Consider the following 230686-nt stretch of genomic DNA (forward strand, 5'->3'; position numbering starts at 1 on the left):
GTGGGTTCGTCGGCGATGATGAGCGCCGGCTCCATGGCCAGCGCCATGGCGATCATCACGCGCTGGCGCTGGCCTCCGGACAATTGGTGCGGATAGGCGTGGCGCAGCGTGGGCGGCGATGGCAGGCGCACGTCGGCCAGCAGGTCCAGCACGCGCCGCTCGATCTCGCGCCCATTCAATGCAGGGCCGTGGAACTGGAAGATCTCGGCGATCTGGTCGCCGACCTTCATGAGGGGATTCAGGGCCGTCATGGGCTCCTGGAATATCATCGCCATGCGGTCGCCGCGCAAGGCGCGCAGTTCGCCCAGGGTGGCATGCGTGATGTCCTTGCCGGACAGCAGGATCTGGCCGCTCTCCTTGCGCAGCACGTCCTTGGGCAGCAGGCCCATGACCGCGCCGGCGGTCACCGACTTGCCGGAACCGGATTCGCCGACGATGCAGACGATCTCGCGTTCGCCCACGGTCAGGCTGACGTCCTCGGCGGCGTAGCGGCGGTCGCCCGTGCCGGGCAGGCAGACCTTGAGATCGCGGATTTCCAGTATCGGAGGGGAGGACATGGTTCAGCCTTTCCGTCTACGGGCCATGCGGGGATCGAGCCGGTCGCGCAGGGCGTCGCCGAACAGGTTCACCGAGAGAATCAACAAGGCGAGGTACAGCCCCGGGTACAGCACGATCCATGGCGCGCGCTGGAAGTAGGAACGGCCCTCGGCGATGATGCTGCCCAGGCTGGGGATCTCCGGTGGAAAACCCAGCCCCAGGAATCCGAGCACCGCCTCGATCAGGATGGCCGACGCGCAGATGAACGTCGCCTGCACCACCAGGGGATTGACCGTGCTGGGCAGCACATGGCGCCACAAGACCTTCCACACGGGGGTGCCCATGCCCAGGGAAGCCTCCACATAGGGCTCCTCGCGCACCGACAGCACCACGCTGCGCACCAGGCGCGCCACGCGGGGGATTTCGGGGATGGAGATCGCCGTGACCATGGTCGGGATGGTCGCGCCCCCCAGGGCCACCATGGCGATCGCCAGCAGCAGTCCCGGGATGGCCATGACGCCGTCGATGACCCGCATGATCACGGCGTCGAGCCGGCGGAAGTAACCCGCCAACACGCCCAGTGCCAACCCCCCGGTCACCGAGATCACGCTGACCAGCGCGGCCAGCGTGATCGACAGGCGGCCGCCATACAGTACGCGGGAGAACAGATCGCGGCCCAGCGAGTCGGTGCCGAACCAGTAGCCGGCGCCATACGGCTTCAGGCGCATGCGCGGCGCCAGGCTGGCGGGATCGTGCCAGGTAATGACGGGCGCAAGCACGGCTGCCGCCGCCAGCGCCAGCAGCAACAGCAGGCCGCCCAACATCCAGGGATCGCCGGCCAGCGCGGTCGCGGCGCGGCGCAGGCGGGAGGCCGAAGGCGCCGGCAGCGCCGCGCCTGCAAGGGACTTCACGGTCATGGTCTGGTCCGGATCAATAGCGGATGCGCGGATCGAGCAGCACGTAGGCCAGGTCGATCGCCAGGTTGATGAACACGTAGACGAAGGAGAAGAACAGGATGGTCCCCTGCACCACCGGGTAGTCGCGCGCCATGACGGCGTCGACGATGAGGCGACCCACGCCGGGAATGTTGAATATGGTCTCCGTCACGACCACGCCGCTGATCATGGTGGTCAAGGCCAGGCCCACCACCGTGACGATGGGCACCGCCGCGTTGCGCAGCGCGTGCCGGTAGAGCACGTAGCGCTCCGACACGCCCTTGGCCCGCGCGGTCCGGACGAAGTCCTCGCCCAGCACGTCCAGCATGCTGGCTCGGGTGATGCGGGTGATCAGGGCGATGAAGACCACGGCCAGCGTGACCGTGGGCAAGGCCATGTGATACGCGAAGACGCCGAAGCCTTGCGCGACGCTGGCATAGCCCTGCACCGGCAGCCACCCCAGCTTGACCGAGAACAGCAGGATCAGCAGGTAGCCGACGACGAAGGCCGGGATGGAGAAGGCCAGCGTGGTGATCGCCAAGGTGACGCGATCGATCAGGCGACCATGCCACCATGCCGCCATCACGCCCAGTGGCACGGCGGATGCGATCGTTACCAGGATGGCGCAAAGCGCCAGGGCCAGCGTGGGCCCCAGGCGCTGGCCGATCAGCTTGCTGACCGGCTCCCTGGACAGGATGGACGCGCCCAGGTCCCCGCGCAGCAAGGCGCCCATGGCCAGCACGTATTGCGTGGCCAGCGGCTGGTCCAACCCCATGTTGGCGCGGATCTCCGCCACGGTCTGCTCGCTGGCCATGTCGCCGGCGATGACGCGCGCGGGGTCGCCGGGCGCCAGGCGCAGCAGCAGGAAGACCACGGTCGCCACCACCAGCACGACGGGGATGGCGGCCAGCAGGCGCTTGAATATCAGGTTCAACATATCGCCGGCACTCCGCTCGCGCCTACTTCGACCAGAACAAGGGTATGGGCGCATCCACCATATTGGCGAACTTGGCGTCGTAGCCCTTGAACTTGGAATAGCCGCCCAGAGGCACATACATCACCTGCGCGTAGGCCCGGCGCTGGATCTCCAAGGCCAGCTTCTTGCGCTCGGCTTCGTCGCTGGTGGCGGCGAAGCGATTGCACAGGTCTTCCATTACGTCGTCCCTGGTCCAGCCGGGATAGCCCTTCTCGCCGCCGCCGTCGAGGTTGGGATTGCCCACCGGCGACATCAGCTCCAGGCTGGTCATGTTGGATTGGAAAATGCTCCAGCCGCCCTGCTCCACGGGATCCTTCTTGGTCCGGCGGGCCAGCAGCGTGGTGAAGTCCATGGACTGCACTTCCACGTTCATGCCTATGCCGCGCAGCGCCTCGGCGGTGACCGGCGCGATGTTGGTGAAGATGGGCAGGTCGGTGGCATGCAGGATCACCACTTTCTCGCCCTTGTAGCCGCTGTCCTTCAGCAATTGCCTGGCATGCTTGAGATCGGGCGTATTGATCTGCGGGGCGCCCTCTTCGGAAGCGTAAGGCGACACGCAGGACAGCACGGCGCCGCACAGTTGATAGACCTTTGCGTCGCCTATCTGCGCTTCCAGATAGTCGGTCTGGTTCAGCGCCGCCAACGCGGCCTGGCGCACCTTCAGATTGTCGAAGGGCGGCTGCAGCCAGTTCATGCGCAGCGTGAACATCATGGAGTTCTTGCCAAAGGACTTCAACGTGATGCCCTTGGCGTCCTGCAGTTGCGGCATCAGGTCGGGCGGCACGTCCTCGACGAAATCGATCTCCCCATTGCGCAAGGCATTGACGGCGGTCTGCGCGTCCGGAATGTTGATCAGTTCGATGCGGTCCAGGATGGCGACCTTGCCGCCGGCAAAGCCGCTGGCCGATTCCTTGCGCGGCACGTAATCGGTGAACTTGACGTAGGTGGCCTTGACGCCAGGCTGGAAGTCGGCGGCAACGAACTTGTAGGGTCCGGAACCGATGTATTCCGTGATGGCCTTGGTGGGCGGCGTCTGCGCGATGCGCTTGGGCATGATGAAAGGCACCACCGAGCTCTGGCGCGCCAATGCGTCCAGCACCAGGCCGAAGGGCTGCTTCAGTTTCAGCACGAAGGTGTTGGCATCGGTGGCCGTCAACGTTTCGGTGACGGCTTTCAGGCGCCCTCCTACGGTGTCGACGGCTTCCCAGCGCTGCAGGGAAGCCACCACGTCGTCGGCGGTGACGGGCGCGCCATCATGGAATTTCAAGCCCGCGCGCAGCGTGAAGGTGTAGGTGAGCTTGTCGTCGGACACCTTCCAGGTATCGACCATTTGCGGCTGCGGATGCGAATGCGCGTCCATCGCGAACAACGTGTCATAGATCAGGTAGCCGTGATTGCGCGTGATGTAGGCCGGCGTAAGGATGGGATCGAGCACGCGCAATGGCGCATGCATGACGATGCGGGCCTTGGTTTGCGCCTGCGCCGCGGCCGGCATCAGCGCGGGGGCGATAAGGGCCGCGCACCAGAGCGCGACGGCGTGAAGCTTGACGATTTTCATGGGTTCCCCTTGCTGGATGTTGTCTACGGCGTGGCGATACTTGCGACGGTTGCGTGAGAACGACTGTATTCAGGGCTGCCGCGTTCAGGACGTTCTTGCTTCCGGCGGCAATACGATGGGCCGGTCTGCCCATGGCGCGATGCGTTCGAGCTGCGCGGAAAGCCGCAGGATGACATCCTCGCGGCCGAAATGGCCGATCAACTGCGAGGCCACCGGCACGCCGTCGGCCGTCCAGTGCAAGGGCAAGCTGGCGGCGGGCTGGCCCGAGGCGTTGATGACCGCCAGGAAAGTGGCGTAGCGCGATACCTTGGTGCGGAAGTCCCAGAAGCCGCCGCGGTCCAGGCCCAGTTCACCCAGCCTGGCGGGCAGTTGCGTCAGGGTCGGCGTCAGTACCAGGTCGAAACCGGCCATGGCGTTTTCGATAGCGCGGCCGATGGCGTGGAAGCGCGTGATGGCGTCGGCGTACTGCATGGCGGCCAGGCCCTTGCCGACTTCGTAGCCGTCGCGCAGCACGGGTTCGATATCGTCATCGCGCAAGGCGCGGCCCAGCAGCTTGAGGCGAGCGTCGACGGCGATGACGATGTTGGTGGCGAGTACCGACCCGTGCGCGCGCACGAAGCCGGTGTAATCCAGTTCCGGCACCTGGGCATCGACGACTTCATGGCCCAGCTCGCGGCACCAGGCGGCCGTGCGCTCCAGCGCACGCAGGCATTCGGGGGCGGGCTCGATGTCGTTCCAGCCACGGCGCCAGGCGGCAATGCGCAGCGGCGCCACGTGTTGTTCGCGCACGGCATCGAGATAGGAATCCGGCTTGGGGGGCGCGGCATAAGGCGCGCCCGGTTCGTAGCCGCTGATCGCGTCCATCGCCGCCGCCGTGTCGCGCACCGAACGGGTGAGCACGCCATCCGAGGCCATGCCGCCCCACCCTTCGCCTCGGGCCGGTCCCATCGGGACACGGCCACGCGAGGGCTTCAGGCCGTAGACGCCGCAACAGGCCGCCGGGATGCGGATGGATCCGCCGCCGTCGCTGCCGTGCGCCACCGGCACGATGCCCGCCGCCACCGCCGCCGCCGCCCCACCGCTGGAGCCGCCGACCGAACGCGTCAGGTCGCGCGGGTTCAGCGTCGCTCCGCCGTTGCGGACAGCTTCGGTGGACGGGCCCATGCACAGCTCCGACACCGTGGACCGGGCAAAGGGGATCAACCCCGCCTGTTCGAAGCGTCCCGCCACGGTAGCGTCGTAGTCATACGTCATGTCATTGAACAAACGCGAGCCAAGGCTGGACGGGAAACGGCGCGAGGCGAAGCCGGAATCCTTCAACAGGAAGGGAATGCCGCGGAAGGGACCGGTTGGACGCCAGTCGCGCGCCCATTGCAAGGCTTCGTCGTAGCGGTCGTAGACCAGTGCGTTCAACACGGGGCCGCGGGTGCGGGCTACCGTGATGGCCGCCTCCATCAGTTCCAGCGGGCTGGTCTGCTTGCGGTCCAGCAGGCCGGCCAGGGCCAGGCCGTCGAAGCCGGTGTACTCGTGGGGGTGCATAGGGGCAACCTTTGGATCTTTGTTCAATGAAGTATTTCTATGCAATACTTTAGTATGCTATAAAAATTATTCTATATAGATAGGCGCTACCGAACAATAGCGTCCCCGCTAGGGATTACCCGCAAGAGGCTCCCACGCGCCGCAGGGGGCGCGCCACGCGAATGAGAAGGAAGCGCCCGGCCCGCCGTGGGATCGAGCTGGCCTGACAGGGCTAAACAGCCCACCAGGCGGGAAGGAGGCGACGAACTTCGGGGCGGCGATAGCGGTCGTCGATGAGATAGACGCTGCCGCGGTCCGCCTCGGACCGAATGACCCGGCCAGCGGCCTGGACGACCTTGCGCAGGCCGGGATAGAGGTAGGTATAGTCGTAGCCCCGCCCGAAGCGCGCCTGCATGCGCCGCATCATTTCTTCGTTGACGGCGTTCATTTGCGGCAAGCCCAGGGTGACGATGAACGCGCCGATCAGGCGCGACCCCGGCAGGTCGACTCCCTCGCCAAACGCCCCGCCCAGCACGGCGAACCCGATGCCCCGCCCCTCCTCGGCAAAGCGGGCCAGGAATTCGGCGCGCGCCTTGGCGTCCATGCCGGCGTCCTGCCGCCACGCCGGAATACCAGGATGCGTACGCGCCAACCCATCGGCCAACCGCGCCAGGTAGTCGAAGCTGCTGGAAAAGCACAGATAGTTGCCGGCCTTGCGCTCGTAGGCCCGCGCCATCAACGCGACGATGGGCGCCACCGAAGCCGCCCGGTCCCGATAGCGCGTCGATACGCGATCGACCAGGTGGATCTCCAGCTGATCGGCCTGGAACGGCCCGGGCACGTCCAGCCACGGGCAATCCGCGGGCAGGCCCAGCGTATCGCGATAGAAATGCGCGGGTCCCAATGTCGCGGAAAACAGTACCGTGGCATGGGCATGGTCGAAACGCGGCGCCAGGAAAGGCGCGGGAATGACGTTGCGCACGGTCAGCGTGTCCAAACCCTCGGCCGGCTGCCGCGACGTTCGCTCCTGTTCGGCCGGCATGGCGTCGAAGATCGCGTGCGGGCCGCTGCTTTCGGCCAGGCGCAGGAAACGCAGCAGGTCGAAGTAGAACGCCAGCAAGTCATCGTCGGCCGCCACGGCGGGTTCGGCGTAGTGGTCCGCGAGCGCGGCCGCCGCGCGCTGCAAGGCCGTCATCAGCGACGGCGGCAGCGCATCGTAGACGCGGTAGCCCTCCTGCGCCCGCTCCCGCAGGCTGGCGCGCCACGAACGGCGCAAGGCATCCAGCGGCTTGCGCAGGGCCTTCGGCGCCGCGCGCCGCGCCAAGGCCAGTCGCGCGGCGGGCAACTGGCCGCTGTACATGCCGCGCGCCCGCTCGACCAGGTTATGGGCTTCGTCCACCAGCACGCCCACGCGCCACTGCGAGGCCTGCGTGAGGCCATGCAGCAAGGCGTTGTAATCGTAGTAGTAGTTGTAGTCGCCGACGACCACGTCGCACCAGCGCGCCATCTCCTGGCCCAGGTAGTACGGGCAGACGCCATGCGCGGATGCAATGGCCCCCAGCGCCTGCCTGTCCAGGACCGGCTCGGAGATGGCGGCCGAGCGCGCGGCGGGCAGCCGATCGTAGAAGCCGCGCGCCAGCGGGCAGTCCTCGCCGTCGCAAGCGCGGCCCGGATGCACGCAGGACGACTCGCGCGCGGCAAGCTCCAGCGCACGCAGCGGCAAGGCGGGTTCGGCCGCGCGCACCTGGCCCAGCGCGTCCAGCGCGGCCTGGCGGCCGGCCGTCTTGGCGCAAAGGAAGAACACGCGGTCCAGCGGCGCGGCGGGCATGGCCTTCAGCATGGGGAACAGGCTGCCCAGGGTCTTGCCGATGCCGGTGGGCGCCTGCGCCAGCAAGGGCCGGCCGTCGCGCGCCGCACGGTAGATCCCGGCGGCCAGTTCGCGCTGTCCGGGCCGGAACGTGGCGCGCGGGAATGGCACGGCGCGCAGCGCGATATCGCGCGCCTCGCGGTGCGCCGACTCCTGCCGGCCCCAGGCCAGGAAGCGTGCGCACTGGTCGGCGAAAAAGGCGGCCAGTTCGGCCGCGGAGCAGGCGCGCGTCAACACGGTCTCCTCCTGGCTGCCCAGGTCGAAATACACCAGCGCGACCTCCAGGTCGCCGTAGCCGCGCGCCTGGCACAGCAGATGCCCATAGACCATGGCCTGCGCCCAGTGCACGGCGCGCTGGTTATCCGGCACCCGGTCGGCGGCGCCCCGCCGCGTCTTGATTTCCTCCAGGCGGTGCTTGACGGGATCGTAGCCATCGGCCCGGCCCCGCACACGCAACAGGGCCGGCACGCCATACTCCCCTTCCAGCGCAACCTCCGCCTCGTAGCCGGCGGGACGGCGAGCGACCACGGCCTGATGCCCGGCTATCCCCTCCTGCCCCGACGGGGCGGGCGTGAACCGCGTATCCAGGTCGCCGGTGCGCGCGGTGAACTCGCACAAGGCGCGCACGGCAATGGCGTACGTCACGTTGCGGACTCCCGCCAGGCGACATGGCATACCTGCACGGGTATGCCATGGGCCTGGTTGTAGGCAATCCAGCGCAGCTGGTTGTCTTGCAGCCTGTCGCCCGGCCCCTTCACCTCGATCAAGGCATAGCGATGTTCGTCCGCTTCGGCCGGCCGGAAGCGCACCAGGTCGGGCAAGCCGCTGGCATTGGCCTTGATGTCCGCCAGGATGCGCGTGAACCAGAGCTTGAGATGCGCGGCCGGCAGGCAATGCAGGGCCAGGTCCAGCAGCGCTTCATCCAGCGCCGCCCAGGCCACGAACGGCGAAATCAAGCCCGCCTTGGCGCGCCAGTTGGCGCGTATGGCGTCGACATGGCTGCCGTCGTCCAGCCTGGCAAGGCAGGCGTCGAAGGCGGCGCGCCGCGCCTGCACGAAACCGGGATCGTGCAGGTCGGCCGGCCCGCGCTGGAAGGGATGGAAAAACGCGCCCGGCACCGGCAGGAAGATGGCCGGCCAGCACAGCAGGCCGAACAAGGCGTTGATCAGCGTGTTCTCGACGTAATGGACTGGTTCCCCGGCGCACGTCAGATGATCGCGCGCGGCCAGCTCCACCGGCAGCCCGTCGCGGGGCCGCGGCAGGCACAGGTGCAGCGTCGTCACCGCCGGCCGCCGCGCCGTCGCCGGCGCCTTGCGCCCGAGACGGCGGCGCAGGCGGTGTATCAGCCGCTGCAACAGCTGGACCTCGGTTTCGCTTTCGGGCGCGGCCAGCGCACTTTCGGCCAGCGCCAGGGCTTCGGCGTCGGCGCCGCGTTGTTCGAGCACGCGCAGCATGCGATGGCGGGCGCCGGGATAGGCGCCGGGGCGATAACACGCCAGCGCGCCGTCCCAGTCCTGCTTGCGCTCGCGCGCCCGTCCCAGCGTGAACAACAGCTTGTCGCGGCGACGGCACAGCCAGGGTTGGGCCGGCGATTCGGCGAGCAAGGCCGCAAGCAGCTCCCGCCACGCCGTAGCGGTGGCGTCCCCGCCGGTGTCGCCTGTCGTACCCTCGGTCTCTTCTTCCCTACGGCCGGTCGGGTCGACGGCCTGCGCATCGGCGTACGGCGCTTGTGCCGACGCCAAACTCCCCCCCGCGGGTGCGGCCTCTTCGTCGAAACGTTCGCGCAAGCGTTGCAGACGTAGATAGGCATCGATGTCCGACCGCTGCTGGAAAGCGCGCGCCTCGGCCGGAAACGGCACGCGCTCGTATTGAAAGATGCCGAGGTCGGCAAGGACGAACTCCGACCAGCCCTGGCGCAAGTTGCCGAAGAACATCAGGCGCAGCCGCTCGGCCAGCGGCGCGATGCGGACCTCGACGAGGTCGACGGCGTGCGCGGCATCGATGGCGTCGGTCGCGTGGGTCGCGTTGCTCGCATCCGACGCAGGGGTCGCATCCGCTGCATGGGCCGCGTCGATCGCGGCGCCCGCGTTATCCCGCCAGTGCCGCCAACACCTTGCCGAGCCGCACGCGGGCAGCTCGCGCAAATGCGCCAACAGGGCCGCCTTGGACAGCCTGGCCGGCGCCATCCCGGCGAACAGGCGCGCCAGTTCCCCGTGGCGCAGGACGCCGAACAGCGCTTCCAGCGTCAATACAGGGTCCGGATCCAGCCATCCCAGCGCGAACAAGGACGCCGCGGCGGCGCGCGGATCGCCGATCTCTTCGTAATGCAGCGTATCGCCGCGAAAATAAGGCCCCTTGCGCATCAACATGCGCACGAGCAATGCTTGCGCGGGCCGCGGCAGGCGCGCATAGTCATCGAGGAAGCCCCGTTCCGTGCCGTCCAGCAGGTCACCGTAGCGTTCGGCGATCCAGGCCAGGGCGAACGTGAAGTTGCGCAGGTAGTAGTGCGGGTCCGGCCCCGCCTCGTCGAGGGGACGCGCCAGGCGGGCGGCGGCCTCGGCAATGGCGGTCCCCGCGCCCTGTCCGCCGGCCGTGCCTGTCGGGCTTGTGGATGCGGACCCGGGCGGCGCGGCGGCGGCGGATGGGGCGACGATGGAAGGCGAAGTAAGGTCGGGCTGCTTCATGGCAAAATACTGTATCCATAAACAGTATATCCGCCTCGCCGATGCCGCCCGATTCTTCCACCGCGCCCACGCCGTCCGGCACGATGGCCGACGGCGCCCCATCCGCCGAAGCGAATCACGCCCACGCCAGCCGCCAGGGCTTCCTGCTGACCCGCCACTGGCGCGACACGCCGTCCGGCACGGAAGTCGAATTCTGGTTGGCCACCGACCACGGCCCGCAGCGGGTGCGGGTGCCCACGCAGCCCTCGGTGGCCTTCATCCCCGAGGAACAGCGCGACCGGGCCGAAGCCGCGCTGCGCGGCGAGACCGATGGCGAACTGCGTCCCCTCGCCCTGCGGGACTTCCAGCACCGTCCCGTGGTGGGCCTCTACTGCAGGCAACAACGCCAGCTCGCCCGCCTGGAAAAACGCCTGACCGAAGCCGGCGTCGACGTCTACGAAGCCGACATCCGTCCGCCCGAACGCTATCTCATGGAGCGCTTCATCACCGCGCCGGTCCGCTACAGCGGACGGCCGGACGCCGACGGCGTGCTGCTCGACGCGGTCTTGAAACCGGACCCGGACTATCGCCCCTCCCTGCGCCTGGTCTCGCTGGACATCGAAACCGACGAGCGCGGCAATCTCTATTGCATAGGCCTGCAAGGCTGCGGACAACGCCAGGTCTATATGCTGGGGCCGTCGCCGGGCGTGGAGCGGGTTCCCGGTGCCGACGGCCAGGACTTCGATCTTGAATACTGCGCCGATCGCGGCGCCCTGCTGCGGCGGCTCAACGAGTGGCTGGCACGCCACGACCCCGACGCCGTGATCGGCTGGAACCTGGTTCAGTTCGACCTGCGCATCCTGCAAGAACATGCCCAGCGCCTGGGCGTGCCCTTGCGGCTGGGCCGTGGCGGCGCCCCGATGGAATGGCGCGAGCATGGCGCCCGGCCCCAGCACTATTTCGCGGCGGCGGCCGGCCGGCTGGTGATCGACGGCATCGAGGCCCTGCGCTCGGCCACCTGGAGTTTCGCCTCCTTCAGCCTGGAATACGTGGCGCAGACCTTGCTGGGCACCGGCAAGGCCATCGACGACCCCTACCAGCGCATGGACCAGATCAACCGCATGTTCGCGCAGGACAAGCGCGCCCTGGCGCGCTACAACTTGCAGGACTGCGAGCTGGTCACCCGGGTCTTCGAGAAGACGGACCTGTTGTCCTTCCTGCTGGAGCGTGCCACCGTCACGGGCCTGGCCGCCGACCGCAGCGGGGGCTCGGTGGCGGCATTCGAACACCTCTACCTGCCCCTCATGCACCGCACGGGCTTCGTGGCGCCCCGGCTGGGCTCGCAGCCGCCGCGCGCCAGCCCCGGCGGCTTCGTCATGGATTCGCGCCCGGGCCTGTACGAATCGGTGCTGGTGCTCGACTACAAGAGCCTTTATCCCTCCATCATCCGCAGCTTCCTGATCGACCCCGTGGGACTGGTCGAGGGCCTGCGCCACCCTGCCGACGCGGACTCGGTCGCCGGCTACGCGGGCGCGCGCTTCTCGCGCACGCGCCACAGCCTGCCGGCCATCGTGGCGCGCATCTGGGAGGGCCGCGACGCCGCCAAGCGCGCGGGCAACAAGGCGCTGTCGCAGGCCTTGAAGATCATCATGAATTCACTGTACGGCGTGCTGGGTTCGCCCGGCTGCCGTTTCTTCGACGCGCGGCTTGCCTCATCCATCACCCTGCGCGGCCACCAGATCATGCAGCGCACCCGCGAACTGATCGAGGCGCAAGGCCATACCGTCATCTACGGCGATACCGACTCCACCTTCGTCTGGCTGGGCCGGGCGCGCGCCGAGGAAGAGGCCGCCCGCATCGGGCGCGAGCTGGTGGCCGGCGTCAACCAATGGTGGCGCGCGCACCTGGAACAGGAACACGGCCTGCAGAGCGCGCTGGAACTGCAATACGAAAACCATTTCCAGCGTTTTCTCATGCCCACGGTGCGCGGGGCCGAGGAAGGCAGCAAGAAGCGCTATGCGGGCCTGATCCGGCGCGCCGACGGCAGCGAGGAAGTGGTGTTCAAGGGCCTGGAATCGGTGCGTACCGACTGGTCGCCGCTGGCGCGCCAGTTCCAGCAGGAGCTCTATCTGCGGATCTTTCGGCGCGAACCGTACCGCGACTACATCCGCGACTTCGTCCGCCGCACCCGCGCCGGCGAGCTGGACGACCTGCTGGTCTACCGCAAGCGCCTGCGCCGCCGGCTCGACCACTACGAACGCAACGTGCCCCCACATGTCCGCGCCGCTCGCAGCGCCGACGAATACAACCAGCGGCAGCAGCGGCCCATGCAGTACCAGAACGGCGGCTGGATCAGCTATGTCATGACGCTGGCCGGCCCCGAGCCGATGGAAAACCGGCAGGCCGGCATCGACTACGAACACTACGTCACGAAGCAGCTGCAACCGATCGCGGACGCCATCCTGGCCTTCGTCGGCGATGACTTCACCCAACTGACGGATGGCCAGCTGGGCTTGTTCTGAACCACACGGCGGCCAGGCGGCCGGGGAGCCTAATGCCCCGCCGCCGGCACCACGCCGCCCTCGCCCTCGCCCTTGTCTGCGTGCCGAATTTCTCGACCATCGTCGCGCTGGCCAAATTCAGTCCCCGCACCTCCACCGCGACGCCATGGCGGCGGAACTTGTGGACCACCCGGTCCAGGGCATCGACCGCGGTGATGTCCCAGAAATGCGCATTCTCCAGGTCCAGCACCACGCGCTCGATGGGCTCCTTGAAATCGAACTCCGCCACCAGCGCCTGCGACGTGGCGAAGAACACCTCGCCGCGCACGGCGTAGCGCCGGGCGCGGCCATCGTCCAGCGCCGTCTTTTCCACGCCGAACATCCTATGCACCTTGGACGCGAAGAACAGCGCACTGAGCAGCACGCCCACGCCCACGCCTATCGCCAGGTTGCCCGTGGCGACCACCACCACGACCGTGGCCAGCATCACGATGGAAGAACTGCGCGGATGGGTGCGCAGGTTGGCCAGCGACTTCCAGCTGAAGGTGCTGATGGACACCATGATCATCACCGCCACCAGCGCGGCCATGGGAATCTGGCGCACCCACGGGCCCAGGAAAACCACCAGGATCAACAGGAACAGCCCCGCCAGGAAGGTCGACAGGCGGCCTCGCCCGCCGGACTTCACGTTGATCACGGACTGCCCGATCATGGCGCAACCAGGCATGCCGCCCAACAGGCCCGCGCAGATGTTGGCAATGCCCTGCCCGCGGCATTCGCGGTTCTTGTCGCTGCCGGTGTCGGTGAAGTCGTCGACGATGGCCGCCGTCATCAGGGACTCAAGCAGGCCCACTACCGCGATCGCCAGCGAATACGGGAAGATGATGCGCAGCGTGTCCATGTTCCAGGGCACCGACGGCAGCGCGAAATGCGGCAGGCTGTCCGGGAACACGCCCATGTCGCCCACGCGGGGACGGGGACGGGGACGAGGACGCCTGCATGGTCGGCCGGGAGGCGGCCCCGCCGCCGTCCTGGCCCTGCCCGCCGCAGTGTACGACCCCGCGCCACGGCCTGCCTACCCCGGCTGCGCGGTCAGCCAGGTGCGGGCGAAGACCTGCGCGGGCTGGGGCCGGCCATAGTAGTACCCTTGCGCCTCGTCGCAGCCCATGGCGCGTAGCGCGTCGGCCTGCTCGGCCCGCTCCACGCCCTCCGCGATGGCGCTCAGGCCCAGGTTATGCGCCATGCCCAGGATGGTCGTCACGATGGTGTGGTCGTGGCGGTCGTTGAGCATGTCCCGCACGAAGGAGATGTCGATCTTCAGCTTGTCGACCGGCAGGCGCTTCAAATAGGCCAGCGAGGAGTAGCCGGTGCCGAAGTCGTCGATGGACAGCGCGAACCCGGCCGTCTTCAGCGCCGCCATGACCACGATGGCGCGCTCGACGTCCCCCATCAGGCCGCTTTCGGTCAACTCCAGCTCGAAGGATGACGGCGCCAGGTCCGCCGCCCGCACGATGTCGACGATATTGCTGGCCAACATGCCATCGTCCAGTTCCTGCGCGGCCAGGTTGATCGCCAGCCGCCCGGAAAAATGCAGGCCCTGGCGCTGCCATGCCTTCATCTGGCGGCACGCTTCGCGCAGCACCCAGCGTCCCAGCGGCACCATCATGCCGCGGCCTTCGGCGATGGGAATGAAATCCGCGGGACTGACCCAGCCGCGCCGCGGATCGTACCAGCGCAGCAAGGCTTCCGCCCCCACCATCGCGCCGGTCCCCAGGTCCACCTTCGGCTGGTAATGGAGTTGCAGCTCGCCATTGTCCAGCGCCCGCGCCAGGTCCTTGGCCAATTCCATGCGCTCGGCCAGGCCATCGCTCATTTCCGGTTCGTAGAACACATGGCCGCCGCCGCCGCGCTTGGCCCGGTACATGGCGATGTCCGCGCGCTTGAGCAGGTCGTCTATGGTGGCGCCGTCCATCGGATGCACGGCGATACCGACGCTCACCCGCATGAAGAACGTGTGGTCGGCGGCCGCCACCGGGTCCGTCAACGCGCCCTGCAACCGTTGCGCCAGCTCCGACGCCGCGTCGCGATTGGCCACGGGCGTGGCGACGATGAATTCGTCGCCGGCCAGGCGGGACAGGATCTCGCCCTTGCCCAGCACCGCCTGGAAGCGTCGCGCCACCTGCACCAGCACCTGGTCGCCCACGCCATGGCCGCGCGTGTCGTTGATTTCCTTGAAGCGATTCAGGTCCATGAACAACACCGCCAGCATGCCGTCGTTCATCCGCGCTTCCAGCAGCGCGCGGCCCAGGCTTTCCATGCATAGCGTGCGATTGGGCAAGCCGGTGAGCGAGTCGTACATGGCCAGCACGCGTATCTTCTGCTCGGCGGCCTTGCGCTGGGTGATATCGGTGTTGATCACCATGATGGCCTTGGGCTCGCCGGCCTCGTCCAGCACCAGGGTCCAATGTCCTTCCACCGGGAAGGTGGTGCCGTCCTTGCGCCGATGGCGGATCTCGCCGCGCCATTCTCCGTGCGTCAGGATGCGGCCGGTGATGTCGTCCAGCAAGGCATGGTCGTCATAGATCAGTTCCGCCACCAGGCGTCCCGTCGCCTCCTCCGACGACCAGCCATACATGCGCTCGGCGCTCTTGTTCCAGAACTGGATGCGCCCATCCAGTCCCCGCACGACGACGGCGTCGGTGGTCTTGTCCAGCAAGGACGCCTGGTCGCGGTAGCGGGCCGCGATGTCTTCGGCATAACGCTTGAGGTCCAGCAGCACCATGCTGTCCGTGATGTCGGTCATTGCGCCGGCCACGCGCAGCGCCCTGCCGTCCGGGGCGCGCAAGGTGCGGCCCAGCGCGCGTATCCAGCGGTAGCTGCCGTCGCGGCAGCGCAGCCGGTACGTCACGTCATAGGGCGTCTGGCCGCTGCGGTCGCCGACATGGGCAGCGAAGGCATTCAGCACCCGCGCCCGGTCATCCGGGTGCAGGCGCGACGACCACGTGCCCAGCCGATGAGGAAGCTCATCCAGCGGGCCATACCCCAGCAGGCGCCTGAATTGGCCAGACAGCCAGCAAGGAGTATCGGGATCGCTGCCATCGCTGTCGCCGATTTCCAGGTCCCACAATCCGTCGCTGGTCGCCTGGACGATGAGATCGAAACGGCACTGCAGGTGACCGATATAAGCGCGCAGGGTATCCAGCTCGCGCATGAGGTTCGCGACATCGACGCGACCCGCGTCTTCCAGGCCGCTCCGGTCCTCCGCGCCGTGCGGCGCCGGCTTCAGGGCGGGTATCACATCCCGGCCCAGGCACCACTGCATATCCGTTGCCATCCCGCCCTCGCCGTGCTTCCCGCAGGCGCCTTCCTTGCGTTCCACCCTCGTATTCCAGGCATCAAGCGGGCAGGACGGCAAACTCCCCTGCATCCGGCCTGGCCTCGGTCAAGCGCGCGACAGCCTGCTCGGCGGTGCCGTGCGCCAGGCGGAAAATACTGACCAATTGCGCCAGCGTCGCGGTCTGGTCCTGCATGGCGCCCGACGCGGCGGCGGCTTCCTCCACCAGCGCGGCATTCTGCTGCGTTACCTGCTCCATCTGCGCGATGGCCAGGTTGATCTGTTCGATACTGCCGGTCTGCTCGTGCGTCGCCGCGCTGATTTCACCCATGATGTCGGTGACCCGCTTCACGCTTTCGACGATCTCCTCCATGGTCGCGCCGGCCTGGCTGACCAATTGCGAACCGCTGTCGACCTTGGACACCGAATCGCCAATCAGCTGCTTGATGTCCTTGGCCGCCGTGGCCGATCGCTGCGCCAGGCTGCGGACTTCGCTGGCCACCACGGCGAAGCCGCGGCCCTGCTCGCCGGCGCGAGCCGCTTCCACCGCCGCGTTCAGCGCCAGGATGTTGGTCTGGAACGCGATGCCGTCGATCACGCCGATGATGTCCACGATGCGGCGCGACGACTCGTTGATCGAAGTCATGGTTCCCACCACCTGCGACACCACGGCGCCGCCGCGGCTCGCCACCTCGGACGCCGACATGGCCAGTTGATTGGCCTGGCGCGCATTTTCCGCGTTCTGCTTGACGGTGACGGTCATCTGCTCCATGGTGGCGGCCGTCTCGCTCAGGGAGCTGGCCTGTTCCTCGGTGCGCGAGGACAGGTCCAGGTTGCCGGCCGCGATTTCCCGCGCGGCGGTGGCGATGGAATCGGTGCCGCCGCGGACCTGGCCGACGATGTTGCGCAGGTTTCCGTTCATGGTCTGCAGGGCGTGCAGCAACTGGCCGGTCTCGTCGCGGCCATGCACCGCGATCTCGCTGCTCAGGTCGCCGTCGGCGACGCGGCGGGCGGCGACCAGGGCCGACGCCAGGGGTCGCGTGATGCCGCGCGTCAGCGCCCACGCGCAGAGGGACCCGAAGGCCAGCGCCAGGGCGGCGAGGAGGATCAGCTGCTGGCGGCTGCTCGCTTCGATTTCCTGGATATGGGCCGCTTCCTGGTCCAGACGCTTGCGCTGCAGGCCAACGAACTCGGCCAGCAGCTTGCTATAGCTGACCGAGGCCGGCCGGAAGGCGGATTCGAAGACCTTGCTGGCCTCGTCGGCCTTGCCTTCCGCTTTCAGCTTCATGATCGTGTCGCGCGCATTCACATACCCGCCTCGCACGTCCATGATCTTCTTGTAGACCGCCTGCTCGTCTTCGTTCCTGATCAGCGGCTCCAGCTGTTTCATGATTTCCAGCGAAACGCGCGTGCCTTCCGCAGCGTCGCCGGCAAAGAAGGCGGACAGGGAAGCATCGGAGCTCTTGGCGATGGCAGAAGTACGCGTGATACCCACCAGGACGAAATTGGCCCAGTCGTTGGTCATGCGTTCCTTGGCCAGGGGCCGCTCCATCATGACGCGGCTGGCGTCGGCCACGCCGCTCAAGCGCCACAGGCTGATGCCGGTGATCACGATGGCGAGGGCCAGCACCAAACCAAACCCGAGCGCCAGGCGGGCGCCGATTTTCATATTCTTCAACATGACGATTTCTTGTCCTAGTCTTGATTACTGCCAATGCAGCGAGGTACGGTCCGGGACCGCGGGATGAACCCGGGCATCCGGTTTTGCCGGACGCCCCAAGAAATCGAGTGTTGACGCACCGCTTTCTTACCTTCTCCTTTACGTCTTTTCCCGTGGGGTCTTTAGGCCGGGGAAGGCATGCAACATATCTTTTTTCATATTGCGTCGCACAAATGTAAGAATTCCTTGATCCGCAAGGGATTTAGGACGAATCTGGGGCGCCCGATCGCGTCCGGCACCGGCAGATCAGAAGCGGGCCAGCGCCTCGGTCGCCGCCCGGCGTTCCACCTCCAGCAAGGCCACCAGTTCGCCCGCGGGCAGCGAACGCGAAAGCGCGGCGGCCTGCCCCGCCCAATGCGCGGCATAGGTGTGGTCGCCTTGGGCCTTGGCTGCCGCGTGCAGGGCCTTGCCGGCGTCGTAGGCGATGGGATAGTCCGGCGCGGGCGGCGCACCCGCGGCCTCGCCCAGCGCCACCAGCCGGTTGCGGACGCCGCGCGCCAGCCGGCCGGAAATCGCACGGGTGTGCGCGGTGCTGACCTGCTCATGACCTAGGAGATTCTGGCGGTAGGCCGCGTCGGCGGCCGACTCGGGGCAGCTGACGAAGGCAGTGCCCAGTTGCGCCAACTGGGCGCCCAGCGCCAGGACGGCGGCAATGCCGGCGCCGTCCATGATGCCGCCGGCGGCGACCACCGGCAGGCGGGTCTGCGTGGCCAGCAGGCGGACCAGGGCCAAGGTACCCAGCTTGTCATCGGGCGCGGCCGGATCGAACACGCCGCGATGGCCGCCAGCCTCGATACCCTGCGCCACGATCGCGTCGATACCCGCCGCCTCGATGCGCCTGGCCTCGTCCAGGTTGGTGGCCGTGGCCATCAGCAGAACGCCGGCCGCGCGCAGCGCCTGGATGTGGTCGGCGGCGGGCAGGCCGAAATGAAAGCTCACCACGGCGGGCCTTTCCCGCAGCAGCAAGGCCTGCATGTCCGTGTCCGCCAGGTAGCTGGTGTAGATCTCCTTCAAGACGGCGGGAGGCAGGGCGCCGTGGCGCTCGAACTCCGGCGCCAGATAGCGCAGCCAGGCGGCTTCCGCGTCCGCATCGGCCTGTGCCGGCGCATGGCAGAACACGTTGATGCCGAAGGGCCGGCCCGTCAGCGCGCGGGTTTGCGCGATGGCCGCCTGCGCGGCGCCGGCGTTCATCGCGCCCACGCCCAGGAAACCCAGGCCGCCGGCGTTGCTCACCGCCGCGGCGAGCGCCGGCGTACCGGTGCCCGCCATCGGCGCCTGGATGATGGGCGCGGACAGGCCAAGGCGAGCGGCCAGGGAAGCGCCGGCCGAATTGGAGGACGAGACGGAGGGCGACTGGGACATGAGGGTCTCCTGGGTGGTATGGGTGTGGAGAAAGGGAAAACGGGTCAGAGAAGGCGGATGGGAAGAAGATGGGCAACCCGGCAAACCGGGCTATCGCGTGCGCAAGGCGGCGATGGCGGCCGGTGCGGGGCTGGAAGAGGCGGACATCAAAGTCTCCTGGAAAACTCGCGCAAGGCCGCGGTATCGAAACCCGCGCGGCGGATGAGATAGCTATGGACGGGACGCAGGGTGGTGACGCCCGCGCCGGCCGGCGCCCGCCGCATATCGATCAGGGACCGCGGCAGCACGGCGGCGGCGGTCCCCGCCATCACGCGGGCCAGGATGGCGTCGTAGGAGTTCAGGTCCAGCAGCGTCCATTGCGCCGGATCGCCGCCCTGCTCCGCCAGCCACTGCAAGGCGCATTTGCGGTAGGTGCATCCCTGCGCGAATGCGGCGAGGCTGCGCACTTGCAGGTCGGCGGCCGTACGCGGCGCGGGATGACCGGGCGGGGTCACCAACATCAGGTCTTCGGTGAACAGGTAGCGCCCTTCCAGGCCCTCGCCCAGTTCGCGCATGTCGGCGTCCTGGGGATCGCCGGCGGCGGGATGGGCCACGATGGCGCAATCCAGGCGCGACTCCGCCACCGCATCGGCCAGCGCCTGGGTCGTGCCGGTCTGGACGTCGATGGTGACTTGCGGCCAATCCGCGCGGAATCGCGCCAGGGGCTCCGGCAGGCGGCTTGCCGCGGCGGCTTCCATGGTTCCCAGCCGCAGCCGGCCGCTGGGCGCTTCGCTGCGCACCGTCTGCCGGGCTTCCTCCGCCAGCGCCAGCAGGCGTTCGGCGTATCCCAGCATGCGGTCGCCCTCGGGGGTCAGCGTCATGCGCTTGTTGTCGCGCCGGAACAGGTCGACGCCCAGGCCTTCTTCCAATTGCCTCAGCCGGGTGGTCACGTTGGATTGGACGCGTCCCAAGCGTTGCGCGGCTCGGGTCACGCTTTGTTCGGCGGCGACGGCGCGGAAGATTTCCAGTTCGGCAAGTTCCATGGGGTTCTCAAAGCGGGATTTCGATGACGGTGGCCCGTGGGGGAGGCGGCCGCATTAAAAATCTTTTTTTGAGAACTATATATATTTTTTAATCTCTATTCAAGATTATTTGGGGTGCGCGGCGGAGCCCCGCGCGGGGGTACCGCGCGGGGGTACCGCGCGGGGAGTGCCGTGCGGGGAGTGCCGTGCGGGGGGGCCGCGCGGGAGTGCCGCGCGGGAGTGCCGCGCGGGAGTGCCGCGCGGGGAGTGCCGCGCGGGGAGTGCCGCGCGGGGAGTGCCGCGCGGGGAGTGCCGTGCGGGGGGGCCGCGCGCGAGTGCCGCGTGGGAGTGCCGCGTGGGAGTGCCGCGTGGGAGTGCCGCGTGGGAGTGCCGCGCCGGGAGTGCCGTGCGGGGAGTGCCGCGCGGGGGCGCCACTCAGGGGCGCCGCGCCGGGTGCGCGCCGGAGGCTCGGCGCCGGCGGAGCCGCGCTCGTGCGCCGCGCCGGCGATGCGGTGCCGGCCGTGCTGCGCCGGACGGGCCCGCGCGGCGAGGCCGGAGCAGCCGGGCGGACGTTCCCGGCGCCATGCATCCGCTGCTTCAAACCGCCGCGGGATCCGCCTTGTCCACGTCTATCCCATAGCGGGCGATCGCGTCGCCCACGCGCTGGCGAGGAATCGCGCCATCATCCGCAAGGGCCTTCAAGGCGGCCAGGACGATGAAATGGCGATCGACCTCGAAGAAGGCGCGCAGCGATTCGCGGGTATCGGACCGCCCGAAGCCATCCGTGCCCAGGGAGATGAAGCGGCGGCCAGGGATGAAAGGCCGGATCTGGTCGCCGACGATCTTCATGTAATCCGTCGCCACCACGACCGGCCCGCGCCGCCCCTCCAGGCACGCTTGCGCATAGGGCACGCGCGGCGCTGCATCGGGATGCAGCATGTTCCACCGCTCCACCGCCAGGCCCTCGCGCCGCACTTCCGTCAGGCTGGGCGCGCTCCAGACGTCGCTCTCGATGCCGAAGTCCTGCGACAGCAAATCCGCCGCCGCCTGCACTTCCCGCAGGATGGCCCCGCTACCCATCAACTGCACGCGCGGCGCGTCCGCTCCGGCACCGCCCCCCTCACGCAGCAGGTACAACCCCTTCAGGATGCCCGCCTCCACGCCCGCCGGCATGGCCGGATGCGGGTAGTTCTCGTTGAGAAGCGTGATGTAGTAGTACACATCCTCCTGCTCCACGAACATGCGCCGCAAGCCATCCTGGATGATGACAGCCAGCTCATACGCGAACGTAGGATCGTAGGAAATACAACTTGGGATGACGGACGACAGCACATGGCTATGGCCGTCATCGTGCTGCAACCCTTCTCCCATCAGCGTGGTCCGCCCGGCCGTCGCGCCCAGCAGAAAGCCGCGAGTGCGGGCATCGGCCGCGGCCCACGCCAGATCGCCGACGCGCTGCAAGCCGAACATCGAATAGAAAATGTAGAACGGGATCGTCGCCAGGCCATGATTGCTGTAGGACGTGCCGGCCGCGATCCAGGACGCGATGGCGCCCGATTCGTTGATACCCTCCTGCAGGATCTGTCCGTCCATCGCCTCCTTGTAGTAGCTCAACTGCCCGGCGTCCTGCGGCGTATAGAGCTGGCCCACGTGGGAGTGGATGCCGATCTGGCGGAACAAGCCCTCCATGCCAAAGGTGCGCGACTCATCGGGCACGATGGGGATGACCCGCTGGCCCAGCGCCGGATCCTTCAACAGCGCGGTCAGGATGCGCACGAAAGCCATGGTGGTCGACAACGCGCGCTCGCCGCTGCCTTGCAACTGGTTTCCGAAGGTGGACAACGGCGGAACAGGCAAGGGATCGACCCCATGGAAGCGCGCGGGGATGTAGCCGCCCAGGGCCGCGCGCCTGGCGGCCAGATAGCGGGCTTCTTCGCTGTCCGGCTCCGGGCGCAGGTAGGGCATGTCCTCCAACTGCTCGTCCGCGACGGGCAGCGCGAAGCGATCGCGGAACGCGCGCACCGCGTCGGCGCTCATCTTCTTCAACTGATGATTGATGTTCTGGCCCTCGCCCGCCTCGCCCATGCCGAAGCCCTTGACGGTCTTGGCCAGGACCACGGTGGGGCGGCCCGTCGTACGGACGGCCTCGCGATACGCGGCATGCACCTTCTCCGGGTCATGGCCGCCGCGCGTCAATGCCCATATATCGTCGTCGGAAAGATCCGCGACCAGTTCGCGCAGTTCGGCATACTTGCCGAAGAAATGCTCCCGCACGTAAGCGCCGTCCTGCGACTTGAAGGTCTGGTAGTCGCCATCCACGCATTCCATCATGCGTTGGCGCAACAAGCCCGTCGTGTCCTTGTCGAGCAGCCTGTCCCAGCCACTGCCCCAGACCACCTTGATGACATTCCAGCCGGCGGCGCGAAAGGTCGCCTCCAGCTCCTGCATGACCTTGGCATTGCCCCGTACCGGACCATCCAGGCGCTGCAAATTGCAATTGACCACGAAAATCAGGTTGTCCAGCCGCTCGCGGCCTCCCAGCGCAATCGCCGCCAGCGACTCCGGCTGGTCCATTTCGCCATCGCCGAGGAAAGCCCACACCTTGCGTCCCTGGTGGGTCTTCAGGCCGCGCAGCTCCAGGTATCTCATGTAGCGCGCCTGGTAGGCGGCGGTAAGCGGCCCCAGCCCCATCGACACCGTGGGGTATTGCCAGAACTCCGGCATCAGCCGTGGATGGGGATAGGACGAAATGCCGGGACGCCCCGCCTCGCGGCGGAAATTGTCCATGCGCGCCTCGTCGAGCCGTCCCTCCAGGTAGGCGCGGCCATAGATGCCGGGCGCCGAATGGCCCTGGATGTACACCATGTCGCCATCGAAGGTGTCCGTGCGGCCGCGGAAGAAGTGGTCGAAGCCGACGTCATAGAGCACGGCGGCCGATTGATACGTCGCGATATGCCCGCCGACGTTCGAATGCTTGCCCGCGCGCAGGACCATGACCATGGCGTTCCAGCGGACATAGGCGTTGAGCCGGCGTTCCAGCGCCAGGTTGCCGGGATACGCCGGCTGCCGCGCCCACGGAATGGTGTTGACGTAGGGCGTCGTGATGGACCGATAGACGTCGCCGTGACGCGCCTGGTCGAAATCGATCAATTGTTCGATCAGGTAGTGTCCGCGGGAACGCCCTTCCACGGCGATCACGGCCTCCAGCGCCTCCAGCCACTCCTTGGTTTCCTGTGGATCGGCATCGACATGCGCGACATCTTGCTTCATTGCGGTCTCCAGAATATGCGGGCGCCCGGACAAGCCGGCGCGCCCATCCATGGCACGGTCCTACCAGGGCGCCAGCCAGGGACGGTCACGAAACTCTTTGCAAAAGCAATCGTTGCATTTGCAATCCATAAACCGCGATCGTACAGAGGTATGATTGCATTTGCAATTCAACACCGAAGCAGCGTCAAAGCCGCAATGAATGGGAGGGATATCGCGGATGGCCAAGAACGAACCGGACCCCTGGTTCTCTTTCGTACGGGCGCACCGGGCGCTCATCAAGGAAATCGAGCGGCGCCTGGCCCAGGCTGGCCTGCCGGCCTATGCGTGGTACGACGTCCTGTGGAGCCTGGAAAGCGGCAAGAACGGCATGCGGCGCATGCATGAATTGGCCGACAACCTGGTCATCGAGCGCTACAACCTGACGCGGCTGATCGACCGCCTGGAACAGGAAAGGCTGGTCGTGCGGTCGCGCTCCGCGGAGGACGGGCGGGCCGCCTATGCCACCATCACCGAGGAAGGGCGGGCCCTGCGCAAGAAGATGTGGAAGGTCTACCAGTCGGCGGTAGCCGAGCTCTTCCTCTCGCAATTCGACGACGAGGAACGCGCGCGGCTGGCCACCGCGCTGGATCGCGCCACCGCGCTGGCGCGCGGGTCCGGGGCGGACACCGGGAATTGATAGCGGGAGTCGTAGGCGGACGCCGGCGTCCCTGGCGAGCAGCCCCTCTCGCCAAGCCGCCGCCAGCCATCCCGCTGCCGGTCAACCGCCCAGCTTGTCGTCCACGCAGCCGGTGCTCTTGCACTCGCGCTCGCGTTCCTTCAGAAAGTCCAGGCGCTGCCGCGTCAGGCTCACCGCGCAATCGAGGTTCACGTAGTAGCCGTTGGGCTTCTCGTAGCTGCACTGTTCGTCGCGGTTCTTGATCCAGGCCAGTTGGCCCCGCTTCAGCGCATCCTGCTGCGCGGGCTTGAGCAGCTTGCGCAGGTCCGTATAAGCGGTATTCAGGTCATGATCGGTCTGTGAAAACAGATTGCCGGAGCAATAGACCTGGTCGAAGGCATTGCGCGGCTTGGCGCAGCCGGCCGCCTGGGCGTCGGTCGACACGAAGGCGGCGGCCAGGGCCGCCAATGCCACGGCGGAACCGAAGACGCGGGTACTGAAGACGCCTGCACTGAAGGCAAAGTTTCTCATTTGGTTTTTCCTCATGCGCGCGAGCTGGGAGATGAAGATGCCGGGACGGTGCGCAGGCCATCCCGCTCAGGATTGTGCATTGCAGTCGTGGACGGCCTGCGCGATGGCGTTGGCCAACTTGGCAATGGTCTGGGGCTCGGCCAGGCGTTTCTCCTCGTCGGGATTGACGATGACGCCCGCCTCCACCAGCACCGCCGGCATGGACGCGGTTTTCAGCACCGCCAGGTCGTCGAAGCGATGGATGCCCAGGCGCTTGTCGAGCAGCGGCCGGTTCTCGCCGGGTATGGGGGTGGCGTGATACAGGGACGGCTGCTCGCCCGCGGCCAGCAGCCGCTCGCCTATCGCCTGTGCGCAATGCAGGCTCTGCTCGTAGTGGGGATTCAGCTGCGAAACGAAAATCGAGAAACCGGCGAACTCGCGTTGGCGTCCCGCGTCGATCCAGGCCTGCTGCATGGAGTCATGATGGATGGAGATGAAGAAATCGGCGCCCTGCGCCTGCGCGGTACGCTCCTTCAGCGCGATGTCCTTGCCATTGACGGAGATCCGCTTCACCCGGTCGTCCAGCGCCATCAGGTCGTGGGCCACCGCCCCGCTCAAATCGAGGTTGTACTGGTATTCGACACGACCGCTGGCCCCCGTCGCGCCCGGATGCTGCGGCGTGTGGCCAGTGTCGACCACGATGTAGGCCGCCTGCGCCGCCGCGCCGCCCGTCGCCATCGCCAAGGCCAGGAGCGCCCTGGCCACGCCCTGCCCCGCGCACTTGCTTGCGCGGCCACGGGCCGCCACTTCTCGATTTGCCACTGCTTCATTACGGCCGCGCCTACGCGCCTACCGTCCTATTTGCTGGAACATGGGACCTTGCCTGGACAAGACGGCCGTCCCGAATCGCGGGAATTCTGCTTGGGGCCCTGCCGTGTCACAATCGCAATTATGTAATACATCATTACCCGGCATCGCTAAAATTCCCGGACGCGCTGCCAGGAACCGGAGGCTCACCGCTTGGTCACCTTGTCCCTGCAGGATCGGGAACGGCTGGATGGCCGCCATGGACCGGCGGCCGCGCTGGCCATGCGCGTCCTCGTGCGCTGCGCCGGCGTGATGGGGGCCGCACGCCTGGTCGATATCGAAAGCGCGCATATCGACGGCTGCCTCTACCACGGCCAGACCAGCCTGGATTTCGTCGAGCGCCTGGTGTCGGGAGGCGGCAAGGTCGTGGTCCCCACCACGCTGAACGTCGGCTCGGTGGACCTGATCCATCCGGAGCTCTTTCGCGGCGGCGACGCGCTGCGCCGTGACGCGTCGCGCCTGATGCAGGCGCACCTGGAACTGGGTTGCGAGTCCACATTCACATGCGCCCCCTACCAGCTCAAGCACCGGCCGCGCCTCGGGCAACAGATCGCCTGGGCGGAATCGAATGCCATCGTCTTCGCCAACTCGGTGCTGGGAGCGCGCACCAACCGCTATGGCGACTTCATCGACCTGTGCGCCGCCCTGACCGGCCGCGCGCCGTACTGCGGCCTGCACCTGCCGGAGAATCGCCTGGGCCAGGTCCTGTTCCGCGTGGACGGCTTTCCCTCCGACCCCGACGGCCGCGACATCTGGTATGCCGCCCTGGGGCTGTGGCTGGGACGCCATGCGGGCCCGCTCATCCCCGTCATCGAAGGCCTGCCGTCCGATACCGGCGAGGATGAACTCAAGGCGCTGGGGGCGGCGGCCGCCTCCAGCGGCGCCATTGCGCTCTTTCACGCTATCGGCCTGACGCCGGAAGCCCCCAGCCTGGCGCAAGCGCTGGGCGGCCAGCCGCCCGTCCGGTCCATGACGGTGACCGCCGCCGACCTGCGCGCCATGCGCGACAGCCTGAACCAGGCGCCCGCCGGCGCGACCCTCGCCGCGGTAAGCGTGGGCACCCCGCATTTTTCCCTGGCGGAATGCGCCCGGCTCGAAGCCCTGCTGGCGCGGCAAGGGGCGCCCCTGGCGGTGGACTTCTACGTCAACACCAGCCGCTACATCCTGTGGGAGATGGAGGCCAACGGGCTGGCGGCGCGCCTGCGGCAGGCCGGCGTGGAATTCGTCACCGACACCTGTACCTACCTGACGCCCATCATGCGCGACACCCGTGGCGTGGTGATGACCAATTCAGGCAAATGGGCGCATTACGCCCCCGCCAACATCGGCGTGCAGGTAGCCTATGGCAGCCTGGGCGAGTGCGTCCGTTCCGCCCAGCTGGGCATGGTGGCATTCGATGGACAATAGATATTGGGACGCGGATGGCGTCGTGCCGGGCGTAGGCAGCGGACCATCCTGCATGCTGGATGAACCGCTCAGTTTTTGGGGCGGCTATGACGCGAACGCCGGCCGCATCATTGAAGCCCACCACCCGCAATATGACACCGCCCTGGCCGACGTTATCTTGTTGATGTCCCGCGCCAAGGGATCGAGCAGCAGCAGCAGTGTCCTGGCCGAGGCCATACGCAAGGGCACGGGCCCCGCGGCCATCGTCATGCGCGAGCGCGACCTGATCGTGGCGCTGGGTTGCATCGTCGCGTCGGAGCTCTATGCGGCTCAGGTCCCCATCGCGGTCGTGGATGCCGATACGTGGAGCCAACTGGCCTCGCTGCCCCCGGGCACGCGGCTGCGCGTGGAGGCGGGCGAGGAAAGCGGCAGGATCTACTACGCTTCCACCCACTGACGCGCGGCGGCGAAGGCCGGCGCCAGCAAGTAGGCGAAAGGCATGGCCATCTGCACGTGCGGGTCGCGATACCAGCCTTCTTCGTGCATGAGGCTCAACATGCCCACGGTTTCGCCCTGGACGACGACCGGCACGTTGAGCATCGAAGCGCAGCCCAGCTCCGCGAAGTCATCCGGGTTGGCGCCGGCCCAGCGCAAATCATTCGCGTCGCAGCCGATGTAGGGCTGCCCGCGTGCGATGACCAGGTCGTTCCAGGACGGCGTCCCGACGGGATGTTGCCGGCCCACCGGATGCAAGCGCGGACGACTGCTGTACATCCGCACGATTTCATGCGTTTCCTGCGAGACGAAGTAGACGGTGAACAGCTTGTGGCCGACCAGTTCGCCCAAGGCCCTGTCGATGGCCTGGCACACGGCTTCGGCTTCGCAGCGGCGCGCGGCCGCGCATGCTTCATTGAGCAATAACACGGGTCGAGACGGCGCCGATTGCATCGTCGCGACGTCGTTCATTTCGTCCATGGCCTAGCCCTCACCCTTGAAACCTCTCAACCGCCAGGCGGGAACCCGCTATGGCAGCCTGCCGCGATACGAACCGGCCGACTGCCGATGCCCCTCGGATCCCAATTGCACCGGTGCGACTGGAGACGCACATATGCAAGATTGGTCAGGATATAACGCGCCCGCGGGCGCCGCCAGCGAATCATGAAAGTAAGTTACACAAGTTATACCTGGCCATACTTGCCAGCGGGCGAACACTTCGGCACGCACAATGCCCGCGCCCTCCAGGAAAAGGGATGGCGCGATCAGTTGCCATGGCCGGCGAACCATGGCGCGCAAGGCTCGCCGGTATTTCAGTCGCCGCCCTCGCCGCGCGCCTGGGCCAAGGCGATCGTCAGCTGCTGGACCTTTTTCTTCAGCTGGTCCCGCTCGTCCTTGAGATCGGCGACCTGGCGCATCAAGTTGTGAATTTGCAACTGTTCGGGCGTCGCGTCGGCGGGCGGGTCGGGCAAGTCGGGTCGCGGCGGCTTGGCGGGCGCCCGGGCCTCCCTGACCTGGCGTGCGGCGGCGCGCAGTTCCTTTTTGCCGCCAGCCACGGCCGCGACCTGGTCCTCGGCCGGCAGCGACGCCACCGCCGCGGCCGCGTTGATGGAAATCACTCCCGACTTGATGGCGTCAACCAGCTCCGGCGCCGCGCTTTTCTGGATCTTCTCGATTTGCGTCAGTGTCGCGGGCGTCACCCGGGCAACCCGGGCCGCGGTCTGCCGGTTCCACGGCGGTTCGTCATCCGAGGCGGCACCTTCCTGCCCCGACATGTCCGCGCCGTCCGCCGGCATGGAAGCGCTGCCGGGCAATGCCCCGGCGGCGGCCTGCCCATCCTGCGCGCCGGATGGGGAATCGCCGTCCTCCCCGCTGGCCGGGTCGTGCGAACCGGGCGCCGTACCCGCTTGGGCATCCCCGGACGCCGCAGCGCGGCGAGCCTGGGCGCGCACGCGGCGCAGCGCCATGATTTCCTTCTTGCGCAGGGCCATCAAACCACGCTGGAAGTCCGACACGCTGCGCCGTCCCAACTGGTTGTCGATCATCCACAAATGGACGTCGTCCAGGCTCTCGAAGCGGGGATTTTGCACGGTATTGAAGGGAATCCCGTGTTTTTGGCAAATGGCGTAGCGGTTGTGCCCGTCCACCAGGACATCGCCCCATAGCACCAGCGCGTCGCGGCATCCTTCCGCCAGCAGGCTACGCTCCAGCGCCGCGTACTCGTCCTCGGTAAGGGGATCGATGTACGCGCGCAACTCTTCGTTGATAGTGATCGACATGAAAAACGGCCAGGTCAAATCCGTAAAGGGCGTAAGTGTACGATCCCTGGCGGGCCTCGACCTCGTGAACCGCAATACCCCTGGCGGCGACCCGTCGACGCCAGGCCGTCAAGGCGTCTCGCCGGCCCCCGGCTGGGCGCCGTCGCCGGACGACGGATCCCCACCGGCCGCGTGATTCGCCTGATCCTTGGCCGCCTGATCCTTGGCCGCCTGGTCCTTGGCCGCCTGGTCCTTGGCCGCCTGATCCTTGGCCGCCTGGTCCTTAGCCGCCTGGTCCTTGGCCGCCGCCCCGCTTTCCGGCGCAGGCATATAGCGGGTCATCAAGCCGAAGAAATTGTCGTAGAAATCCGGCGCATCGATTGTCTCGCTGGCGATCTTGGACAGCGAATCGTCCGACGATCCGAACGGCATGGAAACCGACCCCAGCACGCTCAGCCCCACACCCGCCGAGGTACTGTTCTTCTTGATGATGTAGTGGTCCTGCACCGCGTTCACGAACGCCGTACTATGCCGCCCGTCCCTGCCGTCCGTCGCGCACACCACGTGCATCGACAGCTGGGTATGCGTTTGGTCCTGCCCCTGGAAGTTCTTGATGGCGTCCACGCCATCGTCCTTGGCCTTCTGGATCGTATACCCCTGGCTCAACAGCGCGCGCCGCGCCGCTTCGCACGCGTCCTTGCCGGGAACGGGGTAGTCCCGCGTATAGGTTCCCTTGTCGCTGAACGTTTCCGCGTACTTCGGCTTATCCGACGCGCATCCCGCCAGCAGCAAGGCCGCGCAGGCCGAAGCCAGCACGGCGCCACGCACGTATGGGGTCGCAGTAGACATAAAGCTCAAATCTCCTTTGCCGTGGCGCCGCGGCGATCAGCGGCGGCGCACAGCGGAAAACAAAGCTTTAATGGAACATGCTTTCCCGCGCACAGGTCTGCGAAAACGTCAAAAAATGTAGCCCAACGGTAGCGGCTTACAACGGCCTACAACAAGCGGCCCACAGCCATTCCGCCTTCCCTACTGGAACGCCGTCTCGATGAAGCTGCGCAACTTCCGGGAATGCAATCGTTCCGGGGGCATCTCCCGCAGCCGCTCCAGCGCCCGCATGCCGATCTGCAAATGCTGTCCCACCTGGCGCCGATAGAATTCCGTCGCCATTCCGGGCAGCTTCAATTCCCCATGCAGGGGCTTGTCCGACACGCACAGGAGCGTCCCATAAGGCACCCGGAACCGGAAGCCATTCGCCGCGATCGTCGCCGACTCCATATCCAGCGCGATCGCGCGTGACTGCGCGAAGCGCTGCACGGGCTCCATGTGGTCGCGCAGCTCCCAATTGCGGTTGTCGATGGTGGCCACGGTGCCGGTCCGCATGATGCGCTTGAGCTCCCATCCGGACAGCCCCGCCACCTCCTCCACCGCTTGCTCCAGCGCCACCTGCACCTCGGCCAGCGGGGGCACCGGCACCCAGGTCGGCAAATCGGCGTCCAGCACATGATCCTCGCGCACATAACCATGCGCCAGCACGTAGTCGCCCAGGCGCTGCGACGTCCGCAAGCCCGCGCAATGCCCCAGCATCAGCCACGCGTGCGGCCGCAGCACCGCGATATGGTCCGTGATCGTCTTTGCATTCGAGGGCCCTACGCCGATATTCACCAGCGTGATTCCCGAATTACCCGGCCGCACCAGATGGTAGGCCGGCATCTGCGGCAGCCGCGTCGTGGACGCGCCGGCGCTTTCCACCGCCTGCCCACGCAGCGTCACCCGGCCGCCGGGCTCCACCAAGGCCTCGTAGCCGCCGGCTCCGTCGGCCAACAGCGCCCGCGCCCGCGCGCAGAACTCGTCCACGTAGAACTGGTAATTCGTGAAGAGCACGAAGTTCTGGAAATCCGCCGGCTTGCTGGCGGTGTAGTGCTGCAGCCGATGCAGCGAGTAGTCGATGCGCGGCGCCGTGAAGGGCCCCAGCGGACGCGGCTCGTGGTCGCGCCCATGCCAGGTTCCGTTGACGATCGCATCATCGGTGATCGCCAGGTCCGGCACGTCGAAAATGTCCCGCAACGGCCGCTTCAAGGCCTCGATCTTGCTGCCGTCCACGTAGGCGCCATCCGGAAACGCGAAGTGCAGGGGGATGGGGACGTTCGATTCGCCGATCTCGACCGGCATGCGGTGATTCTGCAAGAGCTGCCCGATCTGCTCCCGCAGATAACGCTTGAACAAGGCCGGCTGCGTCACCGTCGTCTGGTACACCCCGGGCTCGGCCACGTGCCCGTAGGAAAGCCGCGAGTCGATCGCGTCATACGTGTTCACGGCGATGCGTATGGACGGATAGCAGGCGCGCACCCGCCCCTGCAAGGCCGCGCCATGCGTCACGCGATCCAGGGCATCGCGCAAGAACGCGGTATTGCGATCGTAGATGGCGATCAAGCGCTCGACGGCCGCGTCGGCGCTGTCGAACGATTCGAAAGGCATGAAGTCAGGTCTGACCATGAGGAAACGCCACGGCGGAAATGGGTGAACGGACAAGGCGGACAGCCATGACGGCGCCGGACGGCGCCTTCATGGCTTGCAGGCATTATGCCGCAGCCGTGCGTCAGCGGCCGTGCGGGCTGGGCGCACGGCATGCGCTTATTTTTGCGCTGTCTTGCTGCCGTCCTTGTGCCAGGCGTAGATATCGAAAGCGAAGTCGGTCAGGTCGCCCTGCTTGTTCCATGCGACCTTGCCGATCGGCGTATCGAAGCTGTGTGCGTGCAGATAGGCGGCCACCTTGGCCGGATCCGTGGAATTGGCGCCCTTGATGCCTTCGACGATGACCTGCACGGCCGCATAGGCGGGCAGCTGGAATGCGCCGCTGCTGTCGCGTTTCTTGTCCGCGAAGGCCTTGACCACGGCAGCATTGCCCGGGTCATGCGCGAAATCCGCCGGCAGTGTCAGCAGCATGCCTTCCACCGCGTCGCCCGCGATCGCGTTGATATCCGGATTGCCCACGCCTTCGGGCCCCATGAAGCGCGTCTTCAAGCCCTGCTCGGCGGCCTGGCGCAGCAGCAGGCCCATTTCCGGATGGTAGCCGCCGAAGTACACGAAATCCACGCCCAGGGCCTTGAGCTTGGTGATGACGGCGGAATAGTCGCTGTCGCCGGCATTGATGCCCTCGAACAGCACGACGGGAATCCTGGCCTGCTCCAGTCCGTCCTTGACGGCGGCGGCGATGCCCTGGCCATAGGACTGCTTGTCGTGCAGCACCGCCACCTTCGATGGCTTGATCTTGTCGATGATGTAGCGCGCCGCCGCCGGCCCTTGCTGGTCATCCCGCCCTATGGTGCGAAAGACGAAGGTGTATTTCTTGCCGTCGGTCAGTGCCGGCGACGTGGCCGAGGGGGTGACCATCACCACGCCTTCGTCGTTATAGATGGACGCCGCCGCGATCGACGCGCCCGAGCAGACCGGCCCCACCACGAAATGGATTTTCTCGTTGACCACGCGATTCGCGGCCACCGGGCCCTGCTTGGGTTCGCAGGCATCGTCGACGCTGACCGCCTCCAGCCGCAGGCCCAGGACGCCGCCGGCGGCATTGATCCGCTCCATCGCGGTATCGACGCCTTCGCGCACCATATCCCCATATTGGGTAACCGGGCCCGTGGTGGGACCCACCACCGCGATGCGCAGTGTGTCTTGCGCCGACGCGGCGCCACTGACCGCCAGACCCATCGCGATACCGAGGGCCGGGGCGAGTTTTCGCCAAGCTTGCATCGTTTGTCTCCGTGCTTATCGTTCCCATCTCGCGCGCCGGCTCGTGGCCCCCGCGCCCTGGCCGCGACCGGCGGCCAGGAAAAACAGAATACAGGAACGAAATCCGGCGAAGACCGCGACGTGCGGATCTTTGGCAATTTCGGGGGCCAAGTTGTAACGCGCTATTTCGCCAGGGGATGCGTGCGGCTTTATTCCCTGCACGACATAAACAATCGACCATTAATTCGTTGGCGTTGGATAGCGGCGCGCGCATTATCCTGCCCATGCGATTCCAACCGATCATCGTTCCCGGGTGGAAGAATTCCGGCCCCGGCCACTGGCAAACGCTGTGGGAGCAGACCCTGCCGCACGCCGTGCGCGTGCCTCAGCAGGACTGGGAACATCCTGACCCCCATGCCTGGATCTCGACGCTGGCCAGCACCATCGAGGCGGCGCGGTGGCCTGCGCTCCTGATCGCGCACAGCCTGGGGTGCATCGCGGTCGCGGCCCTGCCCGTGCCGTTGCGCAGCAAGGTGGCTGGTGCGCTGTTGGTGGCGCCGGCGGATATCGAACGGCCAGGCGCGCATCCCGACCTAGCGCGTTTCGCGCCGATTCCCCGTCGTCCGCTGGGTTTCCAGAGCGTGGTGGTGGCGAGCGACAACGACCCCTGCTGCCAGCTGGCCCGCGCGCGCGAATTCGCCGAGGACTGGGGCAGTCGCCTGGTGGTCCTCGAAGGCGCGGGACACATCAATGCGGACAGCGGCCTGGACGCATGGCCGCAGGGCCAGAAACTCTACGGCGCCCTGCGCCGCCGCGCCGTCTGGCGCATCGTCCCCCCGGCACGCCGCATCGCCCCGGTCGCAGACTACGCGCCGATGTAATAGGCCCCCCGTACCGCGCGTAGCGCGGCCCCCCAGGGGGCGAAACCGGCGGACCGGGGGACCCGGCTCCGCGGTTTCCCCGATTTGACCCAGGTTCTTTAGTGTTGGATTTGGCCGCGGCCGCGCTCCGTGCGGTAGGGGGTTCTCTACTCGAGGAGGCTGCGCAGCATCCAGGCGTTTTTCTCGTGGATGTCCAGGCGCTGGGTCAACAGGTCCGCGCTGGGTTGGTCGTTGGCGCCATCGGCTTTCTCGAAAGCGGCGCGCGCGGTCTTGGCGACCGACTCGTTGCCCTTGACCAGCAGGCGCACCATGTCCATCGCATCCGGCACCGACGTGGGCTCGGCGATGGAAGACAGCTTGGCGTATTCGCGATACGTGCCCGGCGCATGATGCCCCAGCGCGCGGATGCGTTCCGCGATGCTGTCCAGCGCGTTCCACTCTTCCGTGTACTGCGTCATGAACATCGTGTGCAGCGTATTGAACAGCGGCCCGGTGACGTTCCAATGGAAATTGTGCGTCATCAAATACAACGTGTACGAGTCAGCCAGCAGCTTGGACAGCTCGGCGGCGATGGCGGCTCGGTCCTTGTCCGAAATGCCGATATTGATGCGCGGTGCGCCAGCGTTGTTCTTGGAAACCTTGGCCATGGATGAACCTCGTCAGTAGGATGAAATGCCCAACAAGAATACCACCGGAAAATAAACGATCCTTGACGCCCGACATGCCAGCGCGCCGACGCGGCGCCGTCGACGCCGTGACCCGCGCCGCAATGCCGTCAATCCTGGTGCGACGCCGCTTCGTTCTCCAGCATCCGCACTCCCGGCAGCTGCGTGGCATAGATGGCCTGCGCCAGTGCCTCGATAGCCGCCAGGCGCGGGAAGCTGCGCCGCCAGGCCAGCACCACGCGCCGGTCCGGCGTGGGCGGCTCCAGCGGCACATAGGTCAACAGGCTGTCCGCGGGCGGATGTTCGGGCACGGCCGTGATCGGCAGCACCGTGATGCCGATGCCGGCGGCGACCATGTGGCGTATGGTCTCCAGCGACGACCCTTCGAAGGTGCGCTGGATGCCGTCGCTGGCCGCGGAAAACCGCGACAGCTCCGGACAGACTTCAAGGACCTGGTCGCGGAAACAGTGCCCGCTGCCCAGGAGCAGCATGGTCTGCTGCTTCAGGTCCTCCGCCAGGATGCTCTTGCGCTTGGCCCAGGGATGGTCGCGCGGCACCGCCACCAGGAACGGTTCGTCATAGAGGGGCTGCACCACCAGCCCGGCCTCCGGCAGCGGCAAGGCCATGATGGCGCAATCGATTTCGCCCTGGCGCAGCAACTCCACCAGGCGCACCGTAAAGTTCTCCTGCAGCAGCAGCGGCATCTGCGGCGTGCGCGCGATCTGGACCGGCACCAGCCGCGGCAGCAGGTACGGACCAATGGTGTGGATCACCCCCACGCGCAAGGGACCTGCCAGCGGATCGTGTCCATGACGGGCAATTTCCTTGATGCCCGCGCTTTCCTCCAGCACCTTCTGCGCTTGCGCGACGATGCGCTGGCCGATGGCCGTCACGCCCACTTCCGCGCCGCCGCGCTCGAAAATGGTCACGCCCAGTTCGTCCTCCAGCTTGCGGATTGCCACCGACAAGGTCGGCTGGCTGACGAAACACGCCTCGGCCGCCCGGCCGAAATGGCGCTCGCGCGCAACGGCGACGATATATTTGAGTTCGGTGAGCGTCATATTCGCGGTTCCAGTAATGCGGCCCGGACGGCAGCCAGGATCTCAGGTCCGTAGAAAATCTTCGCGGCCACGCATCCAGCGCGCCAGATGGGCTTCCGCGGCCGCCGGATGTTCGCGACGCAGCCAGGCCGCCGCTTCGCGCGCCTGCTCGGCGATGCGGGCATCGATCTCGATATCGGCGAAGCGCAACAGCGCCGTGCCCGATTGGCGCGTGCCAAGAAATTCGCCGGGCCCACGCTGCGCCAGGTCGCGGCGCGCGATCTCGAAACCATCGGCGGTCTCGAACATGGCGCGCAGGCGTTCCCGCGCGATGGCGGACAAGGGCGTCGCATACAGCAGCACGCAGACCGATTCCGCCGTGCCCCGCCCCACCCGCCCGCGCAGCTGGTGCAACTGGGCCAGGCCGAAGCGCTCGGCGTGCTCGATCACCATCAAGGACGCGTTGGGAACATCGACCCCCACTTCGATGACCGTGGTGGCCACCAGCACGTCGACCTCGCCGGCGCGGAATGCCTGCATGACGTCGGCCTTTTCCGTCTGCGTCAGGCGCCCGTGCACCAGCCCCACCCGCAAGTCGGGCAAGGCCTCGCACAAGGCCTGGTGCGTGTCGACGGCCGTCTGCAACTCCAGCGCCTCGCTTTCCTCGACCAGCGGACAGACCCAATACACCTGGCGGCCTTGCCGCGCCGCCTGGGCCATATGCGCGACGACTTCCTCGCGACGCGCGTCGCTGACCAGCTTGGTCACCACCGGCGTGCGGCCGGGCGGCAATTCGTCGATGACCGATACGTCCAGATCGGCAAAAAAGGTCATCGCCAGCGTGCGCGGAATGGGCGTGGCGCTCATGTTGAGCTGATGCGGAACCTGGCGCGCGCGCGGCGTTTCGCCCTTGCGCGCCAGCGCCAGGCGCTGGCCGACGCCGAAACGATGCTGCTCGTCCACGATGGACAGGCCCAGGCGCGAAAACTCGACGTGGTCCTGGATGAGGGCTTGCGTGCCGACCACCAGGTCGACAGCGCCGGCGGCCACGGCGGCGGCGGCCTCGCGGCGCGCCTTGGCGCCCAGGCTGCCGCTGAGCCATGCGATGCGCACGCCCAGCGGACGCAACCAATCCACCAGTTTGCCGAAATGCTGTTCGGCGAGAATTTCCGTCGGCGCCATCAGGCCCACTTGCGCGCCCGCCTCGATGGCCTGCGCCGCGGCGATGGCGGCCACCACGGTCTTGCCGCTGCCGACGTCGCCTTGCAGCAGCCGGTGCATGGGATAAGGCTGGCCAAGGTCGGCACGGATTTCCGCCACCACGCGCTCCTGCGCAGCCGTCAGCTTGAACGGCAGCACGCCATACAGGCGCGCCACCAGCCCTTCGGCGGCGTCCGTCGCCGGCAAGGGCATGGCACGGTTGGCACGCCGCGCCGCGCGCGCCGCCGCCAGCGACAACTGCTGCGCCAGCAGTTCATCGAACTTGACGCGCAGCCAGGCCGGATGCGCCCGCTCTATCAAGGCGTCCTCGCTGACGCCCGGCGGGGGCGCGTGCAGCAGGCGGATGGAGGCATCGAAGGCTTGCAGGCCGTAGCGTTCCCGCACGGCCTCCGGCAAGGTGTCGCCCAGGTCGGTCTGCGCCAGGGCTTGCGCAATGGCCTTGCGCAGCACGGGCTGCTGCAAGCCCTCCGTGGTCGGATAGACCGGCGTCAGCGCGGTCGCCAGCGGCGCGTCGGCGGCCGCCATGCGGGGATGCACCATTTCACGCCCGAAGATGCCGCCGCGCACTTCGCCGCGCGCGCGCAGGCGCCGGCCTACCGTCAACTGCTTCTGCTGGCTGGGATAGAAGTTCAGCCAGCGCAGTTGCAGTTCGCCGGAGTCGTCGGCAATGGCGGCGGTCAATTGCCGGCGTGGCCGATACGTGACCTCGCAGCGCGTGATCTCGCCCTCCACCTGGGCCGGATAGCCGGGGCGCAGCGCGGAGATGGGCGTGACCCGCGTCTCGTCCTCGTAGCGCAAGGGCAGGTGCAGCACCAGGTCCATCGGCGTGGTCAGCCCCAGCGTCCGCAGCCGCCGCTCCAGGTCGGAGCGCGGCGCGGCGCCGCCGGCCTTGTCCGCCTTCGCGCCCGCCGGCTTGCCACGCCGGGCGGCGGGCTTGTCGTCGGTAGCGGAAGCGGATTTGCGGGAAGCCGCTGAAACAGGCATGTCGAGCGTGGATCCTGCGGGCGGCCGGGCCGCGCGCGTGGAAATATCGATGCGGGGTCCTAGATGACCAGGATGGCCTCGACCTCGAACTGGGCGCCCTTGGGCAGGCTGGCGACGCCCACCGTGGAACGGGCCGGGAACGGCTGCGGAATGATCTCGGCCATGATGGCATTGGCCGCGGCGAACTTGCCCAGGTCCGTCAGGAACAGGGTGAGCTTGACGATATTGTCCAGCGTGCCCCCCGCCTCCTTGATGACGGCCTGCATGTTCTCGAAGGCCTGGCGCACCTGGGCCTCGAAGTTCTCGGAGACCATTTCGCCGGTATGCGGCTCCAGGCCGATCTGGCCCGACAGGTAGACCGTCTTGCCGCCATTCACGGCAACCGCCTGGGAGTAAGGCCCCACGGCGGCGGGCGCGGCCTGGGTGTGGATGATCTGCTTGCTCATGACGGAATCCTTGAAAGGCGAAAGGCGTTAAGGGATTTGATCCTTGAGGGATTTGATCCTACTGGGATTTAATCCTTAGTCTATCGAAGTTTAATCATCAATAGTTGCACGCGAAAGACCGGAAGGGCCAGCGGGCGGCTGGCCTAGTGGTAACAGCAGGGGGAAAAAGAGTTGCCCGCCGAGAGTTGCCCGCCGTGACGGTTCCGGCATGGTCGACATCGGCTTTATTGATGAATTCATCCTGTTTTTCGATTTCACGAATCGCCCCGTCCCTGCCTATAGTGCTCCCACAACGCACAATCACAACTGGAGACAACCATGCGACTCACCGCGTCCTGCGTATTGGGGCTACTGCTTGCCGGCACTGCCCTGGCGCCGGCGGCGCAAGCCGCCGACTTTCCCAACCACCCCATCACCTTCGTGGTGCCGTTCGCGCCCGGCAGCGCCACCGACCAGATCGGCCGCGCCATTGCCCAGGGGGTGACCCAGGAAAGCGGCCAGACGGTCATCATCGAGAACAAGCCGGGCGCCAGTGCCATGATAGGCGCGCAGGCGGTGGCGCGAGCGGCGCCGGACGGCTACACCGTGCTTATCACCACCAACACCACGCATGCCGCCAACGAGCATCTGTACAAGCAGCTGCAGTACGACCCCGTCAAGGATTACGCGCCGTTGACGCTGCTGGGCAAGGGGGCGCAGATCATGGTGGTGCGGCCGGACGCGCCCTACAAGAACGTACAGGACTTCCTGAACGACGCGCGCAAGAATCCCGGCAAGCTGAGCTTCGGCAGCGGCAGCTCCAGCAGCCGCATCGCGGGCGAACTGCTGCAGCAGATGACCGGCGTCAAGCTGCTGCATGTCCCCTACAAGAGCAATCCGCTGGCCGTCACGGACCTGCTGGGCGGCCAGATCACCATGATGATCACGGATACCGCCACGGGCCTGCCCCAGGTGCAATCCGGCAAGCTGCGCGCCCTGGGCGTGACCACCTTGAAGCGCTCGCCCTTGGCGCCGGAGGTGCCGACCATCGCCGAGGCTGGCGTGCCGGGCTACGAAATGGGTTATTGGTTCGCGGCCTACGCGCCAGCGAATACCCCGCCGGCCGTGGTCCAGAAGCTGCACGACCTGCTGGCCCAGGCCACCAAGGGCCAGGCCGCCCAGCAGTTCTACAAGCTGACCGGCACGGTGCCGGAAACGTCCACGCCCGCCGAACTGGCCGCGTTCCAGAAGGCCGAATCGAAGAAGTGGGCGGATATCATCAAGCAGGCGGGCATCGAGCCGGAGTAAGTGCGCTGAGCACGGCGCGCCTCATGGCCGGTCATGGACCATGAGGCCGCCGTAATTTAAAAGGGACGCGCCGGATTGCTGGGGCCGGACTATTCGAGCCGCACTGCTCGCGCCGGATTACTTCTCGACGAACGCCCGTTCCACGACGTAATCGCCCGGCTGGCCCACGCCCGCGGACACGACGAAGCCGCGCTTGTCCAGCATGGCGCTGATGTCGGCCAGCATGTGCGGGCTGCCGCAGATCATGGCGCGGTCGACCTCCGGGTTCAGGGGCGGCAGGCCGATGTCCTCGAACAGCTTGCCGTTCTCCACCAGTTGCGTGATGCGGCCCTGGTTGCGGAAAGGTTCGCGCGTGACCGTCGGGTAATAGACCAGCTTGCCGTTGACCATGTCGCCGAAGAACTCATTGGCGGGCAATTCGTTCTGGATGTAGTCGGCATAGGCCAGTTCGCTGACCCAGCGCACGCCATGCACCAGCACCACCTTCTCGAAGCGTTCGTAGACGTCCGGGTCCTTGATGATGCTCATGAAGGGCGCCAGGCCGGTGCCCGTGCCGAACAGGTACAGGTGCTTGCCCGGCTTCAGGTCGTCGACCACCAGCGTACCCACGGGCTTGCGGCTGACCAGGATGGTGTCACCTTCCTTCAGGTGCTGCAGGCGCGACGTCAGCGGACCATCCGGCACCTTGATGCTGAGGAACTCGAGGTTCTCTTCGTAGTTGGCGCTGGCGATGCTGTAAGCGCGCAGCAAGGGCTTGCCCTCCACTTCCAGGCCGATCATGACGAAATGACCGTTGTGGAAGCGCAGCGCCGCATCGCGGGTGGTCTTGAAGGAAAAGAGGGTGTCGTTCCAGTGGTGCACGCTCAAGACGCGCTCGGTATTGAAGGCTGCCATATCGGATAAGAAGATGCGTCGCGGCAACTCCTTGGAGCCGTCGCCGCCGGCCCGCGCACAAAAGACGCGCCGAGCCATTGAAGGAATCCCGATTTTAGCGCTTTTTGATGATAAACGTTCTCATTGGGGCCTTTTGCTTAGATGCATTCGGCATGTGCTTATGCCAAAGGGGACGGAGTAGCGCGCGCGGACGTTCCTGCAAACGCTTCTTTCTGCCCCGCCCGCTGCGGACGATCGCCGACACTTTCTTACAACCAGTTGAACAACAGGACACTTCCTGCTATCTTGCGGCCTTCTGTTTTTGAGAATCGTTTTCGTTACAGGATTCTCGACCCGGCTGCCCCCGCGCGGCCTGTTGCCCGATGCTCGCTCGCCAGGAGATCCCGATGTCCCCCGCCCTGCCCCGTCTCGCCCCGCTGTTCGCCGCCCTGGCCCTGGCTACTGCCTGGCCCGCCCACGCCGCCGAGGAAGTCACCCTCTACACTACCCGCGAACCCAAGCTGATCCAGCCGCTGCTGGACGCCTACACGAAGGAAAGCGGCGTCAAGGTCAACACGGTGTTCGTCAAGGACGGCCTGCTGGAGCGCGTCAAGGCCGAGGGCGAAAAGTCTCCCGCCGACCTGTTGATGACGGTGGACGTCGGAAACCTGATGGACCTGGTCGACGGTGGCGCGACGCAGCCCGCGCCGTCGGCCGCCATCGAGGCCGTCGTGCCGGTGAACCTGCGCGGCGCCGGCGGCAGCTGGTATGCGCTGTCGCTGCGCGACCGCGTGCTCTACGCCGCCAAGGACCTGCCGCTGAACACCTTCCGCTACGAAGATCTCGCCGATCCGAAATGGAAGGGCAAGGTCTGCATACGCTCGGGCCAGCACCCGTACAACACCGGCCTGGTGGCCGCGATGATCGCCCATGACGGCGCCGCCGCCACGGAAAAATGGCTGCGCGGCGTCAAGGCCAACCTGGCCCGCAAGGCAACCGGCGGCGACCGCGACGTCGCGCGCGACATCCTCGGCGGCATCTGCGATATCGGCCTGGCCAACGCCTACTACGCGGGCCACATGAAGAACGCCGAAGCAGGCAGCGACGCGCGCAAGTGGGGCGACGCCATCAAGGTCATCCGGCCCACCTTCCTCCAGGGCAATGGCACGCACGTCAATATCACCGGCGCCGCCGTGGCCCGCCATGCCCCGCACAAGGAAGCGGCGGTCAAGCTGCTGGAATACCTGGTGTCGGCCCCTGCCCAGGCGCTCTATGCCCAGGCCAACTACGAATATCCCGTGCGCGCCGGCGTGCAGCTCGACCCGGTGGTCGCGTCCTTCGGCCCGCTCAACGTCGACACGCTGTCGGTGGCCGATATCGCGCGCTATCGCAAGCAGGCCAGCGAACTGGTCGACAAGGTCGGCTTCGACCAATAACCCGCGCGATCCGGTGTAATCCATGCCCTGGTCCTGGGCGGCGGCGCTGGTCGCGCTGCTGGTATGCGCGCCGCTCGCGGCGCTGGCCGGCTGGGCCCTGAGCGGCGACACCGCGCACTGGGCCCACCTGGGCCGCCATGTCCTGCCGCAAGCCGCGCTGAATACCGGCGCGCTGCTGGCGGGCGTCGGCGCACTGACGGCGTTCCTGGGCGTGGGCTGCGCCTGGCTGGTCAGCGCCTACGATTTCCGTGGGCGCCGCCTGCTGTCCTGGGCGCTGCTGCTGCCCCTGGCCATGCCCAGCTACATCCTGGCCTACGCCTACCTCGACCTGCTGCACCCCATCGGTCCCGTCCAAGGCGCGCTGCGCGCCCTGCTCGGCTACGACAGTCCACGCCAGTTCCGCCTGCCCGACCTGCGTTCGCTGCCGGGCGCGATTTTCGTGCTGGGCTGCGCGCTGTATCCCTATGTCTACCTGAGCACGCGCGCGCTGTTCATGACCCAGGCCGCCAATGTGCTGGAAGCCGCCCGCACGCTGGGCGCCGGCGGCTGGGGCGTGTTCTGGCGCGTGGCGCTGCCGATGGCGCGACCGGCGCTGGCCGTGGGCGTCAGCCTGGCGCTGCTGGAAACGCTCAACGATATCGGCGCGTCGGAATTCCTCGGCGTCCAGACGCTTACGGTCTCGGTCTACACCACATGGGTCACGCGGTCGGACCTGGCGGGGGCCGCGCAAATCGCCCTGGCCATGCTGGCCGGCGTGCTGGTCCTGATCCTGCTGGAACGGCGCGGCCGGCGCCGCCAACGCTACGCCGCCACCCAGCGGCCGCGCCCCATGCAGCCGCGGCGGCTGCATGGGGCGCGCGCCTGGCTCGCCTGCGGCCTGGGCGCCACGCCCGTGCTGCTGGGCTTCGTCGCGCCGGTTCTGTATCTCTTGTGGGAAACCCAGAAACGCCTGCATCTGGCGGGCGGCGTCTCCACCCAGCTATGGTCGGCGGCCCGCAACACCGTCGGCGTCGCGGCGGCGGCGACCCTGGCAACCCTGGCCTGCGGCCTGGTGGTCGCCTGGGCCGCCCGCCGCGTCCGCGAAAGCGCACGGGGCGGCGCGCTTGCCTGGGGCCCGCGCGCCGCCAGCCTGGGCTATGCCATTCCCGGCACCGTGCTGGCCATCGGCCTGCTGACGCCGCTGACGCTGTTCGATGACGCCCTGGACTACCTTGGCCTGAGCACCGGACAGATACTCATGGGATCCATGACCGCGCTGGTCATCGCCTACGTCATCCGCTTCCTGGCGATCGCCGCCGGCAGCATCGAAGCGGGCCTGGCGCGCATTCCGCCGTCCCTGGAGCAGGCCGCGCGCCTGCTGGGCGAAAGCGCGGGCGGCGTGTTGCGGCGCGTGCACCTGCCCCTGCTGCGACCGGCGCTGGCGACCGCGGCGCTGCTGGTCTTCGTCGATGCGATGAAGGAACTGCCCGCCACGCTGCTGCTGCGGCCGATGAATTTCGATACGCTGGCCACCTGGCTGTATGCCGAGGCGGCCCGCGGCACCTATGAAGAAGGCGCGATCGCCGCGTTGGGCATCGTCGCCGCCGGCTTGCTGCCCGTCATCCTCCTGGCCCGCGCGCAGGCCGGGCCGCGCTTGTCCTCGCCCCCGCCGGCGCCGGCGCCGGGCCCCAAGCGCTTGTCTTCGCACCCCGTTCACCACCATGACCGCCCTGCTTGAACTCGACCAGATACAGCTGGCCTACGACACCGAACCAGGCCCCCGCGTGGTGGTCGACGCGCTGAGCCTGACGCTGGAACGTGGCCACATCGGCTGCCTGCTGGGGCCGTCCGGCTGCGGCAAGACGTCGGTGCTGCGCGCCATCGCCGGTTTCGAACCGCTGCGCCGCGGGCGGATCCGGCTGGACGGCGCCGAGATATCGAGCCCGACAGCCAGCGTCGAACCCCAGGCTCGCCGCGTCGGCATGATGTTCCAGGACCACGCGCTCTTTCCGCACCTGGACGTCGCCGGCAATGTCGCCTTCGGCCTGCGCCGGCTGCCCAGGCCACGCCAGCGCGAACGCGTGCGCGACATGCTGGCGCTGGTCGGCCTGGAAGCGATGGCCGGCAGCTATCCGCACGAATTGTCGGGCGGACAGCAGCAGCGGGTGGCATTGGCGCGCGCGCTCGCGCCCTCGCCCGAGCTGCTGCTGCTGGACGAGCCCTTTTCCAATCTGGACGCGGATACGCGCGAACGCCTGGCGTTCGAACTGCGCGACCTCCTCCAGGAAAGCGGCCATACCGCCCTGCTGGTCACCCATGACCAGGCCGAGGCCTTCGCCATCGCCGACCGCATCGGCGTCTTGCGCGACGGCACGCTGGCGCAGTGGGACACGCCCTACCACCTGCGCCATCATCCAGCCGATGCCGGCGTCGCCGCTTTCATCCGGCGCGAAGCGCTGGCGGAACGGCGCGCCGCCGCCTACGCGCGCGGAAGCCAGGCCGGGGCGCCGCCCGTGTAGGCAGCGCGGCGGCACTCCCCCGCTATTGCGCCTTCAAGGACACCTTCGCCGACAGCGCCTTGAAGCGCTCGTACTCCGTGCGGCTCAGCGTGTCGACTTCGCGCGGGGTCGACCCATAGGGGTTGAACCCGGCCAGGCGCAGTTTCTCCTTGACGTCCGGCAGCGCCAGGGCCCAGCGGAAGGCCTCGCTCAAGGCCTGGGTGACATCGTCCGGCAGGCCCGCCGGCCCATAGACGGCAAACCAGGGGTCCACCACCGCGCCGGCGTAGCCCAGCTCCTTGAGCGTCGGCACGTCGGGCAGGACGCTGGACCGTTCATTCCCGGTGACCGCCAGCGCATGGATCTTCCCCGCCTGGATATGGGGCAGCGATGCCGGCAGGTTATCGAACAGGATGCCGATATGCCCGCCCAACAGGTCGTTGATGGCTTGTGCGCTGCCCTTGTACGGCACGTGTTGCAGCCCCGCGCCGGTCAATTGGTCGAACATGACGCCGGCCAGGTGCATGGACGTGCCGGTGCCGGGCGTGCCGTAGCCCTGTCCCGGATGCTTCTTGGCATAGTCGACCAGGCCCGCGATGTCCTTGACGGGCACTTGCGGACCGACTTCGATCACGACCGCCGACGTGCCCAGCATGCTGATGCCGGTGAACGCCTTGGTGGGATCGAAGGGCATGGACGGATAGACGAAGGGATTGAGCGCGTTGGTCGAAATGGCGCCGAAGCCGATGGTGTAGCCGTCGGGCGCCGCCCTCGCCACCGCCTCCATGCCGATGTTGCCGCCCGCGCCGGGACGGTTTTCCACGATGACCGTCTGGCCGAATTTCTCTCCCAGCTTCTGGCTGACCGTGCGGGCCACGATGTCGGTGGTGCCGCCCGGCGTGTACGGAACGATGAAGGTGATGGGCCGCGTGGGAAACCCGGCCGCCTGGGCCGTTCCCGCCGCGGCGATGCCGGCGGCAAGCGCGACGGCCGCCGCGCCGAGGACGGCGCCGCGCGCGAACGTGGCGGATACGGTGGATGCGGCCGCGCGGGATGCCGTGCGCGCCCGGAAGACGGCGTATGGACGCCGGACCGGCAAGATCATGGTTGTCTCCTCGATATTCTGCGATGCCGGCCTGGTACAGGCGCGGGCTGACGGCATCATATCGGGAAGGCGGCCGCGTCATGGAAAAAACCGCGACGCGGGCCTCGGCTCAAGTCCGCTTCAGTTCCGGCGCCGGGATGAATTCCGTTTCGTCGCCGGGCACGGTCTGCGCGAAGCGATCACGCATCCAGTCCTCGCGCGCCTGCGCGATACGGTCCGCGCTGCTCGACACGAAGTTCCACCACACATGGCGCGGGCCGTCCAGCGGCTCGCCCCCCAGCAGGGCGACACGCGTCTCGCCCCGCGCCCGCAATTCCACCGGGCGGCCCGGCGCGAAGACGACCAGCCGGCCGGCCTCGTGCACCTGCCCCTCGATCTCCACCGCGCCCTCGGTGATATAGGCGGCTCGCTCCTCGTACTCGGCGGGCAGTTGCACCCGCGCCCCCGCCTGCATGCGCACGTCGCCGAAGAACAGCGGCGACAGGGTCCGCACGGACGAGGTCTGGCCGAACAGCGATCCGGCAATGACCTGCGCCCTCACGCCTTCGCCTTCGGCCTCGGCCTGCTCGCCGCGGCCATAGTGGATGAAGCCGGGATCGGTTTCCTCCTGGTCGCGCGGCAGCGCCACCCAGGTTTGCAGGCCGGCAAGACGCTGGGCTCCCGCGCGGCTTTCCGTTGGCGAGCGCTCGGAGTGCACGATGCCGCGCCCCGCCGTCATCCAGTTCACCTCGCCCGGCAGGATGGTCTGCACATGGCCCGCGCCGTCACGGTGGACGATGGCGCCTTCGTAAAGGTAGGTGACCGTGGACAGGCCGATATGCGGATGCGGGCGAACGTCGATGCCGTGCCCCGCCGCCAATAGCGCCGGTCCCATCTGGTCCAGGAAGACGAAGGGACCGACGGTCCGCTTCTGGATGGACGGCAGCGCACGGCGGACTTCGAAGCCGCCCAGGTCGCTGGTGCGCGGCACCACGATGGTTTCGATGGCGGAGGACGGATCGTGGGACAGGGTGGACATGGGTGGCTCCAGGGAAATCGGCAGGAAAGTATCGTTGAATCTTGGATCGTCGGCACGGGCCGCCGGGATCAGCGGGGCCGGCCGCTTGCATGGGCAGCGCCGGCCGGCGACCGGACCGCCGGCGCCGGGCCCGCAAGCCCATGCCCGGCGGCCGCGCCGGCCGACGTCACGGCAGGTCGAACACCAGCACCTCGGCGCCCTCGCCCTGGCTGATTTCCAGCAGGCTTTCGTCCCGCGCCGCCAGCGCGTCGCCCGCCTTCAGCGCCTGGCCATTGACCGTCACGCTGCCGCGCGCCACATGGACCCAGGCGCTGCGGCCGTCGGCCAAGGCCAGCTCGCCCCGCTCCGCCCCGTCGAACAGGCCGACATACAGGCGCGCGTCTTGGTGGATACGCACCGAGCCGTCGGCGCCGTCCGGGGATGCCACCAGGCGCAGGCGGCCGCGCTTGTCCGCTTCATCGAAGCGCTTTTCCTCGTATTCCGGCACGATACCCGTGACGTCGGGCTCGATCCAGATCTGCAGCAGGTGCGTGCCCTGGTCGACCTGCGGATTGAACTCCGAGTGCAGCACGCCGCGGCCGGCGCTCATTCTCTGCACGTCGCCCGGACGGATGGTCGAACCGTTGCCCATGCTGTCCTTGTGGGCGACGGCGCCTTCCAGCACGTAGGTGATGATCTCCATGTCGCGGTGGCCGTGCGTGCCGAAGCCGCGGCCGGCGCCGATATGGTCGTCATTGATCACCCGCAGCGGGCCGAAGCCCATGTGGTTGCGGTCGTAGTAATCGGCGAAGGAAAACGTGTGATGGCTCTTGAGCCAACCGTGATCGGCGTAACCGCGTTCTTCACTGCGACGGATGGTAAGCATATCGATGACTCCTGTTGGTCGAACCGTTGAATTCGTTCGTGGCTTCAACTCGTTCGTTGTTGAACTGCCATGAAACGTATTGTGGACGCCAAAGAAGGCCTTGCCGCCGTTCCTTTTTGACGACATCATTCAATAAATCTGAATGAGTACCCCCCATGTCCCGCCCCCTTCCCACTGCCGCCGACACGCCCACCGGGCCGCCCATCACCCCCGAACTGCTGGTGATGCTGGACGCCATCGCCCGCACGGGCAGCTTCGCCCGCGCCGCGCGCGAACTGGACAAGGTGCCGTCGGCCATCACCTACGCCGTGCGCCGCCTGGAAGACAAGCTGGACGTGCTGCTGTTCGACCGCAGCGGCCACCGCGCCGTGCTGACGCCGGCGGGCACCGCCCTGCTGGAGGACGGGCGCGTGGTGCTGCAGTCCCTGGAGGACCTGGCGCGCCGGGTGCGCCGCATTGCCACGGGGTGGGAACTGGAACTGCGCATCGCCGTGGGATCCATCGTCGCGTGGAGCCCCATCTATGACCTGATCGAGGAATTCCAGTCGCTAGGCAGCGATACCAAGCTGCGCTTTTCCAGCGAGGTGCTGAGCGGCTCCTGGGAAGCGTTGACCGCCGGCCGCGCCGACCTGGTGATCGGCGCCGACGCCTCCACGGCGCCGCCGGGACGCTACGAATCGCGCCCCCTGGGCGAGGCCCGCTTCGCCTTCTGCGTGGCGCCCCACCACCCCCTGGCGCGGGTGGAACATCCGCTGACGCCGGCCGACATCACCCGGCATTGCGCCGTCGTCGTGGCCGACACCGCGCGCGCCCTGCCACCGGCCACGCGCAACCTGCTCGACCAGCAGCAGCGCATCGTCATGCCCACCATGCAGGCCAAGATCGACGCGCAGATCCGCGGCCTGGGCTGCGGCTACGTGCCGCGCGCGCTGGCCGGGGTCTATCTGGCGCAAGGCTTGCTCGTGGAGAAAACCACGCAGGAACAGAAATTCGGCAGCGAGCGCCTGCTCTATGCATGGCGCGCCCCGGTACAGGGCCAGGCGCTGAAGTGGTGGCTGAAGAAGCTGGAATCGGAACGGCTGTGCGCGAGCCTGACCGAGGGCGCGGCGGTGCCGGGGTAGAGGCGGGAAAACGCGTGGATAAACACGCGGATGGACACGCGAATGAACGCGCGCCTTCGCCTACTCGTCCTCGATCCCCAGGTCGCGCAGCTTGCGCGTGATGGTATTGCGGCCGATGCCCAGCCGCGAGGCCGCTTCGACACGCCGTCCACGGCTGGCGTCCAGCGCGGTCTGCAGCAGGATGCGTTCGAACTGGCGCGTCAGCGTCGCCATGATGGCCGGCTCGCCCCGGTCCAGCCGGCTTTGCGCATCGCGCAGCAGCGAATCCTGCCAGCTCTGCGGCGCGGGCACGGCACCGGGCGCCGCCGTGGCGGCGCGCGCGGCGGGCTCGCCGGCGCCCTGCTGCTCCATCGCGCGGATTTCCGGCGGCAAGTCCTGCCGGTCTATGGTCTGGCCGGGCGCCATGACCGTCAGCCAGTGGCAGAAATTTTCCAGCTGGCGCACATTGCCGGGGAAGTCGAAGCGGGTCAGCACGCCCAGCGCCTCGGGCGTAAGCCGCTTGGCCGGTACGCCCAGCGCGCGCGCGCTCACCGTCAGGAAATGCTGGGCCAGGGCCGGAATATCCTCCACGCGTTCGCGCAAGGGCGGCAGGCGCAGGCGGATGACGTTCAGGCGGTGGAACAAGTCCTCCCGGAACAACCCCTGCTCCACGCGCTGCTCCAGCGGCTGGTGCGTCGCGGCCACGATGCGCACGTCCACGCGCACCGGCTGAGCGCCGCCGACCCGGTAGAAACTGCCCTCGGCCAGCACCCGCAGCAGGCGGGTCTGCAACTCGATGGGCATGTCGCCGATCTCGTCCAGGAACAGCGTGCCGCCGTTGGCCTCCTCGAAACGCCCGCGCCGCAGGTTGTTGGCGCCCGTGAAGGCGCCCCGTTCGTGGCCGAAGAGCTCGGCCTCCAGCAGGTCGCGCGGGATGGCCGCGGCGTTCAACGCCACGAAGGGACCGCTGGCGCGCACGCCATGCCCATGCAGGGCGCGCGCCACCAGCTCCTTGCCGGTGCCGGACTCGCCAGTGATCAGCACCGTCACCTTGGACTGTGCCAACCGGCCGATGGCGCGGAATATCTCCTGCATGGCGGTGGAGGACGACTGCGTCATCATCCAGCGCTCCGCGCCCGGTTCCGTAGGCGCCGCGGCCTGGACCAGGTCGGCGTCGGCATTCTCCTGCACGGCGCGCTGGATCAGCGCCACGGCTTCATTGACGTCGAAGGGCTTGGCCAGGTAGTCGAAGGCGCCGCCCTGGAAGGCGGACACGGTGCTGTCCAGGTCGGCGAAGGCGGTCATCACGATGACCGGAAGCGACGGATGGCTATCCTTGATCCTGCGCAGCAGGTCCAGGCCATTGCCCCCGGGCATGCGGATATCCGACACCAGCGTGGCGGGCGTTTCGCTTTCCAGCGCGGCAAGCACGTCGGCCGCCTGCGAAAAACTGCGCGTGGTCACGCCGGCCCGCGCCAGCGCTTTCTCAAGCACCCAGCGGATGGCCTGGTCGTCGTCTACGATCCAAACGGGTTTCATGCGGGTTCCATCGGCAACACCAGGCGGAATTCCGTATGCCTGGGACGTGATTCGAATTCGATTATGCCCCCATGCTGCTGCACGAAGTCCTGCGCCAGGCTCAGGCCCAGGCCCGTGCCGCCGGGACGGGCGGTGACGAGCGGATGGAAAATACGGTCGCGGATCTGCTCAGGCACGCCGGGACCGTTGTCGATGATGGACAGCACCAGGGCCATCCGGTGCTGGCGATGGGCCAGCATGACGCGCCGCGCCACGCGCGTGCGCAATGTGATCTGCGGCGCCGGCACGTCATCGCCCGGCGCCTGGATGACCAGCTCCTGGGCGGCGTTGCGGGCCACGTTGAGCACCGCCTGCATCAGGCGCGCCGCGTCGCCGGGCACGTCGGGCATGGAGGCGTCGTAATCCCGCACGATGGTCACGCCATCGCGGAATTCGGCCTGGATGAGCGCGCTTACCCGCTCGCACACCTCGTGGATGTTGACCGGCTTGGCGTTCAGCGGCACGCGCTGCGGCCCGATCAGCCTGTCGACCAGCGCCTGCAGGCGATCCGCCTCGGAAATAATGACTTGGGTATATTCGGCCAGCGAAGGATCGGGCAGTTCCGCTTCCAGCAGCTGCGCCGCGCCGCGCAGGCCGCCCAGGGGATTCTTCACCTCGTGGGCCAGGTTGCGCAGCAATTCCCTGTGGGTTTCGATTTCGTCGATGAGACGATGATTGCGATCGGCCAATACACGCTGTTCGATCTCGCGCACCTCGACCAGCACGGGCCATGGCTGCCCCGATAGCGACACCGTGGTGACCACCACGGTGACCGACTCGCCGCCGCGACGCAAGGAAGAGAGTTGGCGCGCATCGGCGAAGATGCCCTTGAGCCCCTGGTCGATGGACGACTGCAACTGTTCGCGATCGTCGAACAGGGACGCCGCCGGCTGCCCCGTCAGTTGCCTGCGCGAGCGGCTGAACAAGTCTTCCGCGGCGGTATTGGCATATACGACGTGGCCTTGCGGATCCACCAGCAGGATGGCAGTGGCGAGAAGTTCGAAGGCGTCTACGTTCATCGTTTTTTGCGCCCGGCAGGGCGCGGGCGGGCGCACCGGCTTGCGGTTCGCCGCCCTTGCCTTACCGGGAGAGCAAGGAGATTACAGGCTGTAGTACATGTCGAATTCGACAGGGTGCGTCGTCATGCGCAGACGCTGCACTTCCTGTTCCTTCAACGCCAGGAACGCATCGATCATGTCGTTGCTGAACACGCCACCGCGGGTCAGGAACTCGCGGTCCTTGTCCAGGGCTTCCAGCGCCTGATCCAGCGACGCGCAAACGGTCGGGATCTTGGCGTCTTCTTCCGGCGGCAGGTCGTACAGGTTCTTGTCGGCCGGGTCGCCCGGGTGGATCTTGTTCTGCACGCCGTCCAGGCCGGCCATCATCAGCGCCGAGAAAGCCAGGTACGGGTTGGCCAGGGGATCCGGGAAGCGGGTTTCGATACGGCGGCCCTTCGGGTTGCCCACGTAGGGGATGCGGATCGAGGCCGAGCGGTTGCGGGCCGAGTAGGCCAGCTTGACCGGGGCTTCGAAGTGCGGGACCAGGCGCTTGTACGAGTTGGTGCCGGGGTTGGTGATCGCGTTCAGCGCGCGGGCGTGCTTGATGATGCCGCCGATGTAGTACAGCGCGAATTCCGACAGGCCGGCGTAGCCGTTGCCCGCGAACAGGTTCTGGCCGTCCTTCCAGATCGACTGGTGCACGTGCATGCCGGAACCGTTGTCGCCGACGACGGGCTTGGGCATGAAAGTGGCGGTCTTGCCGTAGGCATGGGCCACGTTGTGGATCACGTACTTCATGATCTGGTTCCAGTCGGCGCGCTGCACCAGCGTGCTGAACTTGGTGCCGATTTCCAGCTGGCCCGGCGCGGCCACTTCATGGTGGTGCACTTCGACGGGCACGCCCAGCTGTTCGAGCAGCAGGCACATTTCCGAGCGCATGTCCTGGAAGGAGTCGACGGGCGGCACGGGGAAATAGCCGCCCTTGAGCAGCGGACGGTGGCCCAGGTTGCCGCCTTCGAATTCCAGGCCGGTCGACCAGGGAGCTTCTTCGGACTTGATCTTGACGAAGGTGCCCGACATGTCCGTATTCCAGGTCACGCCGTCGAACACGAAGAATTCGGGTTCCGGACCGAAGAAGGCGGTATCGCCCAGGCCGGAGGACTTCAGGTACGCTTCGGCGCGCTTGGCCAGCGAGCGAGGATCACGGTCGTAGCCCTTCATGTCCGAGGGTTCGACGACGTCGCAGGTCAGCACCAGCGTGGTCTCTTCCATGAACGGGTCGATACGGGCCGACGCGGCGTCCGGGATCAGCAGCATGTCCGAAGCCTCGATACCCTTCCAGCCCGGGATCGAGGAACCGTCGAAGGCGTGGCCGCTTTCGAACTTGTCTTCGTCAACCACATGGGCCGGCACCGACACGTGATGCTCACGGCCGATGGTATCGGTGAACCGGAAGTCCACGAACTTGACTTCCAGGTCTTGAATCTGTTTCAGGACTTCTTTCTCGCTTGCCATGTCATCTCCGTTTGATAAAGGGTCGAGTGCTGCAACTCGACTGGCATAAGGGGAAAAGCAATATCCGTGCCAAGTTTCCCTGTGGCACGCTCCAGGCTATCCCGCAGGCATGGTTTTGCACCATGCACCAAAATGGTGTTCAAGCTGGTGCATATCATGCCCCATTACGGTGCATCAGCCCAGGAATAGTTCCTGCAAATCGTTCAGAAAAGCCCAGCCCCGGGGCGTCGCCCGCAGGCGAGTCGGGTCCGGGTCGAGCAGGCCCCGTTCGGTGGCTGCCTCCAATTGGTGCGCGATGACCGCGAGGGACAGGCCGGTGCGCTCGGAAAAAGACGCGGCCGGGACCCCGTCCTTCAGCCGCAAGGCGTTGAGCATGAACTCGAAAGGCAGGTCGTCCGGCCCCACTTCCACCGATTCGGCGACATGGCTGCCATCGCGCGCCAGGGCGCGCGTCATCCAGGACTCCGGCCCGCGCACGCGGGCCTCGCGCACGATACGGTCGGGAAATGACAGTTTGCCGTGCGCGCCGGGGCCGATGCCCAGGTAGTCGCCGAACTCCCAATAATTGAGGTTGTGGCGGCAGCGCGCGCCCGGGCGGGCATAGGCGGACACTTCATAGCGCTGCAGGCCCGCGGCGGCGGCCAACGCCTCCACCTCGTCCTGCATGGCGGCCGACGTATCGTCGTCCGGAAGCTGCGGCGGGAACTTGGCGAAGACCGTGTTCGGCTCCATGGTCAGGTGGTACAGCGACAGGTGCTCCGTGCCGAAGGCGATGGCCTCGCGCACGTCCTGCCGACAGGCCGCCAGCGTCTGCCCGGGCAGCGCGAACATCAGGTCCAGGTTGACCCGGGGAAAGGCGCGTTGCGCCATCTCGATGGCGGCCCTGGCCTGCCCCGCGTCATGGATGCGGCCCAGCGCCCGCAATTGCGCATCGTCGAAGCTCTGCACGCCCAGCGACAGGCGATTGACGCCGCTGGCCGCGTAGTCCTTGAAGCGTCCCGCCTCGGCGGTGCCCGGGTTGGCCTCCATGGTGATCTCGGCATCCGGCCACAGGTTCAGGCAGGCGCGCAGCATGGCCAGCAGTTCGTCCAGGCCGGCCGCCGACAGCAGGCTGGGCGTGCCGCCGCCGATGAATACCGTATTGACCTGGCGCCCCCAGATCAGCGGCAAGGATTGCTCCAGGTCGCTGCGCAGCGCATCCAGGTAGGCGCGCTCCGGGATGTCGCCCGCCGGCGCGGCGTGCGAATTGAAGTCGCAATAGGGGCATTTGCGCACGCACCACGGCACATGTACATACAGGGAGAGCGGCGGCAGGCTGGTCAGGCCGGAAGACTTGCCCGCGGGCGAGCCCGGGAAGCCGGGCCTGCGGGCAGGCGCGGGCGCACCGGCGCTGCGGATGGGAATGGAAATAGGCATGAACGTCTCGATCCGGCGGGAACGCGCCGGGGGCCGGCGGGTTGCGATGGAGAGTCAGGCCGCGCCGGGCCGCAGTTTCTCCAACAATTGACGCAGGGCCTGGGCGCGATGGCTCAGGCGGTTTTTCTCGACCGGGTCCAGCTCGGCCGCGGTCTGCCCTTGCGGCGGCAGAAAGAAATAAGGATCGTAGCCGAATCCGTGGTCGCCGCGCGGCGTGTCGACGATCTCGCCCCACCAGACGCCCTCGCCTACCAGCGGACGGGGATCCTGCTCCGACCGCACCATCACCAGCACGGCGATATAGCAGGCCCGGCGGTTGGCCTGGCCGACCAGATTGCGCACCAGCAAGGCATTGTTGGCGGCATCGGACTTTTCCCCGCCATGCAGGCTGGCATAGCGCGCGGAATACACGCCGGGCGCGCCGCCCAGGGCATCGACGCACAGGCCGGAATCGTCCGCGATGGCCGGCAAGCCGGTCAAGCGGCTGGCATGCCGCGCCTTCGTCAGGGCGTTTTCCAGGAAAGTGCCGTAGGGCTCCTCCGCGTCGGGCACGCCCAATTGCCCCTGCGGGATCAATTCCATGCCCAGCGGCGCGAACAGGGCGGAAAACTCCCGCAGCTTGCCGGCGTTGCCGGAAGCCAGGACGACGCGCGTGGGCACGGAGAAGCCGCCGGTCGGCGTAGGGGCTGGCGTGGCGCCAGTGGCGGAAAGGACAGTCATGAATGTAACCAGGGAGTGTTGCCGGCAGCCTGCACAAATGTCATTCGCGGGGCCGCTTTGTCGAGGTGTTGCTAGTGTATCGCCCGCCCGGGCTATTCCCGGCGTACGCCTCCACGCCGAGCGCAGACACACCGAACGCGTTCACACTCTGAAACGTTAACGAAACATTTGCAGCACACCATAGCGCCATTGCGCAACGAAGCATCGCCCGAATGTTTGTATCCGGTTCTTCCCCCACCGACGGACCCGGCCCTAATCCGGCCGCGGGTTCCTCCCCTCCCGCGTCCCCTTCAGCGTCCCGCCCCGGGACGGCTTCCGTTGGCGATATTCTGCGCAACCGACGCCTGACGGCCCACTTCCAGCCGGTCGTCGACATTACCCATGGCCGCATCTACGGCCACGAAAGCCTGATACGCGGCCCCGCCGACACGGCCCTCCACATGCCGGAGCGCCTGTTTTCGGAAGCGCGGCGCCAGGGGGTACACCCGCAGCTGGAACTGGCCAGCGCCCACACCGGCTTGCAGGCCTTCCACAGCCAGGCCTCGGATACGTCGGGCTATATCTTCGTCAACATGTCCGGGTCCGCGCTCGTTCATTTCTGGACCACGTGGGGCGACGAGATGGCGTCGCGCATCCTCGACGGCCTGGCCCTGGAACCTGGCCGCATCGTCATCGAATTGACGGAACACGATCCGGTCAACGCCAACATGGCCGCCTTGTCCGAGGCCTTCGCCAGCCTGCGGGCCAAGGGCTTGCGCCTGGCGCTGGACGACTATGGCGTGGGCCATTCCAGCCTGCAGCTGTGGGCCGAGATCCAGCCGGACCTGGTCAAGATCGACCGTTATTTCTTCGACGGCATCAGCGGCGACGAACGCAAGCAGAAGCTGGTGCGCGCCGTCCTGGCGGTGGCGCAGTGCTACGGCACGCCCACCGTGGCCGAGGGCATCGAAAACGCCGAGGACCTGGCCGTCGTGCGGGACCTGGGCGTGCGCTATGCCCAGGGCTGGTTTCTTGGGCGGCCACAGGTCGATCCCCTGCAGGACATTTCCACCGACGTGCGCCAGATGCTGGCGCGGCGCGCCCCGCAACGGGTCGGCGCGACGCGCGGCACCAGCTCGACCGTCGCCGCGCTGCGGGTGGAGGCGCCCGCCGTCTCGCATGGGCGCCATACGAACGATGACGTGCACCGGCTGTTCGCGGACCACAAATCGCTGCATGCCGTGGCCGTGGTCGACGATGCCAACCGGCCGGTGGGCATCATCAACCGCCGCGATTTCACGGACCGCTACGCGCAGCGCTATACGCGCGAACTGTTCGGCCGCGATCCCTGCTCCACGTTCATGAACGGCGAACCCGTGCTGGTGGACGCGCAGTCCTCCATCGACCAGCTGAGCCATGTGCTGATCTCGCAGGACCAGCGCTACCTGGTCGACGGCTTCATCATCATCCACGACGGCGTCTACGACGGCCTGGGCACGGGCGAGGCGCTGGTGCGCTCGGTCACGGAAATGCGCATCGAGGCCGCGCGCTACGCCAATCCGCTGACCTCGCTGCCGGGCAACATCCCCATCAGCCAGCACATCGGCGCCCTGCTGGAAAGCGGCGCCGAGTTCGTCACCGGCTACTGCGACCTGAACAATTTCAAGCCGTTCAACGACGTCTATGGTTATTGGCGCGGCGACGACATGATCCTGCTGTGCGCGGACATCATCCGCGAGCATTGCGATCCCCAGCGGGATTTCGTCGGCCACGTCGGCGGCGACGACTTCGTGGTGCTGATGCGCAGCCCGGATTGGCATCGCCGGCTGGAAAGCATCATCGCGCAATTCGACCTGCGCGCGCGCGACCTCTACGACGATGCCGGCCGCGCGTCAGGCGGCATCGAGGCCGAGGACCGCCACGGCGTCATGCGCTTCTTTCCCTTCGTCACGCTGGGCATCGGGGCCTTGCGGGTGGAGCCGGCGTCCTACGACCGGATCCGTCCGGAGGATATCGCCTCGGCGGCCGCGCAGGTCAAGCACAAGGTCAAGCACGGCAACGTGGCGCTGGTGGTGGAGCGGTACAGCAGCGTTATCAGGTGAGCCCCGGCGCCGCGCGCTTGTCATTCCAAACGCCGATCTGGCCGCGGGCCACACCAGGCGGCGACCAAGCCGCCGTGCCACCCGAGCGGCGACCACGACCCGTGCCACCTGAGCGGCGACCAAGCCGCCGCGCTCTCCCCCTACGCGGCAACCAAGCCGGCGACGACACCCGTGCCCGCTCGCGCCTGCCTCGGGCTTTCGGCCGTTTCCGTATCCCGTGCCGGCTCCAGCATGATGCCGGCGCCGCGCCCTTCCCCTTCGGCGATGCGGAATACCGCCACGGCCTCGCGCAACTGCTCCGCCTGCGCGCGCAGCGCGGCGGCCGAGGTGGCGGTGTCCTGCACCAGCGCCGCGGTTTCCTGGGTCGTCAATTCGATCCGGCCCACGGCTTCGTTGACCACCTGCACACCCTGCGCCTGCGCGGCGGCCGCGCCCGAAATCTCGCGCACGATGCCGGACACGCGATGCGCGGCCTCCTGCATGTCACGCACGGTCTGGCCCGCCACGCCGACCTGGCGCACGCCCGCATCCACCCGCGCGGACGACTCCTGGATCAGGTCGCGGATTTCCCGCGCGGCCACGCTGCTGCGTTGCGCCAGGCCCCGCACCTCGCCGGCGACCACGGCGAAGCCGCGTCCCTGCTCGCCCGCGCGCGCCGCCTCGACGGCGGCGTTCAGGGCCAGGATATTGGTCTGGAAAGCGATCCCGTCGACCACACCGACGATCTCGGCGATCCGCCGCGCGCTGGTGGAGATGTCGCGCATCGCGTCGACCACGGCCTGCACCGCGGCGCCGCCGCGCTGCGCCAGGTCGGCCGCCTGCTCGGACTGCTGGCTGGCCTGCGCCGCGTTCTCGGAGGTCACGTGCACGGTATCCGCCAGTTCGGACATGCTGGCCGCGGCTTCCTGCAAGGCGGCCGCCTGCCCGGCACTGCGGTCGGACATATCGGAGCATGCTTGCGCGATGTCGTGCACGCCGGCGTGCATGGCTTCCACGCCGCCACGCACGCTGGATACGGCGCCCGTCAAGCCGTCCTGCATGCGGCGCATGGCGGTATAGAGCACGCCGATCTCATTGCTGCCGCCCGCACGCACGGACTGGGTCAGGTCGCCATTGGCGATGCGGTCGAAATGCTCGCCCGCGCGCCCCAGCGGATCGAGCATGGCGCGATGGAAGAAAATCCGGATGCCGATGGCCAGTGCGACCGTCGCCAACGCCATGGCCAGCGCGGCGTAGATGGCCGTGTTCTGCGACTCGGCAACCGCGGCGACGGCCTCGGCGCCGCGTTGGCGGGCATAGGCCTGGAACGTGCCCTCGGCCTTCACGAAGGCGGTGGACGCGGGGCCGAGGACCTGGTCGCTGAGGCGGTTGACCTCGATGCCGTTCCAGCCGCGGATGGCCTTGATCATGGGCATCAGGCAACCGTCCGACAAATCGGTATAGGTCTTGAGCACCGCCTTGTAGAGGGGTGCGCTGTCCGCGTCGGTATAAGGGGCGTCGCGCAGCCTGGCAAAGGCCTGCCGCGCCTGGTCCAGGAGCTTCTCGGCCTGCGCGACTTCGCGGTCGCGGTCCTCCATGCGGCCGCCTTCCATATAGGTCTTCGCGTCGGTCAGGGCGGCGCGCGCCTGGAATACGGCGGTGCCCAGGTTGTTCAGGTCGCCCGACCGTTCGATATGATCGCGGCCCAGCGTCTCGACCCATGCGCGGGTATCCCGCAGCATGAGGATGGCGCCGGCGCCGGCGACGGCGAAGAGGAGGACGAACAAGACCAGGGCGGCCGACAGGGCCGTATTGATGCGCAAGCGATTCTGCATGGGGAACATTGCCACGTCTCTCGAAGGAAAGACTCGCGGGACATTATCCCGGCAATATTTGGCAATTCCTTGACACAGCGTGATCCGCTTGCGCAAACGCATGGCGGGCGCCCGGTTCAGGGGTGTTCCATGCGCCATGCCATGGAGCCGCCGGCGGTCTGCCGCCGCGCGTTCAGGCGCGCGACGGCCGGGCGTCTCAGCCCAGGGCGGCCTTCTGTGCCTGCACCAGGCCCGCGATTCCCTTCTCCGCCAGGGCCAGCATGCCGTCCAGTTCGGCGCGATCGAAGGTCACGCCTTCAGCAGTGCCCTGCACTTCGACGAAGCGGCCGGCGCCGGTCATGACCACGTTGACGTCGGCATCGCAAGCCGAGTCCTCGGCATAGTCCAGGTCCAGGACGGGACGGCCGTCGACCATGCCCACGGAAACGGCCGCCACGTGGTCGCGCAAGGGGCTGGCGGCCAGGTCGCCGCGCTTCATCAGCAGGGCCACCGCATCGGCCGTGGCGACCCACGCGCCGGTGATGCTGGCGCAGCGGGTGCCGCCATCGGCCTGCAGCACGTCGCAATCGATGTGCAGGGTGCGTTCGCCCAGCAGGGTCAGGTCCACCACCGCGCGCAGGCTGCGACCGATGAGGCGCTGGATTTCCTGCGTGCGGCCGCTCTGCTTGCCGCGCGCGGCCTCGCGATCGCCGCGGGTGTGCGTGGCGCGCGGCAGCATGCCGTATTCGGCGGTCACCCAGCCCTGGCCCTGGCCCTTGAGGAAAGGCGGCACTTTTTCAAGCACGCTGGCCGTGCACAGCACATGGGTATTGCCGGCCTTGACCAGCACGGAGCCTTCGGCATAGCGCGTGTAGCCGCGTTCCAGGGAAAAGGTGCGCAGCTCGTCAACGGCGCGGCCCGAGGGGCGCGCGCCCGGCGCGGCGGAAGTGGTCATAGTTGGCTCCATTAGCTAAAGTCGGGGTGTCGAATCGGGGGGTGGGGTCCAGGTGTCGGCTCGGCCAGGCCCAGGTCGACATGTCGATAGGCCGGCATTGTAAATGGCCAGGCTTTCCGCTCTGTTATCCTGCGGCCATGCGCCCGTCCGCAAGGCGGCGGGCGACCGCACCTATCCCTGGATACCCGACATGATACGTAGCATGACCGCCTTCGGCAGCGCCCGCGCCGATCTCGAACAAGGTTCGGTGGCGCTGGAATTCCGCAGCGTCAACAGCCGTTTTCTCGATCTGCATTTCCGCCTGCCGGACGACCTGCGGCACCTGGAATCGCCCTTGCGCGAACTGCTCACCACCCAGCTGGGCCGTGGCAAGGTGGAGATCCGCGTCAGCTACACGCGTAACGCCGATACCGACGTGCCGCGCCTGGACCCGGCCTGGTTGCAGGCGCTGGCCGAGCAGCTCGAGGCCGCGCGCCGCGTGCTGCCGGAAATCGCGCCGCCCCGGCTGGCCGAACTCTACAACTGGCCCGGCCAGCGCAACAACGACGCCATGGATCCCCAGGCCTGGGGCGCGGCCGGCATGGAAGCGGCCCGGCAGGCGCTGACGCAACTGCAGGATACGCGCGCCCGGGAGGGTCAGCGCCTGGCCGAGGTCATGCGCGAGTGCGCCGCGGGCATGGAGCAGATCGTGGCGGACGTCGAGCGGCTGCTGCCGCAGTTGCTGGCCGACCACCGCGAAAAGCTCGCCACCAAGCTGCGCGAAAGCGTGGAGTCGGCCTTTCCCGGCGGCTTCACCCATATCGGTGGCGCAGAGCTGAGCGAACGCCTGGCGCAGGAAGCCACCCTCTTCGCCCTGCGCATCGACGTCGCCGAGGAACTGGCCCGCCTGCGTTCGCACCTGGCCGAACTGAACCACATCCTCGGCGCCGGCGACGACGCCAGGGCGGGGAAGGACAAAAACGACAAGAACGACAAGAGCGGCAAGCGCGCCACCGGCAGCGCCGGCAAGCGCCTGGACTTCCTGTTCCAGGAAATGAACCGTGAAGCCAACACCCTCGGCTCCAAGGCCGGCAATGTCGAAGTCACCCGCGCCGCCATGGATTTGAAACTGTTGATCGAGCAGATGCGGGAACAGGCGGCGAATATCGAATAGGCAAAAAGCCTATCCGCGAACGCTGTCGCCCGAGGCCCGTCCTTGAACATCCCAAGTTGTCTGGATGACGGTCGTCGATGGCGCAAGCCGATGCCAGGGTAAATTCCACGACTACACACTTTGAATTCTCAACCCCATGATTCTGACGGGATTGGAAGTAGCGCACGCTCTGGAGTTCACCGAAGCCACGCATTTGGGCCGGCAGGTAGCAGCGTTCCGCACTTTAACGAAACGTGAAGACGTTAGCGCGCTTAGCGTTTGCGGCGGCATTGCGGCGTTCACCGATAGCACCTTTGGGCGTAAGCTGAACCACGTTACGGGCCTTGGCATGGGCGTCACCGTAAGTGAGGAAGCGATTTCGCAACTCGAGGCTCGGTACAGCGCGAGAGCGCTCGATGTCGAAGTCGACTTGTGCCCGCACGCAGACCCATCCGCGCTCGCTGTGTTATCGGCGCGTGGCTATGTGGTCAACGCTTTCAGTAATACGTACGTTCACGACCTGCTCGGAGACGACCTTGAGGCCCCTCCCCCGGCCGGGATCGAAATAGTGGCTGATCGATCTGTCGTGGAAAGCATTTTTGTTTCGCATTCGGTAGCCGCCTTCGAGGCGCAAGCACAGTCGCGGCCGCGGGCGTTACTCGAAACGCTCGCGCTCATTGCAGCGGCACGTACCGATACCACGCTTTATGCCGCCACGCTGGACGGGCGGCCCGCGGGCACGGCGGGTATGAGCATTGTCGCCAGTGCCATGGGGAAGATCGCGCATCTCTACATTGCAGGGACGCACCCCTCCTATCGTGGCCGTGGCGTCCAGCGCGCGCTGATCCATGCGAGATTGTCCGCGGCCCGGCAGGCCGGGTGCACGATGGCGAGTATCACGGCGCGGCCTCGGAACGCCAGTGCTCGAAACACGGAGCGTGCCGGCTTCAGGCTTGCCTATACGAAGGCAACGTTCATGAAAGCTTGCCCCAGCCTGCCGCACGACCGCAAGGGATGACCCGTCGCGGCACCAAACACGATGTGCTGCGCATCCAGGTCATCCCTTGCCGAATCAGCCGGCTGTCGTGGGCACCGGCGTATTCAATAATTGCTGTTCCCACAGGTAGGCGATGCCGCTACCCGCCGCATGTCGGACGAGAATGTCGGTTACCCCGGCGGCGGTGCCGGTGCGCGCCCAGTCACGTTGCCACTCGGCGGTCACTGCCATCCACGTCATCAGGTTCACGCCGGCGGCCGCCATGCGCTGGAGAGCGACCTCGTGCGACTCGACGGATACGCCGCCCGACGCATCGGTGACAACGGTCACGTCCCACCCTTCGCCCGCGGCCTGGATCGCCGGCATGGCGACGCAGACCTCGGTCCACAGCCCGGCAATGATCAACTGCTTGCGGCCCGTGGATTTGGCCGCATCGACCACTTTCTTGTCTTCCCAGGTGTTGATGAGCGTGCGGTCTATGACTTCCTGCCCGGGGAATAGCTCGGTGATCTGCGGAAAAATGCGGCCGCCACGATCTGCGATCACGCTGGTCAATATCGTGGGCACGCCGAAGACTTTTGCTGCCTTTGCCAACGCCGTGGAATTGTTGACGACCGCATGGGGATCGTGGCTGTTCAGGTTGGTCAATTGATAGGGCTGGTGGTCGATCAGGACGAGTAACGAATCCGCGGGACGTAGAAGCGAATCGAGGCCATTTCGAAAAGTCATTAGTGATCCCTGGTTTGCTGTGGTTTGCGATATTTGCGTTGCGCGTTGTGCGTCACGTTGCAAATCGTTCTTCTGGAAAGCGTGCGCCAGTCGCGACGGCACCCAGATCCACCATTATGTTTTCGTCGACTTTGTTGCGGTAGTTCCGTTCCAAGGCGAGCTGTGTCGCACGATCAGGAACGCCGCCGGCGGACACACCGGTCTTGTTGGGCGGTGCTATCCTCCGGCGAACGTGTTGCGAAACGGGGTCATGCGCGTGGATATCGAAGAACTTCAGACATTCATCGAGGTCGCCGATGCGGGGGGCGTGTCGCCTGCCGCGCTTCGGCTGGGCGTGTCCAAGTCCATCGTCAGCCGTCGGTTGCTGCGCTTGGAATCGGAGCTTGGCGTCCAGTTGCTTGCGCGCACCACGCGCGGAGCGGCGCTTACCGAAGCGGGGGCGATTTTTCGAGACCACGCGGCCAGAGCCTGTGCCGAAATCGACATGGCCCGGGAGACGGTCATGCCTGCTGTCGAAATACGTGGCCGTTTGCGAGTGGCCGTCCCCGTGTCATTCGGCCTGACGCATTTCGCGCCCGTGGTGGCGGAGCTGGCGCGGCGCCATCCACGGCTTCATGTGCAGACCTGCTATAGCGATCGCTTCGTCGACCTCATCGCGGAGGGTTACGACTGTGCCATACGCGTGGGGTATCTTCAGGATTCCAACTTGATCGCAAGGTGTGTCGGCCCCATCCACGGCAAGCTGGTCGCCAGTCCGGACTACATCGAGGCGCATGGCGCGCCCGAGTCGCCAGAACAGCTGGTCGCGCATGAAGCCCTGATGCAGGGCACTGAAACCTGGCAGTTCATGGATGGCGACAAGATCATCACGGTGCATCCGCAAGGGCGCTTCAAGGCCGACAACGGCGCGGCCTTGATCTCCGCGGCAACGGCTGGACTCGGGGTCGCGTACCTGCCCGATTGCCTCACGCACGAACATGTCCTTGCCGGCGCGCTCGTGCCCATCATGACCCGCTATCCGCCGCCACCCGCTGGCGCTTACGTCATCCGCCCGCCTGGCCAGCATCCTGCACGAAAGATACGCGTGCTGACGGACTTGCTGATCGAGCATTTCGGAGAGTCGCCGCATTTCGGGCGGGAGTAGCCTCTGGCGGATGTCCGCTCCAGATCCATTGCGGTCCTCCGAATGGACCGTAAGTGGTCATTCATCGACCGCTCAACAGCGTTGGTTACCGCACCTAAAAAGCCGCGTCTTGCGCCGGAATCAACGAACCTCCTTGAGCAAGTCTTGAGTCAGTACCTGATCGACTGACACGACTTGCAACTGACCCGCGAATGGCGGCAGGTTACCGAAAAACCTGGCGATATCTCTTGAAGGCATCTCGTAAGTAGGCATGCGGACCGGCATCGCGTAGCCCTTCTCGACAAACGGGCCAAGGAGGGCGTCCAGGCCGTCTGGCGCCACGATGCAAATGTCCTTCACTCGCGAACGAAACAAGGGCTTGGGGGCGAGTTTATCTCTAACCACTATCACTGTGTCTGTCTTCGGCATAAGCGTTGGAATGCCGTCCCCCCACACGACTGCGGACTGAAGCTGGCCATCCACCATCACAAACAGAATACTGGGCACGAAAAGCATGTCGCCACAGCTCTGCTGCGTCGCCGACTTCGCGCGATTCCACCGCCAAGCGGCCTCAAGCTTCGCTTTTGGGTAAGACAGAAACGGACCCTCTTGCTGCGACGTAATGGATTCATAAGCGAATGCGTTTCCGGCGTTCCATCCTGCGAGAAATCTGTCCGGCGTGTACGGTCCTTCGCCCATGCCATTCATTTGCGGATCTTCGATGCTAGGCTGAAAGCACTTCACGAATGCTTGAACTTCCGGCTCTGCCTCAAGACCAAATATGTGGGGGCGGAAATAGTTGACGTTCAGGGAGGCGCCAACAAGCTGATCCTGATTGTCCGTGTCGGGTCGAAACTCGAATACAAAGTACACACCCGTGTCTTGGTTTTGATAGACCACCGAGCCATTGATCTGATAGTGCGGGCGACTCGCGAAGTATTTTTCAACAACACTTCGCTGAGTGGGCTTGGGGAATGTGAAGAGTAGGTCGTAGCTCATCGCTCTGCTATATAAAGTAAAGGGCACTCACCGCTCGTAGTCGAGGGCACATGCCTGTAGCGCCGGTTGAAAGAAGCTTTTCCTGTGACATTGTCCACGATCCGAGCGTCGGCGCCGACTGCCTCAAATTGGCCGAAAGCAGCCAAGTGCTCAAGTCGACATCCAGCGAAATAGATTCCTAAAAGCGTCTCGCGGACAGTCCGTCGTTCGAGCCGAGTTGTGGCGTAATCTACCAACTCGATCATTGTCGACTGCCCCAATGATTGCTAACCAAATCTAAGGAAGGCGCGCAGAGCCGCCCGCACATCGACTGCGAAGCTCGCCATCCTTGCGCGCGACTTCCGTCAATCCAGGGACGACTTGAGCTGCGGTGTTGATGTAGCTTATGCCCTCATCGACATCCCCCGCTGAGCACAGAATTTTCGCTGCATTGATCGAAATTAGTTGTCTAGTCTTGTAGTCGCTCGGCTGGTGATAAATTGCGGTCGATATGCTTTGTCGCGCATCTCTAAACTGTCCTGCACGCATTTGCGCATAGGAAAGGTAGTTCCAAACTAGGGCATCATTTGGATTTCCGTTCAGGTACAACCTAAACGCGATGACTGCGTCGTCGAATTTTCTATCCCTAACGGCCGCCTGACCTCGTTCGACATAATTTGATGTCTGTAGTGCTCTGCCTTGTCCCATTTGAGATGAAATACTTTCTTCTTTTGATTCTGTCCCTCGTGCAGAAATTCGGAGATGCTCGATTCGAGCAAGGACCGAGACCTGTTCGTCCTGTTCGAAAGCGATTTGTACGTATTGTTCGAGCCGTTTCCGGTCTTCAGCATTTCCGGAAAGGATCAGGTCTTGGTGTTTCTCCACGAATTCACTTTGCAGCCGTTTGGAGGCCCGCTGCGAATCGTTGCTCCTGAGAAAGAGTTCCTTATCCTTTCGCAATAATTCGCTCTGCGCTACGTCTTTCTCGAACTGGAGCCTGGTTTCAGCCATCTCGCTCCCGGAATAGTAAGTCACCGCGGACAGAACAAGTACAGAAGCCGGAATTCCTACCTTCCCCATGACATCAAGCCACCATCCCTTTTTGGCGAGCTTCAATTTCTCCTTTTCAATATAAAGTTTTTCTACTTCCAAATTAACCTCATCGCGAGGCTTGGCGAGCTGTTCGCTCAAGAATGGTCTCCCAAAATCCATATCTATTTTATTTAACGGAACAAACCATCCATTCTTAAGAAATGTGGGCTCCTGGCTAGTTGCAAACCATCATGAACGACCGCTGTCGCCAACTGCCAATCGCGAACGTCCATACGCAAACGCAAGGCCGGCTCTATCCGGCATGCAATATTTCATCCTACTCGTTGTGTACGACACCCTAGGGCAATGGTGAGGCGACGCCTTGATATCCGCGTCGCCCGACCGCCGTCGTTCAGGCAGGACACGACACAAGCTGGCGCAACACCGTCTCAAGCTCGACATCCCCCCGGACGATTTCATCGGGCTGCCCTTCGAATTCGATCCACCCTTCGTTGAATCCATCCAGCATGCGCATGCGCGGCAGCGGATATTTCATGCCTTGCGAGCGGAACAGCGCTTCCCAGTCCTGCCTGTCGACAGCCTCCGCGCGGACGGGGCGGCCGAGTACGCGGGCGAAAGTCGACGCGAGATCGTTGGGCGACACCCGGCGCGGGCCTTCGAGCTCCACAGTGCGCACGCCGCTCCCACCCTGCAACAGCAGTTCGGCCGCAACTCGCCCGACGTCCGCGGTGGCGACCATCGGTACGGGTTTGTCGAGGGGCAGCAAGTAACTGGCGATCACACCATCGTCACGCGCGGACGCCACGTCCCATGCCGCGTTTTCCATGAACCATCCGGGCCGCAGGAAAGTCACCGGCACCGGCATCTCGCGCAATGCCTGCTCCATCAATGTACGCTGGGTGAGCAGATTGCTTTCCCGCGCTTGGGCTCCGATCGTCGACAGGCAGACCACTTTTTCAGGCCTTGCCTGTTCAATCGCGTTCGACACCGCGGCTATCACCGCCCGCGCCTCGGGAAATCCAGGCGCCGGGTCGAACTCGGACGGAGGCAGGATGAAAACGCCTTTTGCGCCCGCGAACGCCGCGGTGAGCGACGCAGCGTCTTCCATGCGAGCAATCGCGAGTTCGCAGCCACGCTCGGCCCACGGGCCCGCCCGTGTCACGTCGCGCACAACGGCGCGCACCGGTTGACCTGCCGCGAGAAGGCGGCGAGCAACCGCGCCGCCGACCTTGCCCGTGATTCCTGTAATCGCAAACATTGTTCATTCTCCTTGCCTGGATAAATAAAGTGATTTCGTACCGAAGCAGCGCGGCCACGCGATCGGGCGCGCTGCATACCGTCGTAAAACCGCACTCGGGGCCGTCGGTACCGCGCCGTGTTCCAGTTTCGACAAGCGCATTCTGTGGCGCTGCCACTAAGAACGAAATGACATTGATAGAACTAGATAAGTGACACCGAATCACTAATCAGGCATATTGGACCGGTGCGCGGTATGGCCGTCAGTTGCGACGCCGTGCGCTCCCAAGTCACTTGCGATCCATCATTCCTATTACGAGCACGAGCGCAACCATGAAATACAGTAGCGAGAAGCTATCCGGCGGCATCAGCGTGTTTGCCGCGGTCGTCGACGCAGGGACGTTCGCCGCCGCTTCAGAAGTGCTAGGAATGTCGCCGCCAGGCGTCAGCCGGGCGATTGCAAGGCTGGAAAAGAAATTGAAGATCCGGCTCTTCAATCGAACGACACGCTCCGTATCCCTGACGGAAGAAGGCCGCCGATTCTACGAGCGCGTCATGCCCCACCTCGCGGGGCTGGAAGAAGCCGCCGCCGCCGCGGCGGGCGATGCGTCCGCTGTGCGCGGAAAACTGAGAGTCAATCTGGATCCCGTTTTCTACCGGATCATTCTCGGCGGTCCGCTCAATGCGTTCATGGACGCGCACCCGGAGCTCGAAATCGAGTTCATCGCGCGCGACAGCCTGGGGGACCTCGTCATGGACGGCTTCGACCTCGCGCTACGGTTCGGCGAGCCCAGGACATCCACCCTGATCGCGCGAAAACTGCTCGATAGCGGCATCGTGACGGTCGCGGCGCCATCGTATATCGCCCGTTGGGGCCGCCCGGCCAAACCGGAAGAACTCGGGAGCGGAAAACACAGATGTCTTGAATTTCGTAATCCGGAGACGGGCAAGCCGTTCACCTGGGAATTCCATCGCAGGCGAAAACGCATTTTGGTCGACACGCGAGGTCGCCTCACGGTCAACGATCCCGGCGCACTTCTCAATGCATGCCTTGCCGGTTCGGGCATTGCACAGATGCTGCTCCTTGGCGCCGAGCATCTGATTGCCGAGGGTCGACTGGTCAACCTGTTTCCCGAATGGGCAGACGAGCGGTATCCCTTCTACGCCTACTACCCGTCGCGGCATCACGTGCCGGCAAAGACCAGGGCCTTCCTCGACTTTGTTATCGAGTTGGCCAGCAATAACAGACGCGCCGGCGCGAGCTAGCGCTACGGCGGTCCGGAAGTCCAGGCCATCGGCACCGTCCGCGCGAAAAAACCAGTACGCCCATCCCCCCGGAAATTTGCTACCCTTTCGCACCCTCACAGCCAAGCGCCAGATCGCGCGACAAATAAATGAAAAAACAACTCAAGTTGCTGGCGGCGGGAGCCACCCTGTCCCTCTCCTCCTGGGCCGCCCATGCCGGCGTAACCTTCGACGCCGTGAAAACCAAGGGTTTTGTGCAATGCGGCGTGTCCACCGGCGTCGCGGGCTTCTCCATCGCCGACGGCAAGGGCGGATTCAAGGGGCTGGACGTGGACCTGTGCCGCGCCCTGGCCGTCGCCATCTTCAACGACGTCAACAAGGCCAAGATCCAGGTCGTCAGCGCGTTGCAACGCTTCACCGCACTGCAATCCGGCGAGGTCGACGTGCTGCCCCGCAACACGACGCTCACGATGGCGCGTGACACCACCCTGGGCCTGATCGGCGTCGGCGTGAACTACTACGACAGCCAGGGCATCATGGTGAACAAGTCCCTGGGCGTGAAAAGCGCCAGGGAACTGGGCGGCGCCACCATCTGCGTGCAGCCCGGCACCACCACGGAATTGAACCTGGCCGACTGGTTCCGCGCGCAGAACATCACCTTCAAGCCCGTCGTGGTCGACACCATGGACGAAATCGTACGTGCGTTCGTGGTGGGCCGCTGCGACGCCTTCACCGGCGACAAGTCGCAACTGGCCGGCGCGCGCAGCACGCTGCAAAACCCGCAGAGCTACGACATCCTGCCGGAGAACTTCTCCAAGGAACCGCTGGGCCCGATGGTGCGCCAGGGCGACGAGCAATGGTTCAACCTGGTCCGCTGGACCATGTTCGCCATGCTCGAAGCCGAGGAATACGGCATTACATCCAAGAACGTCGATGAAATGCTCAAGAGCACCAATCCCAACGTGCAGCGGCTGCTGGGCGTGACTCCCGGCATGGGCAAGAACCTGGGCCTGGACGATAAATGGGCCTACAACATCATCAAGACCATCGGCAACTACGGCGAAAGCTTCGAAAGGAACGTGGGCCAGGAAAGCGCGCTGAAGCTGCCGCGCGGCCTGAACGCTTCCTATAAGGAAGGCGGCCTGATGTACGGCTGGCCGGTGCGCTGACGGCAGCGTCGCGCGTCAAGGGCGGACCACGGGGGGGGCGGACCACGGGGCGACACTGGCGTCGCCCCGTCGGCACGCCCCGCTACACTCCCCCGGGCGCCAGCCCGCGCTGCACGCGAAAGCTGGTGACGTAGCTGGACCGCTCGGTCGGATAGATACCGATACTGGCCTGCGCGACCTTGTCCTGCGCATCCAGGTGATGACGCACGATCTTCAATGCGGATGCGCCGACGCATGACTGCAGCATTGCCGCCTGTGCCTCGTCCAGGGTGACGGCCGTCACCTCCTGCCGGATCTCCACCACACGCACGCCATAACGCTGCTCGATCATGGAAAAGATCGGCTGCGTCGACGCCTCGATATCTTCGACCACCGCGCTGTAGACAGGCGGAATATAGGCGCAGACCAGGGCAATGGGCACGGAGTCGCCCCGCACCATGCGCAGCGTCCTCACTTCCGTCCAATGCTGCCCACAGGCACAGCGCAGCAACGCCGCCCATGCTTCGTCGGCAATGAGCTCGCGCGTATCGGTCACCTGCAGATAAGTCGCCTCGACGACCTGCAGCAGATCCTGGATCGTGCTCACGCCGTGGATGAAACGCTGGTCTCCCGAACTGGCGCGCACGCGCGTGCCGATACCCGAATGCGAGGACAGCAAGCCCCGCGCTTTCAGTTCTCGCAGCGCTTCGCGCACTGTGTGGCGGCTGACACCGAATTGCTTCATCAACTCCGCCTCGGCGGGCAAGGTCTCCCCGACGGGATAGCGGCCGCTCTCGATATCGGCCGCTATCGCGGACGCGATCACCGCGTAGCGGGACTGCCGCGGGCTGGAAACAGACGACATCGAGGTTTTTTCCTGTCTTGACGATAGGCGAAATCTTACCGTAGACTAAGCTGTCCGTACATTTGAATGACCAGACAAAAACAACGGACCGCCCCCAAGGAGGAGACATGAAAACAAGGCTATTGCATCGCCTGTGGGCTTGCGTGCTGACGGCGGCCGCCGCCGGACCCGTGGCCGCGGCGCCCTACCCCGACCAACCGGTGCACCTAATCGTCGCCTTTGCGCCGGGTACCGGCAGCGACGCGCTGTCGCGCCTGCTCGCGCATTCCATGGAAGGTCCGCTGGGACAGAGCATCATCGTGGAGAACCGGCCGGGCGGCGGCGGCATCCTGGGCACCGACTACGTGGCCCGCGCCAACCCCGACGGCTACACTCTGACCACCGGCACGACCAGCACCCTCCTGACCAATCCGCTGCTCAACAGCAACGCCCGCTACAAGGTCGAAAAGGACTTCCGCGCCATCCGCGGCCTGGCCCGGTCCGCCTTCGTCATCGTGACGGCGAACACACCGCAAGCCCCCCAGACCCTGCAAGCGCTGGCGGCGCGCCTGAAGGCGGGCAACGCCACCTACGCCAGCTCCGGCATGGGAACCATCGTGCACCTGACCGGCGAGCGCTTCGTGCGGACGGTCGGCGCGCACGCCACGCATGTTCCGTACAAAGGATCGGCCCAATCGCTGTCCGACGTCGCCGCCGGCGTCACGCTCTTTTCCGCCGAGACCACGGCGGCGGCGCTACCGCTGATCCGAGGCGGCAAGTTGCGCGCGCTGGCCGTCACCTCGGAGACCCGGACCCCGGAGCTGCCCGACGTCCCCACGGTGATCGAAGGCGGCTATCCAGGCTTCACCTCCTATTCCTGGTTTGCCCTGATGGCGCCCGCCGGCACGCCGGACAGCGTCGTCGCCAAGCTCGACGCCTCCGCGCAAGCCGCGCTGGGCACGCCCAAGATGCTGCAACAGTTGAAAACGCTGGGGTTCGAGCCGATGCCGCTGGGCCCGGACCAGACCGCGGCCTTCATTTCCAAGGAGTCGGTCTTCTGGACGGACTTCCTGCAAAAGACCGGTATTCGCCTCGAATAGCGCGCGGACAGCGCGTGCTCGCGAGTCCGCCCCACATCATGGAGAACGCATGGAAGAGTTGAAAATCGTGGCCCTTAATGGATGCCTTGGCTACGGCTACGAAGTCAAGAGCCTGGAGGCCGGGTTGGCCCTGGCGCCGGCGATGGTAGGCGGCGACGCCGGCTCCACCGACGCCGGTCCTTATTATCTTGGGTCGGGCACTGCGTTGGTCAAGCGCGAGCAGGTCCGACGCGACCTGGGACAGGCGTTGATCCGTGCCCGCGCGGCGCGGGTTCCGCTGGTCATCGGCTCGGCCGGCATGGCTGGCGGAGAACCCAATCTGCAATGGGTGCGCGAGATCCTCGTGGGGATCGCTCGCGAGGAAGGCCTGCATTTCAAGCTCGCCACGATCCATGCCGAAATCAACAAGACGCGGGTGCGCGATGCCTTGCGCGACGGAGCGATCACGCCGATGGACGATGTCCCGCCCTTGACCGAGGACGCCGTCATGGGCAGCGCGCGCATCGTGGGCCAAATGGGCACCGAGCCCTTTGCCCGCGCGCTGGCCGCCGGCGCCGACGTCGTCCTGGCGGGCCGGTCCTGCGACACGGCCATCTATGCCGCGCTGCCCATCGCCCGCGGCTACGATCCCGGGCTGGCGCTGCACATGGCGAAGATCATGGAATGCGGCGCCCAGTGCGGCATTCCGCTGGCGCCGAACGACAGCCTGCTGGGCGTCATCCGGAAGGACCACTTCCTGGTCCGGCCACTGGCGGAAAACCGTATCTGCACGCCCGATTCGGTGGCGGCCCACACCATGTACGAACAAGGGGACCCGCTGACCATCCACGAGCCCGAGGGCCGCGTGGACCTGTCCGAGGCCGAATTCGAACAGGTCGACCGCCAGACGGTGCGGGTCCATGGATCGAAATTCATTCCCACGCCGCGATATCGCATCAAGCTGGAAGGCGCCCGGCTGCTCGGATACCGGGCCTTCACCATCGCGGGCGTGCGCGACGCCGCGGTTATCCAGAACCTGGACGTCATCGCGGACACGGTCCGCGCGGCGGTCCGGCGTAACCTCCACAAAGGCATCGCGGACGGCCACTTCAATCTCGAATTCCGCTACTACGGTCGCGACGCGGTGCTGGGAGACCTGGAGCCGCTGCGCCACATCCCTCCGCGCGAAGTGGGCGTGCTGATCGAAGTGGTCGCGGCAGACCAATTGACCGCCAACTACGTCCTGTCCCTGGCGCGGTCGTCCTTCCTGCATTGCCCCTTTGAAGGCCGCAAGACGACGGCGGGCAACCTGGCCTTCCCCTTCTCGCCCTCCGACACGGCCGCGGGCGAAGTCTACGAATTCAGCGTCTATCACCTGATGGACGTAAACGACGCCGACACCTCCTTGTTCTCCATCGACTACGAACAGGTCTGACGCCATGCCAACGCTCCAAACCCTGGCTGACGTTCTTCGCAGCAAGAACGCCGGTCCGTTTCAAATCACGATAGACATCATGTTCGAGCAGGAAGACGCCTACCGGCGCGTACTGGCGTCCGGCATGTTGACGCCGGCCAACATCGCGCCCCTCTATCGGATAGAGGCCGCGCAGGTCCGCGTCATTCCCTTCGATCGGGTGCGCGCCATCAAGGTCACGCTGCCGCGCCGCTGGGGGTCGAACGGCAGCGGGTCCAGTTTCGACCGCGACGTCTACGGCGCCCAGCAGCATGGACCGTTGGCGGAACTGGAAATCGCCTGACGGCACGGGACGGCGGCAGACACGGACGCAACGTATCCCGCCCGCCGCTTGGCGCCGCCGCTCGCGGGCCGAATCCGCTCAACGCAAACGGAAGTTCAAATCCGGCATCAAGCGCGGCGGCATGTCCTTCGCGTCCACCGCCTGGCGTACGGCGCGCTCCGCATCGATGGACATCGACGTCAGCGCCAGGTCGTTGGGCTCCTCGCCGAACGGATCCTCCAGCTCGCTGGCGATGGCGTGCCAGGCCAGGAAGGCGTACGCGATGAACACGGAGATCACCGGCGTTGCCAGGCCTATGCTGCCGATCAGGCCGAACGGCAGCAGCGCGCAATAGAAATAGGTCGTGCGATGCAGCAGCACGTCGTAGGCATAAGGCAAGGGCGTGCCGCGGATGCGCTCGCAGCCGCCGAGCACGGCATTCAAGGCATCCAGCTTGCGCAGTCCCGACTCCAGCATGATGTCGCCATAGCGACCTTGCCGGTGCCAGGCGACCAGTTGCCGCTGCAGGCATTCCAGCACGTACTGCGGCCGGCAGTCGCGGCGCAGGATCTGGTCGACCTCGTTCTCATCGAGCAGGCGCACCAGGCTGGGCCGCGGATCGGTGTCGCGCAGCTGGTGCTTGAGCGCATAGATGAAAGCCACCATCAGGTTCAGCACGCGCGCGACCTGCGGGTCGTCCTTGTGCAGGTCCGGAACCGTAATCACGAAGCGCGCGAAATCGCGCGCCTGGTTCTTCATGCCGCCCCACAGCGTGCGGGCTTCCCAATAGCGCGAGTAGCAGGCGTTATTGCGAAAGCTGACGAAGATCGCCAACGCCACGCCAATCAGGGAAAACGGCACGGGATTCAAGTGCGGGAAGAAATGCGAGGCATGTGAGGAGCCCCACACCGCCAGCACGCCCAGCAGGAAGTTGACGAGCAGCGGCGCAAGGACGCGATGCAGCACCGACCCGTGCCAGGCGAACAGCATCAGGAACCAGGTAGTCTTGGGACGAACAATCATGAGGGAACACCCGCGCGAGCAGCCGGTAGGACACCAGCCCGCGAGCATTTTAGGACTGCGCCCGCCGACGACCACGCCCATGGGCGTGGTTTTTTTCGAGCACAGCGCGCCTGGAGGGCGTTTTTGCGACGCGCTGTACTCTGTCCGCCTCGCAGGCCACACATTGAATTTGAAATAATATATCATTACGAAAAATTCATCGCCGCAAGGCGCCGCGCTGCGCGAAGACCAACCCCGCATGAAGCCCCACAGCCATCGTTCACCCCAGCTCGCGCGCTGCCACGCAGCGCTGCTGGCGTGGGCGGTGCTGATGCTGGTGCTGACACCGGTAGGGGCCACGCTGCATGCCATCACCCACTTGGGCGCCGCGCCGCTACGCGTGCTGGCCGCGGCTTCCGGCGTCCTCGGCGCGAGCCCGGGCGTACAAGCCGCCATCCCGGCCGCCCTTGATCCCGCCACCGACGGCAAGGGAGACGAAGATGGCCGTGGCGCCGACGCCCACTGCCACACTTGCGACGAATGGCAGGTCCTCGACCACGTCCTGACACCGGCGCCCTTGCTGGCGCTGCCGCCGCCGACCTTTCTCCCCCACATCGACCACGCGCAGCGCCCCGTCCTGCTCGCGCGCGCGCCCTGGATCCTGCCGCGCGCGCCGCCGCCAGTGCGCGCGCTGCCCGCCAGCGCCTGACCTTCTGCGTTTCGCCTCCAGCGTTTCGCCCCCTGCGTTTCGCTTATTGACGCCCGCGCCTCGCGCCGCCGCTCCGCGCGCGGCATGCAAGCGCCCGCGTCACGCCCGTCACTCTTACCTCGCGGATCCACGCATGTCCTTCGTGCCCTTCCCCGCGCGCGCCGCATCGGCGCGCCGTTCTCCTCGTTCGTCGTCGACTTCCCGCCGCGCCGGCGGCCTTGCCCTGACACCGCTTACGCCCCTTGCGCTGGCGCTTTGCTGCATCGCGCCCAGCACCTGGGCGCAGCAGGCGCCCGCCGCCGGCGACAATGCCGCCCAGGCCAGCCAGTCAGCGCCCGTGTCCACATCCGGCGCCTCCAACGACACCTTCACCACCCTGGCGCCGGTCATCATCACCGGCAACCCGCTCGGCAACGAGGCGCTGACCTCGCCGTCGTCCATACTGGAGGGCAAGCAGCTCGACCTGCGCCGCGAAGGCACGCTGGGGCAGACGCTCAATGGCCTGCCCGGCGTCTCGACCACCACCTACGGTCCCATGGTCGGACGCCCCATCATCCGCGGGCTGGACGGCGACCGCATCCGCATCATGAATAACGGCCTGGGCTCGGTCGACGCGTCCTCGCTATCGTTCGACCATGCGGTGCCGATGGACCCCATCAGCGCCGACCGCATCGAAGTCATCCGCGGTCCGGCCGCCCTGCTGTATGGCGGCAACGCCGTCGGCGGCGTCGTCAATGTGCTCGACGACCGCATTCCCACCGACCCGGTCAACGGCATCCACGGCACCGCCCAGGGCGACTGGGGCGGCGCCAACAACGATCGCACCGGCGCCGTGCAGGTGGAAGGCGGCGATGGCAAGTTCGCCATCCGCGCCGACGCCTATACCCGCAACACCAGCGAGTTGCGTATTCCCGGCTATGCCTGGTCGAGCCACATACGCGGCCAGGACGGCGATGCCGGCAACGGCCCGCGCGATCGCCTGCCCAACAGCGACGGCAGCGTGCACGGCGGGGGCGTAGGCATGTCCTGGACCGGCGATAGCGCTTACGCCGGCTTGTCCTATAGCGGCTACGACTCGGACTACGGCTCCGTGGCCGAAGACAGCGTGCGCCTGAAGATGCGCCAGCAACGCTTCGGCGCCAGCGGCGAGGTCCGCGACCTGGACGGTTTCTTCCGCAGCCTGAAAGCGGATTTCGCGTATACCGACTACCAGCACAAGGAAGTGGACGACGGCGAAACCGGCACGATCTTCAAGAACCACGGCTACGAAGCCCGCATCGAAGCGCGCCACCGCGACTTCGGACCGGTCAGCGGATCGATGGGCCTGCAGATCAGCCAGACCACTTTCTCCGCGCTGGGCGACGAGGCGCTGGTGCCCTCCACCGACACCAGCAACTTCGCGCTCTTCGACCTGGAGCAGTGGAAAGTAAACGACCGGCTGACGCTAAGCGCGGGCGGCCGCGTGGAGTACACGCGCCTGTCGCCATCAGCGGGCGGCAACGACCGCTTCCTGGATGCCTCCAAGCGCGACTTCACGGCCACCAGCTTCGCGCTGGGCGCCATCTACAAGCTGGACAGCCGCTGGTCCGTCGCGGCCAACGCCGCCTACACCGAGCGGGCGCCGACCTTCTATGAGCTCTACGCCAACGGACCGCACGAGGCGACTGGCCAATACCTCATCGGCAACCCGAACCTGAACAAGGAGCGTTCCTTCTCCGGCGACCTGGGCCTGCGCTACGAAAACGGTCCCAACAAGAGCAACTTCGGCGTCTTCTACACTCACTTCCGCAACTACATCACGGAAATGAACACCGGCCTGTACGCCGACGACGACGGCAACATCGTGCCGGCGAACACGGATGACGCCTTGTCGCAGGCGGTCTACCGCGCCGCGCCCGCCGACTTCTACGGTTTCGAGGCAAGCACGACCATGCGGGTGCTGGAACGCGGCGCCCACAAGCTGGACCTGAACCTGTCCGGCGACTACACGCACGCGCGCAACAGCGACACCGGCGAACCCCTGCCCCGTATTCCGCCGCTGCGCCTGGGCATGGGGCTGGATTACGCCTATGGTCCCTGGGGCGCCGGCGTGTCCATCACCAAGGCGTTCGCCCAGCACCGGCGTCCGGACGACGATACGTCCACCGCGGGCTACTACCGCCTGGACGCCAACGCCAGCTATGCCTTCAAGGTGGGCCAGACGCAGTGGCTGGCGTATGTGCGCGGCATCAACCTGACCAATCAGGAAATCCGGTACGCGACATCCGTGCTGCGGGACGTGGCGCCGGAAGGCGGGCGGGCCGTCATGGTCGGGCTGCGCGCCAGCTTCTAGGTAACAAGACGCTGCAATATAACCGGGCGCTATGTACAGGCGTTATTGGCGGCGCTTAGCCGCCAATACGCGCGCCTGGGACGATTTATGGGGATCGGCCGGAAATACCCACGCCGATCACGGTGTATGGCAGGAATTACACGCGCGCCGGAAACAATCTGACAAATTGGTTAACCCGCGCTCGGGTTTTTCATGACAATCCGGCCCCTTTTTGTCATCCTTTTGTCAGAACATACGCGGGAAATCCCTGAAGTACGCAGAATAAGAATATAAGCGTAACAATCTTTCATTGGTATATAATTCGCCCACTTAGTGAACTCGTATCGGCTGCATAGGCCGAATTCATCGCGATTCACGTCTCGTGCCTGACTGCGTATGTACGCTCTCCGGGCGCTCTCCAGAGTACCCAGCAGCATTCGAGTACCTCTGCAGTATCAGGCAGCACCCCCGGCAGTACCCCAGCAGTACCCCCTTGAGCAGTACCCAGAATTCAGTACCTTCGCCGGCTTGAACGTTGTTGAAGCCACGCCATTACCACTCATTTTCCAAAGTGAAGTTATGACGCCGCCGACGAGACGAGCATTTTTTCCCTCTCTTTTCACCGCCGCCTGCCTATCCATCGCCGCCCTGGCCGCGATGCCCGCCGCCGCCAATGCGATGATCGTTACCGACGCGCTCGGTAATCTTCAGGGTCTGTCCCCGAATAACATTCCCACCGTCCCCACCCTGCGCGACCGCGTCGTCGAAGCGGGCCTGGACGCGATCGGCACGCCCTACAGCTGGGGCGGCGATGGCTCGGACGGCGGTTTCGACTGCAGCGGCCTGGTGGCCTACGTCTACAAGGAAGTCGCCGGGGTCGCGCTGCCGCATCACGCGGCCTCCCAACGCGATGAAGGCAAGCCCATCAGCGTCGCGCAACTGCAGCCGGGCGACCTGGTCTTCTTCGGCAGCACCACCACCTCCCGCAAGGGCAAGGGCAAGAAAGCCCGCAAGGTGGTCAGCTACCGCACGTCCCATGTCGGCATCTATATCGGCGACAACCAGTTCGTGCATGCGCCGACCAGCGGTTCCAGCGTGCGTATCGACGACCTGGATGCCAGCTACTGGGCCAAGCACTTCAACGGCGCCCGTCGCTACCTGAAGCCGGCCGAGACGCCGCAAGTCCATCTGGCGAATAAATAAAAGTACCCCCCCTACCGCGCGGAGCGCGGCCCCCCCAAGGGGGGCGGCACTGGCGGACCGGCAAAGCCGGCTCCGCGGTGCCCTCGATCTGGTTTGGGTTCTTTAGATGGAACCGCGCGGAGCGCGGGCCCCGAAGGGGCGCAGCCCGCGACGCCCCATCCCTGGTGCCCGTGAAGAGAAGGTCCGATTTCATCGAAATCGGACTTTTTCTTTTGGGCCGGGGGCCCGCCGACCAACAAGCGGCCGTTCCCGCCTAGCCTCGCCCGAGGAAAGGCATGTTGGTCGCCATGATGGTCATGAACTGCACGTTGGCGTCCAGCGGCAGCGCGGCCATGGAGGCTACCGCATTGGCCACGTGCTGCACGTCCATGCGCGGTTCGGCGCGCGTGGTGTGGTCCGGCTGCAGGACGCCCTTGACCATCCGGTCGGTCATTTCCGTGGCGGCATTGCCGATATCGATCTGGCCGCAGGCGATGTTGTACTGCCGCGTATCCAGCGAAATCGATTTGGTCAGCCCCGTGACCGCATGCTTGGTCGACGTGTAGGCGATCGAATAGGGACGCGGCGCGTGGGCGGAGATCGAACCGTTGTTGATGATGCGCCCGCCCTGCGGCTGCTGCGCCTTCATGATGCGGATGGCCGCCTGCGCGCACAGGAACATGCCCGTCAGGTTGGTGTCGACCACGCTGCGCCAGACATCCACCGGCAAGTCCTCGATGGGCACCGCCGGCGCACCTCGTCCGGCATTGTTGAACAGCACGTCCAGGCGGCCGCAACGGGCCTGGACCAGCTCGAACAGATCCCGCACGGAGGCTTCCACGCAGACGTCGGTGGGCACCGCGATGGCCCGCGCCGCCGCCGCGCCGGCGGCCACGCGCGTTTCCTCCAGCGCATCGGCCCGGCGTCCGGCCAGCACCACCTGGTAGCCCTCGGCCAGCAGTTGCAGCGCCACGGCGCGGCCGATGCCGCTGCCCGCTCCCGTCACCACCGCCACCTTGCCGCTGCCCCGCCCGTTATTCGCTTGCATTCAAAGCCTCCTTGGAAGATTGCGCGATCCTACTCCCCCGAAAGGCGATTTGGTATCCTTCGCGTCTCGGCACACCCCGCTCCCCTATCGCCATGTCTCCTACCTACGGCAACGTCTTCATGGTTGTCGCGCCCAGCGGCGCCGGCAAATCCAGCCTGGTCAGCGCCCTGCTCAAGCAGGACCCGTCCATCAGCCTGTCCATTTCCTGCACCACCCGCGCGCCGCGTCCCGGCGAAGCCGACGGACGCGAATACCGCTTCGTCTCGCAGGACGAATTCATGCGCCTGCGCGACCAGGACGCGCTGCTGGAATGGGCGGAAGTGCATGGCAATTACTATGGCACGCCGCGCGACCGCATCGACGAAGCCACGCGGCTGGGCCGCGACGTGCTGCTGGAAATCGACTGGCAGGGCGCGCGCCAGGTGCGTCAGCGCTTTCCCTCGGCCATCGGGATCTTCATCCTGCCCCCCTCCATCGAGGAACTGGAAGCGCGCCTGAAGGCACGCGGCCAGGACGAGCCGCAGGTCATCGCCCGCCGCCTGCTGGCCGCCGGCGGGGAAATCGCGCACGCGCCCGAGTGCGAATATGTTATTATTAATCAAGAATTTAGCGTGGCCTTGCTGCAACTTGTGCAAATCGTCAGCGCGGCCCGCTTGCGATTTTCATCGCAAGCCGTCCGACATGCCCAGTTGTTCTCGCAATTAGGCATTTCAGCGCCACACTAAAAAAGACGCCCGACTGCCGCGTTACGCCCTCACGAGCGACGCGGTTTTCATTGTTTCCACGCATTGCCAGCCCCAGGTGACTCATGGCCCGTATTACCGTTGAAGATTGTCTGAACCAGATTCCCAACCGTTTCACGTTGACCCTGGCCGCCACGTACCGTGCGCGCGAACTGGCGCAGGGCCATGCGCCGCGCCTGGACAGCAAGGACAAGCCCACCGTGACCGCCCTGCGCGAGATCGCCTCCGGCCTGACCGGCACCGAAATGCTGCGCAAAGTCCCCACCTGATCTCGAACCGGGAGTGGCTCGCATGGCATTTCCCGGACTGAAGTACGCTTCTACCGGCCTGCTCGCCGCGCTACGCGCGGGTTCCCGCCTGGGACGCAGGCCTGGCAAGAAGAACAGCAAGATCCCGCCCTCGCCCGCCGAGGCGGCTGCCCAGGAGGCAGCCGATGCGCCGGCATCGCCCGTAGCGTCCCTGGCGCCGCTGACCGAAATCATCAGCGGCTACCTGGACAAGAAGGACGTCGAGCGCGTGCGCGAGGCCTACCGCTTCGCCGACCAGGCCCACCTCGGGCAATTCCGCGCCAGCGGCGCGCCGTACATCTCCCATCCCATCGCCGTCACGGAAATCTGTGCCGGCTGGAAGCTCGACGCCAACGCGCTGTCGGCAGCGCTGCTGCACGATGTCATCGAGGACCAGGGCGTCACCAAGACCGAGTTGGCGGAACGCTTCAACCCTGAAGTCGCCGAACTGGTCGACGGCTTGTCCAAGCTGGACCGGCTGGATTTCGCCACCAAGGCCGAGCAGCAGGCCGAAAGCTTCCGCAAAATGCTGCTGGCGATGGCGCGCGATGTACGCGTCATCCTCATCAAGCTGGCCGATCGCGTACATAACATGCGCACGCTGGACGCAGTGACGCCCGACAAGCGCCGCCGCATCGCGCGCGAAACGCTGGATATCTACGCGCCCATCGCCCACCGCCTGGGCCTGAACCTGCTCTTCCGCGAGTTGCAGGACCTGTGCTTCGCGGCCATGTATCCCAACCGCTACCAGGTGCTGTACAAGGCCGTGCTGGCCGCACGCGGCAACCGGCGCGAAGTGATAGGCAAGATCGCCGACTCGGTACGCGCGGCGCTGCCGGCCGCGGGCATCGAAGCCGAAGTGACCGGCCGCGAGAAAACGCTGTACGGCATCTATCGCAAGATGGTCGACCAGAAGAAGACCTTCTCCGAGGTGCTGGACATCTACGGCTTTCGCGTCATCGTGCATACGCTGCCGGAATGCTATCTGGCCCTTGGCACGCTGCACCAGCTCTACCGGCCGGTACCCGGCAAGTTCAAGGACTACATCGCCATTCCCAAGGTGAACGGCTACCAGTCCCTGCACACCACGCTGGTCGGCCCCTACGGTACGCCGGTCGAGTTCCAGTTCCGCACGCGCGACATGCATCATGTGGCCGAGGACGGCGTGGCCTCGCACTGGCTGTACAAGGGCGCCGACGTGTCGCTCAACGATTTGCAGAAGCGCACGCACCAATGGTTGCAGTCCCTGCTGGACATCCAGAGCCAGAACAGCGACTCGGGCGAGTTCCTCGAACACGTCAAGGTGGACCTGTTCCCCGATGCGGTCTATGTCTTCACGCCGCACGGCAAGATCATTTCCCTGCCGCGCGGGGCCACGCCGGTGGACTTCGCCTACGCCATCCACACCGACATCGGCAACCAGGCCGTGGCCGCCAAGGTCAATAACGAGTTCGTGCCGCTGCGCACCGAACTGGCCAGCGGCGATACGGTGGAGATCGTGACGTCGCCGGCGTCCCGGCCGAACGCGCAGTGGCTGAACTACGTGCGCACCGGCCGCGCGCGGTCGGAGATCCGCCACTACCTGCGCACGGTCAAGTACGCCGAGTCGGTGGTGTTCGGCGAACGCCTGCTGACCCAGGCCTTGCAGGAACTGCATCTGCAATTGCCCTCGCCGGACGATCCCAGTTGGGAAAAGCTGGCCCGCAGCACCGGCGCCGCGTCGCGCGACGAAATCCTGGCCGACATCGGCCTGGGCAAGCGCCTGGCCGCCGTGGTGGCGCGCCGCTTCGCGCCCGAGCACGACCTGGTGGCCACCACGGCGGGCGTCGTCGACGAAATCACCGCGGCCCGTGCCGCGCCCATCCTCATCCAGGGCAACGAAGGCCAGGCCGTGCAGCTGGCGCCCTGCTGCGGTCCCCTGCCCGGCGACGCCATCATCGCCGGCATGCGGCTGGGCCATGGGCTGGTGGTACATACCGCCGACTGTCCCGTGGCCGCGCGGCAGCGCACGCGCGAACCGGAGCGCTGGATCAATGTGGCCTGGGACGCCCAGACCGCCAAGCACCTGTCGACGCGCCTGGATATCGTCACGCGCAACGAGCGTGGCGTGCTGGGACGCCTGGCCGCGGAGATCACGGCCACGGACGCCAATATCGTGCATGTCACCATGCACGACGATGCGGTATCGACGGTGTCCTTGCACCTGACGGTGCAGGTGGACAGCCGCAAGCACCTGGCGCAGGTCATCCGCGCCATTCGCCACGTGCCGCAGGTGCAGAAGATAGTCCGAGTGAAGGGCTAGGCGGGCTGGCGGCCAGGGCCGGCAGCGGTTCCCGCGCCGTCCAGGCCCAGGCCGGGCGCGATGCCCAGGGCATCGCGCAGCCCCGTCCAACCCAGCGGCGTCACCTGCACGGCGCGCGAATCCCGGTGTCGGCGCAACCATCCTTTTTCGCACAGCAAGGCGGTAAAACGTACGCCCAGGGGACCGGCCAGATGATGTTGCCGCTCGGTCCAGTCCAGGCAGGCGCGCGCCAGGCCACGCGGCGTGGGCGCGATGGCCGTGACGTCCAATCCCATGTCGGCGAACCAGGCGGCGCCCGCGGGCGTGACGTCCAGCCGCTTGCCCTGCGCGGCCACCAGGCAGCCTCGCGCCAGCAGCGCCTGCGTGACGGCCACGCCCACGCTGCCGGCCAGGTGGTCGTAGCAACAACGGGCGAATTGCAGGGCTTGCGCATCGCGTCCAAGCGGCTTGCGCCGCACCGTCGTGACGGGAATGATGGCTGCCAGGTGCTCCAGCGCAACGGCCACGTGCGGGCCGGCCAATCGGTAGTAGCGGTGCCGGCCTTCGGTCTCGACGGCCAGCAGGCGGCCGCCCAGCAGCTTGCCCAGATGCGAACTGGCCGTCTGCGGCGTCACTGCGGCGGCATACGCCAGTTCGCCGGCAGGACGCGCGCGGCCGTCCGTCAGCAGCATGAGCATGGCGGCGCGCGCCGGGTCCGCGATCAAATGTGCGACGCGGGCAATGTCCGGTTCGGTATCCATTCCGGGTTCCTCCAGCGATCTCCTATGACGAGCCCACGATAGCACCGCGTTCTCGCCGCATGATTCGACGGCTGTCGAATCATCGGTGGCGCCGCGTTTCCTAGACTTGTTCCCGACGGCTCTTCAAGGAAACGCCATGCGAGGCCCTGCTGCTTCCGATCCCCCCCTGCCCCTGCCCCGCTCGCGGGCATCGTCCGCCTCCCCGCCCGCATCGTGCGCCGCGGAGAAGTCCGACATTCGCCGTGCCCGCCATGCCCTGATGGCCACCAGCGTCAGCTATGTCATCGTCATCCTGGACACGTCCATCGTGAACGTGGCGCTGAACAAGCTCGCCAGCGCATTCGGCGTGGGCATCGACAGCCTGCAATGGGTGGTCAACGCCTACACGCTGATGTTCGCGAGCCTGTTGCTTACCGGCGGCGCGCTGGGCGACCGCTGGGGCGCGCGCCGGGTCTATCTCGCCGGACTCGTCACGTTCATGCTGGCATCGTCGGGATGCGCCGTGGCCGGCACGCTTGCCTGGCTGGTCGGCGCACGCGCCCTGCAGGGCATCGGCGCGGCGCTATTGGTGCCCTGCTCGCTCAAGCTCATCCACCAGGCCTGCCCCGCCCCGGGACAACGCGCTCGGGCCATCGGGATATGGGCCGGCCTGGGCGGCGTGGCCATGGCCGCCGGCCCGCTGATCGGCGGCCTGCTGATGCAATGGCTGGATTGGCGCGCGCTGTTCCTGGTCAATGTGCCGATCTGCCTGGCGGGTATCGCCATGGCGCATCGCATCGCGCCGGCCTCGGCGCCAGCCGCCTCCGTCCCTGCCGGTTCGGTCCCCACCGCGCCGACTCTTGAGCCGGGCCGTGCGTCGGACGGTGCGTCGGACCACGCGCCGGGCTGCGTTCAGGATCCCGCGCCGAAGCTGGCGCCGGCAACCGCCGCTATCCCTCCCACGCCCTTGGACCTGGTGGGTCTTGCCTGCGGCGTGCTGGCGCTGGGCACGACCATAGGCATCCTGATCGAAGGCCGGGTCCTTGGCTGGATGTCGCCCTCCATCCTCATCGGCGCGGCCGCGGCGGCTGCCGCCTGGGCGACCCTGTTTCGCGTCGAGGCTCGGCATGCCGCGCCCATGCTGCCGCCGAGCTTGTTCCGCAATCGGCTGTTCTCGGCGTCGGTCCACCTTTCGCTGGTGTCCGCCTTTGCGTTCTATGGCCTGTTGTTCGTGATCAGCCTTTATTACCAGCAGGCGCGCGGCTACACGCCGCTACAGGCCGGGCTGGCGCTGCTGCCCATGACCGCGATGGTGGGCATCGGCAATATGAGCGCGAGTGCGCTGACCGCACGCTATGGCCGCAAATGGCCCACGATTGCCGCGCTGGCCGGCTACGCCGCCGGCGCGACAGGGTTCGGCCTGGCCCTGTCGGCGGCAGCCGTCCCACCTGCCACGTCCGCCCCGGGGCCTGCCGTGTCCGCCATGGCGTCCGCCGCGTCCGCCATTGCATCCGCCACGTGCGCCGCCGGGTCTACCGTACTGACCTTATGCTCCCTGCTGGTCATCGGCCTGGCCGCCGGCGTGATCACGCCGCTGGCCACCGCCCCCGCGCTGGAAACCGTCGCGCAGGCAAAGGCCGGCATGGCGGCCGCCGTGCTCAACACCGGCCGGCAGGCCGGCGCGGCGCTGGGCGTTGCCATCTTCGGCGCCATCCTGGGCGCGGTCGAGCCGGTCGAAACCGGCATGCGGATGGCATTGGGCGTGGTGGTGATGGCCTGCCTTACCGCGATCCCGGTATGGTCGCTGTCGCTAAAGGCAGGTCATGCTGGAGCGACGACCCAGGACTGAGGCGATGCACCAAGGGCGAAGCGACGCGCCTGGACCAGGGCGATGCGCCCGGCCGGACGCAGCCCAAAGCTTAAAGTTCAAAGTTCAAAGTTCAGAGCCCGGGCCCCATGGCCCAGGACTCAGGCCCCAGGCCCCGGGACTCAGCTGACATGCTGCAGGAAGTCCCGCAAACGCTGGCTGGGCGGATTGGACAACAACTCCTGCGGCGGCCCATCATGCGCCACCCGACCGCCGTCAATGAAAATCAGGCGGCTGCCGACCTTGCGCGCGAATTCCATCTCGTGCGTCACGACCACCATGGTCATGCCCTCTTCCGCGAGATCGCGCATGACCTTGAGCACCTCGTGCCGCAGCTCCGGATCCAGCGCCGAGGTCGGCTCGTCGAACAGCATCAGCTTGGGCTTGATGGCCAGCGCGCGCGCGATGGCCACCCGCTGCTGTTGCCCGCCGGACAGTTCGGAAGGATAGTGCCCCATGCGCTCCGACAGCCCGACCTTGGCCAGCAGGGCCTCCGCTTCGGCGCGCGCCTCGTCGCGCGACATCCCGCGCGTATGGATGGGCCCGAACATGACGTTCTCCAGCGCGGTCAGCTGGGGAAACAGATTGAACTGCTGGAACACCATGCCCGCCTCGCGGCGGATTTCGCGGACCTCCGCCGGCGTGCCCTTCACGCTCAAGCCATCGACCAGCAGCTCGCCACCTTCGATGGTCTCCAGCACGTTGATACAGCGCAGGAACGTCGACTTTCCGGAACCCGACGGCCCCACGACCACCACGACCTCGCCGGTATCGATATTCAGGTTGATATCGCGCAGCACGGTCGATTCACCGAACTTCTTGGAGACATTCTGGAACTCGACCATGCTCATAGTATGCGCATCCTCTTCTCGGCGATCCGCAGGGCCAGCGCGATCAGGCCCGTGAGGATCAGGTAAATGACGGCCACGGCGGACCAGATTTCAACCGCGCGGAAATTGCTGGCCATGATCTCCTGCCCCTGCCGCGTCAGCTCGGCCACGCCGATCACGATGAACAAGGACGAATCCTTGAGGCTGATGATGCACTGGTTGCCCAGCGGCGGAATCATGCGACGCACGGCCACCGGCCCGATGATGTGCGTCAGGATCTTGTGGAAAGGCAGGCCCATCGCCTGGCCTGCTTCGCGCAGGCCCTTGCTGACCGACAATAGCGCGCCGCGGACGATTTCCGCGATATAGGCGCCCGAGTTGATCATCAGCGTGCAGATGGCCGCCCATTCGGCGTCCACGCGCAAGCCGTCGATCAGCAGGGGCAAGGCGAAATAGATGAACATCACTTGCACGACGATAGGCGTGCCGCGTATTACCGCCACATAGACCTGGGCGATGGCGGCCAGCACCATGCCGCCGTAGGCGCGCGCAACCCCCGCGAGCCCTCCCAGGATGAAGCCGCCAAGCAGGCCCCAGAAGGTGATCTTGACGGTCATCAGCGTCCCGTCAAGCAGATTGGGCAAGGCCGCCCAGATGACGGAGCTATCGAAATTCACAGGCATCCCCATGGAAAGCGCCCAGGCCGAGTCGCTCCGCCCACGCAGGATCGTGGACGAAGCGTCGACGGCGAACGCCGGAGCTGAAATGAAACCACCGCGGTCCAGCAAGGAACGTCAGGCACCGGCATGGCGGCGGTGGCGCGTCGGGCAAGGCAGGAAACTCAGGGCTTCTTGCCGAACCACTTCGTGTAGATGGCGTCGTACTGGCCATTGGACTTGAGCGTCGCCAAGGCCTTGTTGACCTGCGGCACCAGCTCGCTGCCCTTGGGGAAGGCAATGCCATAGAACTCCCCGCTTTTCACGTTGCCCGCCACCTTGACCCGGCCCTTGCCGGCGGTGTTGGCGTAATACAGCACATTGGGCGTGTCGTGCACCGCGGCATCGACGCGGCCCGTCGCCAGTTCCAGGTAGGCGTTGTCGATGTTGGGAAACAGCTTGAGCTTGGCGCCGGGCACCTGGGCCTTGAGGAAGTCCACGGTCGACGTGCCCGTCTTGACCGCGACGCTCTTGCCGCTCAGGTCTTGCGCCGTCTTGATGTCGTTGTTCTTCTCGCCGACCAGGATGGTCAGGCCGCTCTCGTAGTAGGGATCGGAAAAATCGATGACCTGCTTGCGGTCGTCACGGATGGTGATGCCCGCCAGCGCCACGTCGAGGTTGCGGGTCTGCAGGCCGGGGATGATGCCGTTGAAGTCCATGGGCTGCAGCTTGTAGTCCAGGTGCAGTTCCTTGGCGATGGCCGCCCATAACTCTATGTCGAAACCCGTATAGGTATTGCCCTGCTTGAACTCGAACGGCACGAAGGCGGTATCGGTCGCGACCACGAGTTGCTTGCCAGACTGCGCGCTGGCCGGCGTGGCCGCGGCCAGCCATGTGAAGGACAGCACGGCCAGGGCAGCGGCGATTTTTCGTTTTAGCATGGGGTAAACCTCCTTGTTGGGGGGACGGGGCGCAGCCCGGAGAACGGCGCCGATAGGAGCGCCGCGGAAGGGCCACAGCCGATTGATCTTAACTCAGGTGCCCGGCTGAGTGACCTTTTTGCCCATACGGATCCACGGAAGCGGAAATTTCCTCAACTAAGTAGGATCCGGCCGTCAACCCCCCGTAAAACGCGCTAAGCCGCCCCGTAACCTCCTCCTCCAGGCGTTTCCACCACGAACACATCGCCCGGCTTGAGAACCACGCTATCCTGGGCCGCGAGCGGCTGGATGGCGCCGTCGGCGCGCTCGACGTAGTTGCGGCCCATCTGGGCGGGCGCGCCGCCTTGCAGGCCGAAAGGCGCGTGCAAGCGGTTGTTCGAGAGTATCGCCGCCGTCATTTCCTCCAGGAAGCGCAGCTTGCGCACGCCGCCGTCGCCGCCGCGCCACCGTCCCGCCCCGCCGGACCCATGGCGGATTCCGTAGGACTCCAGCCGCACCGGGAACCGAAGTTCCAGCACCTCGGGATCGGTCAGCCGCGAATTGGTCATGTGCGCCTGCACCACGGACTGCCCATGGAAACCGTGCGCCGTGTCCTCCGGCGCATCGATGCGCGACGGCCCCGCGCCCGTGCCCCCGGCGATGGTCTCGTAGTACTGGTAGCGCGCATTGCCGAAGGTCAGGTTGTTCATCGTCCCCTGGCTGGCCGCCAGCACGCCCAGCGCGCCGAACAGCGCATTGACGATGCACATCGAGGTTTCCACGTTGCCGGCCACCACCGAAGCGGGCGACCGCGGCCGCAGCATCGAGCCTTCCGGCACGATGATGCGTATGGGCTTGAGGCAGCCGGAGTTCAACGGAATGGCGTCGTCGACCAACGTGCGGAAGACATACAGCACGGCCGCCATCGAGATCGCCGCGGGTGCGTTGAAGTTGTTCTCCAGTTGCGCCGACGTGCCCGTGAAGTCCACGACCGCGCTGCGGGCGGACCGATCCACCGTCACCGCCACGCGTATGACCGCGCCGTTATCCAGCGGATACGTATAGCGTCCATCCTTCAGCACCGAGATCACCCGGCGCACGGCCTCTTCCGCGTTGTCCTGCACGTGCCCCATGTAGGCGCGCACGACGTCCAGGCCGAAGTGATCGCACATGGCGAGCAGCTCGCGCACGCCTTTTTCGTTGGCGGCGATCTGCGCGTGCATGTCCGCGATATTCTGGTCCGGGTTGCGGGCGGGCCATTTGCCGGACGACAGGATCCGCCGCGCCTCCGCTTCGCGGAACTCGCCGTTGCGCACCAGCTGGAAATTGGTGAACAGCACGCCCTCGTCTTCCACCGTGCGCGAATCGGGCGGCATGGAGCCCGGCGTGGTGCCGCCGATGTCGGCATGATGGCCGCGCGAGCCGACGAAAAATAGCAGCTCGTCGCCGGCGCGGTCGAACACCGGCGTGATGACCGTGACGTCGGGCAAGTGCGTGCCGCCATGATAGGGATCGTTGACCACATAGGCGTCGCCGGGCTGCATGCGGCCGGCGTTGGCGTTCATCACCGTCTTGATCGATTCGCCCATGGACCCCAGGTGCACCGGCATATGCGGCGCATTGGCGACCAGGTTGCCTTGCGCATCGAAGATGGCGCAGGAAAAATCCAGCCGCTCCTTGATGTTCACCGAATACGCCGTGTTCTGCAGCCGGTAGCCCATCTGCTCGGCGATGGACATGAACAGGTTGTTGAATACTTCCAGCATCACCGGATCGGCCTGCGTGCCGATCGCGCGCCGTTGCGGCCGCTGCGCCACGCGCTTGAGCACCAGGTGGTCCAGCGGCGTGACTTCGGCCTGCCAACCGGCTTCGACGACAGTGGTCTGGTTCTGCTCGGAAATGATGGCCGGACCCGCGATGACATGTCCCGGCCCCATGTCCGCACGGACATACAGCGGCGTGTCGTGCCAGGCCCCGGCGCTGTACATGCGCACGACCTGGCGCACGCGCGGCACGGCATCGGCGTGGGGCGCAACCGGCGTCTCGATGGCGGCCGCGCCGCCGCCGGTGGCGGCCACGGAGATGGTCTCCACCACCAGGTCGCGGCCGGGCATCAGGAAGGAATAGCGCTGGCGGTAGGCTGCCTCGAAATCCGCGCGCACCCCAGCCAGCGACGCGAACGGCACTTCCAGCGCGGTGTCGGTGCCGCGGTACTTGAGGTGCAGGCGCCGCTGCACCGTGATATCGGCGTCAGCCACGTGCTGGCGCCGCAACTCGGCCGTAGCGGCCGCCGCCAGCTCGTCCAGCTCGGCCGCCAGGCGCGGCATCAAGCCGGCGTCGAGCACCTGCTCCACGGTCTTCTGCCGCATCTCGGCCTGGTCGGCCAGGCCCATGCCATAGGCGGACAGCACGCCGCCCAGGGGATGGGCGTACACCGTCGTCATGCCCAGGGCGTCGGCCACCAGGCAGGCGTGCTGGCCGCCCGCGCCGCCGAAGACGGTCAGCGCGTACTCCGTCACGTCGTGGCCCCGCTGCACCGAGATGCGCTTGATGGCCTCGGCCATATTGCCCACCGCGATTTCCAGGAAGCCTTCCGCCAGGGCCTCCGGCGACATCGCGCGGCCCGTCTCTTCCGCGATCCGCGCCGCCATGCGGGCGAAACCCTCGACGACGGCGTCCCGGTCCAGCGGCTGGCGCGCATCGGGGCCGAATACCTTGGGGAAGAAGTCGGGCTGGATCTTGCCCAGCAGCACATTGCAGTCGGTCACCGCCAGGGGACCGCCGCGCCGGTAGCAAGCCGGCCCCGGATTGGCGCCCGCCGAGTCCGGACCGACGCGCAGGCGTGCGCCGTCGAAGGACAGGATGGAACCGCCGCCGGCGGCGACGGTGTGGATACTCATCATGGGGGCGCGCATGCGGACGCCCGCCACCTGGGTTTCGAATTCGCGCTCGAACTCGCCGGCGTAGTGCGACACGTCGGTGGACGTGCCGCCCATGTCGAACCCGATGACCTTGCCGTAGCCCGCCTGCTCGCTGGTGCGCACCATGCCGACGATACCGCCGGCGGGGCCGGACAGGATGGCGTCCTTGCCACGGAAACGATAGGCGTCGGTCAGGCCGCCGCTGGACTGCATGAACATCAGCCGGATGCCGGGCAATTCGCTGGCCACCTGCTCCACATAGCGCTTGAGGATGGGCGAGAGATAGGCGTCGACCACGGTCGTGTCGCCGCGCGACACGAACTTGATCAAGGGGCTGACTTCGTGGGACACCGAGACCTGGGCAAAGCCGGCCTCGCGCGCCAGCTCGGCGGCGCGGCGCTCGTGCGCGGGATTGCGCCAGGCATGCATGAAGACGATGGCCACCGCGCGCAGCCCGCGCCCGGCGCAGGCGCGCAGTTCCTCGGCCAGCGCCGCTTCATCGAGCGGCGCGACCATCGCGCCGTCCGCGCCGACGCGCTCGTCGGCCTCGATCACGGATTCGTACAGCATTTCAGGCAGGACGACATTGCGCTCGAACAGGCGCGGACGGTTCTGGTAAGCGATGCGCAGACCGTCCCGAAACCCCCGCGTGGTAACCAGCAAGGTGCGCTCGCCCTTGCGTTCCAGCAGCGCATTGGTGGCGACGGTGGTCCCCATCTTGACGCACTCGACCTGCTCGGCCGGGACCGGCTGCCCCGGGGCCAGGCCCAGCAAGGCGCGTATGCCCGCCACGGCGGCGTCGCGATACTGCTCCGGATTTTCCGAGAGCATCTTGATGGTGGTGGTGCTGCCGTCGGGACGACGGCCCACGATGTCGGTGAACGTGCCTCCACGATCGACCCAGAACTGCCACTTCATATGGTTCCCCTTGACGGATGACGGCGCCCGCACGCCACCGCGGAGCAACTAGGGAGCGAGGCGTATCAGGGCATGGCAACAGGCAGAGGATGCTAATAATTTGTCGATAAATTATCAACGAACTATTTTTTATAACGGGTGATCAACGGCACGGCGATACACCCGCCTGCGCGGATCTGGCAGCATACTGGGCGTATCGCCTTTGCCGTATCGGCCTTCCCCTATCTACCTTCCATCCCCCCTTCCGTCCGCTTGCCGACCATGTCCCGCGCCGAACGATTGCTTGAATTGATGCAGAGCCTGCGCCGCCACCGCCGCCCGGTCAGCGGCCAGGCGCTGGCCGCCGAGCTGGGCATCAGCCTGCGCACCCTGTATCGGGACATCGCCAGCCTGCAGGCGCAAGGCGCCCGCATCGAAGGCGAGCCGGGGCTGGGATATGTGTTGCAGCCGGGCTTCCTGCTGCCGCCGCTGATGTTTTCCGCGGGCGAGCTGGAGGCCTTGATGCTGGGCGCCCGCTGGGTCATGAAGCGTACGGATACGGAGCTGGCGCGCGATGCGCAAAACGCGCTGGCCAAGGTCTCGGCGGTGCTGCCCGCCGATCTGCGCCAGTCGCTGCATGACAGCACGCTGCTGGTCGGCCCCGCCGCTACGCTGGCGGACGGACAGGATTACCTGCCCCTGTTGCGCCAGGCCATCCGCAAGGAGCGCAAGGTGAGCATCCGCTACCGCGACCAACAGGGGCGCGATAGCGATCGCGTCATCTGGCCATTCGCCCTGGGCTACTTCGAGCGCGTACGCATGCTGGCCGCCTGGTGCGAACGGCGCCAGGCGCTGCGCCATTTCCGGGTCGACCGGATCACGGCGCTGACGCCCGGCGAGGAACGCTATCCGGCGCGGCGGCTCGCGTTGCTCAAGCAGTGGCGGGAAGAAACGGGCATCCCGGCCACGCCCTGAAGTGGCCGGGGCTCGGGGCTGGCTCGTTCCGGGGCGGGAAAGGCGGCGGCGGATAAGAAACGAACCAGCGGGCGAGCCGGGGCGGACAAAGGTCTCGACGAGGGTGTCGACAAGGGGCCGACTAAGGTCCGACAGTCCGACAGCCCGACAAACACTACTGCCAAAAATTGACAGTGCCTGCCCCTACCATGGCGGCTCCCTGGACACGATCGGCCCGATGGGCGGGCCGGCCCGGATCCAGTCCTTCAAGGTAGCCACCATGACCCACCCCAACCACATCATTCTCTACGTCGAAGATGCCGCGCAAAGCGCGCGCTTCTATGCGCAGCTGCTGGACAAGCCGGCCATCGAGGCCATGCCAACCTTCGCGCTGTTCCTGCTGGACGGCGGCCTGAAACTGGGCCTGTGGACGCGCCAGGCCGTCATTCCCGCCGCCACGCCGGTGGGCGGCAGCGAAATCGGCTTCACCCTGCCGGACGACGCGGCGGTCGACGCCACCTACGCGCGCTGGACTAAGCTGGGCCTGAAGATCCTGCAAACGCCGCAAAAGGTGGACTTCGGCTATACCTTCACGGCGCAGGACCCGGATGGTCATCGGCTGCGGGCGTATCACGTCTTCGCCGATTGACGCCAGCGTCGAAGCCGACAATCCGGGCCCGCGCCGGCTACCCGGATCTACCGCCTCCCTTCCCGTCGGCGCCGTGCCGGCGCCTTCGGGACGTCCGGTCACCCGGCTTCAGGGCTTGGGAGGATCGTCGTAGGAGTTCAGCCTGACGCCGGAGACACCGCCCAACGAGGGGCCGTCCTTGCCGGGCGCTTGCTGCGCGGACTGCTCGGACTGCGCGCGCGGCGCGGCATCGGGCGGCGTCGCGGCGACGCCGGCGGGTTGCGCGCCATCGCCCGCCGGCGGCGATGACGACGCACGCGACGGTTGATGGTTCTTCGCCACCTGCTCAAGCCACTGGGCCAGCGCTTCCTGCTTCGCCGAACGGGCCCAGGCGGCGGCGTCCAGGCCGGCCAGGCTGCGATTGGTCGGATCCGCCCCGGCATCGAGCAGCAACTGCGCCATTTCCCGGCTGCCGGACCGGCCGGCCATCATCAAGGGCGTGGTGCCGTCGGGTCCCGGCGCATTGACGATGGCCTGTTTGGACAGCAAGAGCTTGGCGGTTTCCAGCTGCCCCGTGGAAGCCGCATAGTGCAGCGGCGTCCAGCCCAGGCGGTTGACCTGGGCGCCGCGCGCGATCAGCGCCTCCGCACGCCGGATCTCGCCCTTGAGCGCCAGGTACATGAGCGGGGTTTCGTCGCTACCGTTGGTGGCGTTCACATCGGTGCGGCGGTCCGCCGCCAGCAGGTCGAACACGTCCCAGGCGCCATCGCGCACGGCCTGCATGAGCGCGGGCTGCCCACGGTTCTTCTGGTTCGGGTTCCACCCGGACGCCAGCAGCGCCTTCATCTCGCCGACATTGTCGTTGGCGACATAGATCCAGGCGTCCGCGGGGCGGGCCGCCTGGGCCGGGGGCGCGGCGGAGAAGGCGCAAGCCAGGGTCAGGCCCAGGCCGGCAAGCGCGCGGTCCACGCGGTAGGAAGTACGGTAGCGGTTCATGCGCGGTGTCCTCCGGCGGTACGGGCGCCGCCCATATCACTCAGCAATCGGCTTCAAATAATTTACTTTAAATACTTTACTTTAAATAATTTACTTTAGCTTATTTGACTATCTTATTGAATAATTTGAAGAAATTTTCCGTCGATGCGCGCGCGACCTCGGCAACGGGTATCCCCTTCAGGTCAGCGATCTTCTCCGCCACATGTATCACCTTGGACGGATCGTTGAGCTTGCCACGATACGGCACGGGCGCCAGGTAGGGCGAATCGGTTTCGATCAAGAGGCGATCCAGCGGCACCTTGGCCGCCACTTCATGCAGCTGCGTGGCGTTCTTGAACGTGACGATGCCGGACAGCGAAATATAGAAATCGAGGTCGATGGCGGCCTGCGCCACGTCCCAGGTCTCGGTGAAGCAGTGCATCACGCCACCGGCCTCGGCCGCGCTCTCCTCGCGCATCAGCTTGAGCGTGTCCTCGGCGGAGCTGCGCGTGTGGATGATCAGCGGCAGGCCGGTCTCGCGCGCGGCGCGAATATGGGTGCGGAAGCGGTTGCGCTGCCAGTCCAGCGGTTCGCTCAAGCGGTAGTAATCCAGCCCGGTCTCGCCGATCGCCACGACCTTGGGGTCCTGGGACAGCTCGGCCAGCTCGTCGGCGGTGGGCTCGTGCGTGTCCTCGTAGTCGGGATGCACGCCCACCGACGCCCACAGGTTTCGATGCGGCGCGACCATGTCCATCAGCCCCCGCCACTCCGGCAGGTTGACGCTGACGACCAGGGCATGCGTCACCTGGTTGGCCGCCATGCGATCGAGAATGGCGGGCAGATCGGCCGCCAGTTCGGGGAAGTTCAGGTGACAGTGCGAATCGACGTACATGTTCGAGGATAAAACGTGAATGGAGCGCGGTCCGGCCGCGCCGTATCTATCGCGCGGCGCGCAAAGCGCGCCGGCGGGGCGCCCCGCTGCAAGCGCCGGGCCACAAGACGCCCTGGCTGGGCGGACTGGACCGGCCGGTCAAGCCTGGCAGGATAGCACCACGCGCTGCAACGCAGCATGGGCGAACAGCTTGGCGTTCAGCGGATGCCCGGCCAGGCCGCGCTGGCGCGTCAGCCAACGCGCGGTCTCGGCCAGCCTGGCCGGCGCCGCGCGGGCGGCCGTGCGCGCCACCGGCTCGGCCAGGCCGGGAAAATAGCGGGGCGCCGCGCCGGCTCCGGCCAACATGAGGTCGACATACAGCCTTTGCAAGGCATCTATCCACTGCGCGGCGGGCAATTTTTCCAATTGATCGGCCAGCACGCCCACATCGCTGCCCTTGCCATTGGCCAAGGGGAGCAGCAATTGCTCCAGCCACGCGGGACAGGCGGCCTCGCCCGACTGCGCCAGGCGCAAGGCGCCCAGCGGCGCGCCGCCGGCCGCGGCCAGCCAGTCGCCGGCATCGTCGATGCCTTGCGCCTGCAACCAGGCACGGGCCGCTGAAGGCGCGGGCGTCGGCAGCGGCAGGCGGCGGCAGCGCGACAGCAGCGTAGGCAGCAGGCGGTCGGGCGCATCGGCCACGAGCAGGAAGATGGTATGCGGCGGCGGCTCTTCCAGCACCTTGAGCAAGGCGTTGGCGGATACCACGTTCATGGCTTGCGCCGGATAGATCAGCGCCACCCGCCAGCCGCCACGGTGCGTGGCGGTGTTGAACCAGGACTCCAGCGCGCGCAACTGGTCGATACGGATTTCCTTGGACGGCGCGCGCTTGGCCGCGCCCCCGCCAGCCGCCGGTTCGCCGGCGTCCTCGCCCGCTTCGGCGGCGGCTTCGGCGCCTTCTTCCAGGGCCACCGCCTCCGGCCGCACCCGGCGCAGGTCCGGATGATTGCCGGCCGCCACCCAGGTGCAGGCGTGGCAGGCGCCGCAGGCCAGGCCGTCTTGTGGCGCTTCGCACAGCAGGCTGGCCGCCGCGGCGGCCGCGAACTGCAATTTGCCGATACCGGCCAGGCCGTGGACCAGCCAGGCGTGGGCGAAGCGTTCGCGCTGCCGCAGCCAGTTCCGCGCGATCTCCTCCTGCCATGGCAGGAAGCGCGCGATGTTCGCGGACTTGGCCTCGGCTGGGGCCGCGCCGGCCGCCGTGGCGGCCTGTCGGGTCGCGGTCATGATGGTTTACCTCCGTGCCGCGCGCCGCGGCGTGCGCCGGTAAGGCGGATCGAGCTCATGCGGCCCCGCCCAGCAGCGCACGCACTTCGCCACGCAGTTGTTCGCGCACGACGTCCTTCGGGCGGCTGCTGTCGATGATCCGGATGCGGTCCGGATACTGGCGCGCGCGAGCATGGTACGCATCGCGCGTGCGCTGGAAGAATTCCGCCCCTTCGCGCTCGAAGCGGTCCGGTTCGCGGGCGTCCGCCAGGCGCGCACGGGCCACCTCCAGCGGCACGTCGAACAGCCAGGTGCGGTCCGGCTGCAGGGCCGGGCGCATCCAGGACTCCAATACGGCCACCCGTTCAGCGCCCAGCGCCCGGCCGCCCCCCTGGTAGGCATAGGTGGCGTCGGTGTAACGGTCGCACACCACCCACTCCCCGCGCGCCAGGGCAGGCTCGATGACCTGGCGCAGGTGCTCGCAGCGGCCGGCGAACATGAGCAGGGTCTCCGCGTCCAGTCCCATGGCCTCGTGCAGCACCAGGTCGCGCAGCTTCTCGCCCAGCGCGGTGCCGCCCGGCTCGCGCGTCACGCGCACCGTCAAGCCGGCGCGCTGCAACTCATCCGCCACCCATTGCACATGGGTGCTCTTGCCGGCGCCGTCCACGCCTTCGAACGTAAGGAATCGTCCCCGTATGGTCATTGCTGTCGATCCCGTCCCAGGATGTAGCGCGACACGTTGCGATTGTGGTCCGTCAACGTGGTGGAAAACTCACTGGTGCCGTTGCCGCGCGAAACGAAATAAAGAAACTTGTGCTGCTCCGGCTGCACGGCCGCCAGCAAGGCGGCGCGGCCGGGACTGGCGATGGGCGTGGGCGGCAGGCCGGTGCGCGTATAGGTGTTCCACGGCGTATCGGCTTGCAGGTCGCGTTTGCGCAGCTTGCCCTCGTAGTTCTCGCCCATCCCGTAGATGACGGTAGGGTCGGTCTGCAAGGGCATGTTTTCCTTGAGGCGGTTGGCGAACACACCCGCCACGCGGGCGCGGTCCGGACCGTGCCCGGTTTCCTTCTCGATGATGGACGCCAGGATCAGGGCCTCGTAGGGCGTGCTCACCGGCGCGTTGGGCGCGCGCCTGTCCCAGGTCTGGGACAGGATGCGCTGCCCTTCCTGGTATCCCCGGCGCAGGATATCGAAATCCGTGCTGCCCCGGGCGAACAGGTAGGTGTCGGGGAAGACCAGGCCTTCCATGCTGGCGGCGCTGGAGCCCAGGCGGCGCAGGATCTCGGCATCGTCGACGCCGTCCAGGGTCTGCTTGATGTCCGGATTGTCGCGCAAGGCCTGGCGGATCTGCCGGTAGTTCCAGCCTTCGACGAACGTGACCTGGCGCTGGTTGACATCGCCGCGCGCCAGGCGTTGCAGCAGCAGCCAGGGCGTATCCCCACGCACCGCTTCGTAGCCGCCTGCCTTGATCAGCTTGTCGCGTCCGCTCAGCCGCGCCATCCAGACAAAGCCGTCCTCCCACAGCGTGACCCCGGCCGTATTGGCGGCGTGCGCGACATTGCGCGGGCTGGCGCCGGGGTCGACCACGAAGTCCACCCGGTCGGAGGCCATCCGCAGAGGCTGGTTCATCCACAACCAGGCGCCCGCGCAAGCCGCGGCCAGCGCCACCACCACGAGCAGCAGGAAGAACAGGAAATAATAAATCGGTCGCTTCTTCATCAGACTCGAGAGTTTAATGGATTGCGCGCCGCTGCCGGTCCGCGCGGGGCGCGTATCATGTGCGCTTGATTACATGTTTCCGCGCCACGGCGCCCCACGGGAGAAATGCCCATACGCCAGCCCCTCGGGGCCGCCATTCCCTTGGGCGGCCCCGGCAGTGGAAAAAACCCGGGGCGGGCCGCCGAGCCGGCGCTGGCGCCCATGTTTTTTTCCAACCATTTTGTTTCAGACTATTAATGTCCGCCTGATCGCGGCCGCCGAACCATGCACGCCTTTTTCGAAGCCATTCCCGATTCCGCGCAAGGCCTCGCGCAGTGCGCCCCCCTGCCCGACCTGCAGGTCGTCAGCGCCAGTGGTGCGGACGCGATTACCTTCCTGCACGGCCAGTTGACCCAGGACCTCACCGGACTGGACAGCGCGCGCGCGTCCCTGGCCGGCTACTGCACCGCCAAGGGACGCCTGCTGGCCACCATGGTGATGTGGCGGGAGCCGGAAGGCACGGACGGGCCTGTTGTAGCGCCCGTTGTAGCGCCAGCCGCGCCCTCCGGCGCCGCGGCCGATGCGCGGCCGGGCGCCGCGGCCGTCCCGCCGCCCGCCGTCTTCCATGCGCTGGTGCGCGCGGACGTCGCGCCGTCGCTGGTCAAGCGACTGACCATGTTCGTGCTGCGCGCCAAGGCCAAGTTGGCCATCACGCCGCTGCGCGTCGCCGCGGTCTGGGGCGCCAAGGATATCGAGGCCCTGGGCCGCGCCGCCGGTGGCGACTTGCCGCGCACGGCATGGCAGCGAGCCAGCCTGCCCAGCGGCACGTGGATCGCCGCGCCGCGCGCCGCTGAAACGGACGGGGCCCGTTGGTGGTGGATCGCCAGCGACGCGCAGCTCGATGGCCTGGCGTCGTCCGACGGCGCGCTGCTCAATAGCCTGACGCTCGGCGACCCGGCCCACTGGCGCGCCGGCGACCTGGCGGCCGGCGTGCCCTGGGTAGGGGCCCAGACCCAGGATATGTTCATTCCCCAGACCGTCAACCTGGACCTGGTCGGCGGCGTCAGCTTCACCAAGGGCTGCTATCCCGGCCAGGAGGTCGTCGCCCGCAGCCACTACCGGGGCACGGTGAAGCGCCGCATGGCCCATGGCGTCATCGCCGGCGTCGCGGCGGCCGACGTGGCGCCCGGTACGGACGTCTATGATCCCGCGCAACCGAACGAACCTTGCGGCCGTGTCGTCGATGCGGCCGGCGCGCCGGATGCCGCCATCCTTTTCGAGACCGCGCTGTCGTCGCTGGAAAGCGGCGGCCTGCGGCTGGGGTCGGTGGACGGCGCGGCCATCGAGGTGCGGCCCCTGCCCTATGCCTTGACGTGACTGGGGGTGGAGGCGGGACGCGGCAGGCCGTCGCGTCTTGCTGCGATCGGGCCCATGCCTCGCATGATAGGCCGCTGCGCCTGGACGTGGCAGGCGAGCAGCCATGCCACCCGACACGGCCGCGCGCGCCGGCGCCTGCGGTGGAGCCGGGCCGGTCGCGGTATCTGCCCCGGCCCTGGCCCTAACTTACTACGCCGAACAGCGCGCCCGCGCCCGCCGTAAGCGCCATGGCCAGCGAACCCAGCACCGTCACACGCACGGCGGCGATGCCCTTGGGCGCGCCGCCGGCCCAGGCGGCGACCACGCCCAGCAAGGCCAGGCCGGCCACCGATCCAGCGGTCACGCCGCGCAGTAGCCAGGGGGCCGGCAAGACCAGCGCCAACAGCAAGGGCAACAAGGCGCCGGCGGCAAAACTGCAGGCCGACGCGACCGCGGCCTGCACGGGCCGGGCGCGGCTGCTCACGGAAATCCCCAGCTCGTCGCGCGCATGCGCGTCCAGGGCGTCGTGCGCCGTCAGGGCCCGGGCCACCTGGTCGGCCAGGTCGCGCGTCAGGCCGCGTTCGACGTAGATCTCCGTCAACTCCTCCAGCTCCACCGCGGAATTGCCCTTGAGCGAACGCTGTTCCATCCGTAGATCGGCATGCTCGACGTCGGACTGCGACTTGACGGAGACATATTCGCCGGCCGCCATGGACAATGACCCGGCGATCAGGCCGGCCAGGCCGGCCGTCAGGATGGCATGCGAGTCACCGGCCGCCGCCGTCACGCCGGCGATCAGGCTGGCGGTGGAGACGATGCCGTCATTGGCGCCGAGGACGGCCGCGCGCAGCCAGTTGCTGCGGAAAATACGATGGTGTTCCTTGGATGGCATGGGAAGTCGGCAGGGAGATTGGACGGGAATTCGACACGCGCCGATACTACCCCGTTCACACGCGAACTGACGTCAAATCCCGAATGGGAGCCCCCACGCGGCGCGGCTGACGCCGCTTGCTGCCCCCCAAGGGGGCGCTTTTACCTTGGGGCGGCCCGGCGGTAAAAGGGAGCCCCCACGCGGCGCGGCTGACGCCGCTTGCTGCCCCCCAAGGGGGCGCTTTTACCTTGGGGCGGCCCGGCGGTAAAAGGGAGCCCCCACGCCGCGCGGCTGACGCCGCGTGCTGCCCCCCAAGGGGGCGCTTTTACCTTGGGGCGGCCCGGCGGTAAAAGGGAGCCCCCACGCCGCGCGGCTGACGCCGCTTGCTGCCCCCCCAGGGGGCGCTTTTACCTTGGGGCGGCCCGGCGGTAAAAGGGAGCCTCCACGCCGCGCGGCTGACGCCGCTTGCTGCCCCCAAAGGGGGCGCTTTTACCTTGGGGCGGCCCGGCGGTAAAAGGGAGCCCCCACGCCGCGCGGCTGACGCCGCTTGCTCCCCCGCCTCACCTACCGCTTCGCCTGGTAAAGCTTCACGATGCTGGAAAAATCCAGCTTGCCGTGGCCGGCCCCGCTATGCAGGGCGTACAGGTTGCGCGCCAGCTCGCCCAGCGGCGTGGCCGAGCGGGTCGACAGCGCCGCCTCCGCGGCCAGGCCCAGGTCCTTGAGCATCAGGTCGGTGCCGAAGCCGCCGGCATATTCCTTGGATGCCGGCGCCTGCGGCATCACGCCCGGCCAGGGGTTGTAGAGTTCGGTGGCCCAGTTGCGGCCCGAGCTCTTGGCGATGATATCGGACAGCACCGCCGGATCCAGGCCATTGGCCACGCCCAGCGCCAATGCTTCCGATGTGCCGGCCATGAGTATCCCCAACAGCATGTTGTTGCAGATCTTGGCCACCTGGCCGGCGCCCGCCGCGCCGGCGTGGAAAATATTCTTGCCCATTTTTTCCAGGATGGGCCGGCCCCGCTCGAGCGCGGCCGCATCGCCGCCGACGATGAAGGTCAACGTACCGGCCACGGCGCCGCCGGTGCCGCCCGACACCGGCGCGTCGATCATGGCGATGCCGCGCGCCTGCGCCGCCGCGGCCACCTTGCGGGCGCTGTCCGGGGCGATGGTGCTGCATTCGATGACCAGCGCGGCGGCATCGATGGCTTGCAGCAAGCCGTCGCCGAGGTACAGCTTTTCCACGTGCTGGCTGGCCGGCAGCATGGAAATCACCACTTCCGCGCCCGCCACGGCCTCGCGCGCCGACGCCGCGGCGCGCGCGCCCGCCGCGGTCGCCGCCTGGATGCTGGCCGGCACCAGGTCATGGACCGTCAGGTCATGGCCGCCCTTGACCAGGTTCAGGGCCATCGGGCCACCCATATTGCCCAACCCGATAAAAGCGATCTTGCTCATGTTTCGTCTCCTCGATGTCGTGCTGCGATCTGGCATGTCCGCCCTGCGGGCGGCACGCGACTTTTGTCGTTATCTCGCCGCCGGCGGACGGTCCGGGCCCCGCCCGCCGCTCGGGTGCCGAGTCAGGTGCCGAGATCGGCCAGCGGATGTTGCAGGTGCGCCGGCCAGGGCTCCTCGAAGAACTTCTGCACCCACACCTCGTCGGCTTGTTCCAGCGTCGCCGGATTCCAGCGCGGACGCCTGTCCTTGTCGATCAGCAAGGCCCGTATGCCTTCCGCGAAATCGCCATGCGCCGCGGCCACCAGCGCCGCCACGTACTCCGCGCGGAACACATCGTCGAGCGACCGCTGGCGCAACCGCTGCAGCAAAGTGAAGGTCAACCGCACGGTGCCCGGCGACCCCGCCAGCATGGTCCTGGCCGCCTTGGCCAGCCACGGGTCGGCATGGTCCGCCAGGGCCGCGACGTCGGCATGGATTTCGTCCAGCCGCGTGCCCGAGCAAAGGTTGTTGATCATGAACGAATGCTGGCGCAGCGGCCCCGGCTCCAGCGTCTCGCTGGGCTCCATGGCGATCAGCGCGCGGCGCAGCAGGCCATCGTTGATGGAACGGGGCGCGAAGGCCTTCTCCGTATCCGCGCCACCGCCACGGACGCCGGCCCAGGGCTGGTCCAGCAGGGACTCGACCAGCGCGGGCCAGTCCGCGTGGCGCACATGGAAATCCGCCAATCCAGCGAAAAACGCATCGGACGTATTCAACTGGGCGCCGGTCAGGCCCAGGAACAGGCCCGTGCTGCCCGGCATCCGATTGAGCAGCCAACTGCCGCCGACATCCGGGAACAGGCCGATGGAGACCTCGGGCATGGCCAGCCGCGAGTGCTCGCTGACCACCCGGTGGCTGGCGCCCATCATCAGGCCTATTCCGCCGCCCATCACGTAGCCGTGCCCCCAGCACAGGATAGGCTTGGGATAGGTATGGATCTGGTAATCCAGCCGGTATTCGACTTCGAAGAACTCCCGCGCATGGACATTGGCCCAGGCGCCCTGCCCGGCCGTCTCGCGCATGCTGCGGTATAGCCCATGCAAATCGCCGCCGGCGCAGAATGCCTTGTCGCCCGCGCCTTGCAGCAGCACCACCGCCACGTCCGGATCGTGGGCCCATTCGTTCAGGCGGTGCGCCAGGCTGCGCGCCATCTCCAGCGACAAGCCGTTCAAGGTCTGCGGCGCATTCAGCGTCGCCACCCCTATCTTCATGCCGTTGCGGGTCGCGCGTTCCTCATACAACACGGAATCGCTCATCGTAGTTCAGCTCCTTTTTCCAACAACTGGCGGGCCACGATCACGCGCATGATCTCGTTGGTCCCTTCCAGGATCTGGTGCACGCGAGTATCGCGCACCAGACGCTCCAGAGGATAGTCCCGCAAATATCCGTAACCACCATGTATCTGTTGCGCGTCCAGGCAAATCTGGAAGCCCATGTCGGTGGCGAAGCGCTTGGCCATGGCGCAGTAGGTGCCGGCATCGGCCGCGCCGCTATCCAGCTTGCAGGCCGCCAGGCGCACCATCTGGCGGGCCGCCACCAGGTGCGTGGCCATGTCCGCCAGCTTGAATTGCAGCGCCTGGAACTCCGCCAGGCGCGTGCCGAACTGCTGGCGCTCCAGCATGTAGCGGCGCGCCGCGTCCAGCGCGCCCTGGGCCGCGCCCACCGAGCACGTGGCGATATTGATGCGGCCGCCGTCCAGGCCCTTCATGGCCAGCTTGAATCCCTGCCCCGGCTCGCCCAGCATGTGGTCGGCCGGCACGCGCACATTCTCGAAGGTGATGGCGCGAGTGGACTGGCTGTTCCAGCCCATCTTGTCTTCCTTGCGGCCATACGCGATGCCCGGCGATCCCGCCGGCACGGCGAAGGCGCTGACGCCGCCCGCGCCGCTGCCCCCCGTGCGCGCCATGACGATCAGCAAATCGGTATCGCCGCCGCCCGAAATAAAGGCCTTGGCGCCGTTCAGGACATAATGCGCGCCGTCGGGCGTCTCGACGGCCGTGGTGCGTAGCGACGCGGCGTCGGAACCGGAACCCGGCTCGGTCAGGCAATAGGACGCCAGCTTGGCGCCGGAAGACAGCGCCTCTCCCCATTGTTCGCGCACACGGGGTCCGCCCCACTTCCCCACCATCCAGGTGGCCATGTTGTGGATGGTGAGAAACGCGGTGGTCGACGGGTCGACCGCCGCCATTTCCTCGAACACCAGGGTGGCGTCCAGGCGGGGCAGTTCCAGCCCGCCGATTTCCGCGCTGGCGTACAGGCCGCAGAAACCCAGCCCGCCGGCCTTGTGGAAGACATCCTTGGGAAAAATCCCTTCGGCATCCCAGCGCGCGGCGTGCGGCGCCAGCTCGCCCTGGGCGAATTCGCGCGCTGCCTGGGCGTAGGCCCGCTGTTCCTCGGTGAGATCCAGATCCACGTTCGTCTCCTCTGGCGGCTTATGGCCGCGCTGCATTCTTGCGTTGGAATGTGACGCCCGGCGCATTTCACCATCGCCGCACCGGTGCCCCCTGGGGCCTGCTGGCATATTACGCCAGCCTGGCCTTTACGTTGACGTTAACGTCAACCCAGTAACAGCATAAACCGGCGCGCGGCGCCGGATTGCCATCTGGACGACTTTCAGCGCGGCGCCTTGGGCGTGCGCGGCGGGCGCGCCACCGGCATCTTGCGCCCGCGATGAGCGGCCCTGCGCCGCCGCGACTCCATGGGATCGAAGGTCAGGGGCCGGTAGATTTCGATGCGGTCGCCATCGCGCAGGATGTCGTCCGCCCGCACGGCATGGCCATGGATGCCGACGCCGTGCGCCCAGGGGTCCTGGTCCGGAAACGCCTCGCCGTAGCCGCTCGCCGCCAGGGCCTGGGCCACGCTGGCGCCAGGCGGCAGGGTCAGGCTGGCCTGCCAGGAACGCCCGGGCCAGGCCGCGCAGACCAGCACGGACAGCATCGGGGCAGCCGCGGCGCCCGCCTCCGGTCTACTCGCCATAAACCGCCTGGGCCCGCTTGGTGAAGGAATCGATGAAACTGGTGGCGATGCGGTTGAACACCGGACCCACCACCATCTCCAGCGCGCGGTTGGAGAACTCGTATTCCATGGTGAACAGCACCTTGCACGCGTCGGGCGACAACGCCTGGAAGTGCCAATGGCCCACCAGCATGGAAAAAGGCCCGTCGACCAGCTCCAGGTCGATACGATGGGGAAAGTCGTGCCTGTTCCGGGTGCTGAAGCGCTGCTTCAGGCCGGCGAAGCTGATGACAATGGATGCCTCCATGCCGTGCTCGTCGCGCGAACGGACTTCTGCGCCGCCGCACCAGGGCATGAATTCAGGATACTTTTCCACCCCGGCCACCAGTTCGAACATCTGGGCGTCGCTATATGGCACCAGGACGGATCTTTGGACTTTGTGCATCGACTATCGCAAATGGCTAGAATGACAGGATTTTAGCGGCTATACGCGCCGGCATGCGCCGGACCCCCATGAGCATTATCGATAATCGCAAAGCAAGCCACGAATACTTCATCGAGGACCGCTACGAGGCCGGCCTGGTCCTGGAAGGCTGGGAGGTCAAGGCCATCCGCGACAACCGGGTGCAGTTGAGCGACAGCCATGTCATCGTCCGCAATGGCGAACTGTTCCTCCTGAACATGCACGTCAGCCCCCTGCCGACGGCGTCCACCCACATCCATCCGGATGCCACGCGCACGCGCAAGCTGCTGCTGAAGGCGGAAGAAATCAGCAAGCTGATCGGCAAGGTGGAGCAACGGGGCTACACCCTGGTGCCGCTGAATCTCCACTACAAGAACGGCCGCATCAAGCTGGACTTCGCGCTGGGCCGCGGCAAGAAGCTGCATGACAAGCGGGACACCTCGCGCGACAAGGACTGGGCGCGCGAGAAGGAACGCATCATGAAGCACGACACCCGCAACGGGCGCCGCGACGGCTGAGCCCCAAGCGGGGAACGCCCCGGCGGGGCGCCCCGCCCCGCCTCAGCGCGGCGGGGACACGCGCCCCCGCGCCTGCGCCGTCTTGTCGGGGGGCTGCCTCACGGGGCTCTGCCTCAGTATCCGGTCGTGGATCATCATGATGATGCCCAACATGACCCCCGGCAGGGTCACCAGGCCGATGACGAAATAGATCGTGTTGACCGTGGACGCTTGCACCAACGCATCGACGGCATCCAGGCGCAGGAAGTACACGGCCGCGCGCCACACGTGCATCAGCGCAAGCACGCCGGCCATCGCCACCGTGAAAAGGTAGGGATAGCCCGGCGTCCCCATGGGCCGATGGCGCCATACCGTGATCGTGATCACGCCCGCCATCAATCCGCGCATCGTCGAGATGACGGCGGTACGCATGGAATAGTCCGTCCAGACATACCAGTACGTCGCCAGCGCCAGCGCGTACACCAGGGTCAGCACGGCCAGGCGCCGCTTCGGCACGCCGAGGCCGAAAAACTGCCGCGTTCCCGCGAAATAGAGCACCATATCGACGCCCAGCAGGATGCCTCCCAGCAAGCGCACGGGGACCGGCAGGCCCCCGGGCACCAAGGGCTGCGTGAAGTTCAGTGTCACCGCGACGCAAGTGACGGCGGCCGCCCAGCCATTGGTCGTCACGCCCGCGATGCCGCTGCGAGAAAGCGAAAACAGCACGCCCATCATCAGCAGGCAGATGATCATGATGATTACCAGCCAAAGCGTCGGTGTAGGCATTTCCGGTCTCCCCTTTTTCAGGTGTCAATGATGGGTCTTGATGTGGCCGCGCCCCGCATTCCTGGCGGCCGATAGTGCCTGGCTGGCGCGCTCGAACAGCGCCTGGGCGCTTTCCTGTCCGTCCCATTCCGCCAGTCCGGCGCTGAACGTATAGCTGATCGACCAAACGCCTTCCTTGCACGCGTCCCCGCCCACCGCCTTCGACAGCGCTTCGCTGGCCAGCAGGGCGGCGTCGCGGCGGGTATCGGGGAAAAGCGCGGCGAATATCTTGCCCTCGATGCGGCCGATCAGGGTCTGGTCGGGTAAAACGTCGGCCGCCAGCCTGGAAAAGTGCCGCAGCACCGCATCGGCCGACTGCGTGCCGAACGTCTGGTTGATGTGCCTGAGCCGGTCGATGCTCAGCACCAGCAGCGAAAACGGCTGGCCGCCGCGCGCGCCGCGCGCCACGGTCTTATGCGCCACCAGCCACCACGCCTTGCGCGACAGCACGCCTGTCAGGTCGTCCGTATGGGCTTCGGTCTCGCGCTGGGTGAGCATGCGGTCGTAGGCCATCAGCACCATGGCGAAAACCATCCCTGGCATCGTGAACAAGCCGACGGAGAGATAGATCGTCTGGAACCCCGACGATTGCGACATCGATCCGATGGGATCCAGGCGCAGCAGATAGGTCGTGAAACGCAGCGCGTGGACCACGGCCACCAGCATCGACATGCCCAATGCGAGCAGGTAGGGGTAGCGGGGACGATGCAGGGGCCGGTATCGCAAGATGGTGGCCGCCGTAGCGCAGGCCAGGCCGCTCAGCACGCCCGAGACAAAGACGACACGGACAGGCAGGTCACGCCAGACATACCAGAACAACACGATCCCCACCGCCAGCAAGGCGACGGCGGCGACCAGGGCCGCGACCGGTACGGGCCGCCCGAAGAAAAGTCGCACCCCCGCGTAGTACAACGCCGCCGCGGCGCCCACCATGACGTTGGCCACCACGATGCCGATGAACGGCGGCAGCCAGGGTTGCGCCGCGATCATGACCATCGAGGCGCACAGCAACAGCGTGGAAAGGACGCTCACCTTGCATCCGGGAACGTCATTGTGCGCCAGCGACCACAGCACCCTTCCCATCAGGAGGCTGACCAGGGCCGAGGTGCCCAGGAGTAGCGCCGGCGCGGGCATGGCCCTATCCCACCTGCGCCACGGGCCACGCCACGATGCGGTCGCGGCCGTCCTCCTTGGCGCGTCGCAGGGCGTGCATCGCGCGGTCGGTCATCCTGCGCGCGTCTTCCTGCCCGTCCCAGTCCACCAGGCCGCCGCTGAAGGTATAGCCGATGGTCCAGTTGCCGGATGTGGAGGCGTTGTCCCGCACCGCCCGCAGCAGCCGGTCGCTCAGGACCAGCGCCATATCGATGCGGGCGTCGGGATACAGAATGCCGAACTTCTCGCCGTCGATCCGGCCGATGATATCCTCGTCGCGCAGCACGCCGGCCGCCACGCCGGTGAAGTGCCGCAGCACCGCGTTGCCCAACAGGTGCCCGTAGGTCTCGTTGATATGCCGCAAGCGATCGATGTCCAGCACCAACAGGGAAAAGTGCTGGTTGCCGCGCCGGGCGCGGAGCACCGTTTTCTCGACCAGCAGCCACCAGGCCTTGCGCGACAGCACGCCGGTCGCGTTGTCCATATTGACCTCGTTCTCCCGCTCGGCCAGCATCCGGTCCTGCACCATGATGATCATGCCCAGGGTCAGGCCCGGCAGGGTAAACACGCCCACCGACAGGAACGCCACCTGGAATATCGACGTCTGGTGCATCGCCTCGATGGCGTCCAGGCGCAGCAGGTAGACCACCGTGCGCAGGGCGTGGGCGACCGCCTGGAGCGACGCCATGCCCAATGCAAAGACGTACGCGTAGGCCGGCCGGTGCAAGGGCCGGTGTCGCAGGATGGTGACCGCCATGGCCGTCGTCAGGGTGCAGTGCATGACCGATATGATCACGGTCCTGGTGGAGAAACTGCGCCAGACATACCAGAACAGCGCCAGCCCCACCGCCTCCATGACCACGACCAGGATCAGGCCCCGCGTGGGTACGTCAAGGCCGAAGAACTGCCTGATCGCGACCAGGTACAGGGTCATCGCGACCCCCAGCATGGTGTTGCCCACCACGATGCCGATGATGGGCGGCAGTATCGGTTGCGACGCGATGATCACGACGGAGACCACCGTCAGCGACGTGGCGCCGATGCATGCCCTCACCCCCGGAACGCCAGAGGCCACCAGCGCACCGAGTCCGCCCAGCATCAGCAGGCAGACCAGCATCGAGACGAGCATAAAGATGGTCGGGCCGCTCAATTTTCCCCCTTGTCTCCCGCCCGCTCAGCGGCTGGTCACGATGCGATCCCTGCCGCCATCCTTGGCCGCGTACAAGGCCCGGTCGGCGCGCTGGGCCATGGCTTGCGCACTCTCCTGCCCATCCCATTCCACCAGGCCGCCGCTGAAAGCATAGCGGACGGACCACTCGCCGTGGCTGCAGGCCGATCCCCTCACCACCCGCGACAGCCCCTCGCTGGCGAGCAGGGCCGCGTCGATGCGCGTGTCGGGAAAGAGCACGGCGAACTCCTCGCCGCCGATGCGTCCGACGATATTCTCGTCAGGCAGCGTCGCGACGGCAAGCGCGCCGAAATGCTGCAAGACGGCATCGCCCAGCAAATGCCCATACGTATCGTTGATCTGCTTGAAGTGGTCGATATCCAGTATCAGCAAGGAAACCGGACGGTCGTTGTGGGCAGCCAGGGCCAGGACTTTTTCCGCCATCAGCCACCACGCCTTGCGCGACAGCACGCCGGTCAGGTAGTCCGTGTTCACCTCGGTCTCGCGCTCGGCCAGCATGCGGTCGTGCAGCATCAGGATCATCGCCAGCGTCAGGCCGGGCAGCGCCATGATACCCACGATCAGGAAGGCGATCTGCACCGGCGAGGTCTCCGCCAGCGAGCCGACGGCATCGATGCGAAGTAGATACACCACGGCCCGGACGGCGTAGCCGACCGCCACGAACATCGCCACGCCCACCGTGAACATATAGGGATAGGCCGGCCGGCTGTACGGACGATGGCGCAACACGGTAATGCCCACCGCCGCCGCCAACATCGAATAAATGACCGACACGAGCACGACGCGGGCGGTGAAGTCGCGCCAGACGTACCAGAACACGGCAAGTCCGGCCAGTTGCACGGCGAGCGCCACGGCCGAGGCCGCCTTCGGCACGCGCAGGTCGAAGAACTGCCGCACCGCCGCCAGGTAGAGGACCATGCCCACGCCCATCAGCATATTGGCGATGATCACACCCACGATGGGCGGCAGCAGCGGCTGGGCGGCGATCAGCAGGATGCCCGTCGCGGTGGTGAAGGCGGCCAGGATGCACGCATGCACGCCGGGGATGCCGCTGCGGGCGAGCGAACCCAGCACGCCCAGCATGAGCAGGCTGGCCGCCCCCATGACGATGAATAGCGTCGTTACCCCGACCATGTGTGTCTGACCGCGCCCCCGCGATCCTAGCGGGGCGCGGCCTTGACGATGGACATCGCCGTCGCCACCATGCTGCCCATATCCGCCACGTTGGCCGGCAGGATCAAGGTGTTGCCTTGCTTGGCCACGTTACCGAAGGCCTCGACATACCGCTCCGCCACCTTCAGGTTGACGGCTTCCATGCCGCCCGGCTGGCGCACCGCCTCCGCCACCTGCGTGATGGCCTTGGACGTCGCCTCGGCGATCGCCAGCACGGCGGCCGCCTCGCCTTGGGCCTGGTTGATCTGCGCCTGCTTCTCGCCCTCCGAGCGGGCGATGGCCGCCTCGCGCTCGCCGGTGGCGATATTGATCTGCTCCTGGCGACGCCCCTCGGAAGCGGCGATCAGCGCGCGCTTTTCGCGCTCGGCGGTGATCTGCGCCTGCATGGCCCGCAGGATTTCATTGGGCGGTGTCAGGTCCTTGATTTCGTAGCGCAGCACCTTGACGCCCCAGTTCAGCGCGGCCTCGTCCAGCGAGGCCACGATGGTGGTATTGATGAATTCGCGCTCTTCGAAGGTCCGGTCCAGTTCCAGCTTGCCGATCACCGAGCGCAGCGTGGTCTGCGACAGCTGGGTGATGGCGGAAATATAGTTGGACGAACCGTAGGAGGCCCGCATCGGGTCGGTGACCTGGAAATACAGCACGCCGTCGACCTGCAGCTGGGTGTTGTCGCGCGTGATGCAAACCTGGCTGGGCACGTCCAGCGGGATTTCCTTGAGCGAATGCTTGTAGGCCACGCGCTCGACGAAGGGAATCACGAACCCCGCCCCCGGCGACAGCACCCGGTCGAACTTGCCTAGCCGTTCGACCACCCACGCGTGCTGTTGCGGCACGATGGCGATCGCTCTCACGATGATCAGCACAACGAGCAGGACCAGGACTATCAGGACGATGGAAGAAGGATCGAGCATGGCTTGCACCTTATGGAAACCGGATGGGAACTACGGCATCGACGCTTGGGGATCAGGGTCGAGCCGGCGCGGCGCGGGGCGCGACGATGAGGCTGCTGCCGCGTATGGCCGTAATGACGAATTCACCGCTAGCAGGCAAGTTGCCGGGCGCCAGTTCCACCCGCCAGCTGGCGCCGCGATACTGCACCCGGGAGATACCGCCCTCCTCCCAGGCATCGACACGAACCACCTGGCCGATGTCCAGGTTGACGTCCGCGTTGCGGGCGGCGTCGACCTCGCGCTTTTTCAGCACGCCGGTGCGGCGCAAGACGTACAGTCCCGCCAGCGCAACGATGCTGCAAATGACCAGTTGCGCCTCGAGGTTCAGGCCGGCCGTCGCGGCCAGTCCGCCCGCCGCCAGGCCGACGGCCACCAGCAGCAGGTAAAAGGTCCCGCTGGCGATTTCCCCGATCAATGCGAGGACAGCCAATCCGAACCAGATCCACATAGCCATGTTCTCCGCGAGACATCGAAGCCAGGCGCGGGCCTGACCGGAAACGATTGTACGATTTTGGGCTGTCCCCTGTAGCGTGGATTACCGTGCGGGTTACCGTAGTCGTTCCCTGTGCGTGTCGCGCGACGGGGTGGATTATCATGTCGTTGACGTGGCGTGATTATCAATGTATTGACTGGCGCGGGACGCGGCCGCTCGCGACGCCGGCAGCCCGCAACGATTTCCGCACTATCGTCCACCCACCGTCTACCCACCGTCTTCCCGCCGCCTTCCTGCGCGGCCCGTTGCACCCGACCCATCATGAATCGTTCCGACCTGCCCGTTCTCATCCTCCATACCGGCGACCCCAACGCCAGCCTCACGGAACAGTTCGGCGGCTATGCCGACTTCATGCGGGCGGCCGCCGGCCTGGACGACGCCGACGTGCACGTCGTGCCGGTATTCCTTGGCCAACAGCCGCGTGCGCCGGGGCATTACCGCGCCGCGCTGATCACCGGTTCGCCCGCCAACGTGACGGACCGCGACCCCTGGGGCGAGGAAACGGCGGTCTGGCTGCGCCAGGCCGCCCAGGAGGGGCTACCCATGTTCGGCATCTGCTACGGGCACCAGCTGCTGGCGCATGCCTTGGGCGGTCGGGTCGACTACAACCCGGCTGGCCGCGAGGTCGGCACCCGCCAGCTCGAACTGGTGGCGGACGACCCGCTGCTGGAAGGCCTGCCGCGCACCTTCCCGGTGCAGACGATGCACGAACAGACCGTGGTCGAACTGCCGCCGGGCGCCCGCGTGCTGGCGCGGTCGGCCATGGACGGCTGCCAGCTGCTGCGCCTGGCTCCCCATATCGTGTCCACGCAGTTCCATCCGGAATTTGGCGTGAATTTCATGCGGGAGCACCTGCGCCAGTATGCCGACCGCTATGCCCGGGAGCACATCGACGCCGGGGTCCTGGCCGGCGAACTGCGGGAGACCCCGGAATCCGCCAGCCTGCTGCGCCGTTTCCTCCAGCAGCATTCCGCCGGCGCCGCCGTGTCCGCCTGAAACGCAATAAGCGGAGTGACGGTGACGGTCCCGGCTTGCGAAGATGACACCATCGCGCACCGCCATGCGCCCGCACGGAGCTCATCATGAATGCCACTGCCATGCCCGTCCCCCGCCACGCCGCCCTGGTCGAACAGGCTTGCCGCGCCATGGAGACAGGCGAGACCCCGGACCTTGCCGCCCTGGCCGAACAGGCCGGCCTGAGCCGCTTTCACTTCCACCGCGTCTTCAAGGCCTTGACGGGAATCACCCCCAAGGCCTATGCGACCGCCCTGCGGGCCGCGCGCGCCCGGCGCGAGCTGGACCAGGGGGCCAGCATCACCCAGGCCCTGTATGACGCCGGCTTCAATTCGAGCGGCCGCTTCTACGAAAACACGACCGCCATCCTGGGCATGACGCCCACGCAACGCCGCCGCGGCGGCGCCGGTCTGGACATCCGCTTCGCGGTTGCCCAGTGCGCGCTGGGCGCACTGCTGGTGGCAGCCACGGACAAGGGCATTTGCGAAATTGCCCTGGGCGATGACGCACCGGTGCTGGTGCGGGAGCTGCAGGACCGTTATCCGCGCGCCACGCTGGAAGGCGCGGACGACGATTTCAAGCACTGGGTGGCCGCCGTGGTCGGTTTCGTCGAGAATCCGGCGCAAGGCCTGGACCTGCCGCTGGATGTGCGCGGCACGGCCTTCCAGCAGCGCGTCTGGCAAGCCCTGCGGGCCATCCCGGCCGGCACCACCGTGACCTATACCGAGCTGGCGCGGCGCATCGGCGCCCCCACCGCCGTCCGGGCGGTGGCGCGCGCCTGCGCCACCAATCCGGCGGCGCTGCTGATTCCCTGCCACCGGGTGGTGCGCCAGAACGGCGCCCTGGCCGGCTACCGCTGGGGCGTCGCGCGCAAGCTGGAGCTGATCACGCGCGAAGCCGCGTCCCGGTAAGCGTACGGGGCGACAAGGTCCGGACCTTCCGGAATAACAAAGCAAAACGGGCCGCCTCTTGAAGAGGCGGCCCGTTTTACCTGGCGGCGGCGCGCATGGCCGCCGCCGAGCGGCGCGGCTTACTTGGCCAGGCGCTGCCAGGTGTCGACCACCGTATCCGGGTTCAGCGACATCGACAGGATGCCTTCGTCCTTCAGCCATTGCGCGAAGTCCGGATGGTCGCTGGGGCCCTGGCCGCAGATACCGACGTACTTGTTGGCGGCCAGGCATGCCTGGATGGCCCGGCGCAGCATGAACTTCACCGCGTCGTCGCGCTCGTCGAAGTCCGCCGCCAACAACTCCATGCCCGAGTCGCGGTCCAGGCCCAGGGTCAGCTGCGTCATATCGTTCGAACCGATCGAGAAGCCGTCGAAGTGCTTCAGGAACGCATCGGCCAGGATGGCGTTGGACGGCACTTCGCACATCATGATCAGGCGCAGGCCGTTTTCACCGCGCTTCAGGCCGTGCTTGCCCAACAGGCCCACCACGCGCTCGGCCTGGCTGACCGTGCGAACGAAGGGAACCATGATCTCGACGTTGGTCAGGCCCATTTCATCGCGCACGCGCTTGAGCGCCTCGCACTCCATGCGGAAGCACTCGTCGAACTCCTCGGCGATGTAGCGCGAGGCCCCCCGGAAACCCAGCATGGGGTTCTCTTCCTCGGGCTCGTAGCGCGAACCGCCCACCAGCTTGCGGTACTCGTTGGACTTGAAGTCCGACAGGCGCACGATGACCGACTTGGGCCAGAAGGCCGCGGCGATGGTGGCGATACCCTCGGCCAGCTTCTCGACGAAGAAGGCGCGCGGGCTGGCGTAGCCGCGCGCGGCCGACTCCACCGCCTTCTTCAGCTCGCCGTCCACGTTCGGATAATCCAGCACCGCCTTCGGGTGGATACCGATGTTGTTGTTGATGATGAATTCCAGGCGGGCCAGGCCCACGCCTTCGTTGGGAATCTGGGCAAAGTCGAAGGCCAGTTGCGGATTGCCGACGTTCATCATGATCTTGACGTCGATGGGCGGCATTTCGCCGCGCCGCACTTCCTCGACCTCGGTTTCGATCAGGCCGTCGTAGATGCGGCCTTCGTCGCCTTCGGCGCAGGACACGGTAACCGACTGGCCTTCCTTCAGGTCGTCGGTCGCCGTGGCGCAGCCGACCACCGCCGGGATGCCCAGTTCACGCGCGATGATGGCGGCGTGGCAGGTCCGGCCGCCACGGTTGGTGACGATGGCCGAGGCGCGCTTCATCACCGGCTCCCAGTTGGGATCGGTCATGTCCGTGACCAGGACGTCGCCCGCCTGCACCTTGTCCATTTCCGACACATCGGCCACGATGCGCACGGGGCCCGAACCGATCTTCTGGCCAATGGCACGGCCGGTCACCAGCACCTTGCCGGTGGCCTTCAGGCGATAGCGCTGCTGCACGTCGGTGTTGGACTGCTGCGACTTCACCGTTTCCGGGCGCGCCTGCAGGATGTAGATCTTGCCGTCGACGCCGTCGCGGCCCCACTCGATGTCCATCGGACGCTGGTAGTGCTTCTCGATGATGACGGCGTAGCGGGCCAGTTCGGTCACTTCCTCGTCGGTCAGCGAATAGCGGTTACGCTCCGACACCGGCACGTCGACCGTGCGCACGGCGCGGCCTTGCGGACGCTCGGGGTCGAATTCCATCTTGATCAGCTTGGAGCCGATGCGGCGCCCGACGATGGGATAGTGGCCCTGTTCCAGCGTGGGCTTGAAGACGTAGAACTCGTCCGGATTGACCGCGCCCTGCACCACGGTTTCACCGAGGCCGTAGGACGAGGTAATGAACACCACGTCCTTGAAGCCGGATTCGGTGTCGATGGTGAACATCACGCCCGCGCTGCCCTTGTCCGAGCGCACCATGCGCTGGATGCCGGCCGACAACGCGACCTCGGCGTGGGCATAGCCCTTGTGCACGCGATAGGAAATCGCGCGGTCGTTGTACAGCGACGCGAACACGTGGCGAATCTTGTCCAGCACGTCGTCGATGCCGACGACGTTGAGGAAGGTTTCCTGCTGGCCGGCGAAGGAAGCATCCGGCAGGTCCTCGGCGGTGGCCGACGAACGCACGGCGAACGTGCCCTTGCCATCGCTGTCCAGCTTGGCGAAGGCTTCGCGGATCTGCTGCTCGAACTCGGGCGAGAACGGCGCGTCGACCAGCCATTGGCGGATCTCCGCGCCGGCCGTGGCCAGTTCGCGGACATCTTCCGGATTCAGCGTGGACAGGCGATCGGCGATGCGCTTGTCCAGGCCCGACGACTTGAGAAAGTCGCGAAAGGCCTGGGCGGTCGTGGCAAAGCCGCCCGGCACGCGGACACCCGCGCCGGACAGCTGGCTGATCATTTCGCCGAGAGAAGCGTTCTTACCTCCTACCGAGTCCACGTCCGTCATGCGGAGCTGCTCGAAAGAAACGACGTACGACATTGAAGTCACCTTTTACAATGGAATGAAAGCGAGTTTGGTCAGGGCATCCATACACCCTGACCAAACTGGCCTTGGGACCGCTCTTGGGGTGACTTATCGGGGTCTGATTGTACCCGGTCGGCTTCTCCTTACCTCCTGCCCCGTTGGAATTTTTTACATATGTCCACACCCCCCATCGAACGCACCGTCTACATCGTCTCGGACAGTACCGGGATCACCGCCGAGACCTTCAGCCACTCGGTCCTGGCCCAATTCGAGGAAGTCAGTTTTCGCCAGATCCGGCTGCCTTTTGTCGACACGCTGCAAAAAGCCGAGGAAGCCGCCCTGCGCATCGACCGCAATGCCGCCGAAACGGGCATGCAGCCCATCGTCTTCAGCACCCTGGTGCATCCGGAGATCATGGCGCGGGTGCGCCAGGCCAACGGCATCTTCCTGGACCTGTTCGGCACTTTCGTCGCCCATATCGAGCAGGCCCTGGGGCTGAAATCCAGCCACTCGATCGGCCGCTCGCACATGGCGGCCAACAGCGAGAAATACCGCAACCGCATCGACGCCATCAACTTCAGCCTGTCGCATGATGACGGGCAGTTCGTCACCAACCTGGCCGAGGCGGACGTCATCCTGGTGGGCGTCTCGCGCTGCGGCAAAACGCCCACCAGCCTCTACCTGGCCATGCAATACGCGGTCAAGGCGGCCAACTTCCCGCTGATTCCGGACGATTTCGAGCGTGGCACGCTGCCCTCCACCCTGGCCCCCTACCGCGACAAGCTGTTCGGGCTGACCATCCAGCCCGACCGCCTGGCCGAGGTGCGCAATGAACGCCGGCCCAACAGCAAGTACGCCTCGCTGGAGCAATGCCGCTACGAGGTCACCGAGGCCGAGCGCATGATGCGGCGCGAAGGCATCGAATGGCTGTCGACCACGACCAAGTCCATCGAGGAAATCTCCACGACGGTATTGCAGGAAGTGGGGCTGGACCGGGCGCTTTAGATTTAAGGGATCAGCCCGGCGGCAGATGACGCCGGCGTTGCTCGAACAGGCAGATCGCGGCGGCGGCGGCCACGTTGAGGGACTCGACGGCCGCGCTGTCGTGCGGGATGCGCAGGCGCAAGGACGCAGCCCGCAGCAGGTCCGGCGCGACGCCCTGCCCTTCATGGCCGAAGACCCATGCGCAGGCCGGCGGCAGGTCGGCGTCGTAGAGCGACTGTGAATGCTCCAGGGTGGTGGCGGCCAGGGGCACATCCAGGCACGCCGTCAGCGCCGCCAAATCCACCTTTTCATAGACCTGCAAGGCGAAATGCGCGCCCTGCGCGCTGCGCAGCACCTTGGGCGACCAGGCGGCCGCACAGCCTTCGGACAGCATGACGTGGCGGATGCCCGCCGCCGCGCTGGTCCGCAGCAGCGTGCCCACGTTGCCGGGGTCCTGCACGCGGTCCAGCAGCACGCAACCTACCGCCACCCGCGCCGGCAGGACAGGCCGGGGTGGCTGGACCAGGAACAGGACGCCCTGGTCGCTCTCCACGCTGGCCAGCCCGTGCAGCAGCCTGGGCTCCAGGGACACGCAGCATTCGGCGGGCAGTTGCGCAGCCAGGGCCGCCAGCTCCGGCTTGTCCAGGCGTGCCGCATCGAACAGCGCCCGTTGCGGCACGCCCCGCTGTTGCAACCACGCCTGGCACAAGTGCACGCCATCCAGCAAGGCCGGTGCGTCGCGCCGGCCCGCGGCGGCGGCGATGCGGTGCAGGTCCTTCACCAGGGGATTGTCGCGCGAGGCGATGTGCTTCATCGGCATGGGCGATGGAATGACTCAGTCCATCCCAAGCGGAATCGACGTCTCGACGACCACATCCATCGTGCCGGCCACCCACGCCTTGATCGGCGCGAAACTTTGCCTGTGCTCGGGACAAGGCCCGTGCTCGCGCAAACGCTCCAGGTGCATCGCCGTGCCATACCCCTTGTGCTGGTCGAAGCCGTAGTGCGGATACTTCCCATGCAGGCGCACCAGGTCGGCGTCGCGCGCCGTCTTGGCGAGGATGGACGCGGCCGAGATCGCCGGCACCAGGGCGTCACCCTTGATGATGGTCTTGACGCCGCACTTGAGCTTCGGCGCCTGGTTGCCGTCGACCAGCGCCAGCCCCGGCTTGATGAGCAGGCCCGCGACCGCGCGCTGCATGGCCAGCATGGTGGCCCGCAGGATGTTGAGCTTGTCGATTTCCTTGACGCTGGCCTTGGCAATGAACCACGCCAGCGCGTTCTCGCGGATGAGCAGGGCCAGTTCGTCGCGCCGTTCGGCGGTCAGCACCTTGGAGTCGGCCAGGCCATCTATCCGACGGGCCGGGTCCAGGATGACGGCGGCGGCATAGACGGCGCCGGCCAGCGGTCCGCGCCCGGCCTCGTCCACGCCGGCCACGATAACGTCGGCCAGGCCGCCCATGCCGAAAAGGTCAGACTGATCCACGGGAGGACACCTCCATGATCGCCTGCGCCGCCAGCGCCGGCGTGTCGCGCAGCAAATCCTGGTGCAGGGCCGTGAACCGCGCTTGCACGCGGGCCGCGTTGGCCTCGTCGGTCAACGCCATCCACGTCGCTTCCGCCAGTTTTTCCGGCGTGGCGTCGTCCTGCAACAGCTCGGGTACGGCAAAGTCGCGCAGCAGCACATTGGGCAGGCCCACCCACGGCAGATAGGGACGCTGCTGTTTCGACTTCCACGCCATGATACGGCGCATCCAGGTCGGCAGATAGTACGAAATCACCATGGGCCGCTTGAACAGCGCCGCTTCCAGCGTGGCCGTTCCGCTGGCCACCAGCACCGCATCGGCCGCCTCCATCACGCTCCAGGCCACCGGCGCGGCGTCGCCGCCCTCGCCGGCGACCGTGGCCGGCGCCACGTCGTCCGCCGTGACGATGCGCAGGTTGGCCACGGGATACTGCCGCAGCCATCCTTCGAATTCGGCGCGGCGCTGCGCGTTGACCATGGGCACCACGCACTGCAACGCCGGATCGCGCTGCTGCAGCAGGCGCAGCGCCTGCAGGAAGCGCGGCGCCAGCACCTTGATTTCGGATGAGCGGCTGCCGGGCATCATGGCCAGGATACGGGCGCCCTGCTCCAGCCCCAGGCGCGCCCGCGCCGCGGCGCGGTCGGGCCGCATGGGGATGGCGCCGGCCAACGGATGACCGACATAGGTCACCGGGATGCCTTCCTTCTGGTAGATCTCTTCCTCGAAGGGAAAGAGCACCAGCATATGGGAGACCGCCTCGCGGATCTTGTGGATGCGCTCGTAGCGCCAGGCCCAGATGGAGGGGCCGACGAAATGCACCGTTGGCACCCCGGCCTGCCGCAATTGCAGCTCCAGCTTCAAGTTGAAATCCGGCGCATCGATGCCGACGAACACCGACGGCGGCTGCGCGAGCAGGCGCCGCTTGGTGTCGCCATAGATGGACAACAGGCTGGGTATCCGCTTGAGGGCGTCGACGTAGCCGAACACGGTCAGGGCATGCATGGGATGCCAGGACTCGAAGCCCTGGGCCAGCATGCGCGGCCCGCCTATGCCCTGGCAAATGACGCCGGGCTCGCGCTGGGCCAGGCCCTGGATGATACGGCCGGCCAGCAGGTCGCCGGAAGGCTCTCCGGCGACCATGCCGATATGCCTGGATCGACCGGCGCCCTGGACCACCGGCGCCCCGGCGGGCGTCGCGCCGGTGTTCACGGCCGGATGATGCCGCGGTTGCTGACCTCGATGAAGTCCAGCATCACTTGCAGGGCGTCGCGCGTTTCCGGCTCGCTGTTCTGGCGTTCGCGCAACTCCGCGGCGGCTTCCTGCAAGGAAAGGCCGCGGCGGTAAATGGCCTTGTACGCATCGCGCAGCGCCGAGATGACGGCCGGGGTGAAACCGCGGCGCTTCAAGCCCTCGACGTTCACGCCCACCGGTCGGCAGGGATTGCCCGCGGCCAGCACATAAGGCGGCGTGTCCTGCATCAGCGAGCTATTGCCGCCGGTCATGCTGTGCGCACCGATACGGCTGAACTGGTGCACGCCGACCAGGCCGCCGATGATGGCCCAATCGCCCACGTGCACGTGTCCGCCCAGCTGCACCGAGTTGGCCAGGATGGTGTTGTTGCCGATATGGCAGTCGTGCGCCACGTGGACATAGGCCATGACCCAGTTGTCGCTGCCTATCGTGGTGACGCCGCCGTCCTGCACCGTGCCCGTATTGAAGGTCACGAATTCGCGGACGGTATTGCGGTCGCCGATTTCCAGCCGGGTCGGTTCGCCCTGGTATTTCTTGTCCTGCGGCATCCCGCCTATCGAGCAGAACCGGTAGAAGCGGTTCTCGCGTCCGATCGTGGTGACCCCGTCGATGACGCAATGCGGACCGATCTCCGTCCCCGCGCCTATGCGCACGTTGGGTCCGATCACGCTATACGGGCCGATGACGACGGAACTGTCGATCTCGGCCGCCGGGTCGACGACGGCGGTGGGATGGATATTTCCGGACATTTAAGCTTCCAGGCTGCGGATGGCGCACATGAGCTTGGCTTCGGCCACCAGTTGGCCATCCACCAGCGCACGGCCGGAATATTTGCAAATGGAGCGGCTGAGACGCTCGGCATCGACTTCGATGCGCAATTGGTCGCCCGGCACCACCGGGCGGCGGAAACGCGCGCCGTCGATACCCACGAAATAATAAACCGTGGTGTTTTCCTCGTCCTTGGCCAGCGCATTTTCGTCGGCGAAGGAAAAGAGCGCCGCGGCCTGGGCCATGGCTTCCAGGATCAGGACGCCAGGCATGACGGGATGATGGGGGAAGTGTCCTGTGAAGAACGGCTCGTTGATCGAGACGTTCTTGAGCGCCACGATGGATTTACCAGGCTGAATGTCCAGCACGCGATCGATCAGAAGCATCGGATAGCGGTGCGGCAAACGGTCCAGGATCCCCTTTATATCGAGTTCCATGTCTTTGATATTCCAGCAGTACGAAGGGTGATGTGGGCTGGCGCCCGCCGGCGCCAGTGTATCCCCGGCGACGCAGGCGGCATTCCTGCCCTATTTCTTTTCCAGATCGCGCAAACGGCGACGAATTTGTCCCAATTGTTGTATCACGGCGGCATTGCGTTGCCACTCTCCGTGCTCGGCGTACGGATACACGCCAGTGTATCGACCGGGCCGGGAGATGTTCGACGTAATCGCCGTGCCACCCGAAATGTGGACGTCGTCGCCCAAGGTCAGGTGTCCCGATAGCATTGAGGCACCGCCTATCGTGCATCGTTCCCCGATGGTCGTCGAACCGGCGATGCCCACGCAGGCGGCCACGGCGGTGAAGGCGCCGATGCGCACGTTGTGCGCGACCATGATCTGGTTATCCAGCTTGACGCCGTTGCCGATGACCGTGTCTTCCAGCGCGCCGCGGTCTATCGTCGTATTGGCGCCGATTTCCACGTCGTCGCCGACGCTGACGCCGCCGAACTGTGGAATCTTGCCCCAGGCGCCCCGGCCGCCCTGGGCCGGATCAGGCGCGAAACCGAAGCCGTCCGCCCCCAGCACGCAACCGGAGTGCAGGACGGCGCGGGCGCCTACGGTTACGCCCGCATACAAGGTAACGCGCGCGTGCAACAGGCTGTCCGGACCGATCACGGAACCCGCGCCGATGACGCAAGCGGGACCCAGCACGCTGTTGGCGCCGATACGCGCACCCGCTTCCACCACGCATTGCGGGCCGATGCGGACGTCGGCCCCGATCACCGCGTCAGCGGCGACGACGGCGCTGGGGTGCACGTATGCCCCGGCGGCCGGCCGGCGCGCGCGCTCGAACCATTGCGCCACGCGGGCATACAGCAGATAGGGGTTCTTGCAGACCACCCGGACGAAGCCCGGTGCGGTCGCGCCCTCCGCCGCCAACGCCTGTTCCACGTCGGGCGACACGATGACCGCGCCAGCCTGGGTGCCGGGCAACTGGTTCTGGTAGCGGGGATTGGCGAGGAAACTGAGTTCCGCCGCGCCGGCACTGGACAAGGTGCCCAGGCCCTGGATGCGCGGGGAGGTCCTGCCGGGCGCGGCGCTGAGCCGCCACTCGAGACCGGTGGTATCGGTGGCGGCTAACAGGTCGTCGAGCGACGGTGCATGGTCTGGATCCAGCAGGATGGGCATAGGCGACGCTTACTTGCCCAGGGCCTGGATCACCTTGTCGGTGATGTCGACACGGGGGTTGACCGTCACGGCATCCTGCACGATCAGGTCATAGTTCTCCTGCTCGGCGATGCGCTTGATGGCGGCATTGGCCTTTTCCACGATGGAGGAGAACTCTTCGTTGCGGCGGCGGTTGAAGTCTTCCTGGAACTCGCGGCGGCGGCGTTGCAGGTCGGCGTCGCTGTTGCTCAGGTCGCGCTGGCGCTTCACGCGATCGCCTTCGGACAGCACGGGCGCGTCCTTGTCGTATTTCTCGGCCTGGGCGCGCAGCGTCGAGGCGGCACGCTGCAGGTCATCGTCGCGGCGCTTGAATTCCGACTCGATCTTGGCCTGGGCAGCCTTGGCCGGACCCGATTCGCGGAGGATTCTTTCGGTATTGACGAAGCCGATTTTGGTACCTTGCGCCGCGGCGGGAGCCGCATACGCACCGCCCGCCAGCAGCGCGCCCGCGACCACCAGCGAGCCCATCAGGTTGACGGAAGCCGCGCGGGAGAGACGAGACAGATTGCGTGCGAAATCAGACATCATGAAAATTTCACCTTCGGATTAGGTCTAGCAAAGGCGTTATTGTGCCACTAAACCGGATAGGCAATAGAAGGCCGGAAACATCCGGCCACTATTGGCTTGCTTTTAGAAACCAGTACCAATCTGGAACTGGAAGCTCTGGGAATCGTCACCCGGCTTCTGGTTCAGCGGTCGGGCATACGACAACTGCAAGGGTCCGAGGGGCGACTGCCAGGACAGGCCGATACCCGCCGAGAAGCGCCAGCCGCAAGGATCCGTCACCGGATCGCTGGCCTTGCCAGCCGTGCAGGTCATGCCGCTGCCCGCCTTGACCTGGCCCGCGTCGGTAAAGATGAACCAGCGCAGCGTACGGTCCTTGTTGGCGCCCGGGAACGGCAGGTACAGCTGGGCATTGGCCACGATGCGGCGGGCACCGCCCAGGTAGTCGCCGGTCAAGGTATCGCGCGGGCCCAGCGAGGAGCCTTCGTAGCCGCGCACCGTGCCGATACCGCCCGCGTACACGTCCTTGATCACCGGGAAGTCCTTGCCGCCATACGCGGTGCCCCAGTCGATCATGCCATTCAAGGCCAGCGTGTAGCTGCGGCCCAGCGGCAGGTAGTACTGCTGCTGGCCCGTCAGCATCGTGTACTTCAGGTCCATCGTCGAGGCCTGGGCCTGCACCTTGGTGAAATAGCCCTTGTTCGGCGCCAGCGCGCTGTCGCGGGTGTCCTTCTGCCAGCCGGTCTGGAAGATGAAGGCGTTGGTCGAATCACCGTACTGGTTGACGAAGTTCTGGTACGCCTGCGGAGAGTCGTCGTAGAGATCGATCTGGTTGCGTTCGAACGAGCCACCCAGCGTGATGCGGTCGTATTCCGAAATCGGAATGCCGAAGTTCATGCCCAGGCCGTACGTCTTGACGCGGTACTCGCCGTCGTTCTCGAGGAACGGCCGGGTCTGGCGGTAGTACAGGGACGTGGTGCGGCTGATGCCGTCCTTGGTCCAGTACGGGTCGGTGTGCGACAGCACCGCGGAACGGTTGGTGGCGCTGGTGTTCAATTGCAGCGTGAGGTTGGTGCCGCTGCCGAACACGTTGTCTTCGCTGATACCCGCGGACAGGATGGCGCGGTCCGTCGAACCGTAGCCCACACCCAGGTTGATCATGCCGGTGGGCTTTTCCTTCACGTCGACGTTGACGTCGACCTGGTCGGGAGAACCCGGCACCGGCTCGGTCTTGACGTTGACGTCGTTGAAATAGCCCAGGCGGTCGATCCGGTCGCGCGACATCTTGATGTCGCCCGCGTCGTACCACGCGGCTTCCTGCTGGCGCATCTCGCGGCGCACCACTTCGTCCCGGGTGCGCGTATTGCCGCCGATCTGGATGCGGCGCACGTACACGCGGCGGCTGGGGTCGACGTAGAACGTCAGGTCGGCCTCGTGCTTGGCCCTGTCCATCTGCGGGTTCGGGTTGACGTTGGCGAACGCATAGCCCAGCTCGCCCAGGTAGTCCGTGATGGCCTTGTTGGTGTCGTTGACCTCGGCGGCGGAGAAGGTGTCGCCCGCCTTGATCTTGACCAGCTTGTTGATCTCGCTGTCCAGGCCCAGCAGATTGCCGGCCAGCTTCACGCTGCGCACCTTGTAGGGCTCGCCTTCATGCAGCGTGAACGTGATGAAGATGTCCTTGCGGTCGGGCGAAATGGTCACCTGCGGCGCCTCGGACGTGAACTCCAGGTAGCCGCGGTCAAGGTAGAACGAGCGAATGCGCTCGACGTCGCCTTCCAGCTTTTCGCGGGAATACTTGTCGGTGTCGGTGTACCAGGTCAGCCAGCCCGGCGTGGTCAGCTGGATCTGGTCGAGCAGTTCGCTTTCGGAGAAAGCCTTGTTGCCGACGAAGTGGATTTCGCGGATGCGCGCCACTTCGCCTTCGAAGATGTCGAAGCTGATGCCGACGCGGTTGCGCGGCAGCGGCGTGACGGTGGCCGTGACCTCGACCCCGTACTTGCCCTTGGTCATGTATTGCTGCTTGAGCTCGAACTCGGCGCGTTCGAGCATGGACCGGTCGAAGATCCGGCCTTCCGCGAAACCGACCTGCTTCAACGAATCGGTAATGGCCTTGGAATCGAACTCGCGCATGCCATTGAAACTGATGGATGCAATGGTTGCGCGTTCCTGCACCGTCACAACCACCACGTCGCGATCGGTATCGACCCGCACGTCGCTGAAGAAGCCGCTGCCATAAAGACGGCGCACCGCCTCGGTCGCGTCGTCCTCGGTGAATTTCTGGCCGACCTTGACGGGCAGGTAACCGAACACCGTGCCGGCGTCGATGCGCTGGATGCCCTCAACGCGGATGTCCCGTACGACGAAGGGTTCGAAGGCGTGAGCCAGCGCTGGCAACAGCAGCATGGCAAGAAGGCTCGCCCACAATCCCTTCTTGTTTTGAAACAGCCTGCGGAAAAGCATCCTGGATAGTCCTTGGTCGTACGAATGGCGGGGGATTTTAAGGCAGAAAGCGCGTCTGTGGCACGCGGCTATGTGAAAAGCCGCGCAAAATCATTGAAAAGCGCAAGCCCCATCAAACCGGCCAGCAAGCCCAGGCCGGCGCGCTGCCCGATATCCAGCCAGCGGGACGGCGGCGGGCTGCCACGCAAAATTTCGATGAGATAGTACAGCAGGTGTCCGCCGTCCAACATGGGAATCGGCAGCAGATTGAGAACGCCCAGGCTGATGCTGATGAGCGCGAGGTAGGAAATATAGGCCGCCAAGCCGATGCGGGCGGTCTGTCCCGCGTAGTCGGCGATCGTCACCGGGCCGCTGATATTGCGCCACGAAACGGCCCCGGTGACCATGCGACCCATCATGCGCAGGGAGAACCAGGCGGTTTCGGCGGTGCGGGTGGCGCCCTGCCACAGGCTCTCGCCCAGGCCATAGCGCACCGTGACCATCGGAATATCGGCGCCCAGCTGCACGCCGATGCGGCCGATGACGCGCCCATTGGCGTCGTGCTCGGCCTGGGGCACCACCGACAGCGTCAGGTCGGCGCCGTCGCGGCGCACCTGCAGGGGCAAGGCCTTGTCGGGATACTGCTGGACGATCTGCACCACCCGGCCGGCGTCCGGCGTGGCCTGCCCGCCCGCGCCGACGATGACGTCGCCATTGCGCAGGCCGGCGCGTTCGCCGGCGCTGCCCGCCACCACGCCGCGCACCACCGGCTTGGGTTCCAGCAGGCGCAGGCCGGTCGCGGCCAGGGGATCGCCCTGGGCGGGGTCCAGGCGGCTGCCGTCCAGCGCCAGCGTGCGGCGCTGCGTGCCGCCGAGCGCCGCCGTCACGTCGACCGCGACCTGGCCGCCTTCGCTGACGCGGTCCATCAGGGCCCAGCGCGCGTCGTTCCAGGACACCACGGCCTTGTCGTCGATCGCCACGATGCGGTCGCCGGCCTGGAAGCCGGCGCGCGCGGCCGGCGTACCCGCCGCCGGCTGCGCAAGCAGCGCGGCGGGCTCCTGCACGCCGGCCAGGTTCAGGCCGGCGTACAGGAGCACTGCCAGGATAAGGTTGAAGACGGGACCGGCCGCCACGATAAGGATGCGATTGCGCACCGGCTGGCTGTTGAAGGCCCGCGCGGCCTGCGCAGGCGTCGCGCCGGGCGCGGGGTCGTCCTGCATCTTGACGTAGCCGCCCAGGGGAATCGCCGAAATCGCCCACTCCGTGCCGTGCCGGTCGGTGCGGCGCAGCAGGACCTTGCCGAACCCGATCGAAAAGCGATGCACGATGACGCCGCAAGCGCGCGCCGCCCAGTAATGGCCCAGCTCGTGGAACGTGATCAGGACGCCGAGGGCAACGGCAAAGGCGAGCAAGGTGAAGAGCATTTCGATAAATCCGGGAACAGGGAAGCGCCGACGACCAAAGGCCGGCCGGCTGCCAGGGTCACGATACCCGGTCTATCCACGCAGCCACGCGGGCGCGCGTCCGCGCGTCCAGGCCAAGGACATCTTCCAGGCCGCCCAGCGTAACAGATGGCTGTCCCGCCTGCCACTCCAGGGCCTCGACGATGGCCGGCGCGATGCGCGTGTAGCCCAGGCCGCCCGCCAGGAAAGCGGCCACGGCGACCTCGTTGGCCGCGTTCAGCGCGATACAGGCCCCCTGCCCCGCGCGCAAGGCGTCGAAGCACAACCCCAGGCAGGGGAAGCGGCGCAGGTCCGGCGCCTCGAAGTCGAGCCGCCCCCAGCGCACCAGGTCCAGCATGCCCACGCCGCTCCGCAGCCGGTCCGGAAAGCCCAGCCCGTAGGCGATGGGCGTGCGCATGTCCGGCTGGCCCAATTGCGCCAGTACCGAGCCGTCGTGGTATTCGACCATGGAGTGCACCACGCTCTGCGGATGGATCACCACCTCGATGCGATCGGCCGGCATCGCGAACAGCCAGTGCGCCTCGATGACCTCCAGCCCCTTGTTGACCATGGTCGCGGAATCGACGGAAATCTTGCGGCCCATGCTCCAGTTCGGGTGCGCGCAGGCCTCGTCGGGCGTGACCGTGTGCAGCGTCTCGGGATCGCGCCCCCGGAAGGGGCCGCCCGATGCAGTGATGAGCAGGCGACGCACGCCGACCGCGGGCTCGGTCGGCGCGCTGGCGCGGCCACCATGCGGCAGGCACTGGAAAATGGCATTGTGTTCGCTGTCGATAGGCAGCAATTCGGCGCCGTTGTCGCGCACCGCCGCCATGAACAGCGACCCGGCGGCCACCAGGGCCTCCTTGTTGGCCAGCAGGATGCGCTTGCCGGCCCGCGCGGCCGCCAGGGACGACGGCAGGCCGGCCGCGCCGACGATGGCGGCCACCACGGTATCGCACTCCGGGGCCGCGGCGGTGTCCGCCAGCGCCTGGACGCCCACACGGATGGCAGGCATGGCACCGGCGCCGCGCCAGGCCTGGCGGAAACGGCCCGCGGCCGCATCGTCCGGCACCGCGACCACGGCGGCGCCCGTCGCGGCGGCCTGCTCCGCCAGCTTCTCCATGCGGCTGAACGCCGACAGCGCATAAACGCCCAAGCGGTCGGGATGGCGTGCGATGACGTCGAGCGTGCTCTCTCCAATGGAGCCCGTCGAACCCAGTACCGCGATGCGTTGGAATGCCCTCAAAACCCGACTCCGATAAGAATGAACGCCAAGGGCGCCACCGGCAGGACGGCATCGATGCGATCGTAGACCCCGCCGTGACCCGGCAGCAAGGCGCTTGAATCCTTGCGGCCCGCCCGCCGCTTGAGCAGGGACTCGAACAGGTCGCCGATGATGGACAGCGCCGCCAGGGCGGCGGCCAGCGGCAAGGCGCCTGCCCACCCCCAGCGCGCCACCAGGGCCGCGCCGAAGGTCGGCGCCCAGAGACTGCTCACCGCGACCCAGATCACCACGGCCAGCACGCCGGCCAGCGCGCCTTCCACGGTCTTGCCGGGGCTGACACGCGGCGCCAGCTTGCGGCGACCGAAGGCCCGGCCGGCGAAATAGGCGGCGATATCGGCCACCCAGACCACCGCCAGCAGCGAAAGCACGAACCACGGCCCACGCTGCACGAACAACATGGCCAGGACCGCCCAGGCCGCGAGCAGCGCCGGCAAGGCGAACAGGCTAAGGCCCAGGCTGGCCGGCGGCGCGTCGGCGCGCCCCCGCACCACGGCCGGAATGGCGACGAGGATCCAGAGCAGCGCCGCCAACGGGACCACCCCACGAAATACGATGGACAGGGCCTGCAGGCTGGCCTGCGTCGCGGGCGCCCGCAGCCAGAGCGCGGCCAGTGCCAGCGACACCAAGCCCAGCAGCAAGCCGCCAGGCACGGCTCCGCGGGAACCCGGCAGCGTCAGCCGCAGCCATTCCCAGCCGGCGCAGCCGGTCGCAATGGCCAACAAGACCAGGAACGGCCATGGCGTGGCGACGCTCATGGCCAGGCCCAACACGATCAACAAGACAATGGCGGTAGCGATACGCTGGCCTAGCATGCGGGAAAGTCTCCTGGTGAGCGCGAACCGCGGACAGATGCGTCAGCGTTTGCCCAATTGCGCGCTGGTGCGGCCGAAGCGGCGCTCGCGCGTGCGGTACCACTCGAACGCCGCCTCGAGTTCGGCCGCGCCGAAATCCGGCCAATAGCGGTCGGTGAAATAAAGCTCGGTATAGGCCAATTGCCAGATCAGGTAATTGGAAATGCGCTGTTCTCCGCCGGTGCGTATGAACAGGTCGGGCTCGGGCGCCCACGCCATGGACAGGTAGCGCGACAGCGTGGCCTCGTCTATGCCGTCGGGATGCTGCGCCAACTGGGGGTTTTCCGCCAGCATCCGGCGGGTCGCCTGCAGGACGTCCCAGCGGCCGCCGTAATTGGCGCAGATGGACAGGTGCAGCCGGTCGTTGTGCGCGGTGCGCGCCTGCGCCTGTTCGATCAGGTCGCGCAGGCGCGGCTCGAAAGGCGTCAGGTCGCCCACCACGCGCAGGCGCACGCCCTGCCCGTCGAGCTTGTCGACTTCCCGCTCCAGGGCCTGCACGAACAGGCGCATCAGCAGGGAGACCTCCTCGGCCGGCCGGCGCCAGTTCTCGGAACTGAACGCGAACAGCGTCAGGTAGCGCACTCCCAGGCGCCCGCAGCCCTCGACGACGCGGCGCACCGCCTGCACGCCCTTGGCGTGGCCGGCCGTGCGCGGCAGGTGCCGGCGCGTGGCCCAGCGGCCGTTGCCATCCATGATGATGGCAACGTGCTGGGGAACCGCCGAGGTCTCGGGAACTGCCTGGGTGGAACTGATCAAGCCCATGACTATGTCACGCCGTCGTCAGACGGTCATGATCTCCGCTTCTTTCTGGGTGACCATCTTGTCGATATCGGCCACGCAACGGTCCGTCAGCTTCTGCACGTCGTCCTGGGCGCGACGTTCGTCGTCTTCCGAGATCGACTTGTCCTTGACGAGCTTCTTCAAGGCGTCGTTGGCCTCGCGGCGCAGGTTGCGCACGGCGATCTTGGCGTCCTCGCCTTCGTTGCGCACCACCTTGGTCAGGTCGCGGCGACGCTCCTCGGTCAGCGCCGGCATGGGCACGCGGATGCTTTCGCCCATGGACACCGGGTTCAGGCCCAGGTCGGACTCGCGTATGGCCTTCTCGATCGGACCCGCCATCTGCTTTTCGTACGGCTGCACGTTGAGGGTGCGCGCGTCCACCAGGTTGACGTTGGCCACCTGGCCCACCGGCACGGGCGAACCGTAATACTCCACCTGCACATGGTCCAGGATGCCGGTGTGGGCGCGCCCGGTACGGATTTTCGACAGATTCACCTTGAGCGTCTCGATGGACTTGCTCATACGGGATTCGGCCGATTTTTTGATGTCTGCGACGCTCATGGCGACTCCTTGTATTTCAAACGTGTACCAGCGTGCCTTCGTCTTCGCCGCTGACGGCGCGCTTCAAGGCCCCCGATTTGTTGATGGAAAAGACCTTGATGGGCAGCTTCTGGTCGCGGCACAGGGCGAACGCCGTGGCGTCCATGACTTCCAGGCGGCGCACGATGGCCTCGTCGAAGCTGATGCGGGCATAGCGCGTGGCCTCCGGATCCTTGTTGGGGTCCGCGCTGTAGATGCCGTCCACCTTGGTGGCCTTGAGCACGATCTCCGCGCCGATCTCCGCGCCGCGCAGCGCGGCGGCCGTATCGGTGGTGAAGAAGGGATTGCCGGTGCCCGCCGCGAAAATGACGACCTTGCCCTCTTCGAGGTAGCGCAGCGCCTTCGGGCGGATGTAGGGTTCGACGACCTGCTCGATGTTCAGCGCCGATTGCACGCGCGTATCCACGCTGCGGTGCTTGAGCGCGTCCTGCAGGGCCAGGGCGTTCATGATGGTGGCCATCATGCCCATATAGTCGGCGGTGGCCCGGTCCATGCCCTGGGCGCCCGGCGCCACGCCGCGAAAGATATTGCCGCCTCCGATGACGATGGCGAGCTCGACGCCCAGGGCGACGATCTCGGCGATTTCCTCCGTCATGCGCGCGATGGTCGCGCGATTGATGCCGAAGGCGTCATCGCCCATCAGAGCCTCGCCGGACAGCTTGAGAAGAACCCGTTTATACGATCTGCTTGCCATAGGCGGTATCCCTTTGAGGTTCGATCCGACGAAAGTGTAAGACAAGAAACAGGCCGGCCTAGACTTTGCCTAGTGCCGGCCTGCTGGTAAAGATACGCGAAAAGCCGGACAGGGTGCCTATCAGGCCGTGCCCGCCGCCGCCGCAGCCACTTCGGCCGCGAAGTCGGTAACCTTCTTCTCGATGCCTTCGCCGACGATGAACAGGGCGAATTGCGCGATCTTGGCGTTCTCGGCCTTGAGCATCTGCTCGACGGATTGCTTATCGTTCTTGACGAAGGGCTGCGACAGCAGCGTGACTTCCTTCAGGAACTTCTGCACCGAACCTTCGACCATCTTGGCGACGATGTCGGCCGGCTTGCCCGACTCGGCAGCCTTCTGCTCGGCCACCGAGCGCTCGGTGGCGATGTCCGCCGCCGGCACGCCTTCGGCGTTCAGGGCCTTGGGCTTGGTGGCGGCGATGTGCATGGCCAGGTCCTTGCCCACGCTGTCGGCGCCGCTGAACTCGACCAGCACGCCGATGCGGCCGCCGTGCACGTAGCTGGCCAGCTTGTCGGTGGTTTCGATGCGCTTGAAGCGGCGCACCGAGATGTTTTCGCCGATCTTGCCGACCAGGGCGGAGCGCGTGGACTCGACCGTGCCTTCGCCGAACGGCAGGTCGGACAGCGCGGCCACGTCGGCCGGGTTCTTGGCGGCGACCAGTTCGGCCAGCTTGTTGACGAAGTCGACGAAGTCGGCGTTCTTGCCCACGAAGTCGGTTTCGCAGTTGACTTCAATGACGGCGCCCTGCTTGGCGTCGGCCGAAATGAACAGGCCGATCAGGCCTTCGGCGGTGACGCGCGTAGCGGCCTTGCTAGCCTTGTTGCCCAGCTTGACGCGCAGGATTTCCTCGGCCCGGGCCAGGTCGCCCTCGGCTTCGGTCAGCGCCTTCTTGCATTCCATCATGGGCGCGTCGGTCTTCTCGCGCAGTTCCTTGACCATCGAAGCGGTAATTTCAGCCATGCTTTGCTCCATTCTTTCTAAAACACGCCCCGGCGGGCCGGGGCATGTGGGGTTGCTGCGGGAAGCGTGGCCGGGCTCGCGCCCGGCATCACGGCGGCGGCGTACGACCGCCGGACCGTCTTGGACAACGGGGCGATTTACGCCTGGCCGTCCTGCACTTCCACGAATTCTTCCTGACCTTCTTCGCCAGCGCCTTCGACCAGGCCGTTCAGGTTCTGCTCGCGGCCTTCCAGCACGGCGTCGGCGATGCCCTTGGCGTACAGCGCGATCGCCTTGGCGGAGTCGTCGTTGCCGGGGATGACGTAGTCGATGCCGTCGGGCGAGTGGTTGGTATCAACCACGGCCACGACCGGGATACCCAGCGTGCGGGCTTCGGCGATGGCGATCTTGTGGTAGCCGACGTCGATGACGAACAGGGCGTCGGGCAGGCCGTTCATGTCCTTGATACCGCCGATCGACTTGTTCAGCTTGTCCAGTTCGCGCTGGAACAGCAGGCCTTCCTTCTTGATCATACGCTCGGCGCCGCCGTCGGCCACGACCGCTTCCATGTCCTTCAGGCGCTTGATCGAGGTCTTGACCGTCTTGAAGTTGGTCAGCATGCCGCCGAGCCAGCGGGCGTCGACGTAGGGCATGCCGGCACGGGCGGCTTCGCCCGCCACGATTTCACGGGCGGCGCGCTTGGTGCCGACGAACAGGATGTTGCCGCCGCGGGCAGCCAGCTGCTTCACGAACTTGGTGGCTTCCTGGTACTTGGCGACCGTCTGTTCGAGGTTGATGATGTGAATCTTGTTACGCTGACCAAAGATGTACTGCGACATCTTCGGGTTCCAGTAACGGGTCTGGTGACCAAAGTGGACACCGGCTTCCAGCATTTCACGCATGAGGGACATAATGTTCGCTCCGAGGGTTGGGTCTTGCGCTGCGCCTGTATCGACCGCGGGTTCCAGGTAAAAACCTGGACTGGCCTCGCCTAGTCGACACCCTGGGTGGCGGCAGCACGCGATTTGGATAAAGTACGGATGAAGTACTCTACTGCCTGCTTTTACTGCTCAACTTCTACTGCTCGACTTCTACTGCTTCACTGCTTGCTACTACTCACTTCCGCTACTACTCACTTCCTTGCATACCTTCCTTGCACTCTTACCCTTGCTTTTTCGGGTAAGCCTATAATTCTACTATTTTTCGCAGACCGAACTCAAGCTGATACATGGGCATAGTCACCGACCCCGCCGATTTGGACAAAATGCGCCTGGCCTGCCAGGGCGCGGCACGCGTACTCGATTATCTGACCCCGTTTGTGAAACCGGGCGTCACCACGGGCGAACTGGACCGCCTGGCGCTCGACTACGTCAACAACACGCTGCAGGCCAAATCGGCCACCGTGGGCTACGCCCCACCGGGCTACCCGCCCTTCCCCGGCGCCATCTGTACCTCGGTCAACCACCAGGTCTGCCACGGCATCCCCGGCGACAAGGTCCTGAAAAACGGGGACATTGTCAATATCGACGTCACCATCATCAAGGACGGATGGTTCGGCGACACCAGCCGCATGTACTACGTGGGCGAGCCCTCGGTGCTGGCGCGCCGCCTTACGGAGACCACCTACGACTGCATGTGGCTGGGCATCCAGCAGGTGCGTGGCGGCGCCACCCTGGGCGACATCGGCCACGCCATCCAGAAATATGCGGAGGGCAAGGGCTATTCGGTGGTGCGCGAATTCTGCGGCCACGGCGTCGGCCGGCGCTTCCACGAGGATCCTCAGGTGCTGCACTACGGCAAGCCCGGCACCGGGGTGAAGCTGGTGCCCGGCATGATCTTCACCATCGAGCCCATGATCAACGCTGGCCGCCGCGAAATCCGCCAGTTGTCCGACGGCTGGACCGTGGTGACGCGCGACCATAGCCTGTCGGCCCAGTGGGAACACACCGTGCTGGTGACCGAGACCGGCTACGAGGTGCTGACCGTGTCGCCGGAAATGCCGGCGCCGCCCGCCTTCATCGCCGAACCGGTGGCCCTGCCGGCCGCCTGATTCCTGTCCCGTAACTCGCCGCCTCGCACGCCATGACCGCCACGGACCTCCCCGCGCTACGCGAGCGCCTGCGCGACAGCCGCCAGGCGGCCATCGCGTCCTTCCGCGAGCACGAACGCCCGGATACGCTGCTGCAAGAGCTGCGCCGCGTCACCGACCACACGCTGCGGGAGCTGGTCAAGCAATGCCCCCTGCCCGCCGGCGCCACCCTGGCGGCGGTGGGCGGCTACGGGCGTGGCGAGCTCTATCCCTACTCCGACGTCGACCTGCTCATCCTGCTGCCGCACGCCCCTTCCGCGAGCGACGAAAGCGCCATCGGCCAGCTGGTGGCGGCGTTGTGGGACCTGGGCATGGAACCGGGCCATAGCGTGCGGACCATCGAGGACTGCGAGCGCGAGGCGCAAGCCGACATCACTGTCGAGACCGCGCTGCTGGAATCGCGCTGGTTGGCCGGCAGCCGCACGCTGATGAAGCAGTTCGAGGCGGCCATGCATGTGCGCCTGGACCCCGCGGCCTTCTTCCGCGCCAAGCGCATGGAAATGCAGCAGCGCCATGCGCGCTACCAGGACACGCCCTATGCGCTGGAGCCGAACTGCAAGGAATCGCCCGGCGGCCTGCGCGACCTGCAGGTGATCCTGTGGATGGCCCGCGCGGCGGGCTTCGGCGAAAGCTGGCGCGAGGTCGCAAGCGCGGGCCTGCTCACGGCGTCCGAAGCGCGCGACCTGCGCAAGGCCGAGCAGGCGTTCAAGCGCCTGCGCATCGAACTGCACCTGCTGGCCAAGCGTCGCGAGGACCGCGTGTTGTTCGACCTGCAGCCGGCCCTGGCCGAGGTCTATGGCATCAAGGCCACCGCGACACGGCGCGCCAGCGAATTGATGATGCAGCGCTATTACTGGGCCGCGCGCCTGGTGACGCAGCTCAACAGCATCCTGGTGCAGAACATCGAAGAGCGGCTGTTCCCGCGCCCGGCCGAGGACGCGCACGCCATCGACGAGGATTTCCGCAGCCTGCACGACCGTCTCGACATCATTCGCGACGATGCCTTCGAACGCAATCCCACGCTGTTGCTGCGCGCCTTCCTGACCATGCAGCAGCACCAGGAACTCAAGGGCATGTCGGCGCGCACGCTGCGCGCCATCTGGCATGCACGCGACCGCATCGACGCCCAGTTCCGCCGCAATCCGGTCAATCGCAAGCTGTTCCTGCAGATCCTCCAGCAACCCGCGGGCATCGTGCACGAGTTGCGGCGCATGACCATGTTGAACATCCTGCCGCGCTACCTGCCCGTGTTCCGGCGCATCGTCGGCCAGATGCAGCATGACCTGTTTCACGTCTATACCGTGGACCAGCACACCTTGCAGGTCATCCGCAACCTGCGCCGCTTCACCATGCCGGAGCACGCGCAGGAGTACCCGCTTGCCAGCCAGCTGATTTCCGAGCTGGACAACCACTGGCTGCTTTATGTCGCCGCCCTGTTCCACGACATCGCCAAGGGTCGAGGCGGCGATCATTCCGAACTGGGCGCGCGCGAAGTCCGCCGCTTCGCCCAGGATCACGGCCTGGCGCCGGCCGACGCCGAGCTGGTCGAATTCCTGGTGCGGCAGCACCTGCTGATGTCGACGGTGGCGCAGAAGCGCGACCTGTCCGACCCGGACGTGATCCAGGGATTCGCCGCCGCGGTCAAGGACGAGCGCCACCTGACGGCGCTGTACCTGCTGACCGTGGCCGACATCCGGGGCACCAGCCCCAAGGTCTGGAATGCGTGGAAAGGCAAGCTGCTGGAGGATCTCTATCGCCTGACCCTGCGGGCGCTGGGCGGTGGCCAGGCCGATGCCCATACGGTGCTCAACGACCGCAAGTCCGAAGCCGCCCGCCTGACGCGCCTGGCCGGGCTGCGCGACGACGCCCGCGAAGCGTTCTGGAAACAGCTGGACGTGGCCTACTTCCTGCGCCACGACGCGTCCGACATCGCCTGGCATACGCGCCATCTCTATCACCGCCCCGCGCCTGGCGAAGCGGTGGTCAAGGCACGCCCCACCGAACACGGCGAAGGCTTGCAGGTCATGGTCTATACCCGGGACATGCCGGAGCTGTTCATGATGATCTGCGGCTTCTTCGACGCCAAGTCGCTGAGCATCCAGGACGCCCGCATCCACACCACCCGGCACGGCTACGCCCTGGACAGCTTCATCGTGCTGCTGCCCGACGGCCAGCAGGACCTGCGCGCCCAGGCCACCCTGGTAGAGCACGAATTGAAGCAACGCCTGCACGAGGCCAGCACGGGCGCGCCGGTTCCGGCGCCGCAAGGCGCGATCTACGGCCGTTCTCGGCAGTCGCGCATGTCGCGCCTGTTCCCCGTGCCGCCGCAGGTCGAGCTGCAACCCGACGAGCGCAGCAAGTCCTGGCGCCTGCAGGTGACCGCGACCGACCGCCCCGGCCTGCTGCATGCCCTGGCGCGCGTGTTCGCGCACCATGCCGTCAACCTGCAGATGGCCAAGGTGATGACCCTGGGCGACCGGGTGGAGGACGTGTTCATCCTCGAAGGACCGGCGCTGGAGCGGCCGCGCACGCAGATGCAGTTCGAACGCGACATGCTGGAAGCGCTGTCGGGGGAGAAGGCGCAGAAGGCGGCGGCCTGATCGTGGCGACCTGATCGTGGCGACCTGAGCCCGGGGCCGGTTGCGACGGACCAACCGGTCCCGCGCGGCGCCGTCCGGGGCCAAGGCGCCGCCCCGCCGCAGTGGCGACCTCAGTGGCGACCTCAGTGGCAACCTCAGTGGCGACCCCAGTGGCGACAAATGGACGCAAAATAGCGCGCGACAGCCTACGCCCCTGCACATCCATACACCCCGCGGCGCGCATACAATCCGGGTTTTCCAAGAAGGGAGCCAGCCAGCCATGCTGACGAACGAATATGTGCTGCTTTTCGGCCAAAGCTTCCTGTTCGCTCTGGCGACCCTGCTTCCCTTCCTCAATCCGCCATCCATCGCCCCCATCTTCTGGCAACTGACCGAAGGCGCGTCGAGTACCACGCGCCTGGCGCTCGCCAAGCGCGTGGCCATCAACGTCGGCCTGATGCTGACCGTGGCCATGGTGGCGGGCAACGTGCTGCTTTCCTTTTTCGGCCTGTCGCTGGCCATCGTGCGGGTAGGCGGCGGCATGCTGGTGATCGCCAGCGCCTGGCGGCTGGTCAATGCAACCGGCAGCACCAACAGCGAACAGGCCGCGCGCATCGTCGAGTCTTTCACGCCGGAGATGGCCAGGCAGCGCGCCTTCTATCCCCTGACCTTCCCCATCAGCTGCGGGCCGGGCTCGATCGCCGCGGCCATCACGGTCGGCGCCCAGCTGCGCGACCAGCAGCACCTGGCCAGCCTGGTCCGGCTGGCGGGCTCGGTGCCCGGCGTCTTGCTGGTATCGTTCATCCTGTACATCTGCCTGCGCTTTGCCGCGCAATTCCTGCATCGGCTGGGCGAAAACGGCACCACCGTGTTCATGCGCCTGTCCGCTTTCATCATGCTATGCCTGGGCGTGCAGATCGTCTGGGACGGCGTCCATGAGCTGCTGCTCGGCGTTCTGCTGGAACTTCGGGACCATTAACCCCTCTCATGGCATTGCCCATCAGGCGCCACCAACGTAGGAACCCCATGTTCGCCTCCAATCGACGTCTATTGATCCTGATCGCCCTGCTGTCCTTCGCCGCCGTCGGGGCCGCCCTGATCTCGCAATACATGTTCGACATGCAGCCCTGCGCCTATTGCGTGCTGCAACGCCTGATCTACCTGGCGCTGGGCGTCGTGTGCCTGCTGACGGCCCTGGGCGGCGGCGTGATGCGTCGCCTTGGCGCCCTGCTGGGGCTGGCCCTGTCCGCCTGCGGCATCTGGGCCGCCTATTACCAGTACACGGTGGCGTCCAAGCTGCTGTCCTGCGCCCAGACCTTCGCCGACCGTTTCGTCGCCGGCCTGGGCCTGGACACCCTGCTGCCCCAGGTCTTCGGCGCCTACGCCACCTGCGCCGACGCCGTGGTCAAGGTCCTGGGCGTGGAATACGCCTTGTGGAGCCTTGCGCTGTTCGCGTTGCTGGCCCTGCTGTCGCTGGCGGCGCTGCTCAAGCGGGCCTGACGCGGCCGCCGGAAAACCCCCGTCGAAAAATGCCCCTCCGCGCGGCTGGCTCCGCTTGCTGCCCCCAAAAGGGGCTTGTCTTGGCGCGGCCCAAGACAAAAAAAGACCGTGGCAAGCCTCGATGCCTATCCAGGGCGTTGCGGATCCGGCTTTGCCGGTCCGCCAACGCCGCCCCTTTGAGGGGGCCCGCGCAGCGGGTACGGGGTGGGCCTCTCAGGCGTCGTTGGCGGCGTAGCCCATGTTGAACTGCAAGCCGCCGTGCTGCTCTTCGCCGCCCTGGCTGCGGCTTTGCTGCAGGCGCTCCAGGTATTCGGGCGTGATGTCGCCGGTGACGTACTGTCCGTCGAAGCAGGACGCCTCGAAACGCTCCATCGCCGGATTCAGGTCGCGCACCGCCTGCTGCATATCGTTCAGGTCCTGGTAGACCAGCGCATCGGCGCCGATGGTGCGGGCGATTTCCTCGTCGGTGCGGCCGGTGGCGATGAGTTCCTTCTGCGTCGGCATGTCGATGCCGTACACGTTCGGAAAACGCACCGGAGGCGCCGCCGAAGCGAAAAACACCTTGTTCGCGCCCGCCGCGCGCGCCATGTCGACGATTTCGCGGCTGGTGGTGCCGCGCACGATGGAGTCATCCACCAGCAGCACATTCTTGCCCTTGAACTCCATGCCTATGGCATTGAGCTTCTGGCGCACGGATTTCTTGCGCACCGCCTGGCCCGGCATGATGAACGTGCGGCCGACGTAACGGTTCTTGATCAGGCCCTCGCGATAGTCCAGGTTCAGGCGGGCCGCCAGCTGCATGGCCGCCGGACGCGAGGAATCGGGAATGGGCATGACCACGTCGATGTCGCCCAGGCGCAGGCTGCGCGCGACATTGTCGGCCAGGTACTCGCCCATGCGCAGGCGCGCGTCATAGACCGACACGCCATCCATCAACGAATCGGGACGGGCGAAATACACGTATTCGAAAATGCAGGGCACCAGCTGGGCATTGTCGGCGCACTGGCGGCTGACGGCACGGCCGTCCAGGTCGATGAAAATGGCCTCGCCCGGCGCGATATCGCGCACGAAGGTAAAGCCGCTGCCTTCCAGCGCCACCGACTCCGACGCCAGCATCCATTCCACGCCTTCGTCGCTTTCCATGCGGCCCAGGCACAACGGGCGGATGCCATTGGGATCGCGGAAGCCCAGCAGGCCGTAGCCGGCGATCTGGGCGATCACCGCATAGGCGCCCTTGACGCGGCGATGCACCGCGCCGATGGCGCGGAAAATGGCGTCATCGTCCAGCGACACGCCATTGGCGGCGGATTGCAGCTCGTGCGCCAGCACATTCAACAGCACTTCCGAATCGGAATTGGTATTGATATGGCGGCGATCGACGCGGAACAGCGACTCGCGCAGCTCGCGCCAATTGGTCAGGTTGCCGTTGTGCGTCATCATGATGCCGAACGGCGCATTGACGTAGAACGGCTGGGCTTCTTCCTCGGAATCGCTCGACCCCGCGGTGGGATAGCGGACCTGGCCGACGCCGCTGGTGCCCGGCAGCGAACGCATGTTGCGGGTACGGAAAACGTCCCGCACCAGGCCATGCGCCTTGTACATATTGAACTGGTTGCCCTGTGCGGTGGCGATCCCCGCCGCATCCTGACCTCGATGCTGCAACAGCAGCAAGCTGTCATAGAGCAACTGGTTGACAGGGCCGCGCCCCATGACACCTACGATTCCACACATGGCAATTTCCTGTTGATCCGAATTGCGTCAAGGCGATGCCTTGCCTCGGACGCATTCAATAAGGCAGTAATGACGCCAGCGACGGCGGCAGCCAGCCCTTGGTATGTATGACGGCTTCTGTGGCCGCATGAGAAAACATTGCGTCGCGCCACCACGGTTCCTGCGGCAGCGGCGTATAACCGGCGACAGCCACCAGCACCAGCACGATCAGCAAGCCCCGCAGCAGGCCGAACAGCGCGCCCAGCCCATGGTCCGCCGGCGTCAGCCCGGTGGTGCGTATCAGCGCGGCGAGCGTCATGTTGACCAGTCCGACCAGCAACAGCACGATGATGAAGACCGCCGCATAGGCCACGCCCATCCTCAGCATGGTGGTCTCGATCATGCTGGCCAGCCAGCCGTAGACCGTGGGACCCCACCATACCGCCGCCACGAAGGCCAGGCCGTACGCCAGGAGCGACAGCACCTCCTTCAGCAATCCGCGCACCAACCCCAGCAGCGCCGAAACGCCCAGGATCGCCATCACGACGAAGTCGAAGCCGGTCACTGTGCAGCGATAAAGCCGTTGTCATAACCCAGCGTACGCAATCTGGCCTGGGCAGCCTGGGCAGCCTCGCGCGACGGGAAAGGTCCCACGCGCAAGCGGTACTGCTGCTTGCCACCGACCGACGCTTCCTGCAGGAAAGCATTGGTCACGCCGGCCGCATGCAATTTGTCGCGGCGCGCCTGGGCGTCGACCTGCGACGTGTAGGCGGCCACCTGCAGCACGAAATTGCCCTTGGCGTCGGCCGCCGGGCGGGCGGGCGCCTGCGGCGCGGCGCGGCCTTCCAGCAGGGCCATGGCGCGGGCGCCGTCGTCGGTACGCTGCACGTCCGCCGGCTTGGGGGCGGGCCGGCTTTCCGGCTTGGAGTCGGGCTTGGATTCGGGCCTGGCTTCAGGTCGGCTTTCAGGCCTGGATTCGGTCCGCGGCTCGGGCCTGCTTTCCGGGCGCGCCGGCTCCGGGCGCGGCGCCGGCTGGCGCGGCGGCGGCAGCGGCGCCGGTTCGCTCACGGGCGGCGCAGCGGCAATCTGCGCGCCGTTACCCGTAGCTCCGTTACCCGTAGTGCCGTTGCCCGCAGCGCCGCCATTGGCTCCGCCGCCAGCCCCACCGCTAACCCCGGCATTCCCCGCCGCGCCGTTACCCGGCGCCCCGGCGCCACCCTGGCCGGCGTCGGCCTGCTGCGGCTGGGCTGCCTGCGGTTCGGAGACCTGCGGCTGGTAAGAACCGCCACGGTCCGGAATACGGATGGGGATGTCGTCGCTGACACGGGCCGGCTGGGAATCGAGCACCATCGGCAGGATGATGACCGCCGCAAGCACCAGCGCGATGGCGCCTGCCAGCCGTCGGCGCGCGCGCGCGCGCAATTGGGCGGCCTGCGCTTCGCTGGATACGGAGGGACGTGGCTTGCCCGCGGAAGCGTCGGGGGCGGGGTCTTTCCGTGTAAACAAACCCATGAAGAGCTAATTCCTTGCAGTCGGCGCGCACGGCGTGCGGAACTGAGCTGTATTTCGAGGCGGCAATGCGTAATTCAAGGCTTTGCCGGACTAGGATTTCCGGCCCAGCGACTGGAGCACGGCAGCCACGGTAAGGAACGATCCAAATACCACGATTCTATCACCCTCGCCTGCCCGGGCGCGTGCCTGGGCGTAGGCCTCGACGGGGTCGGCGCACGCCGAGATGCCAGCGGCGTCATCGCCCGTGGCGGGAGCCGGCAGCGCCTTGCGCACCTGCTCGGCCAGGCCTTCGCCGCTGCCGCCGCGAGGCCCCGGCAGGCCCGCGCAATACCAGTGGTCGAAGCGGCCGGCGAGCTTGGCCACCACGCCGGCGACGTCCTTGTCGTTCAACATGCCGAACACCGCGTAGGTATAGGGGTGGAAGCCCATGTTGTCCAGGTTCTGCGCCAGCACCGCCGCGGCGTGCGGATTGTGGCCGACGTCCAGGATGACGGTGGGCTGGCCCGGCAGGATCTGGAACCGTCCCGGCAGGGACGCCTGCAGCAGGCCCTGGCGCACGGCCTGCTGCGGCACCGGCAGGCGATCCCGCAGGGCTTCCAGGGCGGCCAGCGCGGCGGACGCGTTCAGCAGTTGGTTGGCGCCGCGCAGGGCGGGATAGGCCAAGGCGGAGCGGCGCTGGCCCCGTCCGCCGTAGCTCCATTGCTGGCGATCGCCGGAGTAGTTGTAGTCGCGGCCGAACAGCCACAGGTCGGCGCCGATGGCTTCGGCATGGTCCAGCAGCGTCTGCGGCGGCACCGGGTCGGCGCAGATGGCGGGCCGGCCCGCGCGATAGATGTGGGCCTTCTCGTAGCCGATCTTCTCCCGCGTGTCGCCCAGCCAGTCGGTATGGTCCAGGTCCACGCTGGTAATGATGGCGCAATCGGCGTCGACGATATTGACGGTGTCCAGGCGGCCGCCCAGCCCCACCTCCAGCACCACGGCGTCGAGCCGCGCGCCGGCGAACAGGCGCAGGACGGCCAGCGTGGTGAATTCGAAATAGCTCAGCGAGACATCGCCGCGCGCGGCCTCGACGGCCGCGAACTGCTCCACCAGGGCCGCATCGCTGGCGATTTCGCCGTTGACGCGGGCGCGCTCGTTGAAATCGATCAGGTGCGGCGAGGTGTACAGGCCGACCCGGTAGCCGGCGGCCAGCAGGATGGCCTCGAGCATGGCGCAGGTCGACCCCTTGCCGTTGGTGCCGCCCACGACGATCTTCACGCAATCCAGGGACAGGTCCAGGCGCTCCGCGACCCGACGCGAGCGCTCCAGGCCCAGCTCTATGGTCTTGGGATGCAGCGCTTCGATATAGGCCAGCCACTCGGGCAAGGAGCTGGAGGCATCCGGTTTCGTGATCGTTGACATGAGGGCGAAACAATAGGCGGGGCAGATTCGGGGCAGGCGGATTTTAACAGCCCGGGACAGGGAAAAACGGGGAAAACCCTAGGATGACCAAAAATCCCGTAGCGGTCCTTCCCCCTAAAGTTCCCATTCAGGATGCCGTTATGAGGAACGGAAAACCAGATCAACGCGTCGACGACGCAGTGTGTAAGTGGAGTCTTTATGGCTGTCAGCCCTATTGGTACCGCGGCCCTGCCCGTGCAAGCCACCGTAATGCCCGCCCAGGCCCCTACGCCTGCCCTTCCCGTCGACGCCACCGTGTCGGTGCTCCCCACCGGCGCTGCCCAGAAGGACGGCAACACGGATACATCCACGTCCGGCCAGGGCGCCAGCAAGCTCCCCCTGGACCAGGCCCTGGAGAAGCTCAACGAGCGGATGCAGGCCTGGTCCACGCAGATGTCCTTTTCGGTCGACCAGGACACGCAGCGCGTGGTGATCTCCATCAAGGACACAAAAACCGGGGACACCATCAAGACCATCCCCAGCGAAACGGTCCTGCAGATCGCGAAGATGATTACCGAGTTCCAGGGCGGCGCAATCAAGACCTCCGCCTGAGGGTCCGCACCTGCGCGGGAGTGCGCGCGAAAGCGCATGAAAGCCCCAAACAGGACCCAGTTATGCCGTTTTCCCGGCGCATAAGCTTGCCCGGGAATTTGCCAGAATATGCATCCAAAGAAGGAATCCTCGCATGACTACCACCAGCTCCACCTCCAGCAGCGCCCTCCCCGCCATCACCTCGCTGGGATCCGGATCGAATCTGGAGTTGCAGGACATCCTGGACAAGCTGCAGGACAACGAGGAAGTCGCCCTTACAAATATCCAGACCCAGCAGAGCGAGATCCAGAGCAAGATCACCGCCTATGGGACCATCAAGAGCTCGATCGCCGCGCTGCAGACGGCCGCGCAGGCCCTGGCCAGCGCCGACACGTATAACGCCGCCAAGGCCACGGTGACCGGCGACGGCTTCACCGCCACCGCCAAGGCCAGCGCCACGACGGGCACCTACAGCATCAAGGTCGACTCGCTGGCCACGGCCGAGACCTTGAAAACCGGCGCCTTCAGCAGCCGTACGACCGCCAACGGCACGGGCGGCACGCTGACGGTCACGCTGGCCGACGGCACCACGGCCTCGGTGGACCTGAGCTCGGACACGTCGCTCAACGGCATCGCCGGCGCGATCAACGGCAACAGCAAGCTGGGCATCAAGGCGTCCATCATCAGCGACGGCAGCGGCAACAGCTACCTGATGCTGACGTCCAGCGCGACGGGCACCAAGGGCGCCGTGACGGGACTGTCCGTGAGCGGCAACACCACCCTGGCGTCGGCGCTGAACTATGGCAGCGGCGTCACCAGCTCCAATGTGTCCCGCGTAGGGGATGCGGCCACCGACGCCGTGGTGGAGATCAACGGCATCACCGTGACCAGCGCCTCGAACACCGTGGATACGGCCATCGACGGCATCACGCTGACGCTGACCGACACCATGGACACGGCCGGCACGCTGCGCATCACCACCGACACCACGGCCCAGGCCACCGCCATCCAGAACTTCGTCACGGCCTACAACACCGTGGCGTCGCAGATCGCCACCGCCACCGCCTTCGACACCTCGTCCGAGACCGGCTCGGTGCTGACCGGCGACGGCACCATCCGCAGCATCCAGACCATGCTGGCGCAAGCCCTGCGCGTGACCAACAGCGGCGGCGACATCGCCTCGCTGGCCGACCTGGGCATCACCACGGACACCGACGCGAAGAACGGCACGCTGAAGCTGGACGTCAACGCCATGACAGAAGCGCTGGTCAACAACCCGGACGACGTGAAGGCACTGCTGTTCGGCAGCAGCGGACTGGGCACCTCGTTCAACACCGCGACCACGTCGATCCTGCAGACCGGCGGCGTCATCTCCACCCGCACCGACGGACTGCAGACTACGTACGATTCGCTGCAGGACAACTACGATCGCACCAAGGACCGCATCGACGCCGACATCTCCACGATACGCGCGAAGTTCGTGGCCCTGGACGCGTTCGTCGCACAAATGAACAGCACCAGCAGCTACCTGACCCAGCAGTTCGCGGCGCTGACCAAATCGAATTCCTGATCCATCATGGCCTACGCATCCCGCCGCCCCGACGCCACCTATTCGGTCCGTTCCTACAAGGACGTGGGCCTGGAAACCCAGGTTCTCAGCGCCTCGCCCGAACGGCTCATCTCCTTGTTGTACAGCGGCGCGCGGGTTGCCATCGGCCAGGCCCGGCACCACCTGGAAGAAGGCAATATTGCCGAACGCGCCAAGGCCATCAATCACGCCATGCGCCTGGTCGACGAAGGACTCAAGCAAGCCTTGGCGAACCCCGAGGAGGACAAGCTGGCCGCCAATCTGGACTCCCTCTACGACTACATCCTGCGCCAATTGGTCAACGCCAATATCAAGAGCGACGCTGCCGCGCTGGAGACGGCCGACCGCCTCTTGGCCGACCTCCAGGAAGCCTGGCAGACCGCGGTCGATCGACCGGCTTGATCCCATAAGTTTGTTTATTCATCACTAGTAAGATTTACACCGCCCTACCCGGCACAAGGTCTCTTATGACTTCTCATTCCCCGCAGATACTGGAGCTTTATCGGGAAATCGTTTCCGTGACGGCCTCGATGCTCAACGCGGCGCGAACGGAAGACTGGAACAGCGTCCTGACCCATGGACAATCGTATTGCGAGGCCGTAGAACGCCTGCGCCACATCGGCGCCGACGAACCGCTGGACAACGACGAGCGCCGCCAAAAGCACGACATGCTGGTCCAGATCCTCGAAAACGACGCGCACACCCGCGACCTGGCCATGCCCGAGCTCGCGCGCATGAGCGAACTGCTGGGGCGCATGAAGCGTCAGCAAGGCGCCCTGCGCGCTTACGGCGTACCCAGGGCGCGTGCCGTATGAGCATCGGTCCCACCGCGCTCAGTTCGCTGCTGGTGCAGCGGCTGGACGCAGTCCTTGGCACCCAGCTGGCGCAGCAGGGCAAGGACACCACCCGCCAGGATGCCGTCAACCCGCCGGGCACCGCCGTCGATATCGGCGCGGAGGGAGACGGCGCGGTTTCCCAGCAAGGCCCGCAAAGCAAGGCCATCCAGGAAATCGTCGACCGGGCGGCGCTGAATGCCGCCACCCGCGCACGCTTTCTCAGCGCGGACATTACCGGCTCTGCTCCCACCATCCTCGGGCAGACCGCGCGCACGATACTCACGCTGCTGGCGCAGTACCCCGATACCGCGCCGGCGCTGGCCGGCAAGACCCCGCTCTGGGCCGAGGGCGAAACCGCCCCGGATGCCCCCGCCGACGAACAACCCGACGGTGACGTGGCCACTCGCGGCCAGGCGGCGGCGGCCGGCACGCCCGCCGCCGCCGCGGGCGCGCGTGGGGCGGCCGCCGCCTTGATGGGCCAGGCCGGCGCCGCCGATGCGCAGGACGAGGCCGCGGCCGCGCGCGCCGGCATGGCGGCCCAGGCCGCCGACGGGGCTGAAGGGGCCGACGTGGCTGACGGGACCGAGCGCGCGCAAACCGCCGCGCCCAGCCGGGCCCGCCTGGCCGATGCCGCCCTGGCGACGATGGCGAGCCAGGCGCCCAACCTGCCCAGCGCCGGGCCGCAGCCCGCGCAGCTGGCGCAGGCGCTCAGGCAAGCCCTGCAACAAAGCGGGTTGTTCTACGAATCGCACCTGGCCGACATGGCCTACGGCCAACGCGACCCCGCCGACCTGGCGCGCGAGCCGCAGGCCCGCCTGAATCCCGACGCCATGCCGCGCATCAACCCGGCCGGCGAGAACCGCTCGCTGCTGGCGGACAACCTGCGCTTCGGCCTGCCGACCACGGCCTCGCCCATGACCTTGCAGGCCGACGGCCAGCCCACGCACGGCACGGCGATCACCTGGTCCGGCTCGCAGCCGGGCACGCCGCCGACGACGCCGCCGGGCATCCACCCGGACGCCGCGTTGCTGGTGCGCCAGCAGCTCGAAGTCTTCGCCAACCAGACCCTGGCCTGGGAAGGCACGGCCTGGCAGGGCGCCCCCATGTGGTGGGAAATCCGCCGCGAGCAGGACGATGCGATGCCGGGCGCCAACCCGGTCGAGGCCGGACAAAGCTGGGCCACGCGCCTGGTGCTGAACCTGCCGCGCCTGGGCACGGTGGAGGTTCGCATGAACCTGGCCGGCAAGCAGCTGGTGATGAATATCGTCGCGCCGGACAGCGATGGCGAAATCGCCCAGGCCGGCGCCGCGTTGCGGCAACGCATGCAGGCCGCCGGCCTGACGCTGTCCGACCTGACGGTGGCCGCGCATGCGCCGGCCCTGGAGGAATTGCTTTGAACGTCGCCAGCAAGCAGCAGGATGCCGGCGACGATCGCCAGGTCGCCGTCGCCCTCTCCTACAATGAGGCGGAAGCCGCGCCGCGCGTCGTGGCGAAGGGCTATGGCACGCTGGCCGACACCATCATCCGCACGGCCCAGGAACACGGCCTGTACGTCCATCAATCGCCCGAGCTGGTGGGCCTGCTGATGCAGGTGAACCTGGACGCGCAAATCCCGCCCGAGCTCTACGTCGCGGTGGCGGAATTATTGGCCTGGCTTTACCGGGTCGAGTCCGGCGGCGCTGAAGCCGCCAAGGAAGCCTTGCTCGCGGCCATGACGCCTCGCGCGCCCGCGACGCCCGGCTTGCCGCGTAACGAACAAACGTCGCGTTGATGCGCCGCTCCCCCCAGGCAGCATAAACCCATAAGCATCATGAGCCCCAAAGAGTCCGATCCCGATTTTCTACTGACGCGGCCGGAGGAAATCCGTTCCGCGCTGTTCGAGCTTACCCATCCGGAATGCCAGATTCTCGTGCGCGATGCCGCCGATCGGGAAATGGCGGTCCTGGTGCTGGGGACCGACAAGCAGACGCGCCATTTCTTCTGGCGCCCGCGCGACTACGCCGGCGCCGATTTCGAAAAGAACGATGTGCACGGGCTGCGCGTAGGCAGCGTGCTGCAATTCCACGCAAACGGCTACGGCGGCGTGCAGATCCATTTCCGCGTGCCGCGTCCCGATGTGGTGCGGTTCGACGACGGCAGCGCGGCACTGGTCTCGCCCTACCCGGAACGCCTGTCCCGGATACAACGGCGCAAGATGTTCCGCGCCTCGATCACGGGCAATAGCGTGCGTTGCGGCGGCCATTGGCGGCCGGCGCCGGGCGCCAAGCCTATCGTGTTCACGGTGCGGGATATTTCCGTGGACGGGGTGGGCCTGCGCATCAACCGCGCCGTCGAGGATCTGCCGCCACCGGGGACGAAGATGGAGGATGTCTACCTGGACTTCGGCGATTTTGGCAACATCACCACCGACCTGGAGATACGCACGCTGATCCCGCTGGCGGGCCAGCCGCTGAAGCCCGAGACGGACGCCGAGAAGCTCGCGGCGGCCGACGGGCTGGCGGCCACGTCCGTCGCGCCGCAGGTCGACGCCCAGGAGGCCAGCGACGCCAAGGGCAGCCCCAAGGCGAGCACCAAGGGAAACACCAAGGGGAGCATCACGGGCGAAGACCCGCTCACGCACGTCGGCGCGGCCTTCCTGATCCTGGACGGCCGCCAGGAAACCTGGCTGCAGCAAGTGGTGTGGCGCCTCGAAAAGGCGCGGACGATGGGAAGCTGATCGCGCGTAGCGGCCGCGCCCGACGTCCGCCCTATTCCGCCGCGCCGGGATTCTCGGCCCAGGACAGCGTGCGGTCGGCCAACCCCTCCTGGAGGGGCGCCGGAAAATACGTCGACGCGATTTCTTCCGGCGGCATGGGCTTGCCCAGCAGCCAGCCTTGCACGCGATGGCACTGCAAGGCATTGAGAATCGAAAACTGCCCTTCGGTTTCCACGCCTTCCGCGACGATTTCGCGATTCAGGCGGCGCGACAGTTCGACGATGGTGCCGACGATGGCCTGCGCGCTGGAGTCGCTTTCCAGGTTGCGCACGAAGGAGCGGTCGATCTTGATGGTGTCGAACGGCAGTTGCCGCAAATAGCCCAAACTGGAGTAACCGGTGCCGAAATCGTCGATGGCGATGCGCACGCCGGCGCGGCGCAATTCCGCCAAGCGGGAAATTTCGCCACCCTCGGCCGCCACCAGCACCCCTTCGGTAATTTCCAGTTCCAGCCGCTCGGCGGCCAGTCCGGTGCGGTCGAGCGCGCCGCGCACTTCACGCACCAGGTGGATTTTCTCCAACTGGACCGGCGACAGGTTGACGGACAGATACCAGGGCTCGGGCCAGGTCGCGGCTTCGGCGCAGGCCGTTTCCAGCACCCACGCGCCCAGCGGCACGATCAGTTCGGTTTGTTCGGCGAGCGGAATGAATTGCATGGGCGCGACCAGTCCGCGCACCGGGTGGTTCCAGCGCAGCAGCGCCTCGAAACCAACGACGCTGCGTGTCTCCGCGCTGTAGATAGGCTGGTAGTGCACATAAAGCTGGCCGGCTTCCTGCATGGCCTGGCGCAAATCGTCTTCCAGCGCCTCGGCATCGGCAACCTGGGACAGGCCAAGCACGCTCTGGCCGCTGCGCGTGATGCGCACCGTCCGCAATATGGCTTCCGAGCGCACCAGCTGGATCGCCAGAAACAGCAGTATGCCGGTCGGGACCAGCACAATGAGCGTAAGCAGTATCCAATGAAAACCAGCAATGGTCGCGGTCCCGGTATCCCACAGGTACCAGGCCGGCAGCAGGCACAAGGCCACCACTACCGCCACGCCGCCACCGCCGCCGAGCACTCCCCGGGCGCGCCGGGAAATGAACCACGTCATCAGCATCGTGACGCCAATAATTTCAAACTGGATTACGGCTACGACCAGCAATGTAAGAGTGTCAAGCATCGCACACCGTAGACGGCGATAACGGAATTAGTCCGAAGCGTGCCGCACCGCCTGGATTCTTGCACAAAATTGGCAAGTATCACACCGATATGGACGAGATTTCCTTGTAGGCCGCCACCAGCCGGTTGCGCACTTGAACCGCGGTCTGGAAACCGATATTCGCTTTTTGCAGGTCGATCATTACGTCATTCAGTGAAATATTGGGCGCACCCAGCTCATACGCGCTGGCTTGCGCCTTCGCCGACATCTGCGCCGACGAGACACGTTCCAGCGACGCCTTGAGCTCGGTGGCGAAACTTCCAGCGGCCGGGTTGGAGGCCGGATTCGCCGCCGCGTTCGCCACGCCCGCGGAAGCACCGCCTTCGGCGGCGCGCACCGCGGCGCGCATCTGCGCCAGCATGGTCTCGATGCCAGTCATTCCGGATACTGCCATGGCAAAATTTCCTTATTGTCAGGGACGCTTGTGAATGCTCGCAAGACTAATGCCTCAGGCTGTCGCGCATAGCCGACAAATGACGGCAAAAATCCCGATATTTCGCCAGCTTGACCCGCGGGGGGCACGCGGGCATCCGCATAGAAAACAAATAGCACCAAAAATGCGGTTTTTTCGGCATTTGGTCTTGCCGGCAGCCCGGCCATAATCCACGCTCCCAGACCAGAAGCACGTTGCATGTGTAACTTGCCCACCTTCAGCTTTCCCCGGCACTCGCGCCTTTCGGCGAGCGGGGGCATCCGATGAATCAGCAGGCGACTCTTACTTCCTCCCTCATGGCCCGATTCCCCGTGCTGGAACGGCTGCGCGCGATACCCAAACCCGCGCTGATCGGCGCCATCGCCGCCGTCGCGGCCCTGGTGGTCGCCGCGACCATGTGGAGCCGAGACCCGAACTACAAAGTGCTGTTCTCCAATCTGGACGACCGCGACGGGGGCGCCATCGTGGCGGCCCTGAACCAGATGAACGTGCCCTACCGCTTCAATGATGGCGGCACTGCCCTGCTGGTGCCGCAGGAGAAGGTGTACGACACGCGCCTGCAACTGGCCGCGCAAGGCCTGCCGCGCGGCGGCTCGGTCGGCTTCGAACTGCTGGACAACAGCCGCTTCGGCGCCAGCCAGTTCACCGAGCAGATCAACTACCAGCGCGCCCTGGAAGGCGAACTGGCGCGTTCGATCGAATCGGTCAATTCCGTGCAGCACGCCCGCGTGCACCTGGCCATCCCGCGCCAGACCCTGTTCGTGCGCGACCGCCAGGCGCCGACGGCGTCGGTCCTGCTCAACCTGTACCCCGGCCGCAGCCTGGGCGACGGCCAGGTTTCCTCCATCGCCTGGCTGGTGGCGTCCAGCGTTCCCGAACTGACGGTCAACAACGTGTCCATCGTCGACCAGAACGGCCGCCTGCTTTCGCAGCCCGCCGGCGAAGGCCGCGGCATGGACGCCGACCAGTTGCGCTACGTGCGCGAAACGGAACAGCGCACGGTGGAGCGCATCCTGTCCATCCTCAACCCGCTGGTGGGTTCCGGCAACGTCCACGCCCAGGCCAGCGCCGACATGGATTTCTCGCGCCGCGAGGAAACGCAGGAAACCTACCGTCCCAACCAGGACCCCGGCCAGGCCGCGGTGCGCAGCAAACAGACCAGCGACTCCCAGCAGAACGGCGCCAACGCCGCCCAGGGCGTGCCGGGCGCGCTGTCCAACCAGCCGCCGGCCGGCCCGACCGCGCCCATCGTCAATCCGCAACAGCAACAGCAGCCGCAGCGTCCAGGCCAGCCTGGCCAGCAGGGCCAGAACGCCGGCACCGGCGCGGCCACGACACCGCAGCCGCAGGGCCCCAGCAGCGAGCGCCGCGACGCCACCACCAACTACGAGCTGGACCGCACCATCAGCCACATCAAGCAGCCGGTGGGCAACCTGAAGCGCATGTCGGTGGCCGTGGTCATCAACTACCTGCCTAACAAGGATGGCGAAGCGAAGGCCATGGAACCGGATGAGTTGAACAAGCTCACCACCCTGGTCAAGGAAGCCATGGGCTACTCCGAAGCGCGCGGCGACTCCCTGAACGTGGTCAACAGCCAGTTCAACGACGTCGAGCCGAGCACGCCGTGGTGGAAGGATCCCGACAATATCGCCATGGGCAAGACCGCCCTGGGCTGGCTGGCCATCGCGATCGCCGCGCTGTGGGTCTGGCGCTCGCTGCTGCGCCCGATGTACGACCGCTACATGCGCCCGCCCGAGATCGATCCCGAAGTGGCCGAGCTGGAGCGCCAGGAGGCGCTGCGCGAGGCGCAGGATATCGCCCGCGCCAAGGAAATGGATCGTTTCGAGGAAAACATGAAGCGCGCCCGCGACATGGCGAACAAGGATCCCCGCGCCGTCGCCATGGTCCTGCGTACCTGGATGAACAAAGATGGCAAATGAGACCCCCATTGACGGCATGACGCGCGCGGCCGTCCTGATGATGTCGCTGGGCGAGGATGCGGCGGCCGAAGTCTTCAAGTACCTGACCGCGCGCGAGGTGCAGCAGGTCGGCGGCGCCATGGCCAGCCTGAAGCAGGTTACCCGCGAGGACGTCGCGACCGTGCTGGAGGAATTCCGCCAGGAATCGGACCAGTTCATCGCCGTCACCCTGGGTTCGGACGACTACATCCGTTCGGTGCTGACCAAGGCGCTGGGCAGCGATCGCGCCGCCGGCCTGATCGAGGACATCCTCGAAGCCGGCGAAGGCGGCAGCGGCATCGATGCCCTGAACTGGCTGGACCCGCACACCGTGGCCGAGCTGATCGGCGACGAGCATCCGCAGATCATCGCCACCATCCTGGTCCACCTGGAACGCGACCGCGCGTCGTCCGTGCTGGCCCGCCTGGGCGAGCGCCTGCGCAACGACGTCATGCTGCGCATCGCCACCTTCGGCGGCGTGCAGCCGACCGCCCTGGCCGAGCTGACCGATACCCTGAACGCCGTCCTGGCGGGCCAGGGCGCCAAGCGCAGCAAGATGGGCGGGGTACGGACCGCGGCCGAGATTCTCAATATGATGAACTCGGCGGACGAGGAAAGCGTGGTCGCCAGCCTGCGCGAACGCGATGCCGACCTGGCGCAGAAGATCGTCGACGAAATGTTCGTCTTCGACAACCTGATCGACGTCGAGGATCGCGGCATCCAGCTCATCCTCAAGGAAGTCGACAACGACACCCTCATGGTCGCCCTCAAGGGCGCCGTCGAGGAACTGCGCGACAAGTTCCTGCGCAATATGTCCAGCCGCGCCGCCGAAATGCTGCGCGAGGACCTGGAGGCGCAGGGCCCCATCCGCATGTCCAAGGTCGAAGCCGAGCAGAAGAAGATCCTGCAGATTGCCCGCCGCCTGGCCGAGAGCGGCCAGATCGTCCTGGGCAACCAGGGAGACGACGCCTATGTCTGACTACGAGGCCCGCAAGGCGCCCCTCGCCCATGCCGAGTCATGGCGGCGGTGGCGCATGGCTTCGTTCGAGGAGCAGGACGCCCGCGACGCCGAACCGGCGATCGTCGATACCGGCCCCGACCCCGCCGTGGTGCGCGAGGAAAGCCGGCGCCAGGGGCACCAGCAGGGCCTGGCCGAAGGCCGGGCGGAAGGCTATGACCTGGGCGTGGCGGAAGGCCGCGCGCGGGGCTATGACGAAGGCTTGAGCGCGGGCCGCGACGCCGGCTACAAGGAAGGCCTGGAGGAAGCGCGCAAGCAGGGCGCCGCCGAGGCCGCCCGCCTGCGCGCGCTGGCCGATACCACCGCGGCCTCGTTGACCGTGCTGGAAGAAAAGACCGGGCAGTCCCTGTTGACCCTGGCACTGGATATCGCGCGCCAGGTCTTGCGCACGACCCTGGCGACACAGCCCGAGTCCTTGCTGCCCGCCGTGCGCGAGGTGCTGCACATGAATCCGGGCGCGGCCGCGCCCCTGCGCCTGTGGCTGCATCCCGAGGACCTTGAACTGGTGCGCCTGCACCTGGCCGAGGACCTGAAGCTGGGCCACTGGCGCGCCTTGGCCGATGAATCGATCACCCGCGGCGGCTGCCGCGCCGAGACCTCGTTCGGCGATATCGACGCCACCCTACAGACGCGCTGGCGCCGCGTCGCCGCCTCGCTGGGCCGCGACATGCCGCTGGAGGACGAATAATGGCCACCGCCCAGCCGGCCGGCGCCGCGCAGGCAGGCCTTGCCACGCCCGCCGGGCCGCTGGCCGCGGCGGCCGTCGGCGAGCGCCCGGCCGAGGCGGGCCCGGGCACTGGCACGGGCGCCCGGCCGGCGATGCCGCCGGTGGCCGATCGCTGGGCCATCCAGCTACAGATCGGCTCGGTCCGCGCCAATGCCACGGACCCCTGGCTGGCGATCGGCCGCATCACCCGGGCCACGGGCATGGTGCTCCAGGCCACCGGCTTGCGCCTGCCGGTAGGAGCGGCCTGCCGCATCGAAATCGCGCCCGGCCACGACCACTGGGCCGAGGCGGAAGTGGTCGGCTTCGACGGCCACACGCTGTACCTGATGCCACAGGCCGATATTTCCGGGCTGCCGCCCGGCGCCCGCGTGATGCCGGGCGACCCGCCGTTGCAACGCACCATTCCCCTGCCGCGCAAGGCCATACTCAACGGCAATGCCAAGCCCGCGCTGGGCCGCCATTTGCCGGTCGGCAACGCCCTGCTCGGGCGTGTGCTGGACGGCGCCGGCCGGCCGCTGGACGACTTGGGCCCGCTGCACGGCGCCGAAGCCGCGCCGCTGGCCGCCCTGCCGATCAATCCCCTGTCACGCGCGCCCATCGACACCGTGCTGGACGTCGGCGTGCGCGCCATCAACGGCCTGCTCACCGTCGGGCGCGGCCAGCGCATGGGCCTGTTCGCCGGGTCCGGCGTCGGCAAGAGCGTGCTGCTGGGCATGATGGCGCGCTACACCAAGGCCGACGTCATCGTGGTGGGACTGATCGGCGAACGGGGCCGCGAAGTCAAGGAATTCATCGAGCACAATCTGGGGCCCGATGGCCTGGCGCGCTCGGTGGTGGTCGCCGCGCCCGCCGACGTCTCGCCCCTGCTGCGCTTGCAGGGCGCGGCCTACGCCACGCGCATCGCCGAACACTTCCGCGACCAGGGACTGGACGTCCTGCTGATCATGGACTCGCTGACGCGCTATGCCATGGCGCAGCGCGAGATCGCCCTGGCCATCGGCGAACCCCCGGCCACCAAGGGCTATCCGCCATCGGTCTTCGCCAAGCTGCCGGCCCTGGTGGAGCGGGCCGGCATGGGCTCGCCCGGGCCTGGCGGCAAGGCCGGCTCCATTACGGGTTTCTATACCGTGCTGGCCGAGGGCGATGACCAGCAGGACCCCATCGCCGATTCGGCGCGGGCCATCCTGGACGGCCACGTCGTGCTGTCGCGCCAGTTGGCCGAAGCCGGCCACTACCCCGCCATCGATATCGAGGCATCGATTTCGCGCGCCATGAACTCGCTCATCACCGTCGAGCAGTTCGCCATGGTGCGCCGTTTCAAGCAGGTCCTGTCGCGCTACCAGCGCAACCGCGACCTGATCGCCGTGGGCGCCTACGCGCCCGGCCACGATCTGGCGCTGGATGACGCCATCGCGCGCTATCCGCGCCTGGAAGCCTTCCTCCAGCAGAACGTCGGCGACAGCGTCACCTACGACACCGCCATCAAGCAATTGCAGGCCACTTTCGGCCCGGGAGCCTGACATGCCCAGTAAATTGCCGTTGGATACCCTGATCGGCCTCGCCAAGGACAACACCGAGGAGGCGGCGCGCCAATTGGGCCGCCTGCACGCCGCGCGCAACGACGCCGAACGCCAGCTGGCCATGTTGCAGGATTACCGCCAGGACTACCTCCAGCGCCTGCAACACGCCATGGTAAGCGGCATGTCGGCGGCGGATTGCCACAATTATCAGCGCTTTATCGGCACTTTGGATGACGCCATCGGGCAGCAAAATGCTGTCTTGACGCAGGCCGAGGACCATCTGGCCAAGGGCAAGCTGCGCTGGCAGGAAGAAAAACGCAAATTGAACTCCTTCGATGCGCTGGCCCAGCGCGCCGCCAACGTGGAAGCCCGCGCCGAGGCGCGCCGCGAACAGCGCGCCAACGATGAATACTCGGCCCGCCTGGTGCGAGGCCACGCCGGCATGCACTAGGGCTTGTTCGCAAGCCCTGGCGGACGCCCTGGCAAAACCACCGCAGTACATCCGCCGTAATACGTCCGGATCACGTAGCACCGAATCACAGGAAGCCGTTATGACCGCCGCCGCGACGACTTTGCTCAATATCATCGCCCCGTCCACGCCCGTTCCACCGACCGGCAGCGCCAGCCGCACTACGTCGGGCAACAACGACGCGCGCCCCGCGTTCTCCGACGTGATGTCGCGCCAGCGCGGCGCCGCGCGGCAGGACGACGGCAATGCCGCGTCGGGCGCGCCGGCCGCCAATTCCGGCTCCGGGACGGCCGCGCAAGCGGGCGCGAAAACCCCGGCGGCAAGCGGCGACAAGCCGACCAAGGCCGCGGCGGGCGACGCCGACAAGGATGCGGATACCGCCGCCGATGAAGCGGCCGCTGGGGCCGATGCCGCCGCGCCGACCCTGAGCCAGCAGGCGCTGGCGATGGCCGCGCTGGTGGCGCAGATTACCGCCCCGGCGCCCGCGCCCGTCCCGCCGCAGGCCGCTCCCGCCGGCGACGATGCGGCCGACGCGCTCGCCGCCACGCTGGCCGCCGCCGCGACCCCGGCCGCCACGGTTACGCCCGCCGCGGATGACAAGACCGCCGCGCCCGCCGCCCTGCCCGCCGTGTTGACGGCCGCGCCCGCCACGGATGACGCTGCCGCCGAGACCGCCCCGGCCATCGCCGCGGCAGCGTCGGCCACGCCCACCGCAAAGGGAACGGCCGCCGCCCAGCCGGCGCAGGCCGACCGCAACGCCGTGCCGCTGGCCACGCAGGACGGCGCCGGCTCCGCGACGCCGGCCACCGCCCATGTCACCAGGCAGGCGGTGCGGGCAGCCAGCGCCGACGCCGACACGTCAGGGCAGGACAGCACCAGCAACCTGGCAAAACCCGCCCTGCATGGCGCCGCGGCCAGCGACGCCACGGCCACGGCCTCGAACGTCCCGAACGCCCTTGGCGCTCACGAAGCCCTGGCCAACGCCGTCGCCGCCAGCCAGGCGCCGGTCACCGTGCAGGCGGCGCCCGCCACGACCGCGCTGCATGTCGGCACGCCCGTCGGCCAGCCGGGCTGGGCCGCCGACCTCGGCAAGCAGGTCGTGGTGCTGTCGAACAACGCACAGCAGAAGACCCAGACGGCGGAACTGCGCCTCGATCCTCCGGACCTCGGCCCCTTGCGCATCACCCTGACCCTGAACGATGGCGTGGCCCAGGCCTCCTTCGTGTCTTCCCACGCCGCCGTGCGCCAGGCCGTCGAAGCGGCGCTGCCGCAACTGCAGCAGGCGCTGTCCCAGGCCGGGATTTCTCTGGGGCAGACCAATGTCGGCGACCAGGGCGCCCAGGCTGGCTTCGCGGCCAGCGACCAGGGCGGCCGCCAGGGCCAGTCCGGCGGCGGCGAGGCATCGGCCCAGGCCGGCGGCAGCGCCAACGACACGGTCGTGGCCACGGTGCAAACGCGCCGCGCCGCCAATGCGCTGGTGGACACCTTCGCGTGAAGTCCTTGCACGATGGTCCTTGCACGACGGCCCGTGCCGGGCTTGCGCCCGGCATGTGACGCGCGATGGATGGCCCGCGCCAGGCAATAGCCTGAGATACACAGATTTCGCCCTGTTTTTCGCCTACCTCCGGCAAGGCAATTTGGGGCAGAATGTTTCCGGATACTCATAAATTCCGTTTTTCTCGGTAATTCAACTCACCGATCCAAGATGGCGACTTCCAAAACTCCTACCATGCCGTCGCGCAGCACCCTGCCCGTGCGTTCCGGCGGCGCCAGCCGGCTGCTGCGTCCCATCATCGGACTGCTGGTCCTCCTGATCGTCGCCGCCGCGAGCGTCGCCACGACCTGGATGATCACCACGCGCTCGCAGCGCCAGCAGCCCAACGCCGCCGTCCAGATCAACGTCGGCCAGGCGCAGCAGCAGCCCGGCGCGACGCCGACCACGTTCGTGCCGCCGCCGACCACGCCCGCCGCCGTGCCCGCGCCCATCTTCATCCCCATCGAGCCCTTCACCGTCACGGTGCAGAGCGCGAACACCGAGCGCATGCTGCACGTCGCGCTGACGCTGCGCGTGAGCGACGAGCAGACGCGCCAGCGCATCGAAAAGTACATGCCGGAAGTGCGCAGCCGCATCCTGCTGCTGGCTTCGTCGCAGACGCCGGAAAGCATGCAGACGCCGCAGGGCAAGACCGACCTGGCCAACGCCATCATCAAGGCCGTCAACAAGCCGTTCTCGCCCATCCCCGATGGCCAGTACGTCACCGACGTCCTCTTCACGGCATTCGTGGTGCAATAAATGGCCTACGAGGCTTTTCTTTCGCAGGATGAAGTCGACGCCCTGCTCGCGGGGGTCACCGGCGAAGACGACGGCAAGACGCAGGCGCAGGAAGAGCAGGCAGGCGTCCGCGCCTACGACCTGAGCTCCCCCGAGCGGGTCGTACGGCGCCGCATGCAGACGCTGGAGCTGATCAACGAACGTTTCGCGCGCCACATGCGCAACGTGCTGTTGAACTTCATGCGCCGCAACGCCGACATCACGGTCGGGTCGATCAAGATCATGAAGTATTCGGATTTTGAACGTAACCTGCCGGTGCCCAGCAACCTGAACATGGTGCAGATGAAGCCGCTGCGCGGCACCGCCCTGTTCACCTACGATCCCAACCTGGTATTCCTGGTCATCGACAGCCTGTTCGGCGGCGATGGCCGCTATCACACCCGGGTCGAGGGGCGCGACTTCACGACGACGGAACAGCGCATCATCCGCCGCCTGCTGAACCTGACGCTGGAAAGCTACGGCAAGTCCTGGGACGCGGTCTATCCCATCGAATTCGAATATGTGCGTTCCGAGATGCACACGAAGTTCGCCAGCATCACCGGCGACAACGAAGTGGTGGTGGTCACGCCCTTCCACATCGAATTCGGCGCGACGGGCGGCGACCTGAATATCTGCCTGCCCTATTCCATGATAGAGCCGGTGCGCGACCTGCTGACCCGCCCCCTGCAGGAAAACACCCTGGAGGCGGTGGACCAGCGCTGGGCGACCCAGTTGTCGCGCCAGGTGCGCAGCGCCGACGTGGAGCTGGTCGCGGAATTCGTCACGCTACCCTCCTCGATCCGCGACCTGCTGGCGATGAAGGTGGGTGACGTGCTGCCCATGGAAGTCCCCGAAATCATCACCGCGCGCATCAACGACGTGCCGGTCATGGAGTGCGGCTACGGCGTCTTCAACACCCAATACGCCCTGCGCATCCAGAAATTGCTAACTCCCAACGATACCGATACCGAGGCCCCTGAATGACTGATCCGAACGCCGAGAACACAGCCGGCGGCACCAGCCCCGCCGCCTCCGGCGCCGACGACTGGGCCGATGCGCTGGCCGAGCAATCCCGCGCCGCCGCGCCGCAGACCCAGGCCGATGGCCTGAAGGCCGCGGAAGACCCCTGGGCCGCCGCCATGGCCGAGCAAGGCGCCGCCACGTCCGCCGCGCCCAGCCCGGCGCCGCAGTCCGCCGCCAAGTCCGTCTTCAAGCCCCTGGCCGGCAGCACCGAAAAAGCCACCACCGACATCGACCTGATCATGGACGTGCCGGTGCAGCTGACGGTGGAGCTGGGTCGCACCCGCTTGACCATCAAGAACCTGCTGCAGCTGGGCCAGGGCTCGGTGGTGGAACTCGACGGCCTGGCCGGCGAACCGATGGATATTTTCGTCAACGGCTACCTCATCGCCCAGGGCGAAGTGGTCGTGGTCGATGAGAAGTACGGTATCCGCCTGACCGACATCATCACCCCGTCCGAACGCATCAACCGCCTGAACGGCCGCCGTTGATCCTGTCATGACCTCGCCCGACGTGCTACGCCTGTTCCTCGGCCTCGTGCTGGTGGTAGGCGTGATCCTCGCCTTCGGCTGGCTCGCCCGCCGTGGCGGCCTGGCCGGACGGACGCGAGGCCGCATGCGGGTCGTCGAAAGCCTGGGACTGGGACCGCGCCACCGCATGGTGCTGGTCCAGCTCGACGATACCTGGCTGGTCGTGGGCATCAGCGCCGGCCAGATGAATGTGCTGCACACGCTGCCCGCCGGCGCGCCCTTGCCGGACCTGCCGGTGGCGCCGGTCTCGGCGTCGGCCTTCGCCGGCAAGCTGGGCGAAGCCTGGCGTCGCCGCCACGGCTGAGGGTGCGTCCGCCTTGCGCGCTGAATTCCCTGCAATCACCGGCGGCACGGCCGCCACGCCAGAATCCGCCATGAGCATTTTCCGTAGTTGGGCCTATCTGTTGCGACGCGTGCGCTTCTCGCGCCGCGGCGGCGCCGTGCTGGGCCTGGCCGCCTTGCTCGCCGCCGTGCTAGCCCTGATGCCGGGCGTCTCCCTCGCCCAGGCCACGCTGCCCGCCTTGACGGCGACGCCGGGCCCCAACGGCTCCGAGACGTATTCGCTGAGCGTGCAGACGCTCATCATGCTGACGGCGCTGTCCTTCCTGCCGGCAGCCGTCCTGATGATGACGGGCTTCACCCGCATCATCATCGTCCTGAGCCTGATGCGCAATGCGCTGGGCACGCAGACCACGCCGCCCAACCTGGTGCTGATCGGCCTGGCGCTGTTCCTGACGGCATACACCATGTCGCCGGTGTTCGACGAAATCTACCAGAAGGCCTACCAGCCGCTGAGCGCCGGCTCCATCACCTTCGAAACGGCGCTCGAGCGCGGCGCCGGCCCGTTGCGGACCTTCATGCTGCACCAGACCCGGGAAACCGACCTGGCGCTGTTCGCCAACATGACCAACCAGCCGGCCATGGACACGCCCGCCAACGTGCCGCTGAAGGTGCTGGTGCCGGCCTTCGTCACCAGCGAGTTGAAGACCGCGTTCCAGATCGGCTTCACCGTCTTCATTCCCTTCCTGATCATCGACATGGTGGTGGCCAGCGTGCTGATGGGCCTGGGCATGATGATGGTGCCACCCGTCACGGTCTCCCTGCCCTTCAAGCTGATGCTGTTCGTGCTGGCCGACGGCTGGCACCTGCTGCTGGGCTCGCTGTCCCGCAGTTTCTATCAATAAGGCCCCCGCCGCACTCGCGAGTCCTCCGCCATGACCGACCAAACCGTGATGACGATGGCCTACCAGGCCATGAAGATGGTCCTTATCGTGGCCGGTCCGATGCTGCTGATCACCCTGGTGGTGGGCTTGATCATCAGCGTGTTCCAGGCCGCCACGCAGATCAACGAAATGACGCTGTCCTTCATTCCCAAGCTGCTGGCCGTGGCGGCCACGCTGGTCGTGCTGGGCCCGTGGTTGATGCAGACCATGGTGGACTACATCCGCCAGATCATGGAACAGATCCCCGGGCTGGTGTCTTGAGGACCGGGCCCGGATCGGCGCCATGATCAGCTTCACCCTCGATCAGCTGTACGGCTGGATCAACGCCTTCCTGTGGCCCTTCGCGCGGCTGCTCGCCCTGTTCTCCGTGGCGCCGGTATTCGGCGAATCGTCGGCGCCGTCGCTGCCCAAGATAGGCCTGGCGGCCATCGTGGCGATCGTGGTGGCGCCCGCCCTGCCCGCCTTCCCTGCCCTGGCCACCAGTTCCTATGAAGGGTTGTGGATCCTGGCGCAGCAGGTATTCATCGGGCTGGCGCTGGGTTTCGTCATGCGCATCTGCTTTTCGGCGGTGCAGACGGCCGGCGACTTCGTCGGCCTGCAAATGGGCCTGTCGCTGGCGACCCTGTACGACCCGTCCACGCACTCCAATACCGAAGTGCTGGCGCGGCTGTTCAACATCCTGGCCATGCTGCTGTTCCTCGTCTTCAACGGCCACCTGTTGATGCTGGACGTACTGGTGCGCAGCTTCACCATCCTGCCCATCGGGCACGACACCCTCAATCCGGCCGCCTGGATGGGCGTGGCGGAGCTGGGCGGCAATATTTTCTCCGCCGGCCTGCTGCTGGCCCTGCCGCTGATCGCGGCGCTGCTCACGCTCAATCTTTCGCTGGGCATCCTGAACCGCGCCGCCCCCCAGCTGTCGGCCTTCTCCGTCGGTTTTCCCATCATGCTGATGTCGGGCGTGGTGCTGTTGACCGTCATCCTGCCGCACACCCCCTCGTACCTCAACCAGTTCTACCAGGAATCGCTGGCGGCCATGGCGCGCATCGCCGACACCCTGGCCGCGCCGCGCGGCGGGCCGAACTGATCGTCCGCCCCCAGCCGGAAGGCCTGCGGCGCGTCGAAAGCAGCGCGGGGCGCCGTATGGACAGCCCCCCGGCCACCCCGCATGCCGATGACGCCCGCTACTTCATCTTGTTGGCGACTTCGCTTTCGAACGTCGGCCCCCCGTCGCGCGCGGTGTAGCGCACCGTCACGATGACGTCGTCCAGGCTTCCCAGAACGGCAGCCTGTTCGTCGGAAGCCGGATTGGGAAAAGTCAATTTCCAGTGCGAGGCCGCCCCCGTGCCCTCGAAAGGCAGGTAGCGCTCGTCGCCGAAACTCAAGGTGAACAGCCCACTGTCGTCCATGCCGGTGGACAGCGCGACATGCTGGCTGGCATTCAGGTTGCGGACGACATTGGGCGAGCCCGCATACGCCGATGCCTTGAGCAGGTTCGACATGGCGTCCGCGTCCGCCGCGCAAACGAAGGCGCTGCCGCTTTGCGCCAGCATCGCGCGCACATTCTGCAGTGGTCCGATTGCCGCCGGCAAGGTGACGGTCATGTTCAGGATGCGCCGCATGTAGTGGCTGGGATAGTCGCCGTAGAAATCGTTCTCCGAGAAGGAGAAGTCGAAGACCCCCGTCCCGACCGACGTTTTCCAGGCACTGTCGCCCATCTGCTTCTTGACGGAAAAGGTGCGGGTGATCTCCAGGTTGCGCGTATTCCGGCTGGCATACCATGCCGCCTCCATCTGCGTCATGGCGACCTGCAGTGTCTCGCCTGCCAGCATGCCCTGATGCTGGCTGTTCCAGACGCCGGCGTTGATGTATTGGGTCGTGAAATCCCCCAGCTCATACTGCCAGCACTTCTGCGCCAGCAGACACAAGCCCATGGTGGCGTCGTAGGCCTGGTAGTACAACGCACTCATCTGTCCCGCCAGCCACTGGTAAAGCGCTTCGTTGGTGTAGCGCCGGTTCAGGAACGCCAGCATCTCCAGCATCTGCGCGTGCTGGGATTCGGACTGCGCCCTGGCATTGCGCGCCGCCGCGATCTGGATCGTCTGGGTCTCGATCTGCAGCCGCAGATTCTTCACGTCGCGCTTGCACTGGTCCAGCGCCTGCTCCCACTCCTGTTGGCGGCGCTGATAGGACGCCATCGTCGCCGTCTGCGACCCTCGGAACGACGAGATCTGGCCCTGGATACTGGTGGCCGTAGCCAGGCCACGCAACGGCGCACCCCAGTGCATGCCGCCATTGGCAAGACCGAAGACGTTCGGCGCGGCATCCAGCGCCCCGGCCGATATATTCAAGCCCGTGGAAGCCAAGGACAGCGTTTGCGCCTCCTGCGCCAGGGACATTGCGGACAACTCGCCATCGGACAGCCCGACATCCACCAGCGCCTGGTAATAGTCCTGACGCTCGCTGGCCGAGGCCAGGCTCACTTGCAGCGACGCCAGGGTGCCCTGCGCGATATCGATGGCTTGCTGGTTCGCGGTCTTGGTGAAGGACCAAAGATCGATCAATTGCGTCTGCTGCAGCATTTCCTGCTGGCGGCCATCGATCGCGCCGCGATAGCCCAGCAATTGCTGGCCGAAGCCGCACAACACGCCGATCGCCTTCTGTGCCAGGCTCGAAAGCACGCTGTACCGATAGGGAGGATAGATACGCGGCACGCCTGCCACGCTCCCTCCCAAAGTGCCGCTGCGCGCGTCCCGGCGTAACAGCAGCTCGGGCTCGAGCGGCGTTGCGTAGGGCCCGATATCGATGGGATTGCCGTTGATATCCAGGTTATGCCGCAGGTTGTAGCGCCGGCTGTCGATAAGATCCCACAAGCCGTACAGCTTCCGGTTCACGGGCGGATGGAACAGCTTGGAGAAATTGTGGCCCAGCTGTGCCAGGCCGCCTACGTGAGGCGACAGGGACCAGGTTTCCGCGGCGGCCACCTTGTTCTCGAATGCCTCGATGGGCTCGACGTAGCCGGCCGAGATGGGTGGCGCACCCGCGCCGAAGACCGAGAGCTTTTGCGGCGCTGCCCAGTGTTCCGATGTTCTGGCATATGGCCGCTCACCCAGCACGGCATGCGCATAGGTGTAGTACTGCATGGCCTGGTTCAGGCTGTCCGGCGTCATGGCGCGGTAGTACTGGTCGCCGATATCCAGCAGCAGCGAGATATAGTCCATGTACGCCGCCGCGCGGAAATGCACGGGATCGAGATAGCTGACGGCATAGGGATCGGTGAACAGCGCGGGGGTCTTGAAAAAAGGCGTGACGGACGACGCCGAGCCGGGCGCGATGGGTACCACTTTCCAGTAATTGGGCGCCGAATCGCTGTCGTCGTCATCTTCCACCGCCTGCGCCTGCGCCCGCGGGTCGAAGATGCGGCTCTGCCAACGCAAGGCCTCCCTGAACTGGGATTGGCTGCGCAGGGTATAGGCCGTCAACGCGGGCGTGTGATAGAACAGCTCCCAGAAATACAAGCTGTTGGAGCCGTGAAAGTCCATCGGCTGCGGCGCGCCGCTGGCCGTATCGACGTTCGGCTCCGGGGTGTGCTGCGCCTTCCAGTTGTACAACTCCGGCAGGCCCAGGTTGGCGTCGTGGATCAATGTCGACGTAAAGAGCGTGTTCAGGCGGACATTCGGATAAGTGGCGCCTTCATCGGCGTCCAGCACGCGGCCCGATGCGATGCCCGAGGCGGCTTCGGTCGCCTCGGCGAGATCCTGGCCCGATTTTTTGACGAGGCGCCTGGTATCCAGCAGATTCAGTAGTTGCGCTTCGCCCTCGGCGGGGTCGCCATCCGTCGCGACCGTATGGTCGATGACGGGAACCGTCATCTCGTTCAGCGGCCAGCCGTGATACGCCGTCCAGAAGGCGCGCCGCAATGAATAACGGTGGGTTGTCTCGCCCTCGATGTCGCCGGCAACGAATTCGACGCTCGTGTAAAGGTATTGAGGATCGAGCCGGTTTGCCAGGTTGAGTTTCGTCTGCGTGAACTGCACGGTGTCCGCCGAGGCCAGCGCGGTGTACGGCCCGGCTTCCGCCAGCTTGGTCAGCTTGTCCACGCCCTCCCATCCGCCCGTCGTGGACGTGTAGAGCCTTATATAGTATTGCCCCTCATCCGCCACCTGGGCCTTGAGATCAAACGGCCCCTGGGGCAAGGTGTTCCCTATCGGGTTATTGCCATTATTGTAATTTGGTGTCGCGAACTGCTTGTAGCCGCCGCCCTGCACATCCACCCAAAATGAAAAATTGGAGTAGTCGAACGTCTTGCCGTCATCCCGCAGATTGCGCGGCGGAACGTTCGCGATATGACCCTCTGTATTCAAGAACGGACCGAACTTGAAATGGATCTCATTGGGCCCGTCCACCGGGAACGCCGACCGATAATTGAACTTCGCGTAATAGAACTTTCCCCCATCGGCCGTCTGCCCGTTGCAATAGAACGCCGGAAACCGCGTGCTCTCGAACGGCGGGCTGCCCCTGTACGGCAGCGGCGTCAGCATATAGGCGGGGTCGCTGCTCTTGCCCCGTATATATGCTTCCCCATCCCACGAATCCAGGTCTATGTAGTAATACCCTTCGATGTACTGATCGGAAAAATAATAGGCGACCACGTTCGACGATTTGGCAACCGCGCGCACGCCCGGCCTGAATTTCAGGAAGGCCTGATCGTTCTTCGCGTCCAGGACCACGGTGTTTTCCAGGTAGCCAGCCTTGACGTTCTTGACGCCCACGGTCTTCGCATCCATGAGCGGCAAGGGTTTGTTCAACCGCAAGGTTTCGCTGTCCGGCAGCGGCACGTCGGTCCGGTCGAACATGAGCGCGCGCGAGGTTTCCGGGGTGACGTCCACCGATATGGCGACCTGCACCCTGTCCTGGCACGTCAGGTCTCCCGCCAGCAGCGTCCCGACAGAGACAGGCTTGCTATCCTTCTCGACGATATTGGGGCTCGTGTCGCCGCCATTGAATTTCGCGAATGAGTCCAGGATCGGCGTCACCAGCGCACTGGTGACAGCCGACGTTTCGGTATCCACTTGAGGCGTAGTCGCCTGGATGTCCTTCATCCAGGGATCGATGCGGCACACCAGCCGTCCATGTACAGGGGGGGCGGCAATGGCATCAGTGCCTGTCGATTTGTAATTGACGTACAGCGTCGAATACAGGCAGGCGCCGCCTCCATTTTCGAAATACTCAAAAGCCGCCGTCGAACACGGAGGCATTGCTTCCGGAGTGCTGCTGTTGTACCAAAACAAGGAACCGGTGTCCGTCGATCCCCCGCTTTTGCCGCACACGGTCAGCGTTTGCGGCGAACTCCAGCTGCCGTCGAATTTCTCGTAGGCGCAAAATGCCGTGATGGTGACAGTCGCGGTGCTGGACTGGTCCCAGGTCACCGTCCTTTCGAACCACAGCAGGAAGATCCGCTGGTTGAACCGCATGATGCGTGGGCGGCCCATGACGGCGTCGTCGTCCAACGGAACATCTATCTTCCGCCAGGGCGTCCAGGCATTCGGCGCCGGATAGCCATCATCATCGCAAAACTTGTAATCACATTGCCGCCAGTAGTAGCTGCGAGGATCCCTGCCGTCCCGTCCGACAAACAGCATCTTTCCCAGATCGACCAGATCGCCGTCCAGGTAGCCGCTGATCACCGACAAATTGGCGACATCCTCGAACCCGTTCAAATACAGCTGTATGGCGTTCAAGGTGGTCTCGTCATTGACCTGGCCCTGGTTGATGTTCGTCACCAGGCCGTCGAACTGGTCGGTGCGATCCTTGCGCAAGGTGGGCACCAGATAGTTTTCGGGATAGACCTGCAGCATGGCCTGGGCCGCCCAGGTATCGTACTGCCCCATGTAGTCCTGCCAGTAGGTGAGCTCGGGCAGCAGCGTGTCGCTGGTCGTCCAGCTCACGCCCGCATAGCCCGGCTCGACGCCCGCCAGGATGGCGGAGATATATTGCTGCAACGACGCGATGGCTTGTGCGACGCGCGTGGTGCTGGGCTGCCACCCCACGTCCAGATCCATCAGCATCAGCTGGTTGGCCATATCCGGCGGGAGCCGGTTGACCACGCCGTCCGTGACCTTGACGGATAGCAGATCCAGGGCGCGGCCGCGATAGACGGATGCCAGGGCATCCCTGCCGCGCTCAGCCAATTCCCCGAGGACTTGATCGATGTTCACTGACATGGGCGGACTCCTTGACTGGTCGATCGCCATTACCGCTCTTTGCACAGGACGGGGATCACGCCGCGTCGCCCGCGTTGGGCGGCACGTAATCCAGTGTCGCCATAAGACCCGCGGCCGCGGTTTGCCAGGTGACGAAATCGCTATCCACCGCCTTGGCGGGATCGGCCGGTGCCTGGACGAAATTGAGCGCGGCCAGGGATAGGATCTGGCTCAGCTTCAGCCCCGTTTGATCCCCCAGCCCCATGAGGGCGAGCACGCGGCCCATCTGCGTGGTGTCCTGCAAAGTGCCCTTGACCCCCTTGGCCGCCTGCGTGACCCAATCGGCGTATGCCTGCATCGTCGATGCATCCAGATTCAGTTGCCGCGCCAATTCGGCGCTGGCCTTGTCCGTTTCGGGCGTGTCCACGTTGTAGTCCTGCAGGTACTGCAGCACATCATCTTCATTCCCCACGCGCTGGCACCACAGGAGGTAGCCGTTGAGCGCATAGAGGCACGGCAAGGAATGCATCCACCAGGTGGGCGCGCCGCTTTTAGTCGCCGCCAGCCCGAACCAAGGCGCGTTGGCGAGCCCCGCCAGGCCGGCTGGCGTCAGCGCATAATGCTTCACCAGCAAGGCATGATGCGCGTATTGATTCAAGATGGGCATCAACGGCCCCAGATCGGCGGCCGTCGGCTCCGGCGCCATCTCCAATATCCCCTGGCACGCATGCAGGAAACCGTAGCTGGCGTTGCCGCCGAACGCGAGCAGCATGTTGTGCGCAGTAGCCATATCCAGCCCCAGCGCCTCGCTCAGCACGCCATCGCTCACGCCGTACTGGCGGTGTTGCGCGGCGGTGAAGTTGTCCAGCAGGGACTGGTACTTCAAATCGCCTTCCGCGGTGCTGTCGAGGGTCAGCGTACTGTCCCTCAGCGCTTTCGCAATGGCGGCCTGACGCGCCGCGGGCGTCTCCACGCCTATCAAGCCAGCGGTATCGGCGAGGTCGTCCAACTGGACCACCTTGCTGTCCTTGACGATCTGCACCCAGTCGATGGCGACCGGCGTTGCGGAATCGTCTTGCGGAGGCAGCCCCAGCGTTTCGATGGCGCTCAACTCGAACAGCGCGTTGGGCAGCAATTGGGCCACGTTCTTCAACACCGCCAGATGCGCGGCCGTCGCCGCCGGCACGGGAAAGCCATCCGTGAGCGACGCCGGCACAAGGTTCCCGAAACCCGCCGGCGTCAATCCTTGCAAGCGTATGAAGGACACCAGCTCGGCCAGCGCGAGCAGCGCATCCAGCACATCCCGATGTGTCGTCACGATCTTCCCATCGGCGCCGATGTCGCTGATGGAGCCGACGTCGCTCGATAGCGCGTCTTTCAAAAGCGACCCATCAGGCAGGCGCGCAAGCAACAGGAACAGGTCTCCCACCGAGACCCTGAGGCAAGACGCCACGCGGGTCCACCGGAAGAGCGCGGACAGGACAGGCAGCGTGCGGTTGAGCACGCCGCCGGCCAGCTTCTGCTTCGCCGACACGCTTGCCGCCACCAGCTGGAAGTCCGCCTCGGTGATTTTCAACGCCGCGCAGAGCTTGCCCACGATGCCGCCGTCGCTGCCATCGGCATAGTTGAACGTGCTCTTGGCGCTTCCTATGCATATCGGCGCCTGGCCGGGGGCGGCGTTGAAGATGCGGTCGAAGTGCGATACCCCGTCTTCCACCGCGTATGGCGACACCGACGCGAGGATGGCTGCCGCGTCCTCGCCACTCAAGCCATAGGCCCGCGACCACATTCCATGAAAACCCAGCATGCGGAGCGTGTTCCGGTCGATCACGCCTGCGTGGGTGCTGTCCGCGGCCATGGCCGCTTTCAGGAACGTGTCGAGCTCCTCCGCGGGCAGACCGGTCCACTTGCGCAGGCGAAACATGCGGTTGAAACGAAAGAAGTGTCCGTCGTCGGGCACACCCCCGCTACTGGTCCCCAGCGCATCGCCGACGGAGACGGTCTTCGAATCGGCCAACGTGAGCGTCGATGGCGTCGTCACCAGGAATACCTGTTGAGCGCCGCTGATAAACGTCGCGCCATAATGGGCGGGGTCCGCGACCAGTCCCGTGACGTCGGCATCGACATTGGGAGTCAGCGTGACCGTGCTTCCCTTGACGCCGTTGCCGTTGACGCAAAGCATCCTTCTCACATCCCCGGGCGCCTGGCCGGTCTGATCCGCCAGCGTCGCCACATTGCGCAGGTCCTGCTGCGGATCCGCGCCGTCCGTGGGCGCGTCCAGGCCATAATTGGTTTGATACCAATTCTGCTGCGCAAACCAATCCCAGCCGGATACGTCCACCTGCTGGGAGACCAGCAATCCACGATCCGGCGACAGCCCGTTGGAAGCAAGTAGCGCGTTGACCGTGCTGGTCCTGGGCGCGCTGGTGGAAATGATGCTGGCGGGCATTGCCGGATCCGCGGCAAGCACAATATCTCCAAGGGTGACCTTGCGCGCGGCCAGGGCGGTGACGATCTGGTCGTACGGTTTGTGATAAGGCAGGGTCGGTCCCGGGTAGTACACGCGCGTCAGCAGCGCGTCGTTGTCCAGCGCTGTGGACGCGCCATTCGTATACCCTTCCAGCAATTCGCCTTTGGTCGTCGAGAGGTAGGCCTGCAACGCCTCGCTCACCAGCGATAGCTTGCTGACGATCTGGTTGACCGACCTATCGTCTATCGCCAGGTCGGCGAGATCGGGACGGCGCTGGGCCAGCAAGACCCGGTCCTGGAGATTGTCGCTGGACATCGTCTCCGTGCGCGTGGCAACCCAATACAGGTTCGCCAGGTAAGCCGCCGGAGAATTCGAGTTCGAAATATCGCCCGGCTCGGCGAAGGGATTGAGCATGGGAAACTGCATCGCCCAATTCGGCCGGTTGCCGACAGGCTGGTCAGTGTACGGATAGTTGTTTCCCGCCTCGGTGAGCAAGCCCGCAAGGTTGTAGTTGGCCGCCTTGTAGAGGCGAAGCAGCCGCTCCTGCGCCGACAGCGCCAGGCGGTAGACGCATTTCGCCTTTTCCGCCGATCCCACGCGTGCGGCGTAGTCGCGCAGGAAACCCGCCTCATCGTGCGAAACTATGGCTTGTACCGAGGCCAGGCCCAGGGCTTCCAGCGTTCCCTCATCCAGACCGCAATGCCGCTCCACGGCACGAATCGCACCCGTCATTCCCGCCATCATGCACACCCCGCTTCCGGATTGTCATCACGCGGGTGGACTCCCGCGCGCCTCGTCGCGTAGTCACCGCCGCCCCACTCACGCACCGGAGCGATGCTAATGCGCGGTCGTCATCGCCACTTGGCGGTCCATGCATATTTGTTTTGGAAAGCTGCACTGTTTCATCACAGTGACGCCGGCTGCCACCCGGGAACGGCGTCCGCCCCACCGCGTAGGCACGCAGTGGGCTACGGGAGGGAACGCTCCTCGAAAAGAAAAAGCCCCGTCCTCGGGACGGGGCTTCAGGGAAGGACACGTTGACGCGCGGCGGAGGCGGCTGTCGTTGTGCCCTGTTTCGCGGCGTTGACGGACCCGCGAAGGTCCGCCGTTACCACCTTGTTGTTCAAATACTGAATTCGGCGTGAACTCGTGTCTATGTCACTGCGCCACCAGGGGCGTCGCGTAGCCGGTGCCGCCCAGCTGCTGGGCCGGAACTTCGATGACCTGGCCCTCGTTGAGCTTGAAGATGGCCACGGCCTCGGCCAGGCGCTGCGCCTGTTCCTGCAGGGAGCCCGCCGCGGCGGCCGCCTCTTCCACCAGCGCCGCGTTCTGCTGCGTCACTTCGTCCATCTGCGATACCGCCCGGTTGACCTGGTCGATGCCGCTGGACTGCTCTTCGGACGCCGCCGAGATCTCGCCCATGATGTCCGTCACGCGCTTCACCGATGTGACGATTTCCTGCATCGTGGCGCCCGCGCGCTCGACCTGCTGCGAACCGGCGCCCACCTTGGTCACCGAATCCTCGATCAGGCCCTTGATTTCCTTGGCCGCCTGGGCGCTGCGCTGCGCCAGCGAACGCACCTCGCCCGCCACCACCGCGAAGCCCTTGCCCTGCTCGCCCGCCCGCGCCGCTTCCACCGCCGCGTTCAGCGCCAGGATGTTGGTCTGGAAGGCGATGCCGTCGATCACGCTGACGATCTCCGAAATCTTGCGCGAGCTGGCCGAAATGCCCTGCATCGTGCCGACCACCTCGTTCACCACCACGCCGCCGCGCTCGGCCACGTCCGACGCGCTGGCCGCCAGCTGGTTGGCCTGGCGCGCGTTGTCCGCATTCTGCTTCACCGTCGAAGCCAGCTCCTCCATCGACGCCGCCGTCTCTTCCAGCGAAGCCGCCTGCTGCTCGGTGCGGCTGGACAGGTCCGTATTGCCGGCCGAAATCTCGCGCGAACCCACGTTGATCTCTTCCACGCCCCGGCGCACCGACGATACCGTGCGCGTCAGGCTCTCCTGCATGCGCTTGAGGGCGGCGTAAAGCTGGCCGATTTCGTTATGCGAGCGGACATCGACGCGCTGCGTCAGGTCGCCCGCCGCGATCTTCTCGAAGTGCTGTCCGGCATCGACCAACGGGCGCACCACGACGCGTCCGAACACCACGCGCGACACGATCGTCAGCAGGATGGCCACGAGCACGGCAGCCCCCACGGCGATCAACGCCAGGTCCAGGCTGTGCTTGGCCTGCTTGTTGGTCTCGTCCTGCTGGCCGTCGATGTACTTGGTGAACTCGTCGATGGCGTCGATGAAGGACGCGCTGCGCGGCACGCCATATTCCGTGTTGACCATGTAGAACGTGCTGTAGTCCTGGCTGCGCAGCGCTTCCACCATGGTGTCGATGCCGTCGTCGATATACGAGCGGTAGCGGCGCACCAGGTTCATCGACAACTGGCGGCCGGTGTCGTCTTCCAGCATGTTCTTCTGGAAATCGGCGAAGTTGTTGCGCACCTTGGCCAGCATGTCGTTGGCCTGCTTCAGCGTATCGGCCGCATCGCGCTTCGCGTTGTCGACCGCCGACTGGCTGGCGCCCTCGACGGCCGCATCCTGCAGGCTGCGCGCCGACATCAGCAGGGCGACGCGCGCACGCAGCATATTGCCGTTGATCACCTGCACCTGGGACACGCGATCCGTCAGTTGGCCCAGTTCCAGCACGGCGTGATAGTTCTGGTTGAGGAAGAAAGCCGCCATGCCACCCACCGCCGCGATCAGCAAGGCGAATATGGCCAACACCATCATCAGCATGGAGCCTACGCGCACGTCGCGGAACGCGAATTTGCGCTTCACCTTGGGCGCGCGCGTCTTCTTCCTGGTGGCCTTGGACTTGCGGCCTGACTCGGTGATGGTCTCCATGTGGCTTCTCCGAAACTATCCTGTAATGCTGGTAAAGGCCGCGCCCCGCCATTACGCGGCGGGCGCGGCCGCGATAACGCCCTTAATGCGGCGTCGCGGCTTTCCCATCGGACACCGGCGTGGTGACGGGTCCGTTCCCCGGGATGACTATCGGCATCGAAGCGGGCTCTTCCGCCGGTGCCTGCGCTGCGGGAACCGGCACGTCCGCCGGCGGCGGATCGGCCGGCACGTACACACCCAGCAGCTTCTGCCGGCTATCGCCGGGCAGAATGACGTTGTCGGAGTCCACCAACCGGATCAGGCGCCCATCGGCGCCGAACTGCAACACGGTGGATTTCCGGGCATAGATGGCGTCGGGCACCAGCGAGAACTTGTAGTCCCAACGGGCCAGCGTGGTGCCATCGCTCTGCGGATATTGCTGGGTAGGCGGCGCATTGAAGGCACGCGTCGCCTCCATCATGGTCGACTGGCCCGGCACCAGCGAGGCAACGCGCTCGTCGGTGTAATAGCGTCCGGTCGTGAAGGAACATCCGGCCAGCGCCATGGCGCCGGCGACCGTTCCCGCGCAGGCCAGGGCGCGCATGATGCGGAGGAGTCGGGTGGCGGCCATGGCGTACGTGTTCCTAGAAGGATTCCCAGTCGTCATCGCTGACGCTGGCCGTTGCCGCCACCGGCTTGCGCGCGGCCGTTGCCGTTGCCGTCGCCGTCGCCGTCGCCGCGACGGGCGCCGCCGTGGGCGCGCTGCGCGTCACCCGGGCCGCGGGCTTGGCCGTCGCAGCCCGGGGGGCGGCGCCGGCCGCCGTGCCGGCAGCAGCAGCGCCAGCCGTGGCGCGTCGCACGGGCGCCGCTGCCCTGGCGGGAGCCGGGCTGTCCAGGCGGGGAACATCCGCAGCCGGAGTCGCGGAAGCCGCGGTATCCGACGCGGAGGGCGCGGGCCTCGCCGGCGCCGAGGGCGCGGCCATGCGCGGCGCGGCGGGCGCCGCCAGGCGCTGGGCCGCTACTTCAATCACCTGGCCTTCGTTGATCTTGAAGACGGCCACGGCCTCGGCCAGGCGCTGCGCCTGTTCCTGCAGGGAGCCCGCCGCGGCGGCCGCTTCTTCCACCAGGGCCGCGTTCTGCTGCGTCACTTCGTCCATCTGCGAGACCGCCCGGTTGACCTGGTCAATGCCGCTGGACTGCTCTTCGGACGCCGCCGAGATCTCGCCCATGATGTCCGTCACGCGCTTGACCGACGCCACGATCTCCTGCATGGTCGCGCCGGCGCGTTCGACCTGTTGGGAACCGGCGCCCACCTTGGTCACCGAATCCTCGATCAGACCCTTGATTTCCTTGGCCGCCTGGGCGCTGCGCTGCGCCAGCGAACGCACCTCGCCCGCCACCACCGCGAAACCCTTGCCCTGCTCGCCCGCCCGCGCCGCTTCCACCGCCGCGTTCAGCGCCAGGATATTGGTCTGGAAGGCGATGCCGTCGATCACGCTGACGATCTCCGAAATCTTGCGCGAGCTCGCCGAAATGCCCTGCATCGTGCTGACCACTTCGTTCACCGCCGAACCGCCGCGCTCGGCCACGTCCGACGCGCTGGCCGCCAGCTGGTTGGCCTGGCGCGCGTTGTCCGCATTCTGCTTCACCGTCGAGGCCAGTTGCTCCATCGACGCCGCCGTCTCTTCCAGCGAGGCCGCTTGCTGTTCCGTGCGGCTGGACAGGTCCGTATTGCCCGCGGAAATCTCACGCGCGCCGACATTGATTTCCTCGACCCCCCGGCGCACCGTCGCGACCGTCCGGGTCAGGCTTTCCTGCATGCGCTTGATCGCGCTGTACAACACGCCGATTTCGTTGGTCGTGCGCACGTCCACCCGTTGCGTGAAGTCGCCCGTCGCGATGCGGTCGAAGTGATCGCCGGCCTCGCGCAGCGGACGCAGCAGCATGCGGCTGATGAACAGCCAGCAGGCAACCGTCAGCACCAGGGCCAGGACGACCATGATCACCGTCACGACCTGCGAACGGGCAAAGTCGTTGTGACCGCTGTCCATGAGCTGGTCGGTAGCCTTGTCCATGGCGTCGAAGAAGGCCTGGAAGGAACGGTCCACGTCGTCGTTGGCCGCCCGCGCCTGGTCATTGGTCTTGGCAAAGGCGTCGCCATCCTTGCCGCGCAAGGCGGCAGCCTGTGCGTCCATCACGCCGCTGATCTTCCGATAGGCGGCATCGACGGCCGACACCATGGCATCGGTGCCTTCCATCTTGGGTGACTTCGAAAAGACATCGAAGCTCTTGGCAGCCTTGGCCTGGTAGCTCTTGGCCCGGTCGACATTGGCCACCGCCTGGTCGCCATTGCCGTCCTTCAGGAACTGGTACGAAGTCGCCAGGATCAGCCGCTGGCGCAAGACGCTGACGTAGGTGCTATACAGCTGCGTCACCTGGTCGGTGTACACCATATTGAGCTCGTCGCCCTTGGTGTTTATCGACCGCAATCCGACCCAGCCGAAGCCGTTGGACGTCAGCATGGCTATCATGTACGCGGCCAGGACCAATACGATGCTGGTCCGGATTTTCATATTCGAGAGCATTCTGTCTTTCTTTATCGCCAAGAACCGCGTCCGGACGGAGGGCCGGGACTGCGGCGTAACGCTTTACTTGTTCATGCTGAAGAGGCTGACGCCCTGGATCGACGAAAAGGCGGCCATCGATGCCTGCAGCGCCACCTGGCGCAGCGTCAGTGCGGAGACTGCGGAGTAATAATCGAGGTCGGTCAGGTCGGACAGCACCTTGGTATCGGTCAATTTGCGCTGGCTGCCGGTACTGTCCAGGGCGTCCAGCTCGTTCTGGCGCGCGCCCACCGACGCTTGCACGGTCGACACGTTGTCCAGGTTGATCGCCAGCTTGCGCGCCGCCGTGGTCAGGGTGTTGCGCAACGAGGCCGACGCGGCGGCATCGCCCTGCGACGGCGCGGTCAAGGCCGTGATCAGCTGGTCCATGGTCGCGAACACGTCCATGTTCGCGCTTTGCGAAGGTTCCACGGTGAAACTGTCGCCGTCGGCGGGGGCGCCGGACAAGGTCATCGTCACGCCGCCCATGTCTATCGTGTCGCCCGGCGTATAGGCCACGGGCGTCGACGTGGTCGACGTGCCGGACGAATCGGTCGTCGTGATCGTGTAGGTGGTGTCGCCCGTGGTCGCGTCGATCGCGAAATCGATCTTGAACGTCGAGCCGATGTTGGCCCCGCCGGTCTGCACGTTCGGCGCGAGGAAGGTCGCCGCGCCCGTATTGGTCGAGCTCGCCGAGGCGATATAGGCCGTGTTGCCCGGGTTGGAGCGGTTGAAGATGTCCGAGCCGATATCCGACGTCGCCATCTGGCGTGCCTGGTCCACCTGTACGATGCGCTGGCCGGTATCGCCAGCGTAGGTGATGGCGCCGGTGGTCGGATCCTTCACGTAGGCGGCCGAACCGCTCTGGTAGCCGGAGAACAGGTACTGGCCGCTGCCGTCGGTGCTGTTGGCGAGCGCGAACAGGGCATCGCGCGAGTTGGTCAACACGGTGGCCAGCGTCTGGCGGTCGGTATCGGACAAGGTGCCGTTGCCCGCCTGCACCACTTTTTCCATCGCGGCGGTGATGTTGTTGACGATGGCGCTGAGGGCGTTGCCTTCGTTGCCCAGCGACGTGTTCGCCACATTGCGGTTGCTGGCGTAGTTGCCGGTCATCGACAGGTTCTGGCTGGCGTTGATCGACTGCCCGGCCGCCAGCGGATCGTCCGAAGCGGTGACGATGCGACGGCCGCTACTGACCTGCTGTTGCAGGGACAGCAAGGAGGATTGGGTATTCAGAATGCCGTTCAGGCCACTCTGGTAAATCATCGAAGTGCTGAGGCGCACGGGCATGCTATGGCTCCTGGTGTTCTGGGCTGGCGCGTTCGATACGGGCTTACTGGATGCCCAGCAGGGCTTGGAAGACCGTGTTGGCGACGTCGATGATCTTGGCGGCGGCCTGGTATTGCTGTTGGAACATGCTCAGGCTGACATACTCTTCGTTCAGGTTGACCCCCGACACCGACTGCTGGTCGGTCTGGCGCTGCGAGATCACGGATTGCTGGGCCGTGTCGTTGGCCTTGGCGGCCGCGGTCTGCTGGCCCACGGAGTTGACGATCTGCGAGAAGGCCTCGGTCACGCTCAGGGTGCCGCCGGCCAGCGTCTTGCTGGTCTGCAATTGCGCCATGAGCAAGGCATTGTTGCCGTTGGCCGAGCCGGGATTCGTGGTGTCGGAGGCGGCGATCTTGCTGGGGTCGGTGATCGCCACGCCCAGCTGGCCAGCCGCGTCGCGCGTGGGGCTGAGCGTCCACTTGTCGCCATCGGCAGGCGTGCCGCTGAGGTTCATGCTCAGGCCGTCGAATTCCATCGGCGGCGTGGTGCCGTCGCCGGTGTACACCTGGACGCCATCCGAACGGGTGACCGTATAGTTGCCGCCGCTATAGGCGATCGTGTAGTCGTTGGCCGTCAGGGCGCTGGCGTCCGTGTAATCGGCCGTCATCGTGGCGCTGCCGGTATTCTTGGCGTTGGCCAGGGCCTTGGGCGTGCCGAGCGAGAAAAAGTCCTCGCCGGGATTGTTGTTCAGGTCCACGCCCGCCGCTTGCAGCGCGTTGAACGACGTTGCCAGGCCGACAGCCATCTGGCCCAGCTTGTTCTGCAGCGTGTCCAGCGATTGCGAACGAAACTGCAACAGCCCGCCCAGGCTGCCCTGGGTGATGGCGCTGTCCTTCATTTCCACGGTGGTCGTGGCGCCGCCCGGGCCGGACGGCACGGTATAGGCGACGACGGTGCGCGACGGATCCGCCGCCGACGCCACCGCCTTGAGCTGGTACACCGTAGTGCCGGACAGCAGGGATTGGCCGCTGGACAGCGCGATATCGACCGAATAACCGTTCGTGGCCGTCGACGTGCGGATGCCGACCACCTGGCCCAGCTGCTGCACCAGCGAGTCGCGCTGGTCCATCAGGTCGTTGGGCGCGTTGCCGGCGCCGTTGCTGACGGCGGCGACGATCTGCTGGTTCAGGTTGTTGATCTGGCTCAGGTAGCTGTTGACCTGGTCCACCGAGGACGTGATCTGCGTGTTCAGGCCCGTGCGCTGGGTTTGCAGGTCCGCATAGGCGGAATTGATCTGGCTCACCAGGCTCTGGGCCTTGCCGATCAGGTCCTGGCGCGTGGCGGCGTCGGCGGGCGAGCTGGCGACCGCGTTCAGCGACGTGAAGAAGGAGTTCAGCGCGGGCGAGATGCCGGTGGTGTTGTCACCCAGCATGTTGTCGACCTGCGTGAGCTGCGTCAGCAGGCTGGACGTCGCGGCGCCGGTGCTTTGGGCTTGCACCAATTGGTTGTACAGGAAACCGCTGTACTGGCGCTGCACGGTGTCGACCATCACGCCGCGGCCATAGTAGCCACTGCCCGTCGCGGTCGCGCCGGCGGTCGACGTCATCACCTTTTGACGGTTATAGCCATCCGTCCCCGAGTTATCGATGTTGTGGCCGGTGACCGTCAAGCCGGCCTGCGCCGCATTCAGGCCACTCAGGCCAAGGCTGAACAAACTCATGTCTAGGTGCCTCTGCTAATAACCGTGCGAGTTCTCGGGATACCCGTTTAACGGCAACGATCCGCAAAAATTTAGCGCTATCTAACTATTGATTTCTTCCCGGCGCCGGCTAAACCGGCACTCGGTCTGCATGGGAATCGAAAATGGGGCCGGAATAGTTCCCGATCCTTCCCAGGGGTTGGCAGGCATCATCAGATCCCTCCCCCGTCGGGGCCCAATCTCGCGGCGGCGGACGCGCCCGCGCGCCCGCCCCTGAACTGGCCCATGATCCCGATCAGCTTCTCCGCGTAGCGCGGGTCGGTGGCGTAGCCGGCCGCCTGGATGCGGCGGGCCGCGTCCACTTCGTCGCGGGCCTGGGCCACCGCCTCGTAGCGCGGGCTGCCGCCGATCAGGCGGGCATAGTCGGCGAAGGACTCGGCATAGGAGTTATAGGCGCGGAACGGCTGCATCATCTTCCTGGGCACGCCGTCCTCGAACTCCGTGGTCATCACATTGACGACCTTGCCCTTCCATCCCTCGTTGGCCTTGATGCCGAACAGGTTGTAGCTGGTGCGGCCGTCCTCGTAGCGGATTTCGCGCTTGCCCCAGCCCGACTCCAGCGCCGCCTGGCCCAGGATCAGGCGTGCCGGCACGCCGCTCATGCGCTCGGCCGCCTTGGCGGCGGACGCCATCTGCGAGACAAACTGCACCACGTGCTCCGGCGCGCCTTCGGCCGCCGCCAGGGCGCGGTCCGCCGGACGATTGCGATCCAGCACGCGCAACAGTGCCGCCAGTTCCGGCGACATGTTCGTACCGGCACGCGGCGGCGCGATGTAGCGCATGTTCATCGCCATCTCGCCCTGGGCGGGATCCGCCGCGTTGGCCTGCGCGGCATCGTCGACCACGGTGCCGGCGGGCGGTTGGGGATCGCCGTTCTGGGCGCGCATCTGGCGCAGCAGCGACTGCGCCAGGCCGATGCCGGGCGTGGCCAGTTGCAGGGCCAGCTGTTCGTCGGACATCGATTGCATCATGCGCGACTGCTCCGAGTCGAACAGGCCGCTCTTCATCGTGGCCTCGCGCATGCGCTTGAGCATCATCTGTATATAGACCGCCTCGAACTGCTTGGCCACCTCGGCCTGCTTGTCCGCGCTGTTCGGATTCGCGCTGACGTCGCGCTTGAGCGCGCCCAGGGAGCCGAAGTCGAATATCGAGGACTGCGCCGAATCCAGCGCGCCGGTGCCGGATTGGATGGCCATGATCAGATGATCTCCAGCTCGGCGCGCAGGGCGCCCGCCGTCTGCATCGCCTGCAGGATGGCAAGCAGGTCCTGGGGCGTGGCGCCCAGCGCGTTCAGCGCGCGCACCACGTCAGCCAGGTTGGCGCTGGTGCGCACCCGCTGCAGCGAACCGTTTTCCTGGCGCACGTCGATCTGGGTATTCGGCACCACCACGGTCTGGCCGCCGCCGAAAGGCGTATTCGGTTGCGACACCGCGTTGGTCTGGTTGACCACCACCGACAGGTTGCCGTGGGCCACCGCGGCTTCCTCTATCATCACCGTGCGGTTCATGACCACGGATCCGGTACGGGCGTTGATGATGACCTTGGCCGCGGCCGGGGCGCGCGTCACCTGCAGGTTTTCGACCTGCGACAGGAAGGCGGCCTGCCCCGCCGGGTCCAGCGGGCCTTGCAGGCGGATGACGCGGCCGTCCACCACCGATGCGGTGCCGGGACCGAAGCGCTGGTTCAGCGCCGCCGACACATTCTGCGTCGTGCCGAAATCCAGCTCGTTCATTTCCAGGAAGATGTTGCCGTCGCGCGCGAACGTGGTCGGGACGGCGCGCTCCACAATGGCGCCGGCGCTGATGCGCCCGCCGTTCAACTGGTTGATGGCCACGCTGGAGCCGCCCGCCGATGCGCCGGCGCCACCCACCACCAGGTTGCCCTGGGCGATGGCGTAGACCTGGCCGTCAGCGCCCTTCATCGGGGTCATCAGCAGCGTGCCGCCGCGCAGGCTCTTGGCATTGCCCATGGCGGACACCACCACATCGGCCGTCTGGCCGGGGCGGGCAAAGGCCGGCAGCGTCATGGTGACCATCACGGCCGCCACGTTCTTCAGCTGCATATTGGTATTGGACGGCACCGTCACGCCCAGCTGCGACAGCATATTGGTCAAGCTCTGCTGGGTGAACGGCGTCTGGCGCACCTGGTCGCCCGTGCCATCCAGGCCCACCACCAGGCCGTAGCCGATCAGCTGGTTGCCGCGGACCCCCTGGATGGACGACAGGTCCTTCAGGCGTTCCGCATGGGCGACGCCGGCCAGCATGGCGCCGGCCACGCAGGCGCGCAACAGCAGGGAAGCCAGGGCGGGAAAGGCGGTGGAGAGCTTCATATCAGAACGGTGATGCAATCAGGAAAAAGCGCTGCAGCCAACCCATGGTCTGCACTTCATCCATCACGCCCTTGCTGCGGTATTCGATGCGCGCATCGGCCACCCGCGTCGACGAGACGGTATTGGTGCCGGTGATCGCGCGCGGATCGACCACGCCGGAAAAACGGATGTACTCGCTGCCGCGGTTGATGGCGATCTGCTTCTCGCCGGCGACCTGCAGGTTGCCATTGGGCAGCACGCCCACCACGGTGGTCGTCAGCGTACCGGTGAAGGTATTGTTCGCGCTGCTGTCGCCCGCGCCCTTGGTCTGGTTGGCGCCCTTGGTGGCGGTATCCAGGTTGGCGTTGAACCAGCTGCTCATGAACCCCGGTGACGCGGTGATCGAGTTGTCGGTCGACGAACTGCGATCGGTATTGGTCGCCACGTTCTTGGCGGCGGCCGTCTTTTCCTCCAGCACCACCGTCACGATATCGCCGACATTGCGCGGGCGGCGATCCTCGAACAGCGGATAGTTGCCATAGGCGGTCGGCTGGTAGATGGCGCCGTCCGGTGTCGGGGAAATCGGGGCCGGCGGCGGCGGCGCGGCCGTGGTCGAGCCCAGCACCACCGGCTCCGGCGGCACCAGGGAGCAGCCGGCCAGCCACGACACCAGCAAGGCGGAAAAGACGAAACGCATGGGACGCATGTTCAGGTGAGGACGTCGTATCAAAGCTGCGTCAGGCGTTGCAGCATCTGGTCGGCGGTCTGCACGGCCTTCGAGTTCATTTCGTAGGCACGTTGCGTGGTGATCATGTTGACCAGTTCCTCGGCCACGTTGACGTTGGAGGTTTCCAGGTACTTCTGCTGCATCGTGCCCAGGCCGTCCACGCCCGGATTGCCGATGTTCGGCGGGCCGGACGAATCGGTTTCCAGGTAGAGGTTCTCGCCTATGCTTTGCAGGCCGTTGGGATTGATGAAGTTGGCCAGTTGCAATTGGCCCACCTGGACGTTCACGCCAGGCGCGGCGGGCTGGGTCACCGACACCGTGCCGTCCGTGCCTATGGTCACCGTCAACGCGTTGTTGGGGATGTTGATCGGCGGCTGCACCACATAACCCTCGGCGGTGGTCAGCTGGCCGTTCTGGTCGCGTTGCAGGGAGCCGTCGCGGGTATAGGCGTCGGTACCGTCCGGCAACTGGATCTGCAGGAAGCCGGCGCCCTGGATGGCGACGTCCAGGTCCTGGCCGGTGCTGGTCATGCCACCCTGGGTATGCAGGCGCTCGGTCGCCGCCACGCGCGTACCGGTGCCCAGTTGCAGGCCGGAAGGCAGCTGGTTGGCGTCGCCGACCTGGGCGCCGGGCTGGCGCACCGTCTGGTACATCAAGTCCTGGAACACGGCGCGGCTGCGCTTGTAGCCCGTGGTGTTGACGTTGGCCAGGTTGTTCGAGATAACGTCCAGCTGGGTTTGCTGACCTTCGAGACCCGTCTTGGCGATCCAGAGCGAACGAAGCATGGTTTTAGACTCCTGGGTTGCCGGGCGGGAGGGGAAGGCGTCCGGCAGGTAATTCGGTTTTAACGCGTCGATTTCAAAGCGTCGGTATCAGAGCGTACGTTCAGGGCGGCCTTACGAGGTCACAGACAGGATGCCGTTGGCGCGTTCTTCGTTGGTGTCCGCGTCCTTGACCACCTGCATTTGCATTTCGAAGCGGCGCGAGTTCTCGATCATGCCGACCATCGAGGTTGCCGCATTGGCATTGCTGCCTTCCAGCACGCCCGACGTGACGCGCACCGTCGGGTCGGCCGGCATGGGAGGCGCCGGCTGGCCGTTGGCGGCAACGCGGCGGAACACGCCGTCGTCGCCGTGCACCAGCGTGTTCTGGTCCGGCTTGACCAGCTTGAGCTGGCCCAGGTTAAGGATCGTGTTGGGCGGATCGCCGGCGCCGATGGCGGTCACCGTGCCGTCCGCGCCTATGGTCAGCGCGGCCATGGCGGGCACGTCGATCACGCCGTTCTGCTGCGACAGCACCGGAACGCCCTGCGAGGTCTGCAACTGTCCGTTGACGCCCACCTGCAGATCGCCGGCGCGGGTGTAGGCCTCGCCCTGCGGAGTCTGCACGGCCAACCAGCCGCCTTCGGTGATGGCCACGTCCAGGGGGTTGCCCGTGGATTGCAGCGCGCCCATCTGGAAGTCGCTGCGCGGCGTCGCCGCCACCGTCGCCACGCGGGTCGGCAGGCTGGTCCCGTCATTGACCGGCACCGAGCGGTACATGGACATCTGCGCGCGAAAGCCCACCGTGTTGACGTTGGCCATGTTGTTCGTCAGAACGCTCTGCTGCTCGGTGATGCGAGCGGCGCCGTTCATGGCGGTGTAGATGATGCGATCCATGCCTGGTTCGGTTCCGTGTCGGGTTTGCGTCCCGGGGGTGATTCAATGAATAAGGGCTTGCCGGGTTGCCCGGGGCGCGGACATCGCGCGTCCCGGGGTCGGCGCCGCGAACGGCGCCGCGGGTACCGCGATTACGAGATCTGCAACAGGTTCTGCAGCACGTCGCTCTGGGTCTTGATGGTCTGCGTATTGGCCTGGTAAGTGCGTTGCGCGACGATCATGTTGACCAGTTCCGAGCTGAGATCGACGTTGGACTCTTCCACCGACTGGCCGCGGATCAGGGCCAGGCCGTTGGTGCCGGGCTGGCCCAGCTGGGCGGCGCCCGAGTCGGCCGATTCCTTCCAGGCGTTGTCGCCCACCGGTTGCAGGCCCTGTACGTTGTTGAAGTTGGCCAGCACGACCGTACCCACGTTCTGCGTTTCGCCGTTCGAATAGCTGGCGATGATGGACCCGTCGGTGCCGAAGGAGATCGAGGTGAACTCGCCCGAGGTATAGCCGTTGGGGGTCTTGCTGGACGTGAAGTCGCTGCCGTACTGGGTGGTGCCGGTGTAGTTGATGTTGATGTTCAGGTCCGCCGCGGGCGAAGACGCGCCGCCGGGGTTGGCCAGGGTCACGAGCTGGGTAGCGGGGGTGGTGGTCAGGCGGCCGGCGCTGTCGAACTTCAGCTGCGTGGCGCCGCCCCAGACCGTCGGCGTGCCGGTCGCGGTCGTCGGCGCCATGGCGGCGCCGTCCAGCGTGTAGTACACGTCGTAGACGCTCTCGCCGGTCGTGGTGTCGGACGCCTGCTTGACGAAGTACTGCGTCAGCTGGTGCGAGTTGCCCAGCGAGTCGTACACCGTCATCGGCTGCGTATCGGTATAGGTGTCGGCGTTGGTCGGATCGAACGGCGTCGCGGTGCTGTCGATGACGGTGGCGTTGGCGTTCAGGTTGGCGACGAAGCCGGCCGAGTCGGTGGCCTGCGGGGCGATGTTGGCCTGCGGCAGCGACAGCGTGATCGGCGCGGTGCCGATGCCGCCCGTGCCGTAGCCGGTCAGGTACTGCCCCTGCGCATTGACGATGTTCAGGTTCTTGTCGATGGAGAACTGGCCGTTGCGGGTATAGAGGATATTGCCGCTGCCATCGACCGTACGGAAGAAGCCGTTGGCGCCGTCGATGGCCATGTCGTATTGGCCGCCCGACGAGATCGTGCCCACGGTGAAGCGCTGCTGCACGGTGGAGACCTTCACGCCCAGGCCGACGCGCGACGAGGCGTAGACGTCCGCGAACTGGACGCTGGAAGCCTTGAAGCCCACGGTACCCGAGTTGGCGATGTTGTTGCCGATGACGTCCAGGTTCTGCGCGGCGGCGTTCAGGCCGCTAAGTCCTTGTCCGAAGCCCATGTGTATCTCTCGCTATTCAAAAAATTTAGTGAACCGTCTGGTGAACCACCACAAGCCGCGCGGCGCGCGGAGGCGGACGCTCAAAACATCAACCTAGAACTTCGCGGATATCCAGCACGCTGAACTGGCCGAGCAGGCCCAGGTCCAGGCGCACACCGCTGGTGGTGTACGCCACGTTCTGCACCGTGCCGGAGGACAGCGCATCGGCAGTCACCGCCGCGCCATTGCTGTCGGTGGCGGTGACGGCGATGGTGTACTGGCCGTCGGCCATGGAATTGCCCGAATCGTCCTTGCCGTCCCACGTCGGGGACAGGATGCCGGTCTTCTGGGCACCCAGGTCCATCGTGCGCACCACGCGGCCGGTCGAATCGCTGATGGTCATCTTCACATCGGCGGCATCGGCCTGCAGGTCGATGCCGATAGGCGTGGTCACGCGGCCGCCGGTGGCGTCGGTGTCTATCTTCAGCGCCGTGCCGGGCACCAGCACCTTCTTGCCGATCATGGAAACCGCCGACATCGATTGCGATACGTCGACCTGGCCGCTGATGGTGGACACCAGGGTCTTCAGGTCGGTAATGCCCTGCACCGTGGAGATCTGCGCGAGCTGCGAGGTCAGCTGCGAGTTGTCCATCGGGTTCAGCGGATCCTGGTTGTTGAGCTGGGTAACCAGCAGCGTCAGGAACTGGTTCTGGATGTCGGCCGCGCTGCTGGCGGTGCTGCTGGCCGACGAGCCGACCGAATTGGCGCTCGAAGTCGAGGTAGTCGAGGTGGTCGTGGTCATGAACGATTCCGGTTGGAATTGCGCGGGGACACCCGCGCTTATTGCCCGATGGTCAAGGTTTTCTGCATCAACGTCTTGGCGGTGTTCAACACCTCGACGTTGGCCTGGTAGGAGCGCGACGCCGAGATCATGTTGACGGTCTCGGCCACGGGATCGACGTTGGGCATGTTGACGTAGCCATCGCGGTCCGCCAGGGGATTGCGAGGATCGTAGAGACGCTTGAACGGCGACTGGTCCTGGACCACGCCGGCCACCTGGACGCCGCCGATTTCCTGACCATAGGCCTGGCCGGCGGGCGGGCTCACCTGGAACACGACCTGGCGGGCGCGGTACGGCTGGCCGTCGGGCCCGACGGCGCTGTCGGCATTGGCCAGGTTGCTGGCGGCCACGTTCATGCGCTGCGATTGGGCGCTCATGGCGGAACCGGCGATATCGAAGATGCTCAGGAGTGGCATGTCTGTTCCCTGGGTTTATCTTGGCTGACGCTTTTCTGCTGACGTTTATTCGCTGACGGTTATTCGCTAACCGCGCGCATCATGTCCTTGATCTGCTGGTTCAGCACGGACATGCTGCTCTGGTAATGCAACGCGTTGTCGGCGAACTGCACGCGCTCCACGTTCATGTCCACCGTATTGCCGTCCAGGCTCGCCTGGTAGGGGTTGCGGTAGAGCAGATCGGTGGGGCCGGCCTGGCTGGACGCCTGCGCGGGGATATGGCGCGGCGAGGTCAGCGCCAGGCTGGTGTCGGGCAGCCGCATGCGGGTGTCCATCGCGTTCTGCATGGCCGTGGCGAAATCGAAATCGCGCGCCTTGTAGTTGGGCGTGTCGGCGTTGGCAATATTGGCCGACAGCACTTCCTGGCGATTCGCCCGCAAGGCGATCGATTGCTGGAAGAACGACAGTTCCTGGCTTAGACGATCCATCTGGTGGCCGTTTCCTATAAAGTCCGCTACGGCGGCGAGCGGTAGCCCGGCGGCGCCGTCCCAGCACACGGCGAGCGCATTGCCCGCTTTTCTGGGATGACCAGAATCATAGGTTCGCAACCTTGCGAACAATTACGCAAATAACCCCGGATTTCTCAGCTAATTCGGGTATTGGTTTGGGCCTCCCCTTCCTACAATTCCCCTACGTTGAAATACCGGGCCTGTCCCATGTCGCGCTTTTTCTCTCGCTTTGTGATCCGTCTCGTCCTTGCCGCGTCGACCGCCCTGCCCCTGGCCGTGTCCGCCCAGCAAGCCGCGACCGCCGTCCAGCCGCAGGATCCGGCGGCCGTCCTGAGCGTGGCGGATGACTACTTGCGGCAGCAACTTGCCAGCATTTCCCCCAATCCGACCATCAAGTTCGACGAAATCCACACGGACAGGCTGCAGGCCTGCGACGATCTCGCCGCCTTCATGTCGGCCGGCGCCCGCCCGCGCTCGCGCATGAGCGTGGGCGTGCGCTGCGCCGCGCCCAAGCCGTGGAGCATCTACGTGCAGGCGTCCATCAGCGTGCCGGGCCAGTATGTCGTGGCCGCCCGCACCATCAACGCCGGCGAACCGATCACCCCGGACGCCATGGCGCCGCGCGACGGCGACCTGGTGAACCTGCCGCCCGGCGCCGTCACGGACGCGCAATCCATCGTCGGCATGACCGCCAGCTATCGCATCGCCAGCGGCCAGCCCATCAAATTGACATCCCTGCGCAGTATCGGCACGATCCAGCGCGGCCAGACGGTCCGCATCAACGCGCATGGCCGCGGCTTCACCGTCAGCAGCGAAGGCGTGGCCATGGAAAGCGCCGCCCCGGGCTCCACCGTCCAGGTGCGCACGCCCTCCGGCCAGATCGTCAGCGGCATCGTGCAGCGGACCGGGAGCGTCGAAGTCCCGCTTTGAATCGTGTTACAACAATCGCGTACACGCCCGGCCACGCCCCCTAAAGTTTGGGCGGGGCTTGCCGTTACAAGGACATCGACAGCCTGGACCCGTACCCGCGGATCGCAGCCGCAGCACGGAGAAACAACGTGAAAATCAACGCTCCCACCACCCGCCCCACCCTGGGCGCCGACTCAGTCTCCCAGCGCAGCACGCTGGCCCAGGCCTATGGCGGCGCCGTCGGCGGCGGCAGCGGCGGGTCGTCCCAGGTCGAACTGAGCGACACTTCGCGCGCCCTGTCCGACCTGCAGGACGGAAAATCGGATATCGATACCGCCCGCGTGGCGGAAATCAAGGCGGCGATCGCTTCGGGGCAACTGAAGATCGACGCCGGCAAGATCGCGGACGGCATCATCGCCAGCGCCCGTGAACTCGTGAAGTAACCCCCTGAAGCAACCCCGTGACAACCCTCTAACACTCTAGAGCGAGTCGGAGCCCCGGTATGGACTATGTGGCGCAATTACTGGACTGTCTGCGCGAGGAAGACGCGGTCATCGTCGAATTTACCTCCCTGCTGGAGGAAGAATGCACCGCCCTGAGCGGCCGCCAGTCCTTCGAGACGCTGCAAGCCATCACCGACCGCAAGAATGAATACGCCGCCCGGCTGGGGGGCTTGAGCCATCGTCGCGATACGCTGCTGGCCGACCTGGGCCTGCCCGCCGCGCACGAAGGCACCGAAGCCGCCGTCGCCCGCCACCCTGAACTGGCCGAGGCCTGGCAGGCGCTGCTGGCGCACTCGACCAAGGCCGCCGCCATCAACGAACGCAACGGCTCGCTGATCGACATGCACCTGCGCCATACCGAGGACGCGCTGGAAACCCTGCGCAGTGTCGGCGCGGCCAGCAATCTCTACACCTCGCAAGGCCGCTCCGGCGCCGCCGGCGCCCTGCGCAAGGCCTACGTCGCGCGCTGACTGCGCATTGCGCGGGGGACGGCGCGCCGGGCCCTCCGCGCAACCGTGTCCCGCCACGCGGGATGAACAAGGGGCCGCCCCATCGTTATGGGGCGGCCCCTTGTACGTTCCACCGTCCGGGTCTGGCGGCGCCGCTCAGCCCGCCATTTCCACCATCGCGAAAAAGCGCAGCAGCGCCGGCGGAACCAGGCGCGCCGGCAGCTTGCGCTCGGGCCCCATCAGGTTTTGCAGCAGCCGCCGCATCACGGCGGCATTGGCCGCGTGCGCCAACTGCCAGCAGGCCGCGCCCAACTGGCCGGCCATCAGCGCCTGGCGCTGCAAGGCATCGTCGCCCGTGCCCGCGCCCGCCAGGGGTTGCCATGCATGGACCATGTAGCGAAACGCCGACTTGGCCTGCTCGTTGAGCACCAGCCAGCGGGCCACCGCCGCCGCGTCGGCCTGGACCACGCTCACATTGGTCAGGCCGTACAGCACGGACACCACCTTGCCGGCGGGGTCTATCAACTTGGCGCAGACCAGGCGCAAGGGCGCGCCGTCGCTCCCCCGCGCGGCCAGCGATACCTCGCTGCCGGCCGCCCACAGGCGGAGGACCACGGGCTTGTCATCCTTCATCAACGTCAGGCCCGGCATGTCGCCGGCCTGCCCTACCGGCACATAGCCCAGGGTCTTGGCAACGGCCTGCAGGATGGTGGGCGTTTCATCCTGGACGACGCGCAAGGCGCCAGTGCAGCGCGACACCCAGGCATGGCCCTGCTCCGACAAGGCGGACCACAGCGCGGACGTGCCGGCGTCGATGACGTGCACGACAGGCAGGTGCGGCAAGGCGTCGCCCAGCCATTGGACGCGGGCCGCCAGGGCATCGGCGGGATTGCCCTGCGCCGCACCGGCCGCGGCATAGGTGGTCACGGCGCCATGTTGCAGCACCAGTTGGTGCGCCGGCGCCGACAAGGCCGCGCCCCGGTCGCTCATCAGCAGTGCGGCGTGCAACTGGCCGGACGGCAGGCCGTCGCCGCGCAAGGGCGCCTTGCCATGTATGGCCAGCAAATGGCGCTGGCAGGTGGCGGAAAACTCGCTGCGCGCCATCTCCAGCGGCTTGCTCCACAACGCCTCCGTGGGCAAGGGACGCGCGCCGCCGAATTCGCGCCAACCCAGGCGAGCCTGCACGCAGGCCGGGTCGGTGTTCATCCAGGCCAGCGCGGCGTCCATTTCCTCTTCGTCGTCGGCGCGCTTGCCGACGGGCTGGGCCACGGCCGCCGCCAGCAGCTGGCGCCGCCGCACCGGGTCCGCCAGCTCGCCGCCGGCGGCTTCGCGCGACGCCGACCATAGCGCCGCCAGGTCCGATTCGCTGGGGGCGTAGAGGGCCGGCCGCTTCAGGCAGGCGAAGGCGCCGTCGACCAGTTCGGCCGCGACGGGAAGTTCCATGTGCTCGGGCACCCGCTGGCCGCGCGACACGTAATGTATGGGTAAGCGGTGGCGAATGGCGGTGTCGAGGGCGGCGGCATAGTGGGCCGCCTCGTCCACCTTGGTGATGATGCAGCCCCGCAGCGGCTGGCTGCCGACATTGCGATAGGCCTGCGCCACTTCGTCCAGGGTGTCGCCCTGGCTGGCGGCATTGAGCACCAGCAGGCGCTGCACCGGACGGCCGGCGTTATTGAGCATGGCGGCCTGCTCGGCGACATGGTGGTCGCGCTGGCTGATGCCGGTGGTGTCGATCAGGATGATCTTGCGATGCCCCAGCTCGCCGAGGGTGGCGCGCAGTTCGCCGACATCCCGCACCGAACGGGTCGGCACGCCCAGCAGGCGGCCGTAGATCTGCAACTGCTCGTGCGCGCCGATACGGAAGTTGTCGGTGGTCAGCATCGCCAGCTGGTCGCGGCCCACGCGCGCCACGCAGCGGGCGGCCAGCTTCGCCAGCGTGGTGGTCTTGCCGACGCCGGTGGGACCGACCAGGGCGAACACGCCGCCATCGCCGAGCAATTCGTCCTCGCTGCCCAGCACCGGCAGATGGGACACCAGTTCGTCGCGAGCCCAGTTCAAGGCCTGCGCCGCGGAATATTGCCGCGGCAGGCGGTCCATCAGCGCGCGCACCAGGGCGGCGCTGAAGCCTGCTTCCAGCAGCGTCCGGAACAGCGTGGCGGCGACCGGTTCGGCACGCAGGCCCTTGCTCCACAGCAGGCCGTCGATACGGTTTTCCAGGGTGCCGCGCAGTGCCTCGAGGGCCTGGCGCCACTCCTGCGCCGCCACGGGCGACTGCTCGGCGTCGGGTGCGGGCGTGTCCTCGTCCACCACCGACAGGGCGCTGTCGGTCATGGCGCTATCGGTCATGGCGCCATAGGCGGCGCCGGCGCGCTGCCCGGTCGTCAGGGCGCTGGCGGTATACGGCTCGGGCATCTCCAGCGACGGGGCTGGCGCTATCGCGGGCGGCTCGTCGGCCGGCAGGTCGGCGATGTCGACATAGCGGGCAGCCATGCGGCTGGGATGCGCCGGTGGCGCCGGCGGGGGTGGCGCGGCCGGCCGGGACGGGGTGTAGGTATAGCCGTCCTCCTCGTCGTCGTCCTGCTGGTAGGCCGTGGGGCGAACCGGCGCATGGGCGGACGGCTCGGGCGTCGCGTAGGCGGCGGACCGCGCCGACCCGTAGCCGGCCGGCGGTACGGCCTCGTAGGCCGAACGCGCATATGGGGCTGACGGAGCCTGTTGGGGCGGGGATTGGGGCGGGGATTGGGGCCGGGATTGGGACCACGATTGGGGCTGGGGCTGCGGTGGCGCCGCGGCAGGACGATAGGCCGCGCCCTCCTCCACCGCGCTCGCGACTTCCTGCAAGGCGGGCTCGGCGCGGCGCAGGCGACCGTGATCGTCCAGCGCCGACGGATCGGTCGCCATGACCTCGATACCGCCATCGACGCTGCGGCTGGAAATGATCAAGGCGTCAGGCCCCAGGGCCTGGCGGACCTGCCGCATCACTTCGCGGTTGGTCGGGGCAAAGAATCGCAGGATGTTCAAGCCGGGCTCCCGCCGATCAGCGCGGTCACACGCACGATGCGCTCATCGGGAATTTCAGTATTGGCCAGCACGCCGAGCTGCGGCAGGTGGTGGCGCAGGAAGCGCGACAGCGACGGACGCAACAGCGGCGACACCACCAGCACCGGGGCGTTGCCCAGCGCTTCCTGACGCTGGACGGCGGCTTGCGCCTCGCGCAGCACGTTCTCGGCCAGGCCGGGTTCCAGCACGCCGCTGGTGGAAATGGCTTGCGAAAGCACCCGCTCCAGCTTGACGTCCAGCCCGATGACGCGGATCTCGCCGTCGCCGGGGAACCACTGCTGCGTAATGGCGCGGCCCAGGGCGCGGCGCGACAGCGCGATCAGTTCGCCAACGTCGGGCTGGCCTCCGGCGGTGGAAGCCTGGGCCGACAGGCGCGGCGCATGTTCGGAAATCGTGTCGATGATCGAACGCATATCGCGGATCGGCACTTCCTCGGCCAGCAGGCCTTGCAGCGTCTTCTGCAGGATGGTGAGCGACAGCGTCTTGGGCACCAGGTCTTCCACCAGCTTGGGAGCGTCCTTGCCGATGCGGTCCAGCAGTTGCTGCACTTCCTGGCGGCCCAGCAACAGCGAGCCGTGGCGATGCATCAAGTGGTTCAAATGCGTGGCCACCACCGTGCTGGCGTCGACCACCGTGTAGCCGGCGATCTGCGCCTGGTCGCGCATCGAAGCCTCGATCCATACCGCCGGCAGGCCGAAGGCGGGATCCGTGGTGGCCGTGCCTTTCAGCTTCAGGGTGACGCCGCCCGGGTCGATGGCCAGCCATTGGCCAGGCATGGCGACGCCGCGGCCGACTTCCACGCCCGAGAGCTGGATGACATAGTCGTTGGGCTTGAGTTCAAGGTTGTCGCGAATGTGGACCACCGGCGGCAGGAAACCGACGTCCTGCGCGAACTTCTTGCGCAGGCTGCGTATCCGGTGCAGCAATTCGCCGTTCTGCGCGTGGTCGACCAGCGGAATCAGGCGATAGCCCACCTCCAGGCCCAACTGGTCCACCATGGAAACGTCGTCCCAGCTGGCCTCGGCCGCGGCGGCCTTGGCCTGGTTCTGGCCGGGATTGGGCTGCTGCGCGGCGGCGGCCTTGGCCCGCATTTCGCGGCGCACCATCCAGTAGCCCGAGCCGCCGAAGATGGCGGCCAGCGACAGGAAAGCGACGTGCGGCATGTTGGGAATCAGGCCCATGATGCCGATGATGGCCGCCGTCAGGAACAGCACGCGGGGATTGGAGAACAACTGCCCCATGATCTGTTGGCCGACGTCCTGGTCGTTGGCCACGCGCGACACCACCACGCCGGCCGCGGTCGAGATGACCAGCGCCGGGATCTGCGCGACCAGGCCGTCGCCGATGGTCAGCAGCGTGTAGACGCGGCCGGCCTCGCCCACCGACAGGTCATGCTGGGCCACGCCCACGAGCAGGCCGCCGATGACGTTGATCACCATGATCAGCAGGCCGGCCACGGCATCGCCGCGCACGAACTTGCTGGCGCCGTCCATGGAGCCGTAGAAATCGGCTTCCTGCGACACCTCGGCGCGGCGGCGGCGTGCCTCGTCCTCGCGGATCAGGCCGGCATTGAGATCGGCGTCGATGGCCATCTGCTTGCCGGGCATGGCGTCCAGGGTGAAGCGCGCGCCCACCTCGGCGATACGTCCCGCGCCCTTGGTGATGACGATGAAGTTGATGATCGTCAGGATCACGAAGACGATGATGCCGATGGCGAAATTGCCGCCCACCAGGAAGTGGCCGAAGGCTTCGATCACCTTGCCGGCGGCGTCCGGACCGGAGTGGCCGTGCATCAGGACGACCCGGGTCGACGCGACGTTCAGCGACAGGCGCAGCAGCGTGGCGAACAGCAGCACCGACGGGAAGGCGGCGAAGTCCAGCGGCTTGCGCGTGAACATGGCCACCAGCAGGATCATCACGGCCAGCGAGATATTGAACGTGAACAGCAGGTCCAGGATGAACGCCGGCAAGGGCAGGATCATCATGCCCAGCACGAGGACGATCAACAACGGACCCGCCAACAGGCGCGCCTGGGCGGCGCCGTTGGCCTTGAACATGGCGAGCAATTCGCTCATCGACTTAAACTCCTTGGGCCGCGGCTTGCGCCTGCGGGTCGAGCTGGGACGGCACCGGCAGATCGGTGGGCGGCGTGGGCTGCACCCAGCCCGGTCGCCAGGCGCGCAGCTGGAACACCCAGGCCAGTACTTCGGCCACGGCCGTGTACAGCGCTACCGGGATTTCCTTGCCCACTTCCACATGCTTGTGCAATGCGCGCGCCAGCGGAGGGGCTTCCAGCAGGGGCACGCGGTTTTCCCGGGCGATCTCGCGGATATGGGCGGCGATCAAACCCGTTCCCTTGGCGACCACGCGGGGAGCGGACATATCGCCCTCGCTGTATTTCAGCGCCACCGCGAAGTGCGTGGGGTTGGTGACCACGACATCGGCCTTGGGGACGTCGGCCATCATCCGGCGGCGCGCCGCCTGGCGCTGCTGCTGGCGGATGCGCGCCTTCAGCAAGGGGTCGCCCTCGCTTTCCTTGAATTCCTTCTTGACGTCGTCCTTGCTCATGCGCAGCTTCTTCAGGTGGCTGAAGATCTGCCAGGGCACGTCGGCGAGGACCAGAAGAATCATCGACGCGATGATGAGCGCGCAGCAGGTCGCGACGATCTTGAGCATCCCGACCAGGCCCTGCACGGGCGTGGTGTGCATGAGGGCGATCATGTCGTCATGGTGGCGCCAGATGGCGACGGCGCCGATGCCGCCCACGATACCCGCCTTCAGGAGGGTCTTGGCCAGCTCGACGATGGTGGTCCACGAAAAGATGCGGCCGAAACCCGTGAGCGGGTTCAGCTTGTCGAACTTGAATTCCAGGGGCTTGGTGGACCACACCAGGCCGCCGATGGCCAGTTGCGAGGCTATCGACACCACGGCGACGACCAGAAAAAACGGGGCCAGCACCAGCATGACCTCGCCGACGCTCTGGACCGCGTTGGCGATCATCACGTTCGTGTCGCGCGGCACGCGGGAATCGAAACCCAGGCCGTTGTGGATGATGCCTTCCAGGCCCCGATACACCAGCGGAGCGCCCAGCCACAGGTACGCGAGTCCGCCGACCAGCACCGCGAAGGTGCTGAGCTCGCGCGAACGCGGCACCTGCCCCTCCTCACGCGCCTTTTCCAGGCGCCTGGGAGAGGCGGCTTCGGTTTTTTCGAGGTCGCTTTCTTCTGCCATGCGGGGGGATGGGTCAAGCGGCCGCTATTCCGGGTCGTGCGGCCACTGACTGGCATTGTAGAAAACGTCAGGCGCAGGCTAAGGGGGGATAAAAAGGGGGAAAACGGCGTTATTTGCGGGGCGGGCGCCCCGCGCCCTCCTGCCCGGGAGGGCCCGCCCGGGCAAACCCGCCGGGCGGCGCCTGGCGCCCTGGGGCGACCCGGGGCAAAAAGCCTCAGAACCCCAGGCTGGCGAGCAGATCGTCCACCTGGTCCTGGCTGGTGACCACGTCGGTCTTGCCTTCCGCGTTGACCTGCGGGCCGTTGAGCAGGGAGTTGGCTTCGTCCCGCTTTTCGGTGGGTACGCTGTCCAGCAGCACCTGGAGCAGTTCGCGCTCGATGGCGCCGACCACGTCCATCATGCGCATGATGACCTGGCCCGTCAGGTCCTGGAAATCCTGCGCCATCATGATTTCCATCAGCTTGGCTTGCGTCACCTGGGTCTGCGCCGGCACTCCTTGCAGGAAGGCGCGGGTATCCTTCACCAGCTCGCGCGCCTGCGGCACCTCCAGCGGCTGCTCGAACCACTCGTTCCAGCGCGCGTCCAGCTGCTTGGCGTTCCGGGCAAGGTCATCCTGCACCGGCTGGGCCTCGTCGATGGCGTTGAGCACCCGATTCGCGGCCTGCTCCGTCTTCTGCGCCACATAGCGCAGGCGGTCGCGTGCGTCGGGAATGGCCTGCGCGGCATCCTTGATCGCCTGGTCCAGGCCCAGTTCGCGCATGCTGTCGCGCAACATGCGGGTCAGCGAAGCGATGCGGTGGATCAGGTCCCCGGGGTCGTTACCCGGGATTTGGGGCGGCGTGGCTTCCGTGGTGTCCATGGCAACCTCAACCCGCGATTTTCTCGAAGATCTTGTTCAGCTTCTCTTCCAGCGTAGCGGCCGTGAAAGGCTTGACCACGTAGCCGTTGGCGCCAGCCTGGGCCGCCGCGACGATGTTCTCCTTCTTCGCCTCGGCGGTCACCATCAGGACCGGCAGCTTGGCGAGGTTGGGATCGGCGCGGATCTGCTGCAACATGGACAGGCCGTCCAGGTTGGGCATGTTCCAGTCGGACACCACGAACTGGAAACCGCCGTTGCGCAGCTTGTCCAAGGCGATGGCGCCGTCCTCGGCCTCATCGACGTTCTCGAAACCCAGCTCCTTCAACAGGTTGCGAACGATCCGACGCATCGTCGGGAAATCGTCCACAACCAGGATCTTCAAACTTTTGTCAACCATCATAGACTCCAAGAAATACTTTGCCCCGAGGGCCCGCCTGCCCCGCGTCAGACGCGGTGGCCACGGTCGCCCACGTTGGCGAGGATACGTTCGCTCATTGCGCCCAGCGCAACCACTTCATCCGCCGCGCCGACGGCTATCGCCTCGCGCGGCATGCCGAACACGACGCAGCTGGCCTCGTCCTGGGCCAGGGTGCGCGCGCCGGCGCGTTTCATTTCGAGCAGGCCAGCCGCGCCATCCTTGCCCATGCCGGTCAGGATGACGCCTATGGCGTTGCGGCCAGCCGCGACGGCGGCCGAATGAAACAGTACGTCGACCGACGGCCGATGCCGGTTGACCGGCTCGGACGGATCGAGCTCGATCACATAGTTTGCCCCACTGCGGCCCAGGCGCATATGCGTATCGCCCCCCGGCGCCAGATAGACGTGCCCAGGCAACACCCGCTCGCCATGCGTGGCCTCGCGCACCGTCACGCTGCACAAGGCGTCCAGCCGCTGCGCGAAGGAGCGCGTGAAGCCGGCCGGCATATGTTGCGTGATCAGGATGGCGGGGCTGTCCGCGGGCAGCGGCTGCAGCACATACCGGATGGCTTCGGTGCCGCCCGTCGAGGCGCCGATGATGACCAGTTTTTCCGAACTCGACAAGGGCGACCGCAAGACTTGCGGCGGCGGCGCGCTCGCGGGCGCGGCCGCGGGCAGGCGCGCCCGCGCGGCAGCCCGGATCTTGTCCGCGATCAGCTCGGTATATTCGAGCAGGCCGTCACGGATGCCCAGCTTGGGCTTGGTGACGAAGTCGATGGCGCCCAGCTCCAGCGCGCGCAGGGTGATTTCCGACCCGCGCTCGGTCAGCGACGAGACCATCAGCACCGGCATCGGCCGCAGGCGCATCAGCTTTTCCAGGAAATCCAGGCCGTCCATGCGCGGCATTTCGACGTCCAGCGTCAGGACGTCGGGATTGTGCTTCTTGATCAGCTCGCGCGCCACCAGGGGATCGGGCGCCGTGGCGACCACGGTCATGTCCGGCTGGCTATTGATGATCTCCGTCATCAATCCGCGCACCAGCGCCGAGTCATCCACGCACAATACATTGATTTTCTTTTGCATTTGATATTCCTGCCCCGGCTACGGCCTGCCCAGGCATTCGTACACGGTCTGGCCGCGCAGACGGAAATCCCGGCTGATATAAGTGAAGTTCTCCGAATGGCCGGCGAACAGCAGGCCGCCCGGCTTGAGCAGCGGGACAAAGCGCTCCAGGATCCGCGCCTGGGTCGGTTTGTCGAAATAGATCATGACGTTGCGGCAGAAGATGGCGTCGAACTTCTCCTGGATCGGCCATGCGGGCGCGAGCAGGTTGAGCATGTCGAAACGCACCAGCCCCGCCACTTCGGGACGCACGCGCACCTGCCCCGCCGCCGGACCCTTGCCCTTGAGGAAGAAGCGGCGCAGCCGCGCTTCCTCGATCTTGGCGACCCGCTCGTAGGGATAGACGGCGCTGCGCGCCTTCTGCAACACGTTGGTGTCGATATCGGTGGCGAACACGCTGGCGTTGGCCAGCGATCGGCTGCTCAGCGTCTCGGCCAGCGTGATGGCGATCGAATACGGTTCCTCGCCGGTCGACGCCGCGCAACACCAGACCGACACGGGGTCGGGCCGCGAGGCGACGAACTTGGAAAGAATGGGGAAATGGTGCGATTCGCGGAAGAACGCCGTCAGGTTGGTGGTCAGCGCGTTGACGAAGTCTTCCCACTCCGGGTCGCCCGCCTCGCGTTCCAACTGGTCCAGGTAGCTGGCGAAGTCCGCGCGCCCCAGCACCCGCAGGCGGCGCGCCAACCGGCTGTAGACCATTTCGCGCTTGTGCTCGCCCAGCGAAATGCCCGCCCGCTCATGGATCATGCGGCGCACGCGCGAGAAGTCCGTGTCCCGAAAATCGAATTGCCGTTCTACCTGGAAGGCCGGCGCTGCCGCTGTCGTCGTCACACCCGCCTCTTAAACCGCCGCTTCGGCCAGGTGGTCGGCGCCGGCCGGAAGCGCGGGCGCGCGCGTGCCGCCGAGCTGCCGTGCCGGCATATCGATGACCTGGCCTTGATTGATCTTGAAGACGGCCACGGCCTCGGCCAGGCGCTGCGCCTGCTCCTGCAGGGAGCCCGCCGCGGCGGCCGCTTCTTCCACCAGGGCCGCGTTCTGCTGCGTCACTTCGTCCATCTGCGAGACCGCCCGGTTGACCTGGTCAATGCCGCTGGACTGCTCTTCGGACGCCGCCGAGATCTCGCCCATGATGTCCGTCACGCGCTTCACCGACGTGACGATCTCCTGCATCGTGGCGCCCGCGCGCTCGACCTGCTCGGAACCGGCGCCCACCTTGGTCACCGAATCCTCGATCAGGCCCTTGATTTCCTTGGCCGCCTGGGCGCTGCGTTGCGCCAGCGAACGCACCTCGCCCGCCACCACCGCGAAGCCCTTGCCCTGCTCGCCCGCCCGCGCCGCTTCCACCGCCGCGTTCAGCGCCAGGATATTGGTCTGGAACGCGATGCCGTCGATCACGCTGACGATCTCCGAAATCTTGCGCGAGCTCGCCGAAATGCCCTGCATCGTGCTGACCACTTCATTCACCGCCGAACCGCCGCGCTCGGCCACGTCCGACGCGCTGGCCGCCAGCTGGTTGGCCTGGCGCGCGTTGTCCGCATTCTGCTTCACCGTCGAGGCCAGTTGCTCCATCGACGCCGCCGTCTCTTCCAGCGAGGCCGCTTGCTGTTCCGTGCGGCTGGACAGGTCCGTATTGCCCGCGGAAATCTCGCGCGAACCCACGTTGATCTCTTCCACGCCCCGGCGCACCGACGCCACCGTGCGGGTGAGGCTCTCCTGCATGCGCTTGAGCGCCGCGTAAAGCCGGCCAATCTCGTTGGTCGACCGCACGTCGATGGCCTCCGTGAGGTCGCCTGCCGCGATGCGATCGAAACGCTGGGCCGCCTCGTCCAGGGGGCGGATGACACGGCGGCGCAGGAACAGGTAGGTGGAGAACACCAGGAATACCGCGATGACGCCGCCCGCGCCGACGGCCACCAGCACCCACTGGTAGCGTGCGTCGGCGCTGTCGAAGGCGTCGTCGTTGGCGCGCTTGCGCCAGGTTGCGAATTGCCCCAGGGCCAGGTTGAAACGGTCTTCCATGACGTCCGACACCATTTGCCCGTGCAGCTGGAAATTAGGCAGGTCGGCCTTCGCCAGGTCGTCGAACAAAGGCTTGACGCCGTCCTGCATCATCGCCAGGAAGGCCGCGTCGATTTCCTTGAACTCGCTGTCCAGCCCGTCCGGTCGCGGCAAGTCCTGGGAGCGCTTGAACTCCGCCATCGACTTGTCATAGGAAATACGGGCGAAATTCAGCAGGCTCTTGGCGGGCGCCGCCAGGCCCGGTTCGAGAATGGCGGGGTCGCCGACATGCTTGATGACTTCGCCCAGATGCACCGAGGCCGCCCGGCCCAGGCTTATCATGGTGTTCTTGTACTCGGCCACGGCGGCGTCCAGCGCCGACGCCAGCGCCTGTCCACGCCGCATCTCCTGCATCGTGGTGTTGCTGACGTACAGCGACATGACGCCCAGCACCGCACCGAGCACCAACATCAACGAGAAGAACGCCAGCACGCCGAGCAGGCTGGCGCGTATCGACATATTGGCGAAGAAACGGCGCATCGCTAGATTTCCCCCGGTACCTGGGGGCGGCGCCCCCGCCACACCCCTTCGTGCCCCGCGCCGCTCAGGCGGCGGCTTTTTCAACCAGCGCCATTTCGTCGCTGGTCATCATTTTCTCGATATCGACCAGGATCAGCATGCGATCGTCGAGCGTGCCCAACCCCGTCAGGTACTCGGTCGACAGCTTGGAGCCGAATTCCGGCGCCGGACGGATCTGGCCCGAATTCAGCATCAGCACGTCGGACACGCCATCGACCACGATGCCGACCACGCGGCGATCCAGGTTGAGGATGATGACCACGGTCTGTTCGTTGTACTCGACCTTGCCCAGGTTGAACTTGATACGCAGGTCCACGATGGGGACGATGATGCCGCGCAGGTTCGTCACGCCCTTGATGAAGGGCGGCACGTTGGCGATGCGCGTCACCGTGGCCGCGTCGTAGCCGCGGATCTCCTGCACTTTCAGGATATCGATGCCGTACTCTTCGTCACCCAGCGTGAACACCAGGAATTCGCTGCCGACGTCCTCGACGCGACTGCCCTGCGATTGCGGTTTGGCTGCCATTGTTCTCTCTCCTTCAAGTCAGCATGGCTTCGGGTTGCGCCCACTTTTCGCGGTTGGCGCGCGCCATTGCAAACACGTCGATAATCAAGGCGACGCTACCGTCGCCCAGGATGGTGGCGGCGGAAATGCCGGGCACCTTGCGGTAATTCGATTCCAGGTTCTTCACCACCACCTGGTGCTGTCCGACCAGGTGGTCGACCAGCAGCGCGAAGCGGCGGTCCTCGGCCTGCATGATGACGGCGATGGCCTGCGTCGGATCGGTCTGGGCATTGGCCACGCCGAACACGCGGTGCATTTCCACCAGCGGCAGGTATTCGCCGCGCACGTGCATCACGCGCTCGTTGCCGGTCACCGAATAGATCTGCTCGTTGTTGGGCTGCAGCGACTCGGTCACATGGTTCAGCGGCAGGATGAAGGTTTCCTCGCCCACGCGCACCGACATGCCATCCAGGATGGCCAGCGTCAGCGGCAGCACGATGCGGGTGGTGGTGCCCTGCCCCGGCACGGACGACAACTGCACGTGGCCGCCCATGTCCTGGATATTGCGTCGCACGACATCCATGCCGACGCCGCGACCCGAGATGTCGGTGATCTGCTCCGCCGTCGAAAAGCCTGGCGCGAAAATGAGCTGCCAGATTTCGTCGTCGGTGGCGTTCTCGCTGACGGCAATGCCCTGCTGCAGCGCCTTCTTCAGGATACGGTCGCGGTTCAGGCCGCCGCCGTCGTCGCTGACCTCGATGACGATATTGCCGCCGCTATGCTGCGCGGACAGCACCAATTGCCCCACCGGGTCCTTGCCGGCCTCGATGCGCTTCTCCGGCGTCTCGATGCCATGATCCAGGCTGTTGCGCACCAGGTGCGTCAAGGGGTCGATGATGCGCTCGATCAGGCTCTTGTCCAGCTCGGTCGCGCGGCCGTAGGTCTGCAGCTCGATCTGCTTGCCCATCTTGCCGGCGATGTCGCGCACTACGCGGGGGAAACGGCTGAAAACGTAGTCCATCGGCATCATGCGGATGGACATCACGGCTTCCTGCAAATCACGCGCATTGCGCTCCAACTGCTCCATGCCGTTGAGCAGGCGGTCGTGCAGCACCGGATCCAGCGTCGAGGCCTGCTGCGCCAGCATGGCTTGCGTGATGACCAGCTCGCCCACCAGGTTGATCACCTGGTCGACCTTTTCGACGCCGACGCGTATCGACGTCGACTCGCTGCTGCCGTGGCTGGCCTGTGTATTGGAGGGGGCGGCAGCGCGGGCGGCGCGGGGCGCGCCAGCCGGTTCACCGGACTGGGCAGCCGCCGCGGCGGCCTGCACCACGGCCTGCGCGGCAGCTTGCGCGGCCTGGACGGGAGCTTCCACGGCGGCCGCCGGGGCTGCCGAGGCCGAAACGGGGGGCTCGGCGTGCGCCTGCGCGGCGAATTGCTCCGCGGCCTGCGCGAATTCGTCGACGGCCTGTGCCTCCGCGGAAGCGGCGCCCGGCACGGCCTCATGAGAGATGGCGATCTGGTCGGCGTCGACGATAAAGCAGCAGACCGCCTCGATATCGTCGGAGGAGCACGTGCTCTCCAGCCACACGGTCAGGCCACCGCCCGCCTTGTCGCTGGCCAGCACCTGGCCCAGGTTGCCCATTTCTTCCAGGATGGACGCCGCGTCCTTCTCCGAAATCCGGTTGATGCGCAAGCGCAGCGGCAGGTCGCCGGCGGGCGCCGCCGCGGCTTCGACCACCGGCGCGGGCGCCGCGGCAGGAGCCGGAGGCGGCGCGACAGGCGCGGGCGCCTGCACGGCCGCGGGCGGCGTGACTGGCGCGGGGGCCTCGCCCTTGTGCTCCAGGGCCAATTGGCGGAGCACTTGGCAAATACGTTCGTAGGCTGCCGCGTCCGGCTCCTCGGAGGCGCGATAGGCGTCCAGCTGGCTCTTCAGCACGTCCTTCGTTTCCAGAAAAATATCGATCATGTCGGTGCGCAAGGCCATTTCGCCACGGCGTATCGCATCGAGCAGGTTTTCCAGCAGGTGGGTCGTCTCGGCCAGCAGCGCGAACGTGCCGAACGTCGCCGCGCCGCCCTTGATGGAGTGCGCCGCGCGGAAAATCGCATTCAGCTGCTCGATGTCCGGCGAGCCGGCATCCAGTTCGAGCAGCAGCTGCTCCATCTGCGCGAGCAGTTCATCCGCTTCATCGAAGAAGGTCTCGTAAAACTGACTGAGGTCAAGACCTGTCATGGCCGCCCTTTCCTTTCAACTCGCCTGCTCGCCGGACACGTCCAGCAATTCGGTCGCCATTTCCACCAGCAGATCGGGATCGACCGGCTTCTGCAGCCAGCCGCACACGCCCAGGTCGCGCGCCGCCGTCTTGCTTTCCACGTCGTCCTCGGTGGTCAGCACCAGCACGGGGACATCCTCGTAGCGCTCGACCTGGCGCAGGCTGGAAATCAGTCCCAGGCCGCCCATCACGGGCATGTTCCAGTCGCTCACCACCAGGTCGACGGGCGTTTCCTGCGCGATGGCCAGAGCCAGCGCCTCCTTGCCATTGGCGGCCGCAACCACTTTCCAGCCCGCGCCGGTCAGCGTGGCCTGAACTATCATGCGCATCGTCGCGGAATCGTCCGCGACCAGAATCGTCGCCGTCATTTACTCAAAACTCCCTAGAGTCGTCGGTTACTGTGCCGCTGGCGCAGGCGTGGCGGGCGTACCGGCCGCGGGCGTACCGGCCGCGGGCGTACCGGCTGCGGGCGTCGCCGGCGCGCTTGCCGCCGGCGGCGCGACGCGCTGCTCTATCGCGCTGCCGATCTGGCGGCCATCCTTGCCCACGACATCGGCGGCCGCGGCATTGTCGCGATCGAACCTTTCCTGCGTCTCGCGGTTCAACACCACCAGACTGATACGACGGTTAACGGCAGCATAGGGGTCATCCTTAACCAGGCTGTAGCTGGAAGACAGGCCCACCACCCGCGCCACCTTGTTTTCCGCCATGCCGCCGGCCACCAGTTCCTGGCGCGAGGCATTGGCGCGGTCGGCCGAAAGCTCCCAGTTGCTGTAGGCGCGTTCGCCCCGGGCGTACTGTGTCGCGTCGGTGTGGCCGGAGATGCTGATCTTGAACGGAATATCGTTGAGCACCGGCGCCAGCTCGTGCAGGATGTCGCGCATATAGGGCTGGGGCTCGGCCCGGCCGGTCGCGAACATCGGACGGTTCTGGTTGTCGATGATCTGGATGCGCAGCCCCTCGGGCGTCATGTCGATCATCAGCTGCGGGCGGAAATTCTTCAGCAGCGGGCTGGTGTCGATGGTCTTTTCGATGCGCGACCGCACCTGCTCCAGGCGACGCTGGTCGCGCCGGTCGGACTCGCCCTTCACCTGCGCCTCCAGGCGGGTGCCATCGGCGCGGCGAATCTCGCCGTCGCTGCGCACGGGGTCGGCGCCGCCGCCCGGAATGGCGCTGGTCTGGGCGGAATTGCTGGGACCGCCGGTCAACGCCACGTGCAGCGGCATGCGGAAGTACTCGGCGATGCCCTTGAGTTCCTCGCGCGGCACCACGCTGATCAGCCACATGACGAGAAAAAAGGCCATCATGGCCGTGACGAAGTCGGCGTACGCGATCTTCCAGCTGCCGCCGTGGTGCCCGCCTCCGGCGGACTTCTTGCGGCGGATGACGACCCGGTGATTATTGACGGTGGCCATCTACGTATCCCGACCGCCTCAAGCCTTGCCGGCCGACGTCTTGGCCTGGCGCACGTGCTCTTCGAGCTCGGCGAAAGACGGCCGCACGCCCGAGTAAAGCACCTTGCGCCCGAACTCCACGGCCAGCTGCGGCGGATAGCCATTCATGCTCGCCAGCAGCGTGGTCTTGATGCATTCGAGGATCTTGACCGACTCGGCGGTCTGCTTCTCGACGCGCGACGCCAGCGGCGCCACGAAGCCGTAGGCCAGCAGGATGCCCAGGAAGGTCCCCACCATGGCCTTGGAGATAAGGTCGCCCAGCACGGCGGGCGGCTGGTCCACGGCCGCCAGCGCCTTGATCACGCCCAGCACGGCCGCCACGATACCGAAGGCCGGCATGGCGTCGGCCACGGTTTGCAGGGAATGCACCGGCACATGGGCTTCATGCCTGAAAGTCTCGATTTCCTCGTCCATCAGCGTTTCGATTTCGAAGGAACTCATGTTGCCGCTGATCATGATGCGCAGGTAATCCGTGATGAATTCCATCAGCTTCGGATCCTTCATGATGCGCGGCGATTCCATGAAGATCGGGCTGGACGACGGGTCCTCGATATGGGACTCGATCGCCATCAGGCCCTCGCGGCGGGCCTTGTTCAGGATCACGTACATGAGCGACATCAGCTCCATGTACACGTCCTTGTTATAGGGTGCGCCGCGCAGGGCCGCGGGTATGGCCTTCCTGGTCAGCTTGATCGACTTGGCGCTGTTGCCGGCGAGGAAAGAGCCCACCGCGGCGCCACCGATCAGGGTGAATTCGAACGGCTGGTATAGCGCGCCCAAATGCCCGCCCATGACGACGAAGCTTCCGACCACGGAAGCAATGACTACCAAGTAACCAATAACAATCAGCACATCAGGCCCCTGCCAAGCTTAGACGTAATATGAACGCCCATCATCCGCTGTTTCCCCTCACGCAAAAGCGTGGGTTACAGGGGAATTTCGGCGGCTTTTGGGGTTATTGAGCGGAAATCGTCACAGCCCGACGACGTCGGCGGCCACCCCCGCGCGACGTCCGGCGCGCTCCTTCGCGGCCGCGCGGGTCTTGCCGGCGCGCGGGGGCGGACGGCAGATGGCGCAGACAAAATCGCCACGCGGATCGTGCGCATGGGCGATGAAATGTCCGCCGCACTGCCGGCATTCCGACAACTGCAGCATCTTGCCTTCGAAGAAGCGCACCAGCATCCAGGCGCGCGTGAAGCTGAGGACCGGTTCGCTCTGCTCGCTGTCGCTGACGCCGCTGTGCTCCAGATACAAGCGGTAGGCATCGATGATGGCGCGGATGCCCTTGCTACCGGTGTTCTCGTTGAGGAACTTGAAGACGTTGTAGAACAGGGAAGAATGAATATTCGGCAGCCAGGTCATGAACCAGTCCACCGAGAAAGGCAGCATGCCCTTCGGGGGCGAGCAGCCGCGGATTTCCCGGTAGAGCCGCGCCAGGCGGTCGTGGCTGAGGCTGGTTTCGGACTCGAGGACTTGAAGCCGCGCGCCCAGCCCTATCATGGCGCTGGCCAGCAGGATTTCGTCGGCTTCTTGAGATACGCTTTTGATCGCCATGGCCCGTTACAAACCTGACATGTATAGATAGAGGTGACCCGAAGGCGGGGGGAACGTCAGGCCAGTTGCTCGACAGGCTGCTTGGCCAGGAGGATCGTGGCGTGCGCCTGTTGCAGCGCGCCACCCAGGACATCGTGGGTCAGCGCCGACAGCAGGCTGTAGTCGTCGAAGCGGAAGCGGCACAGCAGGGAGCTGGAGCTGGCCAGCTTGACCAGTTGCGCGGGGGAAAGGCGCAGCAGGATGTCGGCAACCTGGTCGCTGAAGCCGAGGCGGAACATGGCCGAGGCATAGTCGTCGCGCAACATGCGCTGAGCCAATAGCAGATAGGACAGATTGACTTCGCGGATGTCAGCGAGCAAAGAATTCTCAGTATGTTTCATGGGTCTTCCCTTGGTCACTTTCTAGAGGGGCGGTCTTGGCGAACGGCGCAATCAAACGTTACATACGACACATGAGATTCCGAACGAGATTGCGAAATGTGTCCTTTGTTCGCAAACGTCAGTGAATTTACCATGTGTGGTGTCATTTTCTATGTCAAGTATGACAAAAATTGTTTGTTCGACAAATATCGCACTTCAAGGATATATATAGCAACAAAGAATTCCCTAGTTTGGGGCAATTCTGTAAATAAGCGTTCAAATCCTTGCGTCCTTGGCCGAATGGATCGGGGCGGAATGCCGACAATTGCACGAAGAAGTCAAAAGTCCGCCCGTGGGGCCTCACGCCCCCCGGGATAGTCCTAAGGCCATGGATAGTCTGTGGTCTTTGGACAACAACACGGACTATTCCGTCGCCCCAAGGTTACGTAAGTCAAAGCGCAATGCCCCACCCCGAAGACAGCCTGGCCGACTATGCCCCGCTCGTGCGCAAGCTTGCGTTGCAGCTGCTCGCCCGGCTGCCGGCCAGCGTCGAGCTGGACGACCTGATCCAGGCCGGCATGATCGGCCTGCTGGATGCCGCGCGGCGTTACCAGGAAACCGCGGATGCGCAATTCGAGACCTATGCCACGTCGCGCATCCGCGGCGCCATGCTCGATGAATTGCGCAACCAGGATTGGCTGCCGCGCAGCGTGCGCAGCAAGGCCAAGCGCATCGAGCAGGCGGTGGCTCACCTGGGTCAGCGCCTGATGCGGGCGCCGACCGAATCCGAGATCGCCGCGCAGTTGGACATGCCGCTGAACGAGTACCACGAGATGCTGTACGACGCGCAAGGCGTGCAGATCGTGCACTACGAGGACTTCGGCGCCGAGAGCGGCGGCGACGGCGGCGATTCCGATTGGAGCAATGGCGCGGCCGCATCGTCCGGCGCCAATCCCTTGGACAACCTGTTGGCGGGCGACTTCCGCCAGGTGCTGGTAGAGGCCATCGACGCCCTGCCCGACCGCGAGAAGCTGTTGCTCTCCCTCTATTACGAGCAAGGGCTGAATCTCAAGGAGATCGGCGCCATCATGGAAGTCACGGAGGCGCGCGTGTGCCAGTTGCGCAGCCAGGCGACGGCGCGGCTGCGGGCCTATATGCATAGCCAGTCCTGGCGGGAAATGCCGGGGCATGGGTTGCTGGCGCAGGTGGTTTGAAGCAAGGCTTCCCACTTTTTCTGTATATCCCCATCCTTATCCGGATTCGCGACCATGGATACGTCACACGCCCGCGAGATGAACCAGAGAGTGAACGAGCCGCTATCCGCGGTTGCACCCTCCAGCTTGCCCGCTCCCGTTATCGATACGCTGCCACCCGCTCCGACGATGGCCGCGTATCCATTACAAAAATCCAACGTCTATGTCACCCAGCCGACGCTGCCGCCGCTGGAGGAATTCCTGCCATATCTGCAGCAGATATGGGACAGCAAGATGCTGACCAATGGTGGGCCGTTCCATCAGCAGTTGGAGGACGCGCTATGCCAATACCTGGGAGTGCCGTACATCAGCCTGTTCAGCAACGGGACCCTGGCCTTGATGTCGGCATTGCAAACCTTGCGGGTCACCGGCGAAGTTATCACTACGCCCTACTCTTTCGTCGCCACGGCACATTCCCTGGTGTGGAATGGCATTAAACCCGTGTTCGTGGATATCAACCCCGCCACCATGGCGATGGACCCAGCACGTATAGAGGCGGCCATCACGCCGCACACCACGGCCATCATGCCGGTGCATTGCTATGGTTACCCCTGCGACGTCGATGCAATACAACGAATCGCCGACCTCTATGGACTGAAGGTGATATACGACGCCGCCCACGCATTCGCCGTGCGCTACCGGGGCGCAAGCCTGCTCAATCATGGCGATCTGTCGGTACTCAGTTTCCATGCCACCAAGGTGTTCAACACCTTCGAAGGCGGCGCGATCATTTCCCAGGACGCGAAAACCAAGAAGCGTATCGACTATCTGAAGAATTTCGGTATTGCCGATGAAACCACGGTCGTCGCGCCGGGCATCAACGGCAAGATGAGCGAAATCAATGCGGCGTTCGGGTTGTTGCAGCTTAAGGGGGTAGCGAAGGCCATCGACGAGCGCCGACTGCGCGACGCGAGGTACCGTGAAGGATTGGCTCACATACCAGGAGTCTCCGTCATGACCCCGGTAGAGGGGCTGGAGCCGAACTATTCCTACTTCCCCATCTTCATCGGTCCCGAATACAGGCACAGCAGGGATGATCTGTTCTTCGCGCTGAGGGCCCGCAACATCTATGCTCGCCGTTACTTCTATCCCTTGATAAGTGACTTCCCGATGTACCGCGGCCAGGCGTCAGCGACAACGGAAAACCTTCCCATCGCGACTCGGGCCGCCAATCAGGTTATCTGCCTGCCGATGTATCCGAATCTACCCCTGGAACAGTTGGACGAAATCGTGGAGCTGATCGCGAACCTGGCGAGGACCTGATGCGCCTGGCGATCATGCAGCCGTATTTCCTGCCCTATCTTGGGTACTGGCAACTGCTTGTCGCGGCTGACCGCTTCGTGATCTACGACAACGTCAACTACATCAAGGGCGGGTGGGTCAACCGCAACCGCGTACTGATCTCGGGACTGCCCGGCTATATCACCGTACCGCTCCACCAGGCCACGCCCTACAAGCAGATAATCGAGACGCAGGTGCAGGCGGGCACGCATTGGCGCGACAAGATGTGCAAGACTCTCGAAAACTGCTACAGGCGCGCGCCCTACTTCGCTGAATCCTTCCCTGTGCTTGAAAGGATCATCCGCCACCCGGAAGCCAACCTGGCATCCTATCTCAGCAATCAGCTATCGATAGTGGCCGATCATTTGGACCTGCCGGCAAGTATTGTGCTGGCCAGCGACGTGCATCCTATGGGGACTACAACGGGAGAAGCACGCGTTCTGGAAATCTGTGCACGCGAGGGCGCCAGCCACTATGTGAACTCCGTGGGCGGCATGGCGCTATACGACACCGGGACGTTCCGCTCGCACGGCATAGAATTGCAGTTCCTGAAGTCCCGCGGATCACCTTATCCGCAAAGGGCGAAGCCGTTTACGCCGCATCTGTCGATAGCCGATGTCCTCATGGAGGTCGGCAAGGAAGGCGCGCAGCGACTCCTGCGCGAATACGATCTTATAACCAGCCCCCCACTTGCTCACTGAACTCCATGATTGGCGGCACGCAACGACCCGATGCGATCGGAGGCTATTTCGAGCTGGAGCGCGACAGGCCAGGGTTCTCGCCATACCCACAGTCACTTGCGCTGCAGTCGGCGCGTGCGGCACTGCACCTACTGTTGCAAAAAATCGAGCCGCATCGAGTATGGATGCCGTTTTACATCTGCGACGCCATGTTGGCACCCATTCGTGCGCTGGGTATCGAGATTGCCTTCTACACGCTTGATGAACAACTCGCCGTGAGCAAGGAAGTCACGCCACGCGCCACGGATTGCCTTCTCTACGTCAACTATTTCGGCATTTGCGGCCAACAGACCACCCAACTGCTTCGACGTATCGCGCCCGAGCAGGTAATACTGGATCACTCGCAGGCATTCTTTTGCGAGCCGAAGGAATGCCTCGCGACGATATACTCGCCACGAAAGTTCTTTGGGATTCCTGATGGAGGACTGCTGGTCAGTAGCGCCATTGCCGAGGACGTGGTTCTACCCGAAGATGACTCGATGCCCCGCACCGCGCATCTGCTCAAGCGCCTCGCATATGACGCCGAGCGTGGCTACGCGGATTTCCAGGCATCCGAAGCCACCTTGGCGGACACTCGGCCGCGCGCGATGTCCACACTGACGCAACGCTTGCTAAGCGCAGTGGACACCTCGGGCGCACGGGCACGTCGCAACGAGAATTTCCGCATCCTGCATGACCATCTCGGGCATTTGAATCTGTTGAACGTGCAGCTGCCTACGATAGATGGCCCGCTATGCTACCCCTTTGTCACCAGTGACGTTGGACTCAGGGAAGCACTGATGCAGGACCGGATCTACGCCGCAACATACTGGCCCGAGGTGCTGACTCGCTGTCCCCCGGGCACGATCGAAAGTCGCCTTGTCCGGAATTGCCTGCCGCTGCCCTGCGACCAGCGCTATGACAGGAACGACATGGAGCGGATCGTAGCGATCATTCTTTCGGCGGTCAGCGCTTGATCCGATATACGCCCAACCACGATGCCTGAACACCTATCCGGCCTCCCGACAGCCGCCAGAGACCATCGAACGCGGCGTTGAGCCAGCGTGTCAACATACGCTTGACGCCGCTGCCCACATAGAAAGAGCGCCAGCCCCGTGTACGATACGGATCGCGGAAAAAGTAGATATCGACAAGCTCGATCAACGCGGCCTCCCCATACGATAGGGGCATCCCGGTGTTACCGAAAGCATGCCGAATGCTTTGTGGGAGATAGGGCCGTATGTGAGAGAAGTCGTGATAAAAACGCTCACCTGGCGTCGGGGTCAAGAGCACTAGCCGGCCATGCTCGCCAAGCAGGGCACATAGCCTCGGAATCAAGCCAACCAAGTCGTCCGGCGCGACATGCTCCACCAAATGGCTAAGGAAGATGACGTCGAAAGGCGCATCGTTTCTGCGGAAGAATTCCTCGGGGGCATATGCGGAATATCCCTGTTCGCGCGCCCTCGCCACATAGTCCAGGTTCATGTCGACGCCCACGACGTCCAAGCCCAGCTCCTTGAAGCAGGCAAGAAACTTCCCGAGGCCGCAACCGAAATCAAGGACACGCAAGCCGGCGCGATCGCGCGCATAGCTCCGCATCAGGGTAACGATGCGGTCGTACTCCAGCGTCTGGTAATGTGCGATTTTCTTCATCTTGGAGCCGCGGCCGGTTCAGTTCGCCTTGGACGTCTTGATGGCGACGGCGTGACCATTTAGGTTGTGAATCAATACGCCATCGGCCAGCCCGCTGCAGTCCTCATTGACAAATTGGGTGACACCTTCGCATCCCCAGAATCCATAATCATCAAACACAACCATGCCGCCTTGGACCACCCGAGGCCAGATCACATCGAATGACTCCTTTGCGGACAGATAGGTGTCGACGTCGATGTGCGCAAGGCTGATCCTGCCCGGCAGGCCATCCAGCGTATCGTCAGGAAACATGCCGGCATGGATTGCGCAACGCAGGCCCAACTCATCAAATAGGCGAGTAACGATGTCGCGATCCGTATCGGCATGCTCGCCTCCCTTGTAAAGGGTGTCATAGGCTGCATCCGCCTTGGCAACGCCACTAAAGGTGTCGAACAACGCGATGTTCTTTTCGGGTACGGCATGCGCCAGCAACGCCGCCGTACCACCTCGCCATACGCCCACCTCGACAAGATCGCCCGGCAAGGAGGCCACTTGCCGTGCCAGAGTGGTGAGCTCATAACAGCGGTAAATATCGACCAAGGTATTGGCGCTAATAACCTCATACACCTTCATAAAAGGCGCGTCATCCAGCCATGGAGCATAAGTGGCGTGCGGCACGACCTGCGCCTGGCTGTAGCCGGGCTTGACCACTGGGAAGCGGGTAGCGCGCAAGCGTGCGAGCAAGTCACGCCGCTCCGATCGCAGGACATCGAGAAAATCGGGGACGTTCGAATTGGAAGTAACCATGTCCTTATCTCAGGAAGAATTCCACGGCGTCTACATCAAGCACGGGCACGCCCGTCTTGCGAGCGACGTCCAGCCTGTCCGGGAAGTAGTTGTCTATGAATATGGAACGGGGGCTGACATAGTCGCCCTTTGGTTCGCCGTTGCGCAGATGGATGATCTCGTCGAACAGCGTGGGGGCGATGTGCGCGGCCGCCAATGTCTCCCCTACGATTGCCGCATGGCGCGTGATCAGCTTGATGCGCTTGCCCTGGGCGACACATTGATGGAGGAAAGCCAACACTATCGGCACGGCATGCCCGTTCATGACAAGGGTATCGTCGAGATCGACGAACACCGTATCGAACTCAACGTCCAGCGCGGCACGCGTAGCAATATTGCGATCCACCACGCTGACGGCGCCGGAAGGAAGCGCCGCCAGCTTGCGACCCAGATAATCCTGCACGGCCATCAAGGGGAGATTGACGCCACGTGCTCGTTGGGCAACCATCGAGCCCGCGATCCGGCAGCAAATCTCCAGTAGCTTCCAGCGCCCAAGTGAATCCGCTTTCAGTTGGAAGAACCACGGACCACGCAGCCGTAGCCGACCGTTGATTTCTCCCGCAATGGCGCTGATTTCAGGCGAGGACTCCGGCCATAGCTGGCATCGCATACTGATACCCGCCCTCACCCGCTCCCGAGTGCGCGGCCCCACCCATACGAGTGCCCCGTCGGCATCCGAAAAGCAGTCGACCGTCAATTCCGCGCCCGGCAGGTACTCCACAATGAGGTTGTCCGGCCCCTGGGCGAGCACGGCCCGTGCTTGCCCGAGGTCGTGCACAAGGGACACACCCTGCCCGCCCTGGCCCTCGTCCGGCTTGATTACTACTGGCCACTGCGGCACGTCCTCTGGCGAGGCCCACGTGGCGGGGGCCCAATCCAGGCCGGAGAACAGCGCATAGGTCCTTCGCTTACTACGCGCTACGGCCGCCGCCTCGGGATCGCCGTTGACCAGGAAGAATCCCATGCATTTCGCGCGAGGCGCCAAATGGTTCAACACGCTGTCATGCGTCGCGAACACAAGATCGATCCTGTTCTCGATGATGATGCGATGAAAAGCCTGGTCGAAGGACGGGTCGGCAATGTTAGGCACGCCGCCGATATAGTTGTCGAAACGGAACCGGCCATGATCCTCGACACTCGAGGCGCCGAGGATCTCGACGTGAACGGAGTAACGCAGCGCCTGGTGGACTTCGGCCGCATTTTCCGAGCCGCAGGGGAACACCAGAACACGAACTTTCTTCATGGGCGGAAAAGAATAGCGATAAAGATGGGGGGCAGCCCGGTCCAGGGCGGTCTTGGAAACGTAACTACTTGAAACCACCACAGGCTGCCACGCTTACCGACGGTGGGGCATCCTCTCACGCCGAAGCGCGCTGCAATAGCTCGAAAACACCGCATAAAGGCGTTCATCTGTCACCGAGGGAAGCCAACGCCCTCGGGTCGCGGTCCAACGCTACTCCTAAATCCATCAATGCACCAACTTGGTGCAAAGAAAACCGGAAATTTTCGGCAATCTTCGAAAAACGACCCTAAAGATCCGAGTAACGCCGTCGTTATCCAGGCAGCGGAACACTTCGTTTCGGTCCAACCGGGCGAGCGCCGCATCTGTGGGTAGCGATAGCTGCCCAGTTTGAAGAAGCCTTTCTCTCTCGGGAGCTATACATGTCTTCGGTTATCAATACCAACTACCTGTCGCTGGTTGCACAAAACAACCTGAACACGTCGCAGTCCGCCCTGGGCACCGCGATCACCCGCCTGTCCTCCGGCCTGCGCATCAACAGCGCCAAGGATGACGCCGCTGGCGAAGCCATCGCCAACCGCTTCACCGCCAACGTGAACGGCCTGACCCAGGCTGCTCGCAACGCCAACGACGGCATCTCGATCGCTCAGACGACCGAAGGCTCGCTGGACGAAATCAACAACAACCTGCAGCGTATCCGCGAACTGACCGTTCAAGCCGCCAACGGCACGAACTCGGCCAGCGACCTGTCCTCGATCCAGGCTGAAATCACGCAGCGCCTGTCTGAAATCGACCGCGTGTCGCAACAGACCCAGTTCAACGGCGTGAAGGTGCTGGCCAGCGATCAAACGCTGACCATCCAAGTCGGCGCGAACGACAACGAGACGATCAACGTCAACCTGAAGCAGATCAACTCGTCGACCCTGGGCCTGACCAACCTGGACGTGACGAAGAGCGTTTCCAGCACGTCGCTGACCGCTGCCGGCAACTTCAAGGACGCCGTCGCCGGTACCGCCGCCAAGTCGGCCGTGACGGTCGACCTGACCTACACGGGCGCCACCCCGGCTGCCCCGACGCTGGTCGTCGGCGACGACGGCAAGCTGTACGCGAAGGCTGGCGGTTCGCTGTTCGCCGCCACGTTCAACGCCACCGCCAACACCGTGTCGTACAACACGACGGCCGGCGGCTCCGCGGCTGGCGTGTCCGTGGTTGCCGGCGCCACCACCTTCGTGGATGGCTCGGGCTCCCTGGTTGACCTCGACACCGCCAAGGCGGCCACCGCCACGAACGCCGCTGGCGATCCCTCCTTCAACGTGTACCAGTCGAACGCTGGCGGCACGCTGGTGGTTTCGGATGGCACGAACACCTGGACCATCGGCACGGGCGGCAACTCGATCGACCTGACGACCGGCAAGGTCACCCTGGGCACCAAGGACGCGGCCGCTGTTGCCACGGCCACCGGTTTCAGCGAAGTCACCGCCGGCAACGTCCTGACGCTCCCGGGCACCGCCGCCGTGGCCACCGTGGCCGCCGTTGCGTACAACACGACCGACGCTTTCGCCAGCCTGGGTGGCACCAACTCCCTGGAGAAGGGCACCAACGGCAGCCTGTACATCAAGAGCGTCGGCAGCGACGGTACGACCACGTACTACAATGCCACCGCCGATTCCACCGGCAAGATCACCGCCGGCACGGAAGCCAACGTCGATCCGCTGAACAACATCGACAAGGCCATCTCGCAGGTTGACTCGTTCCGTAGCGACCTGGGCGCGATCCAGAACCGCTTCGAATCGACCATCACCAACCTGAACAACACGGTCAACAACCTGTCCGACGCCCGTTCGCGTATTCAAGACGCCGACTACGCGACCGAAGTGTCGAACATGACCCGTGCTCAGATCCTGCAACAGGCTGGCACCTCGGTTCTGGCGCAAGCCAACCAAGTGCCGCAGACGGTCCTGTCGCTGCTGCGCTAAGTCGTACCTCTCTGGGGGCCGGCAACGGTCTCCAGTAGAAACCGGCCCCGGCTCGCGTTCACGCGCGAGCCGGGGCTTTTTCATGTTTCCGGCCACTGCCCGGCAAGCGCCTGGCGACCGGCAAGCGTCGCCGGACCGCGATGTTATGAGGGATTAGGCACGAAATATCGCGTTTTCCGGGGGATTCATTCCCTTCCGACCTTCCTACACTAGCGGCTACCATCTGCCGTCCAGTGTCATCATGTCCAAGCAAAATCCCGCTCGCCTGCTGAATCGACTTCCTTCCGCCCGGGTCGCGCGCAAGGCGACGACCGCCAAGCCCCTGACCGTCGCCCACCGCACCCCCACCGACGCGGCCGGTTGGCTGGCGCTGGGCCGCCAATTGTGCGACGCCGGACAACATGATCAGGCAAGGGATGCGGCCGAACAGGCCCGGACGCTTTCCAAGGATCCGGCTCCTGTCTGGCTGCTGTTGGCGCAAATCGAGGTTCTCGCCAACAATATCGCCCTGGCAATAGGCCACTTTCGCAAAGCCATCGAGTTGGACGGCCAGCAGATAGAGGCACATCACGGCCTCGCAAGCGCCTTGCTACGGACCGACGAACTGGACGATGCGCTCAAGCACGTCGACCTGGCGCTGAAACTCGAACCGGGGCGTCTGAATGCCAAGGCGCTCAAGGCCTTGATCCTGACGCGCCTGCATCGCCAGGCGGAAGCCATCGAGCTGCTCCAGAATCTGATCGTCGCGGATCCCCGCCCGGACGCCGCCCATGCGCACCTCAACAACCTGGGCAATGCGCAGCGCGATATCGGCCGGCTGGCGGATGCCGAACGATCCTACCGGAAGGCGCTTCAGCACCAGCCTCTTGACGTCAACTCCCAGTCGAACCTGCTGTCGCTCCTGCACTACATGCCGGAAAAGACGGCAGCGGAAATCGAGGCCGCCTGCCGCGAAATCGGCGCCCTTTTTGCCAAGGACGCGAAGAGCACGCGCCCCGTGCCGCGAGACAAATCTCCCGACAAGCGCTTGCGGGTAGGCATGTTCTCGGACGGCTTCCGCCAGCACCCCGTCGGTGCGATGACGGCGACCGCGCTGGAGCAACTGGTCAAGCAGGGCGTCGAAATCTACGCATACTCCACCAGCGCCGTCTCGGACTACATTACCCACCGGATCAAGGGTTTCTGCACCCGCTGGCAGGTCGTCACCTACTTGACCGACGAACAGTTCATCGAGCAGATCCGTGAAGATGAGATCGATATCCTCATAGACCTGGCAGGCTATGGCGCCGGTACCCATATGCGCGCCCTCACCCACGAGCCGGCGCCGCTGATCGTCAAATGGGTGGGCGGACTCATCAATACCACCGGCATCGAGAGCATCGATTACCTGATTACCGACGCCGTGGAGTCGCCGCCGGGCGTGGACACGGGCTTCACGGAAAAACTCATCCGCATGCCGGATGACTATATCTGCTACATGCCGCCCTCGCACGTCCCCGCAGTCGGCCCTCTGCCGGCGCTGCAAAACGGGTATGTGACCTTCGGCTGCTTCAACAACCCGACCAAGATCAACCCCGTCGTGCTCACGGAATGGGCCCACCTGCTGAATGCGGTTCCGGGGTCTCGCCTCCTGCTCAAGAGCGGTCCCTACGACAGTCCCGTCATGCAGAGAATGGTGCTCGACACCATGCAGGCCCATGGCGTGGACGAGGACAGGATACGTTTCTCCGGCCATTCGATTCATCACCATCTGCTCCGCGCTTACAACGAGGTCGACGTCGCGCTCGACCCATGGCCGTATTCCGGCGGCCTGACCACTTGCGAAGCGATGATCATGGGTGTCCCGGTGGTGACCCTGCCTGGTCCCACGTTTGCGGGCCGGCACTCTGCGACCCACCTGGTCAACGCCGGGATGCCGGACCTGGTTGCTGGCGATTGGGATGAATATCGGGCCCGCGCCGTGGCGCTGGTAAGCGACCTGGACAACCTGGCAACGATACGCGGCAATCTTCGCAAGGTACTGCTGGAATCGCCCGTCTGCGACGGCGCGCGCTATGCCGGCAATATGGCTAATGCGCTACGCGCGATATGGCAGAGGTATTGCGAGGGAAAGGCGCCCGCTGCCTTGTACCTCGACAAGAATGGGGGCGCAAGATTCGAAGGTGAAACCGACCCGGTAAAGCTTGTGCAGCCGGCCCTGCCCCCTGAGGAAATTGGATTTCAGTGGGCACTGCAAGGCAAGCTGATCGCCGTGGACAGCGGCGGCCGTCTGCTGGACCGCCCCTCTACCGAAGGGATGGTGGCGTTGAGGATGCTCGAGGCCGTGGTCTTCGATGCCAAGGGCGATAAGCGCGACCACGTGCTTACCCAGCGCGAAGGCGTGCATTATCTGAACGGTCTTGCGCTTGGCAATGGCGAGCCGGCGACCCTGAACGAATGCCTGGATCCGAAGCTGAGCGGATTGCTCCGCCCCTTGGACGCCGATTCAGCCGACCCATTGGCTGGCGGGCGCGTCCTTTTCCAGCGCCCCATGCAGACAACTGCCTTGGACAACATCAACGGCCTGCCCACCATAGACTGGTTATTGCTCGATGCGGAAGGGCCGAGCGCAACCATTCTTGCGCATGGCTCCCAGGCATTGGCCAAGGCGTTGGTGATCGATGCCCGCGTGGTGTTCCACGCCACCCACGTCGGTCAACCAATGCTGGCTGAACTGGAATCATGGGCCCTGTCGCAGGGTTTCCGCCTGCATTGCCTCCATCATCCAGAGGTAGGCCACGCTTCTGGCCTTGCCGGCAGCCAAACACTTCCGCCAACAGCGTTATTACGCGCCGACGCGATATTCGTGCCGACGCCGGCCCGCCTGGCGCTGATGGACGCCGCCAGCAGGCAAAAGCTGGCCTGCATCCTGCATCTGGGCTACGGCTTCGAGGACGCCACCTACGAAATCCTTGCAACGGATTCCGCTGACGATTCCCAAGCGCAGGCCTATCTGGATGATCGCTACATCGCCAAGGCCATAGGCCGTGATATGGTGCTTGCGGTGCACAATGCACGCAACCGGAACGAGGCTGTCGAAGCCGTTCACCTGGCGAGGAGCCTGCCTCGCTGGAGCGAGCATGCCATTGAGGTCTTGATCAAGCGTTGCGTTAGCATGCTGGCCCGCGAGCCGCGCAACGACACCGCATATTTCCTGTTGTCCCACGCCTTGCTCGGTCAAGGCGAACTGGGCCCGTGCGATGATGACACCCCCAATGCTGCCCTGCTGCGCGACTTGTCCGTCCGCCTCAATGCCGAGGGATACCCGCGCAAGGGATACCTGTACAGTTTCTGGCTGGCGGATGCACAAGTACTGAGGAATCGGGCCCAGGCCAAGGTCAGCGTGATACTGGTTGCGGACCGCGTGGGCGACCATGTCCCGGCTTGCCTGGCGACGTTGCGGGAACAATCCGGGGACGATCTGGAAGTCGTTCTGCTGAGCAACGGCGCCCCCCGTTCCGAGTTCGATAGCGTGTTGCACTTGCTGGATGCCTATATTGAAACTCGTGGCGGTGCCGGCGAGTGCCTGGCCCGCAACCTTGCCGTCCTTTACACCAACGCCCCTATCCTGTTATTTCTCGACGCACGCGGCCTCCCCGAGCCGGGCCTGATACAGGCGCACATCGATGCGCACAACATCCGCGACGCCGTGGCGGTTCGTGGCGGCTGCCGCACGACTGGGGGGGGCACAGTGCCGGCTCACTGGGATCTGGGCGCCGAAATCATTCCGTCGCTGCCGACTCTTGAAGGCAATGTCTCCTTCTCGCGCAAGGCCTTTTCAGCGGCACAGGGCTGGGGCGACTATCTCCTCGGCGAGCATGCCGGCACCGATATCGGCAACCGCTTGATAAACCTGGGGTACGAAGAAACTCGCCTGGTATATACGCCAGGTGCCGTGTTACGACTTGACCAGATACCGGACCCGGCCAGTGCCTCTGACAAATACGCGGCCCAAAGGGCTCCTTGGCTGCTTTTGGAAGCTTGGGGAACCACCAAGGCGTCGCCACCAGCGAAACAGCTTGCGCCGGCGTCGACATCCACGCAGCGTCCGCTGCCTACGCTGACCGATACTGGAAAAAAGTACTACCTGCACATCTGCTACAACAACATGCACGTGCAGGGACTGATCAACATGCTTGATGATGCCTCCCTGGGCGACGCGTTCGTGCATCAGATCTTCATCGAGCGCGAACGATCGGTCGACGGTTACGACAACGACATCCAGAACAACGAACACGCCTACTTCTTCGACAAAAGGACCGATTTCCAGAAGATCGTCGATCTTTGCCTCCGTCCGGGTGTGCAAGGGGTCTTTGTCCATGGGCTGTTCTTCGACTGGCAGAAGTCGCTGGTCAAGGCCATCGGGCCTCGCGCCAAGGTAATCTGGGGCATATGGGGCGGCGATCTCTATGGTCCCATCAATGCCGGTAAACCGCTGTTCGATATCGTCGAACATGTAGATGCCGTCGCCAGCGTCACCGAAGGCGACTACCGCCTGTTCTGCAACACGTACGGAGAAAAGCCACGACTGCAGATCATGTACCCGCCGGCGCTGGACCTGGAAACCGTACCGGTACCCGACGCCAAGTCCAATGTGATTTTTGTCGGTAACAGCGGGGATGCCGGCAACTTGCACGGGGAAATCCTTGAACACCTGGCCGGCAAGAGCGACATCAAGGATTACGAGATCATATTGCCGCTCTCGTACAACGTGTCCAACGACTACAAGCAGTCACTCATCAGATTGATCCAGAAGTTGAACCTGACGAGGCAAACCCGCCTGTTGACGGATTTCATCCCATTGGCGAAATACACGGACATGCTGGCCAATGCCAAATTCCTGATTACCGCGCACAACCGCCAGCAAGCGCTTGGCAACATGGTGACGGCACTCTATTTCGGCGCCGGCACTGTTCTACGTAAAAACATCCTCGTTGACGGAGCTGAGTTGGTCAACCCAAGCTGGGAAATTCTGACGCAAATGCAGACCCAGCCCCTTTCCTATGAAGCGTTTGCCGCGTGCACCCGCTTGGCGGATCTGCCCCTGCTGTCCAGGGAGCAGGCAGACAGCCAACGCGCCGCCCTGCAAGCGCAGATCAGCCGCTCAGCCATATTGAGGCTGTTGAAGTCGCAGTTCGAATTGGCTGCCCAGATAGTCTGACAAGAGCACATTGTGGATCATATGCACTATCTGCGGAACGTCCTTCAAGGTTGCATTCTGTTGGCCGCGTATAGCGTATCCGCTTCCGCGATTGCCTCGCCACCGGTTGCCGCATTGATGTGTCCACCGGCCCTCGACAGCGGCTACAAGGCGCAGGCTGGCGCACGCCTGATGGGCTCGCCCCTCAATGGCCATGCTGTACTGACCCACGCCTCCATGGCCACCGGCGGCCCCGCCGACCAGGATGCCGACGCCCTCTCGGAGTTCGAGCAGGACGACGAGCAGACCCAGGACGGGTTCCTTACCTACACCTATTACTACGAAGCCACGGCGCAATCGCCGCTGTCCGTGATCTGTTCCTACGGCGGACAACAAGGCGCGAAGCCGTCCCTGCTCTTGCTGCCCGTACCCAACGGCACCAAGGGCAATTGCAAATTCCGCACGCCCGTGGCGGCCGACAAGCATGGCGCCGCATCCTCGATGACTTGCTCGGCGCAGTAAGCCGATCCCGGTTGGCGACGCGACGACATCCATAGTCGCGGAAGTGCGGATCCGCACCTCGGTGGGGCTTTAGTTTTCCTGAACGTTGCCGTTCTAAAGAACTGATGCTCAACAAGGAGGAAGGGCATGAATATCCGCACGAACGTGAACCACTGCCGCACGATTTCCAGCGGGATAGCTTGGCCCCTGGCGTCGAAGATGCGGAACTCGCGGCCGGCCGCCAGTGGCAACGACCGTGAGGTCAAGCTCACGTCGTTGGCACTGAAGACTTGCTCGAAAAAGCAGATAGGTTAAGGACCGCACGCCCCATCTCGGCTGAGGTCTCTCAGGAAAACGCGCCTTTGCATGACGAACAGACAATATTTCGGCAAGAAAGGCCAATACGGCACGACAGGGCTTTTAGTCACTAAAGCGTATAGATGCACCTAACCCCTATACGCTTTAACGTATAGACCCTATCCCCCACTCTCCGCGACAGCCCTGTTCATATCTTCGACCGATACTGGTTTCACCGGTTTCTTTACAACCCCCTTTAGCGACACAAGCGGGCGCATGGCCGGATAGACTTCATACCGGCCCGTAGACCCGTTAAAGCTGAATTCGATGCGATCTCCGAAGCGCAAGCCGAGTTGATTGCGAACGTCCAGCGGGATCGTGACCCGCCCCTTCGAACGAACAGTCGCTGTTGCCACAATGACGTCTCCATTTGTCCCGATCTCAATCCAGGGAGAGACCAGCCCCCCTTCTGGAGCGATTTGCCGATACCCGCCACCCACCGTCTAATTCTTGCGCCGCCGATCAGGACCGCTGCGCCCCGCGCAACCATGCACCCACGCCGAGGTCCATAACGTGACAGCGAAGATCCCGTTCTTTCTCGACGGCGATAAAAGCAAGGCTATCTGCCCGCACTGCAAAGCATTGGTGAGCACGACATTCTGCCGGCGAGATATCCCATTCGAGAGCGGCAACGACGTGGTGAAAGATCTGCTCGTCGCTGTCTGCGACACCTGTCGCGGCATCGTCGCCACGCCGGCACAATCGACGCCTGCGATTCACGAGGCAAAGGACAAGCTATCAAGCCAGCAGGGAAGCCTGCCCTGATGCGCGAATTGCGTACGCTAGCGGCGATCGCCGCGTAGCACGAGACTCACCGCTCCCCCACCCTCAACTTCCGCCACAGCGTCGTCCTGCTGATCCCCAACGCCCTGGCCGCGCTGGCCTGGTTGCCGCCATGGGCGTGCATGACCTCACGGATGTGCCGGATCTCCGCTGCCCGCTGCATTGCCTCCAGGCTGGCGCCCTCCTCCGTCGCCGCAATCTCCCCGCGCCCGGTCATCCCGCCAGCCGGATCCACCACATCCCGCAACACCGACACCGCCGGCACCTCCCCCGCCAACAGGCACTCCAGCGCCATCCGCTCGATCACGTTCTCCAGTTCCCGCACATTACCCGGCCAATCGTGCGCCGCCAGCAAGGGCAGCACCGCGCGCAGGGCCGGCGCCGCCAGTTCCCCGGCGCCCAGGCGCGCCAACGCGGCGGGCAACAGCTCCGCGGCCAGGGCCGCGATGTCCTCCGGACGCTCCCGCAGCGGCGGCACCCGCACCTGCAAAATGTGCAGCCGGTAGAACAGGTCATGCCGGAACGAACCTTGCCGCGCCATGGCCGCGAGGTCACGGTGCGTGGCCGCGATGATGCGCACGTCGATGGGAATGGCGTCGATGCCGCCGACACGCGTGACCTCCTTCTCCTGCAAGGCCCGCAACAGCCGCGTCTGCAGCGGCAAGGGCATTTCCCCAACCTCGTCGAGCAATAGCGTGCCGCCATCCGCCGCCTCGAAAAGCCCCGCCTTGCCCTGCCGTCGCGCCCCCGTGAAAGCGCCCTCCTCGTAGCCGAACAACTCGCTTTCCAATAGCTGCTCGGGAAAAGCGCCGCAATTGATGGCGACGAAAGGCCGCGCATGGCGACGGCTGGCGCGATGGATGCCCTGCGCCACCACTTCCTTGCCCGACCCGCTTTCGCCCTGGATCAAGACCGATGCATCGCTCGCCCGCGCCAGCACTTCGCAGCGATGCACGAGTTCCCGCATCGGTTCGGATGCGGCAACCAGGCCGTCCAGGGTATAGCGCGCCGAACGGGAACGCCGGTGGCTGTGCGCCCGCAGCCGCCCCACGGCCCGCTCCAGCGGTTGCGACGGATGCAGTGTCAGGACAGCGCCGGTCTGGACGCCCGCCTCATACATCGGCACGGCGTCGATGACCAGCGACTGGCCGCGCACATCCTCCACGCGCCCCAGTTCGGACCGCCCCTGTTCCAGGACGGCCCGGGGCGTCAAGCCAGGCGCCACCTCCGCCAACAACCGGCCCGGTGCCGAAGCGGCCTTCGAAACGCCGGTCGCGGCGAGCGCCGGACCGGCAAGCGCATGGCCGGGATGGCCCGCGACACCGATGATGCGGGCCGCCGCGGGATTCAACGTCGTGATGCGCCCCTGCATGTCGACGGCAACCACCCCATCGTTCAGGTGCCGCAGCACCAGGTCGAAATGGTCCCTGCGCGCGCGCTCCCTGTGCTGCGCCTCGGCAATGGCCAGGGCCGTCTCCATGGCGGCACGCACCGAATCGAGCGAGTACAGCAGCACGGCGGTCAGACCTGCCTTGCGGACATGGTCGGCGACCATGCCGGCCCCCACCACCACGTCCACGCCCCGGTCCGCCAGCTCTCCCACGCAGCGAACGACGTCCTCGCGCGTTTCATACGTGCGCAACTCCACGTCCACATTGAATCCGCGCATGAAACGCCGCAAGGCCGCCGAAACCTCGTGATGCAGCACCACCGCGATCCGCGGCGACAGCTCGCGCGCCGTCGCCAGGGCCGCCATCAGGTCATAGCCGCCGACCTGGACCTGCACTACCGGCACCGGCAGGCGCGCGCGCAGATACGCCCCATTGCTGCCGGACGCCACCACCACGTCGCAGCGCCCCTGGTCCACCGACTGCTTCAAGGTGACCAGCGCGGACTCGAAGGCATCGTGCAGCAGCTCGACCCTGGCCCGCCCTGAAAACTCCGGCGCGATCTGACGCAGGCTTTCGAACAAGCCATGCCCCGTCACGGCGTGGATGACCGGCAGGCGCGCCGGGCCGGCGTCGACGGGCCGCGCGACCGAGGTATGGGCGGAAGGGTGATTCACGTTTCAGGAAAGTGATGCGTATTTGAATCACTGCATTTTCAATGATGAAACACTTAGGGCGTATTGGTAATTTCCTGGAGGGCCGGTATAAGGGCCTAGGCGCAGCCCTCCACGAGGCCGTGCCCAAGGGCGCCACAAGTTGGCACCGATCTTGCATGATGCTCTCCACCCTGGCGCACAGACCTCGGAAAAACAGGAGACAAAAGTGAAGACCCCAACCTTGCGACGCGCGTTCGGCGTGCTTGCCGCTTGCTGTACGCTCGCCACCGCCGGCGCCAACGCGCAGGCCGCCGGCGCGGACACCTTCCCCAGCCGGGGCCCCATCCGCTTGCTGGTCGGCTTCGCCGCCGGCGGCAGTTCCGACACGGTCGCCCGCATCATGGCGCCCGTCCTGTCCAGGGAACTGAAGCAGAACATCATCATCGACAACCGTCCCGGCGCCGGCGGCAATATCGCGTCCGACGCCCTGGTCAAGGCGGCGCCGGATGGCTACACCATCATGCTGGGCACGATAGGGTCGCTGGCGGTGAACCAGCACCTGAGCAAGCTGTCGTACGACCCGATCGCCGACATGGAGCCCATCTCCCTGGCCGTGTCGTTCTCCAACGTGCTGGTGGTCAACGCCAACAGCAAGATCCACACTTTCGCCGAATACGTGCAAGCCGCGAAGGCGCCGCATTCCGACATGTCCTTCGGGTCCTCCGGCATAGGCAGCAGCGGCCACCTGGCCGGCGAGCTGCTGAAGTCCGTGGCGGGCCTGCAGAACCAGCACGTCGCCTACCGCGGCGGCGCGCCGGCCACCAACGACCTGCTGGGCGGCACGCTGGCGTCGATCTTCGCCAGTCCCACGGACGCGGTCCAGTTCATCAACGCCGGCAAGCTGCGCCCCCTCGCCACGACCGGCTTGCAGCGGCTGGATGTCCTGCCCGACGTACCCACCATCGCCGAATCGGGCTACCCTGGCTTCGAAGCCAACAACTGGTACGCCTTTACCGCGCCCGCGCACACGCCCAAGGCGGTGATCGACGCCCTGAACAAGGCCATCGTCGCCACGCTGAAGGACAAGGAGGTGGACGCGAAACTGAAAAAGCTGGGCCTGGATCCTGCGCCCACCACGCCCCAGGAAGCCGATCGCTACATCCGCGCGGAAAGCGGGAAATGGGGCGGCCTGATCAAAAAACTGAATATCAACCTCTGACACCGCGGCCTTCATCATGCCTTCCACCATTGCTGAAAAAATCCTCGCCCGCCACGCCGGCGCCGACGAGGTCCAGGCCGGCGACATCGTGGTCGCCGACGTGGACTTCGCCATGGTGCACGACGCGCGCGCGCCCAACGCCATCCGCATGGTCGACAAGATGGGCGCGCAAACGCTGCCCTATGCGTCGCGCACCGCCTGGGTGCTGGATCACTACTCGCCGCCGCCCAACCTGGCGGCGGCGCAGACCCACACCGCCATGCGCCGCTTCGCCGACGAGCACGGCAGCCCGCTGTACGACATCGGCGACGGGATCTGCCACCAGGTGCTGCCCGAAGGCGGCCACCTGACCTGTGGCGATCTGGTCGTCGGCACGGATACCCATTCGGTCACCTACGGCGCCTTCAACGCTTTCGGCACCGGCGTGGAAGGCACCGACGTCACCGCGGTGATGAAGACCGGCAAGGTGTGGCTGCGCGTGCCGGAAACCACGCGCGTCGAATTGACCGGCCGCCTGCAGCCGGGCGTCTGGGCCAAGGACGTCACCCTGCACATGCTGGGCCGCTTCGGCGCGGAAGGCTTGAACTATCACGCCATCGAATATGTCGGCGATGCCGTCGCGGCCATGGAGATCGACGACCGCATGACGCTGGCCAATCACGCCGCCGAGCTGGGCGCCAAGGCCGCCCTGCTGGAAGCCGACCAGAAGACGCTGGACTGGCTGGCCGCGCACGGCGCCCGCGCGCCCCGCCCCGTCAAGGCCGACGCGGACGCGCGCTACGCCAACCGCGTGACCATCGACGGCGCCGACCTGGCGCCCCAGGTCGCCCGCCGCCACGAAGTGGACGACGTGGTCCCGGTGACGCAGATCGATCGCCAGAAAATCCATTTCGCGTTGATCGGCACCTGCACCAACGGCCGCCTGGACGACATACGCCAGGCCGCCGCCATCCTGCGCGGACGCAAGCTGGCGCGCGGCGTGCGGATGATCGTCACGCCGGCCTCCCGCAAGATCTACCTGGAAGCCGCGCGCGAAGGCCTGATCGAGATCCTCACCGCCGCCGGCGCGTCCTTCGAGGCCGCCGGTTGCGGCACCTGCGTCGGCATCACCAACCACCTGATCCCCGGCGACCACGAGGTCGCCATCTCCAGCGCGAACCGCAATTTCCGCGGCCGCCTGGGCAACCACGAAGCGGAAATCTGGCTGGGCTCCGCCGCCACGGTGGCGGCGTCCGCGCTGACCGGCTACATCACCGACCCGCGCACGGTCGACGGCGGACTCTGGAGGCCTGCCCATGCATGACATCATTACCGGCCCGGCCTACATCCTGGGCGACGACGTCAACACCGACACGCAATGTTCCGGCAAGTACCTGCCCGGCAAGGACGAGGCCTACATCGCCGCGCACGCCTTCGAGGGCGTGGCGCCCGGTTTCGCGGGCCGTTTCCGGCCCGGCGGCATCATCGCGGCGGGACGCCACTTCGGCATCAACTCCTCGCGCGAGCAGGCCGTGCACATCCTGCACCGCATGGGCGTCGCGGCTATCGTGGCGCCCTCCTTCGGCCGCCAGTTCTTCCGCAACGCCATCAACAACGGCCTGCTCGTGATCGAATGCGACATCGCCGGCCTGGCCGACGGCGACCAGGTCGCCATCGACCTGCAGGCCAGCCAGATCGCGGTTCCCGGTCGCGGCCTGAAGCAGCCCCTGCGCCCCCTGCCGCCGCAGATCCGCGCCATCCTGCGCGAGGGCGGACTGATCCCTTATCTGCGCAAGTATCCTGACTGGGGGTTCGCACAATGACCATGGCAACGACAGGATCCAGGGACGCGGCCGCCTGGCAACACGCCGCCGACAAGCCGGCACGGCTGCGCCAGGCCTTGCGCGACCGCCTGGCACGCGCAGGGCGCGGCGAGCCGACGCTGGTCGCCCCTGGCGTGTACGACGCCTATGGCGCGCGCATGGTCCAGCACGCGGGATTCGACGCGGTCTACATGACCGGCAACGGCGTATCGGCCAGCCTGCTCGGCAAGCCCGACGTCGGCCTGGTCGACCTGACCATGATCACGGCGCATGCCCGCCGGGTGGCGGCGTGCGTGGACCTGCCGGTCATCTGCGATGCCGACACCGGCTACGGCGCCGCCGCCGCCATCCGCCGCACGGTGGAGGAATTCGAAGCCGCCGGCGTGGCCGCCATCCATATCGAGGACCAGCAATCGCCCAAGCGTTGCGCCCAGTTCCCCGGCGCCCGCGCCGTCCTGCCCTTCGAAACGGCGGTGGCGCGCATCGCCGCCGCGGTGGGAGCGCGCGGGCCCACCGGCCTGCTGGTCATCGGACGCACGGACTGCGCGGCCTCCCTGGGCCTGGACGCGGCCATCGAACGCGCACTCGCCTTCCAGGCCGAAGGCGCGGATGCCGTCTTCGTCGAACTGAAAGGCCACGAAGGCGTGCTCGACGACATCCGCGAAGTCACCGAACGGGTGCGCATCCCCTGCATGTTCAACCTGGATTCCGGCGGGCCCATGGCCAGCCTGGGCACCCGGGACCTGGCGGACCTGGGGATGGCGCTGGCCATCTATCCCGGGCTGCTGCGCAATGCCCTCGGCTACACCATGCGCGAGGCATTGGGACACCTGCGCCAGGACGGCAACACCGACGCCATGCGCGGACGCATGCTCACCAGCGCGGAGTACAGCGACTACCTGGGGCTGGAAGACGTGGAGGCGTGGGAGGCGCGGTATCCGGCGTAGGCTGCCCTGCTTACACTACCCTGCGATAGCGGACCCGCGGCTCGGCCATCATCCGAAGGCCTCGCGCAACGTCTGTATCTTCCCCCGACCAGGTCGCAGGCCGGCAGGGTCATCTCCCAAATTGGGGGTGACGACCGCGATGTCTCCTTCCAGAGTAAGCTCCGGGCATGGACATAAAACGCATCCTCGGCGGCGCCGTGTTCGCGGCGACCGCGTCTTTCCTCCCACTCGCAGCCAACGCCAGTTGCGGCTGGAGCGATATCAACCTGCAGAACGCCCGGGCTGCCGTGGTCAGCCCGGACAGGGTGCATTTCGTCAAGCACGGGGACTCGGCCAACCACTGTCCCAGCGACGGCAAGGAATGCCGGGCCAAGGCCTACCTGGTTCGCGGCGACATGGTGCTGACCGGCACCAGGGAAGGCGATTTCGTCTGCATCGGCTATGTCACGGCGCGCGGCGACATGCTCCTGGAATGGCTGCCGGCCGCCTCATTGGACACCCCGCCGGCCGACGTCCAGAACCCCTCGGACTGGACAGGCACGTGGCGTGTCTTCGACAACGAGATCACGATCGCCCCCAAGGGCGACGCCCTGGCGGTGGCTGGCGACGCTACCTGGCGCCGCGGCGACAACGTCCATGTGGGCGACCTGCAGGGCGTGGTGAAGCCCGAGCATGGGCAGCTTGCCTTCACCTCGACGGGTGACGGTGCCCTGCCTTACGCGCAAGGCGGCCCCGACGACTGCCGAATCAAAATGGTACGGCGCGGCGCCTATCTCCTGGTGGAGGACAACGACAAGTGCGGCGGCCTGAACGTCACTTTCACCGGCTTCTACAAGCGGGGCGTGAATAAGAAGCCTTAAGCCGGATATGCTGGATATCCGCCCTCACACCTGCAGAATCGCGTCGCTGTAACGGGCCACCAGTGCGTCGTGCGTGAGCAGGCGCATGGGTTCGGACATAGCCTGGGCTACGAGCATTCGATCGAACGGATCCTTGTGATGCCAAGGTAGTTTTTCAACCTCGAGCACGTGCTCCGGCGCCACGGCGAGCATGCGGTAGCCCGCCTCTTGAAAAAACGCCAGCGCCGCCTCCGCGGAAATGGGCATATCGCCCCGCCCAAGGCTATGTTTGATACCGATCTCCCAGAGGGATGCAACGCTGACGTGGACCTCGTTGACGGGCGACAAGATGATTTGGCGCGCCTGCGTAGTCAACGCGGGGTTATCCTGCAACGCCCACAACGCGATGTGAGTATCCAGCAATACTCTCATTCGCTTTTCCCATGGAACATTTCGGCGATCGCATCGTTGAGCGCGTCGATGGAATCTGGCAGGACGAACTTGTCCTTGGCCACGCCGATGCGGCGTTCGACAGGCGGTTGGGACGTAATGGGCACGAGCCGCGCAGCCGGCCGCCCACTCCGCGCGATGATGATCTCGGACTCGCGTCCGGATTCCACATCTTCGACCAGCCGGGACAAGGAGGATTTCGCTTCGAACATATTGACCATGACCATGGCGCTTCTCCCGCGTAGACTTACCTTAGCTTAGTTTAGCTAAGAGACGAAAGCAAACACAGTTGCCCGATTCGCACCCGCAAACGGGTAGACAACCAAAACGGGTAGACAACCAGTAACCGAGGAAGCCAGGGAGTTCCACTTGCCGGCGAACCTGTGTCTCGCGCCTTACCCGAAGGCCTCCTTCAACGTCTGTATCTTCCCGGTCTCGCTGGCGTCGTAGCCCACCAGCTGCCCGATGAAGTCACGGTAGCCGCTTCCGCGCATGACGCCCAGCAGCGCGCGCATGGCGGGCTGTTCGATGGTGTCCTTGCGCAAGGCGAAGAAATAGCGCTCGCGCGCCAGCGCCACGAAATCCAGGCCGAAGCGGTGCGCGGCCGTCTCCACGCCGATGCCCGTGTCGGCCATGCCGCTGGCGATGTGCGCCGCCACCGCCATGTGCGTGAATTCGCTGTTCTCGTAGCCCTGCACCCGCGCCACGGGGATGTCCAGCCGACGCAGCATCAGTTCGATCAGCAGCCGCGTGCTGGAACCGGTCTGCCGATTGACGAAACGCACGTCCGGCCGCGCCAGATCGGCCATGCCATGGATGCCCTTGGGATTCCCGGCTGGAACGAACAGGCCCGTGTTGCGCACCGCCAGATGGACCAGCAGGTGGTCGTCTCGATGCAGCCACGGCCGATAATGCGCCAGCATGGACGGCTCGAACTCGCCCAGCGGCACCTGGAAGCCGGCCAGGTCGCATTCGCCGGCATCGAGCGCCGCCAGCGCCTCGCTGGCGGTGCGGTAGCGTAGTTCAAGGCCCGGCGCGTGCCCCTGCATGTGCTGCATCAGCGCCTCGACCGCGAAACCGTGGCTGGCATGCAGGCGCAGATGCGGCTTGCCCTCCGGCAACAGGCGCTGCAATTCTTCCTGCAGCTCGGAAGCCAGGCTGTCCAGCATGGGCATCAGCCGCGCCTCGATACGACGATTGGCCCATAGCAGGCGCTGCGCGAAAGGCGTCAGCTCGGTGCCCTGGCGCCGATGCGTGACGAGCAGCGGAACGCCGAACAAGGCCTCGAACCTGCGCAGCACGCCCCAGGCATGGCGATAGGACAGGCCGCAAGCGCGCCCGGCGCCGGCGATGTTGCCCGTGGCGTCGATCGCCGCCAGCAAGGCCAGCACGTCCTTCAGGGGGATGCCGCCATCCGCGTCATCCCCGTCCAGCCACCAGCCTGGCCGCAGCGCGACGCGGAAGGTGCCGCCAGGGTCCTTGCCGTTGGAGTCGTTCATGGGCCGGAGTTTACGTCTAATAAGCAAATAATTTCATATTGAATGCGACGCCAAGTGGATTTAGAGTCGCGGCAAGGAGACTACGGCATCGATTTATATGCTTTTTTTTGCATATTAATGTGATGACCGCACATACACAGAACCTCAGGAGCCCAACTCCATGATCAAAGGTCAGGCCAGGGTAGACCTGGCATCCACCGGCGCCGCCCGCGGGACGCAGGATTCCGGGCTCCCGTCCGGGACGACCCAAGGCGCGCCCTGTACCCCTGCGCTGGCCACGGTCCAGCGCATCGTCGCCGCGCACGCCCAACAACCCGGCGCCCTGCTGCCCATCCTGCATGCGGTCCAGGCCGAACTGGGTCACGTGCCGCCGGACACCGTGCAAGCCATCGCCGATGGCTTGAACCTGTCGCGCGCCGAAGTCCACGGCGTCATCACCTTCTATCCCCATTTTCGCCAGGCGCCCACGGGTCGCCACGTCGTCGAGCTGTGCCGGGCCGAGTCGTGCCAGGCCATGGGCAGCGAGCGCCTGGCCGAGCACGCGCGCAAGAAGCTGGGCTGCGATTTCCACGCCACCAGCGCCAATGGCGCCTACACGCTGGAACCCGTCTATTGCCTGGGCCTGTGCGCCCAATCGCCGGCCATGCTGATTGACGGCGTGCCTTATGCCCGGCTCACGCCCAAGCGCTTCGACAAGATCCTCGGCTACGTGACGGAGGCCGCGAAATGACCTCTGCTACCGTGAACCCCGCAAGCGCCAGCCCGTCCGTCAACTCGCCATCGAAGGCACAGCCGTCCGCGTCGCCAGGCTCCGCGCCCGCCGTGACGGTCTACGTCCCGCGCGACGCCGCCGCCCTGGCGGTAGGCGCCGATGCCGTCGCCCTGGCCGTCAGCGCGGAGGCCGCCCGTCGCGGGCTGTCCGTGCGCGTGGTGCGCAACGGCTCGCGCGGCTTGCTGTGGCTGGAAACCCTGGTCGAGGTCGCCACCCCCGCCGGCCGCGTCGCCTACGGCCCGGTCGAGGCCGACGACGTGCCCGGGCTGTTCGACGCCGGCTGGCTGGCCGGCGGCGCCCATACCCTCTGCCACGGCCTCACCGAGGAAATCCCCTACCTCAAGCGCCAGGAACGCCTGACGTTCGCCCGCGTCGGCATCGTCGACCCGCGCTCGGCGCAAGACTACGAAGCCCATGGCGGCCTTGCCGGTCTGCGCCGCGCGGTCTCCATGGAGCCGGCGCACATCGTCGAGGAAGTCCTGCAATCGGGCCTGCGCGGCCGTGGCGGCGCGGCCTTTCCCACCGGCATCAAGTGGAAGACCGTCGCGGCGGCGACCGCCGCGCAGAAGTACATCGTCTGCAACGCCGACGAAGGCGATTCCGGCACCTACGCCGACCGCCTGCTGATGGAGGGCGACCCCTTCCTGCTGCTCGAAGGCATGGCCATCGCGGGCCTGGCCGTGGGCGCGACCTTCGGCTACCTCTACGTGCGGTCCGAATACCCGCAATCGATCGAAGCGCTGAACGCGGCGATCGCGACGGCGCGCGAAGCCGGATGGCTGGGCGACGACGTTTGCGGCAGCGGCCGGCGCTTCGACCTGGAAGTACGGGTGGGCGCCGGCGCCTATATCTGCGGCGAGGAAACGTCGCTGCTGGAAAGCCTGGAGGGCAAGCGCGGCGTGGTCCGCGCCAAGCCGCCGCTGCCCGCCATCGCCGGCCTGTTCGGCAAGCCCACGGTCGTCAACAACGCGATTTCGCTGGCCTCGGTGCCCATCATCCTGGCGCGGGGCGCGCAGTACTACCGCGACTATGGCGTGGGCCGCTCCACCGGCACCCTGCCTTTCCAGCTGGCCGGCAACCTGCGCCAGGGGGGCCTGGTCGAGAAGGCCTTCGGGCTAACCCTGCGCGAGTTGCTCTACGACTTCGGCGGCGGCAGCGCCAGCGGGCGGCCGCTGCGCGCGGTGCAGGTGGGCGGTCCGCTGGGCGCCTACCTGCCCGAGTCGCAGTGGGACATCCCGCTGGACTACGAAGCCTATGCGGCCGTTTCCGCCATGATCGGCCACGGCGGACTGGTGGCCTTCGACGACAGCGTCGACATGCTGCGCATGGCGCGCTACGCCATGGAGTTCTGCGCGGTGGAATCCTGCGGCAAGTGCACGCC

Annotated in this window: 200 protein-coding genes and 3 pseudogenes (2 of these 203 running past the window's edge); 76 read left to right on the plus strand and 127 right to left on the minus strand. The window is 66.0% G+C overall.

Annotated elements, in window-relative coordinates; genetic code table 11:
- The 7 genes from C7R54_RS01290 to C7R54_RS28770 all read right to left on the minus strand — a co-directional run.
- On the minus strand, nucleotides 1-557 hold the beginning of the coding sequence (locus tag C7R54_RS01290; RefSeq protein ID WP_129148385.1) for an ABC transporter ATP-binding protein. The gene continues 1096 nt to the left of window position 1, outside the view; the window shows 557 of its 1653 coding nt (coding positions 1-557); its start codon is at nucleotides 555-557; its stop codon lies beyond the left edge, outside the window.
- A 3-nt stretch (nucleotides 558-560) separates the two neighbouring features.
- Nucleotides 561-1454: an ABC transporter permease gene (locus tag C7R54_RS01295; RefSeq protein WP_129148386.1), complete on the minus strand. Its 894-nt coding sequence runs from the start codon at nucleotides 1452-1454 to the stop codon at nucleotides 561-563.
- A gap of 13 nt (nucleotides 1455-1467) precedes the next feature.
- Complete coding sequence (locus C7R54_RS01300; RefSeq protein ID WP_129148387.1) at nucleotides 1468-2409, minus strand: ABC transporter permease; 942 nt, start codon at nucleotides 2407-2409, stop codon at nucleotides 1468-1470.
- Nucleotides 2410-2431: 22 nt separating this feature from the next.
- On the minus strand, nucleotides 2432-4006 hold the full coding sequence (locus C7R54_RS01305) for an ABC transporter substrate-binding protein (protein WP_129148388.1): 1575 nt from the start codon (nucleotides 4004-4006) through the stop codon (nucleotides 2432-2434).
- A gap of 84 nt (nucleotides 4007-4090) precedes the next feature.
- Nucleotides 4091-5545 carry an amidase gene (locus C7R54_RS01310; RefSeq protein ID WP_129148389.1) on the minus strand — a complete coding sequence of 485 codons (1455 nt, stop codon included), beginning with the start codon at nucleotides 5543-5545 and terminating at the stop codon, nucleotides 4091-4093.
- A gap of 211 nt (nucleotides 5546-5756) precedes the next feature.
- On the minus strand, nucleotides 5757-8036 hold the full coding sequence (locus C7R54_RS01315) for an ATP-dependent DNA helicase (protein WP_129148390.1): 2280 nt from the start codon (nucleotides 8034-8036) through the stop codon (nucleotides 5757-5759).
- A complete protein-coding gene (locus C7R54_RS28770; RefSeq protein ID WP_158021121.1) occupies nucleotides 8033-10075 on the minus strand; it encodes a VRR-NUC domain-containing protein in 2043 nt (680 codons plus the stop codon). Before C7R54_RS28770 ends, C7R54_RS01315 begins: the two co-directional genes overlap by 4 nt.
- 83 nt (nucleotides 10076-10158) lie before the next feature.
- Between C7R54_RS28770 and C7R54_RS01325 the strand changes: the two genes are divergently transcribed.
- Nucleotides 10159-12576 (plus strand): DNA polymerase II, encoded by a 2418-nt coding sequence (locus tag C7R54_RS01325; RefSeq protein WP_129149391.1) that lies wholly within the window; start codon nucleotides 10159-10161, stop codon nucleotides 12574-12576.
- A 70-nt stretch (nucleotides 12577-12646) separates the two neighbouring features.
- Here C7R54_RS01325 and C7R54_RS01330 read toward each other — a convergent pair.
- The 6 genes and pseudogenes from C7R54_RS01330 to aceE all read right to left on the minus strand — a co-directional run.
- Nucleotides 12647-13522, minus strand: a pseudogene (locus C7R54_RS01330) (SulP family inorganic anion transporter); the annotation flags it as partial.
- A 108-nt stretch (nucleotides 13523-13630) separates the two neighbouring features.
- Nucleotides 13631-15934 (minus strand): putative bifunctional diguanylate cyclase/phosphodiesterase, encoded by a 2304-nt coding sequence (locus tag C7R54_RS01335; protein ID WP_192903568.1) that lies wholly within the window; start codon nucleotides 15932-15934, stop codon nucleotides 13631-13633.
- 16 nt (nucleotides 15935-15950) lie between these two features.
- Complete coding sequence (locus C7R54_RS01340; RefSeq protein ID WP_129148393.1) at nucleotides 15951-17570, minus strand: methyl-accepting chemotaxis protein; 1620 nt, start codon at nucleotides 17568-17570, stop codon at nucleotides 15951-15953.
- Between the two features lie 285 nt (nucleotides 17571-17855).
- On the minus strand, nucleotides 17856-18971 hold the full coding sequence (locus C7R54_RS01345; protein ID WP_129148394.1) for an NAD(P)H-dependent flavin oxidoreductase: 1116 nt from the start codon (nucleotides 18969-18971) through the stop codon (nucleotides 17856-17858).
- Between the two features lie 146 nt (nucleotides 18972-19117).
- Nucleotides 19118-19993, minus strand: a complete 876-nt coding sequence (locus C7R54_RS01350; RefSeq protein ID WP_129148395.1) for a LysR family transcriptional regulator — start codon at nucleotides 19991-19993, stop codon at nucleotides 19118-19120.
- A 576-nt stretch (nucleotides 19994-20569) separates the two neighbouring features.
- The gene (gene aceE, locus C7R54_RS01355) at nucleotides 20570-23242 is read right to left on the minus strand and encodes a pyruvate dehydrogenase (acetyl-transferring), homodimeric type (RefSeq protein WP_129148396.1); all 2673 of its coding nucleotides are present in this window, start codon (nucleotides 23240-23242) and stop codon (nucleotides 20570-20572) included.
- A gap of 217 nt (nucleotides 23243-23459) precedes the next feature.
- Between aceE and C7R54_RS01360 the strand changes: the two genes are divergently transcribed.
- The gene (locus C7R54_RS01360) at nucleotides 23460-23918 is read left to right on the plus strand and encodes a MarR family winged helix-turn-helix transcriptional regulator (RefSeq protein WP_129148397.1); all 459 of its coding nucleotides are present in this window, start codon (nucleotides 23460-23462) and stop codon (nucleotides 23916-23918) included.
- 81 nt (nucleotides 23919-23999) lie between these two features.
- Here C7R54_RS01360 and C7R54_RS01365 read toward each other — a convergent pair whose 3' ends face one another.
- Together C7R54_RS01365 and C7R54_RS01370 are read right to left on the minus strand one after the other, a co-directional pair.
- A complete protein-coding gene (locus tag C7R54_RS01365; protein ID WP_129148398.1) occupies nucleotides 24000-24428 on the minus strand; it encodes a lysozyme inhibitor LprI family protein in 429 nt (142 codons plus the stop codon).
- A gap of 66 nt (nucleotides 24429-24494) precedes the next feature.
- The gene (locus C7R54_RS01370) at nucleotides 24495-25145 is read right to left on the minus strand and encodes an N-acetylmuramoyl-L-alanine amidase (protein WP_129149392.1); all 651 of its coding nucleotides are present in this window, start codon (nucleotides 25143-25145) and stop codon (nucleotides 24495-24497) included.
- Between the two features lie 282 nt (nucleotides 25146-25427).
- Here C7R54_RS01370 and C7R54_RS01375 point away from each other — a divergent pair, with 282 nt between their 5' ends.
- Nucleotides 25428-26681: an aconitase X gene (locus C7R54_RS01375; protein ID WP_129148399.1), complete on the plus strand. Its 1254-nt coding sequence runs from the start codon at nucleotides 25428-25430 to the stop codon at nucleotides 26679-26681.
- Nucleotides 26671-27117, plus strand: coding sequence for an aconitase X swivel domain-containing protein (locus C7R54_RS01380; RefSeq protein WP_129148400.1), 447 nt, complete (start codon nucleotides 26671-26673; stop codon nucleotides 27115-27117). The genes C7R54_RS01375 and C7R54_RS01380 overlap by 11 nt, the downstream gene beginning before the upstream one ends.
- Here the strand turns inward: C7R54_RS01380 and C7R54_RS01385 are convergent.
- From C7R54_RS01385 to C7R54_RS01405, 5 genes are all read right to left on the minus strand, one after another.
- Nucleotides 27099-27635, minus strand: a complete 537-nt coding sequence (locus tag C7R54_RS01385; protein WP_129148401.1) for a GAF domain-containing protein — start codon at nucleotides 27633-27635, stop codon at nucleotides 27099-27101. The genes C7R54_RS01380 and C7R54_RS01385 overlap by 19 nt on opposite strands.
- A gap of 332 nt (nucleotides 27636-27967) precedes the next feature.
- Nucleotides 27968-28933 carry a ParB N-terminal domain-containing protein gene (locus C7R54_RS01390; RefSeq protein ID WP_129148402.1) on the minus strand — a complete coding sequence of 322 codons (966 nt, stop codon included), beginning with the start codon at nucleotides 28931-28933 and terminating at the stop codon, nucleotides 27968-27970.
- Between the two features lie 108 nt (nucleotides 28934-29041).
- Entirely contained in the window at nucleotides 29042-29761 is a 720-nt protein-coding gene (locus tag C7R54_RS01395) for a DUF2242 domain-containing protein (RefSeq protein ID WP_129148403.1), read from the minus strand.
- 180 nt (nucleotides 29762-29941) lie between these two features.
- Complete coding sequence (locus C7R54_RS01400) at nucleotides 29942-31408, minus strand: AMP nucleosidase (RefSeq protein ID WP_129148404.1); 1467 nt, start codon at nucleotides 31406-31408, stop codon at nucleotides 29942-29944.
- Between the two features lie 138 nt (nucleotides 31409-31546).
- Entirely contained in the window at nucleotides 31547-32668 is a 1122-nt protein-coding gene (locus C7R54_RS01405; RefSeq protein ID WP_129148405.1) for a branched-chain amino acid ABC transporter substrate-binding protein, read from the minus strand.
- 263 nt (nucleotides 32669-32931) lie between these two features.
- On the opposite strand from C7R54_RS01405, the gene C7R54_RS01410 reads away from it, so the two are divergent.
- Nucleotides 32932-33528: an RBBP9/YdeN family alpha/beta hydrolase gene (locus C7R54_RS01410; RefSeq protein WP_129148406.1), complete on the plus strand. Its 597-nt coding sequence runs from the start codon at nucleotides 32932-32934 to the stop codon at nucleotides 33526-33528.
- 146 nt (nucleotides 33529-33674) lie between these two features.
- Here C7R54_RS01410 and C7R54_RS01415 read toward each other — a convergent pair whose 3' ends face one another.
- From C7R54_RS01415 to C7R54_RS01430, 4 genes are all read right to left on the minus strand, one after another.
- Complete coding sequence (locus C7R54_RS01415) at nucleotides 33675-34175, minus strand: Dps family protein (RefSeq protein ID WP_129148407.1); 501 nt, start codon at nucleotides 34173-34175, stop codon at nucleotides 33675-33677.
- 128 nt (nucleotides 34176-34303) lie between these two features.
- Nucleotides 34304-35254 (minus strand): LysR substrate-binding domain-containing protein, encoded by a 951-nt coding sequence (locus C7R54_RS01420; protein WP_129148408.1) that lies wholly within the window; start codon nucleotides 35252-35254, stop codon nucleotides 34304-34306.
- A 42-nt stretch (nucleotides 35255-35296) separates the two neighbouring features.
- On the minus strand, nucleotides 35297-37438 hold the full coding sequence (gene recG / locus C7R54_RS01425) for an ATP-dependent DNA helicase RecG (protein WP_129148409.1): 2142 nt from the start codon (nucleotides 37436-37438) through the stop codon (nucleotides 35297-35299).
- 59 nt (nucleotides 37439-37497) lie between these two features.
- Nucleotides 37498-37884: a Rid family detoxifying hydrolase gene (locus C7R54_RS01430; RefSeq protein WP_129148410.1), complete on the minus strand. Its 387-nt coding sequence runs from the start codon at nucleotides 37882-37884 to the stop codon at nucleotides 37498-37500.
- A 318-nt stretch (nucleotides 37885-38202) separates the two neighbouring features.
- Here C7R54_RS01430 and C7R54_RS01435 point away from each other — a divergent pair, with 318 nt between their 5' ends.
- Complete coding sequence (locus C7R54_RS01435) at nucleotides 38203-39171, plus strand: Bug family tripartite tricarboxylate transporter substrate binding protein (RefSeq protein WP_129148411.1); 969 nt, start codon at nucleotides 38203-38205, stop codon at nucleotides 39169-39171.
- Nucleotides 39172-39288: 117 nt separating this feature from the next.
- On the opposite strand, the gene C7R54_RS01440 is transcribed toward C7R54_RS01435, so the two are convergent.
- Nucleotides 39289-40065 carry a ferredoxin--NADP reductase gene (locus C7R54_RS01440; RefSeq protein ID WP_129148412.1) on the minus strand — a complete coding sequence of 259 codons (777 nt, stop codon included), beginning with the start codon at nucleotides 40063-40065 and terminating at the stop codon, nucleotides 39289-39291.
- Between the two features lie 386 nt (nucleotides 40066-40451).
- Here C7R54_RS01440 and C7R54_RS01445 point away from each other — a divergent pair, with 386 nt between their 5' ends.
- The 3 genes and pseudogenes from C7R54_RS01445 to C7R54_RS01455 all read left to right on the plus strand — a co-directional run bounded on the left by C7R54_RS01445 (nucleotide 40452) and on the right by C7R54_RS01455 (nucleotide 43978).
- Complete coding sequence (locus C7R54_RS01445; RefSeq protein ID WP_129148413.1) at nucleotides 40452-41480, plus strand: Fe(3+) ABC transporter substrate-binding protein; 1029 nt, start codon at nucleotides 40452-40454, stop codon at nucleotides 41478-41480.
- Nucleotides 41481-41502: 22 nt separating this feature from the next.
- A pseudogene (locus C7R54_RS01450) lies at nucleotides 41503-43095 on the plus strand (ABC transporter permease); the annotation flags it as partial.
- Between the two features lie 85 nt (nucleotides 43096-43180).
- Nucleotides 43181-43978 (plus strand): ABC transporter ATP-binding protein, encoded by a 798-nt coding sequence (locus C7R54_RS01455; RefSeq protein WP_129148415.1) that lies wholly within the window; start codon nucleotides 43181-43183, stop codon nucleotides 43976-43978.
- A 22-nt stretch (nucleotides 43979-44000) separates the two neighbouring features.
- Here the strand turns inward: C7R54_RS01455 and C7R54_RS01460 are convergent, their stop codons facing one another.
- From C7R54_RS01460 to C7R54_RS01470, 3 genes are all read right to left on the minus strand, one after another.
- Complete coding sequence (locus C7R54_RS01460; RefSeq protein WP_129148416.1) at nucleotides 44001-45062, minus strand: Bug family tripartite tricarboxylate transporter substrate binding protein; 1062 nt, start codon at nucleotides 45060-45062, stop codon at nucleotides 44001-44003.
- 109 nt (nucleotides 45063-45171) lie between these two features.
- On the minus strand, nucleotides 45172-46080 hold the full coding sequence (locus tag C7R54_RS01465; RefSeq protein WP_129148417.1) for a pirin family protein: 909 nt from the start codon (nucleotides 46078-46080) through the stop codon (nucleotides 45172-45174).
- A 166-nt stretch (nucleotides 46081-46246) separates the two neighbouring features.
- Nucleotides 46247-46945, minus strand: a complete 699-nt coding sequence (locus tag C7R54_RS01470) for a pirin family protein (protein WP_129148418.1) — start codon at nucleotides 46943-46945, stop codon at nucleotides 46247-46249.
- A gap of 155 nt (nucleotides 46946-47100) precedes the next feature.
- On the opposite strand from C7R54_RS01470, the gene C7R54_RS01475 reads away from it, so the two are divergent.
- Entirely contained in the window at nucleotides 47101-48066 is a 966-nt protein-coding gene (locus C7R54_RS01475; RefSeq protein WP_129148419.1) for a LysR family transcriptional regulator, read from the plus strand.
- Nucleotides 48067-48126: 60 nt separating this feature from the next.
- Here C7R54_RS01475 and ntrC read toward each other — a convergent pair whose 3' ends face one another.
- The 5 genes from ntrC to rdgB form a co-directional block, all read right to left on the minus strand.
- Nucleotides 48127-49584, minus strand: a complete 1458-nt coding sequence (gene ntrC, locus C7R54_RS01480) for a nitrogen regulation protein NR(I) (protein WP_129148420.1) — start codon at nucleotides 49582-49584, stop codon at nucleotides 48127-48129.
- Nucleotides 49581-50642 (minus strand): nitrogen regulation protein NR(II), encoded by a 1062-nt coding sequence (glnL, locus tag C7R54_RS01485; RefSeq protein WP_129148421.1) that lies wholly within the window; start codon nucleotides 50640-50642, stop codon nucleotides 49581-49583. The genes ntrC and glnL overlap by 4 nt, the downstream gene beginning before the upstream one ends.
- Before the next feature lie 81 nt (nucleotides 50643-50723).
- Nucleotides 50724-52136, minus strand: a complete 1413-nt coding sequence (glnA, locus tag C7R54_RS01490; RefSeq protein WP_129148422.1) for a type I glutamate--ammonia ligase — start codon at nucleotides 52134-52136, stop codon at nucleotides 50724-50726.
- Between the two features lie 174 nt (nucleotides 52137-52310).
- A complete protein-coding gene (gene hemW, locus C7R54_RS01495) occupies nucleotides 52311-53552 on the minus strand; it encodes a radical SAM family heme chaperone HemW (protein WP_129148423.1) in 1242 nt (413 codons plus the stop codon).
- Between the two features lie 54 nt (nucleotides 53553-53606).
- Complete coding sequence (gene rdgB / locus C7R54_RS01500; RefSeq protein WP_129148424.1) at nucleotides 53607-54272, minus strand: RdgB/HAM1 family non-canonical purine NTP pyrophosphatase; 666 nt, start codon at nucleotides 54270-54272, stop codon at nucleotides 53607-53609.
- A gap of 212 nt (nucleotides 54273-54484) precedes the next feature.
- Here rdgB and C7R54_RS01505 point away from each other — a divergent pair, with 212 nt between their 5' ends.
- Entirely contained in the window at nucleotides 54485-56353 is a 1869-nt protein-coding gene (locus C7R54_RS01505; RefSeq protein WP_129148425.1) for an EAL domain-containing protein, read from the plus strand.
- 140 nt (nucleotides 56354-56493) lie between these two features.
- Here the strand turns inward: C7R54_RS01505 and C7R54_RS01510 are convergent, their stop codons facing one another.
- Both C7R54_RS01510 and rph read right to left on the minus strand, forming a co-directional pair.
- A complete protein-coding gene (locus tag C7R54_RS01510; protein ID WP_192903569.1) occupies nucleotides 56494-58167 on the minus strand; it encodes a methyl-accepting chemotaxis protein in 1674 nt (557 codons plus the stop codon).
- Between the two features lie 196 nt (nucleotides 58168-58363).
- On the minus strand, nucleotides 58364-59101 hold the full coding sequence (rph, locus tag C7R54_RS01515) for a ribonuclease PH (protein ID WP_129148427.1): 738 nt from the start codon (nucleotides 59099-59101) through the stop codon (nucleotides 58364-58366).
- A 190-nt stretch (nucleotides 59102-59291) separates the two neighbouring features.
- On the opposite strand from rph, the gene C7R54_RS01520 reads away from it, so the two are divergent.
- A complete protein-coding gene (locus C7R54_RS01520) occupies nucleotides 59292-60254 on the plus strand; it encodes a YicC family protein (protein ID WP_129148428.1) in 963 nt (320 codons plus the stop codon).
- Nucleotides 60255-60390: 136 nt separating this feature from the next.
- Nucleotides 60391-61251, plus strand: a complete 861-nt coding sequence (locus C7R54_RS01525; protein WP_129148429.1) for a GNAT family N-acetyltransferase — start codon at nucleotides 60391-60393, stop codon at nucleotides 61249-61251.
- A 54-nt stretch (nucleotides 61252-61305) separates the two neighbouring features.
- Here C7R54_RS01525 and C7R54_RS01530 read toward each other — a convergent pair whose 3' ends face one another.
- Nucleotides 61306-61959, minus strand: coding sequence for a hydrolase (locus C7R54_RS01530; protein WP_129148430.1), 654 nt, complete (start codon nucleotides 61957-61959; stop codon nucleotides 61306-61308).
- A 250-nt stretch (nucleotides 61960-62209) separates the two neighbouring features.
- Between C7R54_RS01530 and C7R54_RS29105 the strand changes: the two are divergent.
- Both C7R54_RS29105 and C7R54_RS01535 read left to right on the plus strand, forming a co-directional pair.
- Nucleotides 62210-62338: pseudogene (locus C7R54_RS29105) on the plus strand (helix-turn-helix domain-containing protein); the annotation flags it as partial.
- 123 nt (nucleotides 62339-62461) lie between these two features.
- Nucleotides 62462-63103, plus strand: a complete 642-nt coding sequence (locus C7R54_RS01535; protein ID WP_240039397.1) for a substrate binding domain-containing protein — start codon at nucleotides 62462-62464, stop codon at nucleotides 63101-63103.
- A 120-nt stretch (nucleotides 63104-63223) separates the two neighbouring features.
- Here C7R54_RS01535 and C7R54_RS01540 read toward each other — a convergent pair whose 3' ends face one another.
- The 3 genes from C7R54_RS01540 to C7R54_RS01550 all read right to left on the minus strand — a co-directional run bounded on the left by C7R54_RS01540 (nucleotide 63224) and on the right by C7R54_RS01550 (nucleotide 66371).
- Nucleotides 63224-64081 (minus strand): hypothetical protein, encoded by an 858-nt coding sequence (locus C7R54_RS01540; RefSeq protein ID WP_129148431.1) that lies wholly within the window; start codon nucleotides 64079-64081, stop codon nucleotides 63224-63226.
- Nucleotides 64082-64357: 276 nt separating this feature from the next.
- A complete protein-coding gene (locus C7R54_RS01545; protein WP_158021122.1) occupies nucleotides 64358-65251 on the minus strand; it encodes a tetratricopeptide repeat protein in 894 nt (297 codons plus the stop codon).
- A gap of 253 nt (nucleotides 65252-65504) precedes the next feature.
- Nucleotides 65505-66371, minus strand: coding sequence for an NmrA family NAD(P)-binding protein (locus C7R54_RS01550; RefSeq protein ID WP_129148433.1), 867 nt, complete (start codon nucleotides 66369-66371; stop codon nucleotides 65505-65507).
- 311 nt (nucleotides 66372-66682) lie between these two features.
- Between C7R54_RS01550 and C7R54_RS01555 the strand changes: the two genes are divergently transcribed.
- On the plus strand, nucleotides 66683-67615 hold the full coding sequence (locus tag C7R54_RS01555; protein ID WP_129148434.1) for a LysR family transcriptional regulator: 933 nt from the start codon (nucleotides 66683-66685) through the stop codon (nucleotides 67613-67615).
- 128 nt (nucleotides 67616-67743) lie between these two features.
- Nucleotides 67744-68763 carry an amino acid ABC transporter substrate-binding protein gene (locus tag C7R54_RS01560; RefSeq protein WP_129148435.1) on the plus strand — a complete coding sequence of 340 codons (1020 nt, stop codon included), beginning with the start codon at nucleotides 67744-67746 and terminating at the stop codon, nucleotides 68761-68763.
- Between the two features lie 82 nt (nucleotides 68764-68845).
- Here C7R54_RS01560 and C7R54_RS01565 read toward each other — a convergent pair whose 3' ends face one another.
- Nucleotides 68846-69607 (minus strand): GntR family transcriptional regulator, encoded by a 762-nt coding sequence (locus C7R54_RS01565; protein WP_129148436.1) that lies wholly within the window; start codon nucleotides 69605-69607, stop codon nucleotides 68846-68848.
- A gap of 107 nt (nucleotides 69608-69714) precedes the next feature.
- Between C7R54_RS01565 and C7R54_RS01570 the strand changes: the two genes are divergently transcribed.
- The 3 genes from C7R54_RS01570 to C7R54_RS01580 are packed head-to-tail and all read left to right on the plus strand — an operon-like array spanning nucleotide 69715 to nucleotide 72422.
- Nucleotides 69715-70686, plus strand: coding sequence for a Bug family tripartite tricarboxylate transporter substrate binding protein (locus C7R54_RS01570; RefSeq protein WP_129148437.1), 972 nt, complete (start codon nucleotides 69715-69717; stop codon nucleotides 70684-70686).
- A gap of 49 nt (nucleotides 70687-70735) precedes the next feature.
- Nucleotides 70736-72100, plus strand: coding sequence for an acyclic terpene utilization AtuA family protein (locus C7R54_RS01575; RefSeq protein WP_129148438.1), 1365 nt, complete (start codon nucleotides 70736-70738; stop codon nucleotides 72098-72100).
- A gap of 4 nt (nucleotides 72101-72104) precedes the next feature.
- A complete protein-coding gene (locus C7R54_RS01580; protein ID WP_129148439.1) occupies nucleotides 72105-72422 on the plus strand; it encodes a DUF4387 domain-containing protein in 318 nt (105 codons plus the stop codon).
- Between the two features lie 78 nt (nucleotides 72423-72500).
- Here C7R54_RS01580 and C7R54_RS28775 read toward each other — a convergent pair whose 3' ends face one another.
- Complete coding sequence (locus tag C7R54_RS28775) at nucleotides 72501-73424, minus strand: bestrophin family protein (protein WP_158021123.1); 924 nt, start codon at nucleotides 73422-73424, stop codon at nucleotides 72501-72503.
- 238 nt (nucleotides 73425-73662) lie between these two features.
- On the opposite strand from C7R54_RS28775, the gene C7R54_RS28780 reads away from it, so the two are divergent.
- The 3 genes from C7R54_RS28780 to C7R54_RS01595 all read left to right on the plus strand — a co-directional run bounded on the left by C7R54_RS28780 (nucleotide 73663) and on the right by C7R54_RS01595 (nucleotide 77626).
- Entirely contained in the window at nucleotides 73663-74112 is a 450-nt protein-coding gene (locus tag C7R54_RS28780) for a hypothetical protein (protein WP_158021124.1), read from the plus strand.
- Nucleotides 74113-74245: 133 nt separating this feature from the next.
- Nucleotides 74246-76444 carry a TonB-dependent receptor gene (locus C7R54_RS01590; protein ID WP_129148441.1) on the plus strand — a complete coding sequence of 733 codons (2199 nt, stop codon included), beginning with the start codon at nucleotides 74246-74248 and terminating at the stop codon, nucleotides 76442-76444.
- A gap of 558 nt (nucleotides 76445-77002) precedes the next feature.
- On the plus strand, nucleotides 77003-77626 hold the full coding sequence (locus C7R54_RS01595; protein ID WP_129148442.1) for a C40 family peptidase: 624 nt from the start codon (nucleotides 77003-77005) through the stop codon (nucleotides 77624-77626).
- Between the two features lie 253 nt (nucleotides 77627-77879).
- On the opposite strand, the gene C7R54_RS01600 is transcribed toward C7R54_RS01595, so the two are convergent.
- Nucleotides 77880-78653 carry an SDR family oxidoreductase gene (locus C7R54_RS01600; RefSeq protein ID WP_129148443.1) on the minus strand — a complete coding sequence of 258 codons (774 nt, stop codon included), beginning with the start codon at nucleotides 78651-78653 and terminating at the stop codon, nucleotides 77880-77882.
- Between the two features lie 92 nt (nucleotides 78654-78745).
- On the opposite strand from C7R54_RS01600, the gene gmk reads away from it, so the two are divergent.
- The 3 genes from gmk (at nucleotide 78746) to C7R54_RS01615 (ending at nucleotide 81985) form a co-directional block, all read left to right on the plus strand.
- Complete coding sequence (gene gmk, locus C7R54_RS01605) at nucleotides 78746-79378, plus strand: guanylate kinase (RefSeq protein ID WP_129148444.1); 633 nt, start codon at nucleotides 78746-78748, stop codon at nucleotides 79376-79378.
- An 83-nt stretch (nucleotides 79379-79461) separates the two neighbouring features.
- Nucleotides 79462-79665, plus strand: coding sequence for a DNA-directed RNA polymerase subunit omega (rpoZ, locus tag C7R54_RS01610; RefSeq protein WP_094853940.1), 204 nt, complete (start codon nucleotides 79462-79464; stop codon nucleotides 79663-79665).
- Nucleotides 79666-79687: 22 nt separating this feature from the next.
- Entirely contained in the window at nucleotides 79688-81985 is a 2298-nt protein-coding gene (locus C7R54_RS01615) for a RelA/SpoT family protein (protein ID WP_129148445.1), read from the plus strand.
- Here the strand turns inward: C7R54_RS01615 and C7R54_RS01620 are convergent.
- On the minus strand, nucleotides 81982-82725 hold the full coding sequence (locus tag C7R54_RS01620) for an ArsR/SmtB family transcription factor (RefSeq protein ID WP_129148446.1): 744 nt from the start codon (nucleotides 82723-82725) through the stop codon (nucleotides 81982-81984). The genes C7R54_RS01615 and C7R54_RS01620 overlap by 4 nt on opposite strands.
- 136 nt (nucleotides 82726-82861) lie before the next feature.
- Between C7R54_RS01620 and C7R54_RS01625 the strand changes: the two genes are divergently transcribed.
- Nucleotides 82862-84553, plus strand: coding sequence for an MFS transporter (locus C7R54_RS01625; protein ID WP_129148447.1), 1692 nt, complete (start codon nucleotides 82862-82864; stop codon nucleotides 84551-84553).
- A 140-nt stretch (nucleotides 84554-84693) separates the two neighbouring features.
- On the opposite strand, the gene glnQ is transcribed toward C7R54_RS01625, so the two are convergent.
- From glnQ to C7R54_RS01645, 4 genes are all read right to left on the minus strand, one after another.
- Complete coding sequence (glnQ, locus tag C7R54_RS01630; RefSeq protein WP_129148448.1) at nucleotides 84694-85422, minus strand: glutamine ABC transporter ATP-binding protein GlnQ; 729 nt, start codon at nucleotides 85420-85422, stop codon at nucleotides 84694-84696.
- Nucleotides 85419-86078: a glutamine ABC transporter permease GlnP gene (gene glnP, locus C7R54_RS01635; protein ID WP_129148449.1), complete on the minus strand. Its 660-nt coding sequence runs from the start codon at nucleotides 86076-86078 to the stop codon at nucleotides 85419-85421. Before glnP ends, glnQ begins: the two co-directional genes overlap by 4 nt.
- 164 nt (nucleotides 86079-86242) lie before the next feature.
- Nucleotides 86243-86998, minus strand: a complete 756-nt coding sequence (glnH, locus tag C7R54_RS01640; RefSeq protein ID WP_129148450.1) for a glutamine ABC transporter substrate-binding protein GlnH — start codon at nucleotides 86996-86998, stop codon at nucleotides 86243-86245.
- Nucleotides 86999-87192: 194 nt separating this feature from the next.
- A complete protein-coding gene (locus tag C7R54_RS01645) occupies nucleotides 87193-90816 on the minus strand; it encodes a hydantoinase B/oxoprolinase family protein (RefSeq protein WP_129148451.1) in 3624 nt (1207 codons plus the stop codon).
- A 261-nt stretch (nucleotides 90817-91077) separates the two neighbouring features.
- Between C7R54_RS01645 and C7R54_RS01650 the strand changes: the two genes are divergently transcribed.
- Together C7R54_RS01650 and C7R54_RS01655 are read left to right on the plus strand one after the other, a co-directional pair.
- Nucleotides 91078-91770, plus strand: a complete 693-nt coding sequence (locus tag C7R54_RS01650) for a helix-turn-helix transcriptional regulator (RefSeq protein WP_129148452.1) — start codon at nucleotides 91078-91080, stop codon at nucleotides 91768-91770.
- 259 nt (nucleotides 91771-92029) lie between these two features.
- Entirely contained in the window at nucleotides 92030-92398 is a 369-nt protein-coding gene (locus C7R54_RS01655) for a VOC family protein (protein ID WP_129148453.1), read from the plus strand.
- Nucleotides 92399-92506: 108 nt separating this feature from the next.
- Here C7R54_RS01655 and C7R54_RS01660 read toward each other — a convergent pair whose 3' ends face one another.
- The 5 genes from C7R54_RS01660 to mltG form a co-directional block, all read right to left on the minus strand.
- Nucleotides 92507-93373: an ankyrin repeat domain-containing protein gene (locus C7R54_RS01660; protein WP_129148454.1), complete on the minus strand. Its 867-nt coding sequence runs from the start codon at nucleotides 93371-93373 to the stop codon at nucleotides 92507-92509.
- Between the two features lie 100 nt (nucleotides 93374-93473).
- Nucleotides 93474-94244 carry a TatD family hydrolase gene (locus C7R54_RS01665; RefSeq protein ID WP_129148455.1) on the minus strand — a complete coding sequence of 257 codons (771 nt, stop codon included), beginning with the start codon at nucleotides 94242-94244 and terminating at the stop codon, nucleotides 93474-93476.
- A gap of 138 nt (nucleotides 94245-94382) precedes the next feature.
- Nucleotides 94383-95504 (minus strand): DNA polymerase III subunit delta', encoded by a 1122-nt coding sequence (gene holB, locus C7R54_RS01670; protein ID WP_129148456.1) that lies wholly within the window; start codon nucleotides 95502-95504, stop codon nucleotides 94383-94385.
- 55 nt (nucleotides 95505-95559) lie between these two features.
- Complete coding sequence (gene tmk / locus C7R54_RS01675; RefSeq protein ID WP_129148457.1) at nucleotides 95560-96186, minus strand: dTMP kinase; 627 nt, start codon at nucleotides 96184-96186, stop codon at nucleotides 95560-95562.
- Nucleotides 96183-97202, minus strand: a complete 1020-nt coding sequence (mltG, locus tag C7R54_RS01680) for an endolytic transglycosylase MltG (RefSeq protein ID WP_129148458.1) — start codon at nucleotides 97200-97202, stop codon at nucleotides 96183-96185. The genes tmk and mltG overlap by 4 nt, the downstream gene beginning before the upstream one ends.
- 264 nt (nucleotides 97203-97466) lie before the next feature.
- On the opposite strand from mltG, the gene ygfZ reads away from it, so the two are divergent.
- On the plus strand, nucleotides 97467-98558 hold the full coding sequence (ygfZ, locus tag C7R54_RS01685; RefSeq protein ID WP_129148459.1) for a CAF17-like 4Fe-4S cluster assembly/insertion protein YgfZ: 1092 nt from the start codon (nucleotides 97467-97469) through the stop codon (nucleotides 98556-98558).
- 181 nt (nucleotides 98559-98739) lie between these two features.
- On the opposite strand, the gene C7R54_RS01690 is transcribed toward ygfZ, so the two are convergent.
- The 6 genes from C7R54_RS01690 to C7R54_RS01715 all read right to left on the minus strand — a co-directional run bounded on the left by C7R54_RS01690 (nucleotide 98740) and on the right by C7R54_RS01715 (nucleotide 104299).
- Nucleotides 98740-99429, minus strand: a complete 690-nt coding sequence (locus tag C7R54_RS01690) for a VIT1/CCC1 transporter family protein (protein WP_129148460.1) — start codon at nucleotides 99427-99429, stop codon at nucleotides 98740-98742.
- 543 nt (nucleotides 99430-99972) lie between these two features.
- A complete protein-coding gene (gene mmsB / locus C7R54_RS01695; protein ID WP_129148461.1) occupies nucleotides 99973-100860 on the minus strand; it encodes a 3-hydroxyisobutyrate dehydrogenase in 888 nt (295 codons plus the stop codon).
- 122 nt (nucleotides 100861-100982) lie between these two features.
- Nucleotides 100983-102155, minus strand: coding sequence for an enoyl-CoA hydratase/isomerase family protein (locus C7R54_RS01700; RefSeq protein WP_129148462.1), 1173 nt, complete (start codon nucleotides 102153-102155; stop codon nucleotides 100983-100985).
- Complete coding sequence (locus tag C7R54_RS01705; RefSeq protein WP_129148463.1) at nucleotides 102152-103312, minus strand: acyl-CoA dehydrogenase family protein; 1161 nt, start codon at nucleotides 103310-103312, stop codon at nucleotides 102152-102154. The genes C7R54_RS01700 and C7R54_RS01705 overlap by 4 nt, the downstream gene beginning before the upstream one ends.
- A 200-nt stretch (nucleotides 103313-103512) precedes the next feature.
- A complete protein-coding gene (locus C7R54_RS01710) occupies nucleotides 103513-103875 on the minus strand; it encodes an RnfH family protein (protein ID WP_129148464.1) in 363 nt (120 codons plus the stop codon).
- Nucleotides 103865-104299, minus strand: coding sequence for a type II toxin-antitoxin system RatA family toxin (locus tag C7R54_RS01715; protein ID WP_129148465.1), 435 nt, complete (start codon nucleotides 104297-104299; stop codon nucleotides 103865-103867). Before C7R54_RS01715 ends, C7R54_RS01710 begins: the two co-directional genes overlap by 11 nt.
- A 68-nt stretch (nucleotides 104300-104367) precedes the next feature.
- On the opposite strand from C7R54_RS01715, the gene smpB reads away from it, so the two are divergent.
- Nucleotides 104368-104835: an SsrA-binding protein SmpB gene (gene smpB, locus C7R54_RS01720; protein ID WP_129148466.1), complete on the plus strand. Its 468-nt coding sequence runs from the start codon at nucleotides 104368-104370 to the stop codon at nucleotides 104833-104835.
- A 42-nt stretch (nucleotides 104836-104877) separates the two neighbouring features.
- Here the strand turns inward: smpB and C7R54_RS01725 are convergent, their stop codons facing one another.
- From C7R54_RS01725 to C7R54_RS01750, 6 genes are read right to left on the minus strand one after another with little or no spacing between them, the layout of a single operon-like run.
- A complete protein-coding gene (locus C7R54_RS01725) occupies nucleotides 104878-105600 on the minus strand; it encodes a hypothetical protein (RefSeq protein WP_129148467.1) in 723 nt (240 codons plus the stop codon).
- 24 nt (nucleotides 105601-105624) lie between these two features.
- The gene (locus C7R54_RS01730; protein ID WP_129148468.1) at nucleotides 105625-106773 is read right to left on the minus strand and encodes a GGDEF domain-containing protein; all 1149 of its coding nucleotides are present in this window, start codon (nucleotides 106771-106773) and stop codon (nucleotides 105625-105627) included.
- 4 nt (nucleotides 106774-106777) lie between these two features.
- Nucleotides 106778-107920, minus strand: coding sequence for a GGDEF domain-containing protein (locus tag C7R54_RS01735; RefSeq protein WP_129148469.1), 1143 nt, complete (start codon nucleotides 107918-107920; stop codon nucleotides 106778-106780).
- A gap of 45 nt (nucleotides 107921-107965) precedes the next feature.
- Complete coding sequence (locus C7R54_RS01740; RefSeq protein ID WP_129148470.1) at nucleotides 107966-109114, minus strand: GGDEF domain-containing protein; 1149 nt, start codon at nucleotides 109112-109114, stop codon at nucleotides 107966-107968.
- A 26-nt stretch (nucleotides 109115-109140) separates the two neighbouring features.
- Nucleotides 109141-110064 carry an SPFH domain-containing protein gene (locus C7R54_RS01745; protein WP_129148471.1) on the minus strand — a complete coding sequence of 308 codons (924 nt, stop codon included), beginning with the start codon at nucleotides 110062-110064 and terminating at the stop codon, nucleotides 109141-109143.
- A 52-nt stretch (nucleotides 110065-110116) separates the two neighbouring features.
- Entirely contained in the window at nucleotides 110117-110551 is a 435-nt protein-coding gene (locus C7R54_RS01750; RefSeq protein ID WP_129149394.1) for an NfeD family protein, read from the minus strand.
- A 306-nt stretch (nucleotides 110552-110857) separates the two neighbouring features.
- Here C7R54_RS01750 and C7R54_RS01755 point away from each other — a divergent pair, with 306 nt between their 5' ends.
- Together C7R54_RS01755 and C7R54_RS01760 are read left to right on the plus strand one after the other, a co-directional pair.
- Nucleotides 110858-111592: a glutamine amidotransferase gene (locus C7R54_RS01755; protein ID WP_129148472.1), complete on the plus strand. Its 735-nt coding sequence runs from the start codon at nucleotides 110858-110860 to the stop codon at nucleotides 111590-111592.
- Between the two features lie 86 nt (nucleotides 111593-111678).
- Nucleotides 111679-112521: a methylated-DNA--[protein]-cysteine S-methyltransferase gene (locus tag C7R54_RS01760; protein ID WP_129148473.1), complete on the plus strand. Its 843-nt coding sequence runs from the start codon at nucleotides 111679-111681 to the stop codon at nucleotides 112519-112521.
- Nucleotides 112522-112640: 119 nt separating this feature from the next.
- On the opposite strand, the gene ppsA is transcribed toward C7R54_RS01760, so the two are convergent.
- Nucleotides 112641-115004: a phosphoenolpyruvate synthase gene (ppsA, locus tag C7R54_RS01765; protein ID WP_129148474.1), complete on the minus strand. Its 2364-nt coding sequence runs from the start codon at nucleotides 115002-115004 to the stop codon at nucleotides 112641-112643.
- A 159-nt stretch (nucleotides 115005-115163) separates the two neighbouring features.
- Between ppsA and ppsR the strand changes: the two genes are divergently transcribed.
- Nucleotides 115164-115994 (plus strand): posphoenolpyruvate synthetase regulatory kinase/phosphorylase PpsR, encoded by an 831-nt coding sequence (ppsR, locus tag C7R54_RS01770; protein ID WP_129148475.1) that lies wholly within the window; start codon nucleotides 115164-115166, stop codon nucleotides 115992-115994.
- A gap of 10 nt (nucleotides 115995-116004) precedes the next feature.
- Here the strand turns inward: ppsR and C7R54_RS01775 are convergent, their stop codons facing one another.
- The 16 genes from C7R54_RS01775 to rpsB all read right to left on the minus strand — a co-directional run bounded on the left by C7R54_RS01775 (nucleotide 116005) and on the right by rpsB (nucleotide 131669).
- Nucleotides 116005-116787, minus strand: a complete 783-nt coding sequence (locus C7R54_RS01775) for a TrmH family RNA methyltransferase (protein ID WP_129149395.1) — start codon at nucleotides 116785-116787, stop codon at nucleotides 116005-116007.
- Nucleotides 116788-116808: 21 nt separating this feature from the next.
- Nucleotides 116809-117459 (minus strand): ribonuclease HII, encoded by a 651-nt coding sequence (rnhB, locus tag C7R54_RS01780; protein WP_377813161.1) that lies wholly within the window; start codon nucleotides 117457-117459, stop codon nucleotides 116809-116811.
- Nucleotides 117446-118639: a lipid-A-disaccharide synthase gene (gene lpxB, locus C7R54_RS01785; RefSeq protein WP_129149396.1), complete on the minus strand. Its 1194-nt coding sequence runs from the start codon at nucleotides 118637-118639 to the stop codon at nucleotides 117446-117448. Before lpxB ends, rnhB begins: the two co-directional genes overlap by 14 nt.
- Before the next feature lie 65 nt (nucleotides 118640-118704).
- Entirely contained in the window at nucleotides 118705-119499 is a 795-nt protein-coding gene (gene lpxA, locus C7R54_RS01790; protein ID WP_129148476.1) for an acyl-ACP--UDP-N-acetylglucosamine O-acyltransferase, read from the minus strand.
- Nucleotides 119500-119955, minus strand: coding sequence for a 3-hydroxyacyl-ACP dehydratase FabZ (gene fabZ, locus C7R54_RS01795; RefSeq protein WP_129148477.1), 456 nt, complete (start codon nucleotides 119953-119955; stop codon nucleotides 119500-119502). It abuts the gene before it with no gap.
- A gap of 90 nt (nucleotides 119956-120045) precedes the next feature.
- Nucleotides 120046-121146 (minus strand): UDP-3-O-(3-hydroxymyristoyl)glucosamine N-acyltransferase, encoded by a 1101-nt coding sequence (gene lpxD, locus C7R54_RS01800; protein WP_129148478.1) that lies wholly within the window; start codon nucleotides 121144-121146, stop codon nucleotides 120046-120048.
- Between the two features lie 9 nt (nucleotides 121147-121155).
- Complete coding sequence (locus C7R54_RS01805) at nucleotides 121156-121713, minus strand: OmpH/Skp family outer membrane protein (protein WP_129148479.1); 558 nt, start codon at nucleotides 121711-121713, stop codon at nucleotides 121156-121158.
- A gap of 102 nt (nucleotides 121714-121815) precedes the next feature.
- Nucleotides 121816-124149 carry an outer membrane protein assembly factor BamA gene (gene bamA, locus C7R54_RS01810; RefSeq protein WP_129148480.1) on the minus strand — a complete coding sequence of 778 codons (2334 nt, stop codon included), beginning with the start codon at nucleotides 124147-124149 and terminating at the stop codon, nucleotides 121816-121818.
- Nucleotides 124150-124217: 68 nt separating this feature from the next.
- A complete protein-coding gene (gene rseP, locus C7R54_RS01815) occupies nucleotides 124218-125552 on the minus strand; it encodes an RIP metalloprotease RseP (RefSeq protein ID WP_129148481.1) in 1335 nt (444 codons plus the stop codon).
- Between the two features lie 58 nt (nucleotides 125553-125610).
- The gene (locus tag C7R54_RS01820; RefSeq protein ID WP_129148482.1) at nucleotides 125611-126816 is read right to left on the minus strand and encodes a 1-deoxy-D-xylulose-5-phosphate reductoisomerase; all 1206 of its coding nucleotides are present in this window, start codon (nucleotides 126814-126816) and stop codon (nucleotides 125611-125613) included.
- Nucleotides 126813-127667 carry a phosphatidate cytidylyltransferase gene (locus C7R54_RS01825; RefSeq protein ID WP_129148483.1) on the minus strand — a complete coding sequence of 285 codons (855 nt, stop codon included), beginning with the start codon at nucleotides 127665-127667 and terminating at the stop codon, nucleotides 126813-126815. Before C7R54_RS01825 ends, C7R54_RS01820 begins: the two co-directional genes overlap by 4 nt.
- Nucleotides 127668-127709: 42 nt before the next feature.
- Nucleotides 127710-128468, minus strand: a complete 759-nt coding sequence (gene uppS, locus C7R54_RS01830) for a polyprenyl diphosphate synthase (protein WP_129148484.1) — start codon at nucleotides 128466-128468, stop codon at nucleotides 127710-127712.
- A gap of 18 nt (nucleotides 128469-128486) precedes the next feature.
- A complete protein-coding gene (frr, locus tag C7R54_RS01835) occupies nucleotides 128487-129047 on the minus strand; it encodes a ribosome recycling factor (protein WP_129148485.1) in 561 nt (186 codons plus the stop codon).
- Between the two features lie 16 nt (nucleotides 129048-129063).
- A complete protein-coding gene (pyrH, locus tag C7R54_RS01840) occupies nucleotides 129064-129780 on the minus strand; it encodes a UMP kinase (protein ID WP_129148486.1) in 717 nt (238 codons plus the stop codon).
- Between the two features lie 120 nt (nucleotides 129781-129900).
- Nucleotides 129901-130779 carry a translation elongation factor Ts gene (tsf, locus tag C7R54_RS01845; RefSeq protein ID WP_129148487.1) on the minus strand — a complete coding sequence of 293 codons (879 nt, stop codon included), beginning with the start codon at nucleotides 130777-130779 and terminating at the stop codon, nucleotides 129901-129903.
- A 137-nt stretch (nucleotides 130780-130916) separates the two neighbouring features.
- Nucleotides 130917-131669 carry a 30S ribosomal protein S2 gene (gene rpsB / locus C7R54_RS01850; protein ID WP_129148488.1) on the minus strand — a complete coding sequence of 251 codons (753 nt, stop codon included), beginning with the start codon at nucleotides 131667-131669 and terminating at the stop codon, nucleotides 130917-130919.
- Nucleotides 131670-131986: 317 nt separating this feature from the next.
- On the opposite strand from rpsB, the gene map reads away from it, so the two are divergent.
- The 4 genes from map (at nucleotide 131987) to C7R54_RS01870 (ending at nucleotide 136926) form a co-directional block, all read left to right on the plus strand.
- Entirely contained in the window at nucleotides 131987-132808 is an 822-nt protein-coding gene (gene map, locus C7R54_RS01855) for a type I methionyl aminopeptidase (RefSeq protein ID WP_129148489.1), read from the plus strand.
- 32 nt (nucleotides 132809-132840) lie between these two features.
- The gene (locus C7R54_RS01860; protein ID WP_129148490.1) at nucleotides 132841-135447 is read left to right on the plus strand and encodes a [protein-PII] uridylyltransferase; all 2607 of its coding nucleotides are present in this window, start codon (nucleotides 132841-132843) and stop codon (nucleotides 135445-135447) included.
- A gap of 259 nt (nucleotides 135448-135706) precedes the next feature.
- Nucleotides 135707-136405, plus strand: a complete 699-nt coding sequence (locus tag C7R54_RS01865; RefSeq protein ID WP_129148491.1) for a MarC family protein — start codon at nucleotides 135707-135709, stop codon at nucleotides 136403-136405.
- A gap of 47 nt (nucleotides 136406-136452) precedes the next feature.
- Nucleotides 136453-136926, plus strand: coding sequence for a disulfide bond formation protein B (locus tag C7R54_RS01870; RefSeq protein WP_129148492.1), 474 nt, complete (start codon nucleotides 136453-136455; stop codon nucleotides 136924-136926).
- Nucleotides 136927-137139: 213 nt separating this feature from the next.
- Here C7R54_RS01870 and purF read toward each other — a convergent pair whose 3' ends face one another.
- From purF to folC, 4 genes are all read right to left on the minus strand, one after another.
- Nucleotides 137140-138657 carry an amidophosphoribosyltransferase gene (gene purF / locus C7R54_RS01875; protein WP_129148493.1) on the minus strand — a complete coding sequence of 506 codons (1518 nt, stop codon included), beginning with the start codon at nucleotides 138655-138657 and terminating at the stop codon, nucleotides 137140-137142.
- 55 nt (nucleotides 138658-138712) lie between these two features.
- Nucleotides 138713-139201, minus strand: a complete 489-nt coding sequence (locus C7R54_RS01880) for a CvpA family protein (protein WP_129148494.1) — start codon at nucleotides 139199-139201, stop codon at nucleotides 138713-138715.
- Nucleotides 139198-140148, minus strand: coding sequence for an SPOR domain-containing protein (locus tag C7R54_RS01885; RefSeq protein WP_129148495.1), 951 nt, complete (start codon nucleotides 140146-140148; stop codon nucleotides 139198-139200). The genes C7R54_RS01880 and C7R54_RS01885 overlap by 4 nt, the downstream gene beginning before the upstream one ends.
- A 90-nt stretch (nucleotides 140149-140238) precedes the next feature.
- On the minus strand, nucleotides 140239-141549 hold the full coding sequence (gene folC, locus C7R54_RS01890) for a bifunctional tetrahydrofolate synthase/dihydrofolate synthase (protein ID WP_129148496.1): 1311 nt from the start codon (nucleotides 141547-141549) through the stop codon (nucleotides 140239-140241).
- Nucleotides 141550-141747: 198 nt separating this feature from the next.
- Here folC and C7R54_RS01895 point away from each other — a divergent pair, with 198 nt between their 5' ends.
- From C7R54_RS01895 to C7R54_RS01925, 7 genes are all read left to right on the plus strand, one after another.
- Entirely contained in the window at nucleotides 141748-142140 is a 393-nt protein-coding gene (locus C7R54_RS01895; protein ID WP_129148497.1) for a flagellar protein FlaG, read from the plus strand.
- 133 nt (nucleotides 142141-142273) lie between these two features.
- Nucleotides 142274-143689, plus strand: a complete 1416-nt coding sequence (fliD, locus tag C7R54_RS01900; protein WP_129148498.1) for a flagellar filament capping protein FliD — start codon at nucleotides 142274-142276, stop codon at nucleotides 143687-143689.
- Nucleotides 143690-143695: 6 nt separating this feature from the next.
- Nucleotides 143696-144109: a flagellar export chaperone FliS gene (gene fliS, locus C7R54_RS01905; RefSeq protein WP_129148499.1), complete on the plus strand. Its 414-nt coding sequence runs from the start codon at nucleotides 143696-143698 to the stop codon at nucleotides 144107-144109.
- A 65-nt stretch (nucleotides 144110-144174) separates the two neighbouring features.
- Nucleotides 144175-144522, plus strand: a complete 348-nt coding sequence (locus C7R54_RS01910; protein ID WP_129148500.1) for a flagellar protein FliT — start codon at nucleotides 144175-144177, stop codon at nucleotides 144520-144522.
- A complete protein-coding gene (fliK, locus tag C7R54_RS01915; protein ID WP_129148501.1) occupies nucleotides 144519-145940 on the plus strand; it encodes a flagellar hook-length control protein FliK in 1422 nt (473 codons plus the stop codon). The genes C7R54_RS01910 and fliK overlap by 4 nt, the downstream gene beginning before the upstream one ends.
- On the plus strand, nucleotides 145937-146314 hold the full coding sequence (locus C7R54_RS01920; RefSeq protein WP_129148502.1) for an EscU/YscU/HrcU family type III secretion system export apparatus switch protein: 378 nt from the start codon (nucleotides 145937-145939) through the stop codon (nucleotides 146312-146314). Before fliK ends, C7R54_RS01920 begins: the two co-directional genes overlap by 4 nt.
- Before the next feature lie 39 nt (nucleotides 146315-146353).
- Nucleotides 146354-147259: a flagellar brake protein gene (locus C7R54_RS01925; protein WP_129148503.1), complete on the plus strand. Its 906-nt coding sequence runs from the start codon at nucleotides 146354-146356 to the stop codon at nucleotides 147257-147259.
- A gap of 31 nt (nucleotides 147260-147290) precedes the next feature.
- On the opposite strand, the gene C7R54_RS01930 is transcribed toward C7R54_RS01925, so the two are convergent.
- The 3 genes from C7R54_RS01930 to C7R54_RS01940 form a co-directional block, all read right to left on the minus strand.
- The gene (locus tag C7R54_RS01930; protein ID WP_129148504.1) at nucleotides 147291-148460 is read right to left on the minus strand and encodes a putative bifunctional diguanylate cyclase/phosphodiesterase; all 1170 of its coding nucleotides are present in this window, start codon (nucleotides 148458-148460) and stop codon (nucleotides 147291-147293) included.
- 79 nt (nucleotides 148461-148539) lie between these two features.
- A complete protein-coding gene (gene fliE, locus C7R54_RS01935) occupies nucleotides 148540-148893 on the minus strand; it encodes a flagellar hook-basal body complex protein FliE (RefSeq protein ID WP_129148505.1) in 354 nt (117 codons plus the stop codon).
- Entirely contained in the window at nucleotides 148875-149132 is a 258-nt protein-coding gene (locus C7R54_RS01940) for a hypothetical protein (RefSeq protein ID WP_129148506.1), read from the minus strand. The genes fliE and C7R54_RS01940 overlap by 19 nt, the downstream gene beginning before the upstream one ends.
- 63 nt (nucleotides 149133-149195) lie before the next feature.
- Between C7R54_RS01940 and fliF the strand changes: the two genes are divergently transcribed.
- The 13 genes from fliF to fliR all read left to right on the plus strand — a co-directional run bounded on the left by fliF (nucleotide 149196) and on the right by fliR (nucleotide 160795).
- The gene (gene fliF, locus C7R54_RS01945; protein WP_129148507.1) at nucleotides 149196-150872 is read left to right on the plus strand and encodes a flagellar basal-body MS-ring/collar protein FliF; all 1677 of its coding nucleotides are present in this window, start codon (nucleotides 149196-149198) and stop codon (nucleotides 150870-150872) included.
- A complete protein-coding gene (gene fliG, locus C7R54_RS01950) occupies nucleotides 150862-151869 on the plus strand; it encodes a flagellar motor switch protein FliG (protein WP_094854139.1) in 1008 nt (335 codons plus the stop codon). The genes fliF and fliG overlap by 11 nt, the downstream gene beginning before the upstream one ends.
- Nucleotides 151862-152596, plus strand: a complete 735-nt coding sequence (gene fliH / locus C7R54_RS01955; RefSeq protein ID WP_129148508.1) for a flagellar assembly protein FliH — start codon at nucleotides 151862-151864, stop codon at nucleotides 152594-152596. Before fliG ends, fliH begins: the two co-directional genes overlap by 8 nt.
- Nucleotides 152597-152727: 131 nt before the next feature.
- On the plus strand, nucleotides 152728-154155 hold the full coding sequence (gene fliI, locus C7R54_RS01960; protein WP_129149398.1) for a flagellar protein export ATPase FliI: 1428 nt from the start codon (nucleotides 152728-152730) through the stop codon (nucleotides 154153-154155).
- Nucleotide 154156: 1 nt separating this feature from the next.
- On the plus strand, nucleotides 154157-154606 hold the full coding sequence (fliJ, locus tag C7R54_RS01965; RefSeq protein WP_129148509.1) for a flagellar export protein FliJ: 450 nt from the start codon (nucleotides 154157-154159) through the stop codon (nucleotides 154604-154606).
- Between the two features lie 100 nt (nucleotides 154607-154706).
- A complete protein-coding gene (locus tag C7R54_RS28785; protein ID WP_158021125.1) occupies nucleotides 154707-156119 on the plus strand; it encodes a flagellar hook-length control protein FliK in 1413 nt (470 codons plus the stop codon).
- Nucleotides 156120-156329: 210 nt separating this feature from the next.
- Nucleotides 156330-156917, plus strand: coding sequence for a flagellar basal body-associated protein FliL (fliL, locus tag C7R54_RS01975; RefSeq protein WP_129148510.1), 588 nt, complete (start codon nucleotides 156330-156332; stop codon nucleotides 156915-156917).
- Nucleotides 156918-157919: a flagellar motor switch protein FliM gene (gene fliM, locus C7R54_RS01980; RefSeq protein WP_129148511.1), complete on the plus strand. Its 1002-nt coding sequence runs from the start codon at nucleotides 156918-156920 to the stop codon at nucleotides 157917-157919.
- Nucleotides 157916-158446: a flagellar motor switch protein FliN gene (fliN, locus tag C7R54_RS01985; protein WP_129148512.1), complete on the plus strand. Its 531-nt coding sequence runs from the start codon at nucleotides 157916-157918 to the stop codon at nucleotides 158444-158446. Before fliM ends, fliN begins: the two co-directional genes overlap by 4 nt.
- Nucleotides 158447-158453: 7 nt before the next feature.
- Nucleotides 158454-158789 (plus strand): flagellar biosynthetic protein FliO, encoded by a 336-nt coding sequence (gene fliO, locus C7R54_RS01990; protein WP_129148513.1) that lies wholly within the window; start codon nucleotides 158454-158456, stop codon nucleotides 158787-158789.
- 178 nt (nucleotides 158790-158967) lie between these two features.
- Nucleotides 158968-159669: a flagellar type III secretion system pore protein FliP gene (gene fliP / locus C7R54_RS01995; protein WP_129149400.1), complete on the plus strand. Its 702-nt coding sequence runs from the start codon at nucleotides 158968-158970 to the stop codon at nucleotides 159667-159669.
- 30 nt (nucleotides 159670-159699) lie between these two features.
- A complete protein-coding gene (fliQ, locus tag C7R54_RS02000; protein WP_129148514.1) occupies nucleotides 159700-159969 on the plus strand; it encodes a flagellar biosynthesis protein FliQ in 270 nt (89 codons plus the stop codon).
- A gap of 22 nt (nucleotides 159970-159991) precedes the next feature.
- The gene (gene fliR / locus C7R54_RS02005) at nucleotides 159992-160795 is read left to right on the plus strand and encodes a flagellar biosynthetic protein FliR (protein WP_129148515.1); all 804 of its coding nucleotides are present in this window, start codon (nucleotides 159992-159994) and stop codon (nucleotides 160793-160795) included.
- Nucleotides 160796-160892: 97 nt separating this feature from the next.
- Here the strand turns inward: fliR and C7R54_RS02010 are convergent, their stop codons facing one another.
- The 16 genes from C7R54_RS02010 to flgB form a co-directional block, all read right to left on the minus strand.
- On the minus strand, nucleotides 160893-165932 hold the full coding sequence (locus tag C7R54_RS02010; protein ID WP_129148516.1) for a Tc toxin subunit A-related protein: 5040 nt from the start codon (nucleotides 165930-165932) through the stop codon (nucleotides 160893-160895).
- Between the two features lie 55 nt (nucleotides 165933-165987).
- The gene (locus C7R54_RS02015; protein WP_158021127.1) at nucleotides 165988-169113 is read right to left on the minus strand and encodes a Tc toxin subunit A; all 3126 of its coding nucleotides are present in this window, start codon (nucleotides 169111-169113) and stop codon (nucleotides 165988-165990) included.
- Between the two features lie 426 nt (nucleotides 169114-169539).
- Complete coding sequence (locus C7R54_RS02020; protein ID WP_129148518.1) at nucleotides 169540-171282, minus strand: methyl-accepting chemotaxis protein; 1743 nt, start codon at nucleotides 171280-171282, stop codon at nucleotides 169540-169542.
- Between the two features lie 82 nt (nucleotides 171283-171364).
- A complete protein-coding gene (locus C7R54_RS02025) occupies nucleotides 171365-171892 on the minus strand; it encodes a hypothetical protein (RefSeq protein ID WP_129148519.1) in 528 nt (175 codons plus the stop codon).
- 13 nt (nucleotides 171893-171905) lie between these two features.
- Entirely contained in the window at nucleotides 171906-173846 is a 1941-nt protein-coding gene (locus C7R54_RS02030) for a methyl-accepting chemotaxis protein (RefSeq protein ID WP_129148520.1), read from the minus strand.
- A gap of 63 nt (nucleotides 173847-173909) precedes the next feature.
- Nucleotides 173910-175154, minus strand: a complete 1245-nt coding sequence (gene flgL, locus C7R54_RS02035; RefSeq protein WP_338026107.1) for a flagellar hook-associated protein FlgL — start codon at nucleotides 175152-175154, stop codon at nucleotides 173910-173912.
- Nucleotides 175155-175197: 43 nt separating this feature from the next.
- A complete protein-coding gene (gene flgK / locus C7R54_RS02040) occupies nucleotides 175198-176853 on the minus strand; it encodes a flagellar hook-associated protein FlgK (RefSeq protein WP_129148521.1) in 1656 nt (551 codons plus the stop codon).
- A 191-nt stretch (nucleotides 176854-177044) separates the two neighbouring features.
- Nucleotides 177045-178088 carry a flagellar assembly peptidoglycan hydrolase FlgJ gene (gene flgJ / locus C7R54_RS02045; RefSeq protein WP_129148522.1) on the minus strand — a complete coding sequence of 348 codons (1044 nt, stop codon included), beginning with the start codon at nucleotides 178086-178088 and terminating at the stop codon, nucleotides 177045-177047.
- Nucleotides 178089-178090: 2 nt separating this feature from the next.
- A complete protein-coding gene (locus tag C7R54_RS02050; RefSeq protein WP_129148523.1) occupies nucleotides 178091-179221 on the minus strand; it encodes a flagellar basal body P-ring protein FlgI in 1131 nt (376 codons plus the stop codon).
- A 1-nt stretch (nucleotide 179222) separates the two neighbouring features.
- Complete coding sequence (locus C7R54_RS02055) at nucleotides 179223-179906, minus strand: flagellar basal body L-ring protein FlgH (RefSeq protein WP_129149402.1); 684 nt, start codon at nucleotides 179904-179906, stop codon at nucleotides 179223-179225.
- Between the two features lie 20 nt (nucleotides 179907-179926).
- Nucleotides 179927-180712: a flagellar basal-body rod protein FlgG gene (gene flgG / locus C7R54_RS02060; RefSeq protein ID WP_129148524.1), complete on the minus strand. Its 786-nt coding sequence runs from the start codon at nucleotides 180710-180712 to the stop codon at nucleotides 179927-179929.
- Nucleotides 180713-180823: 111 nt separating this feature from the next.
- Nucleotides 180824-181585 (minus strand): flagellar basal body rod protein FlgF, encoded by a 762-nt coding sequence (locus C7R54_RS02065; RefSeq protein ID WP_129148525.1) that lies wholly within the window; start codon nucleotides 181583-181585, stop codon nucleotides 180824-180826.
- Nucleotides 181586-181716: 131 nt separating this feature from the next.
- The gene (flgE, locus tag C7R54_RS02070; protein WP_129148526.1) at nucleotides 181717-182964 is read right to left on the minus strand and encodes a flagellar hook protein FlgE; all 1248 of its coding nucleotides are present in this window, start codon (nucleotides 182962-182964) and stop codon (nucleotides 181717-181719) included.
- An 88-nt stretch (nucleotides 182965-183052) separates the two neighbouring features.
- On the minus strand, nucleotides 183053-183745 hold the full coding sequence (locus tag C7R54_RS02075; protein ID WP_129148527.1) for a flagellar hook capping FlgD N-terminal domain-containing protein: 693 nt from the start codon (nucleotides 183743-183745) through the stop codon (nucleotides 183053-183055).
- Between the two features lie 38 nt (nucleotides 183746-183783).
- Nucleotides 183784-184200 carry a flagellar basal body rod protein FlgC gene (flgC, locus tag C7R54_RS02080; protein WP_129148528.1) on the minus strand — a complete coding sequence of 139 codons (417 nt, stop codon included), beginning with the start codon at nucleotides 184198-184200 and terminating at the stop codon, nucleotides 183784-183786.
- Between the two features lie 59 nt (nucleotides 184201-184259).
- A complete protein-coding gene (flgB, locus tag C7R54_RS02085) occupies nucleotides 184260-184667 on the minus strand; it encodes a flagellar basal body rod protein FlgB (RefSeq protein ID WP_129148529.1) in 408 nt (135 codons plus the stop codon).
- A gap of 228 nt (nucleotides 184668-184895) precedes the next feature.
- Between flgB and flgA the strand changes: the two genes are divergently transcribed.
- From flgA to C7R54_RS02100, 3 genes are all read left to right on the plus strand, one after another.
- On the plus strand, nucleotides 184896-185618 hold the full coding sequence (flgA, locus tag C7R54_RS02090; RefSeq protein ID WP_129148530.1) for a flagellar basal body P-ring formation chaperone FlgA: 723 nt from the start codon (nucleotides 184896-184898) through the stop codon (nucleotides 185616-185618).
- A gap of 128 nt (nucleotides 185619-185746) precedes the next feature.
- Complete coding sequence (gene flgM, locus C7R54_RS02095) at nucleotides 185747-186040, plus strand: flagellar biosynthesis anti-sigma factor FlgM (protein WP_129148531.1); 294 nt, start codon at nucleotides 185747-185749, stop codon at nucleotides 186038-186040.
- A 59-nt stretch (nucleotides 186041-186099) separates the two neighbouring features.
- Nucleotides 186100-186570 (plus strand): flagella synthesis protein FlgN, encoded by a 471-nt coding sequence (locus C7R54_RS02100; RefSeq protein WP_129148532.1) that lies wholly within the window; start codon nucleotides 186100-186102, stop codon nucleotides 186568-186570.
- A gap of 135 nt (nucleotides 186571-186705) precedes the next feature.
- On the opposite strand, the gene flhF is transcribed toward C7R54_RS02100, so the two are convergent.
- The 15 genes from flhF to flhD all read right to left on the minus strand — a co-directional run bounded on the left by flhF (nucleotide 186706) and on the right by flhD (nucleotide 203987).
- Nucleotides 186706-189528: a flagellar biosynthesis GTPase FlhF gene (flhF, locus tag C7R54_RS02105; RefSeq protein ID WP_129149403.1), complete on the minus strand. Its 2823-nt coding sequence runs from the start codon at nucleotides 189526-189528 to the stop codon at nucleotides 186706-186708.
- A gap of 38 nt (nucleotides 189529-189566) precedes the next feature.
- The gene (gene flhA / locus C7R54_RS02110; RefSeq protein ID WP_129148533.1) at nucleotides 189567-191684 is read right to left on the minus strand and encodes a flagellar biosynthesis protein FlhA; all 2118 of its coding nucleotides are present in this window, start codon (nucleotides 191682-191684) and stop codon (nucleotides 189567-189569) included.
- Nucleotides 191685-191688: 4 nt separating this feature from the next.
- Nucleotides 191689-192840 carry a flagellar biosynthesis protein FlhB gene (flhB, locus tag C7R54_RS02115; protein ID WP_129148534.1) on the minus strand — a complete coding sequence of 384 codons (1152 nt, stop codon included), beginning with the start codon at nucleotides 192838-192840 and terminating at the stop codon, nucleotides 191689-191691.
- Nucleotides 192841-193054: 214 nt separating this feature from the next.
- Entirely contained in the window at nucleotides 193055-193699 is a 645-nt protein-coding gene (gene cheZ, locus C7R54_RS02120) for a protein phosphatase CheZ (protein ID WP_129148535.1), read from the minus strand.
- 7 nt (nucleotides 193700-193706) lie between these two features.
- Nucleotides 193707-194096 (minus strand): chemotaxis response regulator CheY, encoded by a 390-nt coding sequence (gene cheY / locus C7R54_RS02125; protein WP_094856694.1) that lies wholly within the window; start codon nucleotides 194094-194096, stop codon nucleotides 193707-193709.
- A 47-nt stretch (nucleotides 194097-194143) separates the two neighbouring features.
- Nucleotides 194144-195199 (minus strand): protein-glutamate methylesterase/protein-glutamine glutaminase, encoded by a 1056-nt coding sequence (locus tag C7R54_RS02130; RefSeq protein WP_129148536.1) that lies wholly within the window; start codon nucleotides 195197-195199, stop codon nucleotides 194144-194146.
- An 18-nt stretch (nucleotides 195200-195217) separates the two neighbouring features.
- Nucleotides 195218-196072, minus strand: coding sequence for a CheR family methyltransferase (locus C7R54_RS02135; RefSeq protein ID WP_129148537.1), 855 nt, complete (start codon nucleotides 196070-196072; stop codon nucleotides 195218-195220).
- A 9-nt stretch (nucleotides 196073-196081) separates the two neighbouring features.
- Entirely contained in the window at nucleotides 196082-197779 is a 1698-nt protein-coding gene (locus C7R54_RS02140; RefSeq protein ID WP_129148538.1) for a methyl-accepting chemotaxis protein, read from the minus strand.
- Nucleotides 197780-197843: 64 nt separating this feature from the next.
- Nucleotides 197844-198344 carry a chemotaxis protein CheW gene (gene cheW / locus C7R54_RS02145; protein ID WP_129148539.1) on the minus strand — a complete coding sequence of 167 codons (501 nt, stop codon included), beginning with the start codon at nucleotides 198342-198344 and terminating at the stop codon, nucleotides 197844-197846.
- A gap of 13 nt (nucleotides 198345-198357) precedes the next feature.
- Nucleotides 198358-200559, minus strand: coding sequence for a chemotaxis protein CheA (gene cheA / locus C7R54_RS02150; RefSeq protein ID WP_129148540.1), 2202 nt, complete (start codon nucleotides 200557-200559; stop codon nucleotides 198358-198360).
- A 15-nt stretch (nucleotides 200560-200574) separates the two neighbouring features.
- Nucleotides 200575-200967, minus strand: coding sequence for a response regulator (locus tag C7R54_RS02155; protein ID WP_129148541.1), 393 nt, complete (start codon nucleotides 200965-200967; stop codon nucleotides 200575-200577).
- A 27-nt stretch (nucleotides 200968-200994) separates the two neighbouring features.
- Nucleotides 200995-202014, minus strand: a complete 1020-nt coding sequence (motB, locus tag C7R54_RS02160) for a flagellar motor protein MotB (protein WP_129148542.1) — start codon at nucleotides 202012-202014, stop codon at nucleotides 200995-200997.
- Between the two features lie 18 nt (nucleotides 202015-202032).
- Nucleotides 202033-202905, minus strand: coding sequence for a flagellar motor stator protein MotA (motA, locus tag C7R54_RS02165; RefSeq protein WP_129148543.1), 873 nt, complete (start codon nucleotides 202903-202905; stop codon nucleotides 202033-202035).
- A gap of 120 nt (nucleotides 202906-203025) precedes the next feature.
- Nucleotides 203026-203607, minus strand: coding sequence for a flagellar transcriptional regulator FlhC (gene flhC / locus C7R54_RS02170; RefSeq protein WP_129148544.1), 582 nt, complete (start codon nucleotides 203605-203607; stop codon nucleotides 203026-203028).
- Between the two features lie 56 nt (nucleotides 203608-203663).
- The gene (gene flhD / locus C7R54_RS02175) at nucleotides 203664-203987 is read right to left on the minus strand and encodes a flagellar transcriptional regulator FlhD (protein WP_129148545.1); all 324 of its coding nucleotides are present in this window, start codon (nucleotides 203985-203987) and stop codon (nucleotides 203664-203666) included.
- 440 nt (nucleotides 203988-204427) lie between these two features.
- Between flhD and C7R54_RS02180 the strand changes: the two genes are divergently transcribed.
- From C7R54_RS02180 to C7R54_RS02195, 4 genes are all read left to right on the plus strand, one after another.
- Complete coding sequence (locus C7R54_RS02180) at nucleotides 204428-205180, plus strand: RNA polymerase sigma factor FliA (protein WP_129148546.1); 753 nt, start codon at nucleotides 204428-204430, stop codon at nucleotides 205178-205180.
- Between the two features lie 168 nt (nucleotides 205181-205348).
- Nucleotides 205349-206482 carry a DegT/DnrJ/EryC1/StrS family aminotransferase gene (locus tag C7R54_RS02185; protein ID WP_129149404.1) on the plus strand — a complete coding sequence of 378 codons (1134 nt, stop codon included), beginning with the start codon at nucleotides 205349-205351 and terminating at the stop codon, nucleotides 206480-206482.
- Nucleotides 206482-207201 (plus strand): WbqC family protein, encoded by a 720-nt coding sequence (locus tag C7R54_RS02190; protein WP_129148547.1) that lies wholly within the window; start codon nucleotides 206482-206484, stop codon nucleotides 207199-207201. The genes C7R54_RS02185 and C7R54_RS02190 overlap by 1 nt, the downstream gene beginning before the upstream one ends.
- Nucleotides 207202-207206: 5 nt before the next feature.
- Nucleotides 207207-208196, plus strand: coding sequence for an aspartate aminotransferase family protein (locus C7R54_RS02195; RefSeq protein ID WP_129148548.1), 990 nt, complete (start codon nucleotides 207207-207209; stop codon nucleotides 208194-208196).
- Here C7R54_RS02195 and C7R54_RS02200 read toward each other — a convergent pair.
- Genes C7R54_RS02200 through C7R54_RS02210 form a run of 3 tightly spaced genes read right to left on the minus strand, consistent with a single transcriptional unit; the run spans nucleotide 208186 to nucleotide 210940 of the window.
- Entirely contained in the window at nucleotides 208186-208872 is a 687-nt protein-coding gene (locus tag C7R54_RS02200; protein ID WP_129148549.1) for a class I SAM-dependent methyltransferase, read from the minus strand. The two genes, C7R54_RS02195 and C7R54_RS02200, sit on opposite strands and share 11 nt — an antisense overlap.
- Before the next feature lie 18 nt (nucleotides 208873-208890).
- Nucleotides 208891-209658 carry a TylF/MycF/NovP-related O-methyltransferase gene (locus C7R54_RS02205; protein ID WP_129148550.1) on the minus strand — a complete coding sequence of 256 codons (768 nt, stop codon included), beginning with the start codon at nucleotides 209656-209658 and terminating at the stop codon, nucleotides 208891-208893.
- Between the two features lie 4 nt (nucleotides 209659-209662).
- Nucleotides 209663-210940 (minus strand): ATP-grasp domain-containing protein, encoded by a 1278-nt coding sequence (locus C7R54_RS02210; protein ID WP_129148551.1) that lies wholly within the window; start codon nucleotides 210938-210940, stop codon nucleotides 209663-209665.
- A gap of 419 nt (nucleotides 210941-211359) precedes the next feature.
- Here C7R54_RS02210 and C7R54_RS02215 point away from each other — a divergent pair, with 419 nt between their 5' ends.
- From C7R54_RS02215 to C7R54_RS02225, 3 genes are all read left to right on the plus strand, one after another.
- Nucleotides 211360-212913 (plus strand): flagellin N-terminal helical domain-containing protein, encoded by a 1554-nt coding sequence (locus C7R54_RS02215; RefSeq protein ID WP_129148552.1) that lies wholly within the window; start codon nucleotides 211360-211362, stop codon nucleotides 212911-212913.
- Between the two features lie 241 nt (nucleotides 212914-213154).
- The gene (locus C7R54_RS02220) at nucleotides 213155-218113 is read left to right on the plus strand and encodes a TDP-N-acetylfucosamine:lipid II N-acetylfucosaminyltransferase family protein (protein WP_129148553.1); all 4959 of its coding nucleotides are present in this window, start codon (nucleotides 213155-213157) and stop codon (nucleotides 218111-218113) included.
- 117 nt (nucleotides 218114-218230) lie between these two features.
- Nucleotides 218231-218614, plus strand: a complete 384-nt coding sequence (locus C7R54_RS02225; RefSeq protein WP_129148554.1) for a hypothetical protein — start codon at nucleotides 218231-218233, stop codon at nucleotides 218612-218614.
- Nucleotides 218615-219069: 455 nt separating this feature from the next.
- On the opposite strand, the gene C7R54_RS02230 is transcribed toward C7R54_RS02225, so the two are convergent.
- A complete protein-coding gene (locus tag C7R54_RS02230; RefSeq protein ID WP_129148555.1) occupies nucleotides 219070-219306 on the minus strand; it encodes an AbrB/MazE/SpoVT family DNA-binding domain-containing protein in 237 nt (78 codons plus the stop codon).
- A 157-nt stretch (nucleotides 219307-219463) separates the two neighbouring features.
- Here C7R54_RS02230 and C7R54_RS02235 point away from each other — a divergent pair, with 157 nt between their 5' ends.
- Entirely contained in the window at nucleotides 219464-219715 is a 252-nt protein-coding gene (locus tag C7R54_RS02235; RefSeq protein ID WP_129148556.1) for a hypothetical protein, read from the plus strand.
- Between the two features lie 46 nt (nucleotides 219716-219761).
- On the opposite strand, the gene prpR is transcribed toward C7R54_RS02235, so the two are convergent.
- The gene (prpR, locus tag C7R54_RS02240) at nucleotides 219762-221798 is read right to left on the minus strand and encodes a propionate catabolism operon regulatory protein PrpR (protein ID WP_129148557.1); all 2037 of its coding nucleotides are present in this window, start codon (nucleotides 221796-221798) and stop codon (nucleotides 219762-219764) included.
- Between the two features lie 205 nt (nucleotides 221799-222003).
- Here prpR and C7R54_RS02245 point away from each other — a divergent pair, with 205 nt between their 5' ends.
- The 5 genes from C7R54_RS02245 (at nucleotide 222004) to C7R54_RS02265 (ending at nucleotide 226605) form a co-directional block, all read left to right on the plus strand.
- Complete coding sequence (locus tag C7R54_RS02245; protein ID WP_129148558.1) at nucleotides 222004-222996, plus strand: Bug family tripartite tricarboxylate transporter substrate binding protein; 993 nt, start codon at nucleotides 222004-222006, stop codon at nucleotides 222994-222996.
- 16 nt (nucleotides 222997-223012) lie between these two features.
- A complete protein-coding gene (locus tag C7R54_RS02250; protein WP_129148559.1) occupies nucleotides 223013-224299 on the plus strand; it encodes a 3-isopropylmalate dehydratase large subunit in 1287 nt (428 codons plus the stop codon).
- Nucleotides 224292-224798 (plus strand): LeuD/DmdB family oxidoreductase small subunit, encoded by a 507-nt coding sequence (locus C7R54_RS02255; protein WP_129148560.1) that lies wholly within the window; start codon nucleotides 224292-224294, stop codon nucleotides 224796-224798. Before C7R54_RS02250 ends, C7R54_RS02255 begins: the two co-directional genes overlap by 8 nt.
- Nucleotides 224799-224800: 2 nt before the next feature.
- Nucleotides 224801-225745 (plus strand): isocitrate lyase/PEP mutase family protein, encoded by a 945-nt coding sequence (locus C7R54_RS02260; RefSeq protein ID WP_158021128.1) that lies wholly within the window; start codon nucleotides 224801-224803, stop codon nucleotides 225743-225745.
- Nucleotides 225746-225912: 167 nt separating this feature from the next.
- On the plus strand, nucleotides 225913-226605 hold the full coding sequence (locus C7R54_RS02265; RefSeq protein WP_129148562.1) for a hypothetical protein: 693 nt from the start codon (nucleotides 225913-225915) through the stop codon (nucleotides 226603-226605).
- Between the two features lie 24 nt (nucleotides 226606-226629).
- Here C7R54_RS02265 and C7R54_RS02270 read toward each other — a convergent pair whose 3' ends face one another.
- From C7R54_RS02270 to C7R54_RS02280, 3 genes are all read right to left on the minus strand, one after another.
- On the minus strand, nucleotides 226630-227016 hold the full coding sequence (locus C7R54_RS02270; protein WP_129148563.1) for a type II toxin-antitoxin system VapC family toxin: 387 nt from the start codon (nucleotides 227014-227016) through the stop codon (nucleotides 226630-226632).
- Nucleotides 227013-227261 carry a type II toxin-antitoxin system Phd/YefM family antitoxin gene (locus tag C7R54_RS02275; protein WP_129148564.1) on the minus strand — a complete coding sequence of 83 codons (249 nt, stop codon included), beginning with the start codon at nucleotides 227259-227261 and terminating at the stop codon, nucleotides 227013-227015. Before C7R54_RS02275 ends, C7R54_RS02270 begins: the two co-directional genes overlap by 4 nt.
- Before the next feature lie 168 nt (nucleotides 227262-227429).
- A complete protein-coding gene (locus tag C7R54_RS02280; RefSeq protein WP_129148565.1) occupies nucleotides 227430-228533 on the minus strand; it encodes a substrate-binding domain-containing protein in 1104 nt (367 codons plus the stop codon).
- Nucleotides 228534-228693: 160 nt separating this feature from the next.
- On the opposite strand from C7R54_RS02280, the gene C7R54_RS02285 reads away from it, so the two are divergent.
- Nucleotides 228694-229263, plus strand: a complete 570-nt coding sequence (locus tag C7R54_RS02285) for a formate dehydrogenase subunit gamma (protein WP_129148566.1) — start codon at nucleotides 228694-228696, stop codon at nucleotides 229261-229263.
- Nucleotides 229260-230686 carry the 5' portion of a formate dehydrogenase beta subunit gene (locus tag C7R54_RS02290; RefSeq protein WP_129148567.1) on the plus strand. The gene runs 235 nt beyond the window's last position, so the window shows 1427 of its 1662 coding nt (coding positions 1-1427); it begins with the start codon at nucleotides 229260-229262; its stop codon lies off the right edge, out of view. The genes C7R54_RS02285 and C7R54_RS02290 overlap by 4 nt, the downstream gene beginning before the upstream one ends.

It is taken from the genome of Achromobacter aloeverae, assembly GCF_004121055.1.
GTDB lineage: Bacteria > Pseudomonadota > Gammaproteobacteria > Burkholderiales > Burkholderiaceae_B > Bordetella_C > Bordetella_C aloeverae.

Coding starts and splice junctions, on each gene's coding strand:
- C7R54_RS02195 (WP_129148548.1), top strand. CDS start 207,207: ATGATTGGCGGCACGCAACGACCCGATGCGATCGGAGGCTATTTCGAG.
- C7R54_RS01740 (WP_129148470.1), bottom strand. CDS start 109,114: ATGGTCGGGGTAACGACGCTATTCATCGTCATGGGGGCGGCCAGCCTG.
- C7R54_RS02140 (WP_129148538.1), bottom strand. CDS start 197,779: ATGCGCCGTTTCTTCGCCAATATGTCGATACGCGCCAGCCTGCTCGGC.
- C7R54_RS02100 (WP_129148532.1), top strand. CDS start 186,100: ATGGACTATGTGGCGCAATTACTGGACTGTCTGCGCGAGGAAGACGCG.
- C7R54_RS01540 (WP_129148431.1), bottom strand. CDS start 64,081: ATGAGCTACGACCTACTCTTCACATTCCCCAAGCCCACTCAGCGAAGT.
- pyrH (WP_129148486.1), bottom strand. CDS start 129,780: ATGGCAAGCAGATCGTATAAACGGGTTCTTCTCAAGCTGTCCGGCGAG.
- C7R54_RS01620 (WP_129148446.1), bottom strand. CDS start 82,725: ATGGATACCGAACCGGACATTGCCCGCGTCGCACATTTGATCGCGGAC.
- C7R54_RS02015 (WP_158021127.1), bottom strand. CDS start 169,113: ATGACGGGTGCGATTCGTGCCGTGGAGCGGCATTGCGGTCTGGATGAG.
- C7R54_RS01870 (WP_129148492.1), top strand. CDS start 136,453: ATGTTCGCCTCCAATCGACGTCTATTGATCCTGATCGCCCTGCTGTCC.
- rseP (WP_129148481.1), bottom strand. CDS start 125,552: ATGCTCTTCACCTTGCTCGCCTTTGCCGTTGCCCTCGGCGTCCTGATC.
- C7R54_RS01440 (WP_129148412.1), bottom strand. CDS start 40,065: ATGGCAGCCTTCAATACCGAGCGCGTCTTGAGCGTGCACCACTGGAAC.
- C7R54_RS02215 (WP_129148552.1), top strand. CDS start 211,360: ATGTCTTCGGTTATCAATACCAACTACCTGTCGCTGGTTGCACAAAAC.
- C7R54_RS01645 (WP_129148451.1), bottom strand. CDS start 90,816: ATGAAGTGGCAGTTCTGGGTCGATCGTGGAGGCACGTTCACCGACATC.
- fliF (WP_129148507.1), top strand. CDS start 149,196: ATGAATCAGCAGGCGACTCTTACTTCCTCCCTCATGGCCCGATTCCCC.
- C7R54_RS01455 (WP_129148415.1), top strand. CDS start 43,181: ATGACCGCCCTGCTTGAACTCGACCAGATACAGCTGGCCTACGACACC.
- C7R54_RS01430 (WP_129148410.1), bottom strand. CDS start 37,884: ATGAGCAAGCAGATCATCCACACCCAGGCCGCGCCCGCCGCCGTGGGG.
- C7R54_RS01775 (WP_129149395.1), bottom strand. CDS start 116,787: ATGAAGCACATCGCCTCGCGCGACAATCCCCTGGTGAAGGACCTGCAC.
- fliJ (WP_129148509.1), top strand. CDS start 154,157: ATGCCCAGTAAATTGCCGTTGGATACCCTGATCGGCCTCGCCAAGGAC.
- C7R54_RS01930 (WP_129148504.1), bottom strand. CDS start 148,460: ATGCTTGACACTCTTACATTGCTGGTCGTAGCCGTAATCCAGTTTGAA.
- fliQ (WP_129148514.1), top strand. CDS start 159,700: ATGACCGACCAAACCGTGATGACGATGGCCTACCAGGCCATGAAGATG.
- C7R54_RS01305 (WP_129148388.1), bottom strand. CDS start 4,006: ATGAAAATCGTCAAGCTTCACGCCGTCGCGCTCTGGTGCGCGGCCCTT.
- C7R54_RS01725 (WP_129148467.1), bottom strand. CDS start 105,600: ATGCCTACACCGACGCTTTGGCTGGTAATCATCATGATCATCTGCCTG.
- C7R54_RS02275 (WP_129148564.1), bottom strand. CDS start 227,261: ATGGTCATGGTCAATATGTTCGAAGCGAAATCCTCCTTGTCCCGGCTG.
- map (WP_129148489.1), top strand. CDS start 131,987: ATGGGCATAGTCACCGACCCCGCCGATTTGGACAAAATGCGCCTGGCC.
- C7R54_RS28775 (WP_158021123.1), bottom strand. CDS start 73,424: ATGATTGTTCGTCCCAAGACTACCTGGTTCCTGATGCTGTTCGCCTGG.
- C7R54_RS01400 (WP_129148404.1), bottom strand. CDS start 31,408: ATGGTCAGACCTGACTTCATGCCTTTCGAATCGTTCGACAGCGCCGAC.
- C7R54_RS01650 (WP_129148452.1), top strand. CDS start 91,078: ATGTCCCGCGCCGAACGATTGCTTGAATTGATGCAGAGCCTGCGCCGC.
- C7R54_RS02055 (WP_129149402.1), bottom strand. CDS start 179,906: ATGCGTCCCATGCGTTTCGTCTTTTCCGCCTTGCTGGTGTCGTGGCTG.
- lpxD (WP_129148478.1), bottom strand. CDS start 121,146: ATGCCCATCCTGCTGGATCCAGACCATGCACCGTCGCTCGACGACCTG.
- flgC (WP_129148528.1), bottom strand. CDS start 184,200: ATGCCACTCCTGAGCATCTTCGATATCGCCGGTTCCGCCATGAGCGCC.
- C7R54_RS01925 (WP_129148503.1), top strand. CDS start 146,354: ATGAGCCCCAAAGAGTCCGATCCCGATTTTCTACTGACGCGGCCGGAG.
- C7R54_RS01940 (WP_129148506.1), bottom strand. CDS start 149,132: ATGCAACGTGCTTCTGGTCTGGGAGCGTGGATTATGGCCGGGCTGCCG.
- fliK (WP_129148501.1), top strand. CDS start 144,519: ATGAGCATCGGTCCCACCGCGCTCAGTTCGCTGCTGGTGCAGCGGCTG.
- C7R54_RS02075 (WP_129148527.1), bottom strand. CDS start 183,745: ATGACCACGACCACCTCGACTACCTCGACTTCGAGCGCCAATTCGGTC.
- C7R54_RS01625 (WP_129148447.1), top strand. CDS start 82,862: ATGCGAGGCCCTGCTGCTTCCGATCCCCCCCTGCCCCTGCCCCGCTCG.
- C7R54_RS01910 (WP_129148500.1), top strand. CDS start 144,175: ATGACTTCTCATTCCCCGCAGATACTGGAGCTTTATCGGGAAATCGTT.
- C7R54_RS01555 (WP_129148434.1), top strand. CDS start 66,683: ATGAAATACAGTAGCGAGAAGCTATCCGGCGGCATCAGCGTGTTTGCC.
- C7R54_RS01595 (WP_129148442.1), top strand. CDS start 77,003: ATGACGCCGCCGACGAGACGAGCATTTTTTCCCTCTCTTTTCACCGCC.
- fabZ (WP_129148477.1), bottom strand. CDS start 119,955: ATGGAACTCGATATAAAGGGGATCCTGGACCGTTTGCCGCACCGCTAT.
- C7R54_RS01420 (WP_129148408.1), bottom strand. CDS start 35,254: ATGACGCTCACCGAACTCAAATATATCGTCGCCGTTGCGCGCGAGCGC.
- C7R54_RS02185 (WP_129149404.1), top strand. CDS start 205,349: ATGGCCGCGTATCCATTACAAAAATCCAACGTCTATGTCACCCAGCCG.
- C7R54_RS01470 (WP_129148418.1), bottom strand. CDS start 46,945: ATGCTTACCATCCGTCGCAGTGAAGAACGCGGTTACGCCGATCACGGT.
- C7R54_RS01525 (WP_129148429.1), top strand. CDS start 60,391: ATGATTCTGACGGGATTGGAAGTAGCGCACGCTCTGGAGTTCACCGAA.
- motB (WP_129148542.1), bottom strand. CDS start 202,014: ATGGCCACCGTCAATAATCACCGGGTCGTCATCCGCCGCAAGAAGTCC.
- lpxB (WP_129149396.1), bottom strand. CDS start 118,639: ATGGTCGCCGGAGAGCCTTCCGGCGACCTGCTGGCCGGCCGTATCATC.
- C7R54_RS02210 (WP_129148551.1), bottom strand. CDS start 210,940: ATGAAGAAAGTTCGTGTTCTGGTGTTCCCCTGCGGCTCGGAAAATGCG.
- C7R54_RS01885 (WP_129148495.1), bottom strand. CDS start 140,148: ATGGGTTTGTTTACACGGAAAGACCCCGCCCCCGACGCTTCCGCGGGC.
- purF (WP_129148493.1), bottom strand. CDS start 138,657: ATGTGTGGAATCGTAGGTGTCATGGGGCGCGGCCCTGTCAACCAGTTG.
- C7R54_RS01805 (WP_129148479.1), bottom strand. CDS start 121,713: ATGATGTCTGATTTCGCACGCAATCTGTCTCGTCTCTCCCGCGCGGCT.
- C7R54_RS01600 (WP_129148443.1), bottom strand. CDS start 78,653: ATGCAAGCGAATAACGGGCGGGGCAGCGGCAAGGTGGCGGTGGTGACG.
- C7R54_RS01755 (WP_129148472.1), top strand. CDS start 110,858: ATGAATCGTTCCGACCTGCCCGTTCTCATCCTCCATACCGGCGACCCC.
- tmk (WP_129148457.1), bottom strand. CDS start 96,186: ATGACCATACGGGGACGATTCCTTACGTTCGAAGGCGTGGACGGCGCC.
- C7R54_RS01415 (WP_129148407.1), bottom strand. CDS start 34,175: ATGGCCAAGGTTTCCAAGAACAACGCTGGCGCACCGCGCATCAATATC.
- flhC (WP_129148544.1), bottom strand. CDS start 203,607: ATGGCGATCAAAAGCGTATCTCAAGAAGCCGACGAAATCCTGCTGGCC.
- C7R54_RS02025 (WP_129148519.1), bottom strand. CDS start 171,892: ATGGCCGCCACCCGACTCCTCCGCATCATGCGCGCCCTGGCCTGCGCG.
- C7R54_RS01410 (WP_129148406.1), top strand. CDS start 32,932: ATGCGATTCCAACCGATCATCGTTCCCGGGTGGAAGAATTCCGGCCCC.
- C7R54_RS01385 (WP_129148401.1), bottom strand. CDS start 27,635: ATGGACGAAATGAACGACGTCGCGACGATGCAATCGGCGCCGTCTCGA.
- C7R54_RS28780 (WP_158021124.1), top strand. CDS start 73,663: ATGAAGCCCCACAGCCATCGTTCACCCCAGCTCGCGCGCTGCCACGCA.
- fliP (WP_129149400.1), top strand. CDS start 158,968: ATGCCGGGCGTCTCCCTCGCCCAGGCCACGCTGCCCGCCTTGACGGCG.
- rdgB (WP_129148424.1), bottom strand. CDS start 54,272: ATGACTGTCCTTTCCGCCACTGGCGCCACGCCAGCCCCTACGCCGACC.
- fliD (WP_129148498.1), top strand. CDS start 142,274: ATGACTACCACCAGCTCCACCTCCAGCAGCGCCCTCCCCGCCATCACC.
- C7R54_RS02250 (WP_129148559.1), top strand. CDS start 223,013: ATGCCTTCCACCATTGCTGAAAAAATCCTCGCCCGCCACGCCGGCGCC.
- C7R54_RS01325 (WP_129149391.1), top strand. CDS start 10,159: ATGGCCGACGGCGCCCCATCCGCCGAAGCGAATCACGCCCACGCCAGC.
- glnL (WP_129148421.1), bottom strand. CDS start 50,642: ATGAACGTAGACGCCTTCGAACTTCTCGCCACTGCCATCCTGCTGGTG.
- C7R54_RS01395 (WP_129148403.1), bottom strand. CDS start 29,761: ATGTCTACTGCGACCCCATACGTGCGTGGCGCCGTGCTGGCTTCGGCC.
- tsf (WP_129148487.1), bottom strand. CDS start 130,779: ATGGCTGAAATTACCGCTTCGATGGTCAAGGAACTGCGCGAGAAGACC.
- C7R54_RS01575 (WP_129148438.1), top strand. CDS start 70,736: ATGGAAGAGTTGAAAATCGTGGCCCTTAATGGATGCCTTGGCTACGGC.
- C7R54_RS02280 (WP_129148565.1), bottom strand. CDS start 228,533: ATGAACGACTCCAACGGCAAGGACCCTGGCGGCACCTTCCGCGTCGCG.
- bamA (WP_129148480.1), bottom strand. CDS start 124,149: ATGCTTTTCCGCAGGCTGTTTCAAAACAAGAAGGGATTGTGGGCGAGC.
- C7R54_RS01760 (WP_129148473.1), top strand. CDS start 111,679: ATGAATGCCACTGCCATGCCCGTCCCCCGCCACGCCGCCCTGGTCGAA.
- holB (WP_129148456.1), bottom strand. CDS start 95,504: ATGACCGCGACCCGACAGGCCGCCACGGCGGCCGGCGCGGCCCCAGCC.
- fliO (WP_129148513.1), top strand. CDS start 158,454: ATGACCTCGCCCGACGTGCTACGCCTGTTCCTCGGCCTCGTGCTGGTG.
- fliG (WP_094854139.1), top strand. CDS start 150,862: ATGGCAAATGAGACCCCCATTGACGGCATGACGCGCGCGGCCGTCCTG.
- C7R54_RS02020 (WP_129148518.1), bottom strand. CDS start 171,282: ATGGAGACCATCACCGAGTCAGGCCGCAAGTCCAAGGCCACCAGGAAG.
- C7R54_RS01730 (WP_129148468.1), bottom strand. CDS start 106,773: ATGCCCGCGCCGGCGCTACTCCTGGGCACCTCGGCCCTGGTCAGCCTC.
- fliS (WP_129148499.1), top strand. CDS start 143,696: ATGGCCTACGCATCCCGCCGCCCCGACGCCACCTATTCGGTCCGTTCC.
- lpxA (WP_129148476.1), bottom strand. CDS start 119,499: ATGTCCGGAAATATCCATCCCACCGCCGTCGTCGACCCGGCGGCCGAG.
- C7R54_RS28770 (WP_158021121.1), bottom strand. CDS start 10,075: ATGAAGCAGCCCGACCTTACTTCGCCTTCCATCGTCGCCCCATCCGCC.
- C7R54_RS01570 (WP_129148437.1), top strand. CDS start 69,715: ATGAAAACAAGGCTATTGCATCGCCTGTGGGCTTGCGTGCTGACGGCG.
- glnA (WP_129148422.1), bottom strand. CDS start 52,136: ATGGCAAGCGAGAAAGAAGTCCTGAAACAGATTCAAGACCTGGAAGTC.
- C7R54_RS02130 (WP_129148536.1), bottom strand. CDS start 195,199: ATGCAAAAGAAAATCAATGTATTGTGCGTGGATGACTCGGCGCTGGTG.
- C7R54_RS02255 (WP_129148560.1), top strand. CDS start 224,292: ATGCATGACATCATTACCGGCCCGGCCTACATCCTGGGCGACGACGTC.
- C7R54_RS01865 (WP_129148491.1), top strand. CDS start 135,707: ATGCTGACGAACGAATATGTGCTGCTTTTCGGCCAAAGCTTCCTGTTC.
- C7R54_RS01435 (WP_129148411.1), top strand. CDS start 38,203: ATGCGACTCACCGCGTCCTGCGTATTGGGGCTACTGCTTGCCGGCACT.
- C7R54_RS02190 (WP_129148547.1), top strand. CDS start 206,482: ATGCGCCTGGCGATCATGCAGCCGTATTTCCTGCCCTATCTTGGGTAC.
- flgA (WP_129148530.1), top strand. CDS start 184,896: ATGTCGCGCTTTTTCTCTCGCTTTGTGATCCGTCTCGTCCTTGCCGCG.
- C7R54_RS01690 (WP_129148460.1), bottom strand. CDS start 99,429: ATGCCATCCAAGGAACACCATCGTATTTTCCGCAGCAACTGGCTGCGC.
- C7R54_RS01825 (WP_129148483.1), bottom strand. CDS start 127,667: ATGCTAGGCCAGCGTATCGCTACCGCCATTGTCTTGTTGATCGTGTTG.
- folC (WP_129148496.1), bottom strand. CDS start 141,549: ATGTCAACGATCACGAAACCGGATGCCTCCAGCTCCTTGCCCGAGTGG.
- frr (WP_129148485.1), bottom strand. CDS start 129,047: ATGAGCGTCGCAGACATCAAAAAATCGGCCGAATCCCGTATGAGCAAG.
- fliN (WP_129148512.1), top strand. CDS start 157,916: ATGACTGATCCGAACGCCGAGAACACAGCCGGCGGCACCAGCCCCGCC.
- C7R54_RS01380 (WP_129148400.1), top strand. CDS start 26,671: ATGGACAATAGATATTGGGACGCGGATGGCGTCGTGCCGGGCGTAGGC.
- C7R54_RS01505 (WP_129148425.1), top strand. CDS start 54,485: ATGTTTGTATCCGGTTCTTCCCCCACCGACGGACCCGGCCCTAATCCG.
- flgJ (WP_129148522.1), bottom strand. CDS start 178,088: ATGGCCATCCAATCCGGCACCGGCGCGCTGGATTCGGCGCAGTCCTCG.
- flhD (WP_129148545.1), bottom strand. CDS start 203,987: ATGAAACATACTGAGAATTCTTTGCTCGCTGACATCCGCGAAGTCAAT.
- C7R54_RS01520 (WP_129148428.1), top strand. CDS start 59,292: ATGATACGTAGCATGACCGCCTTCGGCAGCGCCCGCGCCGATCTCGAA.
- C7R54_RS01615 (WP_129148445.1), top strand. CDS start 79,688: ATGGCATTTCCCGGACTGAAGTACGCTTCTACCGGCCTGCTCGCCGCG.
- C7R54_RS01405 (WP_129148405.1), bottom strand. CDS start 32,668: ATGCAAGCTTGGCGAAAACTCGCCCCGGCCCTCGGTATCGCGATGGGT.
- C7R54_RS01735 (WP_129148469.1), bottom strand. CDS start 107,920: ATGCTCGTCTCGATGCTGGTCTGCCTGCTGATGCTGGGCGGACTCGGT.
- C7R54_RS01510 (WP_192903569.1), bottom strand. CDS start 58,167: ATGCAGAATCGCTTGCGCATCAATACGGCCCTGTCGGCCGCCCTGGTC.
- C7R54_RS01715 (WP_129148465.1), bottom strand. CDS start 104,299: ATGCACAAAGTCCAAAGATCCGTCCTGGTGCCATATAGCGACGCCCAG.
- C7R54_RS01580 (WP_129148439.1), top strand. CDS start 72,105: ATGCCAACGCTCCAAACCCTGGCTGACGTTCTTCGCAGCAAGAACGCC.
- fliL (WP_129148510.1), top strand. CDS start 156,330: ATGGCGACTTCCAAAACTCCTACCATGCCGTCGCGCAGCACCCTGCCC.
- smpB (WP_129148466.1), top strand. CDS start 104,368: ATGAGCATTATCGATAATCGCAAAGCAAGCCACGAATACTTCATCGAG.
- C7R54_RS02030 (WP_129148520.1), bottom strand. CDS start 173,846: ATGCTCTCGAATATGAAAATCCGGACCAGCATCGTATTGGTCCTGGCC.
- gmk (WP_129148444.1), top strand. CDS start 78,746: ATGTCTCCTACCTACGGCAACGTCTTCATGGTTGTCGCGCCCAGCGGC.
- C7R54_RS01895 (WP_129148497.1), top strand. CDS start 141,748: ATGGCTGTCAGCCCTATTGGTACCGCGGCCCTGCCCGTGCAAGCCACC.
- C7R54_RS01460 (WP_129148416.1), bottom strand. CDS start 45,062: ATGATCTTGCCGGTCCGGCGTCCATACGCCGTCTTCCGGGCGCGCACG.
- C7R54_RS01565 (WP_129148436.1), bottom strand. CDS start 69,607: ATGTCGTCTGTTTCCAGCCCGCGGCAGTCCCGCTACGCGGTGATCGCG.
- C7R54_RS02270 (WP_129148563.1), bottom strand. CDS start 227,016: ATGAGAGTATTGCTGGATACTCACATCGCGTTGTGGGCGTTGCAGGAT.
- C7R54_RS01750 (WP_129149394.1), bottom strand. CDS start 110,551: ATGTGGATCTGGTTCGGATTGGCTGTCCTCGCATTGATCGGGGAAATC.
- rpsB (WP_129148488.1), bottom strand. CDS start 131,669: ATGTCCCTCATGCGTGAAATGCTGGAAGCCGGTGTCCACTTTGGTCAC.
- fliH (WP_129148508.1), top strand. CDS start 151,862: ATGTCTGACTACGAGGCCCGCAAGGCGCCCCTCGCCCATGCCGAGTCA.
- cheY (WP_094856694.1), bottom strand. CDS start 194,096: ATGGTTGACAAAAGTTTGAAGATCCTGGTTGTGGACGATTTCCCGACG.
- C7R54_RS28785 (WP_158021125.1), top strand. CDS start 154,707: ATGACCGCCGCCGCGACGACTTTGCTCAATATCATCGCCCCGTCCACG.
- recG (WP_129148409.1), bottom strand. CDS start 37,438: ATGCCTGTTTCAGCGGCTTCCCGCAAATCCGCTTCCGCTACCGACGAC.
- C7R54_RS01390 (WP_129148402.1), bottom strand. CDS start 28,933: ATGTCGATCACTATCAACGAAGAGTTGCGCGCGTACATCGATCCCCTT.
- C7R54_RS02050 (WP_129148523.1), bottom strand. CDS start 179,221: ATGAAGCTCTCCACCGCCTTTCCCGCCCTGGCTTCCCTGCTGTTGCGC.
- C7R54_RS01310 (WP_129148389.1), bottom strand. CDS start 5,545: ATGCACCCCCACGAGTACACCGGCTTCGACGGCCTGGCCCTGGCCGGC.
- C7R54_RS01530 (WP_129148430.1), bottom strand. CDS start 61,959: ATGACTTTTCGAAATGGCCTCGATTCGCTTCTACGTCCCGCGGATTCG.
- rpoZ (WP_094853940.1), top strand. CDS start 79,462: ATGGCCCGTATTACCGTTGAAGATTGTCTGAACCAGATTCCCAACCGT.
- C7R54_RS01710 (WP_129148464.1), bottom strand. CDS start 103,875: ATGGCGAGTAGACCGGAGGCGGGCGCCGCGGCTGCCCCGATGCTGTCC.
- flgK (WP_129148521.1), bottom strand. CDS start 176,853: ATGAGTTTGTTCAGCCTTGGCCTGAGTGGCCTGAATGCGGCGCAGGCC.
- ppsA (WP_129148474.1), bottom strand. CDS start 115,004: ATGTCGTACGTCGTTTCTTTCGAGCAGCTCCGCATGACGGACGTGGAC.
- C7R54_RS01445 (WP_129148413.1), top strand. CDS start 40,452: ATGTCCCCCGCCCTGCCCCGTCTCGCCCCGCTGTTCGCCGCCCTGGCC.
- C7R54_RS01300 (WP_129148387.1), bottom strand. CDS start 2,409: ATGTTGAACCTGATATTCAAGCGCCTGCTGGCCGCCATCCCCGTCGTG.
- C7R54_RS01665 (WP_129148455.1), bottom strand. CDS start 94,244: ATGTACGTCGATTCGCACTGTCACCTGAACTTCCCCGAACTGGCGGCC.
- C7R54_RS01350 (WP_129148395.1), bottom strand. CDS start 19,993: ATGGAACTTGCCGAACTGGAAATCTTCCGCGCCGTCGCCGCCGAACAA.
- ntrC (WP_129148420.1), bottom strand. CDS start 49,584: ATGAAACCCGTTTGGATCGTAGACGACGACCAGGCCATCCGCTGGGTG.
- C7R54_RS01560 (WP_129148435.1), top strand. CDS start 67,744: ATGAAAAAACAACTCAAGTTGCTGGCGGCGGGAGCCACCCTGTCCCTC.
- C7R54_RS01360 (WP_129148397.1), top strand. CDS start 23,460: ATGGCCAAGAACGAACCGGACCCCTGGTTCTCTTTCGTACGGGCGCAC.
- glnH (WP_129148450.1), bottom strand. CDS start 86,998: ATGCTAAAACGAAAAATCGCCGCTGCCCTGGCCGTGCTGTCCTTCACA.
- C7R54_RS02200 (WP_129148549.1), bottom strand. CDS start 208,872: ATGAAGAAAATCGCACATTACCAGACGCTGGAGTACGACCGCATCGTT.
- mmsB (WP_129148461.1), bottom strand. CDS start 100,860: ATGAGCAAGATCGCTTTTATCGGGTTGGGCAATATGGGTGGCCCGATG.
- flhF (WP_129149403.1), bottom strand. CDS start 189,528: ATGCGGCAGGTCCGCCAGGCCCTGGGGCCTGACGCCTTGATCATTTCC.
- flhB (WP_129148534.1), bottom strand. CDS start 192,840: ATGGCAGAAGAAAGCGACCTCGAAAAAACCGAAGCCGCCTCTCCCAGG.
- C7R54_RS02065 (WP_129148525.1), bottom strand. CDS start 181,585: ATGGATCGCATCATCTACACCGCCATGAACGGCGCCGCTCGCATCACC.
- fliE (WP_129148505.1), bottom strand. CDS start 148,893: ATGGCAGTATCCGGAATGACTGGCATCGAGACCATGCTGGCGCAGATG.
- flgG (WP_129148524.1), bottom strand. CDS start 180,712: ATGCTTCGTTCGCTCTGGATCGCCAAGACGGGTCTCGAAGGTCAGCAA.
- C7R54_RS02265 (WP_129148562.1), top strand. CDS start 225,913: ATGGACATAAAACGCATCCTCGGCGGCGCCGTGTTCGCGGCGACCGCG.
- ygfZ (WP_129148459.1), top strand. CDS start 97,467: ATGCACGCCTTTTTCGAAGCCATTCCCGATTCCGCGCAAGGCCTCGCG.
- C7R54_RS02205 (WP_129148550.1), bottom strand. CDS start 209,658: ATGGTTACTTCCAATTCGAACGTCCCCGATTTTCTCGATGTCCTGCGA.
- mltG (WP_129148458.1), bottom strand. CDS start 97,202: ATGAAGAAGCGACCGATTTATTATTTCCTGTTCTTCCTGCTGCTCGTG.
- C7R54_RS01365 (WP_129148398.1), bottom strand. CDS start 24,428: ATGAGAAACTTTGCCTTCAGTGCAGGCGTCTTCAGTACCCGCGTCTTC.
- C7R54_RS01475 (WP_129148419.1), top strand. CDS start 47,101: ATGTCCCGCCCCCTTCCCACTGCCGCCGACACGCCCACCGGGCCGCCC.
- C7R54_RS01700 (WP_129148462.1), bottom strand. CDS start 102,155: ATGAGCGATTCCGTGTTGTATGAGGAACGCGCGACCCGCAACGGCATG.
- C7R54_RS01660 (WP_129148454.1), bottom strand. CDS start 93,373: ATGAACCGCTACCGTACTTCCTACCGCGTGGACCGCGCGCTTGCCGGC.
- C7R54_RS01550 (WP_129148433.1), bottom strand. CDS start 66,371: ATGTTTGCGATTACAGGAATCACGGGCAAGGTCGGCGGCGCGGTTGCT.
- C7R54_RS02155 (WP_129148541.1), bottom strand. CDS start 200,967: ATGACGGCGACGATTCTGGTCGCGGACGATTCCGCGACGATGCGCATG.
- C7R54_RS01295 (WP_129148386.1), bottom strand. CDS start 1,454: ATGACCGTGAAGTCCCTTGCAGGCGCGGCGCTGCCGGCGCCTTCGGCC.
- C7R54_RS01345 (WP_129148394.1), bottom strand. CDS start 18,971: ATGTCCCAGTCGCCCTCCGTCTCGTCCTCCAATTCGGCCGGCGCTTCC.
- flgE (WP_129148526.1), bottom strand. CDS start 182,964: ATGGGCTTCGGACAAGGACTTAGCGGCCTGAACGCCGCCGCGCAGAAC.
- C7R54_RS02285 (WP_129148566.1), top strand. CDS start 228,694: ATGATCAAAGGTCAGGCCAGGGTAGACCTGGCATCCACCGGCGCCGCC.
- fliR (WP_129148515.1), top strand. CDS start 159,992: ATGATCAGCTTCACCCTCGATCAGCTGTACGGCTGGATCAACGCCTTC.
- C7R54_RS02225 (WP_129148554.1), top strand. CDS start 218,231: ATGTGTCCACCGGCCCTCGACAGCGGCTACAAGGCGCAGGCTGGCGCA.
- C7R54_RS01655 (WP_129148453.1), top strand. CDS start 92,030: ATGACCCACCCCAACCACATCATTCTCTACGTCGAAGATGCCGCGCAA.
- C7R54_RS01340 (WP_129148393.1), bottom strand. CDS start 17,570: ATGTTGAAGAATATGAAAATCGGCGCCCGCCTGGCGCTCGGGTTTGGT.
- C7R54_RS02180 (WP_129148546.1), top strand. CDS start 204,428: ATGCCCCACCCCGAAGACAGCCTGGCCGACTATGCCCCGCTCGTGCGC.
- C7R54_RS02220 (WP_129148553.1), top strand. CDS start 213,155: ATGTCCAAGCAAAATCCCGCTCGCCTGCTGAATCGACTTCCTTCCGCC.
- fliM (WP_129148511.1), top strand. CDS start 156,918: ATGGCCTACGAGGCTTTTCTTTCGCAGGATGAAGTCGACGCCCTGCTC.
- C7R54_RS02010 (WP_129148516.1), bottom strand. CDS start 165,932: ATGTCAGTGAACATCGATCAAGTCCTCGGGGAATTGGCTGAGCGCGGC.
- flhA (WP_129148533.1), bottom strand. CDS start 191,684: ATGAGCGAATTGCTCGCCATGTTCAAGGCCAACGGCGCCGCCCAGGCG.
- C7R54_RS01465 (WP_129148417.1), bottom strand. CDS start 46,080: ATGTCCACCCTGTCCCACGATCCGTCCTCCGCCATCGAAACCATCGTG.
- C7R54_RS01590 (WP_129148441.1), top strand. CDS start 74,246: ATGTCCTTCGTGCCCTTCCCCGCGCGCGCCGCATCGGCGCGCCGTTCT.
- cheZ (WP_129148535.1), bottom strand. CDS start 193,699: ATGGACACCACGGAAGCCACGCCGCCCCAAATCCCGGGTAACGACCCC.
- uppS (WP_129148484.1), bottom strand. CDS start 128,468: ATGGGCTTGATCAGTTCCACCCAGGCAGTTCCCGAGACCTCGGCGGTT.
- ppsR (WP_129148475.1), top strand. CDS start 115,164: ATGTCCACACCCCCCATCGAACGCACCGTCTACATCGTCTCGGACAGT.
- hemW (WP_129148423.1), bottom strand. CDS start 53,552: ATGCCTATTTCCATTCCCATCCGCAGCGCCGGTGCGCCCGCGCCTGCC.
- C7R54_RS01370 (WP_129149392.1), bottom strand. CDS start 25,145: ATGGCGACGGGCGGCGCGGCGGCGCAGGCGGCCTACATCGTGGTCGAC.
- C7R54_RS01535 (WP_240039397.1), top strand. CDS start 62,462: ATGCCTGCTGTCGAAATACGTGGCCGTTTGCGAGTGGCCGTCCCCGTG.
- C7R54_RS01860 (WP_129148490.1), top strand. CDS start 132,841: ATGACCGCCACGGACCTCCCCGCGCTACGCGAGCGCCTGCGCGACAGC.
- C7R54_RS02260 (WP_158021128.1), top strand. CDS start 224,801: ATGGCAACGACAGGATCCAGGGACGCGGCCGCCTGGCAACACGCCGCC.
- flgL (WP_338026107.1), bottom strand. CDS start 175,154: ATGCCCGTGCGCCTCAGCACTTCGATGATTTACCAGAGTGGCCTGAAC.
- glnQ (WP_129148448.1), bottom strand. CDS start 85,422: ATGAGCATGGTCGAGTTCCAGAATGTCTCCAAGAAGTTCGGTGAATCG.
- rph (WP_129148427.1), bottom strand. CDS start 59,101: ATGACCACTTCCGCCGCGCCGGGCGCGCGCCCCTCGGGCCGCGCCGTT.
- cheA (WP_129148540.1), bottom strand. CDS start 200,559: ATGACAGGTCTTGACCTCAGTCAGTTTTACGAGACCTTCTTCGATGAA.
- fliI (WP_129149398.1), top strand. CDS start 152,728: ATGCCGCCGGTGGCCGATCGCTGGGCCATCCAGCTACAGATCGGCTCG.
- cheW (WP_129148539.1), bottom strand. CDS start 198,344: ATGGCAGCCAAACCGCAATCGCAGGGCAGTCGCGTCGAGGACGTCGGC.
- C7R54_RS01745 (WP_129148471.1), bottom strand. CDS start 110,064: ATGCTCGATCCTTCTTCCATCGTCCTGATAGTCCTGGTCCTGCTCGTT.
- flgB (WP_129148529.1), bottom strand. CDS start 184,667: ATGGATCGTCTAAGCCAGGAACTGTCGTTCTTCCAGCAATCGATCGCC.
- aceE (WP_129148396.1), bottom strand. CDS start 23,242: ATGAAGCAAGATGTCGCGCATGTCGATGCCGATCCACAGGAAACCAAG.